The sequence below is a fragment of the Williamsia maris genome, assembly GCF_024171815.1.
Lineage (GTDB): Bacteria > Actinomycetota > Actinomycetes > Mycobacteriales > Mycobacteriaceae > Williamsia_A > Williamsia_A maris.
Genome location: NZ_JAMTCJ010000003.1, coordinates 1 through 230,686 on the forward strand (window position 1 = coordinate 1; position 230,686 = coordinate 230,686).

The following is a 230,686-nucleotide window of genomic DNA, read 5'->3' on the forward strand; positions in this document are numbered from 1 at the left end:
GGCCGGCTGCTTCTAGGGCAGCACGATCATCGGCATCAAAGACAACACAACTCGTGTGTTCTCTCAGGACCCAATAGTGTGTTGACACGCCACCAAGAAAAACTTCTCAGCGCAGAACCAGCCGGCACCCGACATGATGTCAGGCGACGAACTGGCTTGTTAATGTTTCACCCATGAACAAACACCCGCCGTGACACAAACGGCCACGAAACGAGGATGTTGTTTGCTCCTTAGAAAGGAGGTGATCCAGCCGCACCTTCCGGTACGGCTACCTTGTTACGACTTCGTCCCAATCGCCGATCCCACCTTCGACAGCTCCCTCCCCGAGGGGTTGGGCCACCGGCTTCGGGTGTTACCGACTTTCATGACGTGACGGGCGGTGTGTACAAGGCCCGGGAACGTATTCACCGCAGCGTTGCTGATCTGCGATTACTAGCGACTCCGACTTCACGGGGTCGAGTTGCAGACCCCGATCCGAACTGAGACCGGCTTTAAGGGATTCGCTCCACCTCACGGTATCGCAGCCCTCTGTACCGGCCATTGTAGCATGTGTGAAGCCCTGGACATAAGGGGCATGATGACTTGACGTCATCCCCACCTTCCTCCGAGTTGACCCCGGCAGTCTCCTGCGAGTCCCCACCATTACGTGCTGGCAACACAGGACAAGGGTTGCGCTCGTTGCGGGACTTAACCCAACATCTCACGACACGAGCTGACGACAGCCATGCACCACCTGTACACCAACCACAAGGGGGGCTGTATCTCTACAGCTTTCTGGTGTATGTCAAACCCAGGTAAGGTTCTTCGCGTTGCATCGAATTAATCCACATGCTCCGCCGCTTGTGCGGGCCCCCGTCAATTCCTTTGAGTTTTAGCCTTGCGGCCGTACTCCCCAGGCGGGGTACTTAATGCGTTAGCTACGGCACGGATCCCGTGAAAAGGGACCCACACCTAGTACCCACCGTTTACGGCGTGGACTACCAGGGTATCTAATCCTGTTCGCTACCCACGCTTTCGCTCCTCAGCGTCAGTTACTACCCAGAGACCCGCCTTCGCCACCGGTGTTCCTCCTGATATCTGCGCATTTCACCGCTACACCAGGAATTCCAGTCTCCCCTGTAGTACTCAAGTCTGCCCGTATCGCCCGCACGCTTGATGTTAAGCATCAAGATTTCACGAACGACGCGACAAACCGCCTACGAGCTCTTTACGCCCAGTAATTCCGGACAACGCTCGCACCCTACGTATTACCGCGGCTGCTGGCACGTAGTTGGCCGGTGCTTCTTCTCCAGGTACCGTCAATTTCTCTTCGTCCCTGGTGAAAGAGGTTTACAACCCGAAGGCCGTCATCCCTCACGCGGCGTCGCTGCATCAGGCTTGCGCCCATTGTGCAATATTCCCCACTGCTGCCTCCCGTAGGAGTCTGGGCCGTGTCTCAGTCCCAGTGTGGCCGGTCGCCCTCTCAGGCCGGCTACCCGTCGTCGCCTTGGTAGGCCATTACCCCACCAACAAGCTGATAGGCCGCGGGCCCATCTCGTACCCAAAAAGTTTCCACCAACCCCCATGCGAGGGAAGGTCATATTCGGTATTAGACCCAGTTTCCCAGGCTTATCCCAAAGTACGAGGCAGATCACCCACGTGTTACTCACCCGTTCGCCACTCGAGTACCCCGAAGGGCCTTTCCGTTCGACTTGCATGTGTTAAGCACGCCGCCAGCGTTCGTCCTGAGCCAGGATCAAACTCTCCATGAAAAACCATAGAAAAACACGCCGCACCCACAGGCACAACGCGCATTTCGAAACAATCTTCCCAGCAGAGACAAAATCCCAACCAAAAAAACAAACAACCGACAACCACCAAACCGCTTAAAAGATCTGGCAGCATCAATCATCAAAAAAACCACACCCCACACACCAACGCATGCAGAATGCAGCACCAAACAAAATTGGCATTAACAATCCATCAACACACTATCGAGTTCTCAAAGAACACACACCCGCAGGCTGATCTTGTTCGGATCAGGACCCGCAAGCCCCAGCGGAGCGCAGTGTAACCACTACGATCCTTGAGCCAGGATTTGCACCTCAAGCGCACGCTCTGTCACCGGAAACTCTCTCCGGCGCCTCGCTCCGCGCTGCGGTGCAAGACATAAGTTACATAGGTGGAAACAGCGCGTCAAATCGCCTGGTCAGAGGCCTGCGCCGAGTGTACGAAGTGTGCGCCGGCGACACTCTTCTTGCCTCTACGCAGGACCAACCACCCGCCGGCGAGCTGCGCCGACGCCGAAGCAGTCCATTCGGGGTCGGTCACCTTCTCGTTGTTCACGTACGCGCCACCTTCACCGATCGCGCGACGAGCAGCCTTGTTGCTCTCGCTGAGGCCGGCCGCGACCAGCAGCTCGACGATGGTCGGTGTGGCATCGGACGGGTACTCGACCACCTGGGTCTCCGACAACGCGCCGGTGAGCGTCTGTTCGTCCAGCTCGGTCAGCTCAGCGCGTCCGAACAACGCCTGACTCGCGGTCTGCACCGAGGCAGTGTTGGCCTCCCCGTGCACGAGCGTCGTCATCTCGGCGGCCAACCTTCTCTGGGCCGCGCGCTGATGCGGGGCCTCGACGGTCTGCTTCTCGAGGTCGTCGATCTCGTCGCGGTCGAGGAAGGTGAACCACCGCAGGTAGCGCACGACGTCGGCGTCGGCGGTGTTCACGAAGTACTGGTACCAGGCGTACGGGCTGGTCATCTCCGGGTCGAGCCACAGGCTCCCTCCCCCGGTGGACTTGCCGAACTTCGTACCGTCGGCGGCCGTGACCAGGGGAACCGTGATCGCATGCAGGGAGGCGCCCTCGACACGTCGGCCCAGGTCCACGCCGGCGATGATGTTCCCCCACTGGTCTGACCCGCCGATCTGCAGCGTGCATCCGAAGCGTCGGTGCAGCTCGACGAAGTCGTTGGCCTGCAGCAACAGGTAGCTGAACTCGGTGTAGCTGATGCCGTCGCCGTCGAGTCGCCGCTTGATGGTGTCGCGGGCCAGCATCACGTTCACCGGGAAGTGTTTGCCGATGTCACGGAGGAAGTCGACCACCGACAACTCGCCGGTCCAGTCGAGGTTGTTGGCCACGACCGCGCCGGTCGCACTGTCGTCGATCGAGACGAATCGCTGCAGTTGGGCGTCGATCCTGCTCGCCCAGTCACGGACGGTGTCCGCGGTCTGCATGGTCCGCTCCCCCACGTCGCGAGGATCACCGATCATCCCCGTCGCGCCACCGGCCAGGACGACCGGACGGTGACCGGCGGCCTGGAACCGCTTGAGCGTCAACAGTGGAACCAGGTGTCCCGCATGAAGACTCGGGCCGGTCGGGTCGAAGCCCGCATAGAGGGTGAGCACCCCGGCCGCCGCGGCGGCGCGTACCTCGTCGAGGTCGGTGGACTGCGCGATCAATCCGCGCCACTGCAGTTCGTCGATGATGTCGGTGCTCACCAGTCCGATCCTTCCGCATCGGCATCCGAGACGGCCAATCGATCGGCGGCCGCGGCCGCACGTCGGCGCAGCACCTCGGCCGAACCCGGGCGGAACGCCGACACCGCAGGTGAGTCGGTGATCCACAGCCGCCACGGGCGACCGGTCGCGACGGTCAACCCGACCCGTGGGCCGGCGCTGGTCGACGTCGTGCGACGGCGCGCGGGGCGTTCGAGCCGGATCGGCGAGTTCGGGTCGAGTACGTCGACCCCGTTGTCGTCGAGTCTGATCCCCACCGCGGAGCCGAAGTTGCCCGGGCCCATCGCCCATCGGCGCTGGTCGACGACCGGGTGGCGTCGGCGTCGGACCACCTCGTCGCCGGTGAGCACCTCCCCCGCGCGTAACAACACCGCGGCGGCGGTTCCGGCCGCGCCGCAGGAGATGTTCACGCAGAGATGGATCCCGTAGGACCGGTAGACGTACAACCGGCCGGCCGGTCCGAACATGACCGTGTTCCGTGGCGTGATGCCGGGGTAGCTGTGTGCGGCCGGGTCCGGATGGGGTCCGTCGGGTGGTCCCCCGTAGGCCTCGACCTCGACGACGCGCAGTCGGACCTCGCCGTCGTCGCCGGTCACGACCATCTCGGATCCGAGAATCCGCGTCGCGGCACCGACCGGATCGGTGCGGAGATCGCGCGCCGACAACAGGGGTTGGGGCATCAGTGGCAGGTGTGCGCTATCGGTCGGTGGTACCCGCGCGGGCAAGCAGAGCCGCGTGTTCGGCGTCGTCGACCGTCCGCGCCTCGCTGATGAGCAGCACCGGGATGCCCTCGTCGATGCGGTAAACCGCGCGGAGCCGCTCGTTGTAGAGCAGTTCCTCGGTGCCCGAGTCCGAGCCGAGGTAGATCAGGGCGCCGTGGTCCTGCGGGCAGACCAGTCTCTCGCGGAGGAAGGCGTCGAGCGGCATGGGATGTCCTTCGGGTCGGTCACGGGTGCGGGTGGGTGATCATCCCACTCTACGAACCCGCCGAGGTCAGAACGACCGCACCTGCTGGGGCGACTCGGCCGAGGACAGGATCCATTCCTTCTCCGCCAGAACCGTCCTGGTCAGGCGCCGATAGCGACCGTTGTCGTCGCGGTACCAGACGCGGGCACTGGGCTTGGGCAGTCCCTGCGCGCGGAAGCTGTCGGCCAGCGGTCGGTAGGAGTGGCTGAGCGGGATCTCGTCGACGGCCCAGATGATGTGCGGGCGTTCGGCGGCCGAGAGTCCGGCCAGGGCCACCCGCAGCGACGACACGGTCAGGGCATTCGTGCGCACCCTCGGTGACACCACTGCGACCGCGAGCTGGGAGCCGGCCGTGCCCACCGGGTAGACGACCACCTGATCGACGTCGGGGTGCAGGCTCAACGCCGCATTGATCGGCTGCGGGAAGATCGGTCCGTCGGCGGACTTGATGACGCCGTGGACGCTACCCATCAGCCAGTGATCGCCGTCGACGTCGCGGCGGACCAGCTGACCGGACGTCTCCCACCGATCGTGCTGACCGAACACGTCGCGGAGCACCGTGGCCCCGGACTCGTACCGCTGGCGGGTCTGCGCGAGCAGCAGTCCGACCTCGTCGGATCCCGCCTCGCGCACGAAGCCCCGAGCGTCGAGTTGGAAGCGCTCCTCGGTGACGTCCCAGGCCGCGACCCGGACGCGATTGGTCTCCGGCAGGGCTCGTCCGACCGATCCGATCTTCGTGCCCGCGACGTTGGCGAGGATCGCCGCGCCGTCCGGGGTCGCGAAGAACTCGATGACACCGGCGTTGGGGAACCGCGCGTTGACGTCGGCCCAGAGGCCGGCCGGCATCCCGGAACCGATGAACTGCCGGATCGGGTTGTGTTCGGTGATCGCCAGCTCGGGGTCACGGACGATGTCGCCCATCATCGTCCAGGTGTAGGAGACGACGGTGATGCCGTAGCGGTAGACCTCGCGGGCGAAGCTCTCCGGTTCGACTCCCGACGACAGCGCGATGCGGGATCCGCCGACGACGGTCGCGCCGAGGGTGGTCAGCAGACCGGACGCGTGGTGCAGCGGGGTCAGGCAATAGACGGTGTCGTTGTCGGTCATCGCCGTGGCCGATGCGGCACCGAAGGCCGACATCGCCCATCGGTGGTTGGTGATCGGCCACTGCTGGACGGTGCCGCCCGCGCTGGTGAACAGGATCGCGGCGAGGTCGCCGCCGAGTCCGGGGTCGCGTCGGTACCAGGACGGGACCTTCACCTGGTCGGGGTCGATCTGCTCCATGTCGATGATGCGGTCGCCGTCGGCCCCGGGGATCGACCGGACGTCACCGCCACCGAGGACCAGCACCCGCTCGGCGTGCTCGACGCACTGCTCCAGGCTCGCTGGATCCGCGATCACGACGACCACGTCGGCGAGTCGCAGCATGCGGGCCAGGTCGGCGTCCGGCGGCAGCGGCACGACCACGGCGCCCAGACGGGACAGCGCGGCGATGGCGACGAGCGCACTGGGGCGCGTCTCCATCATCACGCCGACGTGTTCTCCGGGGCGGACACCGCACTGGATGAGGCCGCGCACGACGTTGTCGATGCGACGGTTGACCTCGAAGTGGCTCAGCACCCGATCCTCGAAGAGGAAGAGCTCGCGGTGGCCGGCGCGCTCGGCGTTCTCCGACATCAACTTGCCGAGGGAGATACGGGTCCCGGCCTGGATCTGTCCGAGGCGCATGAGCCGCGGCAGCGTGCGCACGGACTCACGGATCACGGCCTGCGAGGTGCGACGGAACGATCCGGCGGCGTGGACGACCTCACGGCTCACCCCCGCGCCGGCGTCGGCGAACGCGCCGAGTCCGTGTGTCAGACGCGACGACAGGCTGACACCGGAACCGACGGACTTCTCGGGGTTGTCGGGCATCGGGGCGATCTCGTCCGGGATCGGACCGGTGCCCTCCTGCCAGAGGATCCACTGCGACGTGGTCGGCCAGCTGTGCGCACCCGAGGTGGAGCCGACGACGAGTCCGAAATGTCCGACCGGCAACACACTCTCGTAGGCCTGCGCCCGCGGCGCCGCCCGCTTGATCCCGCGGACCGCCACGGGCTGACCGATGTCGTCGGCGTCGCCGACGAACGCGAGGACCGGACAGGTGATCTCGGCGAGGGTCACCAGCGAGTCGCGGATGACGAATCCGCCCGACACCATCCGGTTGTGCACCACGAACTGGCGCAGCAACTCGGCGATGGCCGGACCCGACCAGGCGACCCACCCGTCGGCCTCGAGGAATCGGCGCTGATCCTCTCGCGGGAGCAGCGCGTCGCGATCGTGGAGCTGCAGCAGGAAGTCGATGCGGCTGCGGGCGGCCTTGACCGGGTCGAGGAGCTGGAATCCGGTGCGCGCCAACCATCCCGGGATCGCGATGCGGTTGAAGACGTTGTCGGCGAAGAGCTCGGCCAGAGGCGCCATGACGTTGGCGGGCAACCCGAGCGGCAGCGCCGCGAGCACGTCGACGGGGCTGCCGAAGGTGGTGAGGCTCGCGATCTGCTCCGAGCGCCGGAAGGCCGCGGCCTGATAGGCGAACATTCCGCCCTGGGAGTAGCCGATGAGATGGACGGGACGTCCGGTCTCCTCGTGCATCAGGTCGATGATCTCGCTGATGGCGACGATGTGGTCGGCGAGCGTGCGCTCCATGCCGCCGGCCTCCTGGTCCGGGGACCCGAAGTCGACGACCCAGGGGTCGATGCCGTTCGCGTGCAGGATCGACACCGCACCGTTGTGCGGGGTGACGTCATAGACGTTGGCCGACACCATCATCGGCGGGATGAGCAGCGCGGGCGGACCGCCGTTGAGGTCGTCGGGGAAGTAGCGACGCAGCCGGTACATCGGCGACGTCTCCTCGACGCGGAACGGGGTCGGCTGGGTCCCGGTGTCGAGACCGCCCATCCGGATGACCTCGAGACCGTTCTGAGCCGTCGCGACGACCCGATCCAACGCCCGCCCGATGTTCGGAATGCCGACCACCTGAGTTACCTCCTCGCCGCGCAGTCCGTGATCGCTGTCACTCTACTCATGGCCGTGGCAGGCCGGTGTCGCGCGGCCCCGCCACATCCGCCGACCGATAGGCGCCGGTCAACGCCAGTCACGTAGCACCGCGACGCGGGCGACGACGCGTTCGCGTTGCTCCGCGACCTGATCACCCGACGTTCCACCGCGCGCCGATCGGGACGCGATGGATCCCTCGACGGTGAGCACGTCGCGGACGTCGGGCGTCAATGCCGGGTCGATTGCCGTCAACTCGTCGTCGGACAGTTCGGCGAGGCCGACGCCCCGCGCCTCGGCCACCCGTACGCACGCCCCGGCGGCCTCGTGTGCGACCCGGAACGGGATCCCCTGCCGGACGAGCCACTCGGCGATGTCGGTCGCCAGCGTGAATCCGGCGGGCGCGAGTTCTGCCATCCGGTCTGTGTGGAACTCGAGTGTGGCGACGAGACCCGTGATGGCGGGCAAGAGGAGTTCGAGCTGGGCCACCGAGTCGAAGACCGGTTCCTTGTCCTCCTGCAGATCGCGGTTGTACGCCAGGGGTTGGGCCTTGAGCGTCGCCAACAGGCCGGTCAGGTTACCGATGAGTCGTCCGGTCTTGCCCCGGGTGAGTTCGGCGACGTCCGGATTCTTCTTCTGCGGCATGATCGAACTACCGGTCGACCACGCGTCCGCCAGGGTGACGTAGCCGTATTCCGGTGTGCTCCAGGAGATGATCTCCTCGGCGAGCCGCGAGAGGTCGACCGCGGTCATGGCGAGGACGAAGGACGCCTCGGCCGCGAAGTCGCGGGACGACGTCGCGTCGATCGAGTTCTCCGCCGACGAGTCGAAGCCGAGTTCGGCGGCGATCTTCTCCGGGCTCAGTCCGAGCGACGACCCGGCGAGTGCACCCGATCCGTATGGCGACACCGCGGCGCGGACGTCGAAGTCGTGGAATCTCTCGACGTCGCGGAGCAGCGGATGGGTGTGTGCGAGAAGGTGATGCGCGAGCAGTACCGGTTGGGCGGCCTGCGAATGCGTCTTGCCCGGCATCGCCGCCGACGGGTGCGCCGCGGCCTGCGCGGTCAGGGCATCGACGACGTCGAGCACCCCTGACGAGACGCGACGCACCGCGTCGCGCAACCACATCCGGAACAGCGTGGCCACCTGATCGTTGCGCGAGCGACCCGCACGGAGTCGGCCACCGACCTCCGGCCCCACGCGGTCGATCAGACCGCGCTCGAGAGCGCCATGGACGTCCTCGTCGGTCTCGGCGGCGACGAACACGCCCGACTCGACATCAGCAGCGAGACGCTCCAGTCCGTCGAGCATCGTCTCGAGATCCGGCGCCGAGAGCAGCCCCGCGCCGTTGAGCACGCGGGCATGGGCCATCGAGGCGCGGATGTCATACGGCGCCAACACCCAGTCGAAATGGGTGGACTTGCTCAGCGCCGCCATGGCCGCCGCGGGGCCGTCGGCGAACCGACCGCCCCACAGCGACCCGGCGTTGGTGGTGCCCCCGGTGTCGGACGAACTCACAGCCCGAGGTCTCGCTTGGCCGCGATCTTCGACGACAGGCCGTGCAGCTGGACGAAGCCCTTGGCCGACGACTGGTCGAACGTGTCTCCCGCGTCGTAGGTCGCGAGGTTGAAGTCGTAGAGCGACTCCCCGCTGCGGCGTCCGTTGATGACGATCGTGCCGGCGTGCAGGACCAACCGGATCTCACCGGAGACGTGCTCCTGGGTGTGCGCGACGAAGGTGTCGAGCGCGGACTTCAGCGGCGAGTACCAGAGACCGTCGTAGACCAGCTCGGCCCACTTCTGGTCGGTGTGGCGCTTGTACCGACCGAGCTCCCGCTCGAGGGTGACGTGCTCGAGCTCCTCGTGGGCCCGGATGAGCACCATCGCACCCGGCGCCTCGTAGACCTCACGGCTCTTGATGCCCACCAGGCGGTCCTCGACGACGTCGAGCCGTCCCACACCCTGCTTGCCCGCGCGGGTGTTCAGTTCCTGGATGGCCTCGAGCACCGAGACCGGGCGACCGTCGATGGCGATCGGTCGGCCCTTGTCGAACGTGATGATCAGTTCGTCGGGGGCGTTGAAGTTGACCGTCGGGTCCTCGGTGTAGTCGTAGACGTCCTTCGTCGGGGCGTTCCACAGATCCTCGAGGAACCCGGTCTCCACCGCACGACCCCACACGTTCTGGTCGATCGAGAACGGCGACTTCTTGGAGACGTTGATCGGGATGTCGTTCTGCTCGGCGAACGCGATCGCCTTCTCGCGGGTCCACGCGTAGTCGCGGACCGGGGCGAGGACGTCGAGCTCGGGGGCCAGGGTGTTGAAACCGACCTCGAACCGGACCTGGTCGTTGCCCTTGCCGGTGCAGCCGTGCGCCACGACGGTGCCGCCGTGCGACCGCGCGTTCTCGACGAGGTGCTTGACGATGAGCGGTCGGCTGATCGCCGACACCAGCGGGTAGCGATCCATGTACAGGGCGTTGGCCTGCACGGTGGGGAGGCAGTACTCGTCGGCGAACTCGTCGCGGGCATCGACGACCACGGCCTCGACGGCGCCGCAGTCGAGCGCGCGCTGCCGGATGACCTCCATGTCCTCGCCGCCCTGGCCGAGGTCGATCGCGACCGCGACGACCTCCTTGCCGGTCTCGGCACCGATCCAGCTGATGGCCACCGAGGTGTCCAGTCCGCCGGAGTACGCGAGTATCACGCGTTCAGCCATGAGTTACGAGCTCCCTGCTTGTCGTTGTGATCCCGGCCGTGTGTCGACCGGGTGGTGCTGTTCCGTGGTTCACGCGAGGTCCTCGATCATCCGGGCCAGATCGGCCCCGGACATCGTCTCTCGCGCGATCACGAAGATCGTGTCATCGCCCGCGATCGTGCCGACCACCTGAGGCAGGCTCGCACGATCGAGTGCGCTGGCCAAATAGTGCGCCGCGCCCGGTGGGGTGCGCAGGACGGCCATGTTCCCGCTGTGGTCGGTCGAGACCAACAGTTCGGTCAGCATCCGGGACAGCCGATCGGTGCCGCCGGACACCCCGCGCACGGGTGAACCGTCCTCGGGGACCATGTACACCCCGGCCCCGCCGTCGGCCGCCCGGAGCTTGACCGCACCGAGTTCGTCGAGATCGCGCGACAGCGTCGCCTGCGTGGCGTCGATGCCCACCTGCGCGAGCAGCGACTGCAACTCCCCCTGGCTGCGCACCTGGTGCTCGGCGAGCAGGTGGACGATCTGCGCGTGCCGCCCCGCCCGGGTCGGGGACAACCGACTGACCGTCGCGTGGGCGCCGGTCTCGGTTCGCCGGTCCGCCCGCGGGACGTTCACGCCCGCTCCAGGAGCCAGATGAGCAACGCCTTCTGGGCGTGTAGCCGGTTCTCCGCCTCGTCGAACACAACGCTGCGGGGACCGTCGATGACGGCGTCGGTGATCTCCTCACCGCGGTGGGCCGGCAGGCAGTGCAGCACGATCGCCGCGGGGTCGGCGACGGCGAGCAGTTCGTCGTTGACCTGATACGGCCGGAACGGGGCGACCCGATCGCGACCGTCGTTCTCGTCACCCATCGACGTCCACGAGTCGGTGACGACCACGTCGGCGCCGGTGACCGCGGCGATCGGGTCGGACTCGACGCGCACGCTCGCCCCGGTCTGTTCGGCGCGGGCGCGTGCCGCGTCGAGGGCCCAGTCGGCGGGGGTGAAACCGTCGGGCGCGCTGATGGTCACGTTCATCCCGGCCGTGACGCCGCCGATCAGCAGAGAGTGCGCCATGTTGTTGGCACCGTCGCCGAGGTAGGTCATCGACAGCCCCTGGGTGCGTCCCTTGTGCTCGACGATGGTCTGCAGGTCGGCGAGCACTTGGCAGGGGTGGAACTCCGTGGACAGTGCGTTGACCACCGGCACCGTCGCGGTCGAGGCGATCGCCTCGAGCCGGTCCTGCCCGTAGGTGCGCCACACGATCGCCTTGACGAACCGTGACAGCACCCGTCCGGTGTCCTCGAGCGTCTCGTCACGACCCATCTGTGTGTTCTGACCGTCGACGATGACCGCGTGCCCACCGAGCTGGGCGATGCCCACCTCGAAGGAGAACCGTGTGCGCGTGGAGTTCTTGTCGAAGATCACCCCGACGCCGTGCGGTCCCTCGAGCGGGCGGTGCGAGAACGGTGAGCGCTTCACCTCGGCGGCCAGGGCGAGCACCTGCGCCTGCTCATCGGGCGTGAGGTCGTCGTCCCGCAGGAAGTGACGCAGCGTGGTGCGTGACGCGGTGTCCTTGGGCGCGGTCATGTCGTCTCCTGCCGGGCGGTGTCGAGGATCGACGGGAGGTCGGCGACGAACGCGTTCGCCTGGTCCTCGGTGAGGATGAGCGGCGGCGCCAAGCGGAGGACGTCGGCGGCCGGCGCGTTGATCAGGTAGCCGGCCGAACGCGCCGCGGTCTCCACCGCAGCCGAGATCGGCGCCGTCAGAACGACTCCCAACAGCAGACCCGACCCCCGGACATGCGACACCAGCGGGTGCTCGAGCGCCTCGATGCCGGTGGCGATCGACTTGCCCACCGAGGCGACGTGGTCGACGAGGCCCGCGGAGTCGATCTCGGCCAGCACGGCCAGCGCAGCGGCCGCGCAGATCGGGTTGCCGCCGAACGTGGTCCCGTGCTGTCCCGGGGAGAGCAGGTCCGCGGCGGGTCCGGTCGCGACGCAGGCCCCGATGGGCAGTCCCCCACCGAGCCCCTTGGCCAGGGTCATGACGTCCGGCACGATGCCGACCGCCTGATGCGCGTAGAACGTCCCGGTGCGTCCGATCCCGGTCTGCACCTCGTCGAGGATGAGCAGCGCACCGCGTTCGGTGGTGAGTCGCCGCGCCGCGGCCAGGTATCCCGCCGGGGGCACGATCACCCCACCCTCGCCCTGGATCGGCTCGAGGATCACCGCGGCCGTCTGATCGGTGACCGCCGCATCGAGCGCGTCGATGTCGCCGTAGGGCACGAACGACACCCCGGCGGGCATCGGTTCGAACGGGGTCCGTTTGGCGGGCTGCCCGGTCATCGCCAGCGCACCCATGGTCCGGCCGTGGAATCCGTTCTCCGCGGCCACGATCTCCGGCCGTCCGGTCCGCCGCGCGATCTTGAACGCGGCCTCGTTCGCCTCGGCGCCGGAGTTGCAGAAGAACACCCGCCCCGGGGTGCCGAGTCGTTGGAGGAGCCCCTCGGCCAGGGCCACGGCGGGTTCGTTGATGTAGAGGTTCGACGTGTGACCCAGCGTCTGCATCTGGCGGGTGACCGCCTCGATGACCGCGGGATGGGCGTGGCCGAGCGAGTTGACGGCGATGCCGCCGAGGAGGTCGAGGTACTCGACACCGTTCTCGTCGGTCACCACCGCACCGCGGCCCTGGCGCAACGCGATCTTCGGGGTTCCGTAGTTGTCCATCAGCGCCGAGGACCACCGGTCCTGCATCGGTGCGGTCATCAGATCGCCTTCGTCTCGGGGGCCGGGTCGGCGTCGGTGGTCGGTACGACCATCGTTCCGACGCCGTCTTCGGTGAACAGTTCGAGGAGCATCGAGTGCGGGACCCGGCCGTCGATCACGTGCGCGCGGGGTACGCCGCCGCGCACCGCACGCAGGCACGCCTCCATCTTGGGCACCATGCCCGAATCCAGTTGCGGCAGTAGTGTGTCCAGTGTCTCGGTGTCGATGCGCGAGGTGAGCGAACCGCGGTCGGGCCAATCCGTGTAGAGGCCCTCGACATCGGTGAGCATCACCAGCTTCTCGGCGCCGAGCGACTCCGCGAGCGCCGCGGCGGCGGTGTCTGCGTTGATGTTGTGCACCACCCCGTCGGCGTCGGGGGCGATCGACGACACCACCGGGATACGGCCCGCGGCGATGAGGTCGGTGACGGCGCCGGGGTTGACCGTCGTCACGTCTCCGACGAGGCCGATGTCCGTCTGGACCCCCTCGACGGCCACGGTCCGACGCGTCGCGGTGAACAGGTGGGCGTCCTCGCCGGAGATCCCGACCGCGTAGGGCCCGTGGGCGTTGATCAGTCCGACCAGTTCACGCCCGACCTGACCGAACAGGACCATCCGGACGATGTCCATGACCTCTGGCGTCGTGACCCGGTAGCCGCCCCGGAACTCGCCGACCAGGCCCAGACGCGTGAGCATCGCCGAGATCTGCGGGCCGCCGCCGTGGACGACCACGGGGTGGATCCCGCAGGTGCGCAGGAAGACCATGTCGGTGGCGAAGGCCGCCTTGAGCTCGTCGTCGATCATGGCGTTTCCGCCGTATTTGACGACGATGACCTTGCCTGCGAACCGCTGCAGCCAGGGCAGCGCCTCGGTGAGGACGTGTGCCTTGTCCAACGCGCTCAGATCTGTGGTCGCGTTCTCCGCCGTCATGAGGAGTACGCCGAATTCTCTTCGACGTAGGCGTGCGACAGGTCGGTGGTGCGGATCGTCGCGCTCGCGTCACCCACGCCCAGATCGATGGTCACCTCGATGTCGGTGCCGGTCAGGTCGACCTCGCGGGCTCCCTCGACGCCACACCCGTTGCGGCACACTGCGTTGCCGTTGAACTCGACGGAGATCGCACCCGGGTCGAGCTCGACGGGGGCCATCCCGACCGCGGCGAGCACGCGCCCCCAGTTGGGGTCGGAACCGAACAGCGCGGTCTTGACGAGGCTGTCGCGGGCGACCACCCGTGCCGCCACGACGGCGTCGTCCTCGGTCTGTGCGCCGGTCACCGTGACCAGGATGCGCTTGGTGACCCCCTCGGCGTCGGCCTGCAGTTGCGCGCAGAGGTCGTTGCACGCGGCGAACACCGCGGCGGCGAACTCGTCGGGGTCGGGCGTGACGTCGGCGGCACCGGAGCTGAGCAGCAGGACGGTGTCGTTGGTAGAGCACGAACCGTCGACGTCGAGGCGGTCGAAGGTGCGCGCGGTGGCTGCCCGCAGCGCCGAGTCCAGTTCCGGCGCATCGACCTTTGCGTCGGTGGTGATCACCACGAGCATCGTCGCCAGCGACGGGGCGAGCATCCCGGCCCCCTTGGCCATCCCGCCGACGTTCCATCCGCCCCGGTGGTGCACGGCGACCTGTTTGGGGACGGTGTCGGTGGTCATGATCGCGTGTGCGGCGTCAGTGCCACCGGACAGGCCGCCGGCCATGTCCTGGACGATCGCGGTGACGCCGGCCAGCACGCGATCCATCGGCAACCGGTCCCCGATGAGTCCGGTGGAACACACGGCCACCTCGACGGCGCCGGTGGAGGTGCCCCAGTTGCTCAGCGCGGTGGCCACGGCCTCCGCGGTCGCGTGGGTGTCCTGGAAACCGGCCGGTCCCGTGCAGGCGTTGGCGCCACCGGAGTTGAGGAGCACCGCGCGCAGACTGCCGGTGGTCAACACCTGCTGTGACCACAGCACCGGGGCGGCCTTCACCTTGTTCCGCGTGAAGACGCCCGCGGCTGCATATTCCGGGCCCTCGTTGAACACCAGCGCGAGGTCGGGGCGGCCGGAGACCTTGATCCCGGCGGCCATCCCGGCCGCCCGGAAGCCCAGGGGTGCCGTGACGCCCTGCCCGCGGGTGATCACCGGCGACTCGGTCTCGGTCACGTCGTGTCCGGTGCTCATGGTGCGACTCCCACCGTCGTGAGGCCCTCGGATTCGCCGAATCCCATGGCCAGGTTCATCGATTGCACGGCACCGCCACCGGTTCCCTTGGTGAGGTTGTCGATGGCGCCGATCGCGACCAGGGTGCTCGATCGCTCGTCGACCGTCACCGACAGCGCGACCGAGTTCGACCCGATCACCGATCCGGTGGTCGGGAGTTGCCCGGCCGGGAGCAGATGGACGAACGGTTCGTCGCCGTAGGCCTTCTCGTAGACCGTCCGCATCTCCGCCTCGGACAGCGACGTCCGTGCGGTGCAGGTGGCGAGGATCCCGCGGGCCATCGGCGCGAGGACGGGCGTGAAGGACACACTCACCGGCTGATCGGCCGCCGCGGACAGGGCCTGGACGATCTCGGGGTTGTGGCGATGGGCCCCGCCGACGCCGTAGGCCCGCGCGGAGCCGATGACCTCGGAGGCGAGCAGATCCACGCGTGTCGAACGCCCGGCACCCGAGGTGCCGCTGACGGCCACGACGGTGATCGCCGACTCGACTGCCTGTGCGGCGACCGCGGGCAGGAGCGAGAGGATCGACACCGTCGGGTAGCAGCCGGGGACCGCGATCCGGCTCGCACCGGACAGGACATCGCGGTTGCCCGGGATCTCCGGCAACCCGTACGGCCAGTGACCGGCGTGCGGGGTGCCGTAGAACCGGGTCCACTCCTGCGCGTCGGAGAGCCGGAAATCCGCGCCGCAGTCGATGACCAGGGTGGCCGGGGGAAGAGCGTCCGCGATCGGGCCGGACGTCCCGTGTGGAAGGGCCAGGAACACGACGTCGTGGCCCGCGAGCACCTCGGCGGAGGTCTCCTCGAGCACACGGTCGGCCAGGGGGAACAGATGGGGCTGGTGCTCGCCGAGCGCCGAGCCGGCGTTGCCGCCCGCGGTCAGGGCACCGATGGCGATCTCGCCGGAGACCACGCGTGGGTGCCCGAGGAGCAGTCGGAGGATTTCTCCGCCCGCATATCCACTCGCCCCGGCCACCGCTATCGACATACTCATGTGATTCATTATGCAGACCAGCGCAAAACAATTCACAACCGGGTGGGCGTGTGTGCCCACCCACCGAACTATCGCAGGCGTGCGCCGAGTTCGGAGGCGGCACGGTCGACTGCTGCGAGGCGGGCCTGCGACGCGTCGTCCTCGGTGAGCGTGCGATCGGAAGCACGGAACCGGAGCGCAAACGTCAGCGACTTCACCTCGTCGCCGAGTTGGGGGCCGGTGAACACGTCGTAGAGCCGGATGTCCTCGAGCAGCTCACCCGCGCCCTCGGTCAGCGCCTGCTGCACGCGCGCCGCGGCCACCGACCGGTCGACGACGACGGCGACGTCCTGCAGCACCGCCGGGAACAACGACAGTTGCGGAGCCGGCAGCGCCGACGAGATCGGCAGGAGGTCGAGGTCGAGCTCCACCGCGCAGGTGCGCGGCGGCAGTCCGGCCCTGTCGATGAGCGCGGGGTGCAGTTCGCCCGCCCATCCCACGTCGATCGTCCCGCCCACGCCGTCGTCGGCGACCACCCGAGCACACCGACCGGGATGCCACGGGACGTGTTCGGCGGCCACCATGGCCAGTTCGACTCCCGAGGCGCGACCGATCACCCGGGCGGCGTCGAAGGCATCGGACGCGTCGACCGGTCGGCCCGCACCCCACGGACCGGCGGGCTCACGGGCGCCGGCGAGCACGACCGCGGCCCGCAACGGCTGGTGCGGCAGCGAGCCCATCAGCTCGGCGATCTCGTCCGGAGACGGTCGGCGGGTGACGTCGATCGTCGCGACCGGGTGCACGGTGTCGGCGGCGATCACGACCTGGCCGATCGTGTACAGCGCCACGTCGCGCTGTCCGCGCGTGATGTTGCGGACCGTCATCTCGACGAGTCCGGGGAGCAACGTGGTGTTGAGTTCGCCGCGCGAGGACTCCAGGGGGTTGAGCACCCGCACCGTGTCGCGACGCGGATCGTCGGCCGGGATGTCCCACAGGTCGAGCACGTCGGCGGGCATGAACGGGAACGGCAACACCTCGACGAACCCCGACATCGCCAGCGCCCGACCGACGCTGCGCCGACGGACCTGAGCCGGGGTGAGTCCGGTACCCGCCGGGGCGCGCGGTGGGATCGCCGGGATGTTCTCCAGCCCTTCGAGTCGCAGCACCTCCTCGACGAGGTCGGCCGACTGCCGCAGATCCGACCGCCACGACGGCGGTACGACCTCGAGGACGCCGTCGGCGCCCTCGCTGACCGTGGCGCCGACCTGCTCGAGACGTCGCACGGTGGTCCCGGGCGCATAGGTGACGCCCGCGACACGGTCCGGGAGGTCGGGCGCGATGGACACGGTCACCGGCGACACCGGCAGTGCGGTGTCGGTGTACCCGACATCGGCGACTCCCCCGGCGATCTCGGTGATCAGGTCGGTGGCCCGCGCGAGCGCGAGCGCCGTGATCTCCGGGTCGACCGTCCGCTCGAAACGTTTACCCGCCTCGCTCGACAGACGGTGGCGCCGACCGGTCCGGAACGCCGACACCGGTTCGAAGTTCGCCGCCTCCAGGATGACGTCGACCGTCGCCGGGGAGATCTCGCTCTCGGCGCCGCCCATGACACCGGCCAACGCGATCGGGCCACGATCGTCGGCGATGACGACGTCGTCCGGGACGAGGGCGCGCTCGACCCCGTCGAGGGTGGTCAGCTTCTCCCCCGCGTTCGCGCGCCGGACCACGATCGTGCCGGTCACGCGGGCGCTGTCGAAGGCGTGCAACGGCTGGCCGAGTTCGAGCATCACGTAGTTCGTCACGTCGACGGCCGCCGAGATCGGTCGGACGCCGGCGACCAACAGTCGCTTCTGGATCCACCACGGCGACACCGCCGTCGGGTCGACACCCCGGATGACCTGAGCGCAGTACCGCGTCGCACCGGAGGAGGGATCGATGCGCACCGGCCACGCGTCGTCCGACGCCTCGCGGGTCATGGCCTGCGTATCCGGTCCCGCGGGATCGGAATACGGCAGCTCGAAGCTGGCCGCGAGCTCGCGGGCCAACCCGCGCACGGAGAAGGCGTAACCGCGGTCGGGCGTCACGTTGACGTCGATGGCGGTGTCGGACAGTCCGAGCGCGTCGTGCGCGTCGGTTCCCGGCGCCGCGGTGCCAGGCGCCAACACCAGGATCCCGGAGTGGTCGGTGCCGATGCCGAGTTCGGAGACCGAACAGATCATCCCGTCGGAGGTGTGGCCGTAGGTCTTTCGCGCCGCGATCGCGAAATCTCCGGGCAGGACACTGCCGGGGAGCGCGGCGACGATCAGATCGCCCTCCGCGAAGTTGCGGGCACCGCAGACGATCCCGCGCGGAACGTCCTCACCGACGTCGACCTGGCAGAACCGGATCGGCTTCTTGAACTCGGTGAGTTCGGTGATCTCGGCGACCCGCCCGACAACCAGCGGTCCAGTGATCGCGGGGAAATCCTCGACGTCCTCGATCTCGAACCCGACCCGCACGAAGCCGGCATCGATCTGGGCGGTCGTCGCGGCGAAGTCCGCCGCTCCGCGCTGCAGGGATTCGGTCAACCAGGACTGGGGAACGCGCACTGTGGCTCAACTACTTTCGAGATCGAAGACTGAAGAGGAGGGACGACGTCAGATCGCCGGGCCGAACGGCAGGGTGAACCGGACGTCGCCCTCGACCATGTCGCGCATGTCGGGCAGGTCGTTGCGGAACTGCAGGGTGCGCTCTAGGCCCATCCCGAAGGCGTACCCCGAGTAGACCTCCGGGTCGATCCCGGCCGCCCGCAACACATTCGGGTTGACCATGCCGCAGCCACCCCACTCGACCCATCCGGCGCCGCCCTTCTTGGCCGGGAACCACACGTCCACCTCGGCGGACGGCTCGGTGAACGGGAAGAAGTTCGGGCGCATGCGGGTGGTGGTGTCGGGCCCGAAGATGGCCTTGGCCAGGATCTCCAGGGTGCCGCGCAGATTGGCCATCGTCAGGCCCTTGTCGACGGCGAGTCCCTCCACCTGGTGGAACACCGGGGTGTGGGTGGAGTCCAGTTCGTCGGTGCGGAACGTCCGCCCCGGGCAGGCGACGTAGATCGGCACCTCGCGGGTCAGCATCGACCGCACCTGCACGGGCGAGGTGTGTGTGCGCAACACCTGGCGGGAGCCCTCCGGGGCGATGTAGAACGTGTCCTGCATCGACCGGGCCGGGTGGTCCGGCAGGAAGTTCAGCGCGTCGAAGTTGAACTGTTCGGTCTCGACCTCGGGGCCCTCGGCGATCTCCCACCCCATCGCGATGAAGACGTCGGCCACCTGCTCGCCGATGACCGTGATGGGGTGCCGGGCGCCGACCGGGCGGCGGGCGCTCGGCAACGTCACGTCGATCGCCTCCTCGGCGAGGACCGCAGCGTCACGTTCGGCGGTGAGCACGACCACGCGGTCGTCGTAGGCCTGCTGGGCGCGGGTTCGCACCACGTTGACGGCCTTGCCCGCCTCCGCGCGTTCGTTCTTCGGCAGTTCGCCGAGCGCGCGCCGCGCGAGGGCGATCGCGGATCGGTCGCCGAGGTGGTCGGTCTTCGCCTGGGCGAGTTGTGCCAGATCGCCCGCGGCGGCGAACGCAGCGACGGCCGCATCGGCCGCGGCGTCCAGTGCGTGCTCGGTGGACTCTGACGTATCGCTGCTCACGACGAACCCAACTCCTCTTCTGCTCGATGCTGATCTATCTGATCCGATGCCCGGTGTTGTGGACGAGCGTATCGGATGCGTCCAGGTGTTTGACTCGGCGGCCACCGGGCAACGCCGCAGGTCACACGCGCGTCGTCGCGTTCAGCGGTGGGTCGCGCGTGCGCTCGAATAGAGGCAGACGGCGGCTGCGGCAGCGATGTTGAGACTCTCGGCCCGGCCGTGTATCGGTATCGACACCCGATGGTCGGCGGCGGCCGACAGATCAGCGGACAACCCGTGCGCCTCGTTGCCGAACAGCCAGGCGGCCCGACCCGACAACACCGCGTCGGCGGCGTCGAGGGAGAGTTCACCGTCGGCCGCGGTCGCCAACACGACGAACCCCGCGGCCCGCAGCGCGTCGACGAGCGCATGGGGGTCGCGTTCGCGCGCGACCGGGATGTGGAACACGCTGCCCGCACTCGCTCGGACGGCCTTGCCGTTGTGCGGATCCACCGCTGACGTTCCGGCGAGCACGACGCCGACACAGCCCATCGCGTCGGCGGTGCGGATCAGGGTGCCCGCGTTGCCGGGGTCGGCGATGTCGACACCGACCGCGACGGTCGCCGCCGGTCCGGCGGCGCCGACGATCTCCTGCAGCGATGCCTCGAGCAGGTCGCAGACCGCGAAGATGCCGGGGCTCGTGGAGGTGTCCGACAACTTGCCCGCGGCGCGTGCGGTGACGACGAGGACCTCGATGCCCGCCGCGCGCGCGAGGTCGAGCAACACGCTGTGCCGGTACTCCTCCTCGTCGCGGACCAGGACGGTCCGCGCGACACCGGTGTCGAGGGCCGAGCGGACCGCGTTGCTCCCCTCGATCAGGAACTCGCCGCGCTCGCGCCGCTCACTCGAACGGTGCAACTTGGCAAACGAAACGACCCGCGTGGAGCGCTCGGTGAGGGCGGTGTCCACTGCGGGTCGTGTCGTCAGACGTCGAGATGCGTCGGGGTGCGACGAATCGTCGATCAGGCTGCGGGCGCGTTGACGTCGTCGGGCAACGACTTCTTCGCGATCGCGACCAGGCCGGCGAAGGCCTCGGGGTCGCTGACGGCGATCTCGGCGAGGATCTTGCGATCCACCTCGAGCTCGGCGATCTTCAGACCCTGGATGAAGCGGTTGTAGGTGATGTCGTTCGCCCGGGCTGCGGCGTTGATCCGCGAGATCCAGAGCTTGCGGAACTCACCCTTGCGAGCGCGACGATCGCGGTACGCGTAGTTCAGCGAGTGGAGCTGCTGCTCCTTGGCCTTGCGGTACAGCCGCGAGCGCTGTCCGCGGTAGCCCTTGGACGCCTCCAGAACTGAACGACGCTTCTTCTGGGCGTTCACTGCCCGTTTCACGCGTGCCACGTGGATTACCTCTAACTATGTCGAGACCGCGCTTCGCAATCGTCTTGAAACGAATGGGCGATCAGGTGGAACGATTGATTGAGCGCTGGCTCAGATGTTCAGGAGCCGCTTGATGCGCGGGGCATCGACGTCGGCGACCACGGCGGTTCCGTCGAGACGACGGGTGCGCTTGGTGGGCTTGTGCTCCATCAGGTGGCGACGGTTGGCCTTCTGACGGACGATCTTGCCGCTGCCGGTCACCTTGAATCGCTTCGCGGTTCCCTTGTGCGTCTTTGCCTTCGGCATGTGTGTACTTCCTCTGTGCTCGATGCTGCCGTGCGCATGCCCTTCGGCGTGCGCACGCATGTGCTGGTGCTGACCCGGGATTCCCGGGTCACCGGCGAGCGGTGGCTATTCGGCCGGCGCGGAGTCCGCGGCGGGTGCCGACGTCCCCGGCTGCCGTGCCTCGGCCACCTTCGCCCGGGTCTTGGCTCCCTTGTGCGGGGCCAAGACCATCGTCATGTTGCGGCCGTCCTGCTTGGCCGATGTCTCGACGAAACCGAATTCACCCACGTCCGCGCCGAGGCGCTGCAGCAGGCGGTAACCGAGTTCGGGTCGCGACTGCTCGCGTCCGCGGAACATGATGGTCACCTTGACCTTGGATCCGGCTTCCAGGAAGCGGATCACGTGGCCCTTCTTGGTCTCGTAGTCGTGGTCGTCGATCTTCGGCCGGAGCTTCTGCTCCTTGATGACCGTCATCTGCTGGTTACGGCGGGACTCACGAAGCTTCTGGGCCGCCTCGTACTTGAACTTGCCGTAATCCATGATCTTGCACACCGGCGGACGGGCGTTGGGCGCCACTTCCACCAGGTCAAGATCGGCCTCGATGGCCAATCGCAAAGCGTCTTCAACACGCACGATGCCCACCTGCTCCGAATTCGGACCGACGAGTCGGACCTCGGGGACGCGGATGCGCTCGTTGATGCGGGTCTCTGTGCTGATGGGGCCTCCTCGTTAAAACCAATGGGTGCCGCGGCTCACGCCACGGTTCGCGCCTCGTGCGGCCCGGTGAGGGACCGACGATGACCGATGCACGCGGAGGAAACACCCTGGTCAGCAGAAAGGGCCCTCGCGATGAGATCATCGACGGGGCCCGCTACTGACCGGTCGACACGCGACAGGTGTTCGTCACCTGCGTGCATGCCACCTCCAACGGGAGGCACCCGACCGGTATTCCTCGTCAGAGGAACCTCGATCGAGCGACCGGACCGCACAACTTCCCGGCGAGGCCGGGTGTCGAGCGGTGGGAGCGGAACTCCACTTGCAAACCCCAGCTCTCACCGGGGCGGTCTGACATGGAAGTCTAACAGTCATGACGGAAAATCCACATTCCGCAGATCCGGACGCCGACGCGGAAAACGCCGACCTGCCGATTCGCGATCTCGCCGATGTCCCCGCCGTCGAGGTCATCACCAAGTCCATCGTGATGATCATGAGCTCGGCCGCCGAGAAACTCGGCCTCGCCGAGGACGGGGCCGACGTCGATCTCGACGAGGCACGCAGTCTGATCACCGCCCTCGCCGGACTGGTGACGGCGTCGTTGCCCGATCTTGGTCTGCACGCCGCCCCGATCCGCGACGGACTCAAGAGCCTGCAGCTGGCGTTCCGCGAGGCCAGCAGCATCCCGGACGATCCCGGCACCGGGCCCGGCGAGAAACTCACCGGACCGGTGCACTGACCCGGGTCTAACCGACCGACGCCTTCGACTTGGTGCCGGTGCGCGACGTCGCCGCCACCTTCTTCGGGGCGGTCTTCTTCGCCGGGGCCTTCTTGGCGGCCGCCTTCTTCGTCGTCCGGCCGGTCGTCGGGCTGACGATCTCCTTCAGGAAGCCGCCGGTGTGGCTCTCGGGCACCGCCGCGATGTCCTCGGGTGTCCCCTCGGCCACGACCCGGCCACCACCCGAACCGCCCTCGGGGCCCATGTCGATGACCCAGTCGGCGGTCTTGATGACGTCGAGGTTGTGCTCGATGACGATGACCGAGTTGCCCTTGTCCACCAGTCCGTTGATGACGAGCAGCAGTTTGCGGATGTCCTCGAAGTGCAGACCGGTGGTCGGCTCGTCGAGGACGTAGACGGTCCGCCCGGTTGACCGCTTCTGCAGCTCTGCGGACAGCTTCACGCGCTGCGCCTCACCGCCGGAGAGCGTCGGCGCCGGCTGACCGAGACGCACGTAGCCGAGTCCGACCTCGACCAGCGTCTTGAGGTAGCGGTGGATCGAGGTGACCGGCTCGAAGAAGTCGGCCGCCTCCTCGATCGGCATGTCGAGCACCTCGGAGATGGTCTTGCCCTTGTAGTGCACCTCGAGGGTCTCGCGGTTGTACCGGGCGCCGTGGCAGACCTCGCACGGCACGTAGACGTCGGGCAGGAAGTTCATCTCGATCTTGATCGTGCCCTCACCGGTGCACGCCTCGCACCGACCGCCCTTGACGTTGAAGCTGAAGCGACCGGGTTGGTAGCCACGGACCTTGGCCTCGGTGGTGGCCGCGAACAACGTGCGGATCTTGTCGAAAACGCCGGTGTAGGTGGCCGGGTTCGACCGCGGGGTGCGACCGATCGGCGACTGGTCGACCTGCACCAGCTTGTCGAGGTGGTCGAGCCCGGTGATGCGGGTGTGCCGTCCGGGCACCTGCCGCGCACCGTTGAGCTTGTTGGCCATCGTGGTGGCGAGGATGTCGTTGACCAGCGTCGACTTGCCCGATCCGGACACCCCGGTGACCGCGGTGAGCACGCCCAGCGGGAACGACACGTCGATTCCCTGGAGGTTGTGTTCGCGGGCGCCGACCACGGTGAGTTGGCGTTTGCGATCGATCGGCCTGCGGATCTCCGGGATCGGGAGGCTCTCCCGGCCGGACAGGTACGCGCCGGTCAGCGACTCCTCGTTGGCCAACAGCCCCTCGTAGCTGCCGCTGTGGACGACCCTGCCGCCGTGCTCGCCCGCGCGCGGGCCGATGTCGACGATCCAGTCGGCGGAGCGGATGGTGTCCTCGTCGTGCTCGACGACGATCAGGGTGTTACCGAGGTTGCGCAGGCGCGTCAGCGTGTCGATCAGCCGTCGGTTGTCGCGCTGGTGCAGACCGATGGACGGTTCGTCGAGGACGTAGAGGACCCCGGCCAGCCCCGACCCGATCTGGGTGGCCAGGCGGATCCGCTGCGCCTCACCGCCGGACAACGACCCGGCCGCACGGGACAGCGACAGGTACTCGAGACCGACGTCGAGCAGGAAGGTGATCCGCGCCTGGACCTCCTTGAGCACCCGGCCGGCGATCGCCGCCTCACGGGCGCCGAGGGTCAGGTCGGAGAGGTAGTCCGCGCACTCGGCCACCGACAGCGCGCAGACCTCGGCGATCGACTTCTCACCGAAGCGCGGGTGGTCCAGGGTGACCGCGAGGATCTCCGGGCGCAGACGCGCGCCGGCACAGACCGGGCACGGGATGTCGCGCATGTAGCCCTCGTAGCGGTCCTTCATCTGCTCGGAGTCGGTCTGCTCCATCCGCCGGTGCAGGAACGACATGACGCCCTCGAACTCGGTGTAGTACGAGCGGGTGCGTCCGTAGCGGTTGCGGAACTTCACGTGGACCTGGTGGTCGCTGCCGTTGAGGATGGCGCGACGGATCTTGACCGGCAGTCGGTTCCACGGGGTGTCGACGGAGAACCCCATCTGGTCGGCCAGACCGGACAGCAGACGCAGGAAGTAGTCGGCGTTGTGCCCGGTCGACCACGGGGCGATCGCGCCGTCGGCCAACGACAACTCCGGATCGGGCACCACGAGGTCCTCGTCGACCTCCTTGCGGATGCCCAGACCGTCGCAGTCGGGGCAGGCGCCGTACGGCGAGTTGAAAGAGAACGAGCGCGGCTCGAGGTCGTCGATCGCGATGGGGTGCCCGTTCGGACAGGCCATCCGCTCGGAGAAGCGGCGCTCCCGCTCGGGGTCGTTCTCCTCGAGGTCGACGAAGTCGAGGACGATGACGCCGTCGGCCAGACGCAGTGCGGTCTCCACCGAGTCGGTCAGGCGCTGCTTGGCCGTGTGCTTGACCGCCAGGCGGTCGACCACGACCTCGATGTCGTGCTTCTCCTGCTTCTTCAGGGTCGGCGGCGTGGCCAGCGGGTGGACCACCCCGTCGACCCGCGCACGGGAGAAGCCCTGGGTCTGCAGCGACGCGAACAGGTCGACGAACTCGCCCTTGCGCGTGCGCACGACCGGCGCGAGCACCTGGAACCGGATGCCCTCCTCCATCGCGAGCACCTGGTCGACGATCTGCTGTGGGGTCTGCTTGGCGATCGCCGACCCGCACTCCGGGCAGTGCGCCTTGCCCGCGCGGGCGTAGAGCAGGCGGAGGTAGTCGTAGACCTCGGTGATCGTGCCCACGGTCGAGCGCGGGTTGCGGTTGGTGGACTTCTGGTCGATCGACACCGCGGGCGAGAGGCCCTCGATGAAATCGACATCGGGCTTGTCCATCTGCCCGAGGAACTGACGCGCGTAGGCCGACAGCGACTCGACATAGCGTCGCTGACCCTCGGCGAAGATCGTGTCGAAGGCGAGACTCGACTTGCCCGACCCGGACAGGCCGGTGAAGACGATCAGACTCTCCCGTGGCAGGTCGACGTCGATTCCACGCAGGTTGTGTTCCCGAGCTCCTCGCACGATCAGGCGGTCTGCCACAGTTGTCCTCACTCCGCGTCGGCGACGACGCGATGGTTGACGGATGGTGTCGGTGATCTCGCCGGCGACGGCGGTCACGACTGGTGGGTGGTGTCGTGCCCTGTCACTGCGACGGTCTGACAGCGGACGGACTCGACAGCGCACCACGGGCTGCCTCCATCGTAAGTGCGACCACCGACAGTTTGATTCCGAGCCGGTCGGCGGACATCGGTCGGCCGGTAGCGTTGGCGCCATGAGTGCAGCCGAGATCACCGTGTCCGACACCTACACCGGCGACCTGTCCGAAACCGACGGTGCGCAGCGCCGATCGGTCACGGGCGCGACGATCACCAAGATGTCGGTCGGTCCGATGGACAACAACGTGTACGTGGTGACCTGCACCGAGACAGGTGACCAACTCCTCATCGACGCCGCCAACGATGCCGACGACATCCTCGGGCTCGTCGACGCCCTCCCCGGGACGCCGAGACTGATCTTCACCACCCACCAACACTTCGATCACTGGCAGGCCCTGGCCGCCGTCCGCGAGTCGACGGGCGTCCCGACCGCCGCGGGCCGGATCGACGCCCCGGAGATCCCGGTGACCACCGACCGCCCCGTCGACGACGGCGACACCATCGAGATCGGTTCCTTGCGTTTCTCGGCGATCCACCTCGTCGGCCACACCCCCGGGTCGATCGCCCTGGCGATGTCCGACGGCGAGCGGACGCACCTGTTCACCGGAGACAGCCTCTTCCCCGGCGGGGTCGGCAAGACCTGGCAGCCGGGCGACTTCGAGATCCTGCTGAACGACGTCAGCACCAAGCTCTTCGACCGCTTCGACGACGACACGGCGGTCTATCCCGGTCACGGTCTGGACACGACCATCGGAACCGAACGCCCCCAGCTGGGCGAATGGCGTGAACGCGGTTGGTGATCGACGCCGCGCCGTCCACACCGGCAGGGGTCAGCCGGTAACCTCGGAACGGCCCTGTGACACACCGTCGTCGTCCCCGACGACGGCAGGGTCAATGACCCGAGGAGGCCATCAGTGTTGATCCGCCGAATTGCCCGCCCGATGCTCGCGAGCGTGTTCGTCGCATCGGGCATCAACGCTTTGCGAAACCCCGAGCAGCTTGCCGAAACCGCGCAGCCGTTCGTCAAGAAGGCACAAGAGGTCCTGCCCGACGAGGTCGTCGAACCCATCCCGTCCGACACCGTCACGTTGGTCCGGATCAACGGAGCGATCCAGCTCGGTGGCGGCGTCCTGCTCGCCACCGGCAAGTTCCCGCGTTTCGCCGCCCTGGGGCTCGCCGGCTCGATTGTCCCGACAACGCTTGCCGGACATGACTTCTGGACCAAGACCGATCCGCAGGAACGCCAGTACCACCAGACGCAGTTCCTCAAGAACCTGAGCCTGCTCGGCGGTCTGCTCATCACTGCGGTCGACACCGAGGGCAAGCCCTCGGTGGCGTGGCGGTCCCGCAAGGCGGTCGAACACGCGTCCGACGCCGTGAGCGCGGCACTGCCGTTCGGCGGAGACAGCAGCAGCGACACCTTCGAGCACCTCCGGTCGGCCGCGGCCGACCGCGCGAGCCAGGTCGCCGAGATCGCCAAGGATCGCGGACCGGGCGTCCTCGAGGCAGCCAAGGATCGGGCCACCCCGCTCGCCGAGGCCGCCGTGGAGCGCGGGTCGAAGCTGGCCGAGGTCGCCAAGGACAAGGCGACCCCGTACGCCGAGGCCGCCGCCGAGCGCGGATCCGAGCTGGGCGAGAAGGCCGCGAAGGTCGCTCGCAAGCGCGCCGAGAAGGCGGGCAAGGTCGCCCGCAAGGAGGGCAACAAGGCCGCCAAGAAGGCCCGCAAGCGCGGGTCGGAGATCGCCGACCTCGCGGCCAAGCGGGGCTCGGAGTTCGCCGACACCGCCCGCGAGCGTGGGATCGAACTCGCCGAGACGGCCCGCGACCGCGGCGCCGATTACGCCGACACCGCGGCCGATCGCGGCTCCAAGCTGGCCGACAAGGCGTCCAAGCGTGGGTCCGTCTTCGCCGACGAGGCGCAGAAGCGTGGTGCGGAGTTCCTCGAGCAGGCCCGCGAGCGGAGTCTCGAGTTCGCCGACACCGCCCGTGACCGCGCACCCGAGCTCGCCGACACCGCCCGTAGCCGCGCCGCGGACTGGGCGTCGACGGCCGAGGCCCGTGGCCAGAAGCTCTCGAAGCGTGCGCAGAAGCGCGCCCAGAAGGCTGCGGTCAAGCAGGCCGTGCAGGCTGCGATCAGCAACGTCAAGTAATCCCACGAGGTCCGTGGCGGGTGTCGAGCACGCCCGCCACGGATCGTCGTGTCACCCACGGAAGGCTCCTGATCCACCCATGACCCGGACGCGGGAGACCGCACCCCTGCCCGACCGGGACGACACCGGTCGCGACGATGAGTCCGATTCCCCCATCTCGGCCGAGCAATCCCATCTCGACGTCATCTACGCACGTCTCGATCGCATGCGACGGTCGACCTCCACCCGCCTGCAGACCGCGCTACGCGAGTCCGGCGGAACCCCACAGGCCCGCTCCGAACGTGAGTCGTACGAGCGGATGTACCACGACGATCTCACCAAATACGATGCCGCCGAACACAACCTGTACTTCGGACGTCTCGATCTCTCCGACGGCGAGACACGCACGATCGGTCGCATCGGCATCCTCGACGACGACGAGAACGACTCCACCCTGCTGCTCGACTGGCGTGCACCGCTGTCGCGGCCGTTCTATCTCGCCACACCCGCCGCACCGGACTCGGTTGCCGTGCGTCGTCACATCCGGACGCGCAACCGTCGGGTCACCGCGGTCAACGACGAACGCCTCGACGCCGGTGACATCGACGCGGTCTCGCGAGGCGACGTCGTCAACGAGGCCGCACTGATCGGTGCGCTGAACGCCGCCCGCACCGGCGAGATGGTCGACATCGTCGAGACCATCCAGCGCGAACAGGACCTCATCATCCGGTCCACGCACCGCGGCGTGACCGTCGTGCAGGGCGGTCCGGGTACCGGCAAGACCGCCGTGGCCCTGCACCGTGCCGCCTATCTGCTCTACACCCACCGGGACACGCTTTCCCGCAGCGGCGTCCTGATCATCGGGCCGAACGACGACTTCCTGCGCTACATCGGGCAGGTGCTGCCCTCGCTGGGTGAGACCGGCGTCCTGTTGTCGACGGTCGGCGCGCTCTACCCGGGCGTCGTGGCCACCCGTGTCGACGACCGCACCGGCGCAGCGGTCAAGGGTGATCTGCGCATGATCCAGGTGCTGAAGAACGCTGTCCGCGAGACGCAGTCGCTCCCGTCGGAGACGGTGACCGTGCGATTCGACGGCTACCCCCTGGAGATCGATCGCGACCTGGTCCGGCGGGCCCGCGGCCGAGCCCGGTCGAGTCGGCGGGCGCACAACCAGGCCCGACCGTTGTTCCTGCGCGCGGCGCTCGACGAACTGGCCCAGCAGCACGCGCGGCGGATCGGGTCGAGCACCATCGACGGTTCGCAGCTCCTCAGTGCCGGCGACGTGGCCGACATCCGTGACGAGATGGAATCCGACGCCGAGATCCTGACCGCCCTCGCCCGTTTCTGGCCCCAACTGACCCCGGACCGACTCCTGCACGACTTCCTCTCCGACACCGGCCGCATCCGGGCCGTCACACGCGGCTGGACGGCCACCGACCGCGAGGCGCTGCACCGCGGCGCCGGGTCCCGGGGAGGTGTCACCGAGAGCGACGTCCCACTGCTCGACGAGTTGGCCGAGATCATCGGCTACGACACCGCCGACGACGAGCGCTCCGAGCAGGCACGGTGGCGCAAGCAGTTGGCCGACGCCCAGGACGCGCTCGACATCCTGACCGGTTCGGCCCCACAGGATCTCGAGGACGAACTCGACCCCGAGATCCTGATGGCCTACGACCTCATCGACGCCGAACAGTTGGCCGCACGACAGACGCAACGGCACAGTCAGACGACCGCTGAACGTGCCCACGGCGACCGCACCTGGGCGTTCGGCCACGTGATCGTCGACGAGGCACAGGAGATCTCGGCGATGGGATGGCGGATGATCATGCGCCGCATCCCGAATCGGTGGATGACGATCATCGGCGACACCGCCCAGACCGGTGATCCCGCGGGTACCACGTCGTGGGGATCGGTGCTCGAGCCGTACGTCGCCCGGCGCTGGCAACAACACGACCTCACGGTCAACTACCGCACGCCGGCCGAGATCATGTCGGTCGCGGCCGATGTGCTCGCACAGATCGATCCCGACCGATCCGCACCCACATCGATCCGCCACTCCGAGGTGCCGCCGCGCGCGGTGCGTGTCAGCGGTGACGGGTTGGCCGACGCCGCGGTGTCCGCGGCGACCGGAGACGGGCAGGAGGCGGTCGACGACGGCGTCACCGCGATCATCGCCCCGGATGCCGATGTCGCGGCCATCACCGCTCGCGCCACGGAGACCGGTGGGGCCGCGGCCGGTGTGCGGGTGCTCACCGTGACGCAGTGCAAGGGACTCGAGTTCGACCGGACCGTGGTCGTCGAACCGGCGTCAATCGTCGAACAGTCACCCCGGGGGCTCAACGACCTCTACGTGGCCCTGACGCGGGCGACGCAGCGGCTCACCGTGGTGCATTCGGCCGACCTGCCGAACGCACTCGCCGCGCTCGGCTGAGAGCCGAACGCGGCGAGGGTGTCGTGCGGGGTGACCGCGAGGGGTCAGACCGTGTGGACGATCAGGACGTCGCAGGCGGATTTGCGGGCGACGTCGGCGGGGACGGATCCCAGGAGACGGCCGGCGATCGAGTTGAGGCCCTTGTTACCGACGACCAGCAGGTCGGCCTTGGTGTCTCCGACGAGCTGGAGCAGGGCGTCGACGGGGGCACCCTTGATCGGGCGGGTGTTGACGTTGGCGGTGTTGGCGCCGGCGCGGGTTGCGCGTTCACGTGCGGTGCGCAGGATCTCGTCGGTGGGGGCCGTCCCGTGCACCTGGTAGGCCTCGTCCTTGAGGACGTCGGACACCGAGTTCACGTCGCGACCCTCGTGCGGGAAGAACGCGCAGGCGATGACCAGTTTGGCGGTGTCCCCAGCGATGGCGCCGGCACGTTCGACCGCCTTGAGTGACGACTCCGAACCGTCCGTTCCGACGACAACTGTCTGGTACGCGCTCATCCATTCCTCCGTTTGTGTCGACGACTTCGTCGTCATGTTTCGGTGACAACCTCATACCGTCGTGGGATTTCACGACGGCGTCGTCACCCGAGTTTCTCAGACAACGCTGTGGCGACGATCAACTGCGATGGACGACACCGTGTGTCACGAGGTCGCACCGTAGCTGGATTGCCGCCACTGAACTGGGACAATAGTTGCACAAATGCACTCCTGTCCGTCGATCGTGGGTATCGCCACACCGGGTGTCACCGGATGCCTGCGGCGTCCATTCCGCGGAGTTCCTTCTTGAGGTCGGAGATCTCGTCCCGCAGACGCCCCGCCAGCTCGAACTGGAGGTCACGCGCCGCGTTCATCATCTGTGCGCTCAGCGCGGCGATGAGATCGGCCAGTTCGGCCCGCGGCATCGTCGACACGTCGCGTTTCTCGATGACGCCGGCACTGAACGTCTTGCCGCCCTCCCCCGGCGCCCGACGGCCGCGACTCGCGTTGCGACCGGATCCGCCGATCTCCACCTGCTCCTCGGCCTCCTTGTAGACCTGGTCGAGGATGTCGGCGATCTTCTTGCGCAGCGGCTTCGGGTCGACACCGGCGGCCTTGTTGTAGGCGACCTGCTTCTCCCGACGACGGTCGGTCTCGTCGATCGCGTTGCGCATCGAGTCGGTGATCTTGTCCGCGTACATGTGTACTTCGCCGGACACGTTGCGGGCCGCGCGACCGATCGTCTGGATGAGGCTGGTGGTGCTCCGCAGGAAGCCCTCCTTGTCCGCGTCGAGGATCGCGACCAGTGACACCTCCGGCAGGTCGAGACCCTCACGGAGGAGGTTGATGCCGACCAGGACGTCGTAGTCGCCGGTGCGCAGCTGGCGCAGCAGCTCGACGCGGCGCAGGGTGTCGACCTCGGAGTGCAGGTACCGGACGCGGATACCCAGCTCCAGCAGGTAGTCGGTGAGGTCCTCCGACATCTTCTTGGTCAACGTGGTGACCAGCACACGCTCGTCGCGCTCGCTGCGCACCTTGATCTCGTGGACGAGATCGTCGATCTGGCCCTTGGTGGGCTTGACGACCACCTGCGGGTCGACGAGGCCGGTCGGACGGATGACCTGTTCCACGAACTCGCCGTTGGACTGACCGAGTTCGTACGGGCCCGGCGTCGCAGACAGGTAGACGGTCTGTCCGACGCGGTCGACGAACTCGTCCCAGGTCAGCGGTCGGTTGTCGACCGCTGACGGCAGGCGGAAGCCGAAGTCGACCAGGTTGCGCTTGCGCGACATGTCGCCCTCGTACATGCCGCCGATCTGCGGCACGGTCACGTGGGACTCGTCGATGACCATGAGGAAGTCGTCCGGGAAGTAGTCGATCAGCGTCGCCGGGGCGGTGCCCGGTCCGCGACCGTCGATGTGGCGCGAGTAGTTCTCGATGCCCGAGCAGAACCCGACCTGTCGCATCATCTCCAGGTCGTAGGAGGTCCGCATCCGCAACCGTTGGGCCTCGAGGAGCTTGCCCTTGCCCTCGAGCTCGGCCAGGCGTGCCTCGAGTTCCTCCTCGATGCTGGTCATCGCGCGTTCCATGCGTTCGGGTCCCGCGACGTAGTGCGTGGCCGGGAAGATCCGCAGCGTGTCGACCTGACGGATGATGTCGCCGGTGAGCGGGTGCAGGTAGTACAGCGCCTCGACCTCGTCGCCGAAGAACTCGATGCGGACCGCCAACTCCTCGTAGGACGGGATGATCTCTACCGTGTCACCCCGGACGCGGAAGCTGCCGCGGACGAAGCTCATGTCGTTGCGGGTGTACTGCACGTCGACCAGCAGCCGCAGCAGAGCGTCCCGATCGACCTCCTGGCCGACGTCGAGGTGCACCGAGCGGTCGAGATAGGACTGCGGCGTGCCGAGGCCGTAGATGCACGACACCGACGCCACCACGACCACGTCGCGGCGCGACAGCAGGCTCGACGTGGCCGAGTGCCGCAGTCGTTCGACGTCGTCGTTGATCGACGAGTCCTTCTCGATGTAGGTGTCGGTCTGCGCGATGTACGCCTCGGGCTGGTAGTAGTCGTAGTAGGAGACGAAGTACTCGACCGCGTTGTTGGGCAACATGTCCCGCAGCTCGTTGGCGAGCTGGGCGGCCAGCGTCTTGTTCGGCGCCATCACCAGGGTGGGGCGCTGGACCTTCTCGATCAGCCACGCGGTGGTCGCCGATTTACCGGTACCGGTGGCGCCGAGCAGCACGATGTCGCGCTCGCCCTCCTGCAGGCGTCGTTCGAGGTCGGCGATCGCCTTCGGCTGGTCGCCCGCCGGCACGTGTTCGCTGACCACCTCGAACTTCGACTCCGAGCGTTCGATCTCGCCCACGGGCCGATGTTCGGAGTGGGCGACGATGGGGTGTTCTGCCGCAAAAGCCATGTACCCAGAGTAGGCGCGGGGTACGACAGAGCTCGGACGAAGCCCGACCGCACTAGAGTCCTGCGCATGGCGGCGTCGGAATCACCCCCTCCCCACCCGCCCAAACGTGAGGTCTTCGACGTGCGGGCGATGATCAACACCGACAACAAGGGGTTCGTCCGACCGGTCGAGACCTACACCGAGACCGGGTTCGGCCTGTACATGTCGCGCACGGCCGACCACCCGCGGTTCCACCGCCTCGAGTCGTGGTTGCTGCCCGGGCTCGGACTGCGGGTCAGCATCTTCCATCTCGTGGCGGGCCACCACACCGGGCAGCGCCTCTACCTCGACGTGGGCGAGTTCTCCGGCCCCGACACACACGGGTGCTGGCACGCGGAGGACTGGTATCTCGACCTGATCGACGTTCCCGGGCGGCCACTCGAGCTCGTCGACGTCGACGAGCTCTTCGAGGCCCACCACGCCGGCCTGCTCACCGCCGACGCGTCGGTCCGGGCCGTGGGGATCGCCACCCGCACGTTGGTGGGTGCGGCCGAGCACGGCCACGATGTGGCGGCCTGGCTGGCGTCCGCGGGGGCGCCACTGACCTGGGAGTCGGGGCGCTGAGCCCGATCGGTACGGCCGTACCGCTAGGGGGTCGCGGCGCGACTCGATGAGTCGTCGATCTCGACGCGTACGGTCGCGGGTCGACCCGGGTCGGCGGAGGCGTACGCCGCCTCGTCGTCGGCGACTCGGGGGAAGCCGCCTGCGACCAGCGCGGCGGCGAGCGCATCGCCGGCGCCGGGGTCCCGTGCGGTGATCTGGAGGTCGATGACGTCCGGTGCGTCGCGATCCGGAACCGCGGTGGGACCGACGTGCTCGACCGCGACCGCATGCTCTGCGGCCAGTACGCGGAGTCGGTCGCGAAGCCGTCGTCCCTGACGCGCCCATGCGGGGTCGGCGGGCACGGTGTGCTGGTCGTCGCGAGCGGCGGGGGTGCCCGTTCGCACGTTGGCCTCGTAGGGAACGAGTCGTTCGTCCCACACCCGAGCGGCGAGGGCGGCGAGATCGTCGGCGGTTCCGCTGTTGTCGAGCCAGACGTCGGCCACCTCGCGACGCTGGTCCACCGTGGCCTGCGACCGGATGCGTGCGCGGGCGTCGTCGGCGTCCATGCCCCGCAGCCCGGTGAGGCGTTCGACACGTAGCTCTTCGTCGGCGTGCACGATGATCACGAGGTTGAAGAACGGGGCCATGCCGCCCTCCACGAGCAGCGGCACGTCCTGGACGACGATCGCGTCGTCGGGAGCGGCACCGAGCAGTTCCCATGTGCGGGCACCGACGCGGGGATGGGTGATGGCGTTGAGTCGTTGACGCTGTTCCTCGTCGACGAACGCCTTCGCGGCGAGCGCAGCGCGGTCCAGACTGCCGTCCTCGGCGAGGATGTCGTCACCGAAGGCCTCGACCAGCTCGGCGAGTCCGTCGGTGCCGGGCGCGACCACCTCACGTGCGATCTTGTCCGCGTCGATGAGGTAGGCGCCGCGTTCGGTGAAGGTGCGGGCGACGGTCGATTTACCGGCGCCGATTCCGCCGGACAGGCCAACTCTGATCACGCCGACCAGTGTGGCAGACGCTCAGGCGCCCTACTTCGGGAAGACGCCCAGCAAATACGACAGCTGCGTCACGAGCGGGTTGAGGTCGAGCTTGTCGGGGTCCTTCTTGGGCTTGGTGTCCCACGGCTGGGTGGTGGTGGGGTCGGCGTACTTCGCGTTCTGTGCGCCTCGCACCACTGTCGGGTTCCCCTGCGCGACAGCACACTCGGCCTTGGTGTTGAACGGGAAGTCGTCGTAGTTGAGGTCGAAGTCGGGGTTCTTCTTCTTGATCGCGGCGATCTCCGCCTTCGTGCTCTCGTAGCCCACGGTGCACGACGGCGAGTTGTTCGTCTCCAGCACCACGCCGAAGTGGATCGTGCCGTCACCGGGCGCGGTGGAGTAGCTGCCGCTCGACAGCGTGGACAGATTGGCCAGCGACGGGGAGATGAGCGGGAAGGTGCCCTTGATGTTGCGGACGTCGGTGGCGAGGTTGCGCACCACGGTGGTCGCGTCGCCGCCACTGCGTGTCAGCAGTGCCGAGATCTGCGTCGCCGACGCGGTTCCGGTGGTCAGCAATCGGCGGATCGACGGGTCGCTGCTCGCGAGTTGGGTGGTGATCAACCCGAGGCTCTTCGACCAGTCCAGGATGGCGTCGGACTGGTCGGCCTGGGTGCCCAGGACGGTGTCGGCGTTGCGGATCAACGAGATCGTCGCCGGCAGGTTGTCGTTGCCCGTCTTCGCCAAATTGGACAGCGAGTCGACGAGACCCTTCAGGTTCTCGCCGTTGCCGTTGAACGCCTTGCCCAGTTCGGTGACCACGGTGTTCAGATCGTCGATCGGTACCGAGTCCGACAGACCGATCGCACTCGACAACACGTCCTCGACCGGGGTAGGGATCGACGTGTCGGAGATGACCGAGCCGTTGCGCAGGTACGGTCCGCCCACGCTCGAGGGGCGCAGATCGACGAACTGCTCGCCGATCGCCGAGCGGTTGGCCACCACCGCCTGCGCGAGGGCCGGCACCTTCGGCCCGCCGGAGTCGAGATCGAGATCCACCCGCACGCCGTCGGGGCGCAGCGACAACGCCGACACCCGCCCCACCGCGACACCCTGGTAGGTGACCTCGGCGTTGGTGAAGATGCCGCCGGAATCGGCGAAATCGGCGTGCACCGTGTACGAACCGACGCCGACCAGCGTATCGAGACGGGCGTACCGGACCCCGACCACCGACAGCGCGACCACGGCCACCACGACCAGCGCCACGAGCTGCCAGATCTGCAGCCGACTCACCATGTTCACCGCGAACGCTCCCTCTCGGGTGGCCGATGTCCCGAACGCCACCCGCGGGCGCGAACGCGCCGGTCAGAACATTGCCACACGCTCGAAAACACTTGCAATGCAAAATGGTTCATTCGGCGGCGTCGCGACAGTCGCCTTCGCCACGACACCCAGCGACTATGACGTGAGTCACGACAACTGGTTTGCGACGATCAACCACAGCAAAAACCGCGGGCCCCTCCCGAGTGGAAGGGGCCCGCGGCCGGTGGTGCGTTCTTCGACGAACTCAGCGATCAGGCGTTGCCGGACAGCTTCTCGCGCAGTGCGGCGAGCTGCTCATCGCTGGCCAGCGATCCACCACGCGGTGCGGAGGCCGCACCGTCAGCGGCAGGCGCCGAACCGGACTCACTCGACGAGGACGACGACTCCGAGGAGTAGTCGGTCGGTGCGTTTGCGGCCTCGACCGCGGCAGCAGCGAACTTCTCGATCTGAGCGGTGTGCATCTTGTGGCGACGCTCGGCCTCGGCGTACCGCGACTCCCACGCCTCCCGCTGCTTCTCGAATCCTTCGAGCCATTCGTTGGTCTCGGAGTCGAAGCCCTCGGGGAAGATGTAGTTGCCCGCCTCGTCGTAGCTGTCGGCCATGCCGTACTTCGACGGATCGAACTCCTCGGTGTAGTCCTCGTTGGCCTGCTTGAGGCTCAGCGAGATACGACGACGCTCGAGGTCGATGTCGATGACCTTGACCATCGCGTCGTCGTTGACCGCGACGACCTGATCCGGCACCTCGACGTGGCGCTCGGCCAGCTCCGAGATGTGCACGAGGCCCTCGATCCCCTCTTCGACGCGAACGAACGCACCGAAGGGAACCAGCTTGGTGACCTTGCCCGGGACGATCTGGCCGATCGCGTGGGTACGGGCGAACTGACGCCACGGATCTTCCTGGGTCGCCTTGAGCGACAGCGAGACCCGCTCGCGATCGAGATCGACGTCGAGCACCTCGACGGTGACCTCGTCACCGACGGCCACGACCTCGGACGGATGGTCGATGTGCTTCCAGGAGAGCTCGGAGACGTGCACCAGACCGTCGACGCCGCCGAGATCGACGAACGCACCGAAGTTGACGATCGAGGACACGACGCCCTTGCGGACCTGGCCCTTCTGCAGCTGGTGCAGGAACTCGCTGCGGACCTCGGACTGGGTCTGCTCGAGCCATGCGCGACGCGACAGGACCACGTTGTTGCGGTTCTTGTCGAGCTCGATGATCTTGGCCTCGATCTCCTTGCCGATGTACGGCTGCAGATCGCGGACGCGACGCATCTCCACCAGCGATGCCGGGAGGAAGCCACGCAGGCCGATGTCGAGGATGAGGCCGCCCTTGACGACCTCGATGACGGTGCCCTTGACGGCCTCGTCCTTCTCCTTGAGCTCCTCGATCGTTCCCCAGGCACGCTCGTACTGCGCGCGCTTCTTGGAGAGGATCAGCCGACCTTCTTTGTCCTCCTTGGTGAGGACCAGTGCTTCCACCACGTCGCCGACGTTGACGACCTCGTTGGGGTCGACGTCGTGCTTGATGGACAGCTCACGCGAGGGGATGACACCCTCGGTCTTGTAACCGATATCGAGCAGGACCTCGTCGCGGTCGACCTTGACGATGGTGCCCTCGACGATGTCGCCATCGTTGAAGTACTTGATCGTTGCGTCGATTGCGGCGAGGAAGTCCTCGGCAGTGCCGATGTCGTTGACGGCGACTTGCGGCGAGGTAATGGTCGTGGACGGCATATGTTGGGTTGCTCCGGACAGTGTTCTAGTAGGTTCGATTCGAGCGGGTTGGTGTCCATGTGGACATGACTTCCCCACGCGAGCACGGGCACGCGCGTGTGTCAGGTTACGCCAGCCCCGGTGTCCTGGGCAAATGTGTCGAGGTCGGCACGCTTCCCGCCCGTTCGACCCCCAGGAGACCCCGTTGCCACGCCCCACCATGCGGTTACGCCCGGATTCCGCGGTCAGCGAGGCCGCCAATCGCAGCTGGTGGGACTCCGACGCCGGCGACTACCACGACGAGCACGCCGCGTTCCTCGGCGTCGACACCGCCTCCGGCGAGTTCGTCTGGTGTCCGGAGGGGCTGCACGAGGGCGACGTCGGCCTGCTGGGCGACGTCGCCGACCGGGACGTCCTCGAGATCGGCTGCGGCTCGGCGCCGTGTGCGCGCTGGTTGCGCAGCCGGGGCGCCCGATCGGTGGGACTCGACGTCTCCGCCGGGATGCTTGCGCGCGGTCGCGTCGCCGGACGGGACGACGCCTCCCCCGTCCCGCTGGTGCAGGCGGGCGCCGAACACCTGCCCTTCGCCGACGCCTCGTTCGACATCGCGTGTTCGGCGTTCGGCGCGGTCCCCTTCGTCGCCGACTCGGCCGGGGTGATGGCCGAGGTGGCGCGGGTGTTGCGCCCGGGAGGTCGCTGGGTGTTCGCCGTGAACCACCCGATGCGGTGGATCTTCCCCGACGATCCCGGTCCGGCGGGCCTCACCGTCGCCATCCCCTACTTCGACCGCTCCCCCTACGTAGAGGTCGGCGACGACGGCACCGTCACCTACGTCGAACACCACCGCACGATCGGCGACCGGGTGCGTGAGATCCGTGCCGCCGGTCTCGTCCTCGACGACCTCGTCGAACCGGAATGGCCCGAACATCTCGACCGCGAGTGGGGACAGTGGAGCCCGCTCCGCGGTCAGTACTTCCCCGGCACCGCGATCTTCTGCTGCCGCAAACCCACCTGAGACGTCAGCCGGTCGGGGTCATGCGCGGTCACCGTCCGGGGACAATGAACCCATGGCGCATTCGATCGAACTGCTGGTGGACCCCGACACCGACGCCGCGGTGCGTCGGATGTGGACGGCACTGATGGACAGCGGGCTACCCAGCCAGGGCAACCACCGATCGAGTTCCAACCGTCCCCACATCACCCTCGTCGCCGCCGAGGGGATCGACGCGGCGGTCGACGACGTCGCCCGGACCCTCGGATCCCGCTTGCCCCTGCGCGTCGACATCGGGGCGACCGTGGTGTTCCGGGGCGGGCGGTCGACGGTGGCCCGACTCGTGGTCGCGAGTCGGGACCTGCTCGTACTGCACCGCGAGGTGTACGAGATCGCCGGCCCGTTCGTCCGCGGCGAGGTGTTCGCGCACTGCGAGCCGGACCGGTGGACACCGCACCTGACGGTGGCTCGACGGGTGACCGACGACCAGCTCGGGCGCGCCATCGCGGTCGCCGACGACTCGGCGCACGGGGAGTCGTTGACCGCCACCATCATCGGGATGCGCCGGTGGGACAGCGACGCCCGTGCCGACGTCGATCTCATCTCCGTGTCGGAGTGAGCGCTCCGCCCGCGGGTGAGCCAGGCGCGATCAGTGCGCGGCCTCGTCCCAGGACAATCCGAAGCCGACCGAGACGTCCAGCGGCACCGACAACTCGATGGCCCCGCCCATCTCGGCACGTACCAGCGCGTCGAGCTGTTCGCGCTCACCGTCGGCGACCTCGAACACCAGCTCGTCGTGCACCTGCAGGAGCATCCGCGACCGCAACTGCGCCGCGGTCAGCGCACGCTGCACGTTGATCATGGCGACCTTGATGATGTCGGCGGCGGTGCCCTGGATCGGGGCGTTGAGCGCGGCCCGTTCGGCGACCTCACGTCGTTGTCGGTTGTCGCTGTTGAGATCCGGCAGGTAGCGACGACGCCCGAACAGTGTCGAGGTGTACTCGTTACGGCGGGCCTCCTCGACCGTCTCCTGGAGATAGTCGCGGACACCACCGAAACGCGAGAAGTACGCCTCCATCTGTTCCTTGGCCTCACCGGTGCTGATCTTGAGCTGTGCCGAGAGCCCGAAAGCGCTGAGTCCGTAGGCGAGTCCGTACGACATCGCCTTGACCCGGCGGCGCATGTCGGCGGTGACCTCGTCGATCGGCACACCGAACGCCCGAGAACCGACGAAGCTGTGGAGGTCCTCACCGGTGTTGAACGCCTCGATCAGCCCGGCGTCCTCGGACAGGTGCGCCATGATCCGCATCTCGATCTGGCTGTAGTCGGCCGTCATGAGCGACTCGTACCGGGTCGCGTCCGGGCCCTGCCCGACCACGAACCCCTTGCGGATGTCGCGACCGGCGTCGGTGCGCACCGGGATGTTCTGCAGGTTCGGCTCGGTCGACGACAGGCGGCCGGTCGCCGCGATGGTCTGCGTGAACGTGGTGTGGATACGTCCGTCGTCGGCAACGGATTTGAGCAGTCCGTCCACGGTGACCTTGAGGCGCGTTGCGTCCCGGTGGTCGAGGAGGTGCGCGAGGAACGGGTGCTCGGTCTTGTCGAACAGGGTCTGCAGCGCATCGGCGTCGGTGGTGTAGCCGGTCTTGGTGCGCTTGGTCTTCGGCATCTCCAGCTTGTCGAAGAGCACCGTCTGCAACTGCTTGGGCGAACCGAGGTTGATCTGCTCGCCGATCGCCTCGAAGGCGAGGTCGGCGGCATTGCGGATCCGAGCGGCGAACTGCGACTCCAACTCGCCGAAATGGTCTGTGTCGACACCGATCCCGGACGCCTCGATGTCGGCGAGGACGATCTGCAGCGGCAGCTCCATCTCGGTGAGCAGCCCCAGCGAGTCGATGGTGGTCAGCTCGGCGTCGAGCGTCGCCGCCAACTCGTGGACCGCCTGGGCGTTGATCATCTGCGCCTCGGCGACCCGCTCGCCGTCCCCGCCCTCGTCGAGCAGCGACATCTGCCCGTCGTCCGGGGTGTCGTCGGCGACGAGCTCGCGTCGCAGGTACCGCAGGGCGAGGTCGTCGAGGTTGAACGACCGTTGCCCCGGGCGCACGAGGTAGGCGGCGAGCGCGGTGTCGCTGGTGATCCCGGCGATCGGCCACCCCCGACCCCGCAGGGCGTGGATGGCCCACTTCGCCTCGTGCACGGCCTTCGGGAACTGCGGATCGGCCAGCCACTCCGACAGTGCCGTCTCGTCGGCGGCGTCCATGACCGCGGTGTCGAGATAGGCGGCCTCGCCGTCCTCCGCGGCGAAGGCGATGCCCTCGGTGTCGGAGCCGAAGACGAGACGCGGCCCGACCACCGACACCGCGCATCGACCGGTGCGGGCATGGGCGTCGAGCCAGTCGGCGACCGCGCCGGCGGCCAGGACCTGTCCGCGCACGTCGAACCCGGATTCCGCCTCCGGTTCTACCGAGCTCAGGGTGGTGAACAGTCGGTCCCGCAGCACGCGGAACTCGAGGTCGTCGAACAGTTGGTGGATGCGGTCGCGATCCCACGGCGCGAGTTTGAGGTCGTCCGGTCCGAACGGCAGCTCCATGTCACGCACCAGTTCGGTGAGCTGACGGTTGAGCTGCACCGACGCGAGGTGCTCACGCAGACCGTCGCCGACCTTGCCCTTGACCTTGTCGGCGTTGTGCACGAGATCGGCCAATGTGCCGTACTCCCGGATCCATTTGGCCGCGGTCTTCTCCCCCACGCCCGGGATGCCCGGGAGGTTGTCGCTCGGATCTCCGCGCAGCGCAGCGTAATCCGGGTACTGCGACGGGGTGAGGCCGTACTTCTTGTCGACCTCCTCGGGGGTGAAGCGGGTCAGCTCGGACACCCCCTTCTTCGGGTACAGGACCGTGGTGCCGTCGTCGACGAGCTGCAGCGAGTCCCGGTCGCCGGTGACCACGAGGACGCGATACCCCTGTGCGCGCGCCTGGGTGGTCAGGGTGGCGATGATGTCGTCGGCCTCGTAGCCCTCGATGGCCATCACCGGGATGCCCATCGCACCCAGGACGTCCTTCGTGAGGTCGACCTGACCGTTGAACTCGTCCGGCGACTTGCTGCGCTGCGCCTTGTACTCCGGGAACATCTCGGCGCGGAACGTCTGACGGGACACGTCGAACGCCGCCGCGATGTGGGAGGGCTGCTCGTCCCGCAACAGGTTGATGAGCATCGACGTGAAGCCGTAGACAGCGTTGGTGGTCTGGCCCGACGCCGTCTTGAAGTTCTCCGCGGGCAACGCGAAGAACGCCCGGTAGGCCAGCGAGTGGCCGTCGAGCAGCATCAGCGTGCCGTTGCCCTTCCCGCCTTTCTTCTCGGACGAGGCGGGGGCGGTGGTCGACGTTCCGGCAGGGCTCACCGGACCGAGTCTAGAGAGCCGCCCCGACAGCCGACACAGCCCACGAACATTGAACTCCCGGTAAACGGTTTCGCCCGGCCAACCCGACGATCGCGCACTAGAGTCCCAAACCAGGGTCACGGCAGTAGCTGATCGGCCACATCCTGCGATCGAGCCACTGGAGGTAACTCGCCGATGTCACGGCTTGTCCCGCGTTCGCCGACATTCGCCGTCCGATGGTTGGCCGCGGCGCTCCTGGGGGTGATCGGGGCACTCGTCCTGGGCGCCGCCCTCGGGCCGGCCGCCGCATCCGCCGCACCCGGCGACGAGGTCCGCATCTTCGGAAACCTACGCAACGGAACCGAGCGCGTCGCCGACGTGAAGGTCGTCGCCAGCAACGGCTCGGGTGCCGAGGTCGGGACGTCGACGTCGAGTGCCACCGGCGCGTGGTCGATCACCCTCGCCCCCGGCAACTACACCGTGGCGATCGACGAGTCGACCCTCCCCAAGGGCATCGAGGTGCAGGAGAAGACGCGCTCGATCCCGGTCGTGTTGACCGCGGGCACCGACCGCCCGGTCATCTTCTCGTTCGGGGCGCAACGGACGTCGACCGAGGTCTCGGCGGTGTCGAAGCTGACGCGTCTGGCCATCGACGGACTCCGGTTCGGCCTGATCATCGCGATCACCGGTGTGGGACTGAGTCTGATCTTCGGCACCACCGGGCTGACCAACTTCGCCCACGGTGAGCTGGTGACCCTCGGAGCGGTGATCGCCTGGGCCATCAACGTGAAACTCGGCCTCAACCTGATCCTCGCGACCGTGATCGCCGTTGTCATCGGCGCCGGGATCGGAGTGCTCAACGAACTCGGCATCTGGCGGGTCCTACGCCGACGACGATCCGGGCTGGTCGCACAGCTCGTCGTGTCGATCGGCCTCTCGCTGGTCGCCCGGTATCTGATCCTGATCTTCTTCTCCGACCGCAACCAGCCCTTCGCCGACTACCAGGTGCAGACACAGATCGGTTCGGGTCCGTTCGCGATCACGCCGGTCAACCTGTTCTGCATCATCGTCAGCCTGGTGGTGCTCATCGCCGTGGCGACGATGTTGCAGCGCACCCGGATCGGCAAGGCCATGCGCGCGGTCGCCGACAACCGCGACCTCGCGGCCTCGTCGGGTATCGACGTCGACCGGGTGATCCTGTTCGTCTGGGCGCTGGCCGGCGCGCTGGCCACCCTCGGTGGTGTCTTGTTCGCCCTCTCCGAACTGTCGGGGCGGGTCCAGTGGGAGATGGGATTCAAGCTGTTGCTGTTGATGTTCGCGGGCATCACGCTCGGCGGTCTCGGTACCGCCTACGGCGCACTGTTGGGCTGTGTGATCGTCGGATTGCTCGTCCAGGTCTCCACCTACTGGGTGAATCCGGACCTCAAGTACGTCGGCGGGCTCGTGGTGTTGATCGTCATCCTGGCGATCCGCCCCCAGGGCATTCTCGGATCACGCGCAAGGATCGGGTGAGAACGTGGATCTCATTTCTGCACTGCAGACATCGCTCGCCCAGCTCGTGGGCCCGTCGGCGATCTTCTACGCACTGTTGGCGATCGGCCTCAACCTGCACTTCGGGTACACCGGACTGCTGAACTTCGGTCAGATCGGCTTCGCACTGCTCGGCGGGTACGGCGTGGGCATCATGGCCGTGAAATACGACCTGCCCATCTGGCTCGGGTCCATCATCGGCATCGCCGCGGCGGGATTGCTGGCGCTCGTGCTCGGTCTGCCGACCCTGCGCCTGAGAGCGGACTATCTGGCCATCGTCACGATCGCCGCGTCGGAGATCCTCCGGTTGATATTCCGATCCACCTCGACCGACAGCGTCACCGGATCGACCAACGGCCTGTTCGGATACGCGGACGGTTTCTACTCGCTGAGCCCGTTCGACAACGGCAAGCAGTACTCGTTCGCCGGCGTGAAGTTCCAGGGAAGCGACCTGTGGTCGATGGTCGTGGGCTGGCTGCTGGTCGCGCTGCTGTGTCTGTTCGTGTTCCTGCTGGTGCGCAGCCCGTGGGGTCGTGTTCTCAAGGCGGTGCGCGAGGACGAGGACGCTGCCCGCTCGGTCGGCAAGAACGCCTACTTCTACAAGATGCAGGCACTGGTCATCGGCGGATGCATCGGTGGTCTCGCCGGCGTGTTCAACGCCCTGCAGACCCAGTCGATCAACCCCGACTTCTTCTCCACGGCCCAGACGTTCTTCGCCTACGGCGCCCTGATCCTCGGTGGCGCCGCCACCGTGTTCGGGCCGGTGCTGGGCGCAATGCTCTTCTGGTTCCTGTTGTCCATCCCCGATGTCCTGCTCCGACAGGCCACCGACGCCGGATACATCGATCTCACCCAGCAGCAGGTGGGCGCGGTCCGGTACGTGCTCCTCGGCCTGGCCATCGCCCTGATGATGGTGTTCCGGCCCCAGGGAATCCTCGGAAACAAGCGGGAGGTCCAGCTCGATGCCAAGTGACTCCGACACCGCCGAGCACATCCCGTCGGCCGCGAAGCTCAAGACGTTCAGCGCGGAGGAACGCGCCCGGATCTTCGCGGGCATCGAGGCGACCCCCGGCTCGGCGAAGCCCGATCCGATCATCACCGTCGACGGCATCACCCGCAGTTTCGGCGGTCTCACCGCGGTCGACGTCGACCACCTCGAGATCCAGCGGGGCGCCATCACCGGTCTGATCGGACCCAACGGTGCGGGCAAGACCACGTTCTTCAACCTGATCACCGGGTTCGACAAGCCGAACTCGGGCACCTGGTCGCTCAACGGCGAGCCGCTGGGAAAGCTGGTCCCCCACCAGGTCTCGCGACGCGGCATGGTGCGTACCTTCCAGCTCACCCGCGCGTTGGCCAAGCTGTCCGTGCTCGACAACGTCCGTCTCGGCGGTCGACACCAACGTGGCGAACACTTCCTGGCCGCGCTGGCCCCGTGGACCTGGCGCAAGCAGGAGGAGGAGATCACCGAGCAGGCCCATGCCCTGCTCCGTCGTTTCCGTCTGGAGGAGAAGGCGAACGACTACGCGGGGTCGCTGTCCGGTGGGCAGCGCAAGTTGCTCGAGATGGCCCGCGCACTCATGTGCGAACCCGAGGTCGTCATGCTCGACGAGCCCATGGCCGGTGTGAACCCCGCTCTGACGCAGAGCCTGCTCGAACACATCAAGTCGCTGCGCGAGGACGGCATGACCGTCGTCTTCGTCGAGCACGACATGGATGTCATCCGCGACATCAGCGACTGGGTCGTGGTGATGGCGCAGGGTTCGGTCATCGCCGAGTCGTTGCCCGATCGCCTCGGCGACAACGAGGCCGTCGTCGACGCCTACCTCGGTGGCCACCACGACCAGGCCCTGGAGTTCGACTCCGACGGCAACCCGGTGGGCGAGACCGCAGTTCTGGCCCACGAGGTCGACGAGGCCATCGAGGAGACACTGCAGGCCGGCGGCGACCTGTCCGATCCACCGCCCAGCGGAGCCGCTCCCGGTCCGGTCCCCGGCCGCCACGCTTCCGACACCGCCCCCGGAGAGGATCCCCGGTGACCGAATCACCCGAGAACGCACCCACCACGTCGTCGGAGGAACTCACGCCGGCGCAGCTCGCGGCGACGCCCGCCGAGCACCAGAAGCGGGCGGGCAACGCCCTCATCCGCGCCGACGACATCACCGCCGGTTATCTCCCGGGCATCAACATCCTGGAGGACTGCAACTTCTACCTCAACGACGGTGAGATCGTCGGCATCATCGGCCCCAACGGCGCAGGCAAGTCGACACTGCTCAAGGCATTGTTCGGCCTGATCCCCATCCGCAAGGGAGCGGTCACCCTGCGCGACGAGGCGATCACCTCGGCCAAGGCGCATCGTCTGGTGCAACTCGGTGTCGGCTACGTGCCGCAGACCCAGAACGTGTTCCCGTCGCTGACCATCGAGGAGAACCTCGAGATGGGGATGTACCTGCGGCCCAAGAAGTTCAACGAGCGGTTCGCCGTCGTCGCCGATCTGTTCCCGCTGCTCGCCGAGCGGCGCAAGATGAAGGCCGGATCGCTCTCGGGTGGTGAACGCCAGATGGTCGCGATGGGCCGGGCGCTGATGATGGAACCGTCGGTCCTCCTCCTCGACGAGCCGTCGGCCGGGCTGTCGCCGATGTTCCAGGACCAGGTGTTCATCCGCTGCAAGGCGATCAACGCGACCGGCGTCTCGATCGTCCTCGTGGAGCAGAACGCGCGCCGCTGTCTGCAGATCTGCGACCGCGGCTACGTGCTGGATCAGGGCCGCAACGCCTACACCGACACCGGCGAGACCCTGCGCAACGACCCGAAGATCATCGAACTGTATCTCGGCACCCTGGCGGGCAGTTCCGAGAAGTAGTCCGCTCCGGCATCATTCGCCCTCGGATACGACGAAACCCCGCACCTCCGTCCGGAGATGCGGGGTTTCGTCAACTGCGGGTGTGCTTACTTACCGGCCACCGAGACGTACTTGCGGGTCGGCTCGAGCAGCTTGTTGGATCCGTCGAACTCCAGGATCCCGTACGAACCGATGGACGGCTCGCCGGCCTCGTTGAAGTCGAGGGTTCCGGTCACACCGTCGTAGTCGATGTCCTTGCCCTGATTGACCAGGTCGAGGCACTGCTTGTACGCGGTGCACTTCTCGCCACCGGCGGTGACCGAGTTGATCTGCGATGCGATCGAACGGCCGTTGGTCGACTTCGCCTGCGCCGCAGCCAGAGCGGTGATCACCGTGGCGTCGTAGCTCTCGCCGGCGTAGTTGTAGTCGATCAGCTTGGGATCGGCTTCCTTGAGCCGAGCCTGGAACTCCGCACCGGTGTTGGTCAGCGGCGTGGTGCCCTTCATGCCCTTGAGCAGTCCACCACCGACGGCCTCACCGAGGGCGTTACCCATGTTGCCGTCGACGCCGTAGACCGACTTGCCGTCCGTCGGTCCGATGCCCACCTCGTGCATGCGGGTGATGATCTTCGCGCTCTCGTCGAAGCCGATGACCGCGACACCGTCCGGGTTGAAGTTCTTCACCTGGTCGACCTCGGCGTTGAACGACTGGGCGTTGGGGTCGTAGATGATCTTCTGGATCTGGTCGGCCGGGATTCCGGCGGCCTCCAGGTTCTTCTGCGCCTGCTCGGCCAGGCCGGTGCCGTACGGATCGTTCAGCGCCAGCAGCGAGACACGCTGGACGCCGTCCTCGGCCATCGTCTGGGCGAGCGCCTGCCCCTGCAGGATGTCCGCGGGCGCGGTACGGAAGTACTGGCCCTTGTCCTTGTAGCAGGTGAACTCGTCGGAGGTGTTCGCAGGCGAGAACATTACGGCGCCGGCCGTGGCGATCTTGTCGAGCACCTTCAGCGACACCGACGACGACGCTGCGCCGACGATGACCTGCGCACCCGAACCGAGCTCGCGGTCGACCGTGGCGCTCGCGGTGTCGGTGGTGGTGTCACCGGAGTCACCGGTGATCTCCTGGACCGGCTGACCCAACACGCCGCCGTTGGCGTTGATGTCGGTCACCGCCAGCTTGACGCCGGCGAATTCCGGCGGCCCGAGGTAGGCGAGGCTGCCGGTGGCGGGCAACAGGGTGCCGACCTTGAGCGGCGCGGTGGTGACCGGGCCGGGGGTGGCCTTCTCGACCCCGCCGGGGCAGTTCAGCTTCTGGGACAACCCGAGACCCGAGGGGGCCGGGGTGGACTCGATGCTGACGCTCTCCGACGGAGATCCGGAACTGCCCCCGGAATCCCCACTGTCGCTACTACTACAACCGGCCAGTGCCACCACGGACACCGCCACGACTACCGCACCACTCATGAGATGGCGACTCGACATCAATGTTCTCCTCGCAGATGACATTCGAGGGCGGCGCGAACGGAAGACGCGAATTGGGAGACCGCACCTCGACCCGGTAAAGCTAGCGCGGTTGTGTTGCCCGCGAGTTACGTTCACCGAAACCCGGCGGCCATGTGGAAGACAGGTGCGAACGCGAGTCCCTGGCGGGACTCACTTCTCGTCGAGGGTCTCGATCACGACGTTGGCGACGGTCTTCATAGTGGTCCGACGATCCATCGCGGCCCGCTGGATCCACTTGAAAGCCTCTGGCTCGCTCAATGATTGACTCGTCATTAGCAATCCTTTGGCGCGCTCGACGAGCTTGCGCGTCTCCAGGCGTTCGGTCAGGTCGACGACCTCACCCTCGAGCGTGGTCAATTCGGTGTAGCGACTGACGGCGACCTCGATGGCAGGCACCAGGTCGGCCTTGCTGAACGGCTTCACGAGGTACGCCAACGCTCCCGCGTCGCGGGCCTTCTCGACGAACTCGCGCTGCGAGAACGCGGTCAGCATGACAACCGGGGCGAGTCGCTTCTGCGCGATCTCGGCGGCCGCGTCGATGCCGTCGCGGACGGGCATCTTGATGTCCATGATCACCAGGTCGGGCTTGAGCGACTCGGTGAGATCAACGGCCACCTGACCGTTCGCAGCCTCGCCGACGACGTCGTATCCCTCTTCACGGAGCATCTCGATGAGGTCCATGCGGATGAGTGAGTCGTCCTCGGCGACCAGCACACGGTGGGTCGTGCGGGCATCGCCCTCGGACTCTGTCGACGACGCTGATGTCACAGGGGTGAACCTCCACGGTGAGTAGTCCGGTGCACCCGTCGTGACGACGCTGTTCACGGTGGGCAACCGATGGAGAGCACAGTACCGGTTACCGAACGGGTGGGCCGATCATCTAATGTTGTGCTTCGCGCACGCCCCCGTAGCCCAATTGGCAGAGGCAACGGATTCAAAACCCGTCCAGTGTCAGTTCGAGTCTGACCGGGGGCACCCTTCGTCCACGACGCCGATGCTCGTTCGGCGTCCGTAACCGCCCAGCCGACGGGTCAGTCCTTGTCCTTGCTGCGCCAACTCCGCTCGAACGGCAGTCGCCATGCGTGCGGCGCGATGAGCTGGTGGATCGCGTTCGGGCCCCACGACCACGGGCTGTAACTGCGCACCGGCGGCGGGTCGGCCAGCAGCGGCGCGGAGACCTCCCACAAACGCTCGATGCCCTCGGCGGTCGTGTACAGCGTCCGGTCGCCCTTCATGGCGTCGAGGATCAGCCGCTCGTAGGCCTCGAGGACCAGGCCGGCGTGTTCGTGCTCCCCCATCCCGAACTGCAGGCTGAGCTTGTCGAGCTTCATGCCCGGCCCGGGCCGCTTGCCGTAGAACGACAGCGACACCTTGAACACGTCGGCGAGATCGAAGGTCAGGTGGTCCGGACCATGTTGTCCCACACCGGATCCCTGCGGGAACATGCTCTTCGGCGGCTCGCGGAACCCGATCGAGATGATGCGTTGCCCTTCGGCCAGACATTTGCCGGTGCGCAGATAGAAGGGGACGCCGGCCCACCGCCAGTTGTCGATGCCGCACTCGAGGGCGATGAACGTCTCGGTCTCCGACTCGGGCGCGACGCCCGGCTCGTCGCGGTAGCCGATGTACTGCCCGCGCACCACGTCGTGCGGGTCCAGTGGCTTCATCGACCGGAAGACCTTGTTCTTCTCCTCGCTGATCGGTCCGGGCGCCAACTCGGTCGGCGGCTCCATCGCCACGAACGCGAGGATCTGGAACAGGTGGGTGACCACCATGTCGCGGAAGGCGCCGGTCGACTCGTAGAACCCGGCGCGTCCCTCCAGCGACAATTTCTCCGGGACGTCGATCTGGATGTAGTTGATGAAGTTGCGGTTCCAGATTGGCTCGAAGAGACCGTTCGCGAATCGGAACGCCAGGATGTTCTGGGCCGATTCCTTGCCGAGGAAATGGTCGATGCGGAAGATCTGCTCCTCGGCGAACCACCGGTGGATCGACGCGTTGAGCTTCTTCGCGCTGGCCAGGTCGGTTCCGAACGGCTTCTCCATGATCACGCGGGAGCGCTCGACGAGACCGGCCTCGCTCAGCATCTCCAGCACGGCCATCGCCGCCTTCGGCGGAACGCTGAGATAGTGCAGCACCCGCGCCGATCCGCCGATGGTGTCCGACGCCGTGTTCACCGCCTCTGCGAGTGCGGCCGGCCCGTCCCCCTGCGACACGTAGGTCAACGAGTCGACGAACTCGTCGACGGCCTCCGACGTGAGACTGCGGCTGGAGAACTCGAGGCAGGCCTTCTTGGCCGCGGCCCGGAAGTCGTCGGTGCTGATCTCGTCGAGCGACGTCCCGACAACCCGGATCGCCGGCGTCAGCTTCGACATCGACAGGTGGAACAGACCCGGCAACAGCTTGCGTTTGGCGAGGTCTCCCATCGCCCCGAACAACACGACCACGTGCGGATCTACGTCATCGGACTGCTCGAGATGATCCATGGTTTCGCTCACGCGATGATCGTCCCACCCTGACGCCCCCGCGGCACGACGAGCGAAGGCGGGGTTCGGACGCGGGGAGAGCCGATCGCGTCGTATCGTGATCCCGGCGAACGAGTCCCGATGGTCACAACGCGCGAAGAAGGACATCTCTCCATGAGCGAGTCCACCACTCTCGACGCAATCGACGAGGACGGATCGCCCACGCTGTCGCGGCGGCAGATCAACGTCATCTTCGGCACCATCATGCTGGGCATGCTGCTCGCGGCGCTCGACCAGACGATCGTGTCGACGGCGCTGCCGACCATCGTCGGCGACCTCGGCGGCTCGCAGCACCTGAGTTGGGTGGTGACGTCCTACATCCTGGCGCAAACCATCGCGTGCGTCGTCGCGGGCAAGTTCGGCGACCTCTTCGGACGCAAGCGCGTCTTCCAGGTGAGCGTCGTCATCTTCATCCTGGGTTCGCTGCTCTGCGGCCTCGCGCAGGACATGGGCTTCCTCATCGGCATGCGTGCGATCCAGGGCATCGGCGGCGGCGGCATCACCGTCACCGCGACGGCACTGATCGGCGATGTCATCCCGCTGCGGGAGCGCGGCAAGTACCAGGGCATGCTCGGCGCGGTCTTCGGTGTCACCACGGTGATCGGCCCGCTGCTGGGCGGCTTCTTCACCGACCAGCTGTCCTGGCGATGGGCCTTCTACGTCAACGTCCCCATCGCGATCATCGTGATCATCGCCGCGGCCGCCACGATCCCGGGCCTCAAGGGCGGGGTTCGGCCCAAGATCGACTACCTCGGCGTCGTGTTCGTCGCCCTCGGCGCAAGCGGCCTGACCCTGGCCACGTCGTGGGGCGGAACCCAGTACGCCTGGGGTTCACCGATGATCATCGGACTCTTCGTCGGATCGGTGGCCGCGCTCGGGGTCTTCGTCTATGTCGAACTCCACGCCGACGAACCGATCCTCCCGATGCGTCTGTTCACCAAGAAGGTGTTCACCATCGCATCCATCCTCAGCTTCATCGTCGGCTTCGCGATGGTGGGCGCACTGACGTTCCTGCCGTCGTATCTCCAGTACGTCGCCGGTGCGTCGGCCACCAGTTCCGGGGTTCGTCTGCTCCCGATGGTGGTCGGGCTGCTGATCACGTCGCTGCTGTCCGGTCAGGTCGTCGGGAGGACCGGGAGGTACAAGATCTTCCCCATCGCCGGAACGGTGATCATGGCGGTCGCGCTCTACCTGTTGTCGACGATGGACCAGACGACCTCCACCCTCGTCCAGTCGCTGTACATGCTCATCCTCGGCGCGGGCATCGGTCTCGCGATGCAGGTCCTCACCATCGTCGTGCAGAACACGTCGGACTATCGGGACCTGGGCTCGGCGACCTCGGGCGTGACCTTCTTCCGCACCCTGGGCAGCTCGTTCGGCGCGTCGATCATGGGGACCGTCTACGCCAACCGACTCGACAGCGTCCTACCGAAAGCCCTTGCCGAGGCCGGCGTCTCACCGTCGGCGGTGTCGGATCCGACTGCACTGCACCGACTTCCCGAGGCGCAGCAGACCCCGATCATCGCGGCGTACGCCGAGGCACTGCACACGCCGTTCCTCGCCGTGGTCCCGATCGCGGTGATCGGACTCCTGCTGGCGCTCGTGCTTCCACAGGTGAAACTGCGCGGCACCTCCGGCGACGCGGTGAAGAGCGCGGGAGAGGGATTCGCCATGCCGGTGTCGCAGACCTCTGACGAGCAGCTCGAGACCATCGTGGGACGCATCGTGGCGAACACCTCCGACGCCACCGAACAGGTGCTGGCGCGGTCGGGGACGGACATCGACCCGGCAACCGCGTGGGGGCTCATCGGGATACGCATCCGCACACGGGTTCTGGACATTCCGGCCCGACAGGACGACGCCGAGGACCGCCTGGGGATCCCGCACGGCGTCCTCACGTCCTACTACGACGATCTCGTCGACGCGGGTCTCATCGTCCGCACCGACAACGCCTTCGCATTCACCGAGCTGGGCGCGAGAACGATGGACGCGATCGGCGACGCCTGGCGGGACTGGCTGCTCGAGCAGCTCCGCGAATGGCTCCCCGCCGAGGACGAGGTCGAACTCGCGGCCAGGGCGCGGGGGGCCGTGCAACGGTCGGCGCGACGTGCGATGGCCGAACAGCAGAAGGAGATCGTCCGCGCCTAGCGGACGCCGAGCCCCGCGAGCAGGATGTCGATGGCGTGCTCGACGGTCGTGTCGTCGGGCGGTGAGCCGTACATCAGCGTCGGACAGACGACGACGCCCGAGAGCATCGACACCGCCGCCTCGAGGCGGACGCCCTCGGCGACCTGCGACAGCAGGCGACGCGCGACGTGTTCGCCGTCGGTGACGAGATCAATTCGGATGCGAGCGATCTCGTCGACGGTCGCGCCCCACTGGGCGAGCACCATGAGGACACGGTCGAGACCGAGGTCGTTGATCGCATCGCGGAAGGCGTGCAGTTCGGCGATGAGATCGGTGCGCAGATCACCGGTCGGAGTGTGATGAGGCAGTTCGCCCAGGGCGGCCAGGGCCATGGTCAGCAGGTCCACCCGGGAGGGCCAGTGCGTGTAGAGCGTCGTCTTCGAGTACCCCGCGAGGCGGGCGACCCTGGCGTGGGTCAGTTCGTCGAATCCGTCGCTGGTCAGCACGTCGAGCGATGCACGGGCGACGTCGGTACGGGTTCGGGCAACGCGGGCGTCTTCCGCGGTTGCGCCGGCTCGTCCGGGGCTCATCGGGGCGAGTCCTCCTCGGGGGTCGGTGGCCGCCGTCTCAGGTGATCGGTCGACGGAAAAATTACCTCTTGAACTGTCAGACCAGTACTGTACTGTCAAAACAGCACGAAGGTGATGGCGTTGGAGACCAGCGGCGTCAACGCCCCCGTTCGAATTCTTGTGGGGCCGGTCCACTGCGACCCGGGTGTCGAGGTGTTGACCCGCCGATTCCACGCCACGAAGGGATCTTCATGTCTGCCATTCTTTTCGGCTCCATCAGCACCATCGCCGACACCTCCGAGCTCCAGCGTCGCGCCTTCAACGAGGCCTTCGCCGCGCACGGCCTGGACTGGAACTGGACCCGCGCCGACTACATCTCGATGCTCGGCTCGAACGGCGGCGCCAACCGCGTCGCCGAGTACGCGAAGTCCAAGAACGCCGACGTCGACTCCGCCGCGATCCACGCCACGAAGTCCGAGATCTTCCAGAAGCTGGTGGGCGAGGCCGGCCTGACCCCGCGCCCCGGCGTCGTCGAGACCCTGGCCGCAGCGAAGAAGAGCGACGTGAAGGTCGGGTTCGTGACCACCACGTCGGCCGACAACATCTCCGCGCTCCTCGACTCGCTCGGACCCGATGTCACCAAGGAGAGCTTCGACATCATCGTCGACTCCTCCAGCGTGTCCGAGCCCAAGCCGGACGCCGCGTCCTACACGTTCGCCCTCGACAAGCTGAGTGAGAACGCAGCCGACTGCGTCGCCATCGAGGACAACGAAGGCGGCGTCGCCGCAGCCTCCGCCGCCGGCGTCACGTGTATCGCCTTCCCGAACGAGAACACCGCCGAGGGCGACTTCAGCGCCGCCGTCGAGTCGGTCCACGCGCTCGACTCCGGTCGCGTCACCGCTCTCGCGGGCGTCTGACCCTCCCGTACGACCCGATCGGTGCCGGTCGGCCCGATCCACCCCCCACACTTCATCGCCATTCGCGCTGCCGCATCGACGCGGCGGTCAGAGGAGAATCACGTTGAGCAACCTTCAAGCACAGGTAACCGCCACCGACAGGGCATTTCACGTCGAGGGCTACGAGAAGATCGAATACGACCTGATCTACGTCGACGGCGTGTTCGACATCGCCAACACCGAACTCGCCGACAGCTACCGGCCCTACGGTCGGGCGCTGATGGTCGTCGACGAGTCGGTCCACGAGATCTACGGCGAGAAGATCCGCGCCTACTTCGCCCATCACGACCTCACCCTGCACGTCGTGCCGGTGCAGATCCGCGAGACCGCGAAGTCCCTGGAGACATTCGAGCGGATCGTCGGTGAGTTCGACTCGTTCGGGCTCGTCCGCACCGAACCCGTGCTCGTCGTCGGTGGCGGTCTCACCACCGATGTCGCGGGCTACGCGTGCGCGAGTTACCGCCGCAACACCCCGTACATCCGCATCCCCACCACGCTGATCGGGCTGATCGACGCCAGCGTGTCGATCAAGGTCGCGGTCAACTACGGCAAGCACAAGAACCGCCTCGGCGCCTACCACGCGTCGCAGAAGGTACTGCTCGACTTCTCTTTCCTCGCAACGCTTCCCGAGGATCAGGTGCGCAACGGCATGGCCGAGCTCATCAAGATCTCGGTGGTCGGCAACTCCGAGATCTTCGACATGCTCGACGAGCACGGCCCCGATCTTCTCCGCACCCGCTTCGGTCACCTCGACGGCACCCCGGAGCTGCGTGAGATCGGCGACCGCCTCACCTACCAGGCGATCGCCACCATGCTCGAGCTCGAGGCGCCCAACCTGCACGAGATCGACCTCGACCGGGTCATCGCCTTCGGTCACACCTGGAGTCCCACATTGGAACTCACTCCCCCGGCCCCGTTCTTCCACGGACACGCGATCAACATCGACATGGCACTGTCGACGACCCTGGCCGCACAGCGTGGGCACCTCTCGGCAAGCGATCGCGACCGCGTGCTCGGCGTGATGAGTGACCTGGGGCTGTCGCTCGACAGCGAGTACCTGACCGCCGAGCTGCTCACCGAGGCGACCAACTCGATCCTCAAGACCCGTGACGGAATGCTGCGCGCGGCGATCCCCGACCCGATCGGTTCGTGCCGCTTCCTCAACGACGTCACGACCGACGAACTGGCCGACGCATTGGAGATCCACAAGAAGATCTGCATCGCCTACGACCGCGAGGGCGCCGGGATCGACATGTTCACCGCCTCCGTGTCGGCGGGCGCGCATGCCTGATGGGGTCGTGGCGCCGCCCCGCCCGGTGACGCCGTCCACCATCCTCGCCGACGAGCTCACCGAGATCTGTCGGCAACTCGAGTTCGCCGCCGACGCCGATCCCGCTCTGGTCGACCGCCTGCGCCGATCCCGCGATCTCGCGGCGGGGATGGACCCCTACCTCGACGTCTGCACGACGCGGGAGTCGCCGGCCCTGGCCGAACTGGCTCGGCGCACCCGCTCGGCGGACTGGTCCACGTCGACCGCGGGTACGGGTCTCGAGCAGGAGATGTTGTCGGGTCACGTCGAGGGTCAGGTCCTGAAGTTCCTGGTGCATCTGTCCGGGGCCACTCGGGTGCTGGAAATCGGCATGTTCACCGGTTACTCGGCGCTGGCCATGGCCGAGGCGCTCCCCGAGAACGGTGAGGTGCTGGCCTGCGAGATGGATCCCGAGGTCGCCCACTTCGCCCAGGAGTGCTTCGAGCAGTCCGAGGTGGGGCGTCGGATCGCGGTGGCGGTCGGACCCGCGTCGGAGACCCTCGAGCGTCTGGCGGCGGCAGACCGGCAGTTCGATCTCGTCTTCATCGACGCCGACAAGCCGGGATACACCGGCTACCTGCAGCAGCTGCTCGACAGCGAGCTGTTGGCGCCGGGCGGGGTGATCGCCGTGGACAACACGCTCATGCAGGGGCAGCCGTGGCTCGACGACGCAGAGGTGACCGCGAACGGTTCGGCGATCGCCGCCTTCAACGCGGCGCTCACCTACGACGACCGCATCGAGCAGGTCCTGATCCCGCTCCGCGACGGTCTCACCCTGATCCGTCGAGTGGATCGATGACCACGACCGAGGACAGGTCCACCTTGACCGCTCCGGCCGGGCCGGGTACCGCCGGCGTCGGTCGGACCGTGGCCGCGCTCGCCGCGCTGGTGGCCACCCTGCCGCTGGACCTCGCGCTGGTCTCGGCGGCCCTGCTGCGGCCGCGGCCGACGCCGGCTCCCGCAACGGATCGCCGGACGGTTCTCATCACCGGCGGCAAGATGACCAAGTCGTTGTCGCTGGCCCGGGCGTTCCACGACGCCGGGCACCGGGTCGTGTTGGTCGAGGCACCGAAGTATCGGTTCACCGGCCACCGGTTCTCGCGTGCGGTCGACGCGTTCCACACCGTCCCCGAGCCGACGGCCCCCGGGTTCGCCGAGGCCCTGCGTGACGTCGTGGTCGCCGAGGGTGTCGACATCGTCATCCCGGTGTCGTCGCCCGCCTCGAGCATCCACGAAGCGCGGGCGCGCGCACTGCTCGACGAGCACTGCGAGGTCATCCACGCCGACCTGGACACGGTGACGATGCTCGACGACAAGGACGCGTTCTCCGCGACGGCAGAGTCGTTCGGCCTCCGGGTCCCCGACCACGCACGGATCACCGACCCGCGCCAGATCGACGACTTCGACTTCCCCGCGGGTCGCGAGTACATCCTCAAGCGGATCGCCTACAACCCGGTCGGCCGGATGGACCTCACCCGCCTGACCCGCGAGACCCCTGCTCGCAACGCCGAGTTCGCGCGCAGCCTGTCCATCTCGGAATCCGACCCGTGGATCCTCCAGGAGTTCATCGCCGGCCGCGAGTACTGCACGCACGGCACCGTCCGCAACGGCGCGCTGACCGTCTACGGCTGTTGCGAGTCGTCGGCCTTCCAGGTGAACTACGCGATGGTGGACAAGCCCGAGATCCGTTCGTGGGTCGAGCATTTCGTCAGTTCCCTCGGGGCGACGGGTCAGATGTCGTTCGACTTCATCGAGGGCGCCGACGGTCACGCCTACGCCATCGAGTGCAATCCGCGGACCCATTCCGCGATCACCATGTTCTACGACCACCCCGATGTCGCGGCGGCCTACCTCGAGGACGAGCACGCGGTGATCACCCCCAGATCGACTGCGCGACCGACGTACTGGATCTACCACGAGCTGTGGCGACTGCTCACCGAGTCGGGACGTCGCAGGGACCGGCTGCGGACCATCGCCGCGGGGACCGATGCCATCTTCGCGTGGTCGGACCCGCTGCCCTACCTGCTGGTGCACCATCTGCAGATCCCGTCGTTGCTGTGGAACAACGTGCGGCGTGGGAGTGGATGGACGCGTATCGATTTCAACATCGGCAAGCTCGTCGAGACGGGCGGCGACTAGATGGATGGGCAGCGTACCGTGTTGCAGCTCGTCGGCTCCGCCGTCGACGAGTTCCACGCCGATCTGTCCCGCCTGTACGCAGGCGGTTGCGTCGACGCGGTCGACGACCCGGCCCTCTACGACACCCACCTCGCCTACGTCGGCCCGGACGGCTCGTGGCGCTTCCCGACCGACCTGTCCGAGGCCTCGCTGACCCGGGCGCCCGCCATGGGTTTGCCTGCGGCGCTGGCGTACATCGAGACATTGCACGTCGACGTGATGGTCCCGCAGATGTTCTGCCTGCCCGGCATGACCGCCTACCGGGCGCTGTTCGACGCGTTGCGCATCCCGTACGTCGGCAACACCCCCGACCTGATGGCGATCGCCGCGGACAAGGCGAAGACCCGGGCGATCGTCGCGGCCGCCGGGGTCGCCGTTCCCGCCGGGATCGTGGCCCGCGCCGGCGAACACCCCGAGGTCGACCTGCCGGTCGTCGTCAAACCGGTCGACGCCGACAACTCGGCCGGTGTCACCCTGGTCCGCGAACCGGTCGATCTCGACCCCGCCATCACGCACGCCCTCGAGCACTCCGAGTCGGCCCTGATCGAGTCGTACATCGAGCTGGGCCGAGAGGTGCGCTGCGGCATCATCGTTCGCGACGGCGAACTGGTCTGCCTACCGCTCGAGGAATATGCAGTCGACGCGCGGTCCAAGCCGATCCGCCGGGCGGACGACAAGCTCGCCCGCTCCGAGGACGGCGATCTGTACCTCGTCGCCAAGGACGACGCGCACGCCTGGATCGTCGATGTCGACGACCCGATCACCGAGCGGGTGTGGGAGGCGGCCCGCCGTTGCCACGTCGCCCTCGGCGCACGTCACTACAGTCTCTTCGATTTCCGCATCGACCCGAACGGCGATCCCTGGTTCCTCGAGGCCGGGCTGTACTGCTCCTTCTCCCGCGGCAGCGTGGTCGCGGTCATGGCCGCCGCCGCCGGGATCGACGTCACCGAACTGTTCGCGACCACGCTTCGTGAGCTCACCCGCGAGAGGACATCGTCATCGACCACACAGCACTGAACCCGGTCGGCGCCCGCGTCACCGGCATCCGGGTCGAGGCCCTGACCGACGCGCAGACCGACCTGCTGCGCAACCTGTTGGCCCACCACGGCGTGATCATCCTGCCCGATCAGCACATCGACGACGATCAGTTCCGGCTGTTCCTGCGGAGCTTCGGCGAGACCGTGTTCACCGAGGGTGAGACCCCGGTCCCGGGGCACCCCGACCTCAACGTCATCAGCAACGTCGGCCGGACGACTCCCCCACGCTCGCAGTTCCACGTCGACACCAGCTACGTGCGCCACCCACCCGCCTACACCGCCCTGCGTGCGGTCGACGTCCCCGAGCAGGGTGGACAGACGTTGTTCAGCAACCAGTTCCGCGCGTTCGAGACCCTGCCCGCCGACGTGCGGGAGAACCTGCAGGACCGCACGGTCACGCATGTGATGACCGGACTCGATCTCGACGAGGACGCCGAGACCTCCGCCGAGCATCCGCTGTGTCGGGTGCACCCGGTGTCCAAGCGCACCGCGCTGTACCTCTCGACGCCGCAACGCTGCGCCGCCGTGAGCGGTCTCAGTCCGGAGGAGGCCGAGTACACCGTCGCGTCGCTGCTCGAACACAGCACGCGTGAGGACAACGTCCTGCGGCACAACTGGTCTCCCGGCGACGTGGTCATGTGGGACAACCGCGCCGTGATGCACCGCGCCGACCACTCCGGTGTCGTCGGTGACCGCGTCATGCACCGCGGCATGGTCGCCGAGGCCGTCTGACGGTGCCGTCGGGACTCAGTCCTTGGGCGGGAAGTACTTGATCAACGCCTCCTGCGCGACCGTGGTCGCGAGGACGCCCTCGCGCGTGAAGAACCGGCCCGAGGCCAGTCCGCGCGATCCCGCGGCGACCGGGGACTCGGTCGCGTAGAGCATCCACTCGTCGAACCGGAAGTCGCGGTGGAACCACATCGAGTGGTTGACCGTGGCGGCGAACAACCGGTCGATACCCCACGACAGTCCGTGGGTGGTGATGATCGAGTCCAGCACGGTGGTGTCGGAGGCGTAACACATCGTCGCCACGTGCAGCAGCGGGTTCTCCGGCAGTCGACCGTCGGCCTTCATCCACACCCGGTTGTCCCGGAGTCGTTCGCCGGACTCACGCGCCTTCCAGGTGGGGTCGTTGGCGAACCGGATGTCGATCGGGTGGATGGCGTCGACGAACGCCGCGATGCGGTCCTCGTACCCCTTGAAATGCTCGCCCAATGGCGGCAGATCCTCCGGGTACGGGACCTCCGGCGTCGAGACCGTGTGTTCGAGGCCCGCGGTGCTGTCCTGGAACGCGACGAGCATCGTGAAGATCTCGGACTCGCCCTGCATCGCCGTGACCTGACGGTTGGCGAAGCTCCGCGCGTCCCGGGAGCGGTGCACGTGGTACTCCAGCGGCTGCGTCACGTCGCCACCACGGATGAAGTGCGCGTGCAGCGCGTGCACCGGGGGGTTCCCCTTGACGATGGTGCGGCCGGCCGCGATCACGCCCTGCGCGAGCAGTTGCCCACCGAACGTCCGCGCGGTCACCTGCTCGGGATGACGTCCGATGAAGACGTCGTCACCGGTGTCGGTCAGCTCGAACAGGTCGAGGAGTTTGTCGAGATCACTCTGCACAATCACGTCCGTCATCGTCTGCCCCCTGCGTCAAGTCACCCGGCTCACCGCCGACTCGACGTCGGCCGCGACTCCCCCCGGGTGGAGTTCGTGAAGAACTCAGTGATCCTCTTCACCGATGCGGTGCACATGGATCAGGTTGGTCGACCCCACCGTTCCGGGAGGGGCACCGGCGACGATGACCACCTGATCGCCCACGTTGAGACGACCGATCTTGAGCAGCGAGTTGTCCACCTGGCGGATCATCGCGTCGGTGCTGTCGACGTTGTCGACCAGGAACGTCTCCGTTCCCCAGCTCATCGCCAGCTGGCTGCGCACCTCCGGTAGCGGCGTGAACGCCAGCAGCGGGAGGCGCGTGTGCAGTCGCGCGAGTCGGCGCACCGTGTCACCGGACTGGGTGAAGGCCACCAACGCCTTGGCGTCGAGTCGCTCACCGATGTCGCGTGCGGCGTAGGAGATGATCCCGCGCTTGGTGCGGGGGACGTGGCTGAGCGGCGGCACGTCCCGCGTGCCGTTCTCCACGGCGTTGACGATCCGCGCCATGGTGCGGACGGTCTCCATCACGTACTTGCCCACCGAGGTCTCCCCGGACAGCATGACCGCGTCGGCTCCGTCGAGCACGGCGTTGGCGACGTCGGAGGCCTCGGCCCGGGTGGGACGCGAGTTCTCGATCATCGACTCGAGCATCTGGGTGGCCACGATGACCGGCTTGGCGTTCTCGCGGGCGATCTGGATCGCGCGCTTCTGGACCAGCGGGACCTCTTCGAGCGGGAGTTCCACGCCGAGGTCGCCGCGGGCGACCATGACGGCGTCGAAGGCCAGGACCACGGCCTCGAGGTTGTCGATGGCCTCGGGCTTCTCCAGCTTGGCGATCACCGGCACGCGGCGACCGACACGGTCCATCACCTCGTGGACGAGTTCGATGTCGGCGGGTGAGCGGACGAACGACAGGGCGATCAGGTCGACACCCAGCGACAATGCGAACTCGAGGTCAGCGGTGTCCTTGTCGGACATCGCGGGAACGGAGACGTTCATGCCCGGAAGCGAGACGCCCTTGTTGTTGCTGACCGGGCCACCCTCGGTGACGCGGCAGACCACGTCGTTGCCGTCGACGTCGATGACCGTCAGACCCACCTTGCCGTCATCGACGAGCAGTCGGTCGCCCGGCTGGGCGTCGAGCGCGAGTTCCTTGTAGGTGGTCGAGACGCGGTCGTGGGTGCCCTCGATGTCGTCGACGGTGATGCGGACCTGCTCGCCGGTGGCCCACTCGGTGCGTCCCTGGGCGAAGCGGCCCAGCCGGATCTTGGGGCCCTGCAGGTCGGCGAGGATGCCGACCGCGCGGCCGGTGACATCGGAGGCCGCACGTACACGCTCGTACATCGCCTGGTGATCGGCGTGGGTGCCGTGGCTGAAGTTCAGCCGCGCGACGTCCATCCCGCTCTCGACGAGTTCGCGGACTCCTTCGGCCGAATCGGTAGCAGGGCCGAGGGTGCAGACAATCTTTGTACGGCGATTCACCGTTGCGAGCCTAGTCGTCCGTCGCGGGCATCTCCATCACTCCACCGAGTTGTCACCGCGTGTGCACATCCGCGAACCCACCGATGGCCCGTTCTCATCGCACCGACAGCGGCACCGCGTCGGGGTGGACCGGCGCGGGCAGATCGGAGGCGCCCATGAGGAAGACGTCGACACCCCGCGCGGCGGCCCGGCCCTCGGCGATGGCCCACACCACCAGCGAGGCACCGCGATGGGCGTCGCCGCAGACGAACACGCCGTCCGCCGCGGTCCCCCAGTCGTCGCCACACGGCACGGTGTGCCTGCGGTCGAGTTCGACCCCGAGGTCGGTGAGCAGAGCCGAGTGCTCGACGCCGGTGAAACCGATCGCGAACAACGCCATGTCGCAGGGGATCTCGAACTCGTCGGCCACCGGGACGATCGATCGTTTCCCGGTGTCGTCGCGGCGGACCTCGACCTCGGCCAGCACCAGATGGGTGACGTGACCGGAGCTGTCGCCGCGGAACCGTTGCACCGCAACCTGATATCGACGCTCGCCGCCCTCGGCGTGCGATGACGAGGTCCGCATCACCAGCGGCCAGGTCGGCCACGGGGACACCCCGTCGTCCCGATTGGCGGGTAGTTCGGGGTTGTAGTCGAGTTGGGTGACCGACCGTGCGCCCTGACGGTGCGCGGTGCCCAGGCAGTCGGCGCCGGTGTCGCCGCCGCCGATGATCACGACGTTCTTGCCGTGCGCCGAGACGGTGGTCGGTCCGTCACCCTCGCATTCACGGTTGGCGGGCACGAGATGTTCCATCGCGAGGTGGACCCCCGTCAGCTCCCGGCCGGGCACGGGGTTGTCGCGGGCATCCAGGGCCCCCACCGCGAGCACGACCGCGTCGTGGCGGTCGCGCAGTTCGCTGACACTCAGATCGACGCCCACCTCGCATCCGGTCTGGAATTCTGTTCCCTCGGCCCGCATCTGCGCCAGCCGGCGGTCGATGTCGGACTTCTGCAGCTTGTACTCCGGGATGCCGTAGCGCAGCAGTCCACCCAGCCGGTCGTCACGTTCGTAGACGGTGACGTCGTGCCCGGCACGGGTCAGCTGTTGCGCGGCGGCGAGGCCGGCCGGTCCCGATCCGACGACACCGACCGAACGGCCTGATCGGACCGCGGGGATCTTGGGTTCGACGCCACCGTCGCGCCAGGCGGTCTCGGCGATCGTCTTCTCGATCCGCTTGATCGTGACGCTGCCGCCGGTGGTCTTCTCCGAGATCGACAGCACGCAGGCCGACTCGCAGGGCGCCGGACAGATCTTGCCGGTGAACTCCGGGAAGTTGTTCGTCGCGTGCAGCCGTTCGCTCGCGGCGTCCCACCGGTCGCGACGGACGAGGTCGTTCCATTCCGGGATGAGATTGCCCAGTGGGCAGCCCGCGGTCCCCGAGTGACAGAACGGGATCCCGCAGTCCATGCACCGGCGCGCCTGACCGGCGACCTCGATCCGCAGTTGCAGCGGGTCGTGGTCGATGTAGACGTCGTCCCAGTCCCGGACGCGGTCCGCGGCCGGGCGCGCCCGGTCCTCGACCTTGTCGACGTTGAGAAATCCACGCGGGTCAGCCACGAGCCGCCTCCATGATCGCCGAGTCGACGTCGCGCCCTTCGGCCCTGGCCATCCGGGCGGCGTCGAGCACTCGTTGGTAGTCGGTCGGCATCACCTTGGTGAAGGCCAGGCACCGGCGTGGCCAGTCGGCCAGAATCGACGCCCCGACCGCGGAACCGGTCAGGTCGGTGTGTTCGGTGATCCGCTCCCGCAGCCACGTCAGGTCGTCGGGATCGGGACGCTGCAGGTCGACCATCGCGTGGTTGACCTTCGACGGATCGAGGTCGTACACGTAGGCGATACCCCCGGACATACCCGCGGCCAGGTTGCGGCCGGTGGGCCCGAGGATCACCACCCGTCCCCCGGTCATGTACTCACAGGCGTGATCACCCACGCCCTCGACCACCGCCACCGCCCCGGAGTTGCGGACCGAGAACCGTTCGCCGACGCGTCCGCGCAGGAACACCTCCCCCGAGGTGGCGCCGTAGAGCAGCGTGTTGCCCGCGATCACCTGGTCCTCGGCGATGTAGGTCGCGCCCGGACCGGGTCGCACGATCACCCGACCGCCGCAGATCCCCTTGCCCACGTAGTCGTTGGCGTCGCCCTGCAGGTCGATGGTGATGCCGGGTGGCAGAAACGCGCCCAGGGATTGTCCGGCCGAGCCGGTCAGCAGGACGGTGATCGTGTCCGGGGCCAGCCCGGCCGCGCCGTAGCGGCGGGTGACCTCCGCACCGAGCAGGGTGCCGACGGTGCGGTTGACGTTGCGCACGGGCAACTCGAGGGTGACCGGGTGTGCATCCTCGAGGGCACCCTCGGCGAGCTGGATCAGCGTCTGGTCGAGGGCCTTGGCGAGTCCGTGCTCCTGTCCGGTGATCCGACGTCGCGAGCCGGTCACCTCCGGCATCGCGAAGATCGGGGTGAGGTCGATCCCCTTGCTCTTCCAGTGCGCCACCCCGTCGGCGGTGTGCAACGCGTCGGCGCGGCCGATCGCCTCGTCGAGGGTGCGGAACCCCAGCCTGGCCAGGTGCTCGCGCACGTCCTGGGCGATGAAGCGGAAGAAGGTGACGATGTGCTCGGCCTGACCGGTGAACCGTGCCCGCAGCATCGGGTTCTGGGTCGCGACCCCGACCGGGCAGGTGTCGAGGTGGCAGACGCGCATCATGATGCACCCGGCCACGATGAGCGGCGCGGTGGAGAACCCGTACTCCTCGGCACCGAGCAGGGCGGCGATCATCACGTCACGTCCGGTGCGCAGCGCGCCGTCGCACTGCACGGTGATCCGGTCGCGTAACCCGTTGAGCATCAACGTCTGCTGGGCGTCGGCCAGGCCGATCTCCCACGGCGTGCCCGCGTGTTTGAGCGAGGTCAACGGCGATGCGCCGGTGCCGCCGTCGTGACCGGAGATGAGCACGACGTCGGCGTGCGCCTTGGACACGCCGGCGGCGACGGTGCCCACACCGACCGCGCTGACCAGCTTGACGTGGATGCGCGCGTCGGAGTTGGCGTTCTTCAGGTCGTGGATGAGCTGGGCGAGGTCCTCGATCGAGTAGATGTCGTGATGCGGGGGCGGCGAGATGAGCGCGACGCCGGGCGTGGAGTGCCGGGTCTTGGCGATCCACGGGTACACCTTGTAGGCCGGTAACTGGCCTCCCTCACCGGGTTTCGCGCCCTGCGCCATCTTGATCTGGATGTCGGTGGCGTTGGTGAGGTAGTCGCTGGTGACGCCGAACCGTCCGGACGCGACCTGCTTGACCGCGCTGCGTCGTCGGGGGTCGTAGAGGCGATCGGTGTCCTCTCCGCCCTCGCCGGAGTTCGATCGGCCGCCGATGCTGTTCATCGCGATGGCGATCGTCTCGTGCGCCTCGGCGGAGATCGACCCGTAGCTCATCGCCCCGGTGTTGAAGCGGGTCATGATCGACTCGATCGACTCGACCTCGTGGATCGGTACCGGGTCCCGGTCGCCGGAAGCGAAGTCGAAGAGACCGCGCAGCGTCCCACCCTCGGCGGAGAGTCGGTTGACCTCGTCGCTGTACCGGCGATAGACCTCCTCCTTGCCGCTGACGGTCGCGTGCTGCAGCAGGAAGACCGTCTCCGGGGTGAACAGGTGCAGTTCGCCCTCGCGCCGGTACTGGTACTCGCCGCCGACCTCGAGTCGCCGGTGGACCTGCTCGGTCGGGTTGTCCGGGAACGCGCGGCGGTGCCGGATGGCGACCTCCTCGGCGAGTTCGTCGAGCCCGACGCCCTCGATCCGCGACACGGTCCGGGTGAAGTACTCGTCGATCAGGGATCGCGACAGGCCCACGGCCTCGAAACACTGTGCGCCGGTGTAGGAACTGACCGTCGAGATGCCCATCTTGCTCATCACCTTGAGCACGCCCTTGCCGAGCGCCTGCAGGTAGTTGCGCACCGCCGCGGTGGCGGGCACACCGGTGAGTTCGCCCTCGCGGATGAGGTCCTCGATGGACTCGAAGGCGAGGTAGGGGTTGACCGCGGCCGCCCCGAAACCGATGAGCAACGCGAGGTGGTGGACCTCTCGGGCGTCACCGGTCTCGACCACCAGCGCCACCTGCGTCCGCTGCTTGGTGCGCACCAGATGGTGGTGGACAGCCGACACGGCAAGCAGCGACGGGATCGGGGCGTGGTCGGGATCGGACTCGCGGTCGCTGATCACCAGGGTGGCGTGGCCGTCGGCGATCGCCGCGCTCGCGCGGACCCGGAGGTCGTCGAGCGCGTGTGCCAACGCCTCCCCGCCACCGGTGACGTCGAAGTGCGCCCGCAACACCTTGGCCGCCAGGCCACGGTGGTTGCCGTCGTCGTTGATATGCACGATCTTGGCGAGCTCGTCGTTGTCGAGCACGGGCCACGGCAGCACGATCTGGCGACACGACGCCGCGGTGGGCTCGAGCAGGTTGTGCTCGGGACCCATGACGCGGGCCATCGATGTCACGATCTCCTCGCGGATCGCGTCCAGCGGCGGGTTGGTGACCTGCGCGAACAGTTCGACGAAGTAGTCGTAGAGGAGCCGGGACCGACGGGACAGGACCGCCACCGGGGTGTCGGTGCCCATCGACCCGAGGGGCTCGGTGCCGCCCGCGGCCATGGGCGTCAGCAGGACGCGCAGGTCCTCCTCGGTGTAGCCGAATGACACCTGCCTGCGCACCACCGACTCGTGCGTCGGGACGAACCGGGGGCGGTCGGGCAGGGTCGCGATCTCGAGCAGTCCGGCGTGCAGCCACTCGGCGTACGGCTGCGCGTCGATGAGGTCGGCCTTGACCTCCTCGTCGGGCACGATGCGTCCGGCCGCGGTGTCGACGAGGAACATCTTCCCCGGCTCCAGCCGCCCCTTGGACACCACCTGTTCGGTGGGGATCTCCAGAACGCCGGCCTCCGACGCGAGGATCACCCGTCCGGTGGTGGTGTGCCACCACCGCCCAGGACGCAGACCGTTGCGGTCGAGGACCGCCCCGACCACGGTGCCGTCGGTGAAGGTGACGCAGGCGGGGCCGTCCCAGGCCTCCATCAACGACCCGTGGAACTGGCAGAAGGCACGTCGATCCGGGTCCATGTCCGCGACGTTCTCCCACGCCTCGGGGACCATCATCATCACGCTGTGCGGCACGCTGCGTCCCCCGAGGTGCAGCAACTCGAGGACCTCATCGAGCGACGCCGAGTCCGACGCCTCCGGGGTGCAGATCGGGAACAGCCTGCGCAGATCGCCCGGGATGAGGTCGCTCGCGAGCATCGCCTCGCGGGCCCGCATCCGGTTGCGGTTGCCACGCACGGTGTTGATCTCACCGTTGTGGGCGATGAAGCGGAACGGGTGCGCCAGCGGCCACGAGGGAAAGGTGTTGGTGGAGAACCGTGAGTGCACGATCGCGATGGCACTCTGACACCGCTCGTCGCGCAGGTCTGGATAGAACGCGGGCAACTGCGAGGTGGTGAGCATGCCCTTGTAGGTGATGGTGCGCGAGGACAACGACGCGATGTAGATTCCGCTGCCGTCACCGGCGATCTCGTCGGTCATCTGCTCTGCCCTTTTGCGCAGCGGGTACACCGCGCGGTCGAGATGGATCCCGGCCAGCGGGCGGCCGTCGGTGTCGGACGCGGAGACGAAGAGCTGGGACATGAACGGCATGCATCCGCGGGCGGTGGCCCCCACGTCGGCGAGGTCGGGATCGATCGGCAGTTCCCGCCAACCGAGGACGGTGACCCCCTCCTCGTCGGCGATCGCGGCGATCCGGGCGTAGGCCACCTCGCGCGCGGTCTCGTCGACCGGGAGGAAACAGACGCCGGCGGCGTAGGTGTGGGTGCCGTCGTCGGCCGGGAGCGGGAGGTCGAGATCGGTGACCGCGCGCAGCAACTCGTCCGGCAACTGGATCAGGATGCCTGCGCCGTCACCGCTGGTGACCTCGGCGCCGGCGGCACCGCGGTGATCGAGGTTCTCCAGGGCCAGCAGGCCGTCGGCGACCACTCCGTTGGATCGGCGGCCGTGGATGTCGCAGACCATGGCGACGCCGCACGAATCGGATTCGAGATCGGGGTCGTACAACCCCTGGGCATCGGGCAGCGCTGAGAACAACACGGGAAACCTCCACGATTCCCGGTCCGCGACGGGACCGGACCAGGCAGGGTCCTCAGGACAGCACTGGCCCGTGGGGGAAAGATCGGCGCGTCCGTTCACCGGTCGCGCGAGCCCTGATGTTAACACCGCCCATACGGCGAGGGCGGTGCGTGCGAACCGTCACCGACGAGGGCGCTACGAGGTGGAGCGCGGCTCGTCGTCGGTGGTCGGCGTGGTCGCGTCGGCGTCCTCGGCGTCGGGCGGGGTGTCCTTCGTGGTGGACACCGCGGCCTCGTCCGGTGCGGCGCCCTCGGTGGGCACCGCGCCCTCGGCAGCCGGCACAGCCGTGTCCGACGTGGGTGGGTCGGCGTCGGACCCGCTGTCGACCACCGGCGCATCGTCGACAGCGGTGGTGTCGTCCCGGGTGGTGTCGTCCCGGGTGGTCTCGTCTGGGGTCGTATCGTCCGGGGTCGTGTCGTCTGGGGCGTCGGTCTCATCAGCCACCGGCGCCCGTCCGTCCCGATAGATCTCGGTCTCCGACTCCCGCCCCTTGCGCGCCAGCACGATGTAGGCGACGGCGCACAGGAAGACGATGCCCGCGGTGAAGACGTTGATGCGGACCCCGAAGATGTGCGTGGCCGCGTCCTCACGCAGCAACTCGATGCCGAAGCGGCCGAGGCAGTAGCCCGCGACGTATCCGGCGAACAACCGTCCGTGGCCGATCCGGAAGCGGCGGTCGACGACCACCAGTGCGACGACGACGAGGACGTTCCAGAGCAGTTCGTAGAGGAACGTCGGCTGCACGACGTCGACGACGGTGCCGGTGGACTTCCCGTCGATCAAGCCGGGTCCGACGTTGCCGTTGGCGTCGACGCGCTCGAAGATCTGCAGACCCCAGGGCAGGTCGGTGTGCGCTCCGTAGAGCTCCTGGTTGAAGTAGTTGCCGAGCCGACCGATGGCCTGCGCCAACAGGATCGGCGGTCCGATGGCGTCGCCCCACGCCGGGAGTCTGATCCCCGCGCGGCGGGCACCGATCCAGGCTCCGACCGCGCCGAACGCGACCGCACCCCAGATCCCGAGGCCGCCGTCCCAGATCTTGAGCGCGTCGATCGGCGCCTTGGGACCGTCGCCGAAGTAGGTCCGCCAGTCGGTGGCGAGGTGATAGAGCCGACCGCCGACGAGGCCGAACGGGACCGCCCAGATGGCGATGTCGAGGACCTCGCCGTCGCGACCGCCACGGGCCTGCCATCGACGATTGCCCCACACGACCGCAACGATGATGCCCGCGATGATGCAGAGCGCGTAGGCGCGGAGCGGGAAGGAACCGAGGTACCAGACGCCTTGTGAGGGACTCGGGATGTAGGCCAGGACGGTCGGGTCGGTCACCGTGTCACAGTAGCCGAACGGACACCCTCGGCCAGCTCGGCCACCAGCGTCGTCAGGGCGTCGCCGCCCTCACTGACCGCGCTGACCAGAGCCGATCCGACGATGACACCGTCGGCGTAGGCGGCGATCTCCGCGGCCTGCTCACGACTGCGCACACCCAGTCCGACGCCGATGGGGATGTCGGAGTGGGCGCGTACGCGGGAGCAGAGTTCGGGCGCGGCGTTGGAGACCGCGTCGCGTGCCCCGGTGACGCCCATGGTCGATGCCGCGTAGACGAACCCGCGGCTCGCCTGCGCGGTCATCGCCAGACGCTCCTCGGACGAGGACGGGGCGACGAGGAAGATCCGGTCGAGGTCATGCGTCTCGGCGGCGTTCAACCAGTCGTCGGCCTCTTCCGGGATCAGGTTCGGGGTGATCAGGCCGAGGCCACCGGAGGCGGCCAGGTCCCGGGAGAACGCGTCGACGCCGTAGCGCAGCACCGGGTTCCAGTAGGTCATGACGACCGGTGCGGCACCGGCGTCGGCGACGGTCTGGCATGCGGTGAACACGTCGGCGACGCGGACACCGGAGCGCAGCGCCACGTCGGCGGCGTTCTGGATGGTCGGTCCGTCCATGACCGGATCGGAGTAGGCGATGCCGAGTTCGACGATGTCGCATCCGGCGCTCACGAGGTCGCGCAGCAGCGACAACGAGGTGTCCAGATCGGGGAACCCGACCGGCAGGTACCCGATGAGCGTGCTGCGGTTCTCCGCACGGGCGTCGGCGAAGACCGGTGCGAGACGCGAGGCGGTGGTGGGTGCGGGGTTCATCAGCGCAGCTCTCCCGTGTCGGCGGAGTCGGAGACCTCGGCTCCGGAGTCGTCGAGCAGACCGAACCAACGTGCGGCGGTGTCGACGTCCTTGTCACCGCGTCCGGACAGGTTCACCAGGATGATCGCGCCGTCCCCGAGTTCGGGCCCCAGGGTCAGCGCGCCGGCGATGGCGTGCGCGGATTCGATGGCCGGGATGATGCCCTCGGTTTTGGACAACAGCGAGAGGGCGTCCATGGCCTGCGAGTCGGTCACGGGACGGTACTCGGCGCGCCCGATCTCGAGCAGGTGTGCGTGCTCGGGCCCGACGCCCGGGTAGTCCAGGCCCGCCGAGATCGAGTGGGACTCGGTGGTCTGTCCGTCCTCGTCCTGCAGGAGGTAGGAGTACGCCCCCTGGAACGCTCCGGGCGTGCCGCCACTGAATGTCGCGGCGTGCCTTCCGGTGTCGACGCCGTCACCGGCGGCCTCGTACCCGACCAGGCGGACATCGGTGTCGCCGATGAACGGGTGGAAGATGCCGATGGCGTTGGAGCCGCCGCCGACGCACGCGACCACCGCGTCCGGGAGTCGCCCGGTCTGGTCCTGGATCTGCGCACGCGCCTCCATACCGACGATCCGCTGCAGGTCACGGACCATCAGCGGGAACGGGTGCGGTCCGGCGGCGGTGCCGAAGCAGTAGTAGGTGTTGTGCGCGTTGGTCACCCAGTCGCGCATGGCCTCGTTGATGGCGTCCTTGAGGGTGGCCGAGCCGTTGTCGACGGCGACGACCGACGCGCCGAGCAACCGCATCCGCGCGACGTTGAGCGCCTGACGTTCGGTGTCGACGCGCCCCATGTAGACGATGCACTCGAGACCGAGGAGCGCGCACGCGGTCGCCGTGGCGACACCGTGCTGTCCGGCGCCGGTCTCGGCGATGACGCGGGTCTTGCCCATGCGCTGCGCGAGCAGGGCCTGTCCCAGCACGTTGTTGATCTTGTGGGATCCGGTGTGGTTGAGGTCTTCCCGCTTGAGGAAGATGCGGGCGCCGCCCGCATGTGCACGCAGACGCGTGGCCTCGAACAACGGCGATGGACGGCCGCTGTAGTCCTTCTGCAGACGGTCCAGTTCGGCGAGGAAGTCGTCGTCGGTGCGGATCTTCTCGAAGGTGGTGGTGACCTCGTCGATGACGCCCATCAGGGCCTCGGGGACGTGCCTGCCGCCGAACGAACCGAAGTAGCCCCGGGCGTCGGGGTCGGAGTCGGTCCGGGTGGACAGCCCCGCGCTCGCCGTGGGCAGCTCGGGGACGTCGATGCCGGGATGGGCGTGATCGGTCGTCATGCTCCCATGGTGCCCTGCTCGGGCCCCGATATCGAAACCGCCGTCAGCGAACCGGCTTGGGGCACGACGGGTGCGTACCCGCGGTGACCAGCTCACGCACCGCGGCCCGCGGATCCCCGCTGGTGACCAAGCCCTCGCCCACCAGCACCGCATCCGCCCCTGCGCCCGCGTACGCGAGCAGGTCGGCGGTACCGCGGACACCAGACTCGGCGATTCGGATGGTCTCGGTCGGCAGTCCCGGCGCGATCCGGGCGAAGGTGTCGGTGTCGACCTCGAGGGTCTTGAGGTTGCGGGCGTTGACGCCGACGACCCGGGCGCCCGCCTGCAACGCGCGGTCTGCCTCCTCCTCGGTGTGGACCTCGACGAGCGCGGTCATGCCGAGGGACTCCGTGCGGTCGAGCAACGAGGCCAGCACGTTCTGTTCCAGGGCCGCGACGATCAGCAGGATCACGTCGGCACCGTGCGCGCGGGCCTCGTGGATCTGGTACGGACCGACGATGAAATCCTTACGGAGAACCGGGATGTCGACGGCCGCGCGGACCGCGTCCAGATCGTCGAGCGAACCCCCGAAACGACGCTCCTCGGTCAGGACGCTGATCATGCGGGCGCCGCCGCTCTCGTAGGCCTTGGCCAGCGCGGCGGGGTCGGCGATGTTGGCGAGCGCTCCGCGGGAGGGGCTGGCGCGCTTGACCTCTGCGATGACACCGATCCCGGTCTCGCGCAGGGCGGCATTGGCGTCGATGGGCGCTTTCGCGGCGGCGGCCGCGGCCTTGACGGCGGCGAAGTCGAGACGCGCCTCACGGGCGGCGACATCGGCTTTCACACCGTCGATGATCGAGTCGAGGACTGTCGGGGTGTTCATGTCTGCGCGGTCCCCTTCCGGCGGTGTCCGGGTCGAACCGTCGTCGTCGCGCTGACTCGATTCGATCGTCGGCATGCCGACTGATTTGGTATGCGACGAAGAGTAGCCCGCTCAGGCGTACGAGCCTCGATCGGGGTCGATGGCACCCCGCGCTCAGCGAGGGCCATCGTCGGCTCCGGACGCCCCACCGGGACGACGCCCCGGATCCGTCTCGTCCGGCGATGCCGCGGTGGGGTCGGCGCCGCTGTCGAGCGCGTCCCACAGCATCCGTTCGTTGAGTCCGCCACCGTCGCCCTCGGTCGCGTCCGACGCGACGCCGCCGCGATCCGGAGCGGGGTTCGCGGCCGCGTCACCGGTGGCCGTGGAGCGGTCGGCGAAGATCTGCTCCTCGAGGTCGGCGCGGCGTGCCGCCGGCGACTTGTACTTCGACGACAACCCGACCGCGCCGCGGGCCGCGCGCAGGATGACCACCGCCGCCGCGACCGCGAACAGTCCGGCGACGAAGACGAGGACGGCAGCCCAGCCGTGGGTCTGGATCGACGTCACCTGATACCGACCGGGCAGGTCGATGGCCTTGGCGGCGTAGGTGCCGCCGCTGTCACCGGTGAGCAGCGAGATGGCCGGCGCAACGCTCGCGACCCCGATCAGCGCGACGATCACCGCCAGGATGCGCAGGCCCCACCCGCGCAACGACACCGCCGCGGCGATGGCCGCGACCAGCACGATGGCCAGCGGTGTGAGGTAACTGCTCCAGTCGGAACCGTGCACGGTGAAGTCCCGGGGGACGCCGATCCCGTCGGCGGCGACCAGGCTCGCCCAGGACAGACGCGAACTCCCCCACAGCGCCGCGGCGGCCACCGCCAGCAGCACCGACGCGATGGTGAGCGAACGGCGGCGGTGGGCGACGTCGGCGGCGGTGGGCGCGGACGCGGTGGCGGGGGTGCTCATGAGGTGCGGTCGTGGTCCTTCGGATCGGGGGCCGGCGCGCCGGCGGGGGTCACACGGGTCATGGTCTCCGCTGCGGCGACGGCGGCGAGCACCGTGCCCGCCTTGTTGCGGGCCTCGTTGTACTCGTAGTCCGGGACGCTGTCGGCGACCACTCCGCCGCCGGCCTGGACGTAGGCGCGTCCACCGGCCATCACCGCGGTGCGGATGGCGATCGCGGTGTCGGCGTCGCCCGCGAAGTCGAGGTATCCCACGATCCCGCCGTAGAGACCGCGGCGGGTCAGTTCGTGTTCGTCGATGAGCTCCATCGCCCGGACCTTCGGGGCCCCGGTCAGCGTGCCCGCCGGGAAGCAGGCCGAGACGGCGTCCAGCGCGGTCGCGTCGTCACGCAGATGACCGGTGACCGTGGAGACGAGGTGCATCACGTGGCTGTAGCGCTCGATGTGGCGGTAGTCGTGCACCGACACCGTGCCCGGCTCGCACACCCGGCCGAGGTCGTTGCGGCCGAGATCGACGAGCATCAGGTGCTCGGCGTTCTCCTTCTCGTCGGCGAGGAGGTCCTTGGCGAGGAGTTGGTCCTCCTCGTCGGTGGCGCCGCGCCACCGCGTCCCGGCGATCGGATGGGTGGTGGCCACTCCGTCGGCGACGGTCACGAGCGCCTCCGGGCTGGACCCGACGATGGTGAACGGTTCCCGGCCGCCCTTCTCGTCGCCCAGGCCGGGGACACGCAGCAGATACATGTACGGGCTCGGGTTCGAGGCCCGCAGCACCCGGTAGACGTCGATGGGGTCGGCGTCGGTGGCCATCTCGAACCGCATCGAGGGCACCACCTGGAACGCCTCGCCGGCCTCGATCTCGCCGACCAGGGAGGTGACGATCGTCCCGTACTCCTCGCGGGTCCGTTGCGCGGTGTACTCCGCCTCGGGGCGGGTGTACATCGACACCGTCGACGGTGTCGGTGCGGCCAGCGCCTCGGTCATCCGGTCCAGCCGGGCGACCGCGTCGTCGTAGGCCTCGTCCGCGCGGTCGTCGCTGCCGTCCCAGTTGATGGCGTTGGCGATGAGGGTGATCGAGCCCTCGTGGTGATCGACCGCGGCGAGGTCGGCCGCGAGCAGCATCATCATCTCGGGCAGCGCCAGGTCGTCGACGGTGGTGTCGGGCAGGCGTTCGAGGCGGCGGACCGCGTCGTAGGCCAGGTACCCGACGAAGCCGCCGGTCAGCGGCGGCATGTCCGGCAGGCGGTCGGTGGCCAGCAACGTCAGCGACTCGGCCAGCGCGGCCAGCGGATCGCCGTCGCGGGGTGCGCCGTCGGGCACGGTCCCCCACCAGTGCGCCTGGCCGTCGACGACGGTCAGGGCGGCGGGCGAGCCGGCCCCGATGAACGACCATCGGGACCACGAACGGCCGTTCTCGGCGGACTCCAGGAGGAACGTGCCGTCCCGGTCGCCGGCCAGCTTCCGGTACGCCGACAACGGTGTCTCGGAGTCCGCCAGCACCTTCCGGGTCACCGGGACCACCCGGTGATCTCTCGCCAACTCGAGGAAGACCTCGCGCGACGTGGTCGCGGGATGTGTACTCACACCCCTATTGTCCCAGCGGCTCCCCGCCGACGCCCCAGTGGGATCGGGGGACCTCGGTGATGGTCACCCACACCGAGTCGGGATTCTTGCCGGTCGCCTTGGCGTAGGCCTCGGTCACCGCGGCGATTGTCTCGCGTTTCACCCGGTCGGACAGGCCCGGCGTCTGCGAGATCTGAATCAGTGGCATGGCCCCGACCCTACGACGACGGCGCGGGTGTCACCGGTAGTGCGCGCGAGGGGTCGAAACAGCTGTGGGTCCCGGTGTGGCATGCGGGCCCGGTCTGATCGACGATCAGCAGCAGCGCGTCGCCGTCGCAGTCCAGGCGTACGTCGTGCACGACCTGGATGTGACCGCTGGTCTCGCCCTTGACCCAGTACTCCTGACGCGACCGCGACCAGTACGTCGCGCGTCCGGTCGTCAGGGTCCGGTGCAACGCCTCGTCGTCCATCCAGGCCAGCATGAGCACCTCGGAGGTCTCGCGTTCCTGCACCACGACCGCCACCAGTCCGGTGTCGGTGCGGCTGAGCCGATCGGCGATGCTCGGGTCGAGGGTCATCGGACGATCAGTCCGTCGGCCCGCATCGCGGCCTTGACCTGCTCGATCCGCAACTCGCCGAAGTGGAACACCGACGCCGCGAGCACGGCGTCGGCACCGGATCGCACCGCGGGGGTGAAGTGCTCGACCCGACCCGCGCCGCCGCTGGCGATGACCGGGACCGACACCGCGGCGCGGACCGCGGTGATCATGGCCAGGTCGAACCCGTTCTTGGTGCCATCGGCGTCCATCGAGTTCAGGAGGATCTCCCCGATGCCGAGATCCTGTCCGCGACGGGCCCATTCGACGGCGTCGATGCCGGTGCCCCGCCGGCCGCCGTGGGTGGTGACCTCCCACCCGGACGGTGTCGGTGGCTCGCCGGCGGGCACGGTGCGGGCGTCGACGGAGAGCACGATGCACTGCGATCCGTAGTGCCTGCTCATCTCCCCGAGGACCTCGGGCCGGGCGATGGCCGCGGTGTTGACACCCACCTTGTCGGCGCCCGCGCGCAACAGGATGTCGACGTCGGCGACCGTGCGGACCCCGCCCCCGACCGTGAGTGGGATGAAGACCTGCTCGGCGGTGCGTCGGACGACGTCGAGCATCGTCGACCGACCCGAACTCGACGCGGTCACGTCGAGGAAGGTCAGCTCGTCGGCACCGGCGGCGTCGTAGGCGGCGGCGAGTTCGACCGGGTCGCCCGCGTCGCGCAGGTCGACGAAGTTGACGCCCTTGACCACACGGCCGGCGTCGACGTCGAGGCACGGGATGACCCGGACCGCGACGGTCACGACGCACCTCCCCGGGAGGGGCGCGGGGTGCGCTCGGGCAGGTAGTCCGCGGGGTCACCGACCCCTTCGATGATGGTGGCCAGTTCCTCGTGCACGCCGGGGCTGCCCGCGAGCATCGACGACGACGTGACGTGCCACGGCTCGCCGGCCAGGTCGGTGACGACTCCCCCGCCCGCGAGGACGAGAGCGGCGCCGGCCGCGTTGTCCCAGGCGTGGTGTCCGAAACAGATCGCTCCGCCGAGCTTTCCCCCCGCGGTCAGGGCCATGTCGAGACCGGTGCTGCCGAGCAGTCGCAGCCGCGACACCTCCCGTGAGACCTCACCGAGGATCTCCACGCGATAGTTGCCGGGGAACCGACCGCCGCTGTTGAGGTTGAACGCACCGAACGCGATCACCGAGTCCTGCAGGCGGGCCGGGCGCAGCGCCGGGACGGGTTCGCCGTTGCAGATGACCGGTCCGTCGACGAACGCCTGGTAGCGCAGGTCGAACAGCGGCAACCACGTCAGCCCGAGGACGGGCTTGCCGTCGTGCAGCAGGGCGAGCAGCGTCCCGGCCAGTGGCAGGCCTGCGGAGTAGTTGAACGTCCCGTCGATGGGATCGACCACCCACACCGTGCCGCTCGTGACGTCCGGGCCGCCGAACTCCTCACCGTGGACACCGATCCCGGTGGCCTCGGTCAGCCGCGCCGACAGCGTCCGTTCCAGCTCGAGGTCGAGTTCGGTCGCGAAGTCGTTGCCGCCCTTGTCGACCGCACTCGGGGCGCCGAGCCCCTCGATGAACCGCGGGGTGATGTCGTCGAGCAGGCCCGCGGCGATCGACAGCAGTCGCGGCGGGTCGATGTCCGACGGGATGACGGTGCCCGTCATGCGCGACCGGCCACCGCGGACAGTGCCTCCGGCAGGGTGAATCGTCCGGCGTAGAGCGCCTTCCCGACGATCGACCCCTCGACACCCCGGTCGACGAGGGTCGCGATCGCGAGCAGGTCGTCGACCGACGACACGCCACCGGAGGCCACGACCGGCGCGGACGCGGCGTCGGCGACCTCGCCGAGCAGTTCCAGGTTGGGTCCGGTGAGGGTGCCGTCCTTGCTGACGTCGGTGACGACGTAGCGGCTGCACCCGTCGCGTTCGAGGCGTTCGAGGACCTCCCACAGGTCGCCGCCGTCGGACACCCATCCGCGGCCACGCAGGCGGTACTGCCCGTCGACCCGGACGGCGTCGAGACCGACCGCGATGCGGTCGCCGTACTCACCGATCACCTTGGCGCACCACTGCGGGTTCTCCAGTGCGGCGGTGCCCAGGTTGACCCGGGTGCATCCGGTGGCCAGGGCCGCGCGCAGCGAGTCGTCGTCGCGGATGCCACCGGAGAGTTCGACCTTGACGTCGAGTTCGCCGACGACCGCGGCCAACAGCTCGCGGTTGTCGCCCCGACCGAACGCCGCGTCGAGGTCCACCAGGTGGATCCATTCCGCGCCGTCGCGCTGCCAGGCGAGAGCGGCCTCGCGCGGCGAGCCGTACGAGGTCTCCGATCCGGCCGCGCCCTGTACCAATCGCACGGCCTGACCGTCCGCGACATCGACTGCGGGCAGTAGTTCCAGCGTGGTCCCCATCGAGTGCACCCTCTCTGCTGTGCTCGTGTCCGCCGGTGCGGATCGAGAAGTCATCGTGTCTCGTCTCCCGTCGCCGGCGGCGCCGGTCGGGAGGTGTCGTCGCTCGCAGCCTGCGTCTCGGGGTCGGTGGTCCCGGGGTCGGTGCTCTCCGCGTCGACGGCCCGGTCGACCACTCGATTGGCGACGATCCCCATCACCGCGATCGCGAGCGCGACGGCGAGCAGGGCCACCACCAGGGCCGCGGGTGCCGAGACACGCGAGACGCCGTAGATCACCGGCACCGACACCCCCAACACGAGGGCACCCGCGCCCATCGCGAGGATCGCCAGTCGTGCGATCGAGAACCTCGGCGTCCCGGTCACCCTGTCCCCCGCGCCGCGTCGGCAGTCACAGGGCGTGCACCCAGTTGCGCAGCAGGTGCGCGCCGGCGTCGCCGGACTTCTCCGGGTGGAACTGGGTGGCCGCGAGCGGTCCGTTCTCGACCGCGGCGAGGAACTCGCCGCCGTGTTCGGCCCATGTGGTGATCGCGGGCGGGAGCGCGGAGTCGGAGTCCGACCACTCCCACGTCTGCGCGGCATAGGAGTGCACGAAGTAGAAGCGGGTGTCCGCGTCCAGACCGTCGAACAGCACCGAGCCCTCGCCTGCGGTCACGGTGTTCCACCCCATGTGCGGCAGCACCGGCGCCGGGAGCTGGCTGACCGTTCCCGGCCACTCGCCGCACCCGGTGGTCTGCACGCCGAACTCGACACCCTCCTCGAACAGGATCTGCATGCCCACACAGATCCCCAGGACGGGACGCCCGCCCGCGAGGCGTTGACCGATGATCCGTTCACCGCGCACCGAGGAGAGCCCGGCCATGCATGCGGCGAACGCGCCGACCCCGGGAACCACGAGGCCGTCGCACTCCATCGCCGCGTCGCGATCGGAGGTGACGGTGACCTGCGCTCCGGTGCGCTCGAACGCGCGCTGCGCCGAACGGAGGTTGCCCGATCCGTAGTCGAGGATCGTGACCGATTTCGACGCCGCGCTCACAGCGCTCCCTTGGTGGACGGCACACCGGTGGCCCGGGGATCGGACTCGGTGGCCGCGCGCAGTGCACGGGCGACCGCCTTGTACTGGGCCTCGGTGATGTGGTGCTGGTCGCGGCCGTAGAGCACCCGGACGTGCAGGGCGATCCGCGCGTTGATCGCCAACGTCTCGAACACGTGCTTGTTGATCACGGTGTTGTAGGCCACGCCCGGGTTACCGCCGATCACCGCGGTCAGCAGGTGCTCGGGCTCGCCGGTGTGCACGAAGTACGGACGTCCGGAGACGTCGACGGCCGCGTGGGCCAATGTCTCGTCCATCGGGATCCAGGCGTCGCCGAAACGACGGATGCCGCGCTTGTCGCCCAGCGCCTGATCGATCGCCTGGCCCAACACGATGGCGGTGTCCTCGACGGTGTGGTGCGACTCGATCTCGACGTCACCGGTCGCGCGGACGGTGAGGTCGAAGCTCCCGTGCGCGCCGAACGCGGTCAGCATGTGGTCGAAGAACGGGACACCGGTGGAGATCTCGGTGACCCCGGTCCCGTCGAGGTCGATCTCGACGACGACCGACGACTCCCGGGTGGTGCGCTCGATACGGGCGGTTCTGTTCTCGGTCATCGGAGTGCTCCAGTGGTGTCGGCCCCGGTGACGTCGGCGCTGGCCACATCTGCCGGGGTGATGCGGTCGGTCGGGGCGAGTTCGGCGGCGACGCGCAGGAACGCGTCGTTCTCGTCGGCGGTCCCGATCGTGACACGCAAGAACCCCGCGATCCCGACATCGCGGATCAACACGCCGCCGTCGAGGAAGCGCTGCCAGCTCGCCGGGGCGTCGGCGAACCGGCCGAACAGGACGAAGTTGGCGTCGGAGTCGACCACGTCGTATCCGAGGCCGGCGAGTGCGTCGACCACCCGGACGCGTTCGGTCACGATCGCCGCGACACCGGCGAGGGTGTCGTCGGCGTGCCGCAGCGCGGCGCGTGCGGCCGCCTGGGTGACCACCGACAGGTGGTACGGCAGGCGGACCAGCAGCAGCGAGGCCACCAGCGCGGGCGCGGCGACCAGATAGCCGAGGCGTCCGCCGGCGAAGGCGAACGCCTTGCTCATCGTGCGCGACACCACGAGCCGGTCCCCGAACTCGTCGATGAGAGCGATGGCGCTCTCGCGGTCGGAGAACTCGGCGTAGGCCTCGTCGACGATCACGATCCCCGTCGCCGCGGAGACGATGGCGCGGACGTCCTCCGGCGAGACCGACTGCCCGGTGGGGTTGTTCGGCGACGTGAGGAACACGACGTCGGGTCGGCGTGCGGTGATCTCGGCGACCGCGGCGTCGACGTCGAGCGAGAAATCCGGTGCACGCATGACGTTCACCCAGGCGGTGTCGGTGCCGCCGGAGATGATCGGGTGCATCGAATACGACGGCACGAAACCGATCGCGGTGCGACCGGGACCGCCGTAGGCCTGCAGGAGTTGCTGGAGGATCTCGTTGGATCCGTTGGCCGCCCACAGGTTGTCGACCGTCAGCGGGACACCGACACGGTCGCTCAGGTAACGGGCGAGGTCGGTGCGCAGGGCGACCGCGTCGCGATCGGGGTACCGGTGCAGGACCGCGGCAGCCTCCCGGACCGACTCGGCGACGTCGGCGACGAGCGCAGCCGACGGCGGATGCGGGTTCTCGTTGGTGTTCAGCGCGACCGGGACGTCGAGTTGCGGTGCGCCGTAGGCGGTCTGGCCCCTCAGGGCCTCGCGCAGCGGGAGATCCGAGACCGTGAACCGGGCGCCGGGGGCGCTCACGCCACACTCCCGGCCGACGGCACCTCGGCGAAGCGGACCTTGACCGCGTCGCCGTGCGCCGGGAGATCCTCGGCGTCGGCGAGCGCGACGACATGACCGGCCACCGCCTCGAGGGCGGCGCGGTCGTAGTCGACGATGTGGACACCCTTGAGGAACGTCTGCACCGACAACCCGGAACTGTGGCGCGCCGAACCCGAGGTGGGCAGAACGTGATTGGAGCCGGCGCAGTAGTCGCCGAGACTGACCGGCGAGTAGCGGCCGACGAAGATCGCGCCCGCATTGCTGATCCGTGCGGCGACCTGTGCCGCGTCGCGGGTCTGGATCTCGAGGTGTTCGGCAGCGTAGGCGTCGACGACGGCGACACCGTGGTCGATGTCGTCGACGAGCACGATGCCCGACTGCGGTCCGCCCAGCGCCGCGATGACACGGTCACGGTGCTTGGTCGTCTCGACCTGGCGGGTGACCTCGGTGTCCACGCGGTCCGCGAGATCGGCGCTGTCGGTAACGAGCACCGAGGCGGCGAGGACGTCGTGTTCGGCCTGACTGATCAGGTCGGCGGCGACGGCGACGACATCGGCCTCGCCGTCGGCGAGGATCGCGATCTCGGTGGGGCCCGCCTCGGAGTCGATGCCGACGATGCTGCGGCACAACCGCTTTGCCGCGGTGACGTAGATATTGCCCGGGCCGGTGATGAGGTCGACGGGTGCCAGTTCGGCGCCGTCGGTGTCGGTGCCGCCGTAGGTCAGCAATGCGACGGCCTGGGCGCCTCCGACGGCCCACACCTCGGTGACGCCGAGCAGGGCGCACGCGGCCAGGATCGTCGGGTGCGGCCAGCCGCCGTGGTCGACCTGGGGCGGGGATGCGACGACGAGCGATCCGACCCCGGCCTCCTGGGCCGGGACCACATTCATCACGACACTGGAGGGGTAGACGGCATTGCCGCCGGGGACGTACAGGCCCACGCGGGCGATCGGGACCCACTTCTCGGTGACCGACCCACCCGGGACCACGTCGGTACGGACGGTGCCGCGGCGCTGATCGGAGTGCACGATCCGGGCGCGACGGATGGATTCCTCGAGCGCGGCGCGCACGGTCGGATCGACGGCGTCGAGCGCGTCGGACAGCCGCTCGGCGGGCACGCGCACGCTGTCCGGGGTGACGCGGTCGAAGGTCTGTCCGTACTCCAGTGCGGCGGCCGCGCCGCGTTCGCGGATCGCGGCGACCACCGGCGACACCGTCGCGAGCACCGAGTCCACGTCGGTCCCGCCGCGCGGGAGCGCACGACGCAGGTCGGCGGCAGAGAGCGCGCCGCCACGTAGATCGGTACGGGAAAGCATGGTGGGCTGATCTCCTCCGGAAGAACGGTTCGGTGTGGGCGTGAACGTCCAGGATATGCGGTCCGGCCAGCCGTTTTCGACGGTGGGTGCGTCGATGGTGCCCAACGCCACCGGCCGCCGGGCGCTTCGCGGGGAAGCATCCGGCGGCCGATGACGGTCGTCGTCAGGTCAACGGGTGACCTGGTTCACGCAACGATCAGGCGTTCGCCAGGGTCGCGGTGTCGATCACGAAGCGGTAGCGCACGTCGGACGAGACCGCGCGGTCGTAGGCCTCGTTGACCTGGTCGGCGGAGATCGTCTCGATCTCGGCGGCGATGTCGTGCTCGGCGCAGAAGTCGAGCATCTCCTGCGTGAGCTGGATGCCGCCGACCATCGAGCCCGACAGCGAGCGCCGGTTGGTCAGCAGCGCGAACGCGGCGACCTCGAGCGGGTTCTCCGGAACACCCAGCTCGACGAGCGCGCCGTCGATGGCCAGCAGGCCGATGTAGCTGGTGAGCGGGAGGTTGACCGAGACCGTGTTCAGGATGAGGTCGAACTGGCCGGCCAGATCCTTGAAGAGCTGGTCGTTGTCCTTGGTGGCGTAGTAGTGGTCGGCACCGAAGCGCTTGCCGTCCTCTTCCTTGCTGGTGGTCTGGCTGAGCACCGTGACCTCGGCGCCGAGCGCGTGGGCGATCTTGACGCCGACGTGGCCGAGGCCACCCATGCCGATGATCGCGACCTTCTTGCCCGGGCCCGCGCCCCACTTCTTCAGCGGCGCGTAGAGGGTGATGCCCGCACACAGCAGCGGTGCGGCGACGTCGAGCTCGATGCCCTCCGGGATCTTCAGGACGAACTTCTCGGTGACGACGACCTCCTGCGAGTAGCCGCCGTGGGTGAACTCGCCCTCGTAGGTCTCCGAGTTGTAGGTCTGGACGACACCCTTCTCGCAGTACTGCTCGTCACCGTTCTTGCACGGTGCGCACTCGCCACACGAGTCGACGAAGCAGCCCACGCCGACGCGGTCGCCGACCTGGTGCGAGGTGACGTCGGAACCGATCTCGGCGACGAGGCCGGCGATCTCGTGTCCGGGGACGACCGGGTAGGTGGTGCCCTTCCACTCGTTACGCGCGGTGTGGATGTCGGAGTGACAGATGCCTGCGAACTTGATGTCGATACGGACATCCTTGGGTCCCAGTTCGCGGCGTTCGATGGTCGAGATGGTGAGCGGGTCTGTCGCGCTGGTGGCGACAACGGCGTTCACTGTTGGCACAGAAATCGTGTCCTTTCGGGCCTTGCGGAGCGCGCTGTTCAGCGCGCCGGGACACAGGTGCCAACGAAGGCCTCGGCGCTTTTATGCCCAGATGCGCATAAAAGCACTCGCGCATGGCCGATCTGTCGGGTTTGCCCTCAGAGATCCAGGCCCAGGTCCAGCACGGTCACCGAATGAGTGAGACCGCCCACAGCAAGGAAGTCGACGCCCGTGCGCGCGTAGTCGTGTGCAACATCGAGGGACAGTCCGCCGGAACTCTCCAGTCGGGTCCGGGGGGCCCGCTGGTTGCGTCGCTGCACCGCCATCTGGGTCTCCCAGAGCGCGAAGTTGTCCAGCAGCACCAGTTCGGCGTCGAGCGCGAGGGCCTCGTCGAGCTGCGTCAGCGAGTCCACCTCGACCTCGATGGCGAGGTCGGGGGCCGCGGCACGCACCGCGGTCAGCGCCGCCGTGAGCGACCCCGCGGCGGCGATGTGGTTGTCCTTGATCAATGCGGCATCGCCGAGGCCCATCCGGTGGTTCTGTCCGCCGCCGGCCCGGACCGCATACTTCTGCAGCGCGCGCAGACCCGGCAGAGTCTTGCGGCTGTCACGCACGACGGTGTCGGTGTCGGCGATCTCGTCGACCCATCGGGCGGTGGCCGTGGCGATCCCGGACAGGTGACACAGCAGGTTCAGCGCGGTCCGCTCGGCGGTCAACAGGCCGGCCGTCGGGGCATCGAGGCGGAGCACGACGTCACCGGCCTGCACCCGCGTCCCGTCCTCCGACCTGTCGAGCACCTCGTAGTCGTCGTCGATCACCTCGTCGAACACCGCCAGCGCCGCGTCGAGACCGGCGATCACGCCGGGTTGCCGACTCGCGATGACCGCGACGGTGCGTGCACCCTCGGGAACGGTCGCGGCGGTGGTGACGTCGGGTCCGTACCGCAGGTCCTCGTCGAGGGCGGTGCGGATCAGTGCCCGGATCTCGTCCGATGACACACCGTCGATCGCACGGGCACGAGGCGTCATTCGCCGCCTCCTCCGGCGCTGCCGATCGCGATCATCCGCTCGACGCTCGCGCGTGCGGCGTCGGCCACCGAGCGCTCCAGGTGCACCTCGTCGGTGCCGTCGCGCAGGCACCGCAGCAGCGCCTCGGGGGTGATCATCTTCATGTACTTGCAGGACGCCTTGGGGTTGACGGCCTGGAAATCGATCTGCGGTGCCGCACGGCGCAGCTGGTGCAGCATGCCGATCTCGGTGGCGACGAGGACCTCGCGGGCACCGGATGCGCGTGCGGTGTCGAGCATTCCGCCGGTGGACAGGATGTGCACCCGGTCGGCGGGTACCGCACCCTCGCCGGCGAGGTACAGAGCCGAGGTGGCGCACCCACATTCGGGGTGCACATACAGGTCCGCGTCGGGGTGCGCGTTCGCCTGATCGGTGAGTTCATCGCCGTTGATACCGGCGTGGACGTGGCATTCGCCGGCCCAGATGTGCATGTTCGTCCGACCGGTCTCGCGCTTGACGTGCGCACCGAGGAACTGGTCGGGCAGGAAGAGCACGGTCTTCTCGGGATCGATCGATTCGACCACCTCGACGGCATTGGACGACGTGCAGCAGATGTCGGTGAGCGCCTTCACCTCGGCGGTGGTGTTGACGTAGGAGACCACCACCGCGTCGGGGTAGTCGGCCTTCCACTCGCGCAATTCGTCGGCGGTGATGGAGTCGGCCAGTGAGCAACCCGCGCGAGCGTCCGGGATCAGGACGGTCTTCTCCGGCGCGAGGATCTTCGCGGTCTCGGCCATGAAGTGCACGCCGCAGAACACGATGGTGTCCTCCGGGGCCGACGCGGCGATCCGCGAGAGCGCCAGGGAGTCACCGACGTGGTCGGCGACGTCCTGGATGGCGGGGAGTTGGTAGTTGTGCGCGAGGAGGGTCGCTCCGCGCAGCGTCGCGAGGCGACGGACCTCGGCAGCCCATTCGGCGCCGGGGTCGGCGTCGGAGATGGGATCGATCACGGCCGCAGAAGTGGATGACGCTGTGGTCATGGCCGCTCTCCTTTCGAGAGGGTGTCGGTGTGGCTGACACCGGGGTCGAGTCGGTTTTCGACTGACGGTCGAAAACGTGCCCCCAATGTAGCACCGGCCACACTCTGCCCTTCAAAACCCGCCGTGTTGGGCCGTCGTTACCCCGTGTCGGGCTCTTGTTGCCGTGTGTTGTGCGGGCGATGCCCTCAGACCGGCGTGCCCCGATCCCGCAGGCACAACGCACGCGAATACGACTCGATCACGCGACGGTCGCCGGCCCCTGGGTCGCGCGATCTCATCCGGCGAACCGTGGGTAACACCTCTTCGGACCACCACACCGCCGCGAGCTCTTCGCGGGAGGACGTCGGGGTGCGAGAGTCGAGAGTCCGGCGAAACCCCCAGGCCTCCACGGCATCGGTCAGTCGAGACCAATGCGCGGGGTCGTCGAGCCAGAGGTCGGGTCGGATCGCATGGTCCAGCGGCACCCGCTCGAGAAAGCGGCGTTCGGCCGCCTTCGCGGGCAGGTGGTGCGGTCGTACACAGGCCGACGCGAACGCGACGGTGCGGATACCGGCCACGTCGGCCTCGACAGTCGTGAGACGGGCTCGGATCGCGGCGCCGATTCGGTGATGACCGTCCACGACGAAGTACAACTCGCCGAGCTGCACCAGGCGTACCGGTGGTACGCCCATGGCGCCCACCGGGGAGTGTCGGGCCCGAACGTTGCGGTGTCGCGGCCGGAACCTCGTGTCGAAATCATTTGTACGCGAAGCGGATCCGACGATTGCGCTCACCGGAACGTCACCGCGGCGCCCCGGCATCACCCCGTCGGAACCCAACGCGCCGAGCGCATCGCCGAGGGCGATGAGTCGGTCCGCGCGTCGGCCCACGAAGCTACGCGTCACGACGCCGAGCGGACGAGGAGTGCGGCGGACGTGAGCCGTGGGCGATGGCCGACCCAGCGGCGAGACCCGACCAGAGGTCGATCACGAAACGAGGCAAGAGGTGACGGTGGGTTCGCCGGACGCGGCGACGGTGCATGAACATGCACCCATCCTCGGGCGGACAGAGCGGTCACAACAGTGGCGCCAGTGACTATGTTCGTTAAGATAGTGACATGCACACCGTGGCCGTTCTCGCCTATCCGGGCATGTCGGGTTTCGAGTCCGGCATCGCAGCCGAGATCTTCGGGATGACCGAGTACACCGGTCCGTTCTCCGCAGGGATCGAGCGGCCGTGGTACTCGGTCAAGTACTGCTCCCCCAGTCCGGGCGGGGTGTCGATGATCGGTGGCGCAACCCTGACGACGCCGTACGGTCTGGACGACCTGGCCGACGCCGACACCGTTGTGATCCCCAGCGTCGCCGACGTCACCACACACACCGAACACGATGTGACCGAGGCGATCCGAACGGCCTCCGGTCGTGGGTCACGTCTGGTGTCGATCTGCTCGGGGGCGTTCGCGTTGGCCGAGGCAGGTGTTCTCGACGGTCTCAGCGCGACCACACACTGGGTATACGTCGACCTCCTCCAGCAACGCTTTCCCGACATCGACGTCGACCCGACACCCCTGTATGTCGACGCCGGGTCGGTGCTGACCAGCGCGGGATGCGCTGCCGGACTCGACCTCTGCCTCCACATCATCCGGTCCGATCGAGGTGCAGCTGTGGCCAATGATGTGGCCCGTCGCCTCGTCGCACCCCCGCACCGCGCCGGCGGTCAGGCCCAGTACATCGACGCACCCGTCTCGGTGGCCACCGATGACAGCCGCATCTCGCAGAGCATGGCGTGGGCGTTGGACCATCTGGGGTCCCCCATCGGCCTCGATCAACTCGCGTCGCAGGCAGCGGTGTCGCGGCGCAGCTACCTGCGACAGTTCGCCCAGGCGACCGGGACCACTCCGATCAAGTGGTTGATCGGACAGCGGGTCACCGCCAGTCTGGAACTCCTGGAGTCGACGACGCTGTCCGTGGAACAGGTCGCCCGACGGGTCGGTTTCGAGTCCGCGGTCACCTATCGCCACCACTTCGTCCGCGCGATGCGGACCACCCCGAGCGACTACCGAACCGCCTTCGTCCACGACAGCGCCTGAAACGACGGCGATCACACCGATGCCTGCGATCCGCTCGCAACGGCCCGGCCTGCGGGATCGAAGGCCCAACGCGCGGGGTGGTGTGACGGTCGGTGAGCACCTGCTCATCGACATAGACTGGGGGGCATGGGCGCGGACGGCATCATCCACGAGGTGCTCGACGCCGTCTTCCAGGTTCGCTCCCCCGCGTCCGACGCCCCACCGGAGTTGTCGGTGCTGCTGTGGCAGCGGGCGCGCGACCCCCAACGCGGCACCTGGTCGCTGCCCGGCGGCATCCTGCGCGCCGACGAGGACCTCACGACCTCGGCGAGACGTCTGCTGGCCGAGAAGGTCGACGTCCGCGAGGTGGCGCACCTCGAGCAACTGTCGGTGTTCTCCGCGCCGCACCGCCTGCCCGGCCCCCGAGTGATCGCCTCGACCTACCTCGGCTTGGTGCGCTCGGATTCGACCGCAAACCTTCCCCCCGACACCCGATGGCACCCCGTCGGTGCGCTGCCGGAGATGAGTTTCGATCACCGCGAGGTCGTCACGTTGGCCCGCACGCGCCTCGCGGCGAAGCTGTCCTACACGAACATCGCGTTCGCGCTGGCTCCGCCGGACTTCGCCATGTCCACCCTCAGCGACATCTACTGCGCGGCACTGGGGTATCCGGTCGACTCGACCAACCTGCTCCGCATCCTGTCCCGCCGCGGCGTGGTCAGCGCGACCGGGACGGTCGGGCGCACCGGCCGTTCGGGCGGTCGCCCTCCCGCGTTGTATCGCTTCGCCGAGAACGGGTTACGCGTCACCGACGAGTTCGCCACCCTGCGGCCCCCGGCCTGAGGTCTCGACGCCCAGGTCGGCGCGGCGGACCACGAGGAGCATCACCAGATAGGTCAGCAGCGCACCCATCGGCGCGATGACCAGGATGGCCCAGGAGAACGCGAAGCCGCCTGCGGGATCGACTGCGGCGCCGCCCAATCGAAGGCTCGGCGCGCTGGTGAAGAACTGGCCGACCGCGGTGTCACCGACACCGGGGTGTCGGGCGCCGGCGATCAGACCGCCGATCCAGGCGGCCACCGCGGCTCCGACAACGGCGCCGACCGCCACCGACAGGGCGCCGGCCGACCCGCGCAGCGGACGGATCCACCACGCACCGACACCGCCGATCGCGCCGGCCACGAAACTGATGCACGCGAACACCGCGACCGCATCGAACCGGTGGCCGGTGTCGGCGCCGAGCGCACCCGCCCGCCCCGGCGCGACGACCACACCGGTGACACCGGGAACCACCAGGCCCCAGAGGATTCCACCGATCAAACCGACGACGGCGACACCGAGCACCGCGAACACCGCCAGCCGCAGGAGTCGCCGGACATCGATCCGGTCGACGATCGGTGCGGCGTCGGCGACGGGACCGTCGGGTCCCGGTCCGGGCGCGAGGAAGTCGGGGCCGGCGGTCATCGGCGGCCGAGGAACGTCGAGTCGACGGAACCGTGTCGAGAACATCGAGCGGTCCACCCGTCCGGGACGACCTGGACGATCATGCGGCGGCCGCACTGTCCGCAGAACCGTGGTGGCTCGAGTCCGAGCTCGGCCGCGGCCGGGATCTCCTGCTGTGCAGGCGAATCCACCTGGACACCGGTGTAGACCCCGAACCGCAGGGGTTCGGTCAGCGGGGTGATCGCGTCGGGCGCGTCGAGACCGCCCTCGCGATCCCCGGCGGACTCCGCGATCACGACGTCACCGACCATCGGGTCAGATGCTGTCGTTGAGAGCCTTGATCGGCATCTGCAGGTCGACGAGCAGATCGAGATCGGCCTCGGCGGGACGGCCCAGGGTGGTCAGGTAGTTGCCCACGATGACCGCGTTGATGCCGCCCAGGATGCCCTGCTTGGCGCCGAGGTCACCCAGGGTGATCTCGCGTCCGCCGGCGAACCGCAGGATGGTGCGCGGCAGCGCCAGACGGAATGCCGCGACCGCGCGCAGCGCGTCGGACGCGGGCAGCACGTCGAGGTCACCGAACGGGGTGCCCGGACGCGGGTTGAGGAAGTTGAGGGGGACCTCGTCGGGGTTCAGCGCCGCGAGATCGGCCGCAAACTCGGCGCGCTGCTCCAGCGACTCGCCCATGCCGAGGATGCCGCCGCAGCAGACCTCCATGCCGGCCTCGCGCACCATGCGCAGGGTGCCCTCGCGCTCCTCCCACGTGTGCGTGGTGACCACGTTCGGGAAGTGCGACCGGGCGGTCTCGAGGTTGTGGTTGTAGCGGTGCACGCCCATCGCGGCGAGCTCGTCGACCTGCTCCTGGGTCAACATGCCCAGGCTGCAGGCGATCTGGATGTCGACCTCGTTGCGGATGGCCTCGATGCCTGCGGCGACCTGACTCATCAGGCGCTTGTCGGGTCCGCGGACGGCAGCGACGATGCAGAACTCCGTCGCGCCGGTCTTCGCGGTCTGCTTGGCCGCCTCGACCAGCGACGGGATGTCGATCCACGCGCTGCGCACCGGCGAGGTGAACAGGCCCGACTGCGAGCAGAAGTGGCAGTCCTCGGGGCAACCGCCGGTCTTGAGCGAGATGATGCCCTCGACCTCGACCTCGGGGCCGCACCACTTCATGCGTACGTCGTGGGCGAGCTGCAGCAGATCGGTCAGGCGGTCGTCGCCGAGCTGCAGCACCGACAGGGTCTCGGCCTGGGTCAGCGGTTCACCGCGCTCGAGAACCTTCTCGCGGGCCAGGTCGAGGATGTCGGCCTCGTCTGCATGGGTTCCCGGCTGATCCGGGCGGACAGGAGCCTGGGTCACGGGCCCTCCTCGATGACGTCGTGCGATCACTGCGGGGCCGTCGGAAACACGCGCCCGGTGGGGCGTGGGAGTGACGGCCGCGACCCAGTGTGCCCTATCCCGCCTTCAGGCCCCGCACCCAGTGTGGGTCGAACCACCCGGGCGCTCGCTCGGTGAAGTCTGCGCGTGTCAGACGCCCCGCGCCGGCGGGAACGACACCGACGATCGGCGTGTCGGTCAGTCGCGGCAGGTCGACGCGGTTGCAGCGGGTGGCCAGATCCGGTTCGTCGGGCCAGGAACCGATGACGAGCCCGCTGACCTCGACGCCCCGCGCGCGAATGGCGTCGACGGTGAGTTCGGTGTGGTTGAGGGTGCCGAGGCCGGCCGCGGCCACCACGACCACCGGCGCCGACAGCGCGATGGCGACGTCGAGGACGGTCAGGTCGACACCGAGCCGGACGAGCACTCCCCCGGCCCCCTCGACGAGGACGACGTCACGGTCGCCGACCCGGGCCACGGCGTCGGTGACCGACGTCAGGGTCAGCGGAGCCATGCCCGCGCGGGAGGCGGCGGTCTCGGGCGCCAGCGGCTCGGGGTAGCGGGCCCCCTCGACGGTCGAGCTGATCCCGGTCAGCCGCACTACCTCGTCGATGTCACCGGGTTCACCGGGACCGACCCCGGTCTGCCCGGGTTTGCACACCCCCACCGTGGCGCCGTTCGCGGCCACCGCGGCCCCGATGGCGGCGGTGGCGATGGTCTTGCCGACGTCGGTGGACGTCCCGGTGACGACGAGGATCGACATCAGCGCCTCACCGCGTCGGTCGCGGCGACGGCTGTGCGCGCGCGGGTGACGACCGCCGCGACCCGGTCGAGCTCCTTGGCACCGAGATCGGCGCGCACCGTGAGTCGGATGCGGGAGGTGCCCGGCGGGACCGACGGGGGCCGGAAGCACCCCACGGCGACACCGTCGGCGAGGCATCGACGGGCCACCTCCAGCGCGGCGGCGGGCTCACCGATGATCAGCGACACCACCGCGGCGGACGGCGTCTCGGCGCCGCACGCGGTCGCCAGTCGTCGGGCGTTCTCGCGCACGCGGTCACACAGGTCGGGTTCGGCACGCAGCACGCCGAGCGCGGCCCGGGCGGCACCGACCGCGGCGGGCGCCAACCCGGTGTCGAAGATGAACGAGCGCGCACGGTCGACCAGATGGTCCCGCAGGGTCGTCGGCCCGGCGACGAGGCCGCCCTGCGAACCGAAGGACTTCGAGAGCACGGCGGTGACGATCAGGTCGACGGCGCCGGACAGACCCAGCTCGTCGACGACCCCGCGGCCACCGCGACCGCGGACCCCGAGTGCATGGGCCTCGTCGACGACGATCAGTGCGCCGTGTTCGCGTGCCGCGGCGTACAACTCGGCGACCGGTGCGACGGCACCGTCGATGCTGTAGACGGAGTCGGTCACGACCATGGCGCGGTCCTCGGTGCGCTCGCGCAGCGCGGTCCGGACGGCCTCGTGGTCGCCGCGGTCGACGACCACGACCCGCGCCCGCGACAGCCGACACCCGTCGATCAACGAGGCGTGGGCACCCCCGTCGCTGACGATGAGGTCGCCACGCCCCATCAGCGCGGTGATGACCCCGACATTCGCGAGGTACCCGGAGGAGAAGACGAGTGCGCTCGCGGTCCCGAGGAACTCGGCGAGTTCGCGTTCGAGGGCGGCGTGCAGGGCGGTGGTGCCGGTGACGAGCCGCGATGCGGTCGCCCCCGCACCCCACGTCTGCACGGCCTCGATCGCTCCGGCGATCACCCGCGGATCGGTGGACAGGCCCAGGTAGTCGTTGGAGGCGAGGTTCAGGACACCGTCGTCGGCACGGCGCGGCGCCAGGGTGCGGTGCAGCCCCTCGGCGTCGCGGACACGCGCCGCCTCGACCAGCCAATCGAGTGCTGAGGGACGGGGGGAATCAGACGCATTCATCGTCGCTCAGCGTCTCACACGGCTGTTTCCGCCCACTCGACGTCCGCATCCGCCCACTCGACGTCTCAGCGAGCGTGTGTGTGCACCACGGCGGTGATCGCAGCGACGACGGTGTCGATGTCGTCGGCGGAGGAGATGAACGGTGGCATGGCGTAGACGAGGGCCCCGAACGGCCGCAGCCACGCTCCGGCGTCGACCGCCGCCTCGGTCGCCACCGCCATGTCCACAGCCGAGTCGAGTTGGACCACGCCGATCGCGCCCAGTACACGCACGTCGACGACCGAGTCGAGCTCCCGTAGCGGTTCGAGGCCTTCGCGCAGTCGGGCCTCGATCGCGGAGACCCGACCGCGCCAGTCGCCGTCGAGGAGCAGTTCGAGGGACGCGACCGAGACCGCGCAGGCGAGGGGGTTGGCCATGAACGTCGGGCCGTGCGCGAGCACGCCCATCTCGCCCTCGCTGATCGTGGTGGCGATCCGCTCGGTGCACAGGGTCGCCGCCATCGTCATGTAGCCGCCGGTCAACGCCTTGCCCACGCACATGATGTCCGGCGCGACCCCCGCGTGTTCGGCGGCGAACAGGGCGCCGGTGCGGCCGAACCCGGTGGCGATCTCGTCGAAGATCAGCAGGACGTCGTTCTCGTCACAGATCCGCCGGAGGTCGGCGAGGTAGCGCGGGTCGTGGAACCGCATCCCGCCGGCGCCCTGGACCACCGGTTCGACGATGACCGCGGCCAGCTCGGACCGGTGGGCGGCGACCGCGTCGGCCAGCTCGGCGACGTAGTCGGATCGGTACTCGGACGGCGGCGGGCCGACGAAGACCTGGTCGCGCAGGACGCCGGTCCACTGCGAGTGCATGCCGCCGTCGGGATCGCAGACACTCATGGGGGTGAAGGTGTCGCCGTGATATCCCCCGCGCCAGGTCAGCAGTCGCGGCCGGTCGATGCCCTGCCCGCGCCAGTACTGCAGCGCCATCTTGATCGCGACCTCCACCGACACCGACCCGGAGTCGCAGAAGAACACGCGCTGCAGCGGCTCGGGGGTGATGTCGACGAGCAGCCGCGCCAGCCGCGCGGCCGGCTCATGGGTGAGGCCGCCGAACATCACGTGGGCCATCGAGTCGAGTTGGGTGCGGACGGCGGCGTCGAGCACCGGGTTGGCGTAGCCGTGGATCGCCGCCCACCACGAGCTCATCCCGTCGACGACCTCGCGTCCGTCGGCCAGCCGGATCCTGGTCCCGGCAGCGGACTCGACCACCAGTGGCGCGGGTCCACCCGCGGTCATCGAGCCGTACGGATGCCAGATCAACTCGTCGTCGATCGCCGTGATCTCGGCGGTGGTCAGCGGGTTCCGGGCCATCGGGCGAGCGTATCCACCGACCGGTGTCGCGCCGCGGGGCCGGGGACGTTACCGCGCGACGGGCGGTCCCCGCATCCGTTTCGCCAGGTCGACCGGCGCGGCACGGCATCGCGGAAGTGGAATTCACGAAGACGGCAGGTACATTACGAATCGACGACCGCGACTCCTCGCCGACGCTCACACCGCCGAGTGTCGGAGATTTCCCCCCGACAGCTAGCGAGACCAACCACGTGGTGACCGCCCCCAGCCGCTCCTCGGAGCGGCAGCGCACGGTGCCCGCCGACCCAGCCTCGGCGTATCGGACCGACCTCGACGGACTCCGCGGGATCGCCATCACCCTGGTCGCCTGTTTCCACATCTGGTTCGGCCGCGTCTCCGGCGGCGTCGACGTCTTCCTCACGCTCTCCGGCTACTTCTTCGTCGGTTCGCTGCTCAAACACGTCATCGTCACGCAGAGCCCGTCGGTCACCCTCCGCGACGCGATCAACCCGCTCACGCGACTGACCCGCCTGGCGCGTCGACTGTTGCCCGCATTGATCACGGTGCTGCTGATCGTCACCGTGCTGACCATCGTCGTGCTCCCGCAGACCCGCTGGGTCGCGACCGGACGCGAGGTCGTCGCCAGCGCGCTCTACTACCAGAACTGGTTCCTGGCCTTCAATTCCCAGGACTACGCCGCTGCGAGCTCGGCCAACAGTCCGCTTCAGCATCTGTGGTCGATGTCGGTGCAGGGACAGTTCTTCGTCGTCACGATCCTCACCGCGCTGGCGTTCGGCGGGGTCATAAAGCTGGCGTCCACCGTCGTCCCGCAGCTGCGCCGGCCCGCCGTCATCCGCGCCATCGTCGCGACCGCGATCATCGGCGTGGCCGCGGTGTCGTTCTACTGGGCGCACATGCGGATGCCGATCAACCAGCAGTTCAACTACTACGACACGATCGCGCGCACCTGGGAGCCGCTGGCCGGCGGCCTCCTCGCGGTGTGGATGCCGCGGTGGCGCGTCCCGACCGTCCTGCGCAACCTCGTGGCGGTCGCCGCGCTCGCGCTCATCGTCACCTGCGGCTGGTGGATCGTCGGTGTCGAGTCCTACCCCGGCCCGCTCGCCCTGGTCCCCGTGCTCGCGACGCTGGCCATCATCTGGTCGGGCGCGACGGCCACTCAGCGCGGCACCCGCGTCGACATGCCGGTCATCAACCGCGGACTGGCGAGCCGGTTCCCGGTCTGGCTGGGATCGATCTCCTACGCGCTGTACCTCTGGCACTGGCCGCTGCTGATCTTCTACCTCGCGTGGCGGGACAGCAACGACGCGACCTTCGTCGAGGGTGTCCTGCTGATCGCGCTGTCGATCGCGCTGGCCTGGCTGACCAAGCGGTATGTCGAGGATCCGCTGCGCTCGTCGCGACCGGGCACGAAGAAGGTCGGTCAGCATCGCGCCGACGGAGCGGCGACCTCGGACTCGCTGCGGGACCCGGTACTGCCGACCAGATCGTCTCGTGGTCGGCGCGCGCGTGCTGCGATGCTGAGCTACACCGGAGCCCTGACGACGCTGCTCGTGGTCGGCGTGCTGGTCGCAGGCGTCGGCATCAAGGCCTGGGAACGCCACGTCGACAACATCGTGGTCGACACGACCAACCTGGACCCGCGGATCTATCCCGGCGCCCGTGCGCTCATCGAGGGCGTCCCGGTCCCCAGTGTCGACCCGGTGCCCAAGGCGCTCGAGGTCCTCAAGGACCTGCCCGAGACCTCATATCAGGGCAACATCAGCGACTTCAAGGACCCCGACATCCACGTCGCGGTCTACGGCGATCCGACGGCGACGAAGACCATCGCCCTCGCGGGCGGCTCGCACGCCGAGTACTGGATCTCGGCGCTCGATCTGCTGGGCAAGCAGAACCACTTCCGGGTCACGACCTACCTCAAGTTCGGGTGCCCGCTGTCGGTCGACCCGAACGTCTCGGTGGACGGCGTCCCCTACCCGGCCTGCCGCACCTGGGTCGAGAGGGTGATGGACCGACTCATCGCCGACAAGCCCGACGCGGTGTTCACGAACTCGACGCGCCCGCGCCAGGGCATCGTCGGCGAATGGGTGCCGCCGGACTACCTGCCGATCTTCGACCGCTTCAAGCAGGCGGGTATCCCGGTTCTCGGTGTGCGGGACAGTGTCTGGCCACACAACGGCAAGGGCGCCATCGACAGTCCGACGTGTCTGGCCGAGGGCGGCGACGCGAAGTCGTGCGGCACCCCTCGGGACCCCGAATACGGCATGGCGAACCCGACCGACGCGATCGTCGCGGACTACCCGAACGTGCATCCGATCGACCTCAGCAGGGGCTGGTGCACCGACACCCTGTGCCCGGCGATCATCGGCAACATCTCCGTCTACCACGACTGGCACCACCTCAGCGCGACCTTCGTGCGGAGCCTCGCCCCCGAGCTCGAACGACAGATGAAGCTCGTCTTCCCCTGGGCCTGAACGTCCGACGTGATGTTCGCACCGCCGAGATGAGCGGACCGGCATCTGCCGCTAGGGTCGACGCATGACGTCGCAAGGGTGGGAATGACAGAAACTCCGGACACCACGATCGGCGACCCGACCGAGAGCCTGGTGGACGCGACGCTCGCCACCACTCCGGACCAGCTCATGGTGTGGCCGGGAACCGCGTATCCGCTGGGCGCCACCTATGACGGTGCGGGCACGAACTTCTCGGTGTTCTCCGAGGTGGCCGACACGGTCGAGTTGTGCCTGATCGGCAAGGACGGCACCGAGACCCGCGTACGGCTCGACGAGGTCGACGGCTACGTGTGGCACTGCTATCTCCCGTCGGTGGCCCCCGGTCAGCGGTACGGCTACCGGATCCACGGACCCTACGATCCGGCGCGAGGTCTGCGCTGCGATCCGTCGAAACTGCTCGTCGACCCGTACGGCAAGTCGTTCCACGGCGAGTTCGACGGTGATCGTTCGCTGTACTCGTACCCCATCGAACTGCCCGGCGACGACGACATCGTCACCGACGAGACGCCGGACGACCCCGCGCCGAGCGCCGACACGGAGACGGACGTGAGCGGGTCCGCGACCGGACTCGTCGAGCAGCCCGAGCAGCAGCAGAAGCAGGCCGTAACCGACTCCGACCAGACCCCGCCCGCATCGCCCCCGCCCGCATCGCCCCCGCCGGCGACCGCGGTGCCCGACACCCCGGTGTCCGACGAGTCGGACACGGTCCACGACGGCTCGCCCATCGACGCCGACATCACCGACCCGGACTTCCCCGACATGCCGGGGCTGGATTCGCTGGGCCACACGATGACCTCGGTCGTCATCAACCCGTTCTTCGACTGGCAGCACGACCGCGCACCGAACCGTCCGTACCACGAGACGGTGATCTACGAGGCGCACGTCAAGGGCATGACCGCCACCCATCCCGAGGTCCCCGAGCAGCTCCGCGGGACCTACGCCGGACTGGCGCACCCGGCGATCATCGACCACCTCACCGATCTCGGCGTCACCGCCATCGAACTGATGCCGGTCCATCAGTTCCTGCAGGATCAGACGCTGCTCGACCAGGGGTTGCGGAACTACTGGGGCTACAACAGCTTCGGCTTCCTCGCCCCGCACGGCGGGTACGCGGCCAACAAGCGGGCCGGCGGCGAGGTCACCGAGTTCAAGGCGATGGTCCGCGCGTTCCACGAGGCGGGCATCGAGGTCATCCTCGACGTGGTCTACAACCACACCGCCGAGGGCAACCACATGGGCCCGACGATCTGCATGCGCGGCATCGACAACGCCGCCTACTACCGCCTCGTCGACGGCCAGCCCGAGATGTACATGGACTACACCGGCACCGGCAACAGCCTCAACGTGCGGCACCCGCACACCCTCCAGCTGATCATGGACTCGCTGCGCTACTGGGTGCTCGAGATGCACGTCGACGGGTTCCGTTTCGACCTCGCCTCGACCCTGGCGCGCGAGCTCCACGACGTCGACAAGCTCTCGGCGTTCTTCGATCTGGTGCAACAGGATCCGGTGGTCAGTCAGGTCAAACTCATCGCCGAGCCGTGGGACGTCGGCGAGGGCGGCTACCAGGTGGGCAACTTCCCCGGGCTGTGGACGGAGTGGAACGGCAAGTACCGCGACACCGTCCGCGACTACTGGCGCGGGGAGCCGTCGACGTTGGGAGAGTTCGCCTCCCGCCTGACCGGCTCGTCGGATCTGTACGAGGACACCGGACGACGTCCGGGTGCCAGCATCAACTTCGTCATCGCCCACGACGGCTTCACGCTGCGAGACCTCGTGTCCTACAACGAGAAGCACAACGAGGCCAACGGCGAGGACAACCGCGACGGCGAGAGCCACAACCGGTCGTGGAACTGTGGCGTCGAGGGTCCGACCGACGATCCGGCCATCGAGGAACTGCGCGCCCGCCAGCAGCGCAACATCCTCGCGACACTGGCCCTGAGCCAGGGCACGCCCATGATCGCCCACGGCGACGAGATGGGACGCACCCAGCAGGGCAACAACAACGTCTACTGCCAGGACTCCCCGCTCGCGTGGATGGACTGGTCGTTGGCCGAGTCCAACGCCGACCTGGTCACCTTCACCAGTCGGGCCATCGCGTTGCGCACCGAACACCCGGTGTTCCGCCGGCGACGCTTCTTCGCCGGTCGACCCATCCGTTCCGGAGACCAGTCACGAGACATCGCGTGGCTGACACCGGGCGGTCAGGAGATGAACGAGGCTGACTGGGACAGCGGGTTCGGCAAGAGCCTCGCGGTCTATCTCAACGGAGAGGGCATCGGCGAGAAGGACGTTCGCGGTCGACTCGTGGTCGACGACACCTTCCTGCTGTGTTTCAACGCCCACCACGAACCGCTCGACTTCCAACTGCCGTCGGATTACTACGGCTCGGAGTGGGAGGGTGTGCTCGACACCGCCGACGCGACCGGGTCGACGTCGGTACGGGCCTCCACCGGCGCGTCGGTGATGGTGCGTGACCGTTCGCTGCTCGTCCTACGCAAGGTGCACTGAGGCATGGGCACGACTCACACCGGGGGCACACGACCGGCGTTCGTGGCCACCTATCGTCTGCAGCTGACCGCCGACTTCACCTTCGCCGATGCGGCCGCACAGATCCCGCACATCAGCGCGTTGGGGATCAGCCACCTGTACCTGTCGCCGATCGGGACCGCGATGGCCGGCTCGACCCACGGCTACGACTGGGTGCCCCCACCGGAGGTCGCCGAGGTCCTCGGCGGTATCGACGGGCTGCGCACGCTGCGTCGGGCCGCGACCGACGCCGGGCTCGGGATCATCGTCGACATCGTGCCCAACCACACCGGTGTCGAGGATCCGCGGCAGAACCCGTGGTGGTGGGACGTCCTCACCCACGGCAGCGCATCGGAGTTCGCGCACCACTTCGACATCGACTGGGCCCCGGACAACGGCACGGACGGCCGCATCGCGCTGCCGGTCCTCGGCACGCCCGACGACGTCGAGGCCCTGACCCTGGAGACCGACGACTCCGGCACAACGGAACTGGGCTTCTACGAGCACCGGTTCCCACTCGCCCCCGACACCGACACGACCTCACCGCGCACGGCGCACGACGGTCAGGCGTACCGGCTCGTGGCCTGGGACTCCGGACTGATCGGTTACCGACGGTTCTTCGCGGTCAACGGTCTGGCCGGGATGCGCCAGGAGGACCCCGCGGTGTACGCCGCGACCCACACGTTGGTGCACCGGCTCGTCGCCGAGGACCTCGTCGACGGACTGCGCGTCGACCACCCCGACGGACTCACCGACCCGATGGGCTATCTCGAGCAGCTGCGCGCGGATCTCGGCGACGACCGGCTGCTGCTGATCGAGAAGGTGCTGTCGGTCGACGAGGACCTCGACCCGGCCCTGCCGGTCGACGGCACCACCGGATACGAGGCACTGCGGGTACTCGACGGCGTCTTCGTCGATGCGACCGCGGTCGAGACGTTCACCGAGCTGCACCGCAGCGTCACAGGCAACCCGGGCGACCGCGACTGGATCGACACCGCCGAACACGCGATAAAACTCGGGACCCTGGACGAGATGTTCCCCGCCGAACGCGCTCGCCTGTCCCGAGCGATCCGTCAGGCCGCGCGCGACGCCGGCGACACCGATGCCACCGCGGTGCCCGCCACGGACCTCGACGCGGCGATCGGCGAGGTCGTCGCGTCTCTGGGGGTCTACCGCGCCGACTACCCCACCCTGCGGCCGCGGCTGAGCGCCACGTTCGACGAGGTGCGCGACCGTCTCCCCGAGCTGGGATCGGCCATCCATCTGATCGCCGAGGCCGTCGCCTCCGACGGTGAGCCGTCCGCGCGTCTCGCCCAGGTCTGCGGGGCGACGACCGCGAAGAGCGTCGAGGACTGTCTGTTCTATCGCACGGCCCGACTTGTCGCTCTGCAGGAGGTCGGTGGTGACCCCGGGCGATTCGGCACCTCCGTCGAGGAGTTCCACGCGTTCAACCTCGCCCGCGCCCGGGACTGGCCGTCGGCGATGACGACGTTGTCGACCCACGACACCAAACGTGGTGAGGACGTCCGCGCCCGGATCGGGTTGTTGTCCCGCCATCCCGATCAGTGGTCGGAGCTCGTCGGATCGATGATGTCCACCACGCCCGCACCCGACGCCGTGACCGGACTGTTCCTGCTGCAGAACATCGTCGGGGTCTGGCCGCTGGACGGCGCGCCCGATGCGAGTGTGCGGGAACGGCTGCACGAGTTCACGACCAAGGCGATCCGCGAGGCCGCGCTGGTCACCTCGTGGACCGAGTCCGACGACGAGATGGAGTCGGCGATCCACCGGTGGGTCGACGACGTGCTCGACGGGCCGGTCGGCGATCAGATCACGACGCTGATCGCCACGATGCGCGCCGACATCGTCGACGTCTGCGTTGCCCACAAGGCCCTCGGCCTCCTGGTCCCCGGGTTCGGTGACGTCTACCAGGGCACCGAGTGGTTCGAGGACACCCTCGTGGACCCGGACAACCGCCGTCCGGTCGACTTCGGCCGGTCCATCGACCATCCGAAGACCGTCCTCGTCATCGCCGCGCTCGCGCTGCGCCGCGATCACCCGGAGTCGTTCGGTGTCGACGGCGCGTACACGCCGGTGTACGCGACCGGCCCCGCCGCGGGCGAGGTCGTCGCGTTCGGTCGGGGTCCCGACGTGCTCGTGCTCGTCGCGCGTACGCGGATCACCGACTCCGATGCGGCGGCCGCCACGGTCCTCGAACTACCCGAGGGACGCTGGCGATCCCGCACCGGCACCGACGAGTTCACCGGATCCGTGGCGATGTCAGCCGCGTTCGCCCACGGTCCCGTGGCGCTTTTGGAGTTGCTCGACCGACGACCCGGGTAGCGTGATCCCGGTGACTCTCGTGGCCGGAATCGACTCGTCGACACAGTCCTGCAAGGTCGTCGTCCGCGACGCGGACGACGGTGCCCTCGTCCGGTCCGGGCGGGCCGCACACCCGCCGGGCACCGAGGTCGATCCCCGTGAGTGGTTGCGCGCCATGCATACCGCGATCGCCGACGCCGGCGGCCTCGACGACGTCGCCGCGGTCTCGGTCGGCGCCCAGCAACACGGGATGATCTGCCTCGACGCCGACGGAAACCCGATCCGAGATGCGTTGCTGTGGAACGACACCCGCTCGGCGGACGCAGCGCGCGATCTGATCGACGAACTCGGCGGACCGGCCGCGTGGGCCGAGCGTATCGGGGTCGTACCGGTCGCATCGATCACCGCGACCAAGCTCCGTTGGCTCGCCGACCACGAACCGTCACACGCCGACGCCACCGCCGCGGTCTGTCTGCCGCACGATTGGTTGACCTGGCAGTTGCGGGGCGGCGGCGACCTCGCCGAACTGACCACCGACCGCAGCGATGCCAGCGGCACCGGCTATTTCTCCGCCGAGACCGGCGACTACGACCATGACCTGTTGACCATGGCGATGCGCGGCCGAACCCCCTCTCCACCGCGGGTTCTCGGGCCGCACGACTCCCCGGGCGAGACCTCCTGGGGTGCCCGGCTCGGCGCGGGCGCCGGCGACAACGCCTCGGCGGCACTGGCGCTCGACGCCCGACCCGGCGACGTCATCGTCTCGCTCGGCACGTCTGGCGTGGTCTCGGCGGTGACCGACGTGGGCTCACACGACGCGGCCGGATACGTGGCCGGGTTCGCCGACGCCACCGGACGTCAACTGCCCCTGGTGTGCACGCTCAACGGCGCGCCGGTCCTGGCGTCGATCGCCCGCATGCTCGGGGTGGACCTCGACGCCCTGTCCGACCTCGCGTTGTCGGCCGCACCCGGTTCGGGTGGGGTGTCGCTGATCCCCTACTTCGAGGGCGAACGCTCCCCCAACCTGCCCGACGCCCGCGCCACCATGGCCGGGCTGTCGGTCGCGAACACCACCCCGGCGACCATCGCCCGCGCTGCGGTCGAGGGACTGCTCTGTTCACTCGCCGACGGTCTCGGCTTCATCGCCGCCCAGGGCGTCGACACGCAGCGCATCATCCTGGTCGGTGGCGGGGTGCGATCGCGCGCGATCCGCGAGATCGCGCCGGCGGTCTTCGGACTGCCGGTGTCGGTGCCCGAGCCGGGCGAGTACGTCGCCGACGGCGCCGCGCGTCAGGCGGCGTGGGTCCTCTCGGGGTCCGCCACGCCGCCGCAGTGGCCGCAGTCGGGGACCGCGCAGTTCGAGGCCGACCACGATCCGTCGATCCTCGAGCAGTACCGCGCCGCGCAGGCGAAGTCCTACCGCTGAGACACGCCGATCACGAGGCGTCACCCACCAGTTCGACGAGCGTCTCGCGTGCGCCGCGCTCCCGCAGCGACGACAGTGCCCACGTGTAGGACTCCATGAACGTCGCGTCGTCGGCGAGGTCGCCGAACAGGTCGGTCACCCCGACGAAGGCCCGAGGGTCCTGCTGGGAGTCCCGCGCCAACGGCGACAGCATCTCGGCGCGTTGATCGACGACCTCGATGGGCTCGCCCTGCTCGTCGAGCCCTTCGGCGTAGCGCGTCCACGACGCCACTACGGCCGCCGAGAAAGAGACCGAGCCGCCGTCGCGCAGCCGCTCGACGATGACCGGCACCAGCCACTGTGGGATGCGATCGGATGACTCGGCGCACAGTCGGGCGATGGTGTCGCCGATGGCCGGGTTGGAGAACCGCTCGAGCAGGGTGTCGATGTAGTCGTCGACGTCCACGCCGGGGACCGCGGGCAGGGTGAGCCGCCCCTCCTGCTGCATGTACGCGCGCAACAGCTTCTCCAGCAGGGGATCCCGCGCGGCCTCGTCGACCAGTCGGTACCCCATCAGGTATCCGAAATAACACAGCGTCTGATGCCCGGCGTTGAGGAGTCGCAGCTTCATCAGCTCGTAGGGCGCGACGTCGGCGACCATCTGGACACCCACGTCCTCGAACGGCGGTCGGCCGTCGGCGAAGTCGTCCTCGAGCACCCACTGCGTGAAGGGCTCGGCGACGACCGGCCAGCGGTCGATGAGCCCGGTCCGCGCCGCGACCTCGTGGGCCAGCTCGGCCGGTGTGGCCGGCGTGATGCGGTCGACCATCGAGTTGGGAAAGCTGGTGTGCAGTTCCATCCACTCCGCGAGGTCGGGATCCTTGGCCTGCGCGAACGCGGTGAACACCCGCCGCGCCATGTGGCCGTTGCCCGGGATGTTGTCGCAGCTCATCACGGTGAACGATCCGATCCCCCGCGCACGGCGGCGGTGCAGCGCCTCGGTGATGAGCCCGAAGGTGGTGCGCGGGATCGCGTTCGGCGCGAGATCGGCCTCGACATCGGGGGCGTGCAGATCGAATTCGCCGGTGGAGCTCGAGATGTTGTAGCCCCCCTCGGTGACCGTCAGCGACACGATCCGCGTGGTCGGGGCGGCGAGGGTCTCGATGACCTTCTCGGGATCGTCGGGCGCGAAGAGGTAGTCGACGATCGAGCCGACGACCGAGGTCTCGACCTCTCCGTCGGGGTGCTTCAGGGTCAGCGTGTACAGGCCGTCCTGGGGTGCGAGTGCGTCGCGCATTCGCTTGTCCCCTGGCAGCACCCCGACCCCGCAGATGGTCCACGGCATGTCCGGATCGCGGCCGAGGAGCCGGTCGACGTACATCGCCTGATGTGCGCGATGAAAGCCCCCGACGCCGAAGTGCACGATGCCGCGCGGACGTTCGTGGCGGTCATACCGCGGCACCTCGGTCGATTCGATCTCGGCGAGATGCTCGTCGTCGAGAGGGGTGACGGGGCCGATCCCCGCCGTGGCGCCCTGGACTGTCTGCGTCACGATGACCGCCTTTCTGAAGCCGGGTGCCCGTCGGACACCAGTTGGGGGAGGACGACTGCCTTGATACTGCCCTCGATGCGATCCGCGTCGAGGGCGTCGGCCACCTCGTCGAGGGCGAAACGTCCGGTGACCAGCGCGTCGAGGTCGACGAGACCGGCGGTCACCAACGCCGTCGCCGTGGGCCAGGTGTTCGCGTACCGGAACACCCCGGTCAGGATCAGCTCGCGGTTCTGCACGATCGAGACGGGGATCGTCAGCTCGTCCGAACCCATCCCGACCAGGACCACCCGGCCCGCGGGACGGACCGCGCCGATTCCCGCGACGATCGCCGAGGGCGCCCCCGATGCGTCGACGAAGGCGTCGAACGGCTCGAGGTCACCGACGTCGTCGGGCCGCACCGTGGCGGTCGCCCCGAACCGCAGGGCGGTCTCCAGACGTGCGGAGTTGATGTCCGACAGCACGATCCGCGTCGCGCCGTAGGCCCGCGCGACCTGAGCGCACACCAGGCCGATCGGGCCCGCGCCGGCGATGAGAACCGATCCGCCCGCCACCACACCGGCCTTGCCGATCGCCGCGATGCCCACCGACAGCGGCTCGAACAGGGCGGCGGCGATGTCGCTGACCGTGTCGGGCACCGGGTGCGCGAAGGCCGAACCGATCGTGGCGTACTGCGCGAGGGCTCCGTCGATCGGCGGCGTCGCATAGAACTCCATGTGCGGACACAGGTTGTAGTCACCTCGGCGCGATTCGATCGAATCCGGATCCGGACGCTGGGGTTCGATCGAGACCCGCTCACCGATCCGCGACTCCGGCACGCCCGCGCCCACCGCGACGATGCGTCCGGACGCCTCGTGACCCAGGACGATCGGCGCGGTAACCACGTGGTCGCCGATCTTCCCGTGCCGGTAGTAGTGCGCGTCCGATCCGCAGACGCCCACCGCCGCGATCTCGACGAGGACGTCGTTCGGGGCGGGAGTGGGGACGGGGCGCTCCTGGAGCTCGACATGTCCGGTCTCCACGAGGACCGAAGCGCGCATGGTGTCGGTGATGACCGGTATTCCGGCCGAAAGTGTTGTGTGGGTCACACTCAGGATGCTAGCGTATTGAACATATGAACCGCCAGTGAGCATCTGCTCACGCCTCAACGACGAGGGGATGTCGATGACCGCGCCGCAGTCACCGCGTCAGTCTGGTGTCACCGCCGATTCCGGCCAGGACATCCGACTGCTGCTGCGTGCCGCGACCATGTACCACCTCGAGGGGGCGACGCAGGCAGAGATCGCGGCCCGCCTGGGGGTGTCGCGTCCGACCGCCGGCCGCCTGGTCTCGCGGGCTCGGGCCCAGGGCCTCGTCACCGTCACCGTCGCCGCCCCCGACCATCTCGGCAGCTCGATCCACCCGGACACCGAGCGTGCGATGGAGAAGGCCTTCGGTCTCGACGAGGTCCTGATCATGGACTCCCCCGCCGACGGCACACCGTCGGGCGACGCCGCCCTGGGACGGTCCGGGTCGTCGGTCCTGGCCCGCCGGATCCAGCCCACCGACACCTTCGGCTTCACCTGGGGTCCCGAACAGGTCGCCGTCGCCGACGCCTTGACCGCCCGCAACGCCTCGTGCCGTCGGGTGGTGCAGATGGACGGTTCGATGTCGTCGGTCGACTACCACACCGGCGTCGACCACGCCCTGTCGCGCTTCTCCGAACAACTACGGGCGCAACCGATGCGGCTGATCGCGCCGCTCTACGCCGACGCCGACACCGTCACCGCGATGCGCCGCGACTCGATCCTCTCGCAGCCGTTGCTCGCGGCCGAGAACGCCGAGGTGATGCTGTTCGGCGTCGGTTCGGTCTCCACGTCGACCACCCTGTTCGAGGGCGCGTTCATCGACAGCGCAGTACTCGGCGAGCTCGAGAACCTCGGCGCCGTCGGCGAGATCGGCGGACGCTTCTACGACATCGACGGGGTCCCGGTCGACTCATCCCTCGTCGGCCGCACCGTGTCGGTGCCGCTCGATCGCGTGCACGAGTGCACGACCACCATCCTCGTCTCCGGCGGAGCTCATCGCCAGGAGTCGATTCTCGGGGCACTGCGTGGGGGGTTCGCGACCATCCTGGTCACCGACCTCGACACCTCGCGGTGGCTGATGTCAGAACAGAAAGGTCAACGGTGACTGTACAAACGACGACTGCGGGGGCAGGCCTCCGCCGATTGGTACGGCGGTCCTGGCGCCGCAGAACGGCAGGTGTCGCCGTACTGGCCACCGTCGGACTGGCCGCCACCGCCTGCGCGGGGGCGGGTTCGTTCACCGACGGCGGCGGTGAGTCGGTCACCATCGCGCTGGTGTCCAACTCGCAGATGACCGACGCCATCTCGCTCTCGGGCCAGTTCGAGAAGGACAACCCCGGGGTGAAGCTCAAGTTCGTCACCCTCTCGGAGAACCAGGCTCGCGCCAAGATCACCGCATCGGTGTCCACCGGCGGCGGCGAGTTCGACGTGGTGATGATCAGCAACTACGAGACCAAGCAGTGGGCGGAGAACGGGTGGTTGGTCAACCTGACCCCGTACATGAACTCCGTGCCCGACTACGACGCGAACGACTTCATCCCCACCCTCAAGGACGCGCTGTCCTACCAGGGCGGGATGTACTCCGCACCGTTCTACGGGGAGTCGTCGTTCCTGATGTACAACAAGAAGATGTTCGCCCAGGCCGGCGTGAGCCTGCCCGCGAAACCCACCTGGCCGCAGGTGGCCGAGGTCGCCGCGAAACTCAACCGCGGCAACGTCTCCGGGATCTGCCTGCGCGGCAAACCCGGCTGGGGTGAGGTCCTCGCACCGCTCGACACCGTGATCAACGCCTTCGGCGGCCGGTGGTACGACGAGAACTGGAACGCCCAGCTGACCAGTCCGCAGGTGACCGCGGCGGTGAAGTTCTACGTCGACACCGTCCGCAAGTACGGCGAGCCCGGCGCGGCATCGTCCGGCTTCCAGGAATGCGGAAACCTGTTGTCGCAGGGGCAGACCGCCATGTGGTACGACGCGACGTCGGCGGTGTCGGTGCTGGAGAGCCCGGACACCTCGACCATCGCCGGCGATGTCGGCTACGCGCAGGCGCCCAGTATGGCCAAGGGCGACAACGGGTGGCTCTACACCTGGTCGTTGGGCATCCCGTCCTCCAGCAAGAAGAAGGACGACGCCTGGAAGTTCATCAACTGGATGACGAACAAGAAGTACATCGCCTACGTCGCCGACAAGCTCGGTGCGAGTCACGTCCCGCCCGGCAGCCGGCTCTCGACCTACGAGCTCCCCGCCTACAAGGAGGTCTCGCAGGACTTCGCCGAGCCGACACTGTCGGCGATGAAGGCGGCCGACCAGCTCAAGCCGTCACTCGAGCCCGTGCCGTACACCGGGGTCCAGTTCCTCGCCATCCCGGAGTTCCAGGACCTCGGAACTCGTGTCAGCCAACAGATCAGTGCCGCGATCGCGGGACAGATCAGCGTGGAGGACGCACTGAAGCAGTCGCAGACCTATGCCGAGACCGTCGGCAACACCTACAAGAACGAGAGGTGACCCGTGGCCACCGCACTTGTCGAACCGGACGCCCAGACGCCGCGGGAGTCCGCGCCGCTGACCTCCGGCCGCGATCACATCAGTCGTGCCGAGGGATGGCGACGACGGGGACCACTGCTGCCTGCGCTGATCTTCATGGTCATCGTCACCCAGATCCCGTTCATCGTGACGCTGTACTACTCGACGCAGTCCTGGAACCTGGTCCGTCCGGGTTCACGGGAGTTCAACTGGCTCAACAACTACGTCCAGGTCTTCAAGGACACCCAGTTCTGGACCGTCACCCTGAACACGGTGCTCCTCATCGTCGGGACGGTGATCATCTCGGTCGTGTTCGGCCTGATCTTCGCCCTGCTGCTGGACCGGAAGTTCATCGGCCGCAGCATCGTCCGCACCCTGCTGATCACCCCGTTCCTGGTGACCCCGGTCGCGTCGGCGCTGCTGTTCAAGACCAGCCTGCTCTCCCCCACCAGCGGCCTGCTCAACTACGCGCTGAGCCCGTTCGGCGTGAAGACAGACTGGCTCAGTGAGTACCCGCTGGCCAGTGTGATGGGGGAACTCGTCTGGCAGTGGACACCGTTCATGATGCTGCTGATCCTCGCCGGCCTGCAGTCGATGCCCAAGGACATCTCCGAGGCCGCGAAGGTCGACGGCGCCACCAGCTTCCGTCTCTTCCGCGAGCTGACCTTGCCCCACCTGCGCCGGTTCATCGAACTCGGCACCGTCCTCGGCGCGATCTACCTGGTCAACACCTTCGACGCGGTCTACATGATGACCTCCGGCGGACCCGGTGTGGCCAGCTCGAACCTGCCGTTCTACATCTACCAGCGGGCGTTCCTCGGCTTCGACATCGGCCAGGCCGCAGCCATGGGTGTGGTCACCGTCATCGGCACGATGGTCGTCGCGACGCTGGCCCTCCGACTCATCTTCAAGTCCTTCAGCGGAACCCAGGAGGCGGTCTGATGGCCACCACAACCCCCACCCGTCCCGTCACGACCGACTCGACACCGACCCCGGTGATCCGTCGCAAGCGACGGCCGCAGGCCGGTCTGCTGACCGCCTTCACCTGGATCCTGTCCATCGGGTTCTTCTTCCCGGTGCTCTGGATGGTGCTGACCGCGTTCAAGAAGGAGAGCGACGCCAACACCAACCCGCCGACGTTCTTCTTCACCCCGACGCTCGATCAGTTCCGCAACGTCTTCGACGCCGGAATCGGTACACCGCTGCTCAACTCGGTCTTCGCGACCGTCATGTCGACGATCCTGGTGTTGGCGCTCGGCGTGCCCGCCGCGTTCGCGTTGTCGCTGCGGCCGGTCCGCAAGACCTCCGATGCACTGTTCTTCTTCCTGAGCACGAAGATGCTGCCGATCGTCGCGGCGATCATCCCGCTGTACGTGATCGTCGGCAAGATCGGGATGCTCGACAACATCTGGACGCTGGTCATCCTCTACACGGCGATGAACCTGCCCATCGCGGTGTGGATGATGCGGTCGTTCTTCATGGAGGTCCCCAAGGAACTCCTCGAGGCCGCGAGCATCGACGGAGCGAGCCTGTGGACCTCGGTCCGCGAGGTCATCCTCCCGCTGATCTCCCCCGGCATCGCTGCCACCGCACTGATCTGCGTCATCTTCTCGTGGAACGAGTTCTTCTTCGCGGTCAACATGACCGCGGTGAACGCGCAGACGATGCCGGTGTTCCTGACCGGCTTCATGTCCGGACAGGGACTGTTCTGGGCGCAGCTCTCCGCGGCGTCGGTCCTGGCCGCGCTCCCGGTCGTCATCTGCGGCTGGATCGCGCAGAACAAGCTGGTCCGCGGCCTGTCCTTCGGTGCCATCAAGTGAGCGCCACTCCCTGACCGTCGTCACCTTCCTCTGAACACCTCCCACCACCCTCTTCCCTCCGAACACAGGAGATCACCATGGCTTCCATCACCTACGACAACGCCTGCTGCGTCTACCCCGGCGCCGACAAGCTGGCCGTCGACTCGCTCAACCTCGACATCGCCGACGGCGAGTTCGTCGTCCTCGTCGGACCGTCCGGGTCCGGCAAGTCCACCGCGCTGCGCATGCTCGCCGGCCTCGAGGAGATCGACAGCGGCGCGATCAACATCGGCGGCACCAACATGGTCGGCGTCGCGCCCAAGGACCGCGACATCGCGATGGTGTTCCAGAACTATGCGCTCTACCCCAACAAGACCGTCGGCGAGAACATGGGGTTCGCGCTGAAGATGCGGGGCATCGGCGTCGAGGAGCGCACGCAGAAGGTGGCCGACGCCGCGAAGCTGCTCGACCTCACCGACTTCCTCGACCGCAAGCCGGGCAAGCTCTCCGGCGGTCAGCGTCAGCGGGTCGCCATGGGGCGCGCCATCGTCCGTGACCCGCAGGTGTTCTGCATGGACGAGCCCCTGTCGAACCTCGACGCCAAGCTGCGCGTGCAGACCCGTACCCAGATCGCCGCCCTGCAGCGACGCCTCGGCACCACCACCGTCTACGTCACCCACGACCAGGTGGAGGCCATGACCATGGGCGACCGCGTCGCGGTGCTGCGCGACGGCAAGCTGCAGCAGTTCAGCACCCCGACCGAGCTCTACGACCGCCCGGTCAACGCGTTCGTCGCCGGGTTCATCGGCTCCCCCGCGATGAACCTGTTCACCGCGCCGCTCACCGACGACGGCGTCACCATCGGCGGATCCACCGTGGCCGTCCCCCGCACCGCGCTCTCCGGTATCGGCAAGCTGGGGCTCGACTCCGCGATTGTCGGGGTCCGCCCGGAGGCGTTCTCGCTCAGCGACACCGGCGACGGTGTGCCGGCCACGGTCAGCCTGCTCGAGGAGCTGGGCAGCGAGACCTACGTCTACGCGACGGTCGACGACCCGTCGGTGCGCACCATCGACGGCGGCGAGGTCACCCTGGTCACACGGACGTCCGTGCGCGGCCCGGCCAAGATCGGCGAGCAGATCCGGCTGCAGCAGTCCGAACCGACGGTGCACCTGTTCCACCCGACCACCGGGGAGCGCCTGGGCGACTGACGCCCCGGCCCCACCACGCGGCACCGACCCACCGTCCACTGCGGACGGTGGGTCGGTGCCGCTACGGTCAGGGGGTGGCCGAACAGCAGCGATACGAGGTGTGGGCACCGGACGCGACGTCGGTGTCGGTGGTGGTCGACGGGTCGTCGTCGCCGATGACCCGCGACGGTCAGTGGTGGCGATACGAGACGGCCGCAAGCGATCCCAGGCGCTACGGGTTCACCGTCGACGCCGCCGACGGCGACCCCACCGTCTTGCCCGACCCGCGGTCGCCCCGTCAGCCCGACGGCGTGCACTCGACCTCGGCGCCGTTCGTGGTCGACGAGACACTGTGGACCGATCAGGACTGGGCCGGTCGGCCGATCGCAGGCGCGGTCGTCTACGAACTGCACATCGGCACCTTCACCCCCGACGGCACCTTCGACGCGGCGATCGACCACCTCGACCACCTCGTCGACCTCGGTGTGCAGTTCGTCGAGGTCATGCCGATCAACGGGTTCAACGGCACCCACAACTGGGGCTACGACGGTGTCGCCTGGTACGCCGTACACGAGATCTACGGCGGCCCGGCGGGATTCGCACGGTTCGTCGACGCATGCCACGGCCGGGGACTCGGGGTCGTCCTCGACGTCGTCTACAACCACCTCGGTCCGTCCGGCAACTACCTGCCGCAGTTCGGTCCGTATCTCACCTCCGGCGCCAACACGTGGGGGCAGTCGCTGAACCTCGACCAGGCCGACTCCGACCCGGTGCGCGCCCACATCCTCGACAACGCACTGCGTTGGCTGCGCGAGTTCCACGTCGACGCACTGCGATTGGACGCGGTGCACGCCCTGGTCGATCACACCGCGATCCACCTGCTCGAGGAACTCGCGGTGCGGACCGACGCGTTGTCGGCCGAGGTCGGCCGACCGCTGTCACTGATCGCCGAGAGTGATCTCAACGACCCGCGGTTGATCACCGACCGCGGGCTCGGCGGCTACGGTCTCGCCGCCCAGTGGGACGACGACGTGCACCACGCCATCCACACCGCGGTGTCGGGCGAACGGCAGGGCTACTACGGCGATTTCGGCAGCTACGACTGCCTCGCGACGGTGCTGACCAAGGGTTTCTTCCACGCGGCGACGTACTCGTCGTTCCGCAGGCGACGCCACGGTCGCCCCATCGACCCGGCCGTCGTCCCGTCGACCTCGCTCGTCGTCTACACCTGCAACCACGACCAGATCGGCAATCGCGCCACCGGCGACCGACCCAGCGCCTACCTGACCCCGGGGCAGCTCGCGATCAAGGCCGCGCTGGTGCTCACGTCGGCGTTCACCCCGATGCTGTTCATGGGCGAGGAGTGGGCGGCATCGACCCCGTTCCAGTTCTTCACCTCCCACCCCGAGCCCGAACTCGGTGAGGCCACCGCGAAAGGACGCATCAGTGAGTTCGCCGACCACGGGTGGGATGCCGCGGAGATCCCCGACCCACAGGATCCGGAGACCTTCGCGCGGTCGAAGCTCGACTGGTCCGAACTCGACGAGCCCGGCCACCGCCGGATGCTGGAGTTCTACCGGTCGCTGATCGAGCTGCGTGCCGCGACGCCCGAGATCACCGACCGCCGCCTCGACTCGGTCGCGGTGGACTTCGACGAACAGGCAGGATGGTTCGCGATCCATCGCGGGGCCGTCACCGCGGTGTGTGTGCTCACCGATCAGGCGATCACCGTGCCGATCTCATTGACCCCGTTGCTCAGCTTCGACCCGGTCACCGTCGGTGACGGCGTGATCGAGTCGCCCGGGCACAACGTCGTCGTCGGCCGCCGACCGGGTGGCGCCTGAAATACCCGGGTCCGCGACGGTGTTGGCACTGGGGTGACTGTTCCGTACTCGCTCCTGGATCTCGCCCCTGTCGTCGACGGCACGTCCGTCGGGCAGGCGCTCAACCAATCGGTGGCCCTCGGTGTCGCCGCCGAGCAGTGGGGATACCGCCGCTTCTGGCTGGCCGAGCACCACAACATGCCGGGGATCGCGAGTTCCAGTCCGGCGATCGTCATCGGTCAGGTCGCCCGCGCCACATCGACGATCCGCGTCGGATCAGGCGGCATCATGCTGCCCAACCACGCCCCGCTGGTCATCGCCGAACAGTTCGGGACCCTCGACGCGATGTTCCCCGGCCGCATCGACCTGGGCATCGGGCGTGCGCCCGGCACCGACCAGGTGACCGCGCACGCGCTGCGCCGTAACCCCGGCGCACTCTCGGCCGAGGACTTCCCCCAGGAGCTCGCGCAGCTGCGTGCGTTCCTCGCGGGCGCGTTCCCGGCCGACCATCCGTACGCCGCCATCACCGCGGTGCCCGGAGAGGGCTCGAACCTGCAGATGTGGTTGCTCGGGTCGTCCACCTTCAGTGCCCAGCTCGCCGGCATGCTCGGTCTCCCGTTCGCCTTCGCCCGTCACTTCGCGCCGCGCGAGACCTTCGCCGCGCTGGCCGCCTACCGCGAGCGTTTCCGACCCAGCGCCGTACTCGACGAGCCCTACGCGATGGTCACCGCCACGGTGGTCGCCGCCGAGGACGACGAGACCGCGCGGTACCACTCCGGCCCGCAGCGGTTGGCGATGGCGCGACTGCGCAGCGGCACCCCCGGCCGCTACCCGACCGCCGAGGAAGCAGCCGCCAACCCGCTGACCCCCATGCAGGAATCCGCCGTGGCGGAGACGTCGTCGGCGTGGATCGTCGGTGGGCGCGACCATGTGGCCGACGAGTTGCGCAGCCTGGTCGAGTCGACCGCGGCGAACGAGATCATGGTCAGCTCGACTCTGGCCGACTTCGACGCCCGCCTCGAGTCGCACCGCATCACCGCCGAGGTCCTCGACGCGCTGGTGCCCGCGGCCTGATCGGTGACCATCGGTGACCGGAGTTCCCGCCGAGCGGGCATCCCGGCCACCTCTGGGGCTAGGTGAGGTAGCGGTACGCGGGCGAACCCGGCTCCAGGCGTTCGCTCTTCAGTCGTGACGCGCTCATCCGCTCGAGCAGCGGGCCCAGGTCGTTCGACGACCCGAGTTCGACGCCGACCAGGGCCGCGCCGGTCTCCCGGTTGTTGCGCTTGACGTACTCGAACATGGTGACGTCGTCGTCGGGGCCGAGCACCTCGTCGAGGAACCCGCGCAGCGCGCCCGGCTCCTGCGGGAAGTCCACCAGGAAGTAGTGCTTCAGCCCGCGGTGCACCAGGGACCGTTCGATGATCTCGCCGTAGCGGGACACGTCGTTGTTGCCGCCGGAGAGCAGGCAGACAACGGTCGATCCGGGGTCGAACCGTAGGTCGCTCAGCGCGGCGACGGCCAACGCGCCTGCGGGCTCGGCGATGATCCCGTCGTCCTGGTAGAGCTCCAGCATCGATGAGCAGAGCGCACCCTCGTCGATGTGCATGACATGTGCCGATCCCGTCGCGAGGGGGTCCGTCAGCGGCCCGACGGTGGCGCCCGACGGGAGGTCGGGGTGCGCGGCGACAGCGGGTCGTAGTCGTGACACGACGTCGTATCCCAGGCCGCCGATCCGTCGGACGGCCGCACCGTCGACGAAGGGGTCGAGTTCGTCGAGGGTGACCGGTCCGCCGGCGACCAGAGCCGCCGACAACGATGCCGCCCCCGTCGGCTCGACGCCCACGATCGCCACATCGGGGCTCTGCGCCCGCAGGTAGGTGGCCATGCCGGCCAGGCATCCGCCGCCACCGACCGGCGCGATCACTACGTCGGGGACCCGGCCGAGCTGGTCGACGATCTCGAGCGCGATGGTGCCCTGACCGGCTGCGGTGCGAGGGTCGTCGAACGCGTGGATCCAGGTCGCCCCGGTCCGCATCACGTCGGTCTGCGCGGCGGCGGCGGCCGCGTCGTAGGTGTCACCGACCGCGATCAGCTCGATGAACTCGCCTCCGTGCCAACGGATCCGGTCGCACTTCTGCTTCGGCGTGGTGGTGGGGACATAGATTCGACCCTGCACGCCCATCGCGGCGCAGGCATAGGCCACGCCCTGCGCATGGTTTCCGGCGCTCGCCGCGACCACGCCTGCGGCGCGTTCGTCGGCACTGAGCATGGCCATGACGTTGTATGCGCCGCGGATCTTGTAGGACCGAACCGACTGGAGATCCTCGCGTTTGACGTAGACCCGGGCGCCGGTGCGCGCGGAGAGCCGCGCGTTGTGTTGCAGCGGCGACACCTGTACCGCCTCGCGAATCCGCGCCGCCGCCGCACGAATGGACGTCGCGTCCAGAGCGGGGCGCGACGTGGAGTCGTGCGAGGACAGCGGCGGATCGGCGACGGGCTGCGGGCTACTCACGCTCACCATCGTCTCACCACGTGAGCGACGGTGTGGGCAGTGCCCGCAGCCGCGCGCCGAGTTGTCAGCTCGTGGGAGCCGGCTCGAGCACGAAGACCGGGATCTCCCGGTCGGTCTTCTCCTGGTAGTCGGCGTAGGGCGGGTACGCCTCGACGGCGCGATCCCACCAGGTCTGCTTCTCGCCGCCGAAGACCTCACGGGCGACGAAATCGTTCACATCGGTGCCGTCTCGCAGCTCCACACGCGGGTTGGCGGCGATGTTGAAGTACCAGACCGGGTGCTTCGGGGCACCGCCGAGCGACGCGACGACCGCGTAATGGCCCTCGTGCTCGACCCGCATCAGCGGGGTCTTGCGCAGCTTGCCGGACTTGTTGCCGATGGTGGTCAGCACCACGACGGGCATCCCCTGCATGTCGGTGCCCTCGGTGCCACCCGACTGTTCGATCTTCTCGGCCTGTTCCCGGGCCCAGTCGCTGGTGCTCGGTGCGTATTCGCCCTCTAGTGGCATGTTCTACGTTTCCTTTCGGTCGTGAGTACGGGTCTCCGAACTTATGGCTGCGGAGTGCCCTATACTGGAGTTCACCGACCAGGATCTCTGACTATCCCGCCCGATGTACCGCACGAATCGAGTCTGACATGACGACGCTCACCGCGACCACGGTCTCGCCGCGCGAGGCCCGTACGCCCGCCCCGACCGTCGAGATCGCCGGCGTCGACTGGCCGCTGTACAAGCTGCAAGCCGTTGCGTTCGGGCTGGTCGTCGCACTGCTGGTCGGCATCGTCACCGAATCGGCCGAGTGGACCGCGTGGACGCTCACCATCGCCACCGCGGCCGTGTGGTGGCTGCGCCGGGCCGCACACCGCCGACTGCGCTAGCTGCCGGTCTCGAAGAACCCCACGACCAACTCGCCGGCCTCGTCGATCGGCGTCGTGCCCACCGGCGGCGGTGCAGCGGCCCGCCCGGAGAGAATCTCGCGCGCGAAGGCGGGGCGGGCGTCTGTCAGCCATGCGAGCACGCGTCCGCTCGACGCGTGCAGCACCGCCGACGATGTCCCCGTGTGTGCAGCCACCGCCCGGAGTGCGACGCGCGGGAGCAACTCGTCGTCCGCCTCGGCCAGTGTCTCGGGTAGTCGCACCGAGACACCGAGGACACACGGCCCGTCGAAGGTGGCCACGACCCGCATCGCGTAGCGCTCGACGGTGCCGTCCGTACGGATCCAGTCGCCACCGAACCGATCGCCGATCCCGGCGCCGTGGACGTCGACCACGGTGCGGCGGATGTCGGACAGACGAGCGCATCCCGAGAGCCAGTCGGTCATGGTGCGGTTCTGCGGGTCGTCGACGAACTGCGGTGAGATCGGGTCGGCGAGTTCCCATGCGAACGCCCACACCGGCGGTTCGGGCGGCGGCGTCTCGGTGGCATCGCCGATCCACATGAGGATGGCGTGCACCTGACGCGACGGCCCCAGGACTGGATGTGCCAGGGCCAATCGCGGGCCCCCGACGTCGAGGAGTACCTGCGACTGCTTCAGATTGTTGAGGACGGTGTCGAGCAACTGCAGGACGGTCGTGTACACCGAACCGCGGAACATGTTGGAAACCGGACGCCACTGCTTCGAGCGGGGTCCGACCATCACCACCGAGGGCGTCGACCCCGAGGTCTCGACCAGGAACCAGCCTTCGCCCACGTCGCCTCCGTCATCCCCGCCACGGACACTGCCGTCGGGCGCCACACGTTATCAGCGACTCAACGGGCAGCGCAGTCCCCAATGCCCGTCGAGGACCTTCACCATCTGAGCCACATCGGATCCCGCACCCGACCACGCGACGTAGCCATCCGGCCGCAGGACGACGATCTCCGGGTACGACTCCGGCAGCCCCTCGGCGACGACCACGTCGGCGAACGGCACCTCGGTCGTCGCCGCGATGCGATCACTCGCCGGCGCGTCGGCCAGCACCACGATGCGCCCAGGGGCCAGCAACGCCGACACCGTCGTGCGGGTGCCGTCGGCGACGAACTCGTGGTCCGGGAGGAACTCGCCGTCGAGCTCGCCGACCGACGAACCGGCCGACTCGTACCGCAACGAGTGCCCGTTGATCTTGTCACCGAGCCAGTCGTGGGTGTCGTTGTTGCACAGCATCTGCGAGACCATCCGGCGCATCGGGTCCTGCGAGGCATCGGGATTCATGATCGACGACTGGAGGCGGGTGTTGTCGATGACCCACTGCCCCACGGGTTGACGTTCCGCGGAATACGTGTCGAGCAATGAGTCGTCGGCGGCACCGGTCACCACCGCGGCCAACTTCCATCCCAGGTTCACCGCGTCGGAGATGCCGGTGTTGAGTCCCTGTCCGCCGAGTGGGTAGTGGATGTGCGCGGCGTCGCCGGCCAGGAACAGTCGCCCGTCGCGATAGTCGTGCACGATCCGGCTGAAGTCGCTGAACCTGTTGAGGTAGTGCGGCGACTCGAGTTCGACGTGCGACCCGACCACGCGGTCGATCGCGGAGCCGAACTCCTCCGGCGTGACCGGCGCATGTCGGTCGACGACGGGACCGTCGAACTCGAACACGATGATCCGGCTGTCGCCGTACCGGTTCAGGTTGAGCAACGTCCATCCCGCGTCGGTGTGGTTCCAGCCGCCACGCAGATGTTCGGGGTGCGGCAGCTGCGCGAGGCCGAGGATCGCGCGCATCGTCGGCGCGTACTCGGTCGTGTCGAACTGTCCCGACCGCAGCACCGCGCTGCGGCCGCCGTCGGCACCGACGACGTAGCGCGCAGAGTAACGTTGCTCGCTACCGGCGGCGTCATGGCCGATCACCGTGGCGTGGTCGGCTGACTGCTGCACCGAGGCGACCGTGATCCCCCGGATCACCCGTGCCCCATGCGATGTGGCCTTGACTGCGATCGCGCGCTCGAGGTCGGCCTGGGCGATGCCCATCATGACCGGCCCGTCGATGGTGCGCGATCGCAGGGTGAGCCACGGATAGCCCGCGAACTGGAACAGCTCCGAGGAGATCGCCGTGTGATCGTTGGTGCGGCGGGGTACGGCGACGACCTGTCGGCGGGCCAGTGTCGCGATGGCCCGCGCGTGATAGGTACCCGCCTTCGGGTACTCGCTCACAGCGTCCCGGCTCTCCAACACCACCGCCGAGATATCGTGCAGCGCCAGCTCGTTGGCGACCAACATCCCCACCGGTCCACCGCCGACCACGATCACGTCGTACATCTACACGATCCTCCTCGCACCGAGATCCACCGGCAGTGCGGCCGGTCGCCGCAATCCCGTCCCCAGATCCCATTCGACATCCGACGGAGCCACACGCAGCGCAAGATCGGGATAGCGCGTCACGACTCGGGTGAGGATCGCGATCAGCTCGGTCTGCGCGAGCGCCGACCCCATGCAGCGGTGCATTCCGTAGCCGTACTGCAGGTGCCGCCCGCGCGGGCGATCCAGCCGGATCTCCAGCGGCGCATCGAACACGGCCGGATCGCGGTTGGCTGCGTTGATGTGGGGGTAGACGATCGCACCCGCAGGCAGCGTCCCCGCCGACGTGTGGAGGGGACGGGTCAGTTCCCGGGGAAATGACCCCGGCGTGCCGAGCGGCATCAACCGCATGATCTCCTCCACCAGGTCCGGCACGAGTGCCGGATCATCGACCACCTGTGCATAGAGATCACGATGTGCCAGTGCGGCATACAGCGTCTTGACCAACATCGTCGCGACGTTGTTGTCGCCTCCCAGGACGATACCCATCACCGTCCCGCTGATCAGGGTGTCGTCGACGGCGGCGAACTCCGGCTGCCGCGCCCGGCGCTTGTAGGTCGCGAGCAACCCGCTGTCGTCGTGGTCGGAGTCGTCGGCGACGAGGTGCTGCACCCAGCCGTAGAGCTCGATCCACGAGTCGACGATGAGCGGGATCTCGTCGCGCCGGGCCAGCTGGATCCGCCGACCGAGCTCGTTCATCCACGGCGCGTGATCGCGTGAGATACCGAGCAGCGTGCACACGACCTGCGCCGGCACCAGCCGGAAGACCTCGGTCATGATGTCGGGTTCGGCGGCGGTGTCGAGTGCGTCGAACGCGGCGTCGGCCAGTGTGCGGATGGTCGGTTCGAGTCCGGCCATCGACCGCGCGGAGAACTCGTGCGACACGAATTCCCGCACCACGCCGTGCACGGGAGCATCGAGGTTGATGAGCACCTCCGGCGCCCAGTTCGTGGGCATGAACGACGGTCCCCCGTCGACATTGCACAGGGCTCGACTGGCCGTGCGGTCGAGCATCAGCGTCTTGACGTCGACATGAGAGGTCAGGCAGATCGCCGTGTGCCCACTGGGCAGTTCGATGTGCTGGTGTCCGTCGTCGCTCGGCAGCTCGCGGACGTAGGGATGCGGGGTGTCGAGTCTCGGGATGTCGACGACCAGCGGGGTCGAGGAAACCGCACCGGGGCGGTGAATGGTCTCGGTCATTGTCGGATCTCCTCGTGATCGAAGGCGAGAGCAGCGTCGACGCCAGGGGCGTCGTCGACGGGAAGGGCTGCGGGAGCGGCCACGGGCCGACGCAGCAGGAGCGATACCAGCACTGTCAGGACCACTCCCAGGGCGGCGAGCACCCAGAGCAACGGCGTGAACCCGTCGGCGAAGGCGGCACGCAGCAGGCCGGTGTCGACGGTGCGGTCGACACCGCCGATCTCGCCGGTGACCACCTTGTCGACGATGCCCTCGCGGGTACCGGCCCCCAGGGAGTCGGGCAGTCGATCCCGGACCTCGCCACCGACGCCTGCGGTCAGCGCGCTGGCGAACACCGCGACCACGAGTGCCTCGCTGCCGAGGCGGACCGTCGACACCAGTCCGGACACCATGCCCGAGCGCTCCGGGGCGACCGAGCCGATCGCCTGGCCGTCCACCAACCCGACACCGAGCCCGAAGCCGAGCCCGAGCAGCAGGAACGGCGCCACGATGATGCCGATGTTCTCCTCGGTCCCGACCAGGGTGAGGCCGGCCGCTCCGGCCACGAAGAGCAGGACGCTGCCGCCGAGGATCACCCACACCGGCACGCCCCGGGTGTGCAACGCTCCGGCGATCAGCGGGCCGACAATGACCGGGACGGTCATGATCAGCATCAGCAGGCCGACGACACCGGTCCCCAACTCCCACACCGTCGACAGGAAGGTCGGGTAGTAGGTGAGCAGGGTGACGAAACCGACCGCGCCGGCGACAGGCACGGCGAGCAGACCGACCAGTCGCGCGGAGCGCAGCAGGCTCAGGTCGAGCAGCGGGTGATCGGTGGTCAGTTCGATGCGGATGAATGCGCCGAACACCGCCACGCCCGCGACGAGCATCCCGAGCGTGGCCGGTGAATCCCACCCCCACGAATCCGATTGCACGACAGCGGCTATGACCAGCGTCAGGGACGCGGCAAAGGCCACTGCGCCGGGGTAGTCCAGACGACCGCCGGTCTGTGCGGGGGTGTCGTGCACGTTGGAGGCGATGACCAGTGCCGCCGACACCGCGATGACGACTGCGTTGAACCAGAAGATGCCCGACCACCCGACGAGGGCGATGGCCGTCGACGAGATGGTGGGGCCGAGGCCGAGTCCCACTCCGGCCGCGGTACCGAACAACGCGAAGGCCCGCGCCGCGGCGGCACCGGAGAAGGTGATGGCCAACAAGGCGCCCGAGCACGCGAATATGATCGCGGCGCCGACTCCGGCGAGTGCACGACCGATGTCGAGCAGGATCAGCGAGGGTGCGAGCGCGCTGAGAACCGCCGCTCCGGCGAACAGCGCGCCGCCGAGGACGAGACCGCGGCGCCGACCGAGATGATCGGCAATCGATCCGGCCACCAGGCTGAACACCGCGAAGGTGAGGTTGAACCCGTTGACCACCCACTGCAGCAACGACGGTGTCGATCCGAGATCGGCGGCGATGTGTGGCAGTGCCACACCGGTTCCCGACACACCGGTCGGCACGACGACCACACCGAGGAGGATCGCAGCCAGCAGGAGGTTGGGTCTGGCGGGCGATGTGGCCCGTACGGATGGGGCGGGTGCGGTCATGCGATGGTCTCCCTGTCTGTGGTGATCGCTGCTGCGATGGCGTCGTCCGCGGCGGCCCCGTCCTGGGCACGCAGGAGCGCGGCCAGGTCGGCGAGGGTCTGGTCGTTGTCGACGAAACGCACCGCTCCCCAGCCGGCTCTGCGTGCGGCGGCACAGTTGGATTCGAGATCGTCGACGAGGATCGCGGTACCCGGTGCGGCACCGATCCGGTTCTCGGAGATCGCGAAGATCTCCGGTTCGGGTTTGCGGCAACCGACGTCGTAGGAGTCGACGATCGCGTCGACGTCCTCGTCGAGGCCCACCATCGGGCGCCAGTGAGCTTCCCACTCACGCACGTTGTTGGTGAGGATGCCCACCCGGTAGCCCCGCGCCTTCAGCTCGAAGACGAGTCGGCGCATGGTCGCGTTGACCTGATGGCCCGCGAACCACTGACGGCCGAAATCGAGGTCCGACCGCGACACGTCGACACCTCGGCAGGTGAGCCACCGGTGCATCCGACGGACCCACTCGACCTCGGTCAGGAGGCCGAGTTCGACGGGGGCGAGCACATCGACGCCCAAACCGTCGGCGACGCCGGCCATCGCGGCCTTGAGATCGGCCGGGGCGATGCCGGTCACGCGCTCGTACTCGAGGAACAGGTCCTCGATCGGCGGTGAGAGCACGCCGCCGAAGTCGAGGAACACCGTCGTGTACCGCGTCGCCTCGGTCACCGGAGGGACGGAGTCGATGCGCACCGAGGCCGTCATCGCTGGACCGTCGCGTGTGCTCGGGCGTGCGATCGGGCGAAGACCACTCCGCACGACGCGATGGTCACGCCTTCCTGCGTGATGTCGACGTCGAAGCCGACCACCTGATCGCAGGTGTCGGTCTGCGGCCGGACCAGCGCGCTGGTCGGCAGGTCGAGTTCACCGAAACGCGTGAATGTCGCCGACAGCGAACGGATCCGGAGACGCCGTGCGCTGAGACCGAAATACTCGTCGGCGCCGACGATCCCCGCCTGGCGAACCGCCTCGAAGATCACCGCGCCCGGGATGTGGTCGAGCGGGTGATCGAACAGACTCGGGTGATGCTGGTCGACGAGGACGTCGATGTCGAACCCGGCGGGGACGTGCCGCGCCGCGCCGACCACCACGTTGCGGCTCAGACCACGGCCCAGCGCCTCGGGCTGGTGGGCACCGACACTGCGGTGCGGATGCCTGCCGGGCAACGGTTCGATGCCCGGTCGGTATTCCGCCAGTCCCAGTTTCGCGCGCCCGGATGCCCGGATCCGCGCCCAGATCGGCTTCGGCATCCACTGGATCGACATCGTCATGGTCACCGCCGCCACACCGGCGAGTGTCACCGTCATGTCGAGCGTGATCCCGATGATCGTCTCGTCGCGCACCTTCTCACCGACGATCACCGCACTGAGCTCCCCGGTACCCGGTACCGAGGCCACCGTCATCGCGTCGTCGGAGACCACGCTGATCGCACCGGCGTTGAAGATGAAGGACTGATCGAACTCGACCCCGACGTGCCGGTGCGCGATGAGAATCGATGCCTGCCGGAAGCACTCGAGGACGAGCAGCGGGTCGTACCGCCCCGCGGCCGGCCCCACATGATCGCTGTAGTAGCTATGCGACTTCGGGAAGTGCACGCCCACACGGAAGTTGGGGTAGCGATCGCAGATGATGTCGGTGAGGTAGACCTCCGACAGTGCGTCGCGGTGGACGTGCTCACGCGGCACGAGGGTCGAATGGGAGAGACGAGGTTGCAGAGTGGATGTCACCGGTTGGCCCCTTGCTGAGAGTTCGGACGGCAGCACGGTCATGTGATGTCGCTGCGCGACTCCGGGCAGCGTTCACGTGTGCAGGTCGTGTCGAGCGGTCCGCCGGGTCTCGGGCTTGTCAGCAAGGGGCTCTCAAGCGACTCTGTGCGGATGGTGGAGAGGTTAGCGCGTGCAAGGAGTTTTGTCGCGCCCAAGAATCACCCGTGCACGAAAGTCGCCGCAAGCGAGCCCGTGGGCGATTGCGCTGTGTGCCAGCGTGTTCGGAATTGAATGGAGACCACCCCGCGATGACGGGGGTCACGTTCGGTGCGTCATGTGATCTGTGTTTCATTACGTCAGCGCTCCGCGGGCCCGCCCCTCATAGTGATCCGATGGGACAGGACCGGCGACGGATCGCCGTCATCGCGGCGGGGATGGCGGTGGAGGGGTACGACTGGGTCACCTTTCTCGCGCTGCTCCCCTACATGACCCGAGCGCTGGTGAACGACGACGGATCCGGACTCACCGTGGGCTTCGCGATCTTCGCGGCCGGGTTCGTGTCCCGGCCGTTCGGGGCCCTCGCGCTCGGACGACTGGCCGATCGACGGGGCCGCACTCCGGCGTTCGTCACCTCGTTGTGGATCGGGGTCGGTGCGACGACCGGCATGGCCATCACCCCCGACGTCGACGGCGCCGCGTGGGCAGCGCCGTCGCTACTCTTGATCTTCCGGGTGGTCCTGGGCGCGGCACACGGTGGCCAGGCGGCCGTGGTCAATGCGCAGACGTACGAGATGCACAGGCCTGGTTCACGACTCGACCCGTCAGCGCTCATCTACGCGATGGCCGCCTGCGGGAAGGTGGCGTCGCTGACGGTCACACTCGCATTGATCGCCGGCCTCGGTCGCGCGGAGATGACCGGGTGGGGATGGCGGATCCCCTACGTCGTCGGGGCGGTGGCGGGTGTGGCGCTAGCACTCGCCGCGGCGCGCGGTGTCGACCGCGATCGATCGTCCCGTGTCGATACCGCCCCGATCCTGCGACGATCGGTGGTGCTGACGCGGATGGCGGCGGTCGTCGCGCTCACCCTCGGCACCACCCTGACCTACAACATCTGGATTGCGGGCACCGTGCCGTACGCGGTCGCTCACCTCGGGGTCAGCGAATCGACCATGGTCTCGACATCTCTCGCGCAGACGCTCTGCTTCGCAGCGCTGGTGGTCTGCGTCGGGCGGTCGATGCGGCACCGATCCCGCACCCGCCTCCACGTCGTCTTCGCCCTCGCCAACGTCGCCGTCTGCCCGGCAGTGCTGTTCTTGACGCGACCGACGACCACCCTGGTGAGCTACCTGGTGGGGACGACACTGGCGACGGTTGTGCTGGCCGGCCTCTGCGCGACGTTGCCCGCGGTGATCAGCGCCCTGTTCCCCCGCGCGATCCGCGGTGCGGGCAACGGTCTGCCCTACGCGGTGGCCGTCGCCCTCGTCGGAGGAACGGCGCCGGGACTCCGGGAGGCGCTGTCGGCCGATTACGCGGTGTTCGCGCTCTACGCCGCGACGGCGTGTCTGATCACCGCAGTGACCGCGATCATGATCGGCCGTCGGTCGAAGCGGGCCCACGACCCGGCGACCCACCCCGTACCGGCGCCCGCTACCCGCTGAGGCAGGTGGGTCCGAGCAACGCCTTCAGATCCCCCATCAGCGCGGAACTCGGTGTAACCCTGAGGTTGTCGTCGAGACGCATCACGGTCGACGACTCACCGCTGATGAGCCGCACGTGCACGTCCGAGGTACCGGGATGCCGGATGAGGACCTGCTTGAGCGCCGACACCCGATCCTGGGTGCACAGCCGCGTCGACAGCGTCAACGCGATCGGCTTGGCCTCCCCCACGTGTGAGAGATCCGGGACCGCGAGGTCGTTGGCGCTGATCATCATCGAGTCGTCGCGCAGGTTCACCCGCGCCTTGATGAGCACGACGGCGTCGGCGACGATGTCCATGCCGTAGGTCTGGAACGCACGCGGGAAGAAGTAGACCTCGACGCCACCGACCATGTCCTCGAGGGTGACCACCGCGTACGGCTCACCCTTCTTGTTCACGCGCCGGGTCACCGCGGAGATGATGCCGCCGATGACGATCTGCGCGCCGTCGTTGACGTTGCCCTCGAGCAGGGTGGTGATGGAGGTGTCGGTCTGCGCCGAGATGACGTGCTCGATGCCACCGAGCGGATGCCCGGACACGTACAGCCCCAACATCTCCCGTTCGAGGGCGAGCTTGTGCTTGGAGTCCCACTCCTCGTCGGGGACCCGAACGGCGAACACGTCCTCCACGGGACCGTCGCCACCGCCGGTGTCACCGAAGAGATCGAACTGTCCGACCGCCTCGGCCTTCTTCGTCCCCAGCACGGCGTCGACCGCGTCGACGTGCACCAGGAAGAGCCCCTTGCGCGGGTGGTTCAACGAATCGAAGGCGCCGGCCTTGATCAGCGACTCGGTGACCTTCTTGCTGCACGCGGTCACGTCGATCTTGCCGAGGTAGTCGGAGAAGCTGCCGAAGTTCCCCTTCGCCTCGCGGGCGGAGAGGATCGCGCCCACGACGTTGCTGCCGACGTTGCGCACCGCGACCAGTCCGAAGCGGATGTCCTCGCCGACGGCGGCGAAGTTGCGCTGCGATTCGTTGACGTCCGGTGGGAGCACGGTGATCCCGAGCTTGCGACAGTCCGCGAGGTAGATCGCGGCCTTGTCCTTGTCGTCGCCGACCGATGTCAGCAGTCCCGCCATGTACTCGGCCGGATAGTTGGCCTTGAGGTAGGCGGTCCAGTACGAGATGAGTCCGTAGGCCGCGGCGTGCGACTTGTTGAACGCGTAGCCGGCGAACGGGAGGATCGTCTCCCACAACGCCTTGATCGCCGCCTTCGAGAAGCCGTTGGCGACCATGCCCGCCTCGAAGCCCTCGAACTCCTCGGCCAGGACCGAGGCCTTCTTCTTGCCCATCGCGCGGCGCAGGATGTCGGCTCGTCCGAGCGAGTAGCCGGCCACCTTCTGCGCGATCTGCATGATCTGCTCTTGGTAGACGATCAGGCCGTAGGTGTCGCCGAGGATCTCCTTGAGCGGGACCTCGAGCTCCGGATGGATCGGCGTCACGATCTGTCGGTCGTTCTTGCGGTCGGCGTAGTCGTTGTGGGCGTTCATGCCCATCGGGCCGGGCCGGTACAGCGCGCCGACGGCGACGATGTCCTCGAACGCGGTGGGCTGCATGCGCTTGAGGAGCTCACGCATCGGGCCGCCGTCGAGCTGGAACACACCGAGGGTCTGTCCGCGTGCCATCAGGTCGTAGGTGGCGCTGTCGTCGAGCGGCAGGGCATCCATGTCGATCTCGATGCCACGGTTGTTCTTGATGTTCTCCAGCGCGTCGTTGATGACCGTGAGGTTGCGCAACCCCAGGAAGTCCATCTTGAGCAGCCCGATGTCCTCACACGACGGATAGTCCCAGCCGGTGATGATGGCGCCGTCCTGCGCGCGCTTCCACACCGGGATCGCGTCGGTGAGCGGCTCCGACGACATGATCACCGCGCAGGCGTGGACGCCGGCGTTGCGGATCAGACCCTCGAGACCGCGGGCGGTCTCATAGATCTTCTTGACGTCGGGATCGGTCTCGATGAGCGCGCGGACCTCCGACGCCTCGCCGTACCGCTCGTGGTCGGGGTCGGTGATGCCGGCGACCGAGATGTCCTTGGCCATGATCGGCGGCGGCAGCGCCTTGGTGATGCGGTCGGCGATCGAGTAGCCCGGCTGCCCGAACTGCACGCGCGCGGAGTCCTTGATCGCGGCCTTGGTCTTGATGGTGCCGAAGGTGATGACCTGGGCGACCTTGTCGACACCCCAGCGCTCGGTCGCGTAGCGGATCATGTCGCCGCGGCGGCGATCGTCGAAGTCGATGTCGATGTCGGGCATGGACACGCGCTCGGGGTTGAGGAACCGCTCGAACAGCAGACCGTGCGGGATGGGGTCGATGTTGGTGATGCCCAGTGCCCATGCGACGAGCGAGCCGGCGGCACTACCGCGACCGGGTCCCACCCGGATACCGACCTCATGGGCGTGCCGGATCAGGTCGCCGACGACGAGGAAGTAGGCGGGGAAACCCATCTGGATGATGACGTCGAGCTCGTAGTGCGCCCGATCGGTGTAGTCCTGCGGCACCGGGTTGTCGGCGAAGCGCCTGACGAGGCCCGCGGCGACCTCCTTGCGCAGGAAGGTCTCCTGGGTGTCACCCTCGGGCACCGGGAACACCGGCATCCGGTCGCGCGGGGCGAAGACCTCGGCGTAGCTCTGGACCCGCTCGCCGATCTCGACGGTGTTGTCGCACGCGCCGGGGATGATCGAGTCCCACTGCTCACGCATCTCCGCGGCGGACTTGAGGTAGTAGCCGTCGCCGTCGAACTTGAAGCGGGTGGGATCCGACAGCGTCTTGCCGGTCTGGATGCACAGCAGCGCCTCGTGGGTGACCGCGTGCTCTTTGGTGACGTAGTGGCAGTCGTTGGTCACGATGGGCTTGATGCCGAGCTGCTTGCCGATCTCGAGCAGACCGTCCCGGACCCGACGTTCTATCTCGAGGCCGTGCTCCATCAACTCGAGATAGAAGTTGTCCTTGCCGAAGATGTCCTGCCATTTGGCCGCGGCCTCGAGCGCCTCGCGCTGGTGGCCGAGGCGGAGGCGGGTCTGCACCTCACCCGACGGGCAGCCGGTGGTGGCGATGATGCCCCCGGCGTACTTCTCGATGATCTCGGCGTCCATGCGGGCCCACTTGCCGAGCTGACCCTCGATCGACGCCAGCGACGACAGTTTGAACAGGTTGTGCAGGCCGGTGGCGTTCTCGGCCACCATCGTCATGTGGGTGTAGGCACCACTACCGGAGACGTCGTCGCTCTTCTGGTCCCGCTCGCCCCACAGCACGCGCTTGGTGTCGAACCGGGAGGCCGGGGCGATGTAGGCCTCGATACCGATGATCGGCTTGATGTCGTGCTTTTTCGCGACGTTGTAGAACTCGCTGGCGCCGTACATGTTTCCGTGGTCGGTCATGCCGATCGCGGTCATCCCGAGGCGTTTGGCCTCGGCGAACATGGGCGCGACCTTGGCCGCACCGTCGAGCATCGAGTACTCGGTGTGATTGTGCAGATGAACAAACGAATCCGACACTCGTGAACCTCTCCGAGACAGTTGCGGGACCGCCCGCCGAACCCGCCGCCGAGAGGATGCCCCCGGCGACGACGTAGGGACCAGCTTAGGGGTGGGCACCCACAGACGGCCGTCGCCACACGCGGCCGAGCGCCGCACAATCCCGACACACCGCCGACACGCCGGGGGCGATGCAGTGGCGCGGTGTCCGTGGCGATCGGTCAGCGGGGCGGAACGGGAGCGGTGTCGGCGACGGGCAGGAAGCGATCGGTCTGTTCGGGCAGCAACGCGACGACCGCGAACCGTCCGCCCGCGGCGTCGGCGGGCAGCACCTGCACACCGCGGACCAGCGAAGATCCGGCGACCTCGCGCAGTCGGGGGCCGGTGCCACGCACGACCATCGCGACGATGCAGGCGCACCCGGATCGCAGTCGCTCGACGGTGACCGAACTCACCTGCTGGTCTCGGGTCCCGGCGGTCCCGTCCGCGCCGAGCGCAGCGTCTCCGGAGACCTCGGCGATAGCGTTGACCCGGGCGGTCGACAACGATCCGCGATCGCCGGTGACGGCGGCGACGGTCGACGGGGTGGCGACCCCGGTGATCGGAACGTGGAACGCGACCTGCGACGGCGCGGTGCCGTCCATCAGCGTCCACGCCTGGTCGTCGCCCACCGGCGCCCGCAACGAGATCAGCGCCCAGCGCGGGCCGGCGCCGACCCGGTCCAGTCCGGCGGCGGCGTCGTCGAGGTAGGCGGTCACGCTCGCCCCGTTCTCCGGTCCGAGACGGTCGGAGGTGATGGCCGAACGCTTCGGCGGGTGCGTCGCGCCGAGCGCGTAGAGCCCGGCCGTCACCGCGATGACGAGCACCAGCACGACGACGATCGATCGCGTCAGGCCCGCGTGGCTCGGCTCGGGATCGGCTGGTGGCAGAGGTTCACCCGGCACGCAGGATGTCCAGGGCGCCGCGGAGATCGTCGGGGTACGGACTGGTGAACTCGACCCGGCGTCCGTCGGCGGGATGCGCGAACGACAACGCCCGCGCGTGCAGCCACTGGCGTTCGAGACCGAGTCGGGCGGCCAACACCGGGTCTGCGCCGTAGGTGATGTCACCGCAGCAGGGGTGGTTCAGGGCGGACAGGTGCACCCGGATCTGGTGTGTACGGCCGGTTTCCAGGTGCACGTCGAGCAGGCTGGCCGCCGCGAACATCTCGAGGGTGTCGTAGTGGGTCACGCTGGCCTTGCCCGCCGAGGTGACGGCGAACTTCCACTCGCTGCCGGGGTGGCGGCCGATGGCCGCGTCGATGGTGCCGCTCGACGGATCGAGATGTCCCTGCGCCAGGGCGTGATAGCGCTTGTCCACGGTGCGTTCCTTGAACGCGCGTTTGAGCAACGTGTAGGCGCGTTCGGAGGTGGCCACCACCATCACCCCGGAGGTGCCGACGTCGAGTCGGTGCACGATGCCCTGTCGTTCGTGGGCGCCGGAGGTGGAGATCCGGAAGCCGGCCGCAGCCAGTCCGCCGATGACGGTGGGCCCGGTCCAGCCGACGGACGCGTGCGCGGCGACGCCGACCGGCTTGTCGACCACGACGATGTCGTCGTCGGCGTAGATGACGTCCATGTTCTCGATCGGCTGGGCGGGGTTCTCCAGCGGCCGGGCGGGCTCGGGCAGGACGACCTCGAGCCAGGCGCCGGCGACGAGGCGGTGCGACTTCCCCACGGCCGCACCGTCGATGCTCACGTCACCGCCGTCGGCCAGGGCTGCGACCGCGGTGCGGGACAGCCCCAGGATGCGCGACACCCCCGCGTCCAGACGCATGCCGTCGAGTCCGTCGGGTACGGGCATGGACCGGCTCTCACGCATTCGGTGACTCTCGGGTGGGTGTTGCGGATGGAGCAGGTTTCTTGCCGGACACCCGGGTGCCGTCGAGTTCGACCCCGAACAACGTCAGCGCGACGAGCAGGACCGCACCGCAGACCACGGCCGAGTCGGCCACGTTGAACACCGGCCACCACCCCACCGACACGAAGTCGACGACGTGACCGCGCAGGGGGCCGGGGGCGCGGAAGAGTCGGTCGACGAGGTTGCCGAGCGCGCCGCCGAGGATCAGGCCGAGGCCCAGCGCCCAGAACGGCGATCGCAGACGGCTGCTGTAGCGGATGATCCCGACCACCACGGCCAACGCCACGACCGTCAGGACCCAGGTGTAGCCGGTCGCCATCGAGAAGGCGGCACCGCTGTTGCGCACGAGTCGCAGGGTGACGGTGTCGCCGATGATCGAGATGGGACGCTGCGGTTCGATGACCGCGACGACGACGATCTTGGTGATCAGATCGAGCAGGAGGATCACCGCGGCCACCGCGGGCAGCAACGCGATCATCCTCGCCGAACGTGCGGGGGCCTGCGGATCGGGGCCCGCGCCCACTCCGTCCTGGTCATCACTCACGCCACCATCATCCATGACGGCCGCCGCTAGCCTGATCGGTGTGTCCCCCGTCGCCGCCCGCCGCGCCCGTGTCCGTCCTCCCCGTCACCGCGGACCGGTCCGCCTCGCCGTCTTGTGCACGGCACTCACCGTGGTCGCCGGCTGCGGTTCCGGTTCCGCCGGTGACGACGCCGGACGATCCTCGTCGGCCGCGCCGCTGGCCGGGTGCAGCACCGAGTCCACGGTCAATGCGATGGGGGCGTCGCTGCTCCCGATCCCGCCCGCCGCGGTGACGTTGATCGACGCAGGCGCGCAACCGACCGCGGTGGCGACCGGGTCACCGGACCTGGCGCGCGCGCAGAACGTGCGCCTGGTGACGACGTCCGCGTCGAGCAGCACGAGTGAGGGGCAGCCGCGCAGCGACACCGCGCAGACGGTCGATCTCCCGCTGACCGCGCGGACCCTGTGCACCGACCCCACCGACGTCGAACTCGAACTGGGCGCGGCGTCCTCACCGGATCCGGATCTGTCGACGTCTTTGGCGGCTGTGCGCGAGTCCAAGGCCGGGCTCGCGGTGGCCGGTGGCTCGGTGCCGATCTCACTGCGCATCGTGCCCGCTGCGGCTGCCGACGATGCGGCCCGATCGGCGGTCGAGCAGTCACTGGTCCAGGCGTTGCAGCGCAGCGTCACCCTGCCCCGCGAACCGATCGGTGTCGGTGCGCGCTGGCGTGCGGTGCGGACGATCGACGGTGCCGCCACCGTCACCCAGACCATCACCGCGACACTGCGTGAGCGGACCGGCGACACATTGACCGTCGACGTGCAGGTCGACGAGGAGCCGGTGGACTCGGTCTTCCGCATCCCCGGATCCACCCAGACGCTGACGATCGCATCGTTCTCGATGAGCGGCACCGGGTCGATGACCATCGATCTGTCCCGGGGACTGCCGAGTGCGGGCGAGTTGACGGTGCGCGGCGGTCGTTCGCTGGTCGGCGCCGACCCCGCACGCCCGCTGGTGCAGCAGACCAGCACCGCCATCCGCTGGGAGACCATCCGGTAGACAGCGGCGCGGTCGACGCCTCGGGACCCCGACACGACTCTGCCCCCGACACCATCGGTGTCGGGGGCAGAGCGTCGTATCTGTCGAGCGGGGCGTCTAGATCACGCGGCGCACATGGCGCTCTGGACGTTGTTCGCGGTCAGCAGCGGGCAGACCGTGGTCTTGGCCAGCTTCCACTTGCCCTGGTCGTAGACGATCGCGGCGTCGACGGTCTGCTCGGGGACGTTGGGCAGCTTGACCTTGACCTTCACGGTCGCCTGGCCGCTACCGGTCGCGACGACCGGCGGCACGAGCTGGTAGGTGATGTCGGGGTTGTCGGCCTTCGCCTTGACCAGCTTGTCGAACAGCTGCGGGTCGGCCGACGAGCCCTGCACGAGCTCGGTCTTCTCGGTGTTGGGCACGTTCGGGTCGAGCGCGGTCTCGAGCAGTCCGTTGAGGGTCGAGGCCGTCGGCGGCTTCGAGGGGTCACTGACCCCGCCGGTGCTGCTGGCCGAGGAGCTGGCGACCGCGGACGTGCTGGGGGTCGGGGTGTCGCTCCCGCTGTCGTCACCGCAGGCGGCGATGGACAGGAATGCGGCGACCGCGAGTCCGGCGGTGGCGATCTTCTGCAGCTTCAAGGATTGTCCTCTTCTCGTGTTCTCCCAGGTAACTGGGCCCGACGTCGGTGTCGGGTGTGGTTCTACAAACGGTCTTCGCACCGCAGAGGGAACGCATGGTCGACGCGCCTCACCCCCGCGGTTCGGAGCCCACTATGCCAAACCGACCTGGCCGAACGCGACCGAGCGCTCTGCGAAGACAGTGAGGAAATCATGAGGATTTGACCCCCGCGCGGCCGGACAGCAGTCTTCCTCCCATGCCCGGACCACCGCGGATCGTCGTGTTGAGCACCGGCGGGACCATCGCGTCACAGCGCAGGCCGGGCGGGGCGGTGCCCGTCCTGCACGCCGCGGATCTGCTGACCCGCGACCTCGTCCCGCCCCACCTCGCCGACGCCACGATCACGACCCGCACGGTCTGTGCGGTCGACAGCGCAGCGATGACCGACGCCGAGCACCGTCTGCTGCTGCGGGCGATAGCCGAGGAGCTGGCCGACCCGGACGTCACCGGCGTGGTCGTCACGCACGGCACCGACACCCTCGAGGAGACGGCACTCGTCGTCGACCTGGTCCATGCCGATCCTCGCCCGGTGGTGTTCGCCGGCGCGCAGTACCCGGCGGACTCGCCGCGGTCGGACGGACCGACGAACCTTGCCGCGGCCCTGGCGTGTGCCGCCGACACCACGAACCGGGACCGCGGTGTCCTGGTCGCCTTCGGCGGCCGGGTGCTCCCCGCCCGCGGCGTCGCCAAGACCAGCACCACCGCGACCGACGCCTTCGACTCCGTCGTGACGACCCCGGCACGACCCGTCCTGGCGGCGGTCGACGGGCGACCGACCGCGCGGGTCGACATCGTGACCCTGCACCCCGACTTCGATGCCGCCGTCCTCGGCGCGCTCGTCGACTCCGGTGCACGCGGGCTCGTGCTCGCCGCACTCGGTTCGGGCAACGCCCATCCGACGGTGACCGACGCGGTCGGAGCCGTGACCGCACGAGGGGCCGTGGTCGTCCTGAGTACCCGTGTGCCGTTCGGCGAGGTCGTCCCGACCTACGGCGGCGGGGGCGGCGCGGTCGACCTGGTCGCCGCCGGCGCGATCCTCTCGCCATGGCTGCGCGCCCCGCAGTCTCGGATCGTGTTGTCCGCGTTGCTGACCCGCGAGTACGACCGCACTCGGATCGCCGACTTCCTCGCCGTGGACGGCCCGGTCAGCTGACCGGTGGGTCCACCGACCAGACCAGGCTGTCGAGGGGGTCCGCGGCCTCGAGGTCGGGGGTGTCGGAGCGGAAGGTCCGCGCCGGTCCCGGCCCGGTGACACGCGTCTCGAACCGCACACTGACCACGCCGTGCCCACTCCCCTGCACCCATCCGTGACCGAAGTCCGGATGCCGGACGTCGGTGCCGGTGGCCCAGGTGATCTGGCCGGAGTCGTCCCGGGTCCGACCCGACGCGGTCTGCACCCCCTGGGCCGAGGAATTCGCGGACTGCGGCTCGGGCGTGACCTCGTCCGCCGGATCGGACTCCGAGGTGTCGGTGGTCGCGACCTCGACGGAATCCTCGCCGGGAGTGAAGAGCAGGAACTGCTCGTCGCTGGTGAGTCCCGAGTACCCCACCCCGACAAGGCGGATGGCGCCGATGTCGACCGGGTCGAGCGCGAGTCGGCGTGCCGCCGCGGTCAATGCCGCCACGTCGGTGGTCGCCGTCGCCGTGGTGGCGGACCGGGTGAGGATCGACATGTCCGACCGCTTCAGTTTGAGCACGACGGTACGGGCGCCACGTCCGTCGTCGAGCAAGCGTCGGTGGGCCGACGCCGCAGCCCGGTCGATCGCGAGCAGCAGCTGGTCCATCGAGGTCACGTCGTCGGCGAAGGTCGACTCGGCACTGATCTGTTTGGCCGACGAGCGCTCGGCCACCAGTCGGTCGTCGATGCCGTTGGCGAGCCGGTGCAACGCCGGCCCGATCGTCGACCCCAGCACCGACGACACCTCCATGGTCGACAGGTCGGCCAACTCCCCGATCGTCTCGATCCCCAGGCGGTGCAACCGATCCCCGGCCACCGGTCCGATCCCCCACAGCTTGCGCACCGACAGCGGTCGCAGGAAATCGCGCTCGCCGCCCGGCGCGATCGCGGTCACACCGTCGGGCTTGGCCATGCCGGACGCGATCTTGGCGATCTGTTTGCCGCTGCCCGCCCCGATCGACGCAGACAGTCCCAGGGTCGCGATGCGGGCTCGGATCTCCTCGGCGAACTCGACGACCTCGGCGCGCGTCGCGCCGGCGAGGTGGACCGGTTCGCCGAACGCCTCGTCGAACGAGAGCATCTCGATCACCGGGATGGCCTCTCGGATCATCGAGAAGACCCGGACACTGACTACGCGGTAGATCGATCCGCGCGGCGGGACCACGACCGCGCCCGAACCGACCATCCGACGTGCCTGGTGCATCGGCATCGCCGAATGGGCCCCGAACCTCCGGGCCTCGTAACTCGCCCCGGCCACGACACCCCGCCCGCCGACGCCGCCGACCAACACCGGCCGGCCCCGCAGGGTGGGTCGCGTGAGCTGCTCCACCGACGCGAAGAACGCGTCCATGTCGACGTGCAACACCCATCGGGTGCCCCGTTCGTCGTCGATACCGCTCACAGGTTCGAGCCTATCGATTAGGCAGACTTGTCCGACGGTGGCTGACTGTGTGGAAACGGCCATCACACGACGGTGCTGACTGTGCAGAATCGGCATCACACGACGGTGCTGACTGTGTGGAAACGGTCATCGAGTGTGCTCACCACCTCACGCGACGGACCTACACAACAACGCACACTCGATGATCGGCTTCCGCACCGTCGGCGGCTTTCGACCCACGCGGCGCGGGTTCGCAGACGCTGACGGTGCGGAAGCCACGCGTCGAGTGTGCGTCGTTTGCAACCCATCTCACCCAACGCACTCAGCACACTCGAGCACGCGTTTCCACACAGTCAACACCGTGGCTCTGGACGTGCGCGCGTTTCGAGACAGTCAGTTGCGGTGCAGTTCGAAGACCGGGACCGCGGGGGCGATCGCGGCCAATTCGTCGTTCGATGAGGTGTGGGTGACCTTGGCCGGGAGATAGCTCGCGACCTCCCAGCCCCAACGCTTCAGGTACGGGCGCAGCAACGCGATCTTCTTCTCGTCGGCGACCTCGACGGCGGTGTAAGTGTCGACGCGGCGACCCCGACCGATGTCGCAGACGCCCGCCGCGCGCAGGTTCCGCGACCACTGCGTGTTGCCGCGCGGGGAGATCAGATAGGTCCGGCCGTCGATGACGAGCGGGTTGACCGGCGTGGTCTTCGGCTCACCGGACTTCCTGCCGACGACGGTCAGCGTCCGCGCGCCGGCGAGGCCGATGCCGTGATCGGACAGCCAGCTGACCATGTCGTTGAAGGCGAACTGGATGCGCCCGGTCGGCTCTGCGTAGTGGGTGGTTGTCATGGCGGACTCCTCTGGTCGAATAAACGAGAGCACTGCTCTCGCAAATGAGCATGGCACGCTATCGACCAGAGAGCAAGAGCACTGCTCTCGTTTCTGACATGATGGACGAATGCACAGCGACACGGCGGCAGGCCCGCGCGCCCGGGCGCGCGCGCAACTCGAACTCGACATCATCCGGGTGGGCCGCGAGCATCTCGCGGAGCACGGTGCTGCGGCACTCTCGCTCCGGGCGATCGCCCGCGACCTCGGAATGGTGTCGTCGGCGGTCTATCGCTACGTGCGCAGTCGCGACGAGTTGCTGACCGTACTCGTTGTCGATGCCTACGACGAGTCCGCCGACCGTGTCGCCGCCGCGCTCGACACCGCCGACCCCGACGCCGGGGTCCGCGAACGACTACGCGTCGCCGCGCACGCGTTGCGCACGTGGGCGGTGGCCGAACCGGCCCGGTTCGCCCTCATCTACGGCAGCCCGGTGCCCGGCTATCAGGCGCCGGCCGAACAGACCACCGGACCGGGTACGCGGTTCGTGGCCCTGCTGATGACCGAACTGAGCAGGACCACCGTCCCCGCGACCATCACCACCGTCGTACCGGGCGACATCGCCGGCGAATTCGACCTCGTCCGAACCGAATTCGACCTCCAGGTCGACGACTCGACCGTTCTCGTCGGCACCTGCCTGTGGTCGGTGATCCTGGGATCGATCAGTCTCGAGGTGTTCGGTCAGTACGGTGCGGACACCTTCGCGCAGCCGGAGATCCTCTTCGACCTCCAGCTGCGCACCGTGTTGGAGCGGCTACTGCCCTGACCGGGTGATCGACGCGACGACACCGTCGCCCAGCTCCGTCACGGTCCCCTCGACCGCGTCGGGTGCGACGACATCGAGCGTCGTTGCCAGCACCTCCCCCGCGATGAGATCACGATGGCGCAGTGCCCATTCCGACCGCTGAGCGGGCACACCGAGACGCACGACGATCCGGTCGGAGACGTCGAGTCCCAGAGCCCGGCGGGCCTCCTGCAGCTCACGCACGCGGTCCTTGGCCCATCCCTCGGCCTCGAGATCCTCGGTGACCGCGGTGTCGAGCACCACCAGCCCGCCTCCCGACGGGAGCTCGGCGGTCGAACTCGGCTCGACAGCAACCAGTTTGCGGGTGAACTCACCGTCGGTGAGCTCGATCCCGTCGGCCACGACCTTCTCCGAGACGATGCCGTCGGCGTCGCTGACCGTGGCCAACGACCAGTTCCCCGACTTGATCGCCTTGATGACCCGCTGCACGTCCTTGCCCAGACGCGGGCCCGCCACGCGGGCGTTGACCACGACCTCGACACGACCGAACGCGTCGGCATCGTCGGCCAGGTGCACCGACTTGACGTTCATCTCGTCGGCGATCAGCGCGGTGTAGTCGGCCAGACGCGCAGCCGACGGACCGGCGACGGTCAACCCGGGCAACGGGAGTCGCACCCGCAGGTTGTTCGCCTTTCGCAGGCTCGACGCCGTCGAACACACGCCCTGCACCTCGTCCATCGCGGCGACGAGTTCGGCGTCGGCGGGCAGTTCGTCGGCGCTGGGCCAGTCGGCCAGATGCACCGAGCGACCCCCGGTCAGACCACGCCACATCGCCTCGGTCATCAACGGCAGCAACGGTGCCGCCAGTCGGCACGCGACCTCCAGCACCGTGTACAGCGTGTCGAACGCCTCGGTGTCGGCGTCCTGTCCGGCCCAGAACCGCTGGCGCGAACGACGTACGTACCAGTTCGTCAACGCCTCACAGAACTCCCGGAAGTCGTCACACGCGCCGGCCACGTCGTAGGTCTCCAACGCAGTGGTCATCGATTCGCGCGTCGCGGCGAGCTTGGCCAGGATGTAGCGGTCGAGCACGTGCTCGGAGTCGGTCCGCCACTCCGCGGGACGATCGGCGTAGAGCGCCAGGAAGCTGTAGGCGTTCCACAGCGGCAGCATCGCCTGGCGGACACCCTCGCGGATGCCGCGCTCGGTGACGATGAGGTTGCCGCCCCGCAGGATCGGCGAGGCCATCAGGAACCAACGCATCGCGTCGGAGCCGTCGCGGTCGAACACCTCGTTGACGTCGGGGTAGTTGCGCTTGGACTTCGACATCTTCTGGCCGTCGTCGCCGAGCACGATGCCGTGCGCGGCCACCGTGCGGAACGCGGGCCGGTCGAACAGCGCGGTCGCCAGCACGTGCAGGTTGTAAAACCAGCCCTTGGTCTGGCCGTTGTACTCGACGATGAAGTCACCCGGGTTGTGCGGCTCGATGCCTTTCTCGGCGTTGCCGTCGAACCAGTCGCGGTTCTCGAACGGGTAGTGCACCTGGGCGTAGGGCATCGACCCCGACTCGAACCAGCAGTCGAGCACCTCGGGCACCCGACGCATGGTGGAGCGACCCGTCGGGTCGTCGGGGTTCGGGCGGGTGAGCTCGTCGATGTGGGGACGGTGCAGGTTCGTCGGCCGCACCCCGAAGTCACGCTCGAGGTCGTCGAGCGAGCCGTACACGTCCATACGCGGGTAGGTCTCGTCGTCGGACATCCACACCGGGATCGGCGCGCCCCAGTAGCGGTTCCGGCTGATGTTCCAGTCCTTCGCGCCCTCGAGCCACTTGCCGAACTGACCGTCGCGCAGGTGCGCCGGGGACCAGGTGATCTCCTGGTTCAACTCCAGCATCCGCGGCTTGAAATCGTTGACCGCGACGAACCACGACGGAACGGCCATGTAGATCAACGGCTTTCCCGACCGCCACGAGTGCGGGTAGGAGTGTTCGATGGTCTCGTGGCGCAGGATCTGCCCGGTTGCCTTGAGGTCCTTGATGATCACCGGGTTGGCGTCGAAGACCATGAGGCCCTCGTACGGCGGCACCAGCGACGTGAAGCGACCACCCGGATCGAGCGGCTGCACCACCTCGATGCCGTTGGCGGTGGCGAGCTCCATGTCCTCCTCACCGAAAGCCGGTGCGAGGTGCACGATCCCGGTACCGCTGTCGGTGGTGACGTAGTCGCCGAGCAACGTCCGGTGCGCATTCGGATGACCGGCGAAGAAGTCGAACGGCGGCGTGTAGGCAGCGTCGGCGAGGTCACGTCCGAGGTAAGTGCCGAGCACCTCCGGGTCCTCACCCAGCTCGCGGGCGTAGACGCCCACGCGCGCCGTGGCCAGCAGGTACTGCTCACCGTCGGTGCCACGGACGTGGGAGTACTCGACATCGGGATTGACCGCGATGGCCAGGTTCGACGGCAGGGTCCACGGCGTGGTGGTCCAGATCAGGGCGTTGACGCCGAGGAGATCGTCGGGCACGCCACCGGTCAACGGCATCGACACGGTCACCGCCGGGTCCTGCCGCATCTTGTAGGCGTCGTCGAGCTTGCTCTCCTGATTGCTCAGCGGCGTCTGCTCGTACCAGCTGTACGGCAGCACGCGGTAGCCCTGGTAGACCAGGCCCTTCTCGTGCAGCGTCTTGAACGCCCACATCACCGATTCCATGAAGTCGATGTCGAGGGTTTTGTAGTCGTTGTCGAAATCGACCCACCGGGCCTGACGCGTCACGTAGTCGCGCCACTCGCCGGTGTAGCGCAGCACCGACTCCCGGCAGTAGTCGTTGAACTTCTCGACGCCCATGGTCTCGATCTCGGACTTGTCGGTGATGCCCAACTGGCGCTCGGCCTCGAGCTCGGCGGGCAGGCCGTGGGTGTCCCAGCCGAATCTGCGGTCGACCTTCTTGCCGCGCATGGTCTGGAACCGCGGGACGAGGTCCTTCACGTATCCGGTCAGCAGATGGCCGTAGTGCGGGAGACCGTTGGCGAAGGGAGGGCCGTCGTAGAAGACGAACTCCTCGGCGTCCGACCGGGCCTGCACCGAGGCGACGAACGTATCGTCGGCGGCCCAGTAGTCCAGGACGCGGGTCTCGAGGTCGGGGAACGACGGAACGCTCGCGCCGGTGCCCGCGACGTCCACGATCGGGTAGACGCGCTCACGCGGCGTGCTCGGATTCGTGTCGGGTTCGGTGGTCACTCGCGTCTCCTCGTGCCGGGTCGGTCGCGGCTGCGACTCGTGGGCACGGGGACGACGATTCTCTCGCCGCGGTACCACCCCGCTTGCGCCGGTCGTGCGACCGACGCCTCTCGATGTGCGGCTGTGTCGGGCCGCGACCGTCCGGGTCTAGTACGGCCCGACCGCGAGAGGCGGTCGGTGCCGGTTCTTCCGGATGCTCCCCGGTGATGGCCGGATCGTCGCAGGAATCAGTGTAGGGCAGGCACGCAACGGGCTTTCATCACGGACTGTCCCGGGGTGGGCCTCAGCTGCCGCCGTGCCGTGGTACCCGCGGTTGCTCGTGATCACCGTCGGGTGACTCGTGCCGACCGTGTCGTACCGACGGGCTCGCGGTCGTCGCGGAGGTCTCGTCGTCGCCGGCACCCTCGGGCGCCGAGTGGCGGTGTGTCGACGACACCTCGTATGCGGGCGAGTCGGCGATGTCGGTGTGCCACGCCGAGTCCGGATCGTCGAGGGTCACCGTCGGCTCATCGGCGACGGTGCGCGGGAACTCGGTGGTGATCTCGTTGTCGGAGAGATCAGCCGGGCGGACCGACTCGGCCGTCGCCGGCCGGTCCGGGTCGTCGGATCCGTCGACCTCGGGGTCCGGATCCGACGAATCCGTCGCCCCCGCGTGGCGGGAGCGACGGATGGTCAGAGCGTGTCCGAGACCCAGCAGGTCGGCCAGCAGGAAGATGCCGCCGATGATGCAGATCGCGATGCAGGCCACCGCGAGCCAGAGGGTTCCGGTGACCAGGGCAACCACGAGCAGACCGAACCCGATGAGGGTGGCTGCGAGGGCCATCACGAGCACGACATGGACCCCTGGACGTCTACGAGGCGGCGACCGGCCGGAACCGTGTCAGTTCGAGGGCTTGGCGAATCCACCCGAGTTGGTGAACCCACCGTTGCCGGGATCGGACGAGAACGCGTCCCCGCCGGAGCGGGCGTTGTCCACCGGTGCGGCACTACCCCGCTGCTGCAACTCCTCGAGCTGCGACTCCAGGTAGGTCTTGAGACGGGTCCGGTACTCACGCTCGAACGTCTTGAGCTGTTCGATACGGCCCTCGAGGACCGACCGCTGCTGGTTGATCGTCCCCATGATCTCGGTGTGCTTGCGCTCGGCATCGGCCTGGAGGGCGTCGGCCTTCTCCTGGGCACCACGTGTCGTGGCCTCGGCGCGCGTCTGCGAGTCGGCGAGGATCGCCTCGGAGCGCTGCCGGGCGTCGGCCAGCATGGCCTCGGACTTGCCGCGGGCGTCACCGATCATGGCGTCGGCACGGCTCCGGGCGTCGGCGAGCACACCCTCGGACTCGGTGCGCGCGTTGCCGGTGAGGCGGTCGGCGGTGTCCTGGGCCAGGCTCAGGACCTTCGCCGCGCGGACATGGTGGTCCTCGTTCGTCGACGCCGCGGGGGCCGCGGCGGGCGGGGCCTCGGAGTACGCGGGCGCCGGGGTACTGAAAGCCTGTGTGGCCGAGGCGTTGTCGTCAGACCGCGCGGACGATGCGGGAGCGCTGGACTTGGCCGTGGCCAGGTCACCCTCGAGCTCCTCGACACGCTGCTTCAGGTCGGTGTTCTCCTCGAGAAGACGTGCGAGTTCGGCCTCGACGAAGTCGAGGAACTGATCGACCTCGTCCTCGTTGTAGCCACGCTTACCGATCGGCGGTTTGCTGAACGCGACGTTGTGCACATCAGCTGGTGTGAGCCGCATTGTCGGTCCCCTTAAAAATCGTCGTGCTTGTTGTGTGTCCAGTTCACGGTGCGGGTCGCTCGGAATCACCTGAACGACGCGATCTGAGTCGTCCACGGGATTCACAATGTAACTGGCGTCCTATCCTGTCACATTAGAACCGTTCGTCGCACTTCGTCGAGGCATTGAGCGAAATCCGCTCGGGTCTTCACGCCGACGTGTGCAACCACGCACGAGAGCCGTCGTCACAATATCGGGACGACTCCGCTGTGGCGTCATCACGGGTGGTTTCGGGACTCAGGGCGCAACGAGTGACATGGCGATCAGGACCACGACCATGGTGATCATCAGCGACAGGTCCAGCCGGACCGGACCGAGCGGGATCGGCGGCAACAGCCGACGCAAGGCCTTGATCGGCGGATCCGTGGTGGTGAACACCGCTTCGATGACCACCACCGAGAATCCGGTGGGCCGCCATTCCCTGGCGAATGTCCGCACCAGTTCGATCACGAGGCGGCCCAACAGCAGCAGCCAGTAGATGAACAGGAGGTAGTAGATGACCTCTCGCGCTATCGTCACGCGTCAACTCTGCCTGATTCGGTCACGGTATGAGAAAACCGCTGGTCCAGACGCTGGGACCGTCGATCTCAGCTGTGATTGTAGAAGCCGGTCTCGGCGATCTTGCGACGATCCTCGGCCGAGACGTCGATGTCGGCGGGCGAGAGCAGGAACACCTTCGTGGCCACCTTGTCGAATGCGCCACGGAGCGCGAACGCGAGCCCCGCGGCGAAGTCGACGAGACGCTTCGCGTCCTCGTTGCTCATCTCGACCAGGTCCATGATCACCGGGCTGCCGTCGCGGAAGCGCTCACCGATGGTGCGTGCCTCGCTGTAGTCACGCGGACGCAGAGTGGTGATCTTGGCCAACGGGTTGCCCTCCTCGAACACACGGTCCAGCGACTCGTGGCTGTCCATGGCGAGCGCACCACGGGTGGTGGTCCGACCGGCACCGCGCGGGACGCCGCCGGCGCGGGCCGACATGCCGCCACCACCGAGGGGCTCGAGACGGCTCGGGCGACCCAGACGTTCCATGGGCGCCGAACGCTCGGCCATCACGCGGTCGGCGACCGACGAACGCACCGGGCCGGCGTAGGCGTATTCGGGGACGCGGTCGAATTCGACCTCGTCGCCGTACTCGTCGGCCTCGAATCCGCGGTCGGTCCGGTAGGAGGACCGGCCGTAGTACTCGTCGCGGTAGTCGCGCTCGTAGCTGTCGCGGCGGGGATGACCCGGCTCGTCGAGGTAGTCGTCTTCATAGTCACCGGGCGGGACCATGCCGAAATATGCCTTGAACTTCTGCATAGAGCTCATCGTTGGAGTTCCTCACCCTTGGTGCGCCCTGGGGACGGGTTGTGACTGAAATTCGTGGGAGTGCTGGTGTTGCTGGTTCGTATGTGACTCATGTGATCTAGGGCGACACTATCGGCCGAGAACCCATGATCGCGGTACCGACACGCACGCACGTCGATCCGTGTGCCACGGCTTCTTCGAGGTCACCCGACATGCCCGCGGAGAACTCGGTCGCGTCGGGATGACCGACGAGGAATCGTTCGCGGATCTCGGCTGCCGTCGCCATCCACTGCTCGGCCGTGCCCTCCTGAGGTGCGATGACCATCAGCCCGCGGAGGCACAGGGCCGTCGCGGCCTGCACCTGATCGGCGAGCGCGTCCAGGTGGGCCGGCATCACACCACCGCGGTCGGGCGCACCGTCGAGGTTGATCTGCAGCAGTACATCCAGTGGCACCGATCGCTCGCCGGAGTCGAGCGCCTTCGTCGCGGCGTCATCGAGTGCGTCGGTCAGACGAATGGTGGCGAGGGAGTGCACGCGGTCGGCCCACCGGCCGACGGTCTTGGCCTTCTTCGTCTGGATCTGCCCGATCATGTGGAAGGCCAGTGGGTCGGTCACCTCCGAACGGACCTCGGCGGCCTTCCGACCGGCCTCGGGTTCGCGCGATTCACCGAAGGACCGGCACCCGAGGTCGACGAGGGCCAACACGTCGGAGGCCGGGAAGAACTTGGTGACCACGAGCAGCTCGACGTCGTCGGCGTCTCGGTCGGCCGCGACGCACGCGGCCCGCAGTCGGTCCTGGGCCGACTCCAGTGCGGTCGCGAGCGCGCCGACGCGTGTGACGTCCGGGCGCGTCATGCGCGACCGGTGGTGTCCATCCAGATCACCGACGCGAGACGGCCGGTGGGGGCGCCGCGGCGATGACTGAACAGGGTGGGATCGGTGATGGTGCACCGCGGGTCCTGGGCGACCGCGGGGATTCCGGCGGCCAACAGCTGACGCCGGATGCCCGCGCGCAGGTCGAGGCCGGGCGTCCCGCGCTCGGTACGACTGGCGCTGCCGGGTAGGTGCGCCTCGACGTCGGCCTGCATGTCGGCGGGCACCTCGTACTTGTCACCACTGGCGGCCGGTCCGAGGAACCCTCCGATGCGCTCGGGGCGGGCACCGCAGGAGATCATCGCCTCCAGCAGCCGCGGGATGATCCCGATCCGGGCCCCGATGCGTCCGGCGTGGGCGGCGCCGATGACACCTGCGGTGTCGTCACTGAGCAGCACCGGTACGCAGTCGGCCGTCACGACCACCAGGGCGAGATCGCGAACCGTGGTGACCAACGCGTCGGTGGCGGGGACTGGCTCGTCCCTGGGGCCGTCGATGATGACGACGTTGCGGCTGTGGATCTGTTCCATCCACACCATGCGATCGGGACCGACGCCGATCTTCTCGGCCAGACGGATCCGGTTGGCGCGGACGGCGTCCGGGTCGTCGCCGACGTGGTCGCCGAGGTTGAACTCGTCGTACGGGGATCGGGAGGCACCACCCTTGCGCGTGGTGGTGACCCGACGGACCCGCATGCCGGCGCCGTCACCGGGCCGAACCGACACCTCAGCGCTTCATGAACGGCGGGACGTCGACGTCGTCGTCGTCCAGCGTGACCGCATTGCGGCGCGGTGCGGGTGCGTCGGCGAAGGGGTCTCCGGGCGCGGTGCCCCGATCCCCGAACACCGACGAGCCCGAGTTGACCGTGCCCGCCGAGGCCGACTCGACCGTGCTGTTCCCGGTGGCGACGGTGGGCCGCGGCTTCTGGGATCCGGCGTCGAAGCCGGCCGCGATGACGGTGACGCGTACCTCGTCGCCGAGGTTGTCGTCGATCACGGTGCCGAAGATGATGTTGGCGTCCTCGTGCGCGGCCTCCTGGACCAGCGTCGCGGCGTTGTGGATCTCGAAGAGGCCGAGGTCGCTGCCGCCGGCGATCGACATCAGCACGCCCCGGGCGCCGTCCATGGACGCCTCGAGCAGCGGAGAGTTGATGGCCGCCTCTGCGGCCTTCTTCGCGCGGTCGTCCCCGCGTGCCGAGCCGATGCCCATCAGGGCGCTGCCGGCGTCCTTCATGACGCCCTTGACGTCGGCGAAGTCGACGTTGATCAGGCCGGGGGTGGTGATGAGGTCGGTGATGCCCTGCACGCCGTTGAGGAGCACCTCGTCGGCACTGCGGAACGCGTCCATCAGGGAGACCGCGGCGTCGCCGAGCTGCAGCAGACGGTCGTTGGGGATGACGATGAGGGTGTCGCACGATTCGCGCAGCGACGCGATGCCCGCGTCGGCCTGACCGCCACGACGCTTCCCCTCGAAGGAGAAGGGGCGGGTCACGACACCGACGGTGAGCGCACCCATCTTGCGGGCGATGCTGGCCACGACGGGAGCGCCGCCGGTACCGGTACCGCCGCCCTCCCCCGCGGTCACGAACACCATGTCGGCGCCCTTGAGCAGTTCCTCGATCTCGTCCTTGGCGTCATCGGCGGCGCGACGACCCACCTCGGGGTCGGCACCGGCGCCCAGTCCACGGGTCGAGTCGCGACCGACGTCGAGCTTGACGTCGGCATCGCTCATCAGCAGCGCCTGAGCGTCGGTGTTGATGGCGATGAACTCGACGCCCTTGAGTCCCTGCTCGATCATGCGGTTGACAGCGTTCACGCCACCGCCGCCGATTCCGACGACCTTGATGACGGCCAGGTAGTTGTGCGGTGGCGTCATGTGAGACTCGCCTTCTTGTCGATCGGATGCCTCGGGGCTCGGATGGGAGTGCACAGCCGCCGGACAAAACCCTCAACCTAAACCATAGGCTTAGAGTTATGTCAAGTAGATGACTGTTGGGGGAAACGCTAGGCAGGAAACCCGCCGACGTCGCGCAGGCTGGCGGCGTGTCGCGCAGATCGGTCCCCGTCGACCCGTCCTGACGGCGTCCGCCGCCGGAGGGATCAGCGGAAGGTCGGGTACTCCGGCGCGGAGACGTTGTATTCCGTACCGTCCCGCGGCAGCAGGAAGCGCAGTGTCCGCGCCTTGTCCGCTCCCCTGTCGGCGTCGCCCCACACGACGAGCTTGCGATCGCGCAGGGTGAGGCGGACGTCGGACGGCGAGGACGCGGCGACCGAGACGACCTGTCGGGACAGGAAATCCGGGAGGCCGGCGACGACCTCGAGGGCTGAGCGCCGGGCCGCGTTGGAGGCCTCGGAACCCGTGGTCAGACGCGGCAGCGCGGGGGCCTTGGGCTGCTGGGCGAAGTCGACCCCGTCGACGTCGTAGAGGTGAGCGGTCCCCGACCGGTCCTCGAACGCCACGGCGGTCCGTTCGACGACGGTGATGTCGATGGTCGACGGGTAGCCGCGGGCGACGCGCACGGTCTTGATCCGCGGGATCGCGGCGATGCGCTGCGCGGCGGGTCGGGTGTCGACCTGCAGCAGCGGTGTCCCCGTCGCGATCCGGGCGGCCGCGACGATGTCGTCGCGACTGACCACCGACGTCCCCGACACCTCGACCGAACGCACCGACATCAGTGGCGTGAAGTACGCCACCAGCCCGGCCGCGACCAGCAGGATCACGGTGAGAACGGTGCCGATGAGCATCCGGGTGCCGCGCACGGGACGTCGTCCGGCCCGACGTGACAGCGTGCCCGCGGCCGGCCCGTTCTCGTGATCGTCCGGATCGACGTCGCGGTCGTCGACGTCGTCGTACCGGTCGTCGAACTCGGCGTCGGGATCGCGGCGGAGGTCACGGTCGTCGCGACCGCGTTCGGATCGTCCGCGCATTCGAGGCATCGTCTGATTGTCGGGCATGTCAGTCTCCTCGTCGGGCCAGCGCGTCGACGATCTCCGGTCCCTGCATCGTGATGTCGCCGGCGCCCAGGGTCAGGACGACGTCACCGGGTCGGGCCAGACCGGCGACGGTCTCGGCCACCTGCGACAGATCGGCGATGAACACGACCGGGACGCTCACCTGCGCGGCGATCGTCCGGCCGCTGACACCGTCCAGCGGCTCCTCGCGTGCCCCGTAGACGTCGAGGACGACCACCTCGTCGGCGAGGTCGAGGGCGTGCGCGAACTCGGTCGCGAAGGCGGCGGTGCGTGAGTAGAGGTGGGGCTGGAACACCGCGATGACCCGTCCCCCGGTGGTGTCGGCCACCAGCTCGCGGGCCGCGGTCAGCACGACGGTCACCTCGGTCGGATGGTGCGCGTAGTCGTCGTAGACGGCGATGTCGCGGACCCGGCCACGCAGTTCGAACCGGCGGTGCACCCCGGTGAACGTCTCGACGCCGTGGACCACGTCGTCGACCGGCCCACCCGCGGCCACCCCGGCCGCGATGGCACCGAGGGCGTTGAGAGCCATGTGCACACCCGGGATCGCGAGTGCAACATCGCGTTCGACGACGGAGGCGTCCGCCACCTGCGGTCCCAGCGGGGCCCGCAGGGCGATCCGGGCACGGCCACCGACACCGTGGACCTGCCAGTCGAGCAGCACCGCGCAGTTCTCGACCATCGGGACGCGGTCGGCGAGGCGACCGAACCCGTAGCCGAGCACCGACACCCCGCGCTCGATCAACCGCGGCGCGGACCGCTCGGCGAGTGCGACCGCACCCTCGTCGTCGAGGCAGATGACCAGGGTGCCACCGGCGTCGAGGCGGTCGAGGAAGTCGTCAAACACCGCGACGTACGCCTCCACCGTGCCGAAGTGATCGAGGTGGTCGGACTCGACATTGGTCACGACGACCACGTCGGGGCGGTACTGCAGCAGTGAGCCGTCGCTCTCGTCGGCCTCGGCGACGAAGATCTCGCCGCTGCCGTGGTGCGCGTTGGTGCCGGACTCGTTGAGTTCGCCGCCGACGGCAAAGGACGGGTCGAGTCCGCAGTGCTGCAGGGCCACCACCACCATCGACGTCGTGGAGGTCTTGCCGTGGGTGCCCGCGATCAGGACGGTTCGGTAGTCATCCATCAGGGTGGCCAGGACGGCGGGCCGCAGGATCACCGGGATCCCGCGCCGATTCGCCTCCACCAGTTCGGGATTGGTCTTCGGGATCGCGGCGTGGGTGGTGACGACGACGGTCGGGCCACCGGGCAGCAGGTCCAGCGCGGCCGGCGAGTGCCCGATCTGGACCTGGGCGCCGCGAGTCCGCAGTGCGAGTACGCCGCGACTCTCCTTGGCGTCGGACCCGGACACCTGAGCACCCCGACTGAGCAGGATGCGGGCGAGCCCCGACATGCCGGCCCCGCCGATGCCGACCATGTGGACCCGCGAGAGTTCCTCGGGCAGCGCAGGGACCCCCGAGGGTGCGGTCGGGTCGTCGTGCGTCTCGGACACGAGCGTCACCGCTCGTCTCGGAACGCGCGCGCCAACTCCAGGCCGGCGGCCGCGACCGCCGTGGCGGCGTCGGCGTGGCCGACCTGCCGTGCCCCGCGGGACATCTCTGCGAGTCGGGCGGTGTCGGCGAGCAGGTCGGGCACCGTCGAGGCGACCCACTCGGAGGTGAGGTCGGCGTCGTCGAGGAGGATCCCGCCGCCCGCGGTGACCACCGGCAGGGCGTTGAGACGCTGTTCGCCGTTGCCGTGCGGCAACGGGACGTACACCGCGGGCAGTCCGGTCGCGGAGATCTCCGCGACCGTCATCGCCCCGGATCGGCAGACCACGAGATCGGCTGCGGCGTAGGCGAGATCCATGCGTTTGAGGTATCCCACCGAGATGTACGGGGGTGCTCCCGGCGGCGAGACCGGGGTGATCGCGTTCTTGGGTCCGTGCGCGTGCAACACACCGACCCCGGCCGCACCGAGTGCGCCCGCCGCGTTCGCGACCGCCTCGTTGATGGTCCGTGCGCCCTGCGACCCGCCGAACACCAGCAGCGTCGGGGCGTCCTGGTCGAGTCCGAAGTAATGCCGTGCCTGCGCGCGGGTGGCGGCGCGATCGAGTCCGGTCAGCGATCCGCGGACCGGGATTCCGACCACCTCGGCGTCGAGGCCGGAACCGTCGACCGCGGCGAGCACCCGCTGGGCGAATCGTGCGCCGACCTTGTTGGCGATGCCCGCACTGGCGTTGGCCTCGTGGATGACGACCGGCACCCGCGCCCCGCCCTTCATCCGGCCCCGCGCGGCGAGGTAGGCGGGCAGCGCGACGTACCCGCCGAAGCCGATGACCACGTCGGCGCGGACGGCGGCGAGGATCCCGCGCGTCGCACGCACCGACCGCCGCAGACGCAGGGGCACCGAGAACAGATCACGGTTGACCTTGCGCGGCAACGGGACCGGCGGGATGAGTTCGAGGGTGTAGCCGCGCTCCGGCACCAGGGTGCGCTCGAGACCGCGTTCGGTACCCAATGCCGTGATGCGCGCGGTGGGGTCCAGGATGCGCACGGCGTCGGCGACCGCGAGGGCCGGCTCGATGTGCCCGGCCGTGCCCCCACCGGCGACGACCACCGACACCGGGTCGTCGGCGCTGCGTCGGCGGGTCATCGGCGCGCCCTCGACGGCGCACCGCGACGTGGTTCGGCGCGGTGGGTCTCACGACGCGCATCGGTGCGCCAATCGTGTCGCGGGTCGTATTCGCCGGTGGCGAAATCCGGTGGGGTGGTGCGGTATCGGGCCCGTGGTTGCGATGGGCCCGTACGTTCCCGGACCCGTCCGGATCGCTGCTGCGGTTGCCGTACCGGCTCGGGGTGGCCACCGAAGCCGAAGTACGAGGCCGGGTTGCCGCGCGGTGCCCGCGAGGTGTCGGCGACCGGTCGCTTGCGCGGCGCCGACCGCCCGTCCCCGACGTCGCGACGGGCACGCCAGGCCTGGACCCGGGTGGGTGCGTAGGTCTCCGGCTGCGGCAGCCGCAGGAAGCGCCCGATCCGGCCGTCGTCGCCAGCGGCCAACGCGGCGACCGCCTCGGGTTCGTGGCGGGCCGCGTTCGCCAGCAGGCCCAACATCACCAGGACGGTGAACGTCGACGTGCCACCGGCCGACAGCAGCGGGAGCTGGATACCGGTGACCGGCAACAGCCCGATCACGTATCCGATGTTGATGAGCGCCTGTGCGCTGATGAGGATGGTGATGGTCGCGGTCATCAGGCGCAGGAACGGGTCGACGGCGCGCAGCGCGATGCGCAGCCCGACGAAGGCGAGCAACACGAACAGGGCGACGACCAACAGGCCACCGATCAGTCCGAGTTCCTCACCGATGATCGCGAAGATGAAGTCGTTGTGCGCGTTGGGCAGGTAGTTCCACTTGGCCCGGCTCTGGCCGAGACCCACACCCCAGGTGCCGCCGTTCGCGAGCGCAAACTGTGCCTGTCGCGCTTGGTATCCCGCGCCCTGGGGGTCGTTGATGTTGCCGAGGAAGCTCTGCACGCGCTCGGAGCGGTATCCCTCGACCATCGCGAGCAGCACGGCCAGGCTGATACCGGAGATGACGAAGACCGCGAACACCTTGAGACTGAGGCCCGCGAACCAGAGCAGGGTGCCCACGATGATGGCGATCGTGATCGTCGTGCTCAGGTTCGGTTCAAGCATGATCAACGCGCACACCAGGATCGCGACCGGGATGAGCGGGACCAGCAACTCGCGCAGCGACGCACGGTCGCGGATGCGTGAGGACAGCAGGTGCGCTCCCCACACGCACAGGGCGAGCTTCACGAGTTCGGACGGCTGCACCGACAACCCGGCGACGACGAACCAGCGTCGTGCGCCACCGCTGAGCGTGCCGACCCCCGGGATGAGGACCGCAACCAGCATCAGGGTGGTGACGATGATCGCCGGCGCGGCCATCTTGCGCATGTAGCGCACCGGCATCCGCAGGGCGACATAGAACAGGATCGTGCCGAGCACGGCGAAGACCACCTGGGTGGTGAACAGCCCGTAGGCCGAGCCGTTCTTGGAGTAGCCCTCCACCGACGACGCGGAGAGCACCATGATGAGGCCGAAGACGGTGAGCAGCACCGTGAGCGTGATGATCAGATGGAACGACGCGAGGGGTCGACGCAGCACGGCGTCGATGACTCCGCGCGGTCCGTCCCACCAGGATCCGGCGCGGCGGGGGGTCGAGGTACCTGCCCCGGCGGTGGCCTCGGATCCATCTGCGGCGAGGCTCACGACGCCGTCGTCCCGTCGTCGAGGGGCGCGGTCGCACCGACGGCCAGCGCACCGTGGGCGAACGCGTCACCGCGCTCTCCGTATCCGCTGAACATGTCCAGCGACGCCGCGGCGGGGGCGAGCAGGATCGCGTCGGGGCGGTCGATGTCGGCGGCGGCCAGATGCCATGCGATCGCCACGGCCGCGTTCATCACGCGCCCCGCCGTCCCCAGTGCGGGATCGGCTGCGGACGCGGTGATCGCACGCAACGCATCGGTGCTGGTGGACGGGCTGTGCGCACTGTCGGCGACGGCATCGGGCAGAACCGGCGTGGCTATCACCCGGTCATCGTCTCCTGTTAACAGTGTGACTGTTGGGATTGAAGGGGCGTGTCGCGCAATCGCGGCGGCGAGCAGATCACGGTCGGTTCCGAGCAGCACGACCGCCGCGAGCCGATCAGCGGTCTCGACGACGAGGTCGTCGACCGCCGCGCCCTTGAGCAGTCCGCCCGCGATGAGCACGACCCGGCGGTGTGCGCGGATCGACGCGGCGGCAGCGTGCGGGTTGGTCGCCTTGGAGTCGTCGACGAACTCGATGCCCTCGAGTGTGGCCACCACCTCGCCGCGGTGGCGGCCGGGACGGAACCCGGCGAGCCCTCGCTCGACGTCGTCGGCGGTGACGCCCACCGCGCGACACAGCGCTGCCGCTGCGAGGGCGTCGGTCAGGCCGGACGGCCCCACGGGTCGGATCGACGCGGTCGTGCCCACCGGAACGCCGGCGTCGCCTCCGAACGCGCGGTCGACGAGATCGCCCCCGACCACGCCCACCTCGCCGACGGCCGGCTCGCCGAGTCGGACGGCGACCGTCCGCGCACCGGGGGTGGTCGCCGACAAGGCACCGGCCACCGGGTCGTCGGCGCCGACGATGGCGATCTGCCCCCGCAGCGCACCGGACTTCGCCGTGACGTAGGCGCCCATGGAGCCGTGCCAGTCGAGATGGTCCTCGGCGATGTTGAGCACAACGCCGGCGTCCGGGACCACCGACGGGGCCCAGTACAGCTGGAACGACGACAGTTCGACGGCGAGCACGTCGACCCGTGGGTCGAGGGTCAGGGCGTCGAGCACGGGCAGGCCGATGTTGCCGCACGCCGCGACCGACCGCGGCGACGCGGCGACGACCGCCTCGACCATGGACGTCGTCGTGGTCTTGCCGTTCGTCCCGGTGATCACCAGCCAAGTGCGCGGTGCACCGAGCAGTCCGCTGTGATCGACACGCCAGGCGAGTTCGACCTCTCCCCACACGGGCAGCCCGGCCGACCGCGCCGCGGTGACGACAGCGGAATCGGGGCGAAAGCCCGGCGACACGACGACGAGGTCGAACGCGGTGACCGACTCCCGGGTGACGGAGTCGGTGGAGATGACCTCGACACCCGCGTCGGCGAGGACCGGACGGGGGTGGGTACGTCCGTCGCAGACGGTGACGCGGGCGTCGTGCGCGGCGAGGAACAGCGCCGCGGAGACCCCCGCGGTACCGGCCCCGGCGACCAGGACACGCAGGCCGGGCAGGGATGGGAGCTGATCGGACGCCGGGACGGCGGCCACGTCAGCCACCGTTGGAGGCCAGGAACTCGCTGTAGAACAGGGACAGACCCAGCGCGCAGGCGATGGCGGTCAGCAACCAGAACCTGATGATGACCGTGGTCTCGGCCCAGCCCCCGAGTTCGAAGTGGTGGTGGAACGGCGCCATCCGGAACACGCGACGGCCGGTGGTCCGGAAGAACGCGATCTGCAGCACCACCGAGACGATCTCGGCGACGAAGAGCGCGCCGACGACCACCATGAGCAGTTCGGTGCGGGTGGTGATGGACAGCCCGGCGAGCATGCCGCCGAGCGCGAGCGACCCGGTGTCGCCCATGAAGATCTTTGCCGGCGCGGCGTTCCACCACAGGAAGCCGAGACAGGCGCCGCCGCCGGCCACCGCGATGAGCGCGAGGTCGAGCGGGTCGCGGACGTGGTAGCAGCCGGGGCTCACGTCGCCGCCCACCTTGGGTCCGCCCGCGCACGCGTTGCGGTACTGCCAGAACGTGACGAGCACGTACGACCCGAGGACCATGGCCATCGAGCCCGCGGCCAGTCCGTCGAGTCCGTCGGTGAAGTTGACCGCGTTGGACCAGGCCGCGACGACGAGCCAGCAGAAGATGACGAACGCCACCGACCCGAGCGTCACCGCAGGGATGTCGCGGACGTAGGACAGGTTCGGACTCGCCGGGGCGTCGCCGTTGCCGTTGCGGAAGTTCAGGGCGAGGACGCCGAAGAGGAGTGCGGCGATGAGCTGGCCGACCGACTTGGCGGTCTTGTTCAGCCCGAGGTTGCGCCCCTTGCGAATCTTGATGAAGTCGTCGAGGAAGCCGACACCGCCGAGGACGGTGGCCAGCGACAGGACGAGCACACCGGAGGCGCTGGGCCCCTGGCCGCCGTTGAAGGCGCCGACGATGTGCGAGGCCCAGTAGCCGGCCCACAGGGCGACGATGATGGCAACGCCACCCATCGACGGTGTCCCTCGCTTGGTCTGGTGGCTCTGCGGCCCCTCGACCCGGATCTCCTGGCCGAAGCCCTGCCGGGAGAAGAACTTGATCAGAACCGGCGTGAGGAGGATGGACACCGCCAACGCGACGGCGCCCGCTATCAAGATCTGCGTCACCTGCTCAGTCCCATCCGTCGCCCTGCCTCACGCGTGTCCCCCGCCGCCGACCGGTGTTCTCACCGATCGGGCGCCGCCGTCAGGGTCGCAGTCCATCGGTCGCTATCCAACAGGGCATTCGTCACTGCCGACAAATCGCCTGCCCGACCCGCTGCGACGAGCACGACGTCGCCGTCGCCGATCTGGGCGTTCAGGATCTCGAGGGCTGCAGTGGCGTCGGCGACGAGCAGCGCCTCCTCACCCCATGACCCCTCCATCACCGCCCCCTGGTGCAGGGCGCGCACCGACCTCGACTCCCCCACGCTGATGACGGTGTCGACGGCGAGGCGGACGGCGAGACGGCCGACGCGATCGTGGGCGAGCGCCCGGTCGTTCTCGTCGGCGAGTTCAGGTGCGTCGAGTTCGGCGATCACCGCCCAGCTGCGTCCGACACCCCGATCGCGGGTCATCCCGACGAGGTCGCGGATCAGACCCCGGACGGTGTCGTGGTCGATGTCGGTCCCGACCCGACCGCCGGTGTCGAGAACCCAGATCCCGCTGTCGCTCATCGTGCCTCGTTCCCGTGCGTCGCCAGTGCCCCGGCGAGTACCGCACGATCGTCGAACGGCGTCTTGACCCCGCGGATCTCCTGCCCGGTCTCGTGTCCCTTGCCCGCGATCAACACGACGTCGCCGGTACGCGCCCAGGCGACGGCGTGGGCGATGGCCGCGGCGCGGTCGCCGATCTCGACGATCGGTTCCGATCCGGCCGGACGGTCGGCGTCGGCGATGTCGGTCGCGCCCGCGACCACCGCCGCCCGGATCGCCGCGGGGTCCTCGTCGCGGGGGTTGTCGTCGGTGATGACGACCAGCTCGGCGCCGCGTGCGGCGGCGGCGCCCATCACCGGTCGCTTGCCGGTGTCGCGGTTGCCGCCGGCACCGACGACCACCGCGACGCGGCCGGAGGTCTGGGCCCGCAGGGTCGAGATGACGGCGTCGAGAGCGGCCGGCTTGTGGGCGTAGTCGACGACCGCGAGGAAATCCTGACCGGCGTCGACGAGTTCGACACGTCCGGGGACGCGGACGTCGCCGATCCCGGAGACGGCGTCGGCGATGGACACGCCCGCGGTGTGGGCGACCGCGACGGCGATCAGGGCGTTGGCGACGTTGTACCGACCGGGCAGCGGCACGACCATCGTGTGGGTCTCGCCCACCGGATCACGGACCGACACGACCTGCGAACCGTCGTCGCGCGAGTCCGACGGCCCGGCGAACCACTGTGCCGCACCGGTGCGGGTGGAGACGGTGACGACGCCGGGGCCGACGATCTCGGCCATCCGCTGCCCCCACTCGTCGTCGACGCAGACGACCGACCGGTTGGCGTGTTCGGACGAGGTGGAGCGGAACAGCAACGACTTCGCGTCGAAGTAGTCCGCCATCGTCGGGTGGAAATCGAGGTGATCCTGCGACAGGTTCGTGAACGCGCCGATGGCGAAATGGCTCCCGCGCACCCGGCCCAGTGCCAGCGCGTGACTCGACACCTCCATCACCACGGTGTCGACGCCCTTCTCGAGCATCGCGGCGAACAGGCCCTGCAGCGCGGGCGCCTCGGGCGTGGTGAGCGAACTGTTCTGTCGCACACCGGCGATCCGGGTCTCCACGGTGCCGATCAGCCCGACCGTGTGGCCGGCGGCCATCAGCGCGGCCTCGGTGAGGTAGGCCGACGTCGTCTTGCCCGAGGTGCCGGTGATGCCGATCAGACGCAGGCGCAGTGACGGATTGGCGTAGACCCGGGCGCTGACCGCTCCCAGCACACTGCGCGGGTCGGGGTGCACCAGCAGGGCCAGGTCGGATCCGGCGGGGACGGTGGGCTCGATGATCGCGGCGCCGGCCGGGTCGGTGAGGACCGCCACCGCGCCGGCCGCGATCGCGTCGGCGGCGAAGTGTGCGCCGTGCACGCGTGCGCCGGGCAGGGCCGCGAACAGATCCCCGCCGATGACGTCCTGCGCACGCAGGGTGACGCCGGTGACCCCGAGTTCCCCGGTGGCGGCACCGATGAGATCGAGTCGGGCGTGACACGACGTCGCCAGTACCTGCACCGGGTGCGGCTCGACAGTCGTCGGCCGGGTCGGATCGGGGGTGTGTCGTCTGGCGGCGGCCATGGTCCGTGCACCCTCCTCCATCGACTGCGAATGATCCGTCTCGAACGGCTCGGCGGCAGCCGCGAGCCCAACGGTCAACATACTGCGCCCACCGACGGCGTCGTCCACCGCCGCGGGCCGCGACATCTCGACGGCCCGGACGGCTAGGTGCCCTGCAGGACCAGCTTGGGAGTCGGGGCCGACGACAGCGGGATCCGCTCGCGCTGCAGCATCCACGACGCGATGGTCTCGAAGAGCGGCGCGGCCGACTGACCGCCGGTGCCGTCGCTGCTGCGCGACGGGTTGTCGAGCATGATCCCGACGACGAACTTCGGGTGGTCGGCGGGGGTGATCCCGGCGAAGGTGATGTTGTAGCTCGAGTTCGAGTAGCAGCCGCAATTCGGGTTGACCTGCTGTGCGGTGCCGGTCTTGGCGCTGACCTGGTAGCCGGGGATCGCGCCCTTGGAGCCGGTGCCCTGCTGTTCGCCGGTGGGATCGGACTGGACGATGGCGCGGAACATGTCGCGCACCGTCGTCGCGGTCTGCGGGCTGACGACACGGACGCCTGCGGGCGCGTCCGGTGCGTCGCTCCCGGACACCGACTTCAGGATCCGGGGCGGCACACGCAGACCGTCGTTGGCGATGGCCTGGTACATGCTCGTCATCTGCAGCAGCGTCATCGAGAGACCCTGTCCGATGGGCAGGTTGGCGAAGGTGCCGCCGGACCACTGGCTGCGGGCCGGGACGTCGCCCGCACTCTCGGCGGGCAGGCCGACGCCGGTGCGCTGCCCGAGTCCGAAGCGCTGCAGCATGTTCGCGTACCGGTCCTCGCCGATCTGCTTGGCCAGCATCAGGGTCCCGACGTTCGACGACTTACCGAAGATCCCGGTGGTCGTGTACGGCGCGACCCCGTGCGACCAGGCGTCGTTGACCGTGACGCCGGCCAGCGAGATGTTGCCGGGGACCTGGTGCACCTGGTTCGGGGTGGTGACGCCGTACTCGATGGCCGCGGACGCCGCGACCAACTTGTTGACCGACCCGGGTTCGAAGGGTGAGGTGACCGGCAGGTCGCCCAGCTGCGCATTGCCCTGCTCGGCGATGGGTTTGGCCGGGTTGAAGGTGTTGTCGTTGGCCAGGGCCAGCACCTCACCGGTCTTGGCGTCGAGCACCACCGCGGAGGCGTTCTTCGCCCCGGAGCGGTCCTTGGCCATCTGGACCTGCTGCTGCACGAACCACTGGATGTCGGAGTCGATGGTCAGCGCGACGGTCTTGCCGTTCTGCGCCGGGTGCACGTTGCGGGTGCTGCCGGGGATCACCGCGCCGTCGGAACCACGGTCGTAGGTCTGCGAACCGTCCGCGCCGGCCAGGCTGGAGTCCATCGACGACTCGAGGCCGATGAGCCCGTTGCCGTCGAAGTCGACGTCGCCGACGATGTTCGCGGCGAGCGGGCCGCCCGGGTAGAGACGGATGTCCTGACGTTCGGCGCCGACCTCGGGGAACTCGTCGGTGATCTTGCCCGCTGCCTCGGGGCTGACCGATCGCGCCAGATAGACGAAGGTCTCGTTGCTGGTGAGCTGTTGGAGCACCGAATCCGCCGAGACCGCACCACCGAGGGCATCCTGGACGCCCTGGGCGATCTGCTTGAGTCGGGTCGAGGCATCGGGCGACGACGCGTTCTTCGCGTGCGCCTCGTCCATCGCCTTGCGTTCCTTGATCGGCTGGAACGTCAGCGCCTTCGCCTCGTCGGTGTAGGCGATGGGGTTGCCGTTGCGGTCCTCGATCGCGCCGCGTTTGGCGGGGAGCACCTCGGTCACGGTGCGCTGATCGGCCGCCTCGGCCGACAGTCCGGAGGACTCGACGGTCTGGACCATGAGCAGCTTGCCCGCGACCAACGCGACGGCGACTCCGAGGACCACGACACCGAGACGGGTGCGTGTGATGAACTGCGCCACACCGTCACCGCGGGCGGTCACGGTCGCATCCGACCGGATCGGGCCGGAATGAGCGCGACGTGGGTGGCCCGTCGAGTCCGCACGGTTACGGGCACCGGAGCGCGTCGAATTGCGTGCGCTCGACGGTGGCCGGCGGCGGTTTCCCGCGCTCACCGTGCGCGTCCCGAGAACAGTCCGGTGGTCGACCGGTTGGTGTCGGTGCTCGTCGTCATGACCTCAATTGTCCACTCTGTAAACGATTTCGACGCACACCCGACTCGGCGTGGCGCGGCCGGGAGATCATCGCGCCTGCTCTGACGGCGCGGTTTGCGTGCCGGGGGTCTGCGGTGCCACGGCCGTGGATCCGGACGTCGCGGCCGGGGCCTGCGCCTGGGGCAACACGTTCGCGGCGATCGGTCCGGACGGTTGGGCACCGTCGCCGCTGAGATCGGCGCCCGGGGCGGTCTGCGTCGAGGTGTTCTGTGTCGGGTTGTCACCGGTTGCCGAACCCGGTTGCGGGACAATGGTGTTGCGGGTCGACCCCCCGGTCAACGACGGTGCGGGTGAACCGGTCGCGGCGGTGATCTCCCCCACCACACGACTCCTGCCGTCGGCTCCGACGACCAGGCGGGCGACGTCCTTCGCCGGGATCATGCCCTGTTTCGTTGCCTTCTCGGCGATCTCGGGTGCGGAGTTGCCCGCTTCGAACTCTTTCTTGAGCGCGTCGCGACGGTCCGAGAGATCCTGGTTGTTCTGCTTGGCAACAGACAGCTCGTAGGAGTCCTGCGCCGCCGTGGTCGACAACCACAGGGTCAATCCCAGTCCGACCGAGAGGATCCCGATCACCAGGACGACGAACGGCACCCGTCGCACCAGGTCGCCGGGTGAGCGGGTGACGCGGCGCAGGAAGTTCTCGTCGGTCCGACGACGCCCGGCGATGGTCGCGGTCGAACGCTGCGTCGCGCGCTTGCGCCTGCGGTCGATCGCACGCTGCGCCGCGGGTGACCGGTTCTCGCGCGGACGGTCGGCGACACCGGTTCGGTCGGCGCGCCGACGACCGTTCGTCGCCGCCGCCTCGTCGAGGTCGTCGACCGGCCCCTCGTCACCGATCGTGACACTGCCGTCGGTGACGGTCATCGCTTCTCCCTGCTGATCTCGATGCGTTCGACGGCGCGCAGACGTACCGGCGCCGACCGCGGATTGGACTCGATCTCTTCGTCGTCGGCCTGCTCGGCGCCGCGCGTCACCGCCGCGAACTCGGGTGCGGTGCCCGGCAGGTCGAACGGGAGACCGGGGGGCGAGCTGGATGAGATGCGTTCGGTGAACTCGCGTTTGACGATGCGGTCCTCGAGCGACTGGTAACTCATCACCACGAGCCGTCCACCGACCGCGAGAGCGTCCAGCGCGGCCGGCACCGCGCGCCGCAGCGAGTCCATCTCACCGTTGACCTCGATGCGCAACGCCTGGAACGTGCGCTTGGCCGGGTGTCCCCCGGTCCGTCGGGTCGCCGCGGGGATGGCGCGATAGAGCAGCTCGACCAGGCGTGCGCTGGTATCGAACGGGCGAACCTCGCGCTCGCGCAACACCGTAGACGCGATCTTACCCGCGAACCGTTCCTCGCCGTACTCCGAGAGGACCCTGGCCAGTTCGCCGTGGCCGTAGGTGTTGAGGATGTCGGCGGCGGTCAGAGGGTCGTCGGCGTTCATGCGCATGTCGAGTGGGGCGTCGACCGAGTACGCGAACCCACGCTCGGCCTGGTCGAGTTGCATCGACGACACCCCGAGGTCGAGGAGCCCGGCCTGGTAGGTGTCGTGGCCGGTCTCCGCCAACACCTCCCCGATCTCGTCGTAGCGGTTGCGCGCATACGTGATCCGGTCGGAGAAATCGGACAGTCGCTGCGTCGCCGAGGCGATGGCGTTGTGGTCGCGGTCGATGGCGACGACGTGCACGCCGGGGAAAGTGGTGAGGACGAGTTCGCTGTGTCCGCCCGCGCCGAGGGTGCCGTCGACGAACACCGCGCCGGCGCCGTCGGGAGAATCCGCGGTGAGCGCCGGGGTGATCAGGTCGAGCATGCGTGCGGCCATCACGGGCACGTGACCGTGCTCGCCCGATCGTCTGGCCACGGAACGCCTCTCCGCCTGCGACGGGATGTTCCGTCGGTGGTGCTGTGGTGCGGGACCCGGTCGCCGGCAGCACGAGGTGTGCCCGTGCTGTCGGCGGGGCCGGTGGGTTCGTGCGGTGAGTCCGGGTCCCTGCCCGGCGACGTACCTGGCGCGGGGGAAGTGCGCCAGGGTCGTCATGATGCACCTGGCACTGGGGAAGTGCGCCAGGGTCATCTCGGGCAGAGGCCTCGACTCGCCGTCCGACATCGTGCTAACCAGCTGGGGTTCGGGGTACTGCGTCCGTCACAGGATTGCTCCGAGTGCGGGGTTGTCCGCACGAGAGAAGCTCTCCTCGTGCTGGTTGTCGTACTGCTCCCAGGCGTCGGCGTCCCAGATCTCCACGTGATCGATGTTGCCGATCACGACGCAGTTCTTGGTCAGCCCGGCGTACTCCCGGTGCTTGCCCGACAACGTGATCCGCCCCTGAGCGTCCGGGGTCATCTCCTCGGTGCTCGACGCCAAGCCACGCTGGAACATGCGCGCCTTCTCGTCGACCTTGGATGCAGCGGCGGCACGTTGCGCGAGGCCCGTGAAGTCGACGGGGAGGTAGATCGCGAGGCAGCGGTCCTGACCACGAGTCACCATCATCCCTTCCGCCAACTGATCTCGGATCTTCGCGGGAAGCGTGAGCCGTCCCTTGTCATCCAACTTGTGCGTGTAGGTGCCGAGAAACATGTCGACACCTCCTGCCGGGCAGAGGAGCGAGTCCGGCACTCCCTTCCTCCGAGCACCACAGTACCCCACTTCCCCCCACTTTCCACCCCCATATCGACGCCCGCGGATCGACGTCTGGCATCGGGGCAGTTCAAGGCCCATAAATGGCGTGGGAGGGATTCGTGTACATCACGCGTTCGGCCTACCCCTCACCTGGGGTTTTGCGACGCGAAAGCATCCCGACGGCCACGATTCGGGCCGACGGGGTGCGTGGTGGTGCGAAGTGGGGAATCAGGGGGTGGACACAGACGACAGCAGCCGCGCATCGATGTCGATGCGCGGCTGCTGTCGTGGCGTGTGTGGAGTGGTGTTACTCCTGCTCGAAGCGACGGTTGAAACGTTCTTCCATGCGCTCACTGAACTTGCGTGAGGGTCCGCCGCGAGCGCGACGCCCACCCGAGGACTGAGACGTCGGTCCCGTTGCCTCCGGCGCCGACGACGATCCGACGCCCCAGAGAGCGAACAGACCGGCCGCGAACATCACCAGGAAGCCCACGAGACTCAGGATCGGGAACCCGCCGACGGTGAAGTCGACGACCAGACCTCCGATGAGGAGGACCAGACCGATGACGAAGACAACTGCAGCCTGTAGACGACGGCGAGCCGTCGATCCGCCCATGCGACGACGACGAACGTTCGACGCGAACTTGGGATCTTCGGCGTACAGCGCGTTCTCGATCTGTTCGAGCATTCGCTGCTCGTGCTCCGAGAGTGGCACCGCCCCTCCTTCAGCACTAGGTCCGTGGCCGGACGACTCGAGCGGTTGTCCGGAACCGTGTTGTCCGGGCAGCCCTGGCCCGCGTTACGGGCCGTTGACACGATGATACGAGGTGATCGACAACTCGACCACTATTACCCGCCCCGAGTTCCAATCGACCTCGACGAGGCGGCCGATCCGGACCCTCCCGTGGGCCGTTCGGCACTCATGCCGACCGCGCCGGGTTGTGGGCGGGAGAGGTCGGGCCGGGGCGGCCCTGTTCGTATGCGAGCACCTGCGCCTCGACGTCGTCGAGGAAATCCTGGAGGCGCGCACGCGTCTCGCGAACCCGCAGCGCATCGACGTCGCGGACGATGCCGACCTCGATGTCGGCGCGCAGGCGCGAGAGTCCGGCGAAGTAGGTGGCCCAGGTGGTCATGGACGGGATCGCCCGCGGCAGCCGTGCCCAGGCGTTCGACGTCCCGCGACGGGGGCCGAGCGAGGACTCGCCGATGGCCAGTGCCGCGCCGGCCGCACGCAGCGCCGAGACGTAGAGCTCACGGAGCTGGTCGGCGGGGCCTGCCGCGTCGGCGGCCAGGTCCGCGAGTGAGTCGGCCTTCTCGAGGAGGTCACGTGCGCGGGTCACCACACGTGGATCCGGTGTCGTCCGCTGTGGTGCGGCCATGTCGATCACCCCTTCGATGTGCATTCACTCTGTTCCAACACGTCCGCGTCCGGTGTGCATCCGATCCGCGACGTCAGATCGATCACGTCCGTGTCGAACCGATGTCTGCAGGTCTACTCGGCACCACCGACACAACCGGTGTACGACGATGATGTGGTCGTCGACCGACCCGGCGGCAAACGCTTCCCTCGTTCACCGCCGAGCCGACCGTCGGTCGTCGGGTAACGATTGACTCGTCGCGGAGGTTGAGTATTCGAACACCCGTTCGACATATTCAATATAGCCATCCCCCGCACAGGTCTCAAGAGGAGGCGATGAACTCGTGTCCATCCGCTTGGTCGACCTCACAGCCGACGACGTCCACCGATGGTTGGGGCCGGCGCTCGACGTGTACGTCGCGGCGATGAACTACCCCCGCGGCACCCAGACGTATCGCACCCCGCTGTGGCGGGACCACATGAACCGTCCGGGGTGGCAGGCCGTGGGTGCTGTGCAGTCGACCGTGTCGACACCGGTGAGCCCGGCGGGTACGAGCGCCGGTGATCCCCCGACGCTCGCGGGGTCGACCACCGAGACGCTGATCGGCATCGCCTACGGCTACCGGGGCGCCGAGGATCAGTGGTGGAACCAGCAGCTGCGTGCGGGACTCCGCCTCGGCGGGTACACACGAACACAGATCGACGACATCACGCGCAACTATTTCGAGCTCACGGAATTGCACGTGCACCCGTCGATGCAGGGCACCGGGACCGGTCAGCGGATGCTGACCCGGCTTCTGGCCGACCGCCCGGAGGACAGCGTGCTGCTGTCCACCCCGGAGGTGCCCGGCGACGACAACCGCGCCTGGCGTCTGTACCGACGACTCGGCTTCGGGGACATGCTGCGCCATTTCGGTTTCACCGGCGACCCGCGCCCGTTCGCGGTACTCGGCCGTCGCCTGCCCATGAACTGACGGCCCCGCACCTTCAGGGCCACCGACTTCACGGCCGTCCACCGACGGCCGCGGACAGGAGCAATGGACCGATGCGCGACACGATCGTCATCGGCGCGGGACACAACGGTCTCGTAGCCGCCGGTTACCTCGTCCGGGCAGGACGCGACGTCCTGGTGCTGGAACGGGATTCGATCCCCGGTGGGGCGGTGTCCACCGTCGAGCGTTTTCCCGGCTACCGCGTCGACCGGGGCTCCTCGGCCCACATCATGATCCGGCACACGCCGATCATCGAGGACCTCGATCTGCACGCCCACGGACTCCGCTACATCGACTGCGACCCGTGGGCGTTCGCGCCCGCGGCCGACGGCCGTGAGGCGATCGTGTTCCACAGCAGCCTCGATGCCACCTGCGCGTCGATCGAGGCCTCCTGTGGCGCGGCCGACGCCGACGCGTACCGCCGGTTCGTCGGCGTCTGGGGCCCGCGGTCGGCGTCGGTGATGCAGATGTTCGGCTCGCACCCCACCGCCGGCTCGTTCGCCCGCGCCTTCTGGGGCATGCCGACACGCGACGGGGTGTCGGGACGACAGGCCGGGATGACCCTCTCCCAGGAGTTCCTCCGATCCGGGGACGCGTTGCTGGACAGCTGGTTCGACTCCGAACGACTCAAGGCGGCGCTGGCCTGGTTCGGCGCCCAGTCCGGCCCGCCGATGAGCGAACCGGGCACGGCACCGATGGTGGGCATCGCCGCGCTGATGCACACCCTCGGGCCGGGGCGTGCGATCGGCGGCAGCGGCGCGCTCACCGACGCCCTGGTCCGCCGACTGCACAGCGGAGGTGGCGAACTCGCCCTCGAGCAGCCGGTCACGGCGATGACGTGGTCGGGCGACCACTGGCAGGTCACCACCGGCGACGGCACCGTGCACCGGGCGCGATCGGTCGTCGCCGCGTGTCACATCGTGACCACGCTGGACGCGCTCGCAGCAGGCGGTTACGACACCGACACCGTCGGCCGCTGGCGGTCGCGCATCGAGATCGGTCCGGGTATCGGCAGCGCGATCCGCGTGGCGACGACGGCGCTGCCGGCGTACACCGGACTGCCGCAGGGGCTGCCCGCGCACGGCGTGCACTCCGGCCTCGGACTGCTCGTGTCCGACCGGGCCCACCTCGCGGCCGCGTACGGCGACGCGCGGGCCGGCGAGGCACCGCGTCGGCCGGCGCTGGTCGCGATGAGTTACTCCGCGATCGACCCCACCCTGGCCCCCGCCGACCGTCATCTGGTCACGCTGTGGGCCCAGTGGTATCCCCGACATCTCTCCGGCGGGCGCAGCTGGGCGGAGATCGCCGACCGGGCCACCGACGACATCGTCGCCGAGATGGACCGTCACGCACCGGGTTTCGCGCAGCAGATCGAGCACGTGTACACCCAGACACCCGACCGGATCGAGGACGAGCTCGGCCTGATCGGCGGCAACGTGATGCACGTCGAGATGTCGTTGGACCAGATGTTCATGTGGCGACCCCACCCTGATCTCGGCGGCCACCGCGTCCCCGGTGTCCCCCACCTGTTCCTCGCAGGTGCGTCGACCCACCCGGGCGGCGGGGTGAGCGGTATCAGCGGCGCCCTGGCGGCCGACCTCGTCATCCGCGACGCCGAGGGGGTCGCCGACGGGGTACGCCGGACCGTCGCGGCGGTGACCGCACCACTACGTCGTCGGATGCCGGGCCCCCGGTGACCGGCGACACCGCCACCGCCCCACCCCGCACCGTGCGGTCCCCGTCGATCCACACCCTTGCCGTCGCCGGTCTCGCGGTGACGATCGGTGCGCAGATCGTCTACCCCCTGGTGCACGGCTCGACCCGGGACGCGACGACGATGGTCGTGCTGTGCGCCGGCGTGGTCGCCATGGCCGCGGACGCCATCGGCCGACGCGGTGCGCTGCGTGGGGGCCTGGTCATCGTCACGATCGCCGTGCTCGCGTTCACCTTCGAGGTCCTCGGCACCAGGACCGGGATCCCGTTCGGCGACTACACCTACACCCAGGGCCGGATCGGCCCGTCCGTCGCCACGGTGCCGATCCTGATCTCGGCCGCCTGGTTCGTGGGCGCCTACAGCGTGTGGCGGGTCGCGGTGTTCGTGCTGCCGCGCCGGCCCGTGCTGCGGGTGCTCGCCGCGACCGTGGCACTGGTGGGGTGGGATCTCTACCTCGATCCGCAGATGGTCGCCGCGGGTCTGTGGCGGTGGGGGGTCGATGACGCGGGGTTACCGGGCATCGACCAGATCCCCCTCACCAACTACGCCGGATGGGCGTTGTTGGGGCTCGTGGTCTTCGGCGTGCTGTCGCTGCTCGACGCCCCTGCCCGCACCGACGTCCTCCGACCGGACGACACGACGGCGCGGGTGCCCGTGGTCCCGCTGGCGTGGTTCGCCTGGACGTGGCTCGGATCCGCGGTCGCCCAGGTCTTCTTCCTCGAGGACGGCGCCCTGCGGTCGGGGATTCCCTATGCCCTCGTCGCGATGGCCGTGCTCGGCGTGCCCGCACTCGCCACGGCCACCGGATGTCGGCGTTGACGACACCGACCTGGCACGATGTGCGTGTGCTGGGAATGAGATCGGCGTCGCAGAAGCGCTCACCATCGAGAAACCGTGGGCTCCGGGTCGTGCTCGCGACGCTGATCGCGGCACTGTGCACGCTGGCGCTGAGCTCCTGCATGGACCGCTCCCCCTACGTCGGTGACCGTCTGTGGGGCGATCTCGTCGTCGCGGAGAAGTCGACCGGACAGGGACAGTCGAGCAAGGGCCCGCAGATCGAGGTCCCACAGTCCATGGCCGGCAGTGTCGTCGCCGAGGAGTACGACGAGAACGGCATGGTCGGCACCCGTGTCACCTACACCGCGCTTCCGGTCGGCCAGTTCAACCAGCTCGGCGACCTGCTGCTCGAGGCCTACCCGAACTCCGCGGTGAGCCTGCAGCTCACCACGAAACGCAGTGGCGACGTGGTCCGGTTCCGCGGCAACGCCGACCTCGCGAGCCTCACCCCCGGGCAGGACCTGCTGGAGCTGACCGTGCAGTTCGCCGGCGGCATCAGCGCGACCAACGGAACCCAGTCGTCCGACGACACCGTGACCTGGAAGCCGGAGGCGGGCAAGGTCAGTGACCTGACGGCCGAGGCGACCTACGCCGATCCGGGAACCGCGGCGTTCGGTGACTGGACCTGGGTGCTGGCCGGGCTGACGCTCGCCGTCGTCCTGGTCGTCGGCGGCATCGCCTACCTCGCGCGGGACACCTCACCCCGCCCCGGGGCACCGGCCCGGCGAAGCTGACGCCGATGGGGGTGGGGACCGTCCTCACCCGGTTCTCGCTCGGGCTGAGCGTCCTCAACGCGGCCATGGCCCTCGCCAACGCCCGACGCTTCCGCGGGTTGCCCGCCGCCGCCTCCCCGACGTCCGGACCGGTCGTGGTGTGCGTTCCCGCGCGCGACGAGGGCCCCCGGATCGGCGATCTGATCGCCGACCTGCGCGCACAGCGCGGTGTGCCCGGCCTCCGGGTGTTCGTCTACGACGACTGTTCGCGCGATGACACCGTCGAGCGCGCACGCACGGCCATCGCCGGAGACGACCGCATCACGCTCGTCTCCGGCACCGCGACACCGCCACCGCCGGGGTGGACGGGCAAGGCGTGGGCCCTGCACCGGCTCACCGAGACCCTTCCACCCACCGAGACCCACCTGTGCTTCGTCGACGCCGACGTCCGGCTCGGTCCCGACGCGCTCGCCCGGGCCGTCCGCGAGTTCGCCATGCTGGACGAGGTGGGCACGCGACGGTCACCGGGCCTGCTCTCGGTGTGGCCGCAACAGCTCTCCGGGTCGCCGGCGGAGACCCTGATCCAGCCACTGCTGTCGTGGTCGTGGTTCGCGTTGCTGCCGTTGGTGGTCACCGAGCGGCACCTGCGACCGTCCACCGCGATCGCCAACGGACAGTTCCTGTTGACCACGCGCTCTCGTCACTCCCGGATCGGCGGCCATCGCGCTGTGGCGGGCAGTCTCACCGATGACCTCGACCTCGCGCGCGCCTACCGGCAGGCCGGGTTCACCACGCAGGTCCGCGGGGGCCACGACGACATCCGGTGTCGAATGTACGGCGGGGCAGGCGAATTGCGATCCGGGTACCGACGATGGTTGGCCACCGAGGTCGGCGGCACCGGAGGGGCCGTCGTCGTCGCCGGCCTGGCCCTGGCGGGATACGTGTGGCCGGTCGCGGCGCTGGCCACCGCGTCGCGACGATCGGCCGCGGCGGCGCTGGCGCTGGCCGCGGGTTCCCGCCTGGCCGCGCGAGCACACGAGGCCGGACGGATCACGCCGACCGATGTGGTGTCCTCGGTGGGTCACCCGGCGGCGATGGCCGTCACAGCCGCACTGCTCGTCGACTCCGCTCGACTGACCCGGTCGGGATCCCTGCGGTGGAAGGGGCGGCCGGTCGGCCGATCAGGGAACGAGGACGTCCATCCCGAGGCGCTGTAGGACCTCGGTGGTGGCCTTGGCGAAGTTCAGGCTGCAGAAGTGCAGACCGGGGACACCCTCGGCGATGAGGCGTTCCGACATCTCGGTGGCGAGGTCGATACCGACCGCGCGCACGGCCTCGCGATTACGGTCCTCGTCGTCGCCCGCAGCCCGTGACAGGCGTTCGTCGACGTCGGCGGGCAGGGTGGAGTTCGAGAGCTCCAGCATCCGTCGCACCGACGCCAGCGAGGTGATCGGCATGATCCCCGGGATGATCGGCTTGGCGCCCTGCTCGGGGTCGGCGGCGACCACCCGGTCGCGCAGACGCAGGTAGTCGTCGACGTCGAAGAACATCTGGGTGATGGAGTACTCGGCACCCGCACGCAGCTTCGCGACGAGGTACTTGGTGTCGTCCTCCAGCGTGGGCGCGCGGTGGTGCCCCTCGGGGAACGACGCGACACCGACCTGGAAGGCACCGAGCTCGTCGACGAAGCGCACCAGCTCCTCGGCGTAGGCGACGCCGTCGGGATGCTTGACCCACTCCCCCAACGGATTCCCCGGCGGGTCGCCGCGCAGGGCGAGGATGTTGGTGATGCCCTGGTCGGCGTAGGCACCGATCAGTGCACGCAGCTCGGTGAGGCTGTGGTTGACCGCGGTGAGGTGCGCGACGGTCAGCAGCGTGGTGTCGCGGGCCAGCTGGCCGGCGATCCGGACGGTGCGGTCACGCGTACCGCCACCGGCGCCGTAGGTCATCGACACGAACGCCGGACGCAGCTGTTCGAAGATGCGCACCGCACGCCAGAGGCGCTCCTCGCCGGCCTCGTCCTTGGGCGGGAAGAACTCCACCGAGAACGGCACGGGACCGCTGTGTGGTTGCGACAACTGCGAGACGACAGAGGGTGGTCCAGACGGTGTGATCACCACGCCAGCATACGGACAGCCTCCGACGGGGTGCACGGCGTCGGCCGACCCCGGCGAGCGCCCCTGCCGCCACCGGACCTGCGGCGACGATCGGTAGGGTTTGAAGAATGCCTCCCTCCCATCCGCAGCATGTGGAGATCGTGTGACCCCGACCTCGGAGATCACCTCGTCGACAGCCGTTCTCGTGCCGGACAGCGTGCAGGGGGTCCCCGCCGCCGCCGAGACCGTCCTGCGGCAGATGTTCGATGTCCACCGGGCCACGACCGCGCGGATCTCGCCGGTCGTCGCGACGCTCGTCGATCAACTGGCCGCGTTCACGCTCAACGGCGGCAAACGCGTCCGACCGACCTTCGCGTGGTCGGGATACCGCTGCGCGGGCGGCGGCACCGACGAGGCGATCGCACGCCAGGCGCTGACGGTGTGCACCGCGCTCGAGCTGATCCAGGCCTGCGCGCTGATCCACGACGACATCATCGACCGCTCCGACACCCGCCGCGGCCGACCCACGGTGCACCGCGCGCTGGAGGCCGAACACGTCGACCGGACGTGGTCCGGCGACTCCGGCCACTACGGGGTGTCGACCGCCATCCTGCTCGGCGACCTGGCCCTGAGCTGGGCCGACGACGTCGTCGCGAGCCGCGACCTGCCCGCCGAGATCCGCGATCGGGTGCAGCCGATCTGGGCCGCGATGCGCACCGAGGTCCTCGCCGGGCAGTTGCTCGACGTGGTCGGTGAGGCGTCGGGCGACGAGTCGGTCGACGCCGCGTTCCGTGTCATGCGCTACAAGACCGCCGGCTACACCGTCGCCCGACCGCTGCAGTTGGGGGTGGCGCTCGCCGGCGCCGACGAGACTCTCGCGGACGCGCTCGGCGCGGTCGGTGACGGTCTGGGGATCGCCTTCCAGCTGCGTGACGACCTCCTCGGCGTGTTCGGCGACCCGGCGCAGACCGGAAAACCGTCCGGCGACGACCTCGTCGCCGGCAAGCGCACCGCACTCCTCGCACTCGGACTGCAAGCCGCCGACTCCGACGATCCCGCCGCCGCCGCGGAACTCCGCGCGATGATCGGACGGCCGCTGACCGACGACGAACTCGACCGGGCGCGGGCCATCCTGCGCGACGTCGGAGCCGAACGGGCCGTCGAGGATCACATCGACCGACTCGTCGCCGAGTCGTTCGAGGCCCTCGACGCGGCCGCCGTCGACCCGTCCGCACGTGTCGAACTCGTCACGGTCGCCACCGCCATCGCCGGACGCCGACGATGAGCCGCGGAGAGGCGCGTGCCGGTGTCCGTCAGATCACCGGTCCCACCGACCACGTCGTGGTCATCGGGGCGGGGTTGTCGGGGCTGGCCGCGGCTCTGTACCTGCGTGGCGAGGGCCATCAGGTCACCGTGGTCGAAGCCCAGCGGACGCCGGGTGGTCGGGTTCGCACGGAGTCGATGGGCGGGCACCTGTTCGACACCGGTGCGTCGGTGCTGACCATGCCGTCGCTGATCGAGGCCCCGATGGCCGCGGTCGGCATCTCGGCGGCCAGCACCCGCGCGATGCTCGACCTCACACCGCTGGACCCGACCTATCACCTGCGCTACGCCGACGGGACCGACTTCGCCGTCGACCGGGACACCGACGCGCTCGCGTCTTCGATCGGATCGGTGTTCGGACCCGCCCAGGAGCAGGGGTACCGCCGGCTGCGGACGTGGCTCGAGCGCCTCTACGACGTCGAGTTCGACGACTTCATCGACCGGAACTTCGACCGGCTGACCGACTTCGTCGACAACTCCGAGATGCGCACCCGTGTCGGTCAACTCGTCCGGATGGGCGCCGTCCGACACCTCACCCCCGCGATCGCCCGCTTCATCAGCGACACCCGGTTGCAGCGCGCGTTCACCTTCCAGGCGCTCTACGCAGGCGTGCCGCCGAGTCGCGCCCTGGCCATCTACGCGGTCATCTCGCAGATGGACATCGGTATGGGCGTCTGGTACCCGCGGGGCGGGATGGGTCGCATCGGGGCCGTCATGGCCCAGGCGTTCACCACGGCCGGCGGCACCATCCTCTACGGGCACCCCGCCCGGCGGATCGAGTTCGACCGGTCATCGCCCGGCCTGCCACGTGCCGTGGCCGTCCAGACCGACGGCTGCGAGATCAACTGCGACGCGGTCATCGTCACCACCGACACCCCGGTCACCGCCGAACTCCTCAAGGACATGCCCGCCACACGGTCGCGTCGCAGGACCCGGCACTCACCCAGCGCCGTGGTGACCCACCTGACCGTGCCCGCCGAGGTCGGCGCCGCGTGGCCGGGTGGACACCACACCATCGACTTCGGCGAGGCGTGGGAAGAGACGTTCCGAGAGCTGACCGCGCGGTCCGGACGGTTGATGAGCGATCCGTCGCTGCTGCTGAACCGGCCGGGTCTGACCGACCCGGACCACTTCATCGTCGACGGCCGCGAATCGGTGACCGTCCTCGCGCCGTGCCCCAATCTCGACAGCGCCGACCTGCCCTGGGACGCGCTCGCCCGGCCCTATGTCGCCGAGGTCCTGTCCGTGCTCGAGAGCCGCGGGTACCGCGGTATCGCCGAGACCGCCAGGATCGAGCGGATCGACCACCCCGGCGTGTGGGCGGCGTCGGGCATGTCCGCGGGCACCCCCTTCGCGGCGGCGCACACCCTGGGGCAGACCGGACCGCTGCGCGCCACGAACCTGTGGTCGGGCGCGGCCAACGTGGTGTTCGCGGGTAGCTCGACCGTCCCCGGCGTCGGCATCCCGCCGGTGTTGGTCTCCGGCCGTCTCGCCGCCGAACGCATCACCGGGTGAGGCGCCACATGAGGTGTGCGGGTGATGTCGGGCACTAGGATCGCCCCCATGGAGGTCGGTGTCGAGCGTGCGGTCCCGCGCACCCGTGGCGCGAACTTCGCCGCGTTCCTCGCGACCCCCGTCGGGCGGGCAGCGCGCCTGGGCTTCATCGGGTCGCTGCTGGTCACGCTCGGCAGCTTCGGCGTCGGCGACATCCCCCGCGCGAACACCTGGCTGCAGGACGCGTCGATGGCCTGGGTCACCTACGGCCACGGGAAGTCGTTGTCGGGGTTGCTGTTCTGGGCCGGTGTCGCACTGATGGTCGTGGCCTGGGTCCGACTCGGTCGTGTCGTGCTCGCCGAGCGCATCGACACCACCGACACCGGGGACGCGTCGATGTCGGGCGTCGGCGAACTGCGCTGGGCCGCCGCGGCGTGGGCGGCTCCCCTGATGCTCGCGGTCCCGGTCTACAGCCGCGACGTGTATGCGTATCTCGCACAGGGCGCCCTGCTGCGCGACGGACTCAATCCCTACGTCGACGGCCCGGCGTCGCAACCCGGACCGTTGCTCGACAGCATGGCGCAGGTGTGGGCCACCACCACCGCGCCCTACGGCCCCTTCTTCGTCGCCATCACCCGCGGCGTCACCGAGATCACCGGCGACCACACGATTCCCGGTGTCCTGCTCATGCGGTTGGTGATGCTGCCCGGGTGGGCACTGGCCATCTGGGCGGTCCCCCGCCTCGCGGCGCACGTCGGTCGGGACCCGCGTGTGGCGGCGTGGCTGGTCGTGTTCAATCCGATGCTCGTCATCCATCTCGTCGCGGGCCCGCACGTCGAGATGCTGATGGCCGGGGTGCTGGTCGCCGGGGTGGTGCTGGCACTGCGGGGACATCACGTGAGCGGGTTGCTGGTGTTGGGCGTCGCCGTGTCGATCAAGGTCACCGCGGGCATCGCGATCCCGTTCGTCCTCTGGATCTGGCTGTCGCACATCCGATCTCGCCGCGACATCCGCCCTGTCGACATCGCACGCGTCTTCGCGGTGATCGTGGCGACGACCGTCGCGGTGTTCGGCGCCTTCACACTGGTCATCGGCCACGGGTTCGGCTGGCTCAACGGCCTGGGGTACGCCGACCGGATCATCAACTGGCTGACCCTGCCCACCGCGATCGCGCACGTGATCACCTATCTCGTGGCGCCGTTCACCGCCATCCCGCTGGGGCCGGTGTTGTCGGTCAGCAGGACCGTCGGCTCGGTGGTGCTGGCCGTGGCGCTGGTGTGGACGTGGTGGCGTTTCCGACGTGACGAACGCAGCGCGGTGGTCGGTGTGGCCGTCGCCATGTTCGCGGTGCTGCTCCTCGAACCATCCACTCTGCCCTGGTATTACAGCTGGGCGCTGGTGTTCGCCGGGGCGGCCGCGATCACCCGCCGGTGGCTGGCGGTCATCGTCGGCGCGTGTGTGTTCATGTTGATCGTGTTCCAGCCCGACGACTCGATCCTGCTCTACGAGCCCACCGACCTCCTGCTCGCCGCCGTGCTCGCGGGGCTGGCCGGGTGGTCGCTGTGCCGCGAGGACCCGTTGCGGCTGCGGCGAGTGCTGGGACGTGTTCGATGACGCCCGAGGTCGGCTCCGCCCTGGAACGCGGATATCGGGCGGCCCGCGAATCCACCGCCCTGCACGGTCGGACGTACTACCTCGGGACCCGGTTGCTGCCGCCGCAGCGCCGTCGCGCCGTGCACGCGCTCTACGGATTCGCGCGCATGGTCGACGACGTGGTCGACATCCCCGGCGACTCCGACCCGGTCGGCACCGTCGACGACATGGACCGGCAGTTGCTCCGTGCCCTCGAGGTCGCAGGCGGACCGCCTGGATCGATCCCGTTCGAGGGGATCCCGGGTATCGATGACCAGATCCTCGCCGTGGCCGACACCATCGTCGGATTCGACATCCCACGCGACTACTTCTCCGCGTTCATGACGTCGATGCGGATGGATCTGCCCGGCAGCCCGCTGTTCCGCACCCGGTACCGCACGTTCGACGAACTCGACGAGTACATGTACGGCTCGGCCGCGGTGATCGGCTTGCAGATGCTGCCGATCCTCGGGACCACCGACGCGGTCGACGCCGTCGCACCGGCCCGCGCGCTGGGTGAGGCATTCCAGCTCACCAACTTCATCCGCGACGTCGGTGAGGACCTCGACCGCGACCGGATCTATCTGCCCACCGACGAACTGGCGTCGTTCGGTGTCGGCGAGGACATGTTGCGTGAGGCTCGCCGGACCGGTGTCAGTCCACCGGAACTCGTTCGGGCGCTGGCGCATTGCATCGCCGTCACGCGATCCCGCTATCGCGACGCCGAGCCGGGTGTCGCACTGATCGCACCCCGCAGCCGACCCGCCATCCGCGCCGCGTTCGATCTCTACCGCGACATCCTCGACGAGGTCGAGGCCGCCGACCATCAGATCCTGGGTCGCCGGGTGTCGGTCGGTGGCCGACGCCGCGCCCGCCGAGCGATCTCCGCGGTGATCAGACGGCGCTGAGCGCCGTCCGGTTCAGAAGGCCAACGCCTGCGCGCGACGGATCATCTCGCGCGCGGAGTGGCCGTGCAGCGCGTGCGCCGGGCACTCGCCGATGTCGTCCTGTTCGGTGAACAGCCACCGCATCGCGGCGTTGCGGCTGAACCCACCGTCGATCAACACCGCGATCAGTCCGACGAGGTGCTTGGTGACCTCGGATCCGTCGAGGAAGGTCGCGGGCACCATCGGCACACCCGACCGGTTGACGGCGAGCAGTTGGTGTTCGGCGATCATCGTGCGGATCCGCCCGGCGGACAGGTGGAGACGCTTCGACACCTCCGACACATCGAGAACCGGTTCGTCGGCGGGCAGGAAGTCATCGGACATCGGCAGGGAAACCACAGCGATGACACTACCGAGCACCGTGACCGACGCAACGGGTCGGATCCGGTTGTCGGAGGTCGCAGGTCCTACTCGCTACCCTGACAACCATGAATGCCGTCCGCGATGTGTTGCTCGGTGCGCGTCTGGAGCGGCGCTACCGCATCGACGCGCTCATCGCCCGTGGCGGCATGTCGAGCGTGTACCTCGGCATGGACCTCCGCCTCGACCGTCCCGTCGCGGTCAAGGTGATGGACCCGCGCTACAGCGCCGACCAGGAGTTCCTGTCCCGCTTCGAGTTCGAGGCGAGGTCGGTGGCGCGCCTCAAGGACCCCGGGTTGGTGCCCGTCTACGACCAGGGCGTCGACGGTGACTACGCCTTCCTCGTGATGGAGCTCGTCGAGGGCGGGACGCTGCGCGAGTTGCTGCGTGAGCGTGGTCCCATGCCGCCGCACGCGGCCGCCGCGGTGGCCATCCCGGTCCTGGGTGGACTCGGTGCCGCCCACGCCCACGGTCTCGTCCACCGGGACGTGAAGCCGGAGAACGTGTTGATCTCGGAGAACGGCGAGGTGAAGGTCGTCGACTTCGGTCTGGTCCGTGCGATCGCCGCCGCGGGGATCACCTCGAACAGCGTGATCCTCGGGACCGCCGCGTATCTGTCGCCCGAGCAGGTCGAGTCGGCCGACGCCGACGCCCGCAGCGACATCTACTCGATGGGCATCCTGATCTTCGAGATGCTGACCGGGACAACCCCGTTCACCGGCGACACCGCCCTCGGCCTCGCCTACGCCCGACTCCAGCGCGACGTGCCGCCCCCGAGCCGTCTCATCCCCGGTGTCCCCCGCGAGTTCGACGAGTTGGTCCTCACCGCGACCGCCCGCCGGCCCGAGGCGCGCTACGCCGACGGTGACGACATGCTCGACGCGCTCGTCGAGATCGTCGCCGACCTCGGTCTGCCCCCGTTCACCGTTCCCGCTCCGACACGGTCGGCCGAACGCGAGACGGTCATCGCGTACCGCAACGGCCGCGCGCCGGTCGCACCGCCTGCTGCTCCACTTCCCCCGACCCCGCGCAACGCCACCCGCATGATGGACGCCGATCCCGACCCCGTCGGCTCACCCCGGACCGCGACGCGTTTCGAACCCCGCGACGACGATTACCGAGACCGCGACCTCGCCGACGATTTTTACCCGGACGACGACATCGAAGATGCGCGACCGCGGCCGGCCCTGCTGGCGATGTCGCGAGATTTCGACGAGATCCGCAGCCGCTCTCGACGCCGGGCCCAGGTGTTCACCCTGCTCGTGCTCGTCCTCGGGATCGCACTGGCCGCCGGCGGCTGGTGGCTGGGCTCGACCATCGCCTGATCGGTCGCGCTCCGCGGAGCGCGGTCGGTCCACAAGCCACACCGCTCAGCCTCGTCGAGCGCACCACGCACGCAGGACACCCCAGGGGCGTTGGTTGTGGACGCCACTGCCGTCGATGGACCACGATGAAACCGCCGGACTCCACCGACTCCATCTCGAGCACTCTGTCGCCAACCACGCGTCGTGCCGAATCGCCGAGAAGGCCGGCTTCGTTGCGGAGGGCATCCATCGATCATCGGTGCCGCACGCCGACGGATGGCATGACATGCACTTCCACGGCCGCGTGAGCACCGACCGGTAGTGCCGGGTGGGGCTCAGCCCCGGAGCATCTCCGCGACCAGGAACGCCAATTCCAGCGACTGCTGGGTGTTGAGGCGGGGATCGCATGCGGTCTCGTATCGACCCGGCAGGTCGAGATCGGAGATGTCCTGCGCACCACCGAGGCACTCGGTGACGTCCTCACCGGTGAGCTCGATGTGCACGCCACCGGGATGCGAGCCGAGTGCGCGGTGCACCTCGAAGAAGCCCTGGACCTCGTCGACGATGCGGTCGAAGTGCCGCGTCTTGAAGCCGGTGGACGCCTCGTGGGTGTTGCCGTGCATCGGATCGCACTGCCAGATCACCTTGTGGCCGGTCGCCTCGACCGCTTCGACGATGGGCGGGAGTACGTCGCGTACCTTGCCGTTGCCCATGCGCGCGACGAGCGTGAGACGACCGTCGACCTTGTTCGGGTCCAGCTTGCGGACGTACTCGACGGCCTGCTCGGGCGTGGTCGTCGGACCGATCTTGACCCCGATGGGGTTGTTGATCAGCTCCGCGAGCGCGATGTGCGCACCGTCGAGCTGGCGGGTCCGCTCACCGATCCACAGGAAATGCGCCGAGAGGTCGTAGAGCACCTTCTCGCCGTCGGGATCGGCCGGGTTGTCCGCGAGCCGCAGCAGGCCCCGCTCGTAGTCGAGCACGAGCGCCTCGTGCGACGCGTAGATGTTGGCCGACGAGAGGTTGGAGTCGTTGACGCCGCAGGCGTCCATGAATCGCAGCGCGCGGTCGATCTCGCCTGCGAGTGCCTCGTACCGCGCCCCGGCCGGTGAGGTGCGCACGAACTCGCGGTTCCAGTCGTGCACCTTGTGCAGGTCGGCCAGACCGGCGCCGGTCAGGGCGCGCACCAGGTTCATCGCCGCGCTCGCGTTGGCGTAGGCGCGGACCAGTCGTGACGGGTCGTGCGCACGCACGGCCTCGTCCGGCGGGAAGCCGTTGACCATGTCGCCGCGGTAGGACTGCAGTCCGAGGGCGTCGGTGTTCGACGACCGCGGCTTGGCGTACTGCCCCGCGATGCGCGCGACCTTGACGACGGGCATGCTCGCGCCGTAGGTCAGCACCACCGCCATCTGCAGCAACGTGCGGATGTTGCCCTTGATGTGCGGTTCGGTGTTGTCGACGAACGTCTCGGCGCAGTCACCGCCCTGGAGCAGGAACGCCTCGCCGCGGGCCACCTGCGCGAGCTGCTCGGACAGGTGCGCGACCTCGGCGGGCATGCAGATCGGCGGGACGCTCTCGAGCACGGTCCGCATCGCCCGCGCCTTGTCCTCGGGCCACGACGGCTGCTGCAGCGCGGGGCGCGACAGGGCGTCGGCGAAGCGTTCGGCCAGCTCGCCGGGCAACGGCGGCAACTCGGGGAGTTCGTCAATCGGTACGTCTACGGTCCAGTTCACCACCGCAACAGCCTAGTACCTGCGGTGATGGAGGTCCGATTCGCGGGCAACGCCTCAGCTCGTGGCGGCGGTCATCGACTGCCAGCGAACCAGGTTGTGCCGGGCGTCGACCAGCGCGTCGTGGGCGTCGGCGGGCGGCGCGGGCAGCTCAGGACGACCGAGCGCCTCCCAGTGCTGCTTGAGTTCGCGGGTGAACCGCGGGATGGGACGCGGCAACGCCGTCATCGACCCCCACAGCTGACACAGCACCACGTGGTCGTACGCGCCGATCCACGCCCACAACTCGATCTCGCCATCACCGGCGGTGAGAAAGTTCAGCAGATCGTCACGTATCTGTCGCCTGGACCGCCAGGCTTTCGACGACGGCGACGGCAATTGTGGCAGGACATGAGATCTCACCCAGCCCCCAGCACGTGCGGGGTCGAACTCCGACGACACCGCGTAGAACTCCCGACCGTCCTCGGCGACGACACCGATCGACACCAATTCGATGGTCTGACCGTCCTCGATGAACTCGGAATCGTAGAAGTAGCGCACACTCAGACCCTATGCGCTCAGGTGGATCGATGACCGCCCTCACCGACCGCGTCGAGAGGGCCGATGCGGGGTTGGCCGCATGGCGTCCCTCGCGACGGCTGATGGGCCTCATCGTCGTCGCGTTCACGCTGACGGCGATCGGCCACACGATCGGCCTGCCGTTCACCCGGACGTTCCCGGCGTTCGACCGGATCGACATCGACGTCTACCGCATGGGCGCGCAGGTGTGGCGCAACGGTGGCTCGCTCTACGCGTCGGGGTCGATGCCGTTCACCACCGACGGCATCTGGCTGCCGTTCACCTATCCGCCGTTCGCGGCGTTGATGTTCCTCCCGTTCAGCACCGTCCCCCTCGCCGTCGCGGGCGTGGCCATCACGTTGTCGACGGTCGTGCTCACCGTCGTCATCGCGCGGATCGTCCTCGTCCGGCTGTCCATCGGCACCCCCGAGAACCGCCTCTGGATCGCGCTCGTGGTCGCCACCGGCGCGCTGTGGCTCAACCCGTTCTGGATGACCCTGGGCTACGGGCAGGTCAACGTGGTGCTGATGGCGCTGGTCGCGGTCGACCTGCTGCTCCTGCCCCGCGATTCACCGTGGCGCGGCGTGCTCATCGGTGTCGCGGCGGCGATCAAGCTGACCCCGATGGCGTTCGTCCTCATCCTGCTCGTCCGTGGCGAATGGCGTGCGGCCCTGCGGGCGGTCGGCGCGTTCGCCGGGCTGGCCGCGGTCGCGGCGGTGTGGGCCCCGGCCGACTCGGTCCGCTACTGGACGCACACCGTGTTCCACACCGACCGGATCGGCGATCTGTCGGGCGGGAACAACCAGAGCGTCAACGGCTTCCTGGTGCGGTTGTTCGGCGGCTCGGGACACACCGAGCACCTGCTGTGGGCCGTGGCCGTCGTGGCGCTGACGGCGCTCGCGGTCGTCGCGATCCGACGCTGCGCACCGCTCGGCGGCGACGTCCTCCCGGTGGCGGTCACCGCCGTGTGGGCTCTGCTCGTCTCGCCCACCTCGTGGGCGCATCACTGGGTGTGGTCGCTGCCTGCCGTGCTCGCGCTCGCGGTCGTGGCGGTGCGCTCCCCGGACCGGACCGTCCGCCGCTGCTACGGCACCCTCGCCGTGACCGGCGTGCTCGCGTTCGCGGCCGGTCCGTTCCAGTTCCTGCCCCGGCGACCGGCGGTCTGGGACGCGCTCGACGCGGTCGCGGGAAACGCCTACTGCCTCTGGGGACTCGCGGTCCTCGTCACCATCACGGTGGTGGGCCGCGACACCGTCAGGCGGCGGGCTCGGCCCGGGGCGAGCCGGGTTCGACGACCGGCTCCGCGGTCCCCTCTGCAGCCTTCTTGAGACTGGCCGCATACAGGTCGACGTACTTCTGACCGCTCAGACGCATCAGCTCGTACATGATCTCGTCGGTCACCGCGCGCTCGATGAAGCGGTTGCCGTTCATGCCCTCATAGCGCGAGAAGTCCAGCGGCTTGCCGATCCGGACGGTGATCCGCGTGGGGCGCGGGAACGTGGTCCCCGGTGGGTTGAGCTTGTCGGTGTTGATCATCGCCACCGGGATGACCGGCACGCCGGTCTCCATCGCGATCCGGGCCAGCCCCGTCTTGCCCTTGAACAACCGGCCGTCGGGTGAACGCGTGCCCTCCGGGTACATCCCCATCAGCTCACCGGCCTCGAGCTTGCGACGGGCCGAGATCAACGCGTTCTCGGCCGCATCCGCGCCGGACCGGTCGATCGGGATCTGTCCCACTGCGGTGAAGAACCACCTCTGGAACCGCCCCTTGAGACCGGTGCCGGTGAAGTACTCGCTCTTGGCGAGGAAGTAGATGCGACGCGGACTCGCCATCGGCAGATAGAAGCTGTCGACCACGGCGAGGTGGTTGCTGGCCAGGATGGCCGGGCCGTTCTCGGGGAGGTTCTCCACGCCCTCGACGCGGGGGCGACCGGCCAGGTTCAGGATCGGGCCCAACAGAACGTACTTGAACAGCCAGTACCACATAGCCCAGCAACTCCGATCGACCCGATGTGCCAACGCATTTCTCGTGTGACTCTACCCACCGGCGGTCGGCGCGGGCACCTTGCGCAGATCACTGCGGGCGATGTCGGCCGCACCGATCATCCCGGCCGCCTCGCCGAGCTGAGTTCCGCGGATACGCGCGAGCCGTCGGTGTCCGGATCCGGTGAGCATCGCGCCGTAGTGTTCGCGCGCCTCGTCGAGGAACAAACCGCTCGACGCGCCGACGCCGCCCGCCAACACGATCAGATCGGGATCGAAGATGTCGCCGATCATGGCCAGCCCCTGTCCGAGCCACCGCGCGAACTCGGCGACCGCGGCCACCCCGACCGGGTCACCGTCGTTGGCCGCGGCGGCCACGCGGCGTCCGGTCAACGAACCGGGATCCTCGGCGGTCTCCCGCGCCAACAGACTCGACCGGTAGGCGCCGTCGGCGACGAGCTCCACCACCGTGTCCACGAGGGCGGTACCGCTGCAATACCGTTCCCAGCAGCCGAACTTGCCGCACGAGCACACCCGGCCACCCGGGACGACGCATAGGTGGCCCAGTTCGGGTGCGACTCCGTGACTGCCGCGGTAGAGCCGACCCTCGAGCAGCAGTCCGGCGCCGATCCCGGTTCCGATGGCCAGCACCAGGGTGTTGTGACCGCCGCCGGCGGCACCGAAGCGGCGTTCGGCCACCGCGGCCGCGTTCGCGTCGTGTTCGAGCGAGACCGGCAGCCCGATCCGCGCGCTCATCTCCGCGGCGACCGCGACCTCGCGCCAGGGCAGGTGCGGGGAGAACCGGATGACCGACCGGTCCGGGGTCAGGAAACCCGCCACCGCGAGACCGACCGCCTCGACCGGCCACCGCGACCGGAGTTCTGAGACGAGTCGGTCGAGGCACTTCTCGAGTGCCGGCGCGGTGGGCGGCGTCTGGGCCCGCACCTTGTCGAGGATCTCGCCACGGGCGTCGACCACGGCGGCACGGATACTCGTGCCGCCGAGGTCGATCCCGATCGTGTGCATGTTCTTCACAACTGCGGTTCGCCCATCTCCACCTCGACCGCGATGGGTTGGAATCCGGTGGCCGGTCGGGTCGGATGTCCCGGGGCCGTACGACCACGCGCGCCCATGGCCTCGTCGAGCGCGGCCGAGATGGCCTCGAGTACCGCGATGATCGCCGCGATGAGGTTGGTGACGAATTCACCGATCTCGGTGATCACCGTGTCGACGGTCGCGCGGATCGCGGGTCCGAGATCGCCGGAACCGCCCGCGCGGGGGTCGCGATCGCTGATCACGGTGGCGGCGAACTGTTCCACCCGCTCGAGGAGTCCGAGGACGAGCGTGCGCACCGGGTCCGCGTCGGAGGTATTGCCGCCGGCACTGTCGGACATCATCACTCCCCTCCGGTCGCTGTCGTCATCATGTCGTGCCTGCTCACAGGCGTCTCGACTCCGACGCTCGTGGGCGCCCTACTCCCCGTCGACCTCGGGGTCGTGGCGGGGCCAGACCCGCGGATCGGGCTGGAATCGGATGTTCAGCATCCCATCCTCCCATCGCGCGTCGCGCACCGAGCACCGGCGCAGCACCGAGGGCAGCGGCACACGGTGTCGGAACCCGCTGACGGTGACCAGCAGGTCGTCCCCGGAGCGCCCCAGAGCGAGGGTGCGCGGGTCGGGCAGCGGCTGGCGCCACCGGAGCCGGTACACCGCGGACAACCCCGAGCCGGAGAGCAGGACGACCTCCGCGGCGTGCGAACCCGCCGGGGGTCCGGGTGCGTCGGAGAAGTCGACGCCGACCTTGCGCAGTGCGGCGACGGTCCGTGGCGGAGACGAGAGCGATTGTGCGACAACCGTCGTCAGCCCGGGATGGTCGCGCGCGAGTTCGGCGTCGAACGCATCGTCGGCGGCGGGGCGTCCGGCGCCGGGGTTGCCGATCAGCGTCGACGTCGAGATCCCCATCAGCGCCAGCACGGCGAGGTGTCGCTGCGTCATCTCGCGCCCGTGCACGCCCGGGGGCACCACCAGGTGCGCATGAACGCACGTCGGGTCGACGAGCAGACCGATGATGTCCTCGCAGTCGGCGACGAGGGCGTCGACCACGGCCGCGGCGCCGGTCAGCTTCGGGTTCTCCGACGCGCCCGCGAGCCGTCGGTGTCGGGGCCAGATCTTCTCCAGGTATCCGGCGACGAGTTCGGCGACCCCGAGGAAGCCCACCGCGTCGATGCTGCCGGAGCAGTCGACGACGACCCGTTCCCAGGCACCGGAGACGGCCTCGTCGCGGATCCGACGCCAGGCCAGCAGCTGTTCGATCCCGGGCAGACCGGTCAGCTCGTCGGGGTCGATCTCGCTGACCCCTGCAGCGGCGCTGCCACCGGCCAGGGCCATCGGTCCACGCAGCAGCGCCCACACGTCGCCGAGCAGCGCCAGGGTGTCGATCTCGAGCAGGTCCACCCGCTGCGACACCGGGATCGGCTGTCCCGGAGTCGAATAGACGCCGAACACCCGCGCCGCCTGACGGAAACGGTCGAGGGTGACGAGCAGCGTGCGACCGCCGGAACCGCCGGCCTCCGAGTGCGGCGGGGCGACGGCCGCCGCAGCGGCGACCGTCGAGACGCCGGCCCCCCCTGGGCCGATCACGAGATGGATGGGCGCGAGATCGATCAGCCTTCGACCCTCTTCTTGAGTTCTTTGAGCGCGGCGTCGGTGATGGCCTTCTCGGCGCGACGCTTGAGAGCGCCGATGATCGGGATCGCCAGATCCACCATGAGTTCGTAGGTGACCTTCGTCGAACCGGACGCCTGCTGCACCAGCGAGTAACGACCGTGTTGGGCGGTCTGCAGGTCACTGCTGACCAGATCCCATTCGACCGCGTTGCCGTCCGGGGTCCAGATGTAGGACAGCTCGTAGGTGTCGCGCAGCACGCCGGCGTCGAGGGTGAATCGCACCTGTCGAGCCCGCCCGCCGTCGCCGGGATCGACGATCTCCACCTTGTTCGCCGCCGACACCCACTCCGGGTACCGGTCGAAGTCCGCGATCACCGACATGATCGCGTCCGCATCGGCGTTGATGACGATGGACTGTTCGGTTCTGTCTGCCATCGGACCTCAGTTCCTCCCCGCCGCCGGGTCGCCGATCGAACGGCCGGCCTCGAGACGATTCTTGACCTCGGTCGACATGACCCTCCCGGCCACCCTGCGATCGTGGTTCAGGTGCGCCAACCGGTCGCCGAGTGCGCGACCGCCGGTGGGCAGTATCTCATCGGGTTCGGCGTGCAGGAAGTAGTGCAGGACGAAACCGTCGAGAACGGGCTCACACCACACCTCCATGGTGCCGACCACGCCCCCGTCGACCGTCCACCGGAAGCCCTGCTCGGCACGGTCCTCGACCACCGACAGCGTCAGATCGGGCCACCAGCGCCGCTGGTGCGCGCGATCACCGAGGACCTCACGCACCGCGTGGGGTGACGCGGCGACGAAGGTCTCGTCCGCGACCTGAATGCTGCTCACCGCACTAGCTTCACACACCGACCGCTTCCGTCGTACACGCTCCCGCGGCGACCGACGTCGTCCACCTCGCCCCGACGACACCCCGGCGAGGCTTAGGCTTGCGGTCAGGGCCGATCGCGGCCTGTCTCCCATCGCAACCATGGAGGTCGGCATGCGCGAACACAGCGTGCCCGCGACATTCGAGATCAGCCCGGATGACCACTGCGGAAACATCATCGTCGACATCGCCGGTAGAGACCCCGACCAGGTGGTGTTCCGGATCGCCGACGGGTCCGAGTGGAAGCCGCTGACGGCGAAGGATCTCACCGCCCAGATCGACGCCGTGGCCAAAGGACTTGTGGCACAGGGCGTGGCCGCCGGGGATCGGGTCGCGCTGCTGTCGTCGACCCGCCCCGAGTGGTCGATCATCGACTTCGCGATCTGGTCCGCGGGCGCGGTGACCGTGCCGATCTACGACTCCTCCTCGGGCGGACAGATCGACTGGATCCTGCAGGACTCCGAGGCGACCGCCCTGATCATCGAGAACGACGCGCATCGCTCCATCGTGGAGGATCTCGAGCACGGCCTGTCCTCTGTGCGACGGATCTACCAGATCGACGGGCCCGCCGGTTCCGACGGCGCGATCGCCGAACTCACCGAGCAGGGCGCCGACGTCGACCCCGGTGAGATCACCGGCCGCCGATCCGGCGTCACCTCGTCGGACCCGGCCACCCTGATCTACACCTCTGGGACGACCGGTCGGCCCAAGGGCTGCATGTTGACCCACTCGAACCTGCTCAGCGAGACCGCGGCGGTCCTGCAGTCCGACCTGCGCGAGCTGCTCCAGCCCGGCTCGCGGACCCTGATGTTCCTGCCGATGGCCCACGTGTTGGCGCGCGCCATCACGATCGTCGCCATCCAGAGCGGCACCGAGGTCGGCTTCACCAGCGACATCCCGAAGTTGGTGGCGCACTTCGGGGAGTTCCGTCCCGACTTCATCCTGTCGGTACCCCGCGTGTTCGAGAAGGTCTACAACACCGCGCGCCAGAACGCGGGCGGCGGGCCACGCGAGAAGCTGTTCGACGCCGCGGCCGACACCGCGGTCGAGTACAGCCGCGCACTCGACACCGGCGGCCCGGGACTCCTGCTGCGGGCGCGGCATTCCGCGTTCGACCGCCTCGTGTACTCCAAGCTCCGCGACGCCCTGGGCGGACGGTGCCGCCTGGCCATCTCCGGTGGTGCACCGCTCGGGGAACGTCTCGGGCACTTCTATCGCGGCATGGGTGTTCCGATCTGCGAGGGCTACGGCCTCACCGAGACCACCGCGGCGTTCTCGGTCAACACCCCCGACGCACAACGCATCGGCACGGTCGGCAAGCCGTTGGGCGGCAACACCGTTCGGATCGCCGACGACGGTGAGGTCATGCTGTTCGGTGGGGTCGTCTTCGACGGCTACTGGCGCAACTCCGAGGCCACCGACGAGGCGCTGACCGACGGGTGGTTCCACACCGGCGACCTCGGCAGTGTCGACGACGACGGCTACATCACGATCACCGGCCGCAAGAAAGAACTGATCGTCACCGCGGGCGGCAAGAACGTCTCCCCCTCAGGCATCGAGGACGCGATGCGCTCGGAACCGCTGATCTCGCAGGCGATGCTGGTCGGAGACGGACGACCGTTCATCGGGGCACTCGTCACCATCGACCCCGACGAGTTCACGAAATGGAAGTCCGGTGCGGGCAAGTCGGATTCGGCGCAGGTCGCCGACCTGGTCGACGACGAGGATCTGCGCGAGGTCATCTCCAACGCGGTCGAGGTCGCCAACCGCACCGTGTCCCACGCCGAGGGTGTGAAGAAGTTCCGGATCCTGCCCGAGGACTTCAGCGAGTCCTCCGGCGAGATGACCCCGACGATGAAGATGAAGCGATCGGTGATCTCCGACAAGTTCTCCGACGAGATCGAGGCACTGTACGGCCGCTGAGCCGCCGGCCCTACAGCAGCGTCGCGAGCCGACGGGCCATGGACTGCCACTGCCAGTTCTCGACGACCCACTCGCGCCCGGCCGCACCCATGGCCGCGGCGCGGGCGGGGTCGGCGAGGATGTCGGCGATGGTGCCGGCGACCGCGGTGACGTCGCGTCCGTCGACGACCTCACCGGTCACCCCGCGGCGTACGGTCTCCGGCGCTCCGCCCGATGTGCCTGCCACGACCGGTATCCCGCTGGCCGACGCCTCGAGGTAGACGATGCCGAAACCCTCCACGTCGAGCCCGCGGCCGCGGGTGCGGGCAGGCATGGCGAAGACGTCGGCGGCCGCGTGATACGCCGGAACGTCGTCGACGTCGACCGAACCGGTCAGGGTGACGTGGTCGGCGACGCCTCCGTCCTGTGCGCGGCGCTGTAGCTCCTCGCGGTACGGTCCACCGCCGACGATGAGCAGACGCGCCCCGGGAACCCGCTCGCGGATCGCCGGCAGGGCGTCGATCAGCACGTCCTGGCCCTTGCGGGGCACCAGCCGCGACAGGCACAGGATCACCGGCGCGTCACCGAGACCGTGTCGCGCCCGGATCCGGTTGCGCGACTCAGGGTTCGGCGCGAAGCGCACGGTGTCCACGCCGGGTGGAACGTGCTCGAGCGCGGCGTCGGCCCCGAAGGCGGCGGCGAACCGTCCGCGCGTGTAGGTGCTGACGAACGTCACGACATCGGCGTGGGTGCCGATGTGTCGCAGCGTCTGACGGGCCGCGGGCAGCATGGACCACCCCACCTCGTGGCCGTGTGTGCTGGCCACCACCCGCCGGGCCCCAGCCGCACGCACCGCGGGGGCGAGCACCGCGAGTGGTGCGGCCGCGCCGAACCAGACGGTGTCGATGGCGTGGGTGCGCACGAGGGCGGCGGCCCGACGCGCGACGAACGGCGTCGGCAGCATCAGTCCGGTGCGATGGCGGACGATCTCGTAGGGTTGCGCGCTGTCGAACGCGGCGTCGGCACGCCATCGGGGCGCGTAGACGGTGACCTGATCGGCGGGCAGTCGGTCGACGAGATTCTGCAGATATGACTGGATCCCGCCGGGGCGCGGCGGAAAATCGTTGGTGACCAACAATGTCCGGTGCATCACCCGATCACGGTAGGCGAACCTGCTCGGTCAACCACGACCGCCATCCCGCCAGCACCGTCGCGCCGGGCGCACCGAGTTGGCCCTGCATGGCCGCGGCCTGCTGGACCGCGGTGCTGGGGCCGGTGGCCAGGGCGAGGTAGAGAGAGCGGAGCTTGGCGTCGCCGTATTTCCCGCCGACGTAGGCGGCGAACGACCAGGCGCTCTGGTACGCGATCGGCGCCTGCGGACCGGACACGGTGAACGCTGCGTCGGTCGGCAGCGCCGTGGGGGCACCACCGGCGGCGACCTGCGCGGCGAGGTCGGGCGCGGCGTCGGACAGGCGCCGGTAGGTGCCCTTGCGCCCGACGTATTCAGCCACGCCTTCGGTGACCCATTTCGCCGAGGTGGGCGCGGTCTTGGTGCGGGCCGCGACATGGGTCATCTCGTGACGCAACACGACGTCGAGAGCGGGACCGGCCAGCCCGGTGACCGAACCCGGCGTGAACACGATGCGCTGCCCCTCGGTGAACCCGTCGACCGCGTCGGCGGACGCGGAGACCGTCGCGGCGGCAGCCGCAGAGGAGTCCGCTCCCGCACTGCCCGACAGGGCCGCGAACGCAGGCGTCGAGTCCGTCGCGATCAGTACCGCGCGTCGGGGCCACTGCGGGCCCCAGAAAGCGGTCACCGCCGCCACCGCACCGGGCAGCGAGGACGTCAGGCGGGTGGCCAGAGCGGTGCTGCCGGGGTAACCGAGGACGACCGACTCGCCGCCTGCGGTGGCCGCGCGCGTCGCCCGGACACCGGGGAAGTCCCAGAACTGCGGGGTGGGCGCCGGTTCGCCCTGGATGGGCCCGGCGTCACCGACGACCTTCCAGCTGTCGTCGTACCGGGCCAACGCGAGTGGTCGGACGACGTCGACGGGCGGTTCGTCGACTCCGGCGAGCGCGTACTGCAACCCGACCGGGGCGATCCACGAGTCGGAACTGCCCTCGGAGTCGAGACGCGCCTGCAGATCGGTGGGTACGAGGACCTCACCGAGTGCTGTCGTCCGGTCGATCCGGTACCGGAACGTCGCCATGCCTGCGGCGTGGACGTTGATCGTCTGCTGCTGGATCGACGCACGGAACTCCGGCGTGGCCGCGGGGTCGATCAGGGCGTTCACCGCGGCGGTGTCGCCCGCACGCTGCGCGGTCGTGAGCTTGTCCAGCGTCGCCAGAACCGACGACTCGCGCTGATCCTCGTAGACGTTGGCCTGTGAGGTGGGCGCGGCATCCGGCTTTGACGACGACCCGCAGCCCGCGAGGGCGACCGCGACGACGCCGAGGGCGAGCAGACGTGTGGGCAACCGTCGGGCCGAGCGCGACGACCGGGATGACCCGGACCGCACGGTCAGTATCGCCGGGCGGAGTTGAAGGGGCCCGCCTCGTCGATCGGGGCGACCTTGACCGGGACGCCGAACGTCGACGCGTGCACCACGTAGCCGTCTCCGATGTACATACCGACGTGACTCGCGTCGCCGTAGTAGATGACCAGGTCACCTGGCTTCAGGTCGTTGCGCGCCACCGGCGTTCCACCGGCGAGCTGTGCCTCGCTGGATCGGGGCAGGACCTTGCCCGCCTGCTTGTAAGCCCAGACCATGAGGCCAGAGCAGTCGAACTGTCCCGGCCCGGTCGCTCCCCACACGTACGGGTCGCCGATGCGGGTGAGCGCCGCCGAGACAGCCACTGCCTCCGCGGCGGTGCCCTTGGCCACGAGTGCTGGATCGAAATTGATCACGGGGCCGCGTAGCGCGGCGAGCTGCTTGCCGGTGAGTGACTCGTACACCGCCTTGACCTGCACTATCTGCAGTTGCAGGTCACTCTGCTTGGACTGGAGGTCGGCGCGACGCTTGTCCACCGCGGTGACCGCGGCAGCAGCCTCGCGTCCTGCGGCCGTGGCCGCGTCGCGCGCCTTCGTCGCCGCCGCGCTGGCCGTGCGATATGCCTTCAGGTCCCGGACGGTCTGACGCGACACCATCTCGAGACCGGACATCTGATCGAGCAGCGACTGCGGCGAGTCCGACACGAGCACCGCGTAGAGGCGGTTGACCCGAGCGCCGCGATAACTGGCCCGGACGAGCCCGTCGACGCGACCCTGGAGTTCGTCGAGCCTGCCCGACAGACTGTCGAGAGTCGCGGTGGCGGAGGCGACATCGGCCTTCGACTTCGACACGGCACGTTGCCCGGCGGCTAGCTGGATCTCGGCGTTGTGCATCGCCTCGGCCGACTTCTCGGCATCGCGTCCGAGCGAGTTGTACCGGGTGAGCAGCTGGTCGGGGCTGCGGGGCGACGGGTCGGCGCCTGCGGACGATCCGAACCCGAGCGCGATGACGAGCATGGACAGCACCACCGTTGTGAGCAGCCGCATGACCACGTCAGCTCGATTCACACGCACCTGTCCGATCCCCACTTCCGCAACACCCGATCTCGCATCATCGACGGACCATAACCATTCGGCACGGCCGACATCCACCTACATCCGACCACCGACGACCGTGGCGCGCGAACTCCCCCTCCGCCCACGGAAGGATATGACGTGACGGGGAGTGGTCTCGGCGTTTCCGGCGATCTCGGGTCGGACGTCGTCGTTCATGTGTCCGTCGTTGTTCTACGTGTCGCCGACGGTCAGTAGCGACGGGCACCGTAGAACGACATGGAATCCAGGCTGGCCTTCTGGACCGGGACACCCTCGGTGGAGGAGTGCACGATCTTGTTGTTGCCGATGTAGATGCCCGCATGCGATCCGCCGAGGAAGATGACCACGTCGCCGGGGCGCAGGTCCTTCTTGGCGACCGGGGTACCGCCACCGAGCTGGCCGTAGCTGTCGCGGGGAATGGTCTTGCCGGCCTGCTTGTAGGCCCAGTAGACGAGTCCGGAGCAGTCGAAGGCGGTCGGACCCGCGGCGCCGTAGACGTACGGCGAGCCGATGCGGGTCAGAGCGGCCGATGCTGCGCGCTTGCCGGTGGCGCCGACGTTGCCGAACAGATTCGGTGACGTCTGGGGGCCCTTGGGCTTGGACTTGAACTGCGGCGGCACCTGCTTCTCGGTGATGCCGGGGACCTCGAAGGTGCCGATGCCGGGGATGGTGACCGGCGCTGCGAGTGCGGGGCCGGCTCCCATGGCCACGGTGCCCAACGCGATCGAGCCGGTGACCACGGCGTTGCGTGCGGTCTTCAAACCGGAGTTCGGCTGTTCCAAACGGTGTTTCGCCACGAAGCGAGTTCTCCTCTAGTTCTTCCTCAGCCGCCTACCGAGTTAGCTGTCGGATTCGGGCCGGAAGAGTGGCCCTACCCGCTTGCGCCTGCTGCCGGGGCCCCGGGAAACCGGGTACTCGGCGGTGCGTGGCACAAGGGGGATTCACCCCGATCGGACGTGGTCCGAAGTGATGGTTCCCCGGTTCGTCCCGCAGGACGATTGAGCGGCGACCAGACGATCCGCTCCGTTGTGAAGCGGGTTACTCCGTAAGGTCTCGGAAAGGTTACGAAACGTCCCCCGCATCTGTCCACCGGGACACATCTTCGGTGCGTCGTGATCGGAACCGTCAGCTCGCGCGGAGTCTGCGCACGTTCTCGTGACCCTCGACTCCCTGACCACCGTGTTCCCGCACGATCGGCAGGTCGTGCGCGGATGCGCCCACCATCCCGGCCGCGACGAAGGCGTCGATGGCGACATGGAGCCGATCGGCCTCTCGTGCCGCGGACGCGTCGACACCAATCGGGCCATCGGCACCGTTTCTGGTGGTGGGGGCCGCGAAGAACACCGTCATCATGCATCCGTCGCAGGCACGGGGACGGCCGGGGCAGGTCCCGCAGTCGAGCTGCATTGTGATCTCCATCTCATTTGCGAAGTCGGTGGAATTTACCGGCCCGACGACCCGGAACGGGCCCTCGAGGCTCTCGTCGGCGACGGTAACGACACCCACCGACAACGCCCGACGGCGCCGAACCGCACGTCGCCGCGCCACATGCGCGATCACGCCTGTCAGCCCGTCGAACTAGTGTTCGCCTCATGGGTCTCCCTGATCACCTTGACCTCGATGTTCACACCAGCACCACTGGCCCCACGGGCACCGTCGTACCGGCGCGGATCGACGGCGCGGCCGATCCTGCCGCGCTCGGGACCCAGCTGTCGTTCGACGCGATCGGCGACGCCGGATTCGATCCCCTGCTGTTCGAGACGACGTTCGTCATCGTCGACCTCGAGACCACGGGCGGCAGCGCCGCGACGGACCGCATCACCGAGATCGGGGCCGTCAAGGTCCGCGGCGGCGAGATCCTGGGCGAGCTGGCGACGCTGGTCGACCCGGGACGGGCGATCCCGCAGCACATCGTCGCGCTCACCGGCATCACCGAGGCGATGGTCTACCGCGCGCCCCGGATCGACGAGGTGCTGCCCGCCTTCCTCGAGTTCGCGCACGGGTGCGTGCTCGTCGCGCACAACGCGGGGTTCGACATGTCCTTCCTGCGGGCGGCGGCGGCCGAGCTCGGCCATCCCTGGACGTTCCGGCGGGTGCTGTGCACGGTGAAGCTCGCCCGCAGGGTGCTGACCCGCGACGAGGCCCCGACGGTGAAGCTGTCCGCACTCGCCCGACACTTCGCCGTCGCCACCACCCCCACGCACCGCGCTCTCGACGACGCGCGGGCCACCGTCGAGGTCATGCACGCGTTGTTCGAGCGGGTGGGCAACCTCGGGGTGCACAGCTATCGGGAACTGATCGACTTCCTGCCGGGGCTGAGCACCGCGCAGCGCGCCAAACGACAGATGACCGACCACCTGCCCACCCGCCCCGGCGTCTATCTGTTCCGAGGTCCGTCCGGCGAGGTCCTCTATGTCGGCACCGCCGTCGATCTCCGGCGCCGCGCCCGGCAGTACTTCACCGGTTCAGAGACCCGCGCCCGGATGCGCGAGATGGTGACGCTGGCGGTGTCCATCGACCACGTCGAGTGCGCCCATCGCCTCGAGGCGGGCGTGCGCGAGCTACGACTGCTCGCCGCGCACGCCCCCGCCTACAACCGTCGGTCCAAATCGCCGCACCGGGGCTGGTGGGTCTGTCTCACCGAGGAGCCGTTCCCCCGCCTCAAGGTCAGCCAGAACCCGACGACGGTCGCCGTCGGTCCGATCCGTGTCCGCGGCGACGCCGCCGCGGTGGCCGACCTGATCGCCGCCGTCACGCGATTGCGGTCGTGCACCCGCCGCCTCTCCTCGAGTGCGGCGCACACCTGCACGGTCACCGCTGACGGCCGACGCCCCGTCGGCGGCTGTCATGCGGCATCCGACACCCCGGTCGACGCCGGGGGGTACACCCCGGCGGTCGAACGGGCCGCCGCCCTGATGACCGGTGGCGACGACGGGCCGCTGAGAACGGTGCTCGATCGACTGCAGAGCCTGGCCTCGGCCGAGATGTTCGAGACCGCCGCGCGGCTGCGTGATCGCCTCGCGGTCACCCTCGCCGGGTTGGAACGATGCCAGCGACTCACCGCCCTCTGCCGGATCTCGGAGCTCGTCGCCGCGCGACCGGACGGCAGCGGCGGGTGGGAACTCGCGGTGATCCGACACGGCCGACTCGCCAGTGCGGGCGTGGCCACGCGTGGGGTCGCACCGATGCAGGTGGCGCAGTCGTTGACCCTCGCCGCGGAGACCGTGGTCCCCGGGCCGGGCCCGCTGCGCGGCGCCGCCGCCGAGGAGGCCGCGCTCGTCTACGCCTGGCTGGTCACGCCGGGGTCCCGGATCGTCTGCAGCACTGCGCCGTTCATGCTCCCCGTCGCCGCCGCGGCGCGATGGGGTGACTGGCGGGAGACCGTCGCGACCGCACACGCCCGCTCACGCGAGTTGGTGGCGCTGGCCGGCTGAGGTGCCGGCGGGTCCGGTTGCGAGGTCGGGCCGGGGCGTCGGTGCATACAGTGGCCGGATGATCACGGCCATCGTCCTCATCACCGCCGACGTGCACACCATCCCCGAGACGGCCCAGGCGATCGCCGACGTCGACGGGGTCCGCGAGGTCTACTCCTGCGCCGGGGACGTGGACCTGATCGCGACGATCGCGGTGCGCGACCACGAGCAGATCGCCGACGTCGTCACCGGCACGATCAATCGGATCGACGGCGTGCGCCACACGGCCACCCACATCGCGTTCAAGACCTATTCGAGTTCCGACATCGAGGACGGCTTCTCCATCGGCGAATGACCGGCCACCGGCGAGCTAGGCCGTGATGCGCACCCAGCGGTCGAGGACGGCGGTCGCGGCGCCGGAGTCGATCGCCTCGGCCACCCGGGCTATCGCCCCGACGAACCGCGCGTAGAGGTCGTCGTCGAACGCGTCGGGGTCGAATTCGACGGGCGCGTCGCCTGCGAGGTCGTAGGCGATGATCGCGCCGGCCGCGTTGAGCAGCACCGCGTCGCGCACCGGACCGGTCGCGCCCGCGAAGGTCTCGCGGGCGACGCGGGCGTTGAAGACCGCGTCGCCGCCGGTCAGCGCGCCCGGCGCGCACAGCGACAACCCGACGCGCGTGGGGTCGAACGACATCGCGCGGACGGTGCCCCCGTGGGCCAACCACACCGACGATGTCGCCGTCATGGTCAGCTCGTCGAGACCGTCGTCACCGCGGACGACGAGAACCGAGTTGCCGCGCTCGGCGAACGCGTCGGCGATCACCGGCGCGAGGTCGGCGAACGCACACCCGACGAGCCCGCTGCGCGGTTGGGCCGGGTTCGTCAGCGGTCCGAGGACGTTGAACACCGTGGGGATGCCGATCTCCTTGCGCGGCGCCCCGGCGAACCGCAGAGCCGGGTGATAGACCGGCGCGAAGCAGAAACCGATGCCCGCCTGCTCGACCGACCGCGCCACGTCCTGCGCGCCCAGTCCGATCGCCACGCCCAGTTCCTCGAGTACGTCGGCGCCACCGCTCTTCGACGACGCCGAGCGGTTGCCGTGTTTGATGACCGGGACCCCGGCGGCCGCGACGACCACCGAACTCATCGTGGAGATGTTGACGGTGTTGGACCGGTCACCCCCCGTGCCGACGATGTCCACCGCGTGCTGATCGAGGTGGACGCGCACCGCGTGCCCCAGCATCGACGCGGCCAACCCGTTGAGTTCGGCGGCGACGGGGCCCTTCATCTTCATCGCGACACCGAAGGCGGCGATCTGCGCCGCGGTCGCGTTGTCGGACATGATCTCGTTCATCACCCAGCGGGCGTCGTCGGCCGTGAGATCACGCCCGTCGACGAGAGAGCCCAGAATGTTCGGCCAGGTCGCGTCCATGGGAGTGCAGCGTATTCGTACGCCGGCGGGATCGGACATCCGACTGCGGCGAGCAGGCACCGCCCCGGATGAGGTCAGCGCGGTGGTCGCTGCAACACCTGCCAGCCGAGCACGGTGCCGTCGTGACGTGCCCCGAGGCCGGCCATCCGGGAGCGTTCCTGCGAGCAGTGCAGAGCGTCGACGAGCTGTGGTCTGGCCAACCCCAGGAGTGTGTGTTCGGCCACCCCGGCGCCGACTGTTCCCGACACGCCCGGGCCCTGCGCGACCTCGGCCAGACCCGAGACGTCGACCCGTTCGTAGCCGTCCTGGGCCGCGGTGGCGACGGCCTCGTCGACCCGCCCCTCGGGAACGGTGAGGATGTGGCGCACCACGGCCTGCTCCTCACTGCGCCATTGCGAGTCCTCCAACACCGCTGAGCTGGCCGCGGAGTCGTCGAAGCTCTCCGCGACGACGATCAGATCGGGGTCGGCGGCGGTCAGTTCCGCGTCCGCCGCACCCCCGCCGCCGAGGCGTCCGAGCAGGCGGCGCACACGGCTGGTGGGAACCTCGTGTCCGTTGAGGTCTCGCATCATGACCAGGCCTCTCATTTCCGTCGGAACTTTTTCCCGACCCGAGTAGTCATCAGATACTACGAACCGTCATACTTCATTTTGTGACTAGCGCTGCAGGTACCTCGGGCACAGCCATCACCTCGAGGGTGCACTCTCTGAACCGTCCCAACATGGTCAGTGTCGGCACCATCGTCTGGCTGTCCAGTGAGCTCATGTTCTTTGCGGGATTGTTCGCGATGTACTTCGTGGCACGAGCGAACTCGGGGGGCAACTGGCCCCCGGAGCCGACGGAGTTGAACCTCTTCCTCGCCATCCCGGTGACGGCGGTCCTGATCCTCTCGTCGGTGACCTGCCAGCTGGGCGTCTTCGCCGCCGAGCGCGGCGACGTCTTCGGCCTCCGCCGCTGGTACATCCTCACCTTCATCATGGGCGCGTTCTTCGTCTCCGGTCAGGGCTACGAGTACTACCACCTGGTGCACGAGGGCACGACGCTCTCCTCCAGCGCCTACGGCTCGGTGTTCTACATGGCGACCGGCTTCCACGGCCTGCACGTCATCGGCGGTCTGATCGCGTTCGTCTTCCTGTTGGTGCGAACCAAGCTCAGCAAGTTCACCCCCGCCCAGGCCACCGCCGCGATCGTGGTCTCGTACTACTGGCACTTCGTCGACATCGTGTGGGTCGGCCTGTTCGCCACCATCTACTTCATCCGGTGATCGACCCCACCGCAGCCCGGTGGACCAGATCACCAGCTACATGCAGCAACCACCAGAGAGAGCAGAGATGAGTTCTTCTCCCCCGCCCGTGCAGGCGGACGACTCGGCCGACCGGACCGGCGTCGACACCGCGCGGACCGATCCGAAGCGGGCGAAATCCCGTCGCAAGCTCCGCAGGCGCGCCACCGGTGCACTGCTCCTGCTCGCGGGCCTGCTCGTCGCGGGAGGACTCGCGACCGTCATCACCCCGTCGCCGCAGGTGGCGACGGCTGATGCACAGACCAACGCCGCCCTCATCCAGGACGGCAAGAAGCTCTACGAGACGTCGTGCATCACCTGCCACGGTCGCAACCTCGACGGTGTCCAGGATCGTGGACCCTCGCTGGTCGGCGTCGGCGACGCATCGGTCTACTTCCAGGTCTCGTCGGGCCGCATGCCCGCCGTCCGCGGTGAGGCCCAGGCCGCCCGCAAGCCACCGAAGTTCACCGAGGCGCAGACCGATCAGCTCGGCGCCTACGTGCAGTCCGTCGGCGGCGGCCCTTCGGTCGTCTACGAACACAACACCGACGGCACCGTCAAGATGGAAGACGGATACCCGGTCAAGGCACAGGGCGAGCTCCGCGGTTCCGACATCGGACGCGGCAGCGAGCTGTTCCGGCTCAACTGCGCCTCGTGCCACAACTTCACCGGTCGTGGCGGAGCGCTGTCCTCGGGCAAGTACGCGCCCACCCTGGACCCGGCCAACGAGCAGCAGATCTACACGGCGATGCTCACCGGCCCGCAGAACATGCCCAAGTTCTCCGATCGGCAGCTGACCGAGACCGAGAAGAAGGACATCATCGGCTACGTCAAGTACGCCAGTGAGACCAAGCCCCAGGGCGGCTACGCACTCGGCGGCTTCGGACCGGTGTCCGAGGGCATGGCCATGTGGGTTGTCGGTGTCATCGCGGTTGTCGCCGCAGCGATGTGGATTGGATCGCGATCATGAGTGACGCCCAGAAGCCGTCGGGCTCCGACGACGACGAGAAGATGACCCCCGAGAAGGCCGAGGGGACCACGAATCCGCCGTCGTACACCCGCGACGAGCTCGACAAGATGAGCAACGACGACCTGGTCAAGCTCGGTACGAACCTCGACGGCGTCGAGATCATCTACCGTCGCGACCGGTTCGCCGAGGCCGGCACCAAGGCCGAGAAGCGCGCCGAGCGTTCGGTCGCATTCTGGTTCGCCCTCGCCGGCGTCCTCGCCGTCGCGTGCTTCGTGATCTTCCTGTTCAACCACTGGGAGTTCGTCCTCCCGGACGGCAAGAACTACTTCCTCTACACCCTGAACACGCCGCTGTTGGGCATCACCTTCGGTGGATCGATCCTCGCGGTCGGTATCGGCCTGGTGCAGTTCACGAAGAAGTTCATCCCCGAGGAGATCTCGGTCCAGGATCGCCACGACGGCGGCTCCAACGACCTCGACAAGGCCACCACCGTGGCCCTGCTGAACAACGCGGGCGCCACCTCCACCATCGCGCGTCGCAAGCTGATCATCGGTTCGGCCGCCTTCGGTGTCGGGGCCTTCGCCCTCACCGGCGTGGTCGCCCTGCTCGGCGGCATCATCAAGAACCCGTGGGCCCAGGGCAAGGACTCCGTCCTGTGGCACACCGGCTGGTCGCCGATCTACAACGACCCGAAGTCGCCCAACGAGACGGTCTTCGTCCGTCGCGACACCGGCGACCCGAGCCAGGTCGTCCTGGTCCGACCCGAGGATCTCGACGCAGGCGCGATGGAGACGGTCTTCCCGTGGCGCGTCTCCGACGGCTTCGGCGAGACCGAGGAGTCGCGGGAGAAGCTCCACGCGGGTCTGCGGCTGGTCCGTAACCCGGTGATGCTGATCCGCCTGCGTCCGACCGACACCGCGAAGGTGATCAAGCGCAAGGGCCAGGAGAGTTTCAACTACGGCGACTACTTCGCCTACACGAAGGTCTGCTCGCACCTCGGGTGCCCGACCTCGCTCTACGAGCAGCAGACGAACCGCATTCTGTGCCCGTGCCACCAGAGCCAGTTCAACGCCCTGGAGTACGGCAAGCCGATCTTCGGACCGGCGGCACGCGCACTGGCGCAGTTGCCGATTACGGTGAACAATCAGGGATACATGGTTGCAGCAGGTGACTACATCGAGCCCGTCGGCCCCGCTTTCTGGGAGCGCGGCCAAGGTAAGGACAAGCCATGAGTGCTATCGCGGATCGCGCAGCGGTCCAAGCAGAGGGAGTCGACTCCCGCTATCACCTGGCCGCAGGTATGCGACGCCAGATCAACAAGGTCTTCCCGACGCACTGGTCATTCCTGCTCGGTGAGATCGCCCTCTACAGCTTCGTCATCCTGCTGATCTCGGGTGTCTACCTCACGCTGTTCTTCGACCCGTCGATGGCCGAGGTCACCTACCACGGCTCGTACCAGCCGCTCAACGGCGTGGAGATGAGCAAGGCCTACGCAACGGCGCTCGACATCTCGTTCGACGTCCGCGGCGGTCTGTTCGTCCGTCAGATCCACCACTGGGCCGCGCTGCTGTTCGCCGCGTCGATCATCGTGCACATGGCGCGCATCTTCTTCACCGGTGCGTTCCGTCGTCCGCGTGAGGCCAACTGGGTCATCGGTTGCCTGCTCCTGCTGCTGGCGATGTTCGAGGGCTTCTTCGGATACTCGCTCCCCGATGACCTGCTCTCCGGTACCGGCGTCCGCGCCGCGATGTCGGGCATCGTCATGGGCATCCCGGTGGTCGGCACCTGGGTCCACTGGGCCCTGTTCGGTGGCGACTTCCCCGGCGAGATCATCATCCCGCGGCTCTACATCCTGCACGTGCTGCTGTTCCCCGGGATCATCCTCGCGCTGATCGGTGCCCACCTGGCGCTGGTCTGGTACCAGAAGCACACGCAGTTCCCCGGCCCCGGCCGCACCGAGAAGAACGTCGTGGGTGTCCGCATCCTCCCGGTCTTCGCGGTCAAGTCCGGCGCGTTCTTCGCCGTCACCTTCGGCATCCTCGCGATCATGTCCGGGGTGTTCCAGATCAACCCGATCTGGGTGCTCGGCCCGTACAACCCCGCACACGTCTCGGCCGGTTCGCAGCCCGACATCTACATGATGTGGACCGACGGTCTGGCCCGACTGATGCCGGCGTGGGAGATCTACTTCGGCAACTCGTACACGATCCCCGCGATCTTCTGGGTCGTCGCCATCATCGGTGTGATCATCACCGCGATGGTCGCCTACCCGTGGATCGAGAAGAAGCTCACCGGTGACGATGCGCATCACAACCTGCTGCAGCGTCCGCGCGACGTCCCGGTCCGCACCGCGATCGGCGCAATGGCGTTCGCCTTCTACATCGTGCTCACGCTGTCGTGCATGAACGACATCATCGCGCTGAAGTTCCACATCTCGCTGAACGCGACGACGTGGATGGGCCGCATCGGTCTGATCATCCTGCCGCCGCTGGCGTACTACATCGCCTACCGCTGGGCACTCGCACTGCAGCGCAGTGACCGCGCGGTCCTCGAGCACGGTATCGAGACCGGCATCATGAAGCGTCTCCCGCAGGGCGAGTACGTCGAGGTCCACCAGCCGCTCGGCCCGGTGGACGATCACGGACACCCGATCCCGCTCCCGTACCAGGGCGCGGCGCTCCCCAAGCGCATGAACAAGCTGGGGTCGGCCGGTTCACCCGGCACCGGGTCGCTCATGGTGGCCGACTCACCCGAAGAGCAGAAGCGCAACGTGGAGCTCGAGCGCGAGGCCCATGCCCAGGAGCACGAGGCCATCTCGAACCTCCAGGCAAAGGGCGGCAAGATGCTCGAGTAGGTCCCACCCACTCGGCTCGAACCACAGCGGCCGGCGAACCCACACGGGTTCGCCGGCCGTTCTGTGTCGGCTCCTCCCCTCCCCCACCGCGGCGTGTGCAGCCCTGGCCGCATACAGAGATCCATCACCCACCCGATTTTCCTTGTGGTAAGTAAGGAACCGTGAGGAAACGTGTCTGCTCGGTTGTCGCGCTGTCCGTGTCTCTGCTCCTGTGTGCGCCGTCCGGCGGCGCAAGCGCAACACGGACGCACAATCTGACGGTCTCGCTACCGGCTCCGTCCGGCCCGTTGATTGTCGGTGTGACGGACATCCACCTGCACGACCCGACACGGCCCGAATTCGCCGGCACCACAGGTCAACACCGGCAACTGATGATCCGTGTGTGGTACCCAGCCAGCCGACGGGTGGGTGCGCCTCAGCCCTGGATGGCGGGCGGTGGACTCGACGAAGAGCGGGTCTTCCTGCGAAACCGCACTGTGCCGGAGGACAGCTGGTCGCTTGCGCCCACGCACAGCTACCTGAAGGCGCCGGCTGCCGCCGCGGTTCGTCGGCCGGTGCTCATCTACTCACCCGGCTTCCTCGACTCCGATTCGTGGAACACCTCGAAAGCCGAAGACCTTGCCAGCCACGGATACGTGGTGGTGGGTATCGATCACACCCATGAGACGTACTCAGTGGAGTTTCCGCGCGATCAGACGATACGCGGTGTCACACCAAAGTCTGCGTCAGCTGGCTACCTCACCTCTGTTCTGCTTCCGATTCGAGTTGCGGACACACGGTTCGTCCTCGATCAGCTCACCGAACTCACTCACGGATTCAATCCCGATGTCGACCATGCGGCGTTGCCGTCGCAGTTGGGCCGGAGTCTTGATCTCGCCAGGATCGGAATGTTCGGGCACTCCCTCGGCGGATCCACAACCGCACAAGCGATGCATGAGGACGACAGGATCAGCGCAGGCATCGACCTCGACGGCCCGCTCTGGGGGTCTGTGGGCCACGACGGATTGTCGCGCCCTCTCGGGATGCTCGGCAACCGCAACCAGAGCGCACGAACCGATCCCGACTGGCTGCCGTACTGGCCCCACAACACCGGACGGAAGATCCCGCTTCGTGTTCCTGGGGCGCGTCATGAATCGTTCACCGATCAGGAGATCATCATCAGCCAACTTCGCGCCGCTGACCTCATCCCGGCGTCAGCAGCTGCCGAAGCCATCGGAACGTGTCCGCCCGCCCGAAGCGTAGTCGCCCAGAACACCTTCCTGCGAGCGTTCTTCGACACAACCCTCATCCATGACGTCCCCTCGCCGAGCGACGTACACGACCTGGCAACGTCCGGTCTGGAGCCGGCAGCGTGATCGAACAGCCGCGAGAGGCATCCTCGTGCATGGCCTGCCGGTTCGTAGCAGAACCGGTGGCTGTTCCCGGTGGACGCATTGCCGACACCACGCACTGGGTGGTTGAGCACTGTGTTGGTCCGCTGGGTGTCGGCACGCTCATCCTCAAACCACGCCGCCACGTGGTCGCAGTGGCGGCGTTGAACGATACCGAGGTTCAAGAGCTCGGTCCGTTACTCAGGAAGTGCTCGGCGGTGGCAGCAGAGATATCCGACGCTGACCAGGTCTACAACACCCTGTGGTCACATGCGGATACTCAACCCGGCCATATTCACTACGTCATTCAGCCGGTGACCGCGCAGCAGTGCCTCTCGACGGGGTTGTTCGGACCGGCGCTGCAGATGGCCATGTTCGACGCCGGCGCCGTGCCGGACCCTCGACAGGTCGCGATGGTGGCTGACCGTGCCCGCACGCTCTGGAACGCGGTCCGGTGAGACAACCCCGAGGCATCGCAGGAAGTTGGGCAAAGCACGGGCCCCGACAGCCGCAAGGCAGTGCCTGGTCCGCGGTGTGGACACGAGAAAGGGCAGGTGCTCGCGCACCTGCCCTTGTCATCGTGTGTGGAGAAACGTGGTTCGTGTCAGTGCTTCTCGGCGCCGACGTGGTACTCGAAGACGAGACCGGCCACGGCGGAGACGATCGCCACCGCGCCCACGGCCACGAGCCAGAACTGACTCATCGCCATCGCGACGGCCAGCAGGGCCGCACCGCCGGCGATGAGGATGGGCCACCAGCTACCCGGGCTGAAGAAACCCAGTTCGCCTGCGCCGTCCTCGATCTCCGCCTCTTCGTAGTCCTCGGGGCGGATGTCGACGCGTCGTGCGACGAAGCGGAAGTAGGTACCGATGATCAGGGTCAGTCCACCGGTCATCACGATGCCGGTCAGACCGACCCACTCCACGTTCTTGCTCGACAGTCCGGTGCAGACCCCGTACAGGATCGCGGCACCGAAGAAGAAGATCGTCAGGATCTCGAAGAGCCGGGCTTCGATCTTCACTGGAGGGCTCCTACCGTGCAGCCGGGCAATGAGGTGTTGCTGGTGTCACCGTTGGTCTTCGGGGTGGTCGTACCGTCGGTGCTGCGTCGCGTGTCGAACGGATGCGTCGTGACCGAGACCGGGGTCTCACAGATGCTCTGCAGCGCCTGCGCATTCGTGGCGTTGGGGTTCGACGCACGATAGGTGATGTAGGAGTCGAACTTCTCCTTGGTCACCGCACGCACCTCGAAGTTCATCATCGAGTGGTACGTGCCGCACATCTCCGCACACCGTCCGACGAAGGCACCGGTCTTGTCGATCGAGCTCACCTGCCACCGGTTGTCGGTGTGGTTCTGCTTGGGGAACGGCATCACGTCGCGCTTGAACAGGAACTCGGGCACCCAGAACGAGTGGATGACGTCGGCGGAGGCCTGTTCGAACTCGATGCGCTCACCGACCGGCAGGACAAGAACCGGGATCTCGTCGGACGTGCCGACGGTCTCGATGCGGTCGAACTTGAGGTAGTTGCGGATGTCGTCGTCGCGGCCGTTCGCCGGCAACGGCTTCTCTTCGCCCTCTTCGTTGAGCTCGGCGCGCTGGATCTCGTACGGGCTGCCGTTGCGCTCGAAACCGTCGTACTTCGAGCCGTCGGCCATGTCGACGGTGCGGTAGCCGAACTTCCAGTTCCACTGGAAAGCGGTGACATCCACCACGACGGCCGGATCGGCCTTTTTCGTCTCGACGCTGTTCTGCACGATGATCGTGAAGTAGAACAGCACCGCGATGATCACGAACGGGATGGCCGTGTAGGTCAGCTCGAGCGGCACGTTGTAGGCCGTCTGCCGGGGGAACTCGTCCTCCTGGCTGAGCTTGCCGGTGCCCTTGCGGCGGTGGAACGAGATGGTCCAGAACGTCAGGGCCCAGACGATCACGCCCATCAGCAGTGCCGCGATCACCGACCACGTCCACAGATGCCGCATGTCCTCGGCCTCGGGCGTGACGCCCTCCGGCCAGCCGAAACGCATTGCCTCCGAGGCGCTACACCCCGACATCAGGAGAGCACCGAGCCCGAGAACGAGCAGTGCCGAGACCCTCTTCAGTCGTCTCCGGCTGTTGCCGGACGTCGCTGCTCGGGGCCGTCCACCGTGTGTCACTGTCACGCCTTCCCGCCTGTCAATTCACGCAGTTCCCAGCGCTGCCGCCGAGTCGGGAACAGCCCCGACTCCAAGCACACAGCCCAGTACTACGCAGCGTAGACCAAGTCGGTCGGAGTTTCGTGATCGGGGTTTGCGCGCGTGCGGGGTCGCCCGCGTCGACGCCGGGATGGACCCGCGGTGCGGCATACTCGACGACGTCCGAGCCGTCCGACGGCCACGTCCGGTGCCGTCGGATCACCCCTGGCTCGGTGGTCGAATCGAGGCAAAACGCGTGTGTGGTCTGCTGGGCCTGCTGACAAGTGATTCATCGGCTGCGTCTGCCCGAGAGCTGGTCGCCGCCGCGTCGCATTGCATGCGTCACCGGGGTCCGGACGAGCCGGGTGGTACCTGGAGCGATGCCGACGTCGCGTTCGGCTTCAACCGGTTGGCGTTCATCGACATCGAGCACTCGCATCAGCCGTTGCGCTGGGGCCCGCCGGAGTCGCCCGACCGCTACGCCATGGTGTTCAACGGCGAGATCTACAACTACCTCGAGCTGCGTGCCCAGCTCGCCGCCGACGAGGGCGCGGTCTTCCGCACCGAGGGCGACGGCGAGGCCATCGTCGCGGCGTTCCACTACTGGGGCGCCGACTCGGTCGCCCGCCTGCGCGGGATGTTCGCCTTCGCCATCTGGGACACCGAGAAGCGCAGTCTGTTCCTCGCCCGCGATCCGTTCGGCATCAAGCCGATGTTCATCGCCACCGGGCCACGCGGCACGGTGTTCGGCAGCGAGAAGAAAAGCCTGTTGGAGCTGCTGGGTCGCGTCGGTCTCGGCGACCGTCTCGACGACCGCGCGATCGAGCACTACACGGTCCTGCAGTACGTCCCCGAGCCCGAGACCCTGCACACCGACATCACCCGTATCGAGTCCGGCACGCACGCCACCCTGACGCCCGGCTCGCGCCCGCGGACCCATCGGTATTTCACGCCGCAGTTCGAGAGCAGGCCCTTCAGGGTCGGTGGCGAGCAGGCCCGCTACGACGAGATCGCCGAGGCACTCTCGGATTCGGTGGCCAAGCACATGCGCGCCGACGTCACCGTCGGGTCGTTCCTGTCCGGCGGCATCGACTCCACGGCCATCGCGGCCCTCGCCATCCGACACAACCCCGACCTGATCACCTTCACCACCGGGTTCGAACGACAGGGCTACTCCGAGGTCGACGTCGCGGCCGAGTCGGCCGCGGCCATCGGTGCGCGCCATGTCGTCAAGGTCGTCGGGCCGGCCGAGTTCGCCGCGTCGATTCCCGAGATCGTCTGGTACCTCGACGATCCCGTCGCCGACCCGGCCCTCGTGCCCTTGTACTTCGTGGCCAAGGAGGCCCGCAAGCACGTCAAGGTGGTGCTGTCCGGCGAGGGCGCCGACGAGCTGTTCGGCGGCTACACGATCTACAAGGAACCGTTGTCGCTGCGACCGTTCGAACGTCTGCCCGCCGGCCTGCGGGCCGCGGCGGGCCGGTTGTCCGATCGCATCCCCGAGGGCACTCGCGGCAAGAGCCTCCTGCACCGCGGGTCGATGCCGCTCGAGGAGCGGTACTACGGCAACGCCCGCAGCTTCGACGACGCGCGTCTGCGCTCGGTGCTGCGCAGCTACCGACCGGAGTGGACGCACACCGACGTCACCGCCGACATCTACGCGACCACCCAGGGCTGGGATCCCGTCGCGCGGATGCAGCACATCGACCTGTTCACGTGGCTGCGCGGCGACATCCTCGTCAAGGCCGACAAGATCACCATGGCCAACTCACTCGAACTGCGCGTGCCGTTCCTCGACCCCGAGGTCTTCGAGGTCGCGCGTCTGCTGCCGACCGAGGAGAAGCTCTCGCACGGCACGACCAAGTACGCGCTGCGCAAGGCGCTCGAGCAGATCGTCCCCGCACACGTGCTGCACCGTAAGAAGTTGGGTTTCCCGGTGCCGCTGCGACATTGGCTCGCCGGCACCGAGCTGTACGACTGGGCGCGCGAGACCGTGACGGCCTCGCAGACCGATCACATCTTCAATCGCGCGGCGGTGTTCAACATGCTCGACGAGCACCGGGCGGGCACCGTGGACAACAGTCGACGGCTCTGGACGATCCTGGTGTTCATGGTGTGGCACGCCATCTTCGTCGAGAAGACACTCGTGCCGAACATCTCCGACCACACCTACCCGGTCAAGCTCTAGCTCCGACGACGCAGACGACGAAGCCGGCCGATGTGACACATCGGCCGGCTTCGTCTGTGGTCGGGCTGAGTGGAGATCAGGCGACGACGGCACCGATCTCGGCGGCGGCGTCGGCGCCGTAGGCATCCGAGATACGCGCGAGCGCGGACTCACGGTCCCAGGTCCAGTCCTGCGGGGCGACGGTCTCGAGGACGAGAACGGCGACCAACGAGCCCAGCTGTGCGCTGCGCTCGTTGCTCAGCCCGGCGGCGTTGCCGACAAGGAAGCCCGCACGGAAGCCGTCGCCGACTCCGGTGGGATCGACCTTCTTGGTCTCCGGGACCACGGGTACGTGCACCCGGTTGCCGTCGCGGTCGACGATCTCGGCGCCGTCGGCGCCCAGGGTGGTCACGCGCAGTTCGACCTGGGCGGCGACCTCCTCGGCCGTCAGTCCGGTCTTCTGCTGCAGCAGGCCCCACTCGTACTCGTTGGTGAACAGGTACTTCGCGCCCTCGATGAGGGTGCGGATCTGCTCGCCGTCGAGCAGCGCGAGCTGCTGCGACGGGTCGGCGGCGAAGGGGATGCCGAGGTTGCGGCACGCCTGGCTGTGGCGGACCATCGCCTCGGGGTCGTCGGCGCCGATGAGGACGAGCTCGGGCTGACCCAGTTCGTCGGACAGATCCGACAGGGAGATCTGACGCGCCTCGGCCATCGCACCGACGTAGAAGCTGGCGAGCTGCGCCATGTCGTCGTCGGTGGTGCACATGAAGCGGGCCGAGTGCGCGGTCCGCGAGACCCGCACACCACCGCAGTCGACGCCGTTGCTTTCGAGCCACGTGCGGTACTCGTCGAAGTCGGTGCCCACGGCACCGACGAGCAGCGGCGATGCGCCCAGGACGCCCATCCCGTAGGAGATGTTCGCCGCGACGCCGCCGCGCCGGATGATGAGCTCCTCCACGAGGAAGCTCAGAGAGATGTGGTTCAGGTGTTCGGCGAGGAGCTGCTCGGAGAACTTGCCCTTGAACCGCATCAGGTGGTCGGTCGCGATCGATCCGCAAATGGCGATTGCCACGGCAGTCAAACCCTTTCGTCTGGGTACATTTCTCGCGCGGCCACGGGCGTCGAGCCCCCCGGTCACGCCAATCCGCGGACAACGCTACTTCACGACTGTGGCCCACCTCGCTTCCGAGGTGGGCCACAGGCGGTGGTGCAGGGTCGGCCGCGGTGGGCCGACTACCGGTATGTCAGTTGAACGAGTCGCCGCAGGCGCAGCTGCCGGTCGCGTTCGGGTTGTCGATGGTGAAGCCCTGCTTCTCGATGGTGTCGACGAAGTCGATCTGCGCGCCCTGGACGTACGGGGAGCTCATGCGGTCGACCGCCAGCTTGACGCCGCCGAAGTCGGACACGACGTCACCGTCGAGGCTGCGGTCGTCGAAGAAGAGCTGGTAGCGCAGTCCGGCGCAGCCGCCGGGCTGGACGGCGATGCGCAGGGACAGGTCGTCACGACCCTCCTGGTCGAGCAGGGCCTTGGCCTTCGATGCGGCCGCATCGGTCAGAACGATGCCGCCGGTCGCGGGCTCGGTGGCGGTGTGAGCGTGCTCAACCTGGTTCTCAACGGTCATTGCGGGATCTCCTCGGTCTGCAGACAGTGGATGACGGAGTGTCGCGACATCCGTACGTCGTCGTGCTTCTCATCGACAACGGTACCCCCATGAGTCCTATTCCCGCCTCCAGGCGAGTCCGGCCTGCTCGGCGAGGCGGGCCAACAGCGGCCCCGCGTCGTCCATGGCGTGCTGGACCGACTCGGCGATGTCGACGATCGCGTGGGCCTGCGCGATCCCCGCCCCCACCAGTTCTGCGTGCGTCAGGACAACCTGTCCCGCGAACACCACCGTCGGCAGGTCGCCCGCGGAGGCGGACGCCGCAACCGCGGAGACGACCTTGCCCTGCAACGTCTGCCGATCGAACTTGCCCTCGCCGGTGATCAAGAGGTCCGCGGCGGCGACGAGATCGTCGAGCCCGATCGCGGCGGCGATCACCGCGGCCCCCGAGACCCGCCGGGCGCCGAGAGCGATCAGCGCCGCCCCCAGACCGCCCGCCGCACCGGCTCCGGACTCGTCGGCGACGTCGTGGCCCGCCAGCGAGATCAACGTCTCGTTCCACGCCACCATGCGGTCCTCGAGAGTGGCGACCATGTCCGGGTCGGCCCCCTTCTGCGGCCCGAACACCGCGGCCGCACCGGCCGGCCCCAGCAGCGGGTTGTCGACATCGGAGGCGGCGATCAGGTCGATCCCGTCGAGTCGATCGGCCGCCGCCCGCGGGTCGGGCGATCCGGGGCCCGCGAGTGCGGCGATCAGTCCGGCGCCGCCGTCGGTGCTGGCCGATCCCCCGAGGCCGACGACGATCGTCGTCGCGCCCGCGGCGAGCGCGGCGGCGATCAGATCGCCGACGCCCCGGGTCGAGGCGGTGAACGCGGTTCGCGGTGAGCGGGTGCCGACCTGGTGCAGCCCACAGGCTTGGGCGCACTCGATGTAGGCGGTGATGGTGTCGTCGGTGTCGTCGATCAGCCACCGGGCGTCGACCGGGTCGCCGAGGGGGCCGGGCACGGTCGTGCTGATCACACGACCGAAACGGGCCGCGAGGACGTCGACGAAACCGGGGCCGCCGTCCGAGAGCGGCGCGCACACCAGGTCGTCGTCGGGCCGTGCCCGTGCCCAGCCCGTGGCGATGGCGTCGGCGGCCTGCACCGCGGTGAGGGTGTCACCGAAGGAATCCGGAGCGATCAGGGCCCGCATGGCGTGAGCATAGGACGCACCGGACCGATCGGCAGATCACGCGAACCGGTCGCGATCTCACCGCCGATGCCCACGCCCGGCGCGCGATCAAATATCCTGGTCTGGTGAAGCTGCCCTGGAAGAAAGACGAGACGTCGGCGAGCGCTGCCGGCGACACCGCGAGCGCGGACGACGGGGCAGGTCAGAGCGCGGCCGCCACCGTCACCGCACGCAAGCAGACCGAGGGCAAGGGCCGACCGACCCCTCGGCGCCGTGACGCCGAGGGGCGTCGTCGCGGACCTGTGGCTCCCGCGCCGCAGACCCGCTCCGAGGCACGTGCCCGCAAGAAGGAGCTCGGCGGCGCCAAGCTCAGCCGGGGCGAGCGCAAGGAACAGTCCGACAGTCGCCGGACCGCGCGCGCCGAGCAACGCCAGAAGATGATGGACGGCGACGAGAAATACCTCATGCCGCGCGACAAGGGCCCGGTGCGCAAGTTCGCCCGTGAGATCGTCGACTCCCGCCGCAACTTCGCCGGTCTGTTCATGCCGTTCGCCGTGCTGCTCATCGTGATCATGTTCCTGCCCGCCATCGCCGTCTACGCGACGCTGCTGATGTTGATCTTCGCGGTGTTCCTGATCATCGACGGCGTGATCCTGGGCCGGATCGTCAACAACCGTGTGCGCGAACGCTTCCCGGAGACCCCCGACGGCGGCTTCAAGCTGGGCTGGTACTCCTTCAGCCGCTCGATGCAAATGCGTTTCATGCGTGCCCCCCGTCCCCAGGTCAAGCCCGGCGACGCGGTCTGAGCAACATGCGGACGTTGATACTGGGTGGGATCCACTCAGGGAAGTCGGCGTATGCGGAGGAATTGATCGCCGCCGCCACGGGCGCGGAATCGGCCCGCTACCTCGCGACCGCCGTGACCCCGGCCACCGGCGATCCCGAGTGGACCGCCCGGATCGATCGGCATCGCCGACGCCGACCCGACACCTGGACCACCGTCGAGACCGGCGACCTCGCCGAGGCCCTGCGCACCGACGCCACCACCCCGTCGTTGATCGACGACCTGGGCAACTGGGTGTCGTCCTATCTCGACAGTGTCGGCGGGTGGGATGACCCGACCGTCGATCTGAGCACGCGGACGACCGAGCTCTGCTCGGCGATCTCCGCGTTCGAGGGCGATCTGGTGCTGGTGAGCCCCGAGGTCGGGTTGTCGCTGGTGGCCCCGACACCGTCGGGTCGCCGATTCCAGCAGGAACTCGGCAGCGTCAACGCCGCCGTCGCCGCGGCCTGTGACCGCGTGGTGCTCGTGGTCGCCGGACGCCCCATCGACCTCGCCGACAGCGACACCGTCGTCACGGTGACGGCGACCCCGTCGACCGCATCCTCCGGACCGGCCGTCGCTGCACCGGCCACTGCCGCGTCCGCCGCCGCCGCGACTCCCCGGACGCCGCCCGCACGCGACATCCCGCAGACGGCCTCCCCCGCCGCCACCGACCCCGCCGCCACCGACCCCGTCACGTCGGTCCCGGCCACCGTCGGTGATCATCACAGCGCCGCAGACGAATTCGACGTCATCGAATCACCGTCGCGTCGCGTCGCGGCGCAGGCGGAAGCCCGTCAGCTGCAACTGACCAAGCCCGCAGGCTCACTCGGTCGTCTCGAGGAGATCGCGAACTGGGCCGCATCGTGTCAGGGCGCGTGCCCCCCGGCCCCGTTCCGGGCACCGACCGTCGTCGTCTTCGCCGGCGACCACGGCGTCGCCCATGCGGGGGTCTCGGCCTACCCACCCGAGGTCACCGCCCAGATGGTGGCCAACATCAGCGCAGGCGGCGCGGCCATCAACGTGCTGGCCGAGCGTGCGGGCGCAACAGTCCGTGTCGAGGACATCTCCGTCGACGCCGACCTCGACCCGTCGCTGAGCCGGTTCAAGGTCCGCCGCGGATCGCAGGATCTGCGCACCACCGATGCACTCACCGCGGCCGAGGCCAATGCCGCGGTCGCCAACGGACGCGCGATCGCCGACGAACTCGTCGACTCGGGCGTCGATCTGCTCATCGCCGGCGATTTGGGGATCGGCAACACCACCCCGGCGGCCGCGCTGATCGGTGTGCTCACCGACACCGAGCCGGTCGTCGTCGTCGGACGCGGTACCGGCATCGACGACGAGGGGTGGATCCGCAAGACCGCCGCGATCCGGGACGGGATGCGCCGCGGTCGGGCCGTGTCCCGCTCCCCCATCGCCCTGCTCGCGGCCGTGGCCGGGGCGGACATCGCCGCCATGGCGGGCTTCCTCGCCCAGGCGGCGTTGCGACGCACCCCGGTGATCCTCGACGGGGTCGTGGTGACCGCGGCCGCACTGGTCGCCGAAGACCTCGCGCCCGGAGCCGCACAGTGGTGGTTGGCCGGACACCGTTCCGACGAACCCGCACACTCGATCGCGCTGCGGCAGTTGGGACTCGAACCGGTCCTGGAGTTCTCGATGCGGCTCGGCGAGGGCAGCGGCGCGGTGACGGCGTTGCCGATCGTGCAGGCCGCGGTCGCGACACTGGCCTCGATGGCGACGTTCGCCGACGCCGGTGTCTCCGATGCCGATGCCACCGCGCCCGTTCCCGTCTGACGCGCGGTGTCGCTGACGCGATCGGTCCAGGGCACACACCTGGCCGTGTCGTGGCTGACCGTGCTGCCGGTGCCGCAACCGCGCGTGGAGATCGATCGGCGCGCCGCGGCGCGGGCGATCGCCGCCACCCCGGTGGTCGGCGTCCTGCTGGGTGGGCTCGCGACCGGGCTCGCCGCCGTGCTGACGCTGTCGCAGCTGCCGTCGATCGTCGTCGGCCTGCTGGTCGTCGGGGCGCTCGGTCTCATGACGCGCGGGATGCACATCGACGGACTGGCCGACACGGTCGACGGGCTGGGCTGTTACGGCCCGCCCGAGCGTGCGCGCGAGGTCATGCACTCCGGCGGTGTCGGGCCGTTCGGGGCGGCCGCCCTGGTGGTGGTGCTGGTGGTGCAGGCCACCGGTGTCGGGGCACTGGCCGAGTCACACGAGTGGTCGGCGATCGTGGTCGCGGTGGCGCTCGGTCGTCTCGCCGTCCTGATCGCGTGCCGACGCGGACTTCCTGCGGCGACAGGTGGTTTCGGCGCGCTGGTGGCCGACAGTCAGCGATTATCGATCGTCGTCTGGACGGTCCTCGCGCTCGTCGGCGCAGCGGCCGTCGACATCGACGTGTGGTGGCGCGGGGTGGCCACGGTCGGCGTGATCCTGGCCGGCGCGTGGGTGGTGTCCGCGCACTGCGCGCGCCGGTTCGGTGGCATCAACGGTGACGTCCTCGGTGCCGTGCTCGAGCTCGGGACGACGGTCGCGGTCGTCGGCTTCCTGATCTGAACCGGACACGGTCCGGGGAGAGAGCCGCCGGCCACGGGCGTCAGGGGCGGTGGAGCTCGGTCATCCATCCGTGGGTGTCGGCGAACGTGCCGCGCTGGATCCCGGTGAGGGTGTCGCGGAGCGCGGTGGTCACCTCGCCGGGCGTGCCGTCGCCGATCTGGTAGTCGTCGGAGTCGCCCTTGACCCGGCCGACCGGGGTGATCACCGCGGCGGTGCCGCAGGCGAAGACCTCGGTGATGTCGCCCGAGGCCACGCCCTTGCGCAGTTCCTCGCTGCTCACCTTGCGCTCCTCGACGGCGATGCCCGCGTCGACCGACAGGGCCAGCAGCGAGTCACGGGTGACGCCGGGCAGCAGCGACCCGGACAGTTCCGGGGTGACCAGCCGTGCATCGGCGCCGGAACCGAGGACGAAGAACAGGTTCATCCCGCCCATCTCCTCGATGAAGCGGCGCTCGACGGCGTCGAGCCACACCACCTGTTCGCACCCGTGCTCGGCGGCCTGCGCCTGGGCGAGCAGCGACGCGGCGTAGTTGCCGCCGGTCTTGGCGTCGCCGATTCCGCCGGGGGCGGCGCGGACGTACTCCGACGACAGCCAGACGCTGACCGGCTTGACGCCGCCCGGGAAGTAGGCGCCCGCCGGTGAGGCGATGACGAGGTAGCGGTAGCTGTTGGACGGACGCACACCGAGAGCGGCCTCGGTGGCGAACATGAACGGCCGGACGTAGAGGGAGTCCTCGCCGCCCGCGGCAGGGACCCACTCGTGGTCCGCGGCGAGCAGTGCACGCAGCGCCCCGAGGAAGACGTCCTCGGGCAGTTCGGGCATCGCGAGTCGGCGCGCTGAGTTGTTCAGGCGGCGGGCGTTGGCGTCCGGGCGGAACGACGCGATGGTGCCGTCGGCCTGCCGGTACGCCTTGAGGCCCTCGAAGATCTCCTGCGCGTAGTGCAGGACCATCGCCGACGGGTCGAGCGAGATCGGTCCGTAGGGCACCACCGCGGCGTCGTGCCACCCACGGTCGGCATCCCAGTCGATGCTCACCATGTGATCGGTGAAGTAGTTGCCGAAACCCGGCGCAGCCAGGATCTCGGAGCGTCGCGACGCCGACGCCGGGTTCGGGTGCTCGGTCCGGGTGAACTCCACGGTCATCCGGCAATCGTAGCCCGTGGACACCTCATCCGATCGCCTCGGTGGCGGTCCTCGGCCCGCGGTCGGTCAGCTGGTGGAGGTCTGCACGAACGGCGGTGCCACCAACTCACATTCGAGGCCGCGGCCCCGCACGTCGACGATCACATGATCACCGTCGGCGAGCCCGGGGGCGGTGTCGATCAGCGCCAGCGCGATGCCCTCCTTGAGGGTCGGCGAGAACGTTCCCGAGGTGCACAGACCCACGACGGTCCCGTCGGCGGTGCGGACCTCGCAGTCCGCGCGCGGGACCCCGCGTCCGACCGCGCGCAGGCCACGCAGGCGGCGCGCAGGCCCGGCCTCCTTCTCGGCCACGAGCGCCGAGCGACCGAAGAACTCCGGCTTCTTCCAGCCGACGGCCCAGCCGCACCGCGCCTGCAGGGGGCTGATCTCGGTGGACAATTCGTGCCCGTGCAGGGGGTAACCCATCTCGGTGCGCAGGGTGTCGCGGGCACCGAGTCCGGCAGGCAGTCCACCGGCCTCGGTCACCGCGGCCAGGACGACCTCGAAGACGTCGGCCGTGTCGTCCCAGAGCGGCAGCAGTTCGAATCCGCGTTCGCCGGTGTAGCCGGTGCGGCACACCCGGATCGGCCGGGCGCGTCCACCGATGGTCAGCTCGGCGTCGACGAAGGACATGTAGCCCATCTCGGTGGGAAGGCCCACCGCGGTGAGAACCTCCGACGCCTGCGGTCCCTGCACGGCGAGCACGCCATAGTCGCGGTGCCGGTCGACCACGCTGATCTGCGCCGGGGCCACCGCGGCCAGTGCGGCGACCACCGCGGCGGTGTTGGCCGCGTTGGGCACCAGGAACACCTCGTCGTCGGACACCCAGTAGGCGATGAGGTCGTCGACGACACCGCCGGTCTCGGTGGCGCACAGCGTGTATTGCGCGCGGCCCGGCTCGATCTTCGCGAGATCGTTGGTGAGGCAGCGGTTCACGAAGTCGGCCGCGCCCGGACCGGTCACCGACGCCTTGCCCAGGTGACTGACGTCGAAGATGCCGACGCGCTCGCGGACCGCGGTGTGTTCGGCGACGGTCCCCGAGTACGACACCGGCATCGACCATCCGCCGAAATCGGCGAAGCTCGCGCCGATCCGCTCGTGGGTGTCGTTGATCGGGCCCAGCAAAATTTCGGCGCTCATGGCAGACAACCTATCTGCCGACCGGTTCCGACGTCGCACGCAGATCTCCCCCGGCGCGGGCCATTAGGCTCGTGTCATTCCCGACGATCGGAGAGATCACCGTATGAGCACCACCCCGGATCGACAGCTCGGCCCCGACCTGACCATCGCAACCTCGGTCTCCGAGGCGGCCGCCGACGTCCTCGTGATCGGCCTGGTGGCCGGTTCCGACGATGCCGCGACCGACGCGTCGCCGGTGCCCGTCGTCGGCGACGGGCTGATCGACGCCGCGGTCGTCGCCGAGATCTCCGCGGCGTTGGCGGCGGTCGGGGCGTCGTCCGGCGCGGGCGACGTCACGCGGGTGGTCGCCCCGGCCGCGCTGGGTGTGGCCAGCGTCCTGGCGGTCGGTCTCGGAAACGCGTCCGCTCTGCAGAAGCCGGACTCGGTGCGACGTGCCGCCGGGGTGGCCGCGCGGGCCCTGACCGGTGTCGGCACGGTCGTCACGACGCTGTCGACGGTCGATCTCGGGGCAGCGGCCGAGGGCTTCCACCTCGGCGCCTACCGGTTCGAGGAGTTCCGTTCGGAGAAGACCCGGTCGGCCAAGGCCCCACTGGGTGCGGTGGCACTGCTCACCGGCCCGTCGGTACGCGAGGGTGCCGCCGACCTGGACCGCTCGCGCGCGATCGCCACGGCGGTCGCCGTCGCCCGCGACTTCGTCAACACCCCGCCGAGCCACCTCTACCCCGAGGAGTTCGCCGCCCGCGCCGAGGCGCTGGGCAAGACGAACGGACTGAAGGTCGAGGTCCTCGACGACAAGGCCCTGATCAAGCAGGGCTACGGCGGCATCGTCGGCGTCGGTAAGGGCAGCTCCCGGCTACCCCGGCTGGTCCGGCTGAGCTATTCGAGCGGGACCAAGGACGCCAAGAAGGTCGCCCTCGTCGGCAAGGGCGTCACCTTCGACACCGGCGGCATCTCGATCAAGCCGGCCGCGGGCATGGAGAACATGACCTCCGACATGGGTGGCGCGGCCGCCGTCATCGCCACCGTCGTCCTCGCCGCACAGCTCGGCGTCGGGGTGGACGTCACCGCGACCGTCCCGATGGCGGAGAACATGCCGTCGTCGACCGCGCAACGGCCCGGCGACGTGCTCACCCAGTACGGCGGCATCACCGTCGAGGTGATCAACACCGACGCCGAGGGCCGACTGATCCTGGCCGACGCGATCGTCCGGGCGTGCGCGGACTCGCCGGACTACCTCATCGACACCGCGACGCTGACCGGGGCGCAGTTGGTCGCGCTGGGCACACGCACCCCCGGCGTCATGGGCACCGACGAGTTCCGCGACCGGGTGGCCGCCGTCTCGCGGCGTATCGGCGAGAACGGCTGGGCGATGCCGTTCCCCGAGGAGCTGGGCGCCGACCTCAAGTCCCGCGTCGCCGACCTCGCCAACGTCACCAACCATCGATGGGGCGGCATGCTCTCGGCCGGGATCTTCCTGCGCGAGTTCGTCACCGACGGGGTGCAGTGGGCACACATCGACGTCGCCGGGCCGGCCTTCAACACCGGCGGCCCGTGGGGTTACACCCCGAAGGGCGGTACGGGGGTACCGGTTCGCACGATGATCGGTGTCATCGAGGACATCGCCGCTCTCGGCTGAGCGGTACCCGCCACCGGAGCAAATGCGCAGAAACTCCCCGGCGACACCGCCGACGCGCACGGGGTCGCTACGGGTAGGGTTTCTCATCGGTGGCCGTACCTCGTCACCGCAGCTGCCCGGTCGCCCTACCCGCGGCGACCAGACACGCGACCGCATCAATCGGATCTCGAGTCGAGGAGTCGACGAACATGGCGTTCTCCGTCCAAATGCCCGCTCTGGGTGAAAGTGTCACCGAGGGAACCGTTACCCGGTGGCTCAAGCAGGAGGGAGACACGGTCGAGGAGGACGAGCCGTTGCTCGAAGTGTCGACCGACAAGGTCGACACCGAGATCCCCTCACCGAAGTCCGGTGTTCTCACCAAGATCATCGCCCAGGAAGACGATGTCGTGGAGGTCGGAGGCGACCTCGGCGAGATCGGTGACGAGGGCGAATCCCCCGACTCCTCCGACTCCGACTCGTCCGACGACAGCTCGTCGGATTCCGACGACGGCGACTCCGACGACGAGGCCGGTGGTACCGAGCCGAGCGACCTCGAGGACACCGACGACTCCGACGACGACGGCCCCGAGCCGTCCGCCGACGCCGACGAGCCCGCCGAGAAGCCCACTGCGGACGCAGACGACAGCGGCTCCGCCGAGGGCACCGACGTGACGATGCCCGAGCTGGGCGAGTCCGTCACCGAGGGCACCGTGACCAACTGGCTCAAGGCCGTCGGTGACGAGGTCGCCGAGGACGAGCCACTGCTCGAGGTCTCCACCGACAAGGTCGACACCGAGATCCCGTCCCCCGTCGCGGGCACGCTGCTCGAGATCGTGGCCGAGGAGGACGACGTCGTCGAGGTCGGTGGCCGTCTTGCGGTCATCGGATCCGCCGACGCGAAGCCGAAGTCCGAGGACACGAAGCCCGAACCCGAAGCAGAGCCCGAGCCGCAGGCCGAGGCCGAGGCCGAAAAGGTTGCCGAGCCGGAACCCGAGCCCGAGCCGGAACCCGAGAAACGCGAGCGCATCTCCGAGCCGGAGAAGCAGGAGAAGTCCGAGCCCGCTCCGGAGCCGAAGGAGCAGGAGACCCGTAAGCCTGCCGCGGAGCAGTCGTCGGACTCCGACGCATCGAGCTCGTCCACGCCGTACGTGACCCCGTTGGTGCGCAAGCTCGCCGGCGAGAACAACGTCGACCTGGACTCGGTCAAGGGCACCGGTGTCGGTGGACGCATCCGCAAGCAGGACGTCTTGGCCGCGGCCGAGGCCGCCAAGGCCCCGGCACAGGAGAAGAGCGAACCCGCCCAGGCACCCGCGGCGTCGGCTCCGGCCGAGACGAAGTCGGCACCCAAGGGCGTCCGGCCCGAGCTCGCCGAGCTGCGCGGAACGACCCAGAAGGTCAACCGGATCCGACTGATCACGGCCAAGAAGACCCGCGAGTCCCTGCAGACCAGCGCTCAGCTGACTCAGGTGTTCGAGGTCGACCTGACCCGTGTGGTCGCGCTCCGCGCGTCGGCCAAGGCGTCGTTCAAGTCGTCGGAGGGTGTCAACCTCACGTACCTGCCGATCATCGCCAAGGCGACCGTCGAGGCGCTCAAGGCGCACCCGAACGTCAACGCCAGCATCGACGAGGACGCCAAGGAGATCACCTACCACGGGTCGGTGAACCTCGGCATCGCCGTCGACACCGAGCAGGGTCTGCTCTCGCCGGTGATCCACAACGCCGACGACCTGTCGATCGCCGGGCTGGCGCGCGCCATCGCCGACATCGCCAAGCGGGCACGGGAGAACAAGCTCAAGCCCGACGAGCTCGCGGGCGGCACCTTCACGATCACCAACATCGGGAGCCAGGGTGCGCTGTTCGACACCCCGATCCTCGTGCCGCCGCAGGCGGCGATGCTGGGTACCGGCGCGATCGTCAAGCGCCCGACCGTGATCACCGCCGAGGACGGATCGGAGTCGATCGCCGTGCGGTCGATGTCGTTCCTGCCGCTGACCTACGATCACCGTCTCATCGACGGCGCGGACGCCGGACGATTCCTGACCACGGTCAAGCATCGTCTCGAGGAAGCGGCCTTCGCGGCAGATCTGGGCCTCTAGTGCGGGTCGCCGTCGCCGGATCGTCGGGACTGATCGGGTCCGCCCTGGTCGAGTCCCTTCGATCCGACGGCCACGAGATGCTCCGACTGGTCCGTCGGGAGCCGCGATCGGCCGACGAGATCGGTTGGTCGCCGGAGACGTTCGGGGTCACCCCCGACGCGCTCGACGGTGTCGACGCCGTGGTGAACCTGTGCGGCGTGGGCATCGGCAACCGGCCGTGGTCGGGCGAGTTCAAGCAGAAGCTGCGCGACAGCCGCATGGTGCCGACGCAGGTGCTGGCCGAGGCCATCACCAACGCCGGGGTACCGGTGTTCGTGAGCTCCAGCGCGACGGGGATCTACGGCTTCACCTCCCATCAGGTGATGACCGAGAAGAGTCCCGAGGGCAGCGGGTTCCTCGCCGAACTGGCGCGGGACTGGGAACGGACCGCGGCGCTGGCCACCACGGCACGCGTGGCCCTGATCCGCACCGCGCCGGTGCTGTCGCCGTCCGGCGGACTGCTCGGCAAGCTCCGCCCGCTGTTCAAGCTGGGCTTGGGCGCCAAGCTGGGTGACGGCGAGCAGTACATGTCGTGGATCTCGCTGGTCGATCACGTCCGCGCGATTCGCTTCGTGCTCGACAGCGAGATCAGCGGTCCGGTGAATCTGACTGCGCCGCAACCGGTCACGAACACCGAGTTCACGGCCGCGTTCGGTCGAGCGGTTCACCGTCCGGCCAAGCTGTTCGTACCCCGTGCGTTGCTGCGGGTCGCGGCGGGCGAACTGGCCCTGGAGATGTTGCTGGGCGGTCAGCGGGCGGTACCGGACGTGTTGACCGACAACGGCTTCCAGTTCGAGCACCCGACCATCGACGCCGGGCTCGGCTACGCCAATGCCTGATCGGTCGTCGAGCGCCCGGCGTTCGGGGTTCGAGGTCGAGGTCCGGGAACTCGGTCTCGTCGACTACCCCACCGCGTTCGACGAGCAGCACCGACTCGCGGCCGATCGCGCGGCCGGCGAACTCGACCACGACGTGATGCTGTTGCTCGAGCATCCGGCGGTCTACACCGCGGGCAAGCGCACCGCGCCCGAGGACCGACCGTCCGACGGCACCCCCGTGGTCGACGTCGACCGCGGCGGCAAGATCACCTGGCACGGTCCCGGCCAACTCGTCGGGTACCCCATCATCGCTCTCGCCGAGCCACTCGACGTCGTCGACTATGTCCGCCGCATCGAGGAGGCCATGATCGGCGTGTGCGCCGACCTCGGCGTCCACACGGTGCGCATCGACGGCCGTTCCGGCGCATGGGTTCCCGAGGACCCCGCGACGCACCAACCGGCACGCAAGGTCGGCGCCATCGGCATCCGCGTGGCCAGAGGTGTTGCGCTGCACGGCTTCGCGCTCAACTGCAACCCGGACCTCTCGGCGTTCGGCACGATCATCCCGTGCGGGATCCCCGACGCGGGCGTGACCTCGCTCACCGAGCAGCTCGGTCGCGTCGTCGACGTGGACTCGGTTCGCGCAGATGTGGCCCGCACGGTGATCGACGCGCTCGACGGCCGTCTGCAGGTCGGGTCCACCGACACCCGCCCGCTGATACCACACGGCGTAGCATCGACACAGTGACTGTGCATCAGGAGAGCCCCGCTTCCGCCGGCGTCGAGTCGGCCTCCGCGCCCGCCGCGCCGAGTGGCCGCAAGCTGCTCCGGCTCGAGGTCCGCAACGCCGAGACCCCGATCGAGCGCAAGCCCGAATGGATCCGTACCCGCGCGAAGATGGGACCGGAGTTCACCGAACTGAAGGCCCTGGTCAAGCGCGAGGGACTGCACACGGTGTGCGAGGAAGCGGGCTGCCCCAACATCTACGAGTGCTGGGAAGACCGTGAGGCCACGTTCCTGATCGGTGGCGAACAGTGCACCCGTCGCTGCGACTTCTGCCAGATCGACACCGGCAAGCCCGACGACCTCGACCGCGACGAACCGCGTCGTGTCGCAGAAAGCGTGCAGGCCATGGGCCTGCGGTACTCGACCATCACCGGCGTGGCCCGCGACGACCTGCCCGACGGCGGGGCGTGGCTCTACGCCGAGACCGTCCGTGAGATCAAGCGGCTCAACCCGACCACCGGCGTCGAGCTGCTGATCCCGGATTTCAACAACGACCCCGACCAGCTCGCCGAGGTCTTCTCCTCGCGACCGGAAGTGTTGGCGCACAACGTCGAGACCGTGCCCCGCATCTTCAAGCGCATCCGGCCGGCCTTCCGCTACCAGCGCAGTCTCGACGTGATCACGGCAGCGCGCGACGCCGGGCTGGTCACCAAGTCCAACCTGATCCTCGGCATGGGCGAGACGCCGGAGGAGATCAGCGAGGCGCTGGCCGATCTACACAACGCGGGCTGCGACATCATCACGATCACGCAGTACCTGCGGCCCTCGCCGCGGCACCACCCCGTCGACCGCTGGGTGAAACCGGAGGAGTTCGTGGAGCACTCGAAGTACGCCGAGGAACTCGGGTTCGCCGGCGTGATGGCCGGCCCGTTGGTGCGGTCGTCGTACCGCGCGGGTCGTCTCTACGCCCAGGCACTTCGGGCCCACGGCCGAGAGCTCCCCGAGTCGATGGCGCACCTCGCGAACGAGTCCGGGGCCAGCCAGGAGGCGACCTCGGTCCTCGCGCGTCTCGCGCGCTGACACCTCGCCACGTCCACGTCGAGTGGACGGCACGTGATCATCGAGTTCGCCGGTCAGTATCCTGAACCGTATGGCGAAGGCACAGGCGACGAAAGAGGCGAAGGCGGCTGCGAAGGCCGCTCGGAAGAAGGCGTCGCGCGAACGCCGGACGCAGCTCTGGCAGGCGTTCAAGATGCAGCGCAAGGACGACAAGCTGCTGCTGCCGCTGATGATCGGTTCCCTCGTCGGCATCATCGCCGTCGCGGTGATCGCCGGTCTGCTGACCGGCGCACTGGTGTTCCTGCTGCCGTTGGGCATCCTGCTCGGACTGCTGGTCGCGTTCGTGATCTTCGGTCGCCGCGTGCAGAAGAGCGTGTTCGCGAAGGCGGAGGGCCAGGCCGGCGCCGCGGGCTGGGCGTTGGACAACCTGCGCGGTTCGTGGCGCGTGAAGCAGGCCGTGACCGGTAACGCCCACCTCGACGCCGTGCACCGCGTGATCGGCAAGCCGGGCGTGATCCTCGTCGGCGAGGGCTCGGCGTCGCGTCTGCGCACGCTGCTCGCGCAGGAGAAGAAGAAGATCGCCCGCGTCGTCGGCGACACCCCGATCTACGACGTCATCGTCGGCAACGACGAGGGCCAGGTGCCGCTGAAGAAGCTGGAGCGCCACCTCAACAAGCTGCCGAAGAACATCAACGGCAAGCGGATGGATTCGCTGGAGTCGCGGCTGTCGGCCCTGGGTGGCCGTTCCGGCCCGGGGATGCCGAAGGGTCCGATGCCCGCAGGCGCGAAGATGAAGAACGTGCAGCGCTCGATGCGTCGTCGCTGACGCGCCCGGTCCGACTCAGCGGGTGCGGACGAGCGCCGTCCCGGTCGCGCGATCGTGCATTCCACGGCCCTCGGCGTCGTTGAGAAGCGGCGGGACGATGAAGACGATCAGCACCGCGCGGGCCAGCGCGCGGATGATGCCGACCGATCCCCCACCGTCGATGCGGGCGACCCGCATCCCGACGATGAACTGTCCGGGCGTGAACGAGAACAGCGTCACCGTCACCACGCCGACCACGAACCACACGGCGAGCACGGTGGTCGACAGCGTCGGCGACAGGAAGTCGACGAACAGCAGCGACACGCCGTAGCAGAGCACCCAGTCGACGAACAGACCCAGGACGCGCTGCCAGGACGACGCCAACGAGTTGGGGCCGGACTCGGCCAGGCCCAGGCGCTCACCGCGATAGGCGCCGATGTCGACCGGATCGAGACCGGCCTGCGGACCTGACAACCACGAACCAGTAGTACGACCCATGAATCCACTATAGGTGCGTATCCGGCCAGACCGCGGCGGCTAGTGTATTGGGTGCGCAACACCACCGTTCACGATCGTGTCTCGCTGCGCAGCGATCTCTCATCACAAAGGAGTCACCGACAGGTGTACAGCACACAAGAAGAACTTCTCGAAGGCATCAAGAACGAGGGAGTCGAATACGTCGACATCCGCTTCTGCGACCTGCCCGGGGTGATGCAGCACTTCTCCATCCCGGCGTCTGCCTTCGACGAGAGCGTGTTCGAGGACGGCCTGGCGTTCGACGGTTCGTCGGTGCGCGGCTTCCAGTCGATCGACGAGTCCGACATGATGCTCCTGCCGGACCCGGCGACCGCGCGGATCGATCCGTTCCGCAAGGCCAAGACCATGAACGTCAGCTTCTTCGTGCACGATCCGTTCACCCGTGAGGCCTACAGCCGCGATCCGCGCAACGTCGCACGCAAGGCGCAGGACTACCTCGCCAGCACCGGCGTGGCCGACACGTGCTTCTTCGGCGCCGAGGCCGAGTTCTACATCTTCGACTCCGTGTCGTTCAGCTCCGAGATCAACTCGACCCACTACGAGGTCGAGTCCTCCTCGGGCTGGTGGAACTCCGGATCGCCCGTCGATCCCGACGGCACCCCGAACCTGGGTTACAAGGTCCGCCCCAAGGGTGGGTACTTCCCCGTCGCCCCGTACGACCACTACGTGGACCTGCGCGACGAGATCTCCACGAACCTGACCAACTCGGGCTTCGAGCTCGAGCGCGGCCACCACGAGGTCGGCACCGGCGGTCAGACCGAGATCAACTACAAGTTCAACACGCTGCTGCACGCTGCCGATGACGTGATGCTCTTCAAGTACATCTGCAAGAACACCGCGTGGCAGAACGGCAAGTCGGTCACCTTCATGCCCAAGCCGCTCTTCGGCGACAACGGGTCGGGCATGCACGCCCACCAGTCGCTGTGGAAGGACGGCAAGCCGCTGTTCCACGACGAGGCCGGCTACGCGGGTCTGTCTGATCTGGCGCGCCACTACATCGGCGGCATCCTGCACCACGCCCCGTCGCTGCTGGCGTTCACCAACCCGACGGTGAACTCCTACAAGCGACTCGTGCCCGGCTACGAGGCCCCGATCAACCTGGTCTACAGCCAGCGCAACCGCAGCGCCTGCGTGCGTATCCCGATCACCGGCAACAACCCCAAGGCCAAGCGCCTGGAGTTCCGTTGCCCGGACAGCTCGGGTAACCCGTACCTGGCGTTCGCCGCGATGATGATGGCAGGCCTCGACGGCATCAAGAACAAGATCGAGCCGCACGAGCCCGTCGACAAGGACCTCTACGAGCTCCCGCCGGAGGAGGCCAAGGGCATCCCGCAGGCCCCCACCTCGCTGTCGGCGGTCATCGACCGGCTCGAGGAGGATCACGACTACCTCACCGCCGGTGGCGTGTTCACCGAGGACCTGATCGAGACCTGGATCTCGCTCAAGCGTGAGAACGAGATCATGCCCGTGCAGATCCGTCCGCACCCGTACGAGTTCTCGCTGTACTACGACTGCTGAGTCCCCGACTCGCGCACGTCGAGACACCCGCCCGGCCTCTGGCCGGGCGGGTGTTTTCGTATGGTTGCCTCCTGCGGGTGGTGTGGGCCGATACAGTCCGAAGTGACAACGGGGACAACGGCCACGGAGCCGAACCCGCACCCCACGACAACGCGAAGGTGGCACACCATGAGCTTTGAGCAGGCAGCCGAGCGAGCAGACGAGGCGGCCGGCATCGCGGCGATCGCCAAGGCCCACCTCGAGGAGGACCGCGGACACAAGCTGCTCGCCGAGTCGGTCGAGATTCTCGCGCACGCCGTCGCCGCCCTCGCCCGCGCGCAGGCCCCGACGACCTGACTCACCCCGTGGTGAGGGACACCTCGAGCGCCCGATGATCGGATCCGGGCACGTCGAAGGTGTTCAGCGACACCGCCGTCAGCCCGCGGGCGAGCACATGGTCGATCCCGATGAGCGGCCCGTACCAGTGGTTGCTCGGGTAGGTGAACCGCCACCGACCGCCGACCTGCTCGGTCGCGTCACGGAATCCGTTGCTCAGCAGCGCGCGGAACTGGGCGTGGTCCCAGGTGGCGTTGAAGTCGCCGCTGACGATCACGTTCTGCGCCGTCGACGCGTGCAGGGTGTCGCGCAGGAGTTTCATCTCGCGGACCCACCGGGACGGGTCGTAGGGGTATGGCGGGATCGGGTGCACCGCGAACACCGTCGTGCCCTGCGCCCCGGGCAGGTCGACGTCGGCGCGCAGATTGTTCAACCCGAAGTCGGTGAGCTGCGCGGTGTCGCGCAATGGATACCGACTGAAGATCCCGGTACCGACCCCACCCGTCCCGGGGACCGCGAACTCGTACGGGAGCATCGACCGCAGGTCGGTCCGACGTAGCCGGTCGAGCGCCGCCGGTGTCATCTCCTCGATGGTCAGCAGGTGCGCACCGCTCGAGCGCACCCGTGCGACGACCGCGTCGACGTCACCGGCGCCGAGTTTGATGTTGGCCTGCACCACCGTGATGCGTTCCCCGCCGGGATCGGCGACGCCGCGCAACAGCGGTGCCTGCGTCCAGACACCGACGCCGAGAGCGATGACCGTGAGGACGACGGTGATCCACCGTCGGGTCAGCGCCAGGATGATCAGGGCGGGTACCCCGGCGGCGATCAACAGCGGCACGGCGCTCGCCGCGGCCGTCGAGACCCGGCCGCGGCCGGGGAAATAGTGCAGCCAGATGGCGCCGACGGCCGCGGCGAGCAGCGCCCACCCGACGACGACCGCGACGAAGTAGACGATCTTGACGAACGCGGAACGGTGCGCCAGGCGCTCCCCCGTCCGCACCCGCGGCCGACCCGATCGCCGCGATCTCACCCGCCGAAGACCTTCAGCACGACCGACTTCGCCCGCCGTGTCACGCGCAGGTAGTTCTCCAGGAACTCGTTGGCCTGATCCTCGGGCCACCCGGCGGCGAACGCCACCGCGCGCAACTGTTGTCCAGGGCCGGGGAGTTGGTCGATGGCCTTGCCGCGCACCAGGACCAGCGCGTTGCGCGCCTTCGTCGCGGTGAGCCACGCCTCTTTGAGCAGCGACACGTCGGTCTCGCTGAGCAGTTCGGCCGAGCCGATGGCGTCGAGGGTCTGCAGGGTGGAGGTGTTGTGGAACGTCTGCAGCCGGTGCGCGTACCGCAGTTGCATCAGCTGGACGGTCCACTCGATGTCGGCGAGACCGCCACGACCGAGCTTGGTGTGCATCGCCGGATCGGCGCCGCGGGGAAGTCGTTCGGCGTCGACGCGGGCCTTGATGCGACGGATCTCGCGCACCGCGTCCGGCGACACTCCCCCGGCGGGATAACGGATCTCGTCGGCCATGTGCAGGAACGCGATACCCAGCTGGTCGTCACCCGCGCACTCGCGTGCGCGCAGCAGCGCCTGGATCTCCCACGCCTGCGCCCACTGCCGGTAGTACGCCGCGTAGGCCGCCAGTGTGCGCACGACCGGCCCGTTGCGACCCTCCGGCCGCAACCCGGTGTCCACCTCGAGCGGCGGATCGGCGCTGGGCGTGCCCAGCAGTTTGCGTACGCGATCGGCGATGGTGTTGGCCCAGCGCACCGCGACGGCCTCGTCGGCGTCAGGCAGCGGATCGCAGACGAACAGCACGTCGGCGTCGGAACCGTAGCCGAGTTCGCCACCACCGAGGCGCCCCATCCCGATGACCGCGATCCTCGCGGGTGCGGGCTCCCCGCGTTCGGCGACCGAGGCGTCGATCACCACGCGCAGAGCGGCGTTGAGCACCGAGGCCCACACACTCGACAGCGCTCGGCACACCTGCGCCACGTCGAGCATCCCGAGGACGTCGGCGGATGCGATGCGCGCCAATTCGGCTCGACGATGCGACCGGGCCACGGCGATGGCGCGCTTGGGGTCCTTGGCGCGGATCGCCGACGCCACGAGGCCGCGGGCGACGTCGTCGGGGTCGACCTCGATCAGCCGCGGCCCGTTCGCCGAGTCGGCGTAGAGGCGGATGACGTCGGGCGAGCGCATCAGCAGGTCGGCGATGTAGGCCGACGCACCGAGCACCTTCATCAGCCGCTCGGCGACGACACCCTCGTCGCGCAGCAGCCGCAGGAACCAGTCGTGTTCGCTGACCTCGTCGCACAGCCGCCGGTAGTTCAACAGACCGGCATCGGGATCGGGTGTGCGGCTGATCCATTCGAGCAACGTCGGCAGCAGCAGTTCCTGGATCTGCCCGCGCCGCCCCTTCGACGTCAGCAGTGCTCGCAGGTGACTCAGCGCGTGTTCGGGTTTGGCGTAACCGAGCGCGGAGAGCCGTCGGACCGCGGCGTCGTCGGACAGGCGCAACTCGTCCTTGTCGAACCGGGCGACCGCCTCGAGCAACGGTCGGTAGAACAGCTTCTCGTGCAGCCGACGGACGCGGTGGGCCTGCCGACGGATCTCCTCGCGCAGCGTGGTGGCGGCGTCGAGCTGTCCGTCGGGTCGGATGTGCGCGGCACGGGCGAGCCACCGCATCGACTCGACGTCGTCGAACTCGGGCAGCAGGTGGGTGCGCTTGAGCTTCTGCAGTTGCAGGCGGTGTTCGAGCAGTCGGAGGAACTCATACGACGCGGTGAGGTTGGCGCCGTCGTCGCGGCCGACGTAGCCGCCCGCGGTGAGCGCCGTCAGCGCCTCGACGGTGGACAACACGCGCAACGACTCGTCGACGCGACCGTGGACGAGCTGCAGCAGCTGCACCGCGAACTCGACGTCGCGCAGACTGCCGCTGCCGAGTTTGAGTTCACGTTCGCGCAGACCGGCGGGGACGGTGCTCTCGACCCGTCGCCGCATGGCCTGGACCTCGTGGACGAAGTCCTCGCGTTCGCTGGCCTCCCACACCATCGGCGAGACGGCGGCGAGGTAGTCGCGGCCGAGCGCCATGTCCCCGGTCATCGGCCGGGCCTTGAGCAACGCCTGGAACTCCCAGGTCTTGGCCCACCGCTGGTAGTAGGCCACGTGCGACGCGAGGGTCCGGGTGAGCGCGCCTGCCTTGCCCTCGGGGCGCAGCGCCGCGTCGACCTCGAAGAAGGCCAGCGAACCGATCCGCATCATCTCCCCGGCGATCCGCGCGGAGGTCGCGTCGGCGGGTTCGGCGACGAAGATGACGTCGACGTCGCTGACGTAGTTCAGTTCGCGGGCACCACCCTTGCCCATCGCGATGACGGCGAGGCGGCCGTCGAACGGCTTGTCGCCGAGCACCTCGGTGACCGCGACCGACAGCGCGGCGGTGAGGGCACAGTCGGCGAGATCGGCGAGGAACTGACCGACCTGCGGGAACCACAGGACCGGCTCGTCCTCGACCGCGGGCGCGAGATCACGTGCCGCGAGTTGCAGCAGGATGTTGCGGTAGGCCGACCGCAGCGCGACGACCGCGGGCGGACCGGTGGTCGAGGCCCGGTAGACGGGCCCGGGGTCCGCACCGGATTCGGCCACCGCGCCGACGGCGTCGAGCAGCTGGTGCAACATCTCGTCGGTGGTGGGCAGGTCGTCGCAGTCGAGCAATCGCCAGGTCGCCGGTTCGGCCACCAGGTGATCGCCGAGGGCCTCCGAGGAGCCGAGCACGCCGAACAGCCGACCGCGGAAACACGGACGGGTACGGATGAGGACGTCGACCTCGGTCCAGTCCTCGCCCACCGATGCGCGCAGACGCATCAGTGTCCGCAGCGCGAGGTCGGGGTCGGGCGCACGCGACAGCGACCACAGCAGCGGAATGGATTCCGGTGTGTTCCAACCGAGGGTGGCGAGATCGGAGCCGGCCGTGTCGTCGATCAGCCCGAGACGCCCCGGCGCGGGCACCGTGGTGCGCGTGGCAAGAGGTCTCACGCCCACGACGGTAGCCGTCGCGGTCCGGCGTCGGTGCGCAGACTCCTCGAACACGCCGGGTCAGCGGGCCGAGGGGCGTCCTACAGCGCCAGGTACCGGTTGAGCTCGAACGGCGTGACCAGACTGCGGTACTCGTTCCACTCCGACCACTTGTTGCGCAGGAAGTAGTCGAAGACGTGTTCGCCCAGTGTCTCGGCGAGCAGTTCGGAGGACTCCATCGCCTTGAGTGCGTCGGCGAGGCTGCCCGGCAGTTCCTTGTAGCCCATGGTCCGGCGTTCGGCCGACGTCAACGACCACACGTCGTCCTCGGCCTCGTCGGGCAGTTCGTAGCCCTCGGCGACACCCTTGAGTCCGGCGGCCAACAGAACCGCGAACGTCAGGTAGGGGTTGCAGGCCGAGTCGGGACTGCGGACCTCGATGCGCCGCGACGACGCCTTGTTCGGGGTGTAGAGCGGCAGTCGGATCAACGCCGACCGGTTGGCGCCGCCCCAGCTGGCCGCGGTGGGCGCCTCGCCGCCGTGGATCAGCCGCTTGTAGCTGTTGACCCACTGGTTGGTGACGGCGCTGATCTCCGACGCGTGGTGCAGGATGCCGGCGATGAACTTCTTGCCGGTCTCGGAGAGCTGCATCGGGTCGTCGGGGTTGTGGAATGCGTTGGTGTCGCCCTCGAACAGGCTCATGTGGGTGTGCATGGCCGAACCGGGGTGCTCACTGAACGGCTTGGGCATGAACGTCGCCCACACGCCCTCGGCCATGGCCACCTCTTTGACGAGGTAGCGGAAGGTCATGACGTTGTCGGCCATCGAGAGCGCATCGGCGTAGCGCAGGTCGATCTCCTGCTGGCCGGGCGCGCCCTCGTGGTGGGAGAACTCGACCGAGATGCCCATCGACTCGAGCGCGTCGATCGCGTGGCGACGGAAGTTCGGTGCGCTGCCGTGGACCACCTGGTCGAAGTAGCCACCGGTGTCCGAGGGGGTCGGTGGGGTGCCGTCGGTGGGCGCGTCCTTGAGGAGGAAGAACTCGATCTCCGGGTGGACGTAGCAGGTGAAACCCTGGTCGGCGGCCTTGTTCAGCTGCCTGCGGAGCACGTGCCGCGAGTCCGCCCACGAGGGCGTCCCGTCGGGCATGGCGATGTCGCAGAACATGCGGGCCGAGTGGTGCTTGCCGTTGCTCGTCGTCCACGGCAGGACCTGGAAGGTCGACGGATCGGGCTTGGCGATGGTGTCGGCCTCCGACACCCGCGAGAAACCCTCGATGGACGAACCGTCGAAGCCGATCCCCTCGACGAAGGCGCCCTCGAGTTCGGCCGGGGCGATGGCCACCGACTTGAGGTAACCCAGCACGTCGGTGAACCAGAGTCGTACGAATCGAATGTCTCGTTCTTCGAGCGTCCGAAGCACGAATTCCTTTTGACGATCCATGCTCGAAGGCTAGAAGTGCGCTGTTAAATCCGTGTTACGGACGCACTTCAGGTGGAATTTCCAGCACGTTTGCGGGGCTGGTCTCAGCATGTGGTACCGACGGCGGGCAAGGTGAGATCAACGAGGTAGCGGGTGAGCGGGGCGTCGAGACATTCCACGCCCTCGAACGACGCGGTGTGCTGGGTGCCCTTGAACGTCATGAGTCGCGCCCGCAACTGGTCGGCCAGCGACACCCCCGCCTCATACGGGGTGGCGGGGTCGTCGGTCGTCGACAACACGACCGTCGTGGGCAGTCCCTTCGCATCGATCCGATGCGGGGTGGAGGTCGGCGGTACCGGCCAGTAGGCGCACTCGTCGGCCGCACCGCGACCCGATCCCCGTCCGTCGTCGCGGAAGGGGGCCGATGCACGCAACGTCACGTCGAGCTTGTCCAACGCGGCGCGGTCGGTGATGGCCGGCCCGTCGACGCAGCGGATGGCGGTGAACGCGTCGGCGCTGTTGTCGTACCGACCGGACCGATCGCGGCCCTCGTAGAGGTCGGCCAGGCGCAGCAGGGTGTCACCGCGCCCGGTCGAGAGCTGGGCGAGCCCGTCTCGCAGATACCGCCACAGCGTCCGCGTGTAGAGCGCCTGCCCGGTGCCGGTGATCGCGTCGGCGTAGGTCAGGCCACGCGGATCGGTCGTTCTCGCCGGTCTGCCGATGAGGGAACGGACCAGCTGCTGGTAGCGCGCGGTCACCTTCGTGGGATCGGTACCGAGGGCACATTGCGGCATCGACGCGCAGTCGACGGCGAACCGTTCGAAAGCCCGTTGGAAACCGGCGTTCTGCGCGACGACGTCGGCGATCGGATCGGCCGCGGGGTCGACGGCGCCGTCGTTGATCATCGCGCGGACCCGCGTGGGGAACTGCTCGGCGTAGGCGGCACCGATCCGCGTGCCGTAGGAGTACCCGAGGTAGTTGAGCTGATCGGCACGCAGTGCACCGCGCATCACGTCCATGTCCCGGACGACGTCGGCGGTGCCCACGTGCGCGAGGAAGTCCTTGCCCAGCTTCTGTGCGCACTCCGCACCCACCGAGGCGTTGCGCTTCTGGACCGCGTCGATCCCCGCCGGCGACGTGTCGACCCAGTCCGTCGCACGCACGCGGTCCCGCTCGGCGTCCGAGCGACACCGGATCGCCGGGGTCGATCGTCCGACGCCGCGCGGGTCGAAGCCGATGATGTCGAACCGTTTGCCGATCTCGAGGTCGGCGAATTGTCCTGCGGCGCTGCCCATGAAGTCGACACCGGACCCGCCCGGCCCGCCCGGGTCGGTGAGTAGGACACCCCTGCGGTCACCACTCGCGCCGAGCCGGAACATCGCGATCGAGGCCGTGGCGCCGTCGGGTTTCGCGTAGTCGACCGGCACGGTGAGCCGACCGCATCGGCTGCGCTGTTCGGGGTACTGCCCGTCGGGCAGGAACTCACCGCACGAGCCCCAGGCGATCTGCTGCCCGTAGAAGCGCGCCAGCGTGCCGTCCGCCGGGTCGATCGACGACCCCGGAGCGGCCGACGGACCGGGCACCGACGACGGCCGTTCGGCGACCGACCCGAGACCCGAGGTGCCGCTGGTGCAGGCGGACGCGCCCAGAGCGAGGACCAGGGCGGGCACGATCACCCGGAGGAACCGCCGCGGCGTCGGTCGGATCATCGGCGCATCAGGCGGCATCGAGACATCGGCCCATGGTGCCACGAGTCCACGATGTGACTCATTGCACAGCCTGTCGCAGGTGGGAGACGGCGTCGACGGGTGCACACTGGTCGGGTCACCATCCACCCGGGTACTCGCCGAGCGAGACTCGAGGCACGAAAGAGACAATGATGTCCGAGAATTCTGTGTACGGCGCCGTGTCCACCCCCGCCGATACCGACTCCCCCGCCAAGCCACGCCGCACCACCCGCGTCCATCACCTGGCGCAGATGAAGGCCGAGGGCGAGAAGTGGTCGATGCTCACCGCGTACGACTACTCCAGCGCCCGCATCTTCGACGACGCGGAGATCCCCGTCCTGCTGGTCGGCGACTCCGCGGCCAACGTCGTCTACGGCTACGACACCACCATTCCGGTGAGCGTCGACGAGCTGATCCCGCTGGTCCGGGGCGTCGTCCGCGGCGCACCGCACGCGCTGGTCGTCGCCGACCTGCCGTTCGGCAGTTATGAGGCCGGTGCCCAGCAGGCCCTCGAGTCGTCCATCCGGTTCTTCAAGGAGGGCGGCGCACACGCCGTGAAGCTCGAGGGCGGTGAGCGCGTGGCGGACCAGATCGCCGCACTGACCGCCGCCGGCATCCCTGTCATGGCCCACATCGGCTTCACCCCGCAGAGCGTCAACGGCCTCGGTGGATTCCGTATCCAGGGTCGTGGTGACGCGGCTGATCAGCTGATCGCCGACGCGATCGCGGTCGCCGAGGCCGGCGCCTTCGCCGTCGTGATGGAGATGGTGCCCGCCGACCTGGCCGGGCAGATCAGCCGCAAGCTGACCATCCCCACCGTCGGTATCGGCGCAGGCAACGAGACCGACGCCCAGGTCCTCGTGTGGCAGGACATGGCCGGATTCACCCACGGCAAGACGGCAAAGTTCGTCAAGCGCTACGCCGACGTCGGGGGCGATCTCCGTCGCGCCGCCCAGCAGTACGCCGACGAGGTCCGGCGCGGCACGTTCCCCGGTCCCGAGCACAGCTACTGAGCCATCCGCGGGCGGACACGCGTCCGCCCGCCTCGATGTGACGGCGCCGACCGGGTGCAATTGGGCATAGTGGACCCATGCGCGATTTGTACCCGGAAATCGAGCCGTTCTCCCACGGCATGCTCGACGTCGGTGATGGACAACGGATCTACCACGAGTCCAGCGGACGACCCGACGGCAAACCCGTGGTGTTCGTCCACGGCGGTCCCGGCGGCGGCACGTCACCGGAGCAGCGGCGGTTCTTCGACCCGTCGGTCTATCGGATCGTCCTGTTCGATCAGCGCGGGTGCGGGAAGTCGACGCCGCACATCGCCGACGGCGCGGAGCTGACCTCCAACACCACCGACCACCTCATCGCCGACATGGAGTTGCTGCGAACGACTCTCGGCATCGAGCGGTGGCAGGTGTTCGGCGGATCGTGGGGTTCGACGCTGGGACTGGCCTACGCGCAGACCCATCCCGACCGCGTCACCGAACTCGTGCTGCGCGGCATCTTCCTGCTGCGACGCAGCGAGATCGACTGGTACTACAACGGCGGCGCCGCGCACATCTTCCCGGACA

At 68.6% G+C, this 230,686-nt stretch carries 198 protein-coding genes, 1 tRNA gene, 1 rRNA gene and 1 riboswitch (1 of these 201 cut by a window edge); of the genes, 72 read left to right on the forward strand and 128 right to left on the reverse strand.

Features of this window, described 5'->3' with window-relative positions; genetic code table 11:
- Window positions 1-234: 234 nt before the first annotated feature.
- The 19 genes from LX13_RS13395 to infC form a co-directional block, all read right to left on the reverse strand.
- Window positions 235-1,751: ribosomal RNA gene (locus LX13_RS13395) — 16S ribosomal RNA — on the reverse strand.
- 424 nt (window positions 1,752-2,175) lie between these two features.
- Window positions 2,176-3,477 carry a tyrosine--tRNA ligase gene (gene tyrS / locus LX13_RS13400; protein WP_253661860.1) on the reverse strand — a complete coding sequence of 434 codons (1,302 nt, stop codon included), beginning with the start codon at window positions 3,475-3,477 and terminating at the stop codon, window positions 2,176-2,178.
- Entirely contained in the window at window positions 3,474-4,175 is a 702-nt protein-coding gene (locus LX13_RS13405) for a DNA-3-methyladenine glycosylase (RefSeq protein WP_253661861.1), read from the reverse strand. Before LX13_RS13405 ends, tyrS begins: the two co-directional genes overlap by 4 nt.
- A 16-nt stretch (window positions 4,176-4,191) precedes the next feature.
- Window positions 4,192-4,422: a Trm112 family protein gene (locus tag LX13_RS13410; protein WP_253661862.1), complete on the reverse strand. Its 231-nt coding sequence runs from the start codon at window positions 4,420-4,422 to the stop codon at window positions 4,192-4,194.
- A gap of 66 nt (window positions 4,423-4,488) precedes the next feature.
- Window positions 4,489-7,476 carry an alpha/beta fold hydrolase gene (locus LX13_RS13415; protein WP_253661863.1) on the reverse strand — a complete coding sequence of 996 codons (2,988 nt, stop codon included), beginning with the start codon at window positions 7,474-7,476 and terminating at the stop codon, window positions 4,489-4,491.
- A gap of 108 nt (window positions 7,477-7,584) precedes the next feature.
- Window positions 7,585-9,012, reverse strand: a complete 1,428-nt coding sequence (gene argH / locus LX13_RS13420; RefSeq protein WP_253661864.1) for an argininosuccinate lyase — start codon at window positions 9,010-9,012, stop codon at window positions 7,585-7,587.
- The gene (locus LX13_RS13425) at window positions 9,009-10,208 is read right to left on the reverse strand and encodes an argininosuccinate synthase (protein WP_188490251.1); all 1,200 of its coding nucleotides are present in this window, start codon (window positions 10,206-10,208) and stop codon (window positions 9,009-9,011) included. Before LX13_RS13425 ends, argH begins: the two co-directional genes overlap by 4 nt.
- Window positions 10,209-10,277: 69 nt before the next feature.
- A complete protein-coding gene (locus tag LX13_RS13430) occupies window positions 10,278-10,811 on the reverse strand; it encodes an arginine repressor (protein ID WP_372499908.1) in 534 nt (177 codons plus the stop codon).
- A complete protein-coding gene (argF, locus tag LX13_RS13435) occupies window positions 10,808-11,764 on the reverse strand; it encodes an ornithine carbamoyltransferase (protein ID WP_253661865.1) in 957 nt (318 codons plus the stop codon). Before argF ends, LX13_RS13430 begins: the two co-directional genes overlap by 4 nt.
- Complete coding sequence (locus LX13_RS13440; protein ID WP_253661866.1) at window positions 11,761-12,942, reverse strand: acetylornithine transaminase; 1,182 nt, start codon at window positions 12,940-12,942, stop codon at window positions 11,761-11,763. The genes argF and LX13_RS13440 overlap by 4 nt, the downstream gene beginning before the upstream one ends.
- The gene (gene argB / locus LX13_RS13445) at window positions 12,942-13,871 is read right to left on the reverse strand and encodes an acetylglutamate kinase (RefSeq protein ID WP_253661867.1); all 930 of its coding nucleotides are present in this window, start codon (window positions 13,869-13,871) and stop codon (window positions 12,942-12,944) included. Before argB ends, LX13_RS13440 begins: the two co-directional genes overlap by 1 nt.
- The gene (gene argJ / locus LX13_RS13450; RefSeq protein WP_253661868.1) at window positions 13,868-15,097 is read right to left on the reverse strand and encodes a bifunctional glutamate N-acetyltransferase/amino-acid acetyltransferase ArgJ; all 1,230 of its coding nucleotides are present in this window, start codon (window positions 15,095-15,097) and stop codon (window positions 13,868-13,870) included. The genes argB and argJ overlap by 4 nt, the downstream gene beginning before the upstream one ends.
- On the reverse strand, window positions 15,094-16,131 hold the full coding sequence (argC, locus tag LX13_RS13455; RefSeq protein ID WP_253661869.1) for an N-acetyl-gamma-glutamyl-phosphate reductase: 1,038 nt from the start codon (window positions 16,129-16,131) through the stop codon (window positions 15,094-15,096). The genes argJ and argC overlap by 4 nt, the downstream gene beginning before the upstream one ends.
- A gap of 68 nt (window positions 16,132-16,199) precedes the next feature.
- A complete protein-coding gene (gene pheT / locus LX13_RS13460; protein WP_253661870.1) occupies window positions 16,200-18,698 on the reverse strand; it encodes a phenylalanine--tRNA ligase subunit beta in 2,499 nt (832 codons plus the stop codon).
- 48 nt (window positions 18,699-18,746) lie between these two features.
- Window positions 18,747-19,790, reverse strand: a complete 1,044-nt coding sequence (gene pheS, locus LX13_RS13465) for a phenylalanine--tRNA ligase subunit alpha (RefSeq protein WP_253661871.1) — start codon at window positions 19,788-19,790, stop codon at window positions 18,747-18,749.
- Window positions 19,791-19,931: 141 nt separating this feature from the next.
- On the reverse strand, window positions 19,932-20,738 hold the full coding sequence (locus LX13_RS13470; protein WP_253661872.1) for a TrmH family RNA methyltransferase: 807 nt from the start codon (window positions 20,736-20,738) through the stop codon (window positions 19,932-19,934).
- 53 nt (window positions 20,739-20,791) lie between these two features.
- Complete coding sequence (gene rplT / locus LX13_RS13475) at window positions 20,792-21,172, reverse strand: 50S ribosomal protein L20 (protein ID WP_188490241.1); 381 nt, start codon at window positions 21,170-21,172, stop codon at window positions 20,792-20,794.
- A 90-nt stretch (window positions 21,173-21,262) separates the two neighbouring features.
- A complete protein-coding gene (gene rpmI / locus LX13_RS13480) occupies window positions 21,263-21,457 on the reverse strand; it encodes a 50S ribosomal protein L35 (protein WP_188490240.1) in 195 nt (64 codons plus the stop codon).
- Between the two features lie 105 nt (window positions 21,458-21,562).
- Entirely contained in the window at window positions 21,563-22,153 is a 591-nt protein-coding gene (gene infC / locus LX13_RS13485; protein ID WP_188490605.1) for a translation initiation factor IF-3, read from the reverse strand.
- A gap of 370 nt (window positions 22,154-22,523) precedes the next feature.
- On the opposite strand from infC, the gene LX13_RS13490 reads away from it, so the two are divergent.
- Window positions 22,524-22,889, forward strand: a complete 366-nt coding sequence (locus tag LX13_RS13490; protein WP_253661873.1) for a DUF1844 domain-containing protein — start codon at window positions 22,524-22,526, stop codon at window positions 22,887-22,889.
- A 7-nt stretch (window positions 22,890-22,896) separates the two neighbouring features.
- Here the strand turns inward: LX13_RS13490 and uvrA are convergent, their stop codons facing one another.
- A complete protein-coding gene (gene uvrA / locus LX13_RS13495; RefSeq protein WP_253661874.1) occupies window positions 22,897-25,872 on the reverse strand; it encodes an excinuclease ABC subunit UvrA in 2,976 nt (991 codons plus the stop codon).
- Between the two features lie 232 nt (window positions 25,873-26,104).
- Between uvrA and LX13_RS13500 the strand changes: the two genes are divergently transcribed.
- From LX13_RS13500 to LX13_RS13510, 3 genes are all read left to right on the forward strand, one after another.
- Window positions 26,105-26,788: an MBL fold metallo-hydrolase gene (locus LX13_RS13500; RefSeq protein WP_253661875.1), complete on the forward strand. Its 684-nt coding sequence runs from the start codon at window positions 26,105-26,107 to the stop codon at window positions 26,786-26,788.
- A 114-nt stretch (window positions 26,789-26,902) separates the two neighbouring features.
- A complete protein-coding gene (locus LX13_RS13505; RefSeq protein WP_253661876.1) occupies window positions 26,903-28,138 on the forward strand; it encodes a DoxX family protein in 1,236 nt (411 codons plus the stop codon).
- Window positions 28,139-28,217: 79 nt separating this feature from the next.
- The gene (locus LX13_RS13510; protein ID WP_253661877.1) at window positions 28,218-30,548 is read left to right on the forward strand and encodes a HelD family protein; all 2,331 of its coding nucleotides are present in this window, start codon (window positions 28,218-28,220) and stop codon (window positions 30,546-30,548) included.
- Window positions 30,549-30,592: 44 nt separating this feature from the next.
- On the opposite strand, the gene LX13_RS13515 is transcribed toward LX13_RS13510, so the two are convergent.
- Together LX13_RS13515 and uvrB are read right to left on the reverse strand one after the other, a co-directional pair.
- Window positions 30,593-31,045 (reverse strand): universal stress protein, encoded by a 453-nt coding sequence (locus tag LX13_RS13515; protein ID WP_253661878.1) that lies wholly within the window; start codon window positions 31,043-31,045, stop codon window positions 30,593-30,595.
- Window positions 31,046-31,290: 245 nt separating this feature from the next.
- Window positions 31,291-33,444 carry an excinuclease ABC subunit UvrB gene (gene uvrB / locus LX13_RS13520; protein ID WP_253661879.1) on the reverse strand — a complete coding sequence of 718 codons (2,154 nt, stop codon included), beginning with the start codon at window positions 33,442-33,444 and terminating at the stop codon, window positions 31,291-31,293.
- A 66-nt stretch (window positions 33,445-33,510) separates the two neighbouring features.
- Here uvrB and LX13_RS13525 point away from each other — a divergent pair, with 66 nt between their 5' ends.
- Window positions 33,511-34,047: a ribonuclease FAU-1 family protein gene (locus LX13_RS13525; protein WP_253661880.1), complete on the forward strand. Its 537-nt coding sequence runs from the start codon at window positions 33,511-33,513 to the stop codon at window positions 34,045-34,047.
- A gap of 23 nt (window positions 34,048-34,070) precedes the next feature.
- Here the strand turns inward: LX13_RS13525 and coaE are convergent, their stop codons facing one another.
- From coaE to rpsA, 3 genes are all read right to left on the reverse strand, one after another.
- Window positions 34,071-35,030 (reverse strand): dephospho-CoA kinase, encoded by a 960-nt coding sequence (coaE, locus tag LX13_RS13530; protein WP_253661881.1) that lies wholly within the window; start codon window positions 35,028-35,030, stop codon window positions 34,071-34,073.
- A 30-nt stretch (window positions 35,031-35,060) separates the two neighbouring features.
- A complete protein-coding gene (locus tag LX13_RS13535; protein WP_253662737.1) occupies window positions 35,061-36,302 on the reverse strand; it encodes an MCE family protein in 1,242 nt (413 codons plus the stop codon).
- 278 nt (window positions 36,303-36,580) lie between these two features.
- Window positions 36,581-38,068: a 30S ribosomal protein S1 gene (gene rpsA, locus LX13_RS13540; protein ID WP_253661882.1), complete on the reverse strand. Its 1,488-nt coding sequence runs from the start codon at window positions 38,066-38,068 to the stop codon at window positions 36,581-36,583.
- Between the two features lie 199 nt (window positions 38,069-38,267).
- Here rpsA and LX13_RS13545 point away from each other — a divergent pair, with 199 nt between their 5' ends.
- Window positions 38,268-39,062 (forward strand): class I SAM-dependent methyltransferase, encoded by a 795-nt coding sequence (locus tag LX13_RS13545; RefSeq protein ID WP_253662738.1) that lies wholly within the window; start codon window positions 38,268-38,270, stop codon window positions 39,060-39,062.
- Between the two features lie 52 nt (window positions 39,063-39,114).
- Window positions 39,115-39,657, forward strand: coding sequence for a 2'-5' RNA ligase family protein (locus LX13_RS13550; RefSeq protein ID WP_253661883.1), 543 nt, complete (start codon window positions 39,115-39,117; stop codon window positions 39,655-39,657).
- Window positions 39,658-39,687: 30 nt separating this feature from the next.
- Here the strand turns inward: LX13_RS13550 and polA are convergent, their stop codons facing one another.
- Window positions 39,688-42,438, reverse strand: coding sequence for a DNA polymerase I (gene polA, locus LX13_RS13555; protein ID WP_372499909.1), 2,751 nt, complete (start codon window positions 42,436-42,438; stop codon window positions 39,688-39,690).
- Window positions 42,439-42,612: 174 nt separating this feature from the next.
- On the opposite strand from polA, the gene LX13_RS13560 reads away from it, so the two are divergent.
- The 4 genes from LX13_RS13560 to LX13_RS13575 are packed head-to-tail and all read left to right on the forward strand — an operon-like array spanning window position 42,613 to window position 46,810.
- Window positions 42,613-43,929: a branched-chain amino acid ABC transporter permease gene (locus LX13_RS13560; protein WP_253661884.1), complete on the forward strand. Its 1,317-nt coding sequence runs from the start codon at window positions 42,613-42,615 to the stop codon at window positions 43,927-43,929.
- A gap of 4 nt (window positions 43,930-43,933) precedes the next feature.
- Window positions 43,934-44,920 (forward strand): branched-chain amino acid ABC transporter permease, encoded by a 987-nt coding sequence (locus LX13_RS13565; RefSeq protein ID WP_253661885.1) that lies wholly within the window; start codon window positions 43,934-43,936, stop codon window positions 44,918-44,920.
- Entirely contained in the window at window positions 44,910-45,986 is a 1,077-nt protein-coding gene (locus LX13_RS13570) for an ABC transporter ATP-binding protein (RefSeq protein WP_253661886.1), read from the forward strand. The genes LX13_RS13565 and LX13_RS13570 overlap by 11 nt, the downstream gene beginning before the upstream one ends.
- A complete protein-coding gene (locus tag LX13_RS13575; protein ID WP_253661887.1) occupies window positions 45,983-46,810 on the forward strand; it encodes an ABC transporter ATP-binding protein in 828 nt (275 codons plus the stop codon). Before LX13_RS13570 ends, LX13_RS13575 begins: the two co-directional genes overlap by 4 nt.
- An 86-nt stretch (window positions 46,811-46,896) precedes the next feature.
- Here LX13_RS13575 and LX13_RS13580 read toward each other — a convergent pair whose 3' ends face one another.
- Together LX13_RS13580 and LX13_RS13585 are read right to left on the reverse strand one after the other, a co-directional pair.
- Window positions 46,897-48,270, reverse strand: coding sequence for an ABC transporter substrate-binding protein (locus LX13_RS13580; protein WP_253661888.1), 1,374 nt, complete (start codon window positions 48,268-48,270; stop codon window positions 46,897-46,899).
- A gap of 171 nt (window positions 48,271-48,441) precedes the next feature.
- Entirely contained in the window at window positions 48,442-49,059 is a 618-nt protein-coding gene (locus LX13_RS13585; protein ID WP_253661889.1) for an ANTAR domain-containing response regulator, read from the reverse strand.
- Between the two features lie 133 nt (window positions 49,060-49,192).
- On the opposite strand from LX13_RS13585, the gene LX13_RS13590 reads away from it, so the two are divergent.
- Window positions 49,193-49,266: transfer RNA gene (locus LX13_RS13590), tRNA-Leu, on the forward strand.
- Window positions 49,267-49,322: 56 nt separating this feature from the next.
- On the opposite strand, the gene zwf is transcribed toward LX13_RS13590, so the two are convergent.
- Window positions 49,323-50,777, reverse strand: coding sequence for a glucose-6-phosphate dehydrogenase (gene zwf, locus LX13_RS13595; protein WP_253662740.1), 1,455 nt, complete (start codon window positions 50,775-50,777; stop codon window positions 49,323-49,325).
- A 153-nt stretch (window positions 50,778-50,930) separates the two neighbouring features.
- On the opposite strand from zwf, the gene LX13_RS13600 reads away from it, so the two are divergent.
- On the forward strand, window positions 50,931-52,964 hold the full coding sequence (locus LX13_RS13600) for an MDR family MFS transporter (protein ID WP_253661890.1): 2,034 nt from the start codon (window positions 50,931-50,933) through the stop codon (window positions 52,962-52,964).
- Here the strand turns inward: LX13_RS13600 and LX13_RS13605 are convergent.
- Complete coding sequence (locus LX13_RS13605; protein WP_253661891.1) at window positions 52,961-53,533, reverse strand: TetR/AcrR family transcriptional regulator; 573 nt, start codon at window positions 53,531-53,533, stop codon at window positions 52,961-52,963. The two genes, LX13_RS13600 and LX13_RS13605, sit on opposite strands and share 4 nt — an antisense overlap.
- A 230-nt stretch (window positions 53,534-53,763) precedes the next feature.
- Between LX13_RS13605 and LX13_RS13610 the strand changes: the two genes are divergently transcribed.
- The 6 genes from LX13_RS13610 (at window position 53,764) to LX13_RS13635 (ending at window position 59,724) form a co-directional block, all read left to right on the forward strand.
- Window positions 53,764-54,429, forward strand: coding sequence for an HAD-IA family hydrolase (locus tag LX13_RS13610; protein WP_253661892.1), 666 nt, complete (start codon window positions 53,764-53,766; stop codon window positions 54,427-54,429).
- A 103-nt stretch (window positions 54,430-54,532) separates the two neighbouring features.
- Window positions 54,533-55,759, forward strand: coding sequence for a sedoheptulose 7-phosphate cyclase (locus tag LX13_RS13615; protein ID WP_253661893.1), 1,227 nt, complete (start codon window positions 54,533-54,535; stop codon window positions 55,757-55,759).
- A complete protein-coding gene (locus tag LX13_RS13620; RefSeq protein WP_253661894.1) occupies window positions 55,752-56,576 on the forward strand; it encodes an O-methyltransferase in 825 nt (274 codons plus the stop codon). The genes LX13_RS13615 and LX13_RS13620 overlap by 8 nt, the downstream gene beginning before the upstream one ends.
- Complete coding sequence (locus tag LX13_RS13625) at window positions 56,573-57,916, forward strand: ATP-grasp domain-containing protein (RefSeq protein ID WP_253661895.1); 1,344 nt, start codon at window positions 56,573-56,575, stop codon at window positions 57,914-57,916. The genes LX13_RS13620 and LX13_RS13625 overlap by 4 nt, the downstream gene beginning before the upstream one ends.
- Window positions 57,917-58,972, forward strand: coding sequence for a D-alanine--D-alanine ligase family protein (locus LX13_RS13630; protein WP_253661896.1), 1,056 nt, complete (start codon window positions 57,917-57,919; stop codon window positions 58,970-58,972). It begins immediately after the preceding gene.
- Window positions 58,973-59,013: 41 nt separating this feature from the next.
- Window positions 59,014-59,724: a TauD/TfdA dioxygenase family protein gene (locus LX13_RS13635; RefSeq protein WP_253662741.1), complete on the forward strand. Its 711-nt coding sequence runs from the start codon at window positions 59,014-59,016 to the stop codon at window positions 59,722-59,724.
- Between the two features lie 15 nt (window positions 59,725-59,739).
- Here LX13_RS13635 and LX13_RS13640 read toward each other — a convergent pair whose 3' ends face one another.
- The 24 genes from LX13_RS13640 to LX13_RS13755 all read right to left on the reverse strand — a co-directional run bounded on the left by LX13_RS13640 (window position 59,740) and on the right by LX13_RS13755 (window position 86,409).
- Complete coding sequence (locus LX13_RS13640) at window positions 59,740-60,621, reverse strand: acyl-CoA thioesterase (RefSeq protein WP_253661897.1); 882 nt, start codon at window positions 60,619-60,621, stop codon at window positions 59,740-59,742.
- A gap of 84 nt (window positions 60,622-60,705) precedes the next feature.
- Window positions 60,706-62,124 (reverse strand): pyruvate kinase, encoded by a 1,419-nt coding sequence (pyk, locus tag LX13_RS13645; protein ID WP_188490207.1) that lies wholly within the window; start codon window positions 62,122-62,124, stop codon window positions 60,706-60,708.
- A gap of 94 nt (window positions 62,125-62,218) precedes the next feature.
- Entirely contained in the window at window positions 62,219-63,721 is a 1,503-nt protein-coding gene (locus LX13_RS13650) for a glutamate synthase subunit beta (protein ID WP_253661898.1), read from the reverse strand.
- Window positions 63,714-68,282: a glutamate synthase large subunit gene (gene gltB, locus LX13_RS13655; RefSeq protein ID WP_253661899.1), complete on the reverse strand. Its 4,569-nt coding sequence runs from the start codon at window positions 68,280-68,282 to the stop codon at window positions 63,714-63,716. The genes LX13_RS13650 and gltB overlap by 8 nt, the downstream gene beginning before the upstream one ends.
- Window positions 68,283-68,456: 174 nt before the next feature.
- Window positions 68,457-69,647: a prolipoprotein diacylglyceryl transferase gene (lgt, locus tag LX13_RS13660; protein WP_372499910.1), complete on the reverse strand. Its 1,191-nt coding sequence runs from the start codon at window positions 69,645-69,647 to the stop codon at window positions 68,457-68,459.
- A complete protein-coding gene (gene trpA, locus LX13_RS13665; protein WP_253661900.1) occupies window positions 69,644-70,456 on the reverse strand; it encodes a tryptophan synthase subunit alpha in 813 nt (270 codons plus the stop codon). Before trpA ends, lgt begins: the two co-directional genes overlap by 4 nt.
- Window positions 70,456-71,772 carry a tryptophan synthase subunit beta gene (gene trpB, locus LX13_RS13670; protein WP_253661901.1) on the reverse strand — a complete coding sequence of 439 codons (1,317 nt, stop codon included), beginning with the start codon at window positions 71,770-71,772 and terminating at the stop codon, window positions 70,456-70,458. The genes trpA and trpB overlap by 1 nt, the downstream gene beginning before the upstream one ends.
- A gap of 43 nt (window positions 71,773-71,815) precedes the next feature.
- Window positions 71,816-72,634 carry an indole-3-glycerol phosphate synthase TrpC gene (trpC, locus tag LX13_RS13675; protein WP_253661902.1) on the reverse strand — a complete coding sequence of 273 codons (819 nt, stop codon included), beginning with the start codon at window positions 72,632-72,634 and terminating at the stop codon, window positions 71,816-71,818.
- 153 nt (window positions 72,635-72,787) lie between these two features.
- Window positions 72,788-73,582, reverse strand: a complete 795-nt coding sequence (locus LX13_RS13680; protein WP_253661903.1) for a TIGR02234 family membrane protein — start codon at window positions 73,580-73,582, stop codon at window positions 72,788-72,790.
- Window positions 73,579-75,159: an anthranilate synthase component I gene (locus LX13_RS13685; RefSeq protein ID WP_253661904.1), complete on the reverse strand. Its 1,581-nt coding sequence runs from the start codon at window positions 75,157-75,159 to the stop codon at window positions 73,579-73,581. Before LX13_RS13685 ends, LX13_RS13680 begins: the two co-directional genes overlap by 4 nt.
- Window positions 75,160-75,163: 4 nt before the next feature.
- A complete protein-coding gene (locus tag LX13_RS13690) occupies window positions 75,164-75,346 on the reverse strand; it encodes a tautomerase family protein (protein ID WP_253661905.1) in 183 nt (60 codons plus the stop codon).
- Window positions 75,347-75,356: 10 nt separating this feature from the next.
- On the reverse strand, window positions 75,357-75,716 hold the full coding sequence (gene hisI / locus LX13_RS13695) for a phosphoribosyl-AMP cyclohydrolase (RefSeq protein ID WP_253661906.1): 360 nt from the start codon (window positions 75,714-75,716) through the stop codon (window positions 75,357-75,359).
- Entirely contained in the window at window positions 75,713-76,486 is a 774-nt protein-coding gene (gene hisF / locus LX13_RS13700; protein ID WP_253661907.1) for an imidazole glycerol phosphate synthase subunit HisF, read from the reverse strand. The genes hisI and hisF overlap by 4 nt, the downstream gene beginning before the upstream one ends.
- Window positions 76,483-77,352 carry an inositol monophosphatase family protein gene (locus LX13_RS13705; protein WP_253661908.1) on the reverse strand — a complete coding sequence of 290 codons (870 nt, stop codon included), beginning with the start codon at window positions 77,350-77,352 and terminating at the stop codon, window positions 76,483-76,485. The genes hisF and LX13_RS13705 overlap by 4 nt, the downstream gene beginning before the upstream one ends.
- Window positions 77,349-78,095, reverse strand: coding sequence for a bifunctional 1-(5-phosphoribosyl)-5-((5-phosphoribosylamino)methylideneamino)imidazole-4-carboxamide isomerase/phosphoribosylanthranilate isomerase PriA (priA, locus tag LX13_RS13710; RefSeq protein ID WP_253661909.1), 747 nt, complete (start codon window positions 78,093-78,095; stop codon window positions 77,349-77,351). The genes LX13_RS13705 and priA overlap by 4 nt, the downstream gene beginning before the upstream one ends.
- Before the next feature lie 50 nt (window positions 78,096-78,145).
- Window positions 78,146-78,457, reverse strand: a complete 312-nt coding sequence (locus LX13_RS13715; protein ID WP_253661910.1) for a hypothetical protein — start codon at window positions 78,455-78,457, stop codon at window positions 78,146-78,148.
- Between the two features lie 25 nt (window positions 78,458-78,482).
- Complete coding sequence (hisH, locus tag LX13_RS13720) at window positions 78,483-79,127, reverse strand: imidazole glycerol phosphate synthase subunit HisH (RefSeq protein WP_253661911.1); 645 nt, start codon at window positions 79,125-79,127, stop codon at window positions 78,483-78,485.
- Complete coding sequence (hisB, locus tag LX13_RS13725; protein WP_253661912.1) at window positions 79,124-79,741, reverse strand: imidazoleglycerol-phosphate dehydratase HisB; 618 nt, start codon at window positions 79,739-79,741, stop codon at window positions 79,124-79,126. Before hisB ends, hisH begins: the two co-directional genes overlap by 4 nt.
- On the reverse strand, window positions 79,738-80,913 hold the full coding sequence (locus LX13_RS13730; RefSeq protein ID WP_253661913.1) for a histidinol-phosphate transaminase: 1,176 nt from the start codon (window positions 80,911-80,913) through the stop codon (window positions 79,738-79,740). Before LX13_RS13730 ends, hisB begins: the two co-directional genes overlap by 4 nt.
- Complete coding sequence (gene hisD, locus LX13_RS13735; RefSeq protein ID WP_253661914.1) at window positions 80,910-82,250, reverse strand: histidinol dehydrogenase; 1,341 nt, start codon at window positions 82,248-82,250, stop codon at window positions 80,910-80,912. The genes LX13_RS13730 and hisD overlap by 4 nt, the downstream gene beginning before the upstream one ends.
- 196 nt (window positions 82,251-82,446) lie before the next feature.
- Window positions 82,447-83,499: an NAD(P)-dependent alcohol dehydrogenase gene (locus LX13_RS13740; protein WP_253661915.1), complete on the reverse strand. Its 1,053-nt coding sequence runs from the start codon at window positions 83,497-83,499 to the stop codon at window positions 82,447-82,449.
- 137 nt (window positions 83,500-83,636) lie between these two features.
- The gene (nadC, locus tag LX13_RS13745; protein WP_253661916.1) at window positions 83,637-84,506 is read right to left on the reverse strand and encodes a carboxylating nicotinate-nucleotide diphosphorylase; all 870 of its coding nucleotides are present in this window, start codon (window positions 84,504-84,506) and stop codon (window positions 83,637-83,639) included.
- A complete protein-coding gene (nadA, locus tag LX13_RS13750) occupies window positions 84,503-85,525 on the reverse strand; it encodes a quinolinate synthase NadA (RefSeq protein ID WP_253661917.1) in 1,023 nt (340 codons plus the stop codon). Before nadA ends, nadC begins: the two co-directional genes overlap by 4 nt.
- A 185-nt stretch (window positions 85,526-85,710) precedes the next feature.
- Window positions 85,711-86,409 (reverse strand): hypothetical protein, encoded by a 699-nt coding sequence (locus LX13_RS13755; RefSeq protein ID WP_253661918.1) that lies wholly within the window; start codon window positions 86,407-86,409, stop codon window positions 85,711-85,713.
- A gap of 212 nt (window positions 86,410-86,621) precedes the next feature.
- Here LX13_RS13755 and LX13_RS13760 point away from each other — a divergent pair, with 212 nt between their 5' ends.
- Complete coding sequence (locus tag LX13_RS13760; RefSeq protein ID WP_253661919.1) at window positions 86,622-87,596, forward strand: helix-turn-helix domain-containing protein; 975 nt, start codon at window positions 86,622-86,624, stop codon at window positions 87,594-87,596.
- Between the two features lie 126 nt (window positions 87,597-87,722).
- A complete protein-coding gene (locus LX13_RS13765; RefSeq protein ID WP_253661920.1) occupies window positions 87,723-88,418 on the forward strand; it encodes an NUDIX hydrolase in 696 nt (231 codons plus the stop codon).
- Here LX13_RS13765 and LX13_RS13770 read toward each other — a convergent pair.
- From LX13_RS13770 to LX13_RS13795, 6 genes are all read right to left on the reverse strand, one after another.
- Complete coding sequence (locus tag LX13_RS13770) at window positions 88,374-89,039, reverse strand: DUF2567 domain-containing protein (protein ID WP_253661921.1); 666 nt, start codon at window positions 89,037-89,039, stop codon at window positions 88,374-88,376. The two genes, LX13_RS13765 and LX13_RS13770, sit on opposite strands and share 45 nt — an antisense overlap.
- Window positions 89,036-89,329: a biotin synthase auxiliary protein BsaP gene (gene bsaP, locus LX13_RS13775; protein WP_253661922.1), complete on the reverse strand. Its 294-nt coding sequence runs from the start codon at window positions 89,327-89,329 to the stop codon at window positions 89,036-89,038. The genes LX13_RS13770 and bsaP overlap by 4 nt, the downstream gene beginning before the upstream one ends.
- 4 nt (window positions 89,330-89,333) lie before the next feature.
- Window positions 89,334-90,377 carry a biotin synthase BioB gene (gene bioB, locus LX13_RS13780; protein ID WP_253661923.1) on the reverse strand — a complete coding sequence of 348 codons (1,044 nt, stop codon included), beginning with the start codon at window positions 90,375-90,377 and terminating at the stop codon, window positions 89,334-89,336.
- A 94-nt stretch (window positions 90,378-90,471) separates the two neighbouring features.
- Window positions 90,472-91,158, reverse strand: a complete 687-nt coding sequence (gene bioD / locus LX13_RS13785; protein WP_253661924.1) for a dethiobiotin synthase — start codon at window positions 91,156-91,158, stop codon at window positions 90,472-90,474.
- On the reverse strand, window positions 91,158-92,330 hold the full coding sequence (locus LX13_RS13790) for an 8-amino-7-oxononanoate synthase (protein ID WP_253661925.1): 1,173 nt from the start codon (window positions 92,328-92,330) through the stop codon (window positions 91,158-91,160). Before LX13_RS13790 ends, bioD begins: the two co-directional genes overlap by 1 nt.
- A 65-nt stretch (window positions 92,331-92,395) precedes the next feature.
- Complete coding sequence (locus LX13_RS13795) at window positions 92,396-93,685, reverse strand: adenosylmethionine--8-amino-7-oxononanoate transaminase (RefSeq protein ID WP_253661926.1); 1,290 nt, start codon at window positions 93,683-93,685, stop codon at window positions 92,396-92,398.
- Between the two features lie 233 nt (window positions 93,686-93,918).
- Between LX13_RS13795 and LX13_RS13800 the strand changes: the two genes are divergently transcribed.
- From LX13_RS13800 to LX13_RS13815, 4 genes are all read left to right on the forward strand, one after another.
- Window positions 93,919-96,156, forward strand: coding sequence for an acyltransferase family protein (locus LX13_RS13800; RefSeq protein WP_253661927.1), 2,238 nt, complete (start codon window positions 93,919-93,921; stop codon window positions 96,154-96,156).
- A gap of 168 nt (window positions 96,157-96,324) precedes the next feature.
- Entirely contained in the window at window positions 96,325-98,706 is a 2,382-nt protein-coding gene (glgX, locus tag LX13_RS13805; RefSeq protein ID WP_253662742.1) for a glycogen debranching protein GlgX, read from the forward strand.
- 3 nt (window positions 98,707-98,709) lie between these two features.
- Window positions 98,710-101,067, forward strand: a complete 2,358-nt coding sequence (treY, locus tag LX13_RS13810; RefSeq protein ID WP_253661928.1) for a malto-oligosyltrehalose synthase — start codon at window positions 98,710-98,712, stop codon at window positions 101,065-101,067.
- 10 nt (window positions 101,068-101,077) lie between these two features.
- The gene (locus tag LX13_RS13815) at window positions 101,078-102,472 is read left to right on the forward strand and encodes a xylulokinase (protein ID WP_253661929.1); all 1,395 of its coding nucleotides are present in this window, start codon (window positions 101,078-101,080) and stop codon (window positions 102,470-102,472) included.
- 10 nt (window positions 102,473-102,482) lie between these two features.
- On the opposite strand, the gene LX13_RS13820 is transcribed toward LX13_RS13815, so the two are convergent.
- Both LX13_RS13820 and LX13_RS13825 read right to left on the reverse strand, forming a co-directional pair.
- Window positions 102,483-104,003 carry a mannitol dehydrogenase family protein gene (locus LX13_RS13820; RefSeq protein ID WP_372499911.1) on the reverse strand — a complete coding sequence of 507 codons (1,521 nt, stop codon included), beginning with the start codon at window positions 104,001-104,003 and terminating at the stop codon, window positions 102,483-102,485.
- Window positions 104,000-105,040, reverse strand: coding sequence for an NAD(P)-dependent alcohol dehydrogenase (locus tag LX13_RS13825; protein ID WP_253662744.1), 1,041 nt, complete (start codon window positions 105,038-105,040; stop codon window positions 104,000-104,002). Before LX13_RS13825 ends, LX13_RS13820 begins: the two co-directional genes overlap by 4 nt.
- Before the next feature lie 124 nt (window positions 105,041-105,164).
- Here LX13_RS13825 and LX13_RS13830 point away from each other — a divergent pair, with 124 nt between their 5' ends.
- From LX13_RS13830 to LX13_RS13860, 7 genes are all read left to right on the forward strand, one after another.
- Entirely contained in the window at window positions 105,165-106,172 is a 1,008-nt protein-coding gene (locus tag LX13_RS13830) for a sugar-binding transcriptional regulator (protein ID WP_253662745.1), read from the forward strand.
- Window positions 106,173-106,210: 38 nt separating this feature from the next.
- Entirely contained in the window at window positions 106,211-107,569 is a 1,359-nt protein-coding gene (locus LX13_RS13835) for an ABC transporter substrate-binding protein (protein ID WP_372499942.1), read from the forward strand.
- A 3-nt stretch (window positions 107,570-107,572) separates the two neighbouring features.
- On the forward strand, window positions 107,573-108,529 hold the full coding sequence (locus tag LX13_RS13840; protein WP_253661930.1) for a carbohydrate ABC transporter permease: 957 nt from the start codon (window positions 107,573-107,575) through the stop codon (window positions 108,527-108,529).
- Window positions 108,529-109,407: a carbohydrate ABC transporter permease gene (locus LX13_RS13845; protein ID WP_253661931.1), complete on the forward strand. Its 879-nt coding sequence runs from the start codon at window positions 108,529-108,531 to the stop codon at window positions 109,405-109,407. Before LX13_RS13840 ends, LX13_RS13845 begins: the two co-directional genes overlap by 1 nt.
- Window positions 109,408-109,484: 77 nt before the next feature.
- Window positions 109,485-110,594: an ABC transporter ATP-binding protein gene (locus tag LX13_RS13850; RefSeq protein WP_253661932.1), complete on the forward strand. Its 1,110-nt coding sequence runs from the start codon at window positions 109,485-109,487 to the stop codon at window positions 110,592-110,594.
- Window positions 110,595-110,668: 74 nt separating this feature from the next.
- Window positions 110,669-112,417 (forward strand): malto-oligosyltrehalose trehalohydrolase, encoded by a 1,749-nt coding sequence (gene treZ / locus LX13_RS13855; RefSeq protein ID WP_253661933.1) that lies wholly within the window; start codon window positions 110,669-110,671, stop codon window positions 112,415-112,417.
- A 33-nt stretch (window positions 112,418-112,450) separates the two neighbouring features.
- Window positions 112,451-113,470 carry an LLM class flavin-dependent oxidoreductase gene (locus LX13_RS13860; protein WP_253661934.1) on the forward strand — a complete coding sequence of 340 codons (1,020 nt, stop codon included), beginning with the start codon at window positions 112,451-112,453 and terminating at the stop codon, window positions 113,468-113,470.
- 58 nt (window positions 113,471-113,528) lie between these two features.
- On the opposite strand, the gene ilvA is transcribed toward LX13_RS13860, so the two are convergent.
- Both ilvA and LX13_RS13870 read right to left on the reverse strand, forming a co-directional pair.
- Window positions 113,529-114,917, reverse strand: coding sequence for a threonine ammonia-lyase IlvA (gene ilvA / locus LX13_RS13865; RefSeq protein ID WP_253661935.1), 1,389 nt, complete (start codon window positions 114,915-114,917; stop codon window positions 113,529-113,531).
- 55 nt (window positions 114,918-114,972) lie between these two features.
- A complete protein-coding gene (locus tag LX13_RS13870) occupies window positions 114,973-115,416 on the reverse strand; it encodes a nitroreductase family deazaflavin-dependent oxidoreductase (protein ID WP_253661936.1) in 444 nt (147 codons plus the stop codon).
- Between the two features lie 128 nt (window positions 115,417-115,544).
- Here LX13_RS13870 and LX13_RS13875 point away from each other — a divergent pair, with 128 nt between their 5' ends.
- A complete protein-coding gene (locus LX13_RS13875; RefSeq protein WP_253661937.1) occupies window positions 115,545-115,784 on the forward strand; it encodes a hypothetical protein in 240 nt (79 codons plus the stop codon).
- Here the strand turns inward: LX13_RS13875 and LX13_RS13880 are convergent.
- The 6 genes from LX13_RS13880 to LX13_RS13905 are packed head-to-tail and all read right to left on the reverse strand — an operon-like array spanning window position 115,781 to window position 122,731.
- Window positions 115,781-116,596 (reverse strand): GAF domain-containing protein, encoded by an 816-nt coding sequence (locus LX13_RS13880; protein WP_253661938.1) that lies wholly within the window; start codon window positions 116,594-116,596, stop codon window positions 115,781-115,783. The two genes, LX13_RS13875 and LX13_RS13880, sit on opposite strands and share 4 nt — an antisense overlap.
- 51 nt (window positions 116,597-116,647) lie before the next feature.
- Window positions 116,648-118,135, reverse strand: coding sequence for an FAD-dependent monooxygenase (locus LX13_RS13885; RefSeq protein ID WP_253661939.1), 1,488 nt, complete (start codon window positions 118,133-118,135; stop codon window positions 116,648-116,650).
- A complete protein-coding gene (locus LX13_RS13890; protein WP_253661940.1) occupies window positions 118,136-119,374 on the reverse strand; it encodes a cytochrome P450 in 1,239 nt (412 codons plus the stop codon).
- Window positions 119,371-120,963 carry an MFS transporter gene (locus LX13_RS13895; RefSeq protein ID WP_253661941.1) on the reverse strand — a complete coding sequence of 531 codons (1,593 nt, stop codon included), beginning with the start codon at window positions 120,961-120,963 and terminating at the stop codon, window positions 119,371-119,373. Before LX13_RS13895 ends, LX13_RS13890 begins: the two co-directional genes overlap by 4 nt.
- The gene (locus tag LX13_RS13900) at window positions 120,960-121,709 is read right to left on the reverse strand and encodes an HAD-IA family hydrolase (RefSeq protein WP_253661942.1); all 750 of its coding nucleotides are present in this window, start codon (window positions 121,707-121,709) and stop codon (window positions 120,960-120,962) included. Before LX13_RS13900 ends, LX13_RS13895 begins: the two co-directional genes overlap by 4 nt.
- On the reverse strand, window positions 121,706-122,731 hold the full coding sequence (locus LX13_RS13905; protein WP_253661943.1) for an AfsA-related hotdog domain-containing protein: 1,026 nt from the start codon (window positions 122,729-122,731) through the stop codon (window positions 121,706-121,708). The genes LX13_RS13900 and LX13_RS13905 overlap by 4 nt, the downstream gene beginning before the upstream one ends.
- A gap of 371 nt (window positions 122,732-123,102) precedes the next feature.
- On the opposite strand from LX13_RS13905, the gene LX13_RS13910 reads away from it, so the two are divergent.
- Window positions 123,103-124,368, forward strand: a complete 1,266-nt coding sequence (locus LX13_RS13910; protein WP_253661944.1) for an MFS transporter — start codon at window positions 123,103-123,105, stop codon at window positions 124,366-124,368.
- On the opposite strand, the gene dnaE is transcribed toward LX13_RS13910, so the two are convergent.
- The 4 genes from dnaE to lspA all read right to left on the reverse strand — a co-directional run bounded on the left by dnaE (window position 124,358) and on the right by lspA (window position 130,337).
- Window positions 124,358-127,900 carry a DNA polymerase III subunit alpha gene (dnaE, locus tag LX13_RS13915; protein ID WP_253661945.1) on the reverse strand — a complete coding sequence of 1,181 codons (3,543 nt, stop codon included), beginning with the start codon at window positions 127,898-127,900 and terminating at the stop codon, window positions 124,358-124,360. The two genes, LX13_RS13910 and dnaE, sit on opposite strands and share 11 nt — an antisense overlap.
- 200 nt (window positions 127,901-128,100) lie before the next feature.
- Window positions 128,101-128,823 carry a hypothetical protein gene (locus LX13_RS13920; RefSeq protein ID WP_253661946.1) on the reverse strand — a complete coding sequence of 241 codons (723 nt, stop codon included), beginning with the start codon at window positions 128,821-128,823 and terminating at the stop codon, window positions 128,101-128,103.
- Window positions 128,813-129,739 carry an RluA family pseudouridine synthase gene (locus LX13_RS13925; RefSeq protein WP_253661947.1) on the reverse strand — a complete coding sequence of 309 codons (927 nt, stop codon included), beginning with the start codon at window positions 129,737-129,739 and terminating at the stop codon, window positions 128,813-128,815. Before LX13_RS13925 ends, LX13_RS13920 begins: the two co-directional genes overlap by 11 nt.
- Window positions 129,732-130,337, reverse strand: coding sequence for a signal peptidase II (gene lspA / locus LX13_RS13930; protein ID WP_372499912.1), 606 nt, complete (start codon window positions 130,335-130,337; stop codon window positions 129,732-129,734). The genes LX13_RS13925 and lspA overlap by 8 nt, the downstream gene beginning before the upstream one ends.
- On the opposite strand from lspA, the gene LX13_RS13935 reads away from it, so the two are divergent.
- Window positions 130,336-131,361, forward strand: coding sequence for a hypothetical protein (locus tag LX13_RS13935; RefSeq protein WP_253661948.1), 1,026 nt, complete (start codon window positions 130,336-130,338; stop codon window positions 131,359-131,361). The genes lspA and LX13_RS13935 overlap by 2 nt on opposite strands.
- Before the next feature lie 101 nt (window positions 131,362-131,462).
- Here LX13_RS13935 and LX13_RS13940 read toward each other — a convergent pair whose 3' ends face one another.
- Entirely contained in the window at window positions 131,463-131,978 is a 516-nt protein-coding gene (locus tag LX13_RS13940; protein WP_253661949.1) for a WKL family lipoprotein, read from the reverse strand.
- Between the two features lie 236 nt (window positions 131,979-132,214).
- Here LX13_RS13940 and LX13_RS13945 point away from each other — a divergent pair, with 236 nt between their 5' ends.
- Window positions 132,215-133,171, forward strand: coding sequence for an asparaginase (locus LX13_RS13945; protein ID WP_253661950.1), 957 nt, complete (start codon window positions 132,215-132,217; stop codon window positions 133,169-133,171).
- On the opposite strand, the gene LX13_RS13950 is transcribed toward LX13_RS13945, so the two are convergent.
- Window positions 133,164-134,546 carry a DNA polymerase IV gene (locus LX13_RS13950; RefSeq protein WP_253662748.1) on the reverse strand — a complete coding sequence of 461 codons (1,383 nt, stop codon included), beginning with the start codon at window positions 134,544-134,546 and terminating at the stop codon, window positions 133,164-133,166. The genes LX13_RS13945 and LX13_RS13950 overlap by 8 nt on opposite strands.
- A gap of 423 nt (window positions 134,547-134,969) precedes the next feature.
- The gene (locus LX13_RS13955; RefSeq protein ID WP_253661951.1) at window positions 134,970-135,422 is read right to left on the reverse strand and encodes a nitroreductase family deazaflavin-dependent oxidoreductase; all 453 of its coding nucleotides are present in this window, start codon (window positions 135,420-135,422) and stop codon (window positions 134,970-134,972) included.
- Window positions 135,423-135,531: 109 nt separating this feature from the next.
- On the opposite strand from LX13_RS13955, the gene LX13_RS13960 reads away from it, so the two are divergent.
- Window positions 135,532-136,227, forward strand: a complete 696-nt coding sequence (locus tag LX13_RS13960; protein WP_253661952.1) for a TetR/AcrR family transcriptional regulator — start codon at window positions 135,532-135,534, stop codon at window positions 136,225-136,227.
- On the opposite strand, the gene ileS is transcribed toward LX13_RS13960, so the two are convergent.
- The 22 genes from ileS to LX13_RS14070 all read right to left on the reverse strand — a co-directional run bounded on the left by ileS (window position 136,216) and on the right by LX13_RS14070 (window position 161,589).
- Window positions 136,216-139,437: an isoleucine--tRNA ligase gene (gene ileS / locus LX13_RS13965; protein ID WP_308214749.1), complete on the reverse strand. Its 3,222-nt coding sequence runs from the start codon at window positions 139,435-139,437 to the stop codon at window positions 136,216-136,218. The two genes, LX13_RS13960 and ileS, sit on opposite strands and share 12 nt — an antisense overlap.
- Window positions 139,438-139,720: 283 nt before the next feature.
- Complete coding sequence (locus LX13_RS13970) at window positions 139,721-140,260, reverse strand: hypothetical protein (RefSeq protein ID WP_253661953.1); 540 nt, start codon at window positions 140,258-140,260, stop codon at window positions 139,721-139,723.
- Window positions 140,261-140,317: 57 nt separating this feature from the next.
- A complete protein-coding gene (gene wag31 / locus LX13_RS13975) occupies window positions 140,318-141,166 on the reverse strand; it encodes a DivIVA-like cell division protein Wag31 (RefSeq protein ID WP_253661954.1) in 849 nt (282 codons plus the stop codon).
- 276 nt (window positions 141,167-141,442) lie between these two features.
- A complete protein-coding gene (locus LX13_RS13980; RefSeq protein WP_188490150.1) occupies window positions 141,443-141,724 on the reverse strand; it encodes a YggT family protein in 282 nt (93 codons plus the stop codon).
- A 68-nt stretch (window positions 141,725-141,792) separates the two neighbouring features.
- A complete protein-coding gene (locus tag LX13_RS13985) occupies window positions 141,793-142,515 on the reverse strand; it encodes a cell division protein SepF (protein WP_253661955.1) in 723 nt (240 codons plus the stop codon).
- A 97-nt stretch (window positions 142,516-142,612) separates the two neighbouring features.
- The gene (locus tag LX13_RS13990) at window positions 142,613-143,350 is read right to left on the reverse strand and encodes a YggS family pyridoxal phosphate-dependent enzyme (protein WP_253661956.1); all 738 of its coding nucleotides are present in this window, start codon (window positions 143,348-143,350) and stop codon (window positions 142,613-142,615) included.
- A complete protein-coding gene (gene pgeF, locus LX13_RS13995; RefSeq protein ID WP_253662750.1) occupies window positions 143,347-144,063 on the reverse strand; it encodes a peptidoglycan editing factor PgeF in 717 nt (238 codons plus the stop codon). The genes LX13_RS13990 and pgeF overlap by 4 nt, the downstream gene beginning before the upstream one ends.
- Window positions 144,064-144,094: 31 nt before the next feature.
- Complete coding sequence (ftsZ, locus tag LX13_RS14000) at window positions 144,095-145,243, reverse strand: cell division protein FtsZ (protein WP_253661957.1); 1,149 nt, start codon at window positions 145,241-145,243, stop codon at window positions 144,095-144,097.
- Between the two features lie 224 nt (window positions 145,244-145,467).
- Window positions 145,468-146,322, reverse strand: coding sequence for a cell division protein FtsQ/DivIB (locus LX13_RS14005; protein WP_253661958.1), 855 nt, complete (start codon window positions 146,320-146,322; stop codon window positions 145,468-145,470).
- Between the two features lies 1 nt (window position 146,323).
- Entirely contained in the window at window positions 146,324-147,766 is a 1,443-nt protein-coding gene (gene murC / locus LX13_RS14010) for a UDP-N-acetylmuramate--L-alanine ligase (protein WP_253662751.1), read from the reverse strand.
- A gap of 80 nt (window positions 147,767-147,846) precedes the next feature.
- On the reverse strand, window positions 147,847-148,983 hold the full coding sequence (gene murG, locus LX13_RS14015) for an undecaprenyldiphospho-muramoylpentapeptide beta-N-acetylglucosaminyltransferase (protein ID WP_253661959.1): 1,137 nt from the start codon (window positions 148,981-148,983) through the stop codon (window positions 147,847-147,849).
- Window positions 148,980-150,602, reverse strand: coding sequence for a putative lipid II flippase FtsW (gene ftsW, locus LX13_RS14020; protein ID WP_253661960.1), 1,623 nt, complete (start codon window positions 150,600-150,602; stop codon window positions 148,980-148,982). Before ftsW ends, murG begins: the two co-directional genes overlap by 4 nt.
- On the reverse strand, window positions 150,599-152,182 hold the full coding sequence (gene murD, locus LX13_RS14025) for a UDP-N-acetylmuramoyl-L-alanine--D-glutamate ligase (RefSeq protein ID WP_253661961.1): 1,584 nt from the start codon (window positions 152,180-152,182) through the stop codon (window positions 150,599-150,601). The genes ftsW and murD overlap by 4 nt, the downstream gene beginning before the upstream one ends.
- Window position 152,183: 1 nt before the next feature.
- Window positions 152,184-153,281, reverse strand: coding sequence for a phospho-N-acetylmuramoyl-pentapeptide-transferase (gene mraY / locus LX13_RS14030; RefSeq protein ID WP_188490143.1), 1,098 nt, complete (start codon window positions 153,279-153,281; stop codon window positions 152,184-152,186).
- A 59-nt stretch (window positions 153,282-153,340) separates the two neighbouring features.
- Complete coding sequence (locus tag LX13_RS14035; protein WP_253661962.1) at window positions 153,341-153,829, reverse strand: UDP-N-acetylmuramoyl-tripeptide--D-alanyl-D-alanine ligase; 489 nt, start codon at window positions 153,827-153,829, stop codon at window positions 153,341-153,343.
- The gene (locus LX13_RS14040) at window positions 153,826-155,421 is read right to left on the reverse strand and encodes a UDP-N-acetylmuramoyl-L-alanyl-D-glutamate--2,6-diaminopimelate ligase (RefSeq protein ID WP_253661963.1); all 1,596 of its coding nucleotides are present in this window, start codon (window positions 155,419-155,421) and stop codon (window positions 153,826-153,828) included. Before LX13_RS14040 ends, LX13_RS14035 begins: the two co-directional genes overlap by 4 nt.
- Window positions 155,422-155,564: 143 nt before the next feature.
- Complete coding sequence (locus tag LX13_RS14045) at window positions 155,565-157,505, reverse strand: peptidoglycan D,D-transpeptidase FtsI family protein (RefSeq protein WP_372499913.1); 1,941 nt, start codon at window positions 157,503-157,505, stop codon at window positions 155,565-155,567.
- A gap of 126 nt (window positions 157,506-157,631) precedes the next feature.
- Entirely contained in the window at window positions 157,632-158,468 is an 837-nt protein-coding gene (gene ftsL, locus LX13_RS14050) for a cell division protein FtsL (RefSeq protein WP_253661965.1), read from the reverse strand.
- Window positions 158,465-159,415, reverse strand: coding sequence for a 16S rRNA (cytosine(1402)-N(4))-methyltransferase RsmH (gene rsmH, locus LX13_RS14055; RefSeq protein WP_253662752.1), 951 nt, complete (start codon window positions 159,413-159,415; stop codon window positions 158,465-158,467). Before rsmH ends, ftsL begins: the two co-directional genes overlap by 4 nt.
- Before the next feature lie 321 nt (window positions 159,416-159,736).
- Window positions 159,737-160,168: a division/cell wall cluster transcriptional repressor MraZ gene (mraZ, locus tag LX13_RS14060; protein WP_253661966.1), complete on the reverse strand. Its 432-nt coding sequence runs from the start codon at window positions 160,166-160,168 to the stop codon at window positions 159,737-159,739.
- 349 nt (window positions 160,169-160,517) lie between these two features.
- Complete coding sequence (locus tag LX13_RS14065) at window positions 160,518-160,925, reverse strand: SCO2097 family morphological protein (protein ID WP_253661967.1); 408 nt, start codon at window positions 160,923-160,925, stop codon at window positions 160,518-160,520.
- Between the two features lie 205 nt (window positions 160,926-161,130).
- Window positions 161,131-161,589: an SAV_6107 family HEPN domain-containing protein gene (locus LX13_RS14070; protein ID WP_253661968.1), complete on the reverse strand. Its 459-nt coding sequence runs from the start codon at window positions 161,587-161,589 to the stop codon at window positions 161,131-161,133.
- A 322-nt stretch (window positions 161,590-161,911) separates the two neighbouring features.
- Between LX13_RS14070 and LX13_RS14075 the strand changes: the two genes are divergently transcribed.
- The 5 genes from LX13_RS14075 to LX13_RS14095 all read left to right on the forward strand — a co-directional run bounded on the left by LX13_RS14075 (window position 161,912) and on the right by LX13_RS14095 (window position 167,040).
- Complete coding sequence (locus tag LX13_RS14075) at window positions 161,912-162,541, forward strand: GNAT family N-acetyltransferase (protein ID WP_253661969.1); 630 nt, start codon at window positions 161,912-161,914, stop codon at window positions 162,539-162,541.
- 71 nt (window positions 162,542-162,612) lie between these two features.
- Complete coding sequence (locus LX13_RS14080) at window positions 162,613-164,256, forward strand: phytoene desaturase family protein (protein WP_253661970.1); 1,644 nt, start codon at window positions 162,613-162,615, stop codon at window positions 164,254-164,256.
- Window positions 164,253-165,092, forward strand: coding sequence for a carotenoid biosynthesis protein (locus LX13_RS14085; protein ID WP_253661971.1), 840 nt, complete (start codon window positions 164,253-164,255; stop codon window positions 165,090-165,092). The genes LX13_RS14080 and LX13_RS14085 overlap by 4 nt, the downstream gene beginning before the upstream one ends.
- A gap of 89 nt (window positions 165,093-165,181) precedes the next feature.
- Window positions 165,182-165,844, forward strand: coding sequence for a DUF3153 domain-containing protein (locus LX13_RS14090; protein ID WP_253661972.1), 663 nt, complete (start codon window positions 165,182-165,184; stop codon window positions 165,842-165,844).
- Between the two features lie 5 nt (window positions 165,845-165,849).
- Window positions 165,850-167,040, forward strand: coding sequence for a glycosyltransferase family 2 protein (locus tag LX13_RS14095; RefSeq protein WP_253661973.1), 1,191 nt, complete (start codon window positions 165,850-165,852; stop codon window positions 167,038-167,040).
- Here the strand turns inward: LX13_RS14095 and metF are convergent.
- Window positions 167,005-167,937 carry a methylenetetrahydrofolate reductase [NAD(P)H] gene (metF, locus tag LX13_RS14100; protein WP_253662753.1) on the reverse strand — a complete coding sequence of 311 codons (933 nt, stop codon included), beginning with the start codon at window positions 167,935-167,937 and terminating at the stop codon, window positions 167,005-167,007. The two genes, LX13_RS14095 and metF, sit on opposite strands and share 36 nt — an antisense overlap.
- A 145-nt stretch (window positions 167,938-168,082) precedes the next feature.
- Between metF and LX13_RS14105 the strand changes: the two genes are divergently transcribed.
- The 4 genes from LX13_RS14105 to LX13_RS14120 are packed head-to-tail and all read left to right on the forward strand — an operon-like array spanning window position 168,083 to window position 173,276.
- A complete protein-coding gene (locus tag LX13_RS14105; protein WP_253661974.1) occupies window positions 168,083-169,204 on the forward strand; it encodes a polyprenyl synthetase family protein in 1,122 nt (373 codons plus the stop codon).
- Entirely contained in the window at window positions 169,201-170,757 is a 1,557-nt protein-coding gene (crtI, locus tag LX13_RS14110; RefSeq protein WP_253661975.1) for a phytoene desaturase family protein, read from the forward strand. Before LX13_RS14105 ends, crtI begins: the two co-directional genes overlap by 4 nt.
- 48 nt (window positions 170,758-170,805) lie before the next feature.
- Window positions 170,806-172,350, forward strand: a complete 1,545-nt coding sequence (locus LX13_RS14115) for an alpha-(1->6)-mannopyranosyltransferase A (RefSeq protein WP_253661976.1) — start codon at window positions 170,806-170,808, stop codon at window positions 172,348-172,350.
- The gene (locus LX13_RS14120; protein ID WP_253661977.1) at window positions 172,347-173,276 is read left to right on the forward strand and encodes a phytoene/squalene synthase family protein; all 930 of its coding nucleotides are present in this window, start codon (window positions 172,347-172,349) and stop codon (window positions 173,274-173,276) included. Before LX13_RS14115 ends, LX13_RS14120 begins: the two co-directional genes overlap by 4 nt.
- Window positions 173,277-173,288: 12 nt before the next feature.
- On the opposite strand, the gene LX13_RS14125 is transcribed toward LX13_RS14120, so the two are convergent.
- Window positions 173,289-173,654 carry an Rv2175c family DNA-binding protein gene (locus LX13_RS14125; protein WP_188490127.1) on the reverse strand — a complete coding sequence of 122 codons (366 nt, stop codon included), beginning with the start codon at window positions 173,652-173,654 and terminating at the stop codon, window positions 173,289-173,291.
- 89 nt (window positions 173,655-173,743) lie between these two features.
- Here LX13_RS14125 and LX13_RS14130 point away from each other — a divergent pair, with 89 nt between their 5' ends.
- Both LX13_RS14130 and LX13_RS14135 read left to right on the forward strand, forming a co-directional pair.
- Window positions 173,744-175,000 (forward strand): protein kinase domain-containing protein, encoded by a 1,257-nt coding sequence (locus LX13_RS14130; RefSeq protein WP_253661978.1) that lies wholly within the window; start codon window positions 173,744-173,746, stop codon window positions 174,998-175,000.
- Between the two features lie 115 nt (window positions 175,001-175,115).
- A complete protein-coding gene (locus tag LX13_RS14135) occupies window positions 175,116-175,301 on the forward strand; it encodes a GNAT family N-acetyltransferase (protein WP_253661979.1) in 186 nt (61 codons plus the stop codon).
- Between the two features lie 13 nt (window positions 175,302-175,314).
- Here the strand turns inward: LX13_RS14135 and LX13_RS14140 are convergent, their stop codons facing one another.
- On the reverse strand, window positions 175,315-176,715 hold the full coding sequence (locus tag LX13_RS14140) for a class II 3-deoxy-7-phosphoheptulonate synthase (RefSeq protein ID WP_253661980.1): 1,401 nt from the start codon (window positions 176,713-176,715) through the stop codon (window positions 175,315-175,317).
- 51 nt (window positions 176,716-176,766) lie between these two features.
- A complete protein-coding gene (locus LX13_RS14145; RefSeq protein WP_253661981.1) occupies window positions 176,767-177,249 on the reverse strand; it encodes a polyadenylate-specific 3'-exoribonuclease AS in 483 nt (160 codons plus the stop codon).
- A 29-nt stretch (window positions 177,250-177,278) separates the two neighbouring features.
- On the opposite strand from LX13_RS14145, the gene LX13_RS14150 reads away from it, so the two are divergent.
- Window positions 177,279-178,595: a glycosyltransferase 87 family protein gene (locus LX13_RS14150; protein ID WP_253661982.1), complete on the forward strand. Its 1,317-nt coding sequence runs from the start codon at window positions 177,279-177,281 to the stop codon at window positions 178,593-178,595.
- Here the strand turns inward: LX13_RS14150 and LX13_RS14155 are convergent.
- The 6 genes from LX13_RS14155 to LX13_RS14180 all read right to left on the reverse strand — a co-directional run bounded on the left by LX13_RS14155 (window position 178,522) and on the right by LX13_RS14180 (window position 182,758).
- The gene (locus LX13_RS14155; RefSeq protein WP_253661983.1) at window positions 178,522-179,253 is read right to left on the reverse strand and encodes a lysophospholipid acyltransferase family protein; all 732 of its coding nucleotides are present in this window, start codon (window positions 179,251-179,253) and stop codon (window positions 178,522-178,524) included. The two genes, LX13_RS14150 and LX13_RS14155, sit on opposite strands and share 74 nt — an antisense overlap.
- A gap of 51 nt (window positions 179,254-179,304) precedes the next feature.
- Window positions 179,305-180,276, reverse strand: coding sequence for an ROK family protein (locus LX13_RS14160; RefSeq protein WP_253661984.1), 972 nt, complete (start codon window positions 180,274-180,276; stop codon window positions 179,305-179,307).
- 5 nt (window positions 180,277-180,281) lie between these two features.
- Window positions 180,282-180,644: a hypothetical protein gene (locus tag LX13_RS14165; RefSeq protein ID WP_253661985.1), complete on the reverse strand. Its 363-nt coding sequence runs from the start codon at window positions 180,642-180,644 to the stop codon at window positions 180,282-180,284.
- A 78-nt stretch (window positions 180,645-180,722) separates the two neighbouring features.
- Window positions 180,723-181,889, reverse strand: a complete 1,167-nt coding sequence (locus LX13_RS14170) for an ArsA family ATPase (protein ID WP_253661986.1) — start codon at window positions 181,887-181,889, stop codon at window positions 180,723-180,725.
- Between the two features lie 23 nt (window positions 181,890-181,912).
- On the reverse strand, window positions 181,913-182,350 hold the full coding sequence (locus LX13_RS14175; RefSeq protein WP_253661987.1) for an SRPBCC family protein: 438 nt from the start codon (window positions 182,348-182,350) through the stop codon (window positions 181,913-181,915).
- Between the two features lie 6 nt (window positions 182,351-182,356).
- Entirely contained in the window at window positions 182,357-182,758 is a 402-nt protein-coding gene (locus tag LX13_RS14180) for a hypothetical protein (RefSeq protein WP_253661988.1), read from the reverse strand.
- Window positions 182,759-182,909: 151 nt separating this feature from the next.
- On the opposite strand from LX13_RS14180, the gene LX13_RS14185 reads away from it, so the two are divergent.
- Window positions 182,910-184,718 (forward strand): AMP-dependent synthetase/ligase, encoded by a 1,809-nt coding sequence (locus LX13_RS14185; RefSeq protein WP_253661989.1) that lies wholly within the window; start codon window positions 182,910-182,912, stop codon window positions 184,716-184,718.
- Between the two features lie 10 nt (window positions 184,719-184,728).
- Here LX13_RS14185 and LX13_RS14190 read toward each other — a convergent pair whose 3' ends face one another.
- The 5 genes from LX13_RS14190 to LX13_RS14210 form a co-directional block, all read right to left on the reverse strand.
- On the reverse strand, window positions 184,729-185,847 hold the full coding sequence (locus LX13_RS14190; RefSeq protein ID WP_253662754.1) for a glycosyltransferase family 4 protein: 1,119 nt from the start codon (window positions 185,845-185,847) through the stop codon (window positions 184,729-184,731).
- 7 nt (window positions 185,848-185,854) lie between these two features.
- Window positions 185,855-187,174: a hypothetical protein gene (locus LX13_RS14195; RefSeq protein ID WP_253661990.1), complete on the reverse strand. Its 1,320-nt coding sequence runs from the start codon at window positions 187,172-187,174 to the stop codon at window positions 185,855-185,857.
- Between the two features lie 44 nt (window positions 187,175-187,218).
- The gene (locus LX13_RS14200; protein WP_253662755.1) at window positions 187,219-188,205 is read right to left on the reverse strand and encodes a C40 family peptidase; all 987 of its coding nucleotides are present in this window, start codon (window positions 188,203-188,205) and stop codon (window positions 187,219-187,221) included.
- Window positions 188,206-188,492: 287 nt separating this feature from the next.
- Window positions 188,493-189,080: a C40 family peptidase gene (locus LX13_RS14205; protein ID WP_253661991.1), complete on the reverse strand. Its 588-nt coding sequence runs from the start codon at window positions 189,078-189,080 to the stop codon at window positions 188,493-188,495.
- Window positions 189,081-189,096: 16 nt separating this feature from the next.
- Window positions 189,097-189,298, reverse strand: a riboswitch (cyclic di-AMP (ydaO/yuaA leader).
- Between the two features lie 110 nt (window positions 189,299-189,408).
- Window positions 189,409-189,702 carry a hypothetical protein gene (locus tag LX13_RS14210; protein WP_253661992.1) on the reverse strand — a complete coding sequence of 98 codons (294 nt, stop codon included), beginning with the start codon at window positions 189,700-189,702 and terminating at the stop codon, window positions 189,409-189,411.
- 173 nt (window positions 189,703-189,875) lie between these two features.
- Between LX13_RS14210 and LX13_RS14215 the strand changes: the two genes are divergently transcribed.
- Together LX13_RS14215 and LX13_RS14220 are read left to right on the forward strand one after the other, a co-directional pair.
- Window positions 189,876-191,717, forward strand: coding sequence for a DEDD exonuclease domain-containing protein (locus LX13_RS14215; RefSeq protein WP_253661993.1), 1,842 nt, complete (start codon window positions 189,876-189,878; stop codon window positions 191,715-191,717).
- A gap of 58 nt (window positions 191,718-191,775) precedes the next feature.
- Window positions 191,776-192,051: an Lrp/AsnC family transcriptional regulator gene (locus LX13_RS14220; RefSeq protein WP_188490110.1), complete on the forward strand. Its 276-nt coding sequence runs from the start codon at window positions 191,776-191,778 to the stop codon at window positions 192,049-192,051.
- A gap of 15 nt (window positions 192,052-192,066) precedes the next feature.
- Here LX13_RS14220 and trpD read toward each other — a convergent pair whose 3' ends face one another.
- Both trpD and LX13_RS14230 read right to left on the reverse strand, forming a co-directional pair.
- Entirely contained in the window at window positions 192,067-193,128 is a 1,062-nt protein-coding gene (trpD, locus tag LX13_RS14225; protein ID WP_253661994.1) for an anthranilate phosphoribosyltransferase, read from the reverse strand.
- A gap of 74 nt (window positions 193,129-193,202) precedes the next feature.
- Window positions 193,203-193,700 carry a hypothetical protein gene (locus tag LX13_RS14230; RefSeq protein ID WP_253661995.1) on the reverse strand — a complete coding sequence of 166 codons (498 nt, stop codon included), beginning with the start codon at window positions 193,698-193,700 and terminating at the stop codon, window positions 193,203-193,205.
- A gap of 80 nt (window positions 193,701-193,780) precedes the next feature.
- On the opposite strand from LX13_RS14230, the gene ctaE reads away from it, so the two are divergent.
- The 6 genes from ctaE (at window position 193,781) to LX13_RS14260 (ending at window position 200,062) form a co-directional block, all read left to right on the forward strand.
- Window positions 193,781-194,392 carry an aa3-type cytochrome oxidase subunit III gene (ctaE, locus tag LX13_RS14235; RefSeq protein WP_253661996.1) on the forward strand — a complete coding sequence of 204 codons (612 nt, stop codon included), beginning with the start codon at window positions 193,781-193,783 and terminating at the stop codon, window positions 194,390-194,392.
- A 67-nt stretch (window positions 194,393-194,459) separates the two neighbouring features.
- Window positions 194,460-195,380 carry a cytochrome bc1 complex diheme cytochrome c subunit gene (qcrC, locus tag LX13_RS14240; RefSeq protein ID WP_253661997.1) on the forward strand — a complete coding sequence of 307 codons (921 nt, stop codon included), beginning with the start codon at window positions 194,460-194,462 and terminating at the stop codon, window positions 195,378-195,380.
- Between the two features lie 41 nt (window positions 195,381-195,421).
- On the forward strand, window positions 195,422-196,612 hold the full coding sequence (qcrA, locus tag LX13_RS14245; protein ID WP_301301336.1) for a cytochrome bc1 complex Rieske iron-sulfur subunit: 1,191 nt from the start codon (window positions 195,422-195,424) through the stop codon (window positions 196,610-196,612).
- Complete coding sequence (qcrB, locus tag LX13_RS14250) at window positions 196,609-198,234, forward strand: cytochrome bc1 complex cytochrome b subunit (RefSeq protein WP_253661998.1); 1,626 nt, start codon at window positions 196,609-196,611, stop codon at window positions 198,232-198,234. The genes qcrA and qcrB overlap by 4 nt, the downstream gene beginning before the upstream one ends.
- 299 nt (window positions 198,235-198,533) lie before the next feature.
- The gene (locus LX13_RS14255; RefSeq protein ID WP_253661999.1) at window positions 198,534-199,589 is read left to right on the forward strand and encodes an alpha/beta hydrolase; all 1,056 of its coding nucleotides are present in this window, start codon (window positions 198,534-198,536) and stop codon (window positions 199,587-199,589) included.
- 56 nt (window positions 199,590-199,645) lie between these two features.
- Window positions 199,646-200,062, forward strand: coding sequence for an HIT family protein (locus LX13_RS14260; protein WP_253662000.1), 417 nt, complete (start codon window positions 199,646-199,648; stop codon window positions 200,060-200,062).
- Between the two features lie 146 nt (window positions 200,063-200,208).
- Here LX13_RS14260 and LX13_RS14265 read toward each other — a convergent pair whose 3' ends face one another.
- Window positions 200,209-200,625 carry a cytochrome c oxidase subunit 4 gene (locus LX13_RS14265; protein ID WP_188490102.1) on the reverse strand — a complete coding sequence of 139 codons (417 nt, stop codon included), beginning with the start codon at window positions 200,623-200,625 and terminating at the stop codon, window positions 200,209-200,211.
- On the reverse strand, window positions 200,622-201,704 hold the full coding sequence (ctaC, locus tag LX13_RS14270; protein ID WP_253662757.1) for an aa3-type cytochrome oxidase subunit II: 1,083 nt from the start codon (window positions 201,702-201,704) through the stop codon (window positions 200,622-200,624). Before ctaC ends, LX13_RS14265 begins: the two co-directional genes overlap by 4 nt.
- Before the next feature lie 328 nt (window positions 201,705-202,032).
- Here ctaC and asnB point away from each other — a divergent pair, with 328 nt between their 5' ends.
- Complete coding sequence (asnB, locus tag LX13_RS14275) at window positions 202,033-203,961, forward strand: asparagine synthase (glutamine-hydrolyzing) (protein ID WP_253662001.1); 1,929 nt, start codon at window positions 202,033-202,035, stop codon at window positions 203,959-203,961.
- A gap of 76 nt (window positions 203,962-204,037) precedes the next feature.
- Here asnB and LX13_RS14280 read toward each other — a convergent pair whose 3' ends face one another.
- The 3 genes from LX13_RS14280 to LX13_RS14290 all read right to left on the reverse strand — a co-directional run bounded on the left by LX13_RS14280 (window position 204,038) and on the right by LX13_RS14290 (window position 206,735).
- Window positions 204,038-205,012, reverse strand: coding sequence for a carbohydrate kinase family protein (locus tag LX13_RS14280; protein WP_253662002.1), 975 nt, complete (start codon window positions 205,010-205,012; stop codon window positions 204,038-204,040).
- Between the two features lie 172 nt (window positions 205,013-205,184).
- A complete protein-coding gene (locus LX13_RS14285; RefSeq protein WP_188490099.1) occupies window positions 205,185-205,562 on the reverse strand; it encodes a HesB/IscA family protein in 378 nt (125 codons plus the stop codon).
- 96 nt (window positions 205,563-205,658) lie between these two features.
- Entirely contained in the window at window positions 205,659-206,735 is a 1,077-nt protein-coding gene (locus LX13_RS14290) for a glycerate kinase family protein (protein WP_253662003.1), read from the reverse strand.
- A 104-nt stretch (window positions 206,736-206,839) separates the two neighbouring features.
- Here LX13_RS14290 and LX13_RS14295 point away from each other — a divergent pair, with 104 nt between their 5' ends.
- From LX13_RS14295 to LX13_RS14305, 3 genes are read left to right on the forward strand one after another with little or no spacing between them, the layout of a single operon-like run.
- The gene (locus LX13_RS14295; RefSeq protein WP_253662004.1) at window positions 206,840-207,520 is read left to right on the forward strand and encodes a DUF3043 domain-containing protein; all 681 of its coding nucleotides are present in this window, start codon (window positions 206,840-206,842) and stop codon (window positions 207,518-207,520) included.
- A 5-nt stretch (window positions 207,521-207,525) separates the two neighbouring features.
- On the forward strand, window positions 207,526-209,334 hold the full coding sequence (cobT, locus tag LX13_RS14300; RefSeq protein ID WP_253662005.1) for a nicotinate-nucleotide--dimethylbenzimidazole phosphoribosyltransferase: 1,809 nt from the start codon (window positions 207,526-207,528) through the stop codon (window positions 209,332-209,334).
- Between the two features lie 45 nt (window positions 209,335-209,379).
- Complete coding sequence (locus LX13_RS14305; protein ID WP_253662006.1) at window positions 209,380-210,099, forward strand: adenosylcobinamide-GDP ribazoletransferase; 720 nt, start codon at window positions 209,380-209,382, stop codon at window positions 210,097-210,099.
- Between the two features lie 40 nt (window positions 210,100-210,139).
- Here LX13_RS14305 and LX13_RS14310 read toward each other — a convergent pair whose 3' ends face one another.
- Both LX13_RS14310 and gcvT read right to left on the reverse strand, forming a co-directional pair.
- Complete coding sequence (locus tag LX13_RS14310) at window positions 210,140-211,243, reverse strand: branched-chain amino acid aminotransferase (RefSeq protein WP_253662007.1); 1,104 nt, start codon at window positions 211,241-211,243, stop codon at window positions 210,140-210,142.
- 66 nt (window positions 211,244-211,309) lie between these two features.
- Complete coding sequence (gene gcvT, locus LX13_RS14315) at window positions 211,310-212,422, reverse strand: glycine cleavage system aminomethyltransferase GcvT (RefSeq protein ID WP_253662008.1); 1,113 nt, start codon at window positions 212,420-212,422, stop codon at window positions 211,310-211,312.
- Between the two features lie 103 nt (window positions 212,423-212,525).
- Between gcvT and LX13_RS14320 the strand changes: the two genes are divergently transcribed.
- The 6 genes from LX13_RS14320 (at window position 212,526) to LX13_RS14345 (ending at window position 219,601) form a co-directional block, all read left to right on the forward strand.
- Window positions 212,526-214,058, forward strand: a complete 1,533-nt coding sequence (locus tag LX13_RS14320; RefSeq protein WP_253662009.1) for a leucyl aminopeptidase — start codon at window positions 212,526-212,528, stop codon at window positions 214,056-214,058.
- A 188-nt stretch (window positions 214,059-214,246) separates the two neighbouring features.
- Entirely contained in the window at window positions 214,247-216,133 is a 1,887-nt protein-coding gene (gene sucB, locus LX13_RS14325) for a 2-oxoglutarate dehydrogenase, E2 component, dihydrolipoamide succinyltransferase (RefSeq protein ID WP_253662010.1), read from the forward strand.
- The gene (locus LX13_RS14330) at window positions 216,133-217,011 is read left to right on the forward strand and encodes a TIGR01777 family oxidoreductase (RefSeq protein WP_253662011.1); all 879 of its coding nucleotides are present in this window, start codon (window positions 216,133-216,135) and stop codon (window positions 217,009-217,011) included. Before sucB ends, LX13_RS14330 begins: the two co-directional genes overlap by 1 nt.
- Window positions 217,004-217,738, forward strand: coding sequence for a lipoyl(octanoyl) transferase LipB (gene lipB, locus LX13_RS14335; protein WP_253662012.1), 735 nt, complete (start codon window positions 217,004-217,006; stop codon window positions 217,736-217,738). Before LX13_RS14330 ends, lipB begins: the two co-directional genes overlap by 8 nt.
- Window positions 217,735-218,796 carry a lipoyl synthase gene (gene lipA, locus LX13_RS14340; RefSeq protein WP_253662013.1) on the forward strand — a complete coding sequence of 354 codons (1,062 nt, stop codon included), beginning with the start codon at window positions 217,735-217,737 and terminating at the stop codon, window positions 218,794-218,796. Before lipB ends, lipA begins: the two co-directional genes overlap by 4 nt.
- A 70-nt stretch (window positions 218,797-218,866) precedes the next feature.
- The gene (locus tag LX13_RS14345) at window positions 218,867-219,601 is read left to right on the forward strand and encodes a DUF4191 domain-containing protein (RefSeq protein WP_253662014.1); all 735 of its coding nucleotides are present in this window, start codon (window positions 218,867-218,869) and stop codon (window positions 219,599-219,601) included.
- 15 nt (window positions 219,602-219,616) lie between these two features.
- Here LX13_RS14345 and LX13_RS14350 read toward each other — a convergent pair whose 3' ends face one another.
- A complete protein-coding gene (locus LX13_RS14350; protein ID WP_188490087.1) occupies window positions 219,617-220,078 on the reverse strand; it encodes an RDD family protein in 462 nt (153 codons plus the stop codon).
- 123 nt (window positions 220,079-220,201) lie between these two features.
- On the opposite strand from LX13_RS14350, the gene glnA (LX13_RS14355) reads away from it, so the two are divergent.
- Complete coding sequence (glnA, locus tag LX13_RS14355) at window positions 220,202-221,635, forward strand: type I glutamate--ammonia ligase (protein WP_188490086.1); 1,434 nt, start codon at window positions 220,202-220,204, stop codon at window positions 221,633-221,635.
- Window positions 221,636-221,803: 168 nt separating this feature from the next.
- Window positions 221,804-221,971: a hypothetical protein gene (locus LX13_RS14360; protein WP_253662015.1), complete on the forward strand. Its 168-nt coding sequence runs from the start codon at window positions 221,804-221,806 to the stop codon at window positions 221,969-221,971.
- Window position 221,972: 1 nt separating this feature from the next.
- Here LX13_RS14360 and LX13_RS14365 read toward each other — a convergent pair whose 3' ends face one another.
- The 4 genes from LX13_RS14365 to LX13_RS14380 all read right to left on the reverse strand — a co-directional run bounded on the left by LX13_RS14365 (window position 221,973) and on the right by LX13_RS14380 (window position 229,094).
- The gene (locus LX13_RS14365) at window positions 221,973-222,983 is read right to left on the reverse strand and encodes an endonuclease/exonuclease/phosphatase family protein (RefSeq protein ID WP_253662016.1); all 1,011 of its coding nucleotides are present in this window, start codon (window positions 222,981-222,983) and stop codon (window positions 221,973-221,975) included.
- On the reverse strand, window positions 222,980-225,985 hold the full coding sequence (locus tag LX13_RS14370; RefSeq protein ID WP_253662017.1) for a bifunctional [glutamine synthetase] adenylyltransferase/[glutamine synthetase]-adenylyl-L-tyrosine phosphorylase: 3,006 nt from the start codon (window positions 225,983-225,985) through the stop codon (window positions 222,980-222,982). Before LX13_RS14370 ends, LX13_RS14365 begins: the two co-directional genes overlap by 4 nt.
- An 80-nt stretch (window positions 225,986-226,065) precedes the next feature.
- The gene (gene glnA, locus LX13_RS14375; protein WP_253662018.1) at window positions 226,066-227,406 is read right to left on the reverse strand and encodes a type I glutamate--ammonia ligase; all 1,341 of its coding nucleotides are present in this window, start codon (window positions 227,404-227,406) and stop codon (window positions 226,066-226,068) included.
- A gap of 83 nt (window positions 227,407-227,489) precedes the next feature.
- Window positions 227,490-229,094, reverse strand: a complete 1,605-nt coding sequence (locus LX13_RS14380; protein WP_372499943.1) for an alpha/beta hydrolase — start codon at window positions 229,092-229,094, stop codon at window positions 227,490-227,492.
- A 170-nt stretch (window positions 229,095-229,264) separates the two neighbouring features.
- On the opposite strand from LX13_RS14380, the gene panB reads away from it, so the two are divergent.
- A complete protein-coding gene (panB, locus tag LX13_RS14385; RefSeq protein WP_253662020.1) occupies window positions 229,265-230,125 on the forward strand; it encodes a 3-methyl-2-oxobutanoate hydroxymethyltransferase in 861 nt (286 codons plus the stop codon).
- Between the two features lie 77 nt (window positions 230,126-230,202).
- Window positions 230,203-230,686: the 5' end (the start) of a prolyl aminopeptidase gene (pip, locus tag LX13_RS14390; RefSeq protein ID WP_253662021.1), read on the forward strand. It continues 500 nt past the right edge of the window; 484 of the gene's 984 nt are visible here — the first part of the coding sequence; the start codon lies at window positions 230,203-230,205; its stop codon lies off the right edge, out of view.

What these genes read in the sequence shown, in the direction of transcription:
- trpC (WP_253661902.1), bottom strand. Translation starts at nt 72,634, where the DNA reads ATGAACACCCCGACAGTCCTCGACTCGATCATCGACGGTGTGAAAGCC.
- ilvA (WP_253661935.1), bottom strand. Translation starts at nt 114,917, where the DNA reads ATGGTGAGCGTGAGTAGCCCGCAGCCCGTCGCCGATCCGCCGCTGTCC.
- LX13_RS13760 (WP_253661919.1), top strand. Translation starts at nt 86,622, where the DNA reads ATGCACACCGTGGCCGTTCTCGCCTATCCGGGCATGTCGGGTTTCGAG.
- LX13_RS13705 (WP_253661908.1), bottom strand. Translation starts at nt 77,352, where the DNA reads ATGACGGGCACCGTCATCCCGTCGGACATCGACCCGCCGCGACTGCTG.
- LX13_RS14310 (WP_253662007.1), bottom strand. Translation starts at nt 211,243, where the DNA reads ATGACCGTGGAGTTCACCCGGACCGAGCACCCGAACCCGGCGTCGGCG.
- murG (WP_253661959.1), bottom strand. Translation starts at nt 148,983, where the DNA reads ATGACCCGCCGACGCAGCGCCGACGACCCGGTGTCGGTGGTCGTCGCC.
- LX13_RS13875 (WP_253661937.1), top strand. Translation starts at nt 115,545, where the DNA reads ATGACGACGCTCACCGCGACCACGGTCTCGCCGCGCGAGGCCCGTACG.
- LX13_RS13910 (WP_253661944.1), top strand. Translation starts at nt 123,103, where the DNA reads ATGGGACAGGACCGGCGACGGATCGCCGTCATCGCGGCGGGGATGGCG.
- LX13_RS13950 (WP_253662748.1), bottom strand. Translation starts at nt 134,546, where the DNA reads ATGGACGCGTTCTTCGCGTCGGTGGAGCAGCTCACGCGACCCACCCTG.
- LX13_RS13990 (WP_253661956.1), bottom strand. Translation starts at nt 143,350, where the DNA reads ATGACGCGCCCGGACGTCACACGCGTCGGCGCGCTCGCGACCGCACTG.
- LX13_RS13845 (WP_253661931.1), top strand. Translation starts at nt 108,529, where the DNA reads ATGGCCACCACAACCCCCACCCGTCCCGTCACGACCGACTCGACACCG.
- priA (WP_253661909.1), bottom strand. Translation starts at nt 78,095, where the DNA reads ATGGGGACCACGCTGGAACTACTGCCCGCAGTCGATGTCGCGGACGGT.
- LX13_RS14380 (WP_372499943.1), bottom strand. Translation starts at nt 229,094, where the DNA reads ATGATCCGACCGACGCCGCGGCGGTTCCTCCGGGTGATCGTGCCCGCC.
- gcvT (WP_253662008.1), bottom strand. Translation starts at nt 212,422, where the DNA reads ATGAGCGCCGAAATTTTGCTGGGCCCGATCAACGACACCCACGAGCGG.
- LX13_RS14230 (WP_253661995.1), bottom strand. Translation starts at nt 193,700, where the DNA reads ATGATGCGAGACCTCAACGGACACGAGGTTCCCACCAGCCGTGTGCGC.
- hisD (WP_253661914.1), bottom strand. Translation starts at nt 82,250, where the DNA reads ATGCTTTCCCGTACCGATCTACGTGGCGGCGCGCTCTCTGCCGCCGAC.
- LX13_RS14135 (WP_253661979.1), top strand. Translation starts at nt 175,116, where the DNA reads ATGGACCACGATGAAACCGCCGGACTCCACCGACTCCATCTCGAGCAC.
- LX13_RS13870 (WP_253661936.1), bottom strand. Translation starts at nt 115,416, where the DNA reads ATGCCACTAGAGGGCGAATACGCACCGAGCACCAGCGACTGGGCCCGG.
- LX13_RS14130 (WP_253661978.1), top strand. Translation starts at nt 173,744, where the DNA reads ATGAATGCCGTCCGCGATGTGTTGCTCGGTGCGCGTCTGGAGCGGCGC.
- LX13_RS13620 (WP_253661894.1), top strand. Translation starts at nt 55,752, where the DNA reads ATGCCTGATGGGGTCGTGGCGCCGCCCCGCCCGGTGACGCCGTCCACC.
- LX13_RS14220 (WP_188490110.1), top strand. Translation starts at nt 191,776, where the DNA reads ATGATCACGGCCATCGTCCTCATCACCGCCGACGTGCACACCATCCCC.
- LX13_RS13425 (WP_188490251.1), bottom strand. Translation starts at nt 10,208, where the DNA reads ATGGCTGAACGCGTGATACTCGCGTACTCCGGCGGACTGGACACCTCG.
- argJ (WP_253661868.1), bottom strand. Translation starts at nt 15,097, where the DNA reads ATGAGCACCGGACACGACGTGACCGAGACCGAGTCGCCGGTGATCACC.
- LX13_RS13625 (WP_253661895.1), top strand. Translation starts at nt 56,573, where the DNA reads ATGACCACGACCGAGGACAGGTCCACCTTGACCGCTCCGGCCGGGCCG.
- qcrC (WP_253661997.1), top strand. Translation starts at nt 194,460, where the DNA reads ATGAGTTCTTCTCCCCCGCCCGTGCAGGCGGACGACTCGGCCGACCGG.
- LX13_RS14185 (WP_253661989.1), top strand. Translation starts at nt 182,910, where the DNA reads ATGCGCGAACACAGCGTGCCCGCGACATTCGAGATCAGCCCGGATGAC.
- qcrA (WP_301301336.1), top strand. Translation starts at nt 195,422, where the DNA reads ATGACCCCCGAGAAGGCCGAGGGGACCACGAATCCGCCGTCGTACACC.
- LX13_RS13900 (WP_253661942.1), bottom strand. Translation starts at nt 121,709, where the DNA reads ATGACGGCCTCGGTGCGCATCGACTCCGTCCCTCCGGTGACCGAGGCG.
- LX13_RS14285 (WP_188490099.1), bottom strand. Translation starts at nt 205,562, where the DNA reads ATGACCGTTGAGAACCAGGTTGAGCACGCTCACACCGCCACCGAGCCC.
- murC (WP_253662751.1), bottom strand. Translation starts at nt 147,766, where the DNA reads ATGGTCGGCATCGGCGGGGCCGGCATGTCGGGGCTCGCCCGCATCCTG.
- LX13_RS14160 (WP_253661984.1), bottom strand. Translation starts at nt 180,276, where the DNA reads ATGCACACGATCGGGATCGACCTCGGCGGCACGAGTATCCGTGCCGCC.
- LX13_RS13955 (WP_253661951.1), bottom strand. Translation starts at nt 135,422, where the DNA reads ATGACAACCACCCACTACGCAGAGCCGACCGGGCGCATCCAGTTCGCC.
- LX13_RS14070 (WP_253661968.1), bottom strand. Translation starts at nt 161,589, where the DNA reads ATGGCCGCACCACAGCGGACGACACCGGATCCACGTGTGGTGACCCGC.
- rpmI (WP_188490240.1), bottom strand. Translation starts at nt 21,457, where the DNA reads ATGCCGAAGGCAAAGACGCACAAGGGAACCGCGAAGCGATTCAAGGTG.
- nadA (WP_253661917.1), bottom strand. Translation starts at nt 85,525, where the DNA reads ATGACCACAGCGTCATCCACTTCTGCGGCCGTGATCGATCCCATCTCC.
- wag31 (WP_253661954.1), bottom strand. Translation starts at nt 141,166, where the DNA reads ATGCGGCTCACACCAGCTGATGTGCACAACGTCGCGTTCAGCAAACCG.
- LX13_RS14190 (WP_253662754.1), bottom strand. Translation starts at nt 185,847, where the DNA reads ATGCACCGGACATTGTTGGTCACCAACGATTTTCCGCCGCGCCCCGGC.
- LX13_RS14095 (WP_253661973.1), top strand. Translation starts at nt 165,850, where the DNA reads ATGGGGGTGGGGACCGTCCTCACCCGGTTCTCGCTCGGGCTGAGCGTC.
- LX13_RS13610 (WP_253661892.1), top strand. Translation starts at nt 53,764, where the DNA reads ATGTCTGCCATTCTTTTCGGCTCCATCAGCACCATCGCCGACACCTCC.
- LX13_RS13765 (WP_253661920.1), top strand. Translation starts at nt 87,723, where the DNA reads ATGGGCGCGGACGGCATCATCCACGAGGTGCTCGACGCCGTCTTCCAG.
- LX13_RS14290 (WP_253662003.1), bottom strand. Translation starts at nt 206,735, where the DNA reads ATGCGGGCCCTGATCGCTCCGGATTCCTTCGGTGACACCCTCACCGCG.
- LX13_RS13580 (WP_253661888.1), bottom strand. Translation starts at nt 48,270, where the DNA reads ATGTCGAGTCGCCATCTCATGAGTGGTGCGGTAGTCGTGGCGGTGTCC.
- LX13_RS13515 (WP_253661878.1), bottom strand. Translation starts at nt 31,045, where the DNA reads ATGAGCGCGTACCAGACAGTTGTCGTCGGAACGGACGGTTCGGAGTCG.
- LX13_RS13690 (WP_253661905.1), bottom strand. Translation starts at nt 75,346, where the DNA reads ATGCCACTGATTCAGATCTCGCAGACGCCGGGCCTGTCCGACCGGGTG.
- LX13_RS13885 (WP_253661939.1), bottom strand. Translation starts at nt 118,135, where the DNA reads ATGTACGACGTGATCGTGGTCGGCGGTGGACCGGTGGGGATGTTGGTC.
- LX13_RS13410 (WP_253661862.1), bottom strand. Translation starts at nt 4,422, where the DNA reads ATGCCGCTCGACGCCTTCCTCCGCGAGAGACTGGTCTGCCCGCAGGAC.
- rsmH (WP_253662752.1), bottom strand. Translation starts at nt 159,415, where the DNA reads ATGGCCGCACGCATGCTCGACCTGATCACCCCGGCGCTCACCGCGGAT.
- argB (WP_253661867.1), bottom strand. Translation starts at nt 13,871, where the DNA reads ATGACGGCGGAGAACGCGACCACAGATCTGAGCGCGTTGGACAAGGCA.
- hisI (WP_253661906.1), bottom strand. Translation starts at nt 75,716, where the DNA reads ATGACCCTCGACCCGAGCATCGCCGATCGGCTCAGCCGCACCGACACC.
- LX13_RS13970 (WP_253661953.1), bottom strand. Translation starts at nt 140,260, where the DNA reads ATGGCCCTCGCAGCCACCCTCATCGGGTTCGGTCTGCTCGTGGTTGCC.
- lipB (WP_253662012.1), top strand. Translation starts at nt 217,004, where the DNA reads ATGCCTGATCGGTCGTCGAGCGCCCGGCGTTCGGGGTTCGAGGTCGAG.
- LX13_RS14005 (WP_253661958.1), bottom strand. Translation starts at nt 146,322, where the DNA reads ATGCCCGACAATCAGACGATGCCTCGAATGCGCGGACGATCCGAACGC.
- LX13_RS13680 (WP_253661903.1), bottom strand. Translation starts at nt 73,582, where the DNA reads ATGAGCACCCCCGCCACCGCGTCCGCGCCCACCGCCGCCGACGTCGCC.
- LX13_RS13535 (WP_253662737.1), bottom strand. Translation starts at nt 36,302, where the DNA reads ATGGTGAGTCGGCTGCAGATCTGGCAGCTCGTGGCGCTGGTCGTGGTG.
- LX13_RS14150 (WP_253661982.1), top strand. Translation starts at nt 177,279, where the DNA reads ATGACCGCCCTCACCGACCGCGTCGAGAGGGCCGATGCGGGGTTGGCC.
- LX13_RS13825 (WP_253662744.1), bottom strand. Translation starts at nt 105,040, where the DNA reads ATGCGCGCTTCGGTCCTCGTGGAGACCGGACATGTCGAGCTCCAGGAG.
- rpsA (WP_253661882.1), bottom strand. Translation starts at nt 38,068, where the DNA reads ATGCCGTCCACGACCATTACCTCGCCGCAAGTCGCCGTCAACGACATC.
- LX13_RS13545 (WP_253662738.1), top strand. Translation starts at nt 38,268, where the DNA reads ATGCGGTTACGCCCGGATTCCGCGGTCAGCGAGGCCGCCAATCGCAGC.
- LX13_RS13895 (WP_253661941.1), bottom strand. Translation starts at nt 120,963, where the DNA reads ATGACCGCACCCGCCCCATCCGTACGGGCCACATCGCCCGCCAGACCC.
- trpB (WP_253661901.1), bottom strand. Translation starts at nt 71,772, where the DNA reads ATGACGACCGATCACGCCCATCCCGGCATCGACGTCCCCGAGCTGCCC.
- ftsL (WP_253661965.1), bottom strand. Translation starts at nt 158,468, where the DNA reads ATGACCGTCACCGACGGCAGTGTCACGATCGGTGACGAGGGGCCGGTC.
- hisB (WP_253661912.1), bottom strand. Translation starts at nt 79,741, where the DNA reads ATGACCGAGAACAGAACCGCCCGTATCGAGCGCACCACCCGGGAGTCG.
- LX13_RS13935 (WP_253661948.1), top strand. Translation starts at nt 130,336, where the DNA reads ATGACGGCCGCCGCTAGCCTGATCGGTGTGTCCCCCGTCGCCGCCCGC.
- glgX (WP_253662742.1), top strand. Translation starts at nt 96,325, where the DNA reads ATGGTGTGGCCGGGAACCGCGTATCCGCTGGGCGCCACCTATGACGGT.
- LX13_RS13550 (WP_253661883.1), top strand. Translation starts at nt 39,115, where the DNA reads ATGGCGCATTCGATCGAACTGCTGGTGGACCCCGACACCGACGCCGCG.
- pgeF (WP_253662750.1), bottom strand. Translation starts at nt 144,063, where the DNA reads ATGCGGGTCCGTCGGGTCACCACCACGCGCAAGGGTGGTGCCTCCCGA.
- LX13_RS13770 (WP_253661921.1), bottom strand. Translation starts at nt 89,039, where the DNA reads ATGACCGCCGGCCCCGACTTCCTCGCGCCCGGACCGGGACCCGACGGT.
- LX13_RS13850 (WP_253661932.1), top strand. Translation starts at nt 109,485, where the DNA reads ATGGCTTCCATCACCTACGACAACGCCTGCTGCGTCTACCCCGGCGCC.
- LX13_RS13510 (WP_253661877.1), top strand. Translation starts at nt 28,218, where the DNA reads ATGACCCGGACGCGGGAGACCGCACCCCTGCCCGACCGGGACGACACC.
- argF (WP_253661865.1), bottom strand. Translation starts at nt 11,764, where the DNA reads ATGACCGCGCCCAAGGACACCGCGTCACGCACCACGCTGCGTCACTTC.
- nadC (WP_253661916.1), bottom strand. Translation starts at nt 84,506, where the DNA reads ATGACGCCTCGTGCCCGTGCGATCGACGGTGTGTCATCGGACGAGATC.
- LX13_RS13985 (WP_253661955.1), bottom strand. Translation starts at nt 142,515, where the DNA reads ATGAGCTCTATGCAGAAGTTCAAGGCATATTTCGGCATGGTCCCGCCC.
- LX13_RS14155 (WP_253661983.1), bottom strand. Translation starts at nt 179,253, where the DNA reads ATGTGGTACTGGCTGTTCAAGTACGTTCTGTTGGGCCCGATCCTGAAC.
- qcrB (WP_253661998.1), top strand. Translation starts at nt 196,609, where the DNA reads ATGAGTGCTATCGCGGATCGCGCAGCGGTCCAAGCAGAGGGAGTCGAC.
- LX13_RS14360 (WP_253662015.1), top strand. Translation starts at nt 221,804, where the DNA reads ATGAGCTTTGAGCAGGCAGCCGAGCGAGCAGACGAGGCGGCCGGCATC.
- LX13_RS13405 (WP_253661861.1), bottom strand. Translation starts at nt 4,175, where the DNA reads ATGCCCCAACCCCTGTTGTCGGCGCGCGATCTCCGCACCGATCCGGTC.
- LX13_RS14035 (WP_253661962.1), bottom strand. Translation starts at nt 153,829, where the DNA reads ATGAGCGACAGCGGGATCTGGGTTCTCGACACCGGCGGTCGGGTCGGG.
- LX13_RS14345 (WP_253662014.1), top strand. Translation starts at nt 218,867, where the DNA reads ATGGCGAAGGCACAGGCGACGAAAGAGGCGAAGGCGGCTGCGAAGGCC.
- uvrB (WP_253661879.1), bottom strand. Translation starts at nt 33,444, where the DNA reads ATGGCTTTTGCGGCAGAACACCCCATCGTCGCCCACTCCGAACATCGG.
- LX13_RS13795 (WP_253661926.1), bottom strand. Translation starts at nt 93,685, where the DNA reads ATGGCCCGGAACCCGCTGACCACCGCCGAGATCACGGCGATCGACGAC.
- lspA (WP_372499912.1), bottom strand. Translation starts at nt 130,337, where the DNA reads ATGGATGATGGTGGCGTGAGTGATGACCAGGACGGAGTGGGCGCGGGC.
- glnA (WP_253662018.1), bottom strand. Translation starts at nt 227,406, where the DNA reads ATGGATCGTCAAAAGGAATTCGTGCTTCGGACGCTCGAAGAACGAGAC.
- LX13_RS13600 (WP_253661890.1), top strand. Translation starts at nt 50,931, where the DNA reads ATGAGCGAGTCCACCACTCTCGACGCAATCGACGAGGACGGATCGCCC.
- crtI (WP_253661975.1), top strand. Translation starts at nt 169,201, where the DNA reads ATGAGCCGCGGAGAGGCGCGTGCCGGTGTCCGTCAGATCACCGGTCCC.
- trpD (WP_253661994.1), bottom strand. Translation starts at nt 193,128, where the DNA reads ATGGACGCGACCTGGCCGAACATTCTGGGCTCTCTCGTCGACGGGCGT.
- LX13_RS14120 (WP_253661977.1), top strand. Translation starts at nt 172,347, where the DNA reads ATGACGCCCGAGGTCGGCTCCGCCCTGGAACGCGGATATCGGGCGGCC.
- LX13_RS13570 (WP_253661886.1), top strand. Translation starts at nt 44,910, where the DNA reads ATGCCAAGTGACTCCGACACCGCCGAGCACATCCCGTCGGCCGCGAAG.
- LX13_RS13605 (WP_253661891.1), bottom strand. Translation starts at nt 53,533, where the DNA reads ATGAGCCCCGGACGAGCCGGCGCAACCGCGGAAGACGCCCGCGTTGCC.
- argC (WP_253661869.1), bottom strand. Translation starts at nt 16,131, where the DNA reads ATGAGTATGTCGATAGCGGTGGCCGGGGCGAGTGGATATGCGGGCGGA.
- LX13_RS13525 (WP_253661880.1), top strand. Translation starts at nt 33,511, where the DNA reads ATGGCGGCGTCGGAATCACCCCCTCCCCACCCGCCCAAACGTGAGGTC.
- trpA (WP_253661900.1), bottom strand. Translation starts at nt 70,456, where the DNA reads ATGAACCCCGCACCCACCACCGCCTCGCGTCTCGCACCGGTCTTCGCC.
- LX13_RS13560 (WP_253661884.1), top strand. Translation starts at nt 42,613, where the DNA reads ATGTCACGGCTTGTCCCGCGTTCGCCGACATTCGCCGTCCGATGGTTG.
- cobT (WP_253662005.1), top strand. Translation starts at nt 207,526, where the DNA reads ATGCGGACGTTGATACTGGGTGGGATCCACTCAGGGAAGTCGGCGTAT.
- LX13_RS14040 (WP_253661963.1), bottom strand. Translation starts at nt 155,421, where the DNA reads ATGGCCGCCGCCAGACGACACACCCCCGATCCGACCCGGCCGACGACT.
- LX13_RS13630 (WP_253661896.1), top strand. Translation starts at nt 57,917, where the DNA reads ATGGATGGGCAGCGTACCGTGTTGCAGCTCGTCGGCTCCGCCGTCGAC.
- LX13_RS14320 (WP_253662009.1), top strand. Translation starts at nt 212,526, where the DNA reads ATGAGCACCACCCCGGATCGACAGCTCGGCCCCGACCTGACCATCGCA.
- LX13_RS13960 (WP_253661952.1), top strand. Translation starts at nt 135,532, where the DNA reads ATGCACAGCGACACGGCGGCAGGCCCGCGCGCCCGGGCGCGCGCGCAA.
- ftsZ (WP_253661957.1), bottom strand. Translation starts at nt 145,243, where the DNA reads ATGACGCCACCGCACAACTACCTGGCCGTCATCAAGGTCGTCGGAATC.
- LX13_RS13890 (WP_253661940.1), bottom strand. Translation starts at nt 119,374, where the DNA reads ATGACCGAGACCATTCACCGCCCCGGTGCGGTTTCCTCGACCCCGCTG.
- sucB (WP_253662010.1), top strand. Translation starts at nt 214,247, where the DNA reads ATGGCGTTCTCCGTCCAAATGCCCGCTCTGGGTGAAAGTGTCACCGAG.
- bioD (WP_253661924.1), bottom strand. Translation starts at nt 91,158, where the DNA reads ATGTCGATCCTCGTCGTCACCGGGACGTCCACCGACGTCGGCAAGACC.
- treY (WP_253661928.1), top strand. Translation starts at nt 98,710, where the DNA reads ATGGGCACGACTCACACCGGGGGCACACGACCGGCGTTCGTGGCCACC.
- LX13_RS14210 (WP_253661992.1), bottom strand. Translation starts at nt 189,702, where the DNA reads ATGGAGATCACAATGCAGCTCGACTGCGGGACCTGCCCCGGCCGTCCC.
- LX13_RS13830 (WP_253662745.1), top strand. Translation starts at nt 105,165, where the DNA reads ATGACCGCGCCGCAGTCACCGCGTCAGTCTGGTGTCACCGCCGATTCC.
- LX13_RS14165 (WP_253661985.1), bottom strand. Translation starts at nt 180,644, where the DNA reads ATGTCCGACAGTGCCGGCGGCAATACCTCCGACGCGGACCCGGTGCGC.
- bsaP (WP_253661922.1), bottom strand. Translation starts at nt 89,329, where the DNA reads ATGGTCGGTGACGTCGTGATCGCGGAGTCCGCCGGGGATCGCGAGGGC.
- LX13_RS13490 (WP_253661873.1), top strand. Translation starts at nt 22,524, where the DNA reads ATGACGGAAAATCCACATTCCGCAGATCCGGACGCCGACGCGGAAAAC.
- LX13_RS14080 (WP_253661970.1), top strand. Translation starts at nt 162,613, where the DNA reads ATGCGCGACACGATCGTCATCGGCGCGGGACACAACGGTCTCGTAGCC.
- zwf (WP_253662740.1), bottom strand. Translation starts at nt 50,777, where the DNA reads ATGGATCATCTCGAGCAGTCCGATGACGTAGATCCGCACGTGGTCGTG.
- LX13_RS14215 (WP_253661993.1), top strand. Translation starts at nt 189,876, where the DNA reads ATGGGTCTCCCTGATCACCTTGACCTCGATGTTCACACCAGCACCACT.
- LX13_RS14175 (WP_253661987.1), bottom strand. Translation starts at nt 182,350, where the DNA reads ATGGCAGACAGAACCGAACAGTCCATCGTCATCAACGCCGATGCGGAC.
- LX13_RS13790 (WP_253661925.1), bottom strand. Translation starts at nt 92,330, where the DNA reads ATGAATGCGTCTGATTCCCCCCGTCCCTCAGCACTCGATTGGCTGGTC.
- panB (WP_253662020.1), top strand. Translation starts at nt 229,265, where the DNA reads ATGTCCGAGAATTCTGTGTACGGCGCCGTGTCCACCCCCGCCGATACC.
- LX13_RS13500 (WP_253661875.1), top strand. Translation starts at nt 26,105, where the DNA reads ATGAGTGCAGCCGAGATCACCGTGTCCGACACCTACACCGGCGACCTG.
- LX13_RS13640 (WP_253661897.1), bottom strand. Translation starts at nt 60,621, where the DNA reads ATGACGGACGTGATTGTGCAGAGTGATCTCGACAAACTCCTCGACCTG.
- LX13_RS13945 (WP_253661950.1), top strand. Translation starts at nt 132,215, where the DNA reads ATGCCCGGACCACCGCGGATCGTCGTGTTGAGCACCGGCGGGACCATC.
- LX13_RS13440 (WP_253661866.1), bottom strand. Translation starts at nt 12,942, where the DNA reads ATGACCGCACCGATGCAGGACCGGTGGTCCTCGGCGCTGATGGACAAC.
- LX13_RS13925 (WP_253661947.1), bottom strand. Translation starts at nt 129,739, where the DNA reads ATGCGTGAGAGCCGGTCCATGCCCGTACCCGACGGACTCGACGGCATG.
- LX13_RS14115 (WP_253661976.1), top strand. Translation starts at nt 170,806, where the DNA reads ATGGAGGTCGGTGTCGAGCGTGCGGTCCCGCGCACCCGTGGCGCGAAC.
- LX13_RS14200 (WP_253662755.1), bottom strand. Translation starts at nt 188,205, where the DNA reads ATGCTCGTCATCGCGCTCGGGTTCGGATCGTCCGCAGGCGCCGACCCG.
- mraZ (WP_253661966.1), bottom strand. Translation starts at nt 160,168, where the DNA reads ATGTTTCTCGGCACCTACACGCACAAGTTGGATGACAAGGGACGGCTC.
- LX13_RS14350 (WP_188490087.1), bottom strand. Translation starts at nt 220,078, where the DNA reads ATGGGTCGTACTACTGGTTCGTGGTTGTCAGGTCCGCAGGCCGGTCTC.